225 protein-coding genes, 4 pseudogenes and 1 riboswitch (2 of these 230 running past the window's edge) are annotated in these 226377 nt (G+C 66.7%); of the genes and pseudogenes, 122 read left to right on the top strand and 107 right to left on the bottom strand.

The annotated features are described in order from the left end of the window. A protein-coding gene (locus tag G6N43_RS17235; RefSeq protein WP_083151558.1) for an SDR family oxidoreductase crosses the window boundary here: on the bottom strand, positions 1-664 show its 5' portion. The gene continues 233 nt to the left of window position 1, outside the view; the window shows 664 of its 897 coding nt (coding positions 1-664); the start codon lies at positions 662-664; the stop codon falls past the left edge of the window. A gap of 85 nt (positions 665-749) precedes the next feature. On the opposite strand from G6N43_RS17235, the gene G6N43_RS17230 reads away from it, so the two are divergent. From G6N43_RS17230 to G6N43_RS17220, 3 genes are all read left to right on the top strand, one after another. Then, positions 750-1310, top strand: coding sequence for a TetR family transcriptional regulator (locus G6N43_RS17230; RefSeq protein WP_083151431.1), 561 nt, complete (start codon positions 750-752; stop codon positions 1308-1310). Positions 1311-1373: 63 nt separating this feature from the next. Beyond that, a complete protein-coding gene (locus G6N43_RS17225; RefSeq protein WP_083151433.1) occupies positions 1374-2288 on the top strand; it encodes an MBL fold metallo-hydrolase in 915 nt (304 codons plus the stop codon). A gap of 119 nt (positions 2289-2407) precedes the next feature. Then, on the top strand, positions 2408-3037 hold the full coding sequence (locus tag G6N43_RS17220; RefSeq protein ID WP_083151435.1) for a TetR/AcrR family transcriptional regulator: 630 nt from the start codon (positions 2408-2410) through the stop codon (positions 3035-3037). Between the two features lie 12 nt (positions 3038-3049). Here G6N43_RS17220 and G6N43_RS17215 read toward each other — a convergent pair whose 3' ends face one another. Then, positions 3050-3790 carry an SDR family NAD(P)-dependent oxidoreductase gene (locus G6N43_RS17215; RefSeq protein WP_083151437.1) on the bottom strand — a complete coding sequence of 247 codons (741 nt, stop codon included), beginning with the start codon at positions 3788-3790 and terminating at the stop codon, positions 3050-3052. Positions 3791-3996: 206 nt separating this feature from the next. On the opposite strand from G6N43_RS17215, the gene G6N43_RS17210 reads away from it, so the two are divergent. The 3 genes from G6N43_RS17210 (at position 3997) to G6N43_RS17200 (ending at position 6208) form a co-directional block, all read left to right on the top strand. Beyond that, on the top strand, positions 3997-4809 hold the full coding sequence (locus G6N43_RS17210) for an enoyl-CoA hydratase/isomerase family protein (RefSeq protein ID WP_083151439.1): 813 nt from the start codon (positions 3997-3999) through the stop codon (positions 4807-4809). Between the two features lie 102 nt (positions 4810-4911). Then, entirely contained in the window at positions 4912-5727 is an 816-nt protein-coding gene (locus tag G6N43_RS17205; protein ID WP_083151443.1) for an LLM class F420-dependent oxidoreductase, read from the top strand. Positions 5728-5770: 43 nt separating this feature from the next. Then, the gene (locus G6N43_RS17200; RefSeq protein ID WP_083151446.1) at positions 5771-6208 is read left to right on the top strand and encodes a hypothetical protein; all 438 of its coding nucleotides are present in this window, start codon (positions 5771-5773) and stop codon (positions 6206-6208) included. 22 nt (positions 6209-6230) lie between these two features. Here the strand turns inward: G6N43_RS17200 and G6N43_RS17195 are convergent, their stop codons facing one another. Further along, on the bottom strand, positions 6231-7055 hold the full coding sequence (locus tag G6N43_RS17195) for an enoyl-CoA hydratase/isomerase family protein (RefSeq protein ID WP_083151453.1): 825 nt from the start codon (positions 7053-7055) through the stop codon (positions 6231-6233). Positions 7056-7270: 215 nt separating this feature from the next. On the opposite strand from G6N43_RS17195, the gene G6N43_RS17190 reads away from it, so the two are divergent. Together G6N43_RS17190 and G6N43_RS17185 are read left to right on the top strand one after the other, a co-directional pair. Further along, on the top strand, positions 7271-8230 hold the full coding sequence (locus tag G6N43_RS17190) for an NADP-dependent oxidoreductase (RefSeq protein ID WP_083151455.1): 960 nt from the start codon (positions 7271-7273) through the stop codon (positions 8228-8230). Between the two features lie 88 nt (positions 8231-8318). Then, on the top strand, positions 8319-8651 hold the full coding sequence (locus G6N43_RS17185) for a hypothetical protein (RefSeq protein WP_083151458.1): 333 nt from the start codon (positions 8319-8321) through the stop codon (positions 8649-8651). Between the two features lie 45 nt (positions 8652-8696). Here the strand turns inward: G6N43_RS17185 and G6N43_RS17180 are convergent, their stop codons facing one another. Further along, complete coding sequence (locus tag G6N43_RS17180) at positions 8697-9122, bottom strand: hypothetical protein (RefSeq protein WP_133056550.1); 426 nt, start codon at positions 9120-9122, stop codon at positions 8697-8699. A 238-nt stretch (positions 9123-9360) separates the two neighbouring features. Here G6N43_RS17180 and G6N43_RS17175 point away from each other — a divergent pair, with 238 nt between their 5' ends. The 4 genes from G6N43_RS17175 to G6N43_RS17160 all read left to right on the top strand — a co-directional run bounded on the left by G6N43_RS17175 (position 9361) and on the right by G6N43_RS17160 (position 13245). After that, the gene (locus G6N43_RS17175; RefSeq protein WP_083151467.1) at positions 9361-10272 is read left to right on the top strand and encodes an MBL fold metallo-hydrolase; all 912 of its coding nucleotides are present in this window, start codon (positions 9361-9363) and stop codon (positions 10270-10272) included. 93 nt (positions 10273-10365) lie between these two features. Next, on the top strand, positions 10366-11004 hold the full coding sequence (locus tag G6N43_RS17170) for an FKBP-type peptidyl-prolyl cis-trans isomerase (RefSeq protein ID WP_083151469.1): 639 nt from the start codon (positions 10366-10368) through the stop codon (positions 11002-11004). A gap of 120 nt (positions 11005-11124) precedes the next feature. Continuing rightward, entirely contained in the window at positions 11125-12990 is a 1866-nt protein-coding gene (locus G6N43_RS17165; protein ID WP_110810376.1) for a serine/threonine-protein kinase, read from the top strand. A 36-nt stretch (positions 12991-13026) separates the two neighbouring features. Continuing rightward, positions 13027-13245, top strand: coding sequence for a hypothetical protein (locus tag G6N43_RS17160; RefSeq protein ID WP_133056551.1), 219 nt, complete (start codon positions 13027-13029; stop codon positions 13243-13245). 21 nt (positions 13246-13266) lie between these two features. On the opposite strand, the pseudogene G6N43_RS17155 reads toward G6N43_RS17160, so the two are convergent. After that, positions 13267-13428 (bottom strand): annotated as a pseudogene (locus G6N43_RS17155) (DUF4383 domain-containing protein); the annotation flags it as partial. A 231-nt stretch (positions 13429-13659) separates the two neighbouring features. On the opposite strand from G6N43_RS17155, the gene G6N43_RS17150 reads away from it, so the two are divergent. The 3 genes from G6N43_RS17150 (at position 13660) to G6N43_RS17140 (ending at position 15198) form a co-directional block, all read left to right on the top strand. Next, positions 13660-13941 (top strand): DUF732 domain-containing protein, encoded by a 282-nt coding sequence (locus tag G6N43_RS17150; protein WP_083151475.1) that lies wholly within the window; start codon positions 13660-13662, stop codon positions 13939-13941. Between the two features lie 149 nt (positions 13942-14090). Then, positions 14091-14501: a hypothetical protein gene (locus G6N43_RS17145; protein WP_083157730.1), complete on the top strand. Its 411-nt coding sequence runs from the start codon at positions 14091-14093 to the stop codon at positions 14499-14501. 31 nt (positions 14502-14532) lie between these two features. Further along, complete coding sequence (locus G6N43_RS17140) at positions 14533-15198, top strand: MOSC domain-containing protein (RefSeq protein WP_110810577.1); 666 nt, start codon at positions 14533-14535, stop codon at positions 15196-15198. Positions 15199-15265: 67 nt separating this feature from the next. Here G6N43_RS17140 and G6N43_RS17135 read toward each other — a convergent pair whose 3' ends face one another. Then, the gene (locus tag G6N43_RS17135) at positions 15266-15655 is read right to left on the bottom strand and encodes a DUF4267 domain-containing protein (RefSeq protein ID WP_083157728.1); all 390 of its coding nucleotides are present in this window, start codon (positions 15653-15655) and stop codon (positions 15266-15268) included. Between the two features lie 34 nt (positions 15656-15689). On the opposite strand from G6N43_RS17135, the gene G6N43_RS17130 reads away from it, so the two are divergent. Further along, positions 15690-16289 carry a DJ-1/PfpI family protein gene (locus G6N43_RS17130; RefSeq protein WP_083157727.1) on the top strand — a complete coding sequence of 200 codons (600 nt, stop codon included), beginning with the start codon at positions 15690-15692 and terminating at the stop codon, positions 16287-16289. Here the strand turns inward: G6N43_RS17130 and G6N43_RS17125 are convergent. Together G6N43_RS17125 and G6N43_RS17120 are read right to left on the bottom strand one after the other, a co-directional pair. Continuing rightward, positions 16286-17488 carry a geranylgeranyl reductase family protein gene (locus G6N43_RS17125; RefSeq protein WP_083157726.1) on the bottom strand — a complete coding sequence of 401 codons (1203 nt, stop codon included), beginning with the start codon at positions 17486-17488 and terminating at the stop codon, positions 16286-16288. The genes G6N43_RS17130 and G6N43_RS17125 overlap by 4 nt on opposite strands. A gap of 109 nt (positions 17489-17597) precedes the next feature. Then, positions 17598-18782 carry an acyl-CoA dehydrogenase family protein gene (locus G6N43_RS17120; protein ID WP_083157733.1) on the bottom strand — a complete coding sequence of 395 codons (1185 nt, stop codon included), beginning with the start codon at positions 18780-18782 and terminating at the stop codon, positions 17598-17600. Between the two features lie 86 nt (positions 18783-18868). On the opposite strand from G6N43_RS17120, the gene G6N43_RS17115 reads away from it, so the two are divergent. Beyond that, positions 18869-20419: a class I adenylate-forming enzyme family protein gene (locus G6N43_RS17115; protein ID WP_083157725.1), complete on the top strand. Its 1551-nt coding sequence runs from the start codon at positions 18869-18871 to the stop codon at positions 20417-20419. On the opposite strand, the gene proS is transcribed toward G6N43_RS17115, so the two are convergent. After that, positions 20413-21819 (bottom strand): proline--tRNA ligase, encoded by a 1407-nt coding sequence (gene proS / locus G6N43_RS17110; protein ID WP_083157724.1) that lies wholly within the window; start codon positions 21817-21819, stop codon positions 20413-20415. The genes G6N43_RS17115 and proS overlap by 7 nt on opposite strands. Before the next feature lie 55 nt (positions 21820-21874). Continuing rightward, positions 21875-22417 (bottom strand): NlpC/P60 family peptidoglycan-binding protein RipD, encoded by a 543-nt coding sequence (gene ripD, locus G6N43_RS17105; RefSeq protein WP_083157723.1) that lies wholly within the window; start codon positions 22415-22417, stop codon positions 21875-21877. A gap of 297 nt (positions 22418-22714) precedes the next feature. Between ripD and lhgO the strand changes: the two genes are divergently transcribed. Genes lhgO through G6N43_RS17090 form a run of 3 tightly spaced genes read left to right on the top strand, consistent with a single transcriptional unit; the run spans position 22715 to position 24957 of the window. Next, the gene (lhgO, locus tag G6N43_RS17100) at positions 22715-23926 is read left to right on the top strand and encodes an L-2-hydroxyglutarate dehydrogenase (protein WP_083157722.1); all 1212 of its coding nucleotides are present in this window, start codon (positions 22715-22717) and stop codon (positions 23924-23926) included. A 12-nt stretch (positions 23927-23938) separates the two neighbouring features. Then, entirely contained in the window at positions 23939-24727 is a 789-nt protein-coding gene (locus G6N43_RS17095) for an SDR family oxidoreductase (RefSeq protein WP_083157721.1), read from the top strand. Beyond that, on the top strand, positions 24727-24957 hold the full coding sequence (locus tag G6N43_RS17090; protein WP_083157720.1) for a fumarylacetoacetate hydrolase family protein: 231 nt from the start codon (positions 24727-24729) through the stop codon (positions 24955-24957). The genes G6N43_RS17095 and G6N43_RS17090 overlap by 1 nt, the downstream gene beginning before the upstream one ends. On the opposite strand, the gene G6N43_RS17085 is transcribed toward G6N43_RS17090, so the two are convergent. Further along, positions 24958-25176, bottom strand: a complete 219-nt coding sequence (locus tag G6N43_RS17085; protein ID WP_133056601.1) for a hypothetical protein — start codon at positions 25174-25176, stop codon at positions 24958-24960. It lies immediately after the preceding gene. Between G6N43_RS17085 and G6N43_RS17080 the strand changes: the two are divergent. From G6N43_RS17080 to G6N43_RS17070, 3 genes and pseudogenes are all read left to right on the top strand, one after another. Next, positions 25150-25446 (top strand): annotated as a pseudogene (locus G6N43_RS17080) (helix-turn-helix transcriptional regulator); the annotation flags it as partial. The gene G6N43_RS17085 and the pseudogene G6N43_RS17080 sit on opposite strands and share 27 nt — an antisense overlap. Before the next feature lie 44 nt (positions 25447-25490). Beyond that, entirely contained in the window at positions 25491-27779 is a 2289-nt protein-coding gene (aceA, locus tag G6N43_RS17075; RefSeq protein WP_083157717.1) for an isocitrate lyase ICL2, read from the top strand. 21 nt (positions 27780-27800) lie between these two features. After that, positions 27801-28760, top strand: a complete 960-nt coding sequence (locus tag G6N43_RS17070) for a haloalkane dehalogenase (RefSeq protein WP_083157716.1) — start codon at positions 27801-27803, stop codon at positions 28758-28760. Here the strand turns inward: G6N43_RS17070 and G6N43_RS17065 are convergent. Genes G6N43_RS17065 through G6N43_RS17055 form a run of 3 tightly spaced genes read right to left on the bottom strand, consistent with a single transcriptional unit; the run spans position 28757 to position 32102 of the window. Next, positions 28757-30103 carry a sensor histidine kinase gene (locus G6N43_RS17065; RefSeq protein WP_083157715.1) on the bottom strand — a complete coding sequence of 449 codons (1347 nt, stop codon included), beginning with the start codon at positions 30101-30103 and terminating at the stop codon, positions 28757-28759. The two genes, G6N43_RS17070 and G6N43_RS17065, sit on opposite strands and share 4 nt — an antisense overlap. 31 nt (positions 30104-30134) lie before the next feature. Then, positions 30135-30827 carry an Rv0518 family GDSL lipase gene (locus G6N43_RS17060; RefSeq protein WP_083157714.1) on the bottom strand — a complete coding sequence of 231 codons (693 nt, stop codon included), beginning with the start codon at positions 30825-30827 and terminating at the stop codon, positions 30135-30137. A 51-nt stretch (positions 30828-30878) separates the two neighbouring features. Next, complete coding sequence (locus G6N43_RS17055; protein ID WP_083157732.1) at positions 30879-32102, bottom strand: acyltransferase family protein; 1224 nt, start codon at positions 32100-32102, stop codon at positions 30879-30881. 287 nt (positions 32103-32389) lie between these two features. Between G6N43_RS17055 and G6N43_RS17050 the strand changes: the two genes are divergently transcribed. Genes G6N43_RS17050 through G6N43_RS17040 form a run of 3 tightly spaced genes read left to right on the top strand, consistent with a single transcriptional unit; the run spans position 32390 to position 35915 of the window. Then, positions 32390-32845: a Fur family transcriptional regulator gene (locus G6N43_RS17050; protein ID WP_083157731.1), complete on the top strand. Its 456-nt coding sequence runs from the start codon at positions 32390-32392 to the stop codon at positions 32843-32845. Positions 32846-32879: 34 nt separating this feature from the next. Next, on the top strand, positions 32880-35117 hold the full coding sequence (gene katG / locus G6N43_RS17045; protein WP_163658140.1) for a catalase/peroxidase HPI: 2238 nt from the start codon (positions 32880-32882) through the stop codon (positions 35115-35117). Between the two features lie 12 nt (positions 35118-35129). Next, the gene (locus tag G6N43_RS17040; protein ID WP_083157712.1) at positions 35130-35915 is read left to right on the top strand and encodes a glutamine amidotransferase; all 786 of its coding nucleotides are present in this window, start codon (positions 35130-35132) and stop codon (positions 35913-35915) included. A gap of 7 nt (positions 35916-35922) precedes the next feature. Here G6N43_RS17040 and G6N43_RS17035 read toward each other — a convergent pair whose 3' ends face one another. Further along, positions 35923-36195 (bottom strand): hypothetical protein, encoded by a 273-nt coding sequence (locus tag G6N43_RS17035; protein ID WP_234810341.1) that lies wholly within the window; start codon positions 36193-36195, stop codon positions 35923-35925. Between the two features lie 171 nt (positions 36196-36366). Here G6N43_RS17035 and G6N43_RS17030 point away from each other — a divergent pair, with 171 nt between their 5' ends. Together G6N43_RS17030 and G6N43_RS17025 are read left to right on the top strand one after the other, a co-directional pair. Further along, the gene (locus G6N43_RS17030) at positions 36367-37038 is read left to right on the top strand and encodes an alpha/beta hydrolase family protein (RefSeq protein ID WP_110810576.1); all 672 of its coding nucleotides are present in this window, start codon (positions 36367-36369) and stop codon (positions 37036-37038) included. Between the two features lie 32 nt (positions 37039-37070). Continuing rightward, positions 37071-37730, top strand: a complete 660-nt coding sequence (locus G6N43_RS17025) for an MBL fold metallo-hydrolase (RefSeq protein ID WP_083157710.1) — start codon at positions 37071-37073, stop codon at positions 37728-37730. On the opposite strand, the gene G6N43_RS17020 is transcribed toward G6N43_RS17025, so the two are convergent. Beyond that, complete coding sequence (locus G6N43_RS17020) at positions 37727-38491, bottom strand: DUF899 domain-containing protein (protein ID WP_163658138.1); 765 nt, start codon at positions 38489-38491, stop codon at positions 37727-37729. The genes G6N43_RS17025 and G6N43_RS17020 overlap by 4 nt on opposite strands. Next, positions 38488-39267: an ArsR/SmtB family transcription factor gene (locus tag G6N43_RS17015; protein ID WP_083157892.1), complete on the bottom strand. Its 780-nt coding sequence runs from the start codon at positions 39265-39267 to the stop codon at positions 38488-38490. The genes G6N43_RS17020 and G6N43_RS17015 overlap by 4 nt, the downstream gene beginning before the upstream one ends. A gap of 109 nt (positions 39268-39376) precedes the next feature. On the opposite strand from G6N43_RS17015, the gene G6N43_RS17010 reads away from it, so the two are divergent. Beyond that, positions 39377-40633 (top strand): HNH endonuclease signature motif containing protein, encoded by a 1257-nt coding sequence (locus G6N43_RS17010; protein WP_163658136.1) that lies wholly within the window; start codon positions 39377-39379, stop codon positions 40631-40633. Here the strand turns inward: G6N43_RS17010 and G6N43_RS17005 are convergent. After that, complete coding sequence (locus tag G6N43_RS17005; RefSeq protein WP_244960500.1) at positions 40630-53079, bottom strand: ATP-binding protein; 12450 nt, start codon at positions 53077-53079, stop codon at positions 40630-40632. The genes G6N43_RS17010 and G6N43_RS17005 overlap by 4 nt on opposite strands. Positions 53080-53176: 97 nt before the next feature. Here G6N43_RS17005 and G6N43_RS17000 point away from each other — a divergent pair, with 97 nt between their 5' ends. The 3 genes from G6N43_RS17000 to yaaA all read left to right on the top strand — a co-directional run bounded on the left by G6N43_RS17000 (position 53177) and on the right by yaaA (position 56048). After that, complete coding sequence (locus tag G6N43_RS17000) at positions 53177-54313, top strand: alkaline phosphatase family protein (protein WP_083157851.1); 1137 nt, start codon at positions 53177-53179, stop codon at positions 54311-54313. Positions 54314-54607: 294 nt separating this feature from the next. After that, positions 54608-55270, top strand: a complete 663-nt coding sequence (locus tag G6N43_RS16995) for a glycoside hydrolase (protein WP_083157850.1) — start codon at positions 54608-54610, stop codon at positions 55268-55270. A gap of 31 nt (positions 55271-55301) precedes the next feature. Next, positions 55302-56048, top strand: coding sequence for a peroxide stress protein YaaA (gene yaaA, locus G6N43_RS16990; RefSeq protein ID WP_083157849.1), 747 nt, complete (start codon positions 55302-55304; stop codon positions 56046-56048). Positions 56049-56052: 4 nt separating this feature from the next. Here the strand turns inward: yaaA and G6N43_RS16985 are convergent, their stop codons facing one another. Continuing rightward, a complete protein-coding gene (locus G6N43_RS16985; protein ID WP_234810356.1) occupies positions 56053-56538 on the bottom strand; it encodes a hypothetical protein in 486 nt (161 codons plus the stop codon). Between the two features lie 83 nt (positions 56539-56621). Further along, positions 56622-58253, bottom strand: coding sequence for a fatty acid--CoA ligase (locus G6N43_RS16980; RefSeq protein ID WP_163658132.1), 1632 nt, complete (start codon positions 58251-58253; stop codon positions 56622-56624). Between the two features lie 99 nt (positions 58254-58352). Between G6N43_RS16980 and G6N43_RS16975 the strand changes: the two genes are divergently transcribed. The 5 genes from G6N43_RS16975 (at position 58353) to G6N43_RS16955 (ending at position 61322) form a co-directional block, all read left to right on the top strand. Continuing rightward, positions 58353-58721 carry a hypothetical protein gene (locus tag G6N43_RS16975; RefSeq protein ID WP_083150966.1) on the top strand — a complete coding sequence of 123 codons (369 nt, stop codon included), beginning with the start codon at positions 58353-58355 and terminating at the stop codon, positions 58719-58721. A 69-nt stretch (positions 58722-58790) separates the two neighbouring features. Beyond that, the gene (locus G6N43_RS16970) at positions 58791-59033 is read left to right on the top strand and encodes a hypothetical protein (protein WP_083150964.1); all 243 of its coding nucleotides are present in this window, start codon (positions 58791-58793) and stop codon (positions 59031-59033) included. A 51-nt stretch (positions 59034-59084) separates the two neighbouring features. Beyond that, a complete protein-coding gene (locus G6N43_RS16965) occupies positions 59085-59936 on the top strand; it encodes a hypothetical protein (protein ID WP_083150962.1) in 852 nt (283 codons plus the stop codon). Between the two features lie 37 nt (positions 59937-59973). Then, positions 59974-60888 (top strand): alpha/beta fold hydrolase, encoded by a 915-nt coding sequence (locus G6N43_RS16960; RefSeq protein WP_083150960.1) that lies wholly within the window; start codon positions 59974-59976, stop codon positions 60886-60888. A gap of 59 nt (positions 60889-60947) precedes the next feature. After that, entirely contained in the window at positions 60948-61322 is a 375-nt protein-coding gene (locus G6N43_RS16955) for an ACT domain-containing protein (protein WP_083150958.1), read from the top strand. Here the strand turns inward: G6N43_RS16955 and G6N43_RS16950 are convergent, their stop codons facing one another. Further along, the gene (locus G6N43_RS16950; protein WP_083150956.1) at positions 61323-61547 is read right to left on the bottom strand and encodes a hypothetical protein; all 225 of its coding nucleotides are present in this window, start codon (positions 61545-61547) and stop codon (positions 61323-61325) included. 48 nt (positions 61548-61595) lie between these two features. Continuing rightward, entirely contained in the window at positions 61596-62873 is a 1278-nt protein-coding gene (locus tag G6N43_RS16945; RefSeq protein ID WP_083150954.1) for a competence/damage-inducible protein A, read from the bottom strand. Between the two features lie 58 nt (positions 62874-62931). On the opposite strand from G6N43_RS16945, the gene G6N43_RS16940 reads away from it, so the two are divergent. After that, a complete protein-coding gene (locus G6N43_RS16940) occupies positions 62932-63318 on the top strand; it encodes a PaaI family thioesterase (RefSeq protein WP_083151018.1) in 387 nt (128 codons plus the stop codon). Positions 63319-63321: 3 nt separating this feature from the next. Here the strand turns inward: G6N43_RS16940 and G6N43_RS16935 are convergent, their stop codons facing one another. Further along, complete coding sequence (locus G6N43_RS16935; RefSeq protein WP_083150952.1) at positions 63322-64665, bottom strand: pyridoxal phosphate-dependent decarboxylase family protein; 1344 nt, start codon at positions 64663-64665, stop codon at positions 63322-63324. A 39-nt stretch (positions 64666-64704) separates the two neighbouring features. Then, complete coding sequence (locus tag G6N43_RS16930; RefSeq protein WP_083150950.1) at positions 64705-65454, bottom strand: glucose 1-dehydrogenase; 750 nt, start codon at positions 65452-65454, stop codon at positions 64705-64707. 77 nt (positions 65455-65531) lie between these two features. On the opposite strand from G6N43_RS16930, the gene G6N43_RS16925 reads away from it, so the two are divergent. From G6N43_RS16925 to G6N43_RS16900, 6 genes are all read left to right on the top strand, one after another. Beyond that, the gene (locus G6N43_RS16925; RefSeq protein ID WP_083151016.1) at positions 65532-66608 is read left to right on the top strand and encodes an NAD(P)H-dependent amine dehydrogenase family protein; all 1077 of its coding nucleotides are present in this window, start codon (positions 65532-65534) and stop codon (positions 66606-66608) included. A gap of 11 nt (positions 66609-66619) precedes the next feature. Continuing rightward, entirely contained in the window at positions 66620-67387 is a 768-nt protein-coding gene (locus tag G6N43_RS16920; RefSeq protein ID WP_083150948.1) for an HAD family hydrolase, read from the top strand. Positions 67388-67563: 176 nt separating this feature from the next. Continuing rightward, positions 67564-68697, top strand: a complete 1134-nt coding sequence (locus G6N43_RS16915; protein WP_083150945.1) for a nitronate monooxygenase — start codon at positions 67564-67566, stop codon at positions 68695-68697. A 104-nt stretch (positions 68698-68801) separates the two neighbouring features. Beyond that, positions 68802-69257, top strand: coding sequence for a hypothetical protein (locus G6N43_RS16910; protein ID WP_083150943.1), 456 nt, complete (start codon positions 68802-68804; stop codon positions 69255-69257). Positions 69258-69367: 110 nt separating this feature from the next. Then, positions 69368-69964 carry a TetR/AcrR family transcriptional regulator gene (locus tag G6N43_RS16905; protein ID WP_083150940.1) on the top strand — a complete coding sequence of 199 codons (597 nt, stop codon included), beginning with the start codon at positions 69368-69370 and terminating at the stop codon, positions 69962-69964. Further along, a complete protein-coding gene (locus tag G6N43_RS16900; RefSeq protein ID WP_083150938.1) occupies positions 69954-72206 on the top strand; it encodes a molybdopterin-dependent oxidoreductase in 2253 nt (750 codons plus the stop codon). Before G6N43_RS16905 ends, G6N43_RS16900 begins: the two co-directional genes overlap by 11 nt. A 4-nt stretch (positions 72207-72210) precedes the next feature. On the opposite strand, the gene G6N43_RS16895 is transcribed toward G6N43_RS16900, so the two are convergent. Then, complete coding sequence (locus G6N43_RS16895) at positions 72211-72759, bottom strand: TetR/AcrR family transcriptional regulator (protein ID WP_083150935.1); 549 nt, start codon at positions 72757-72759, stop codon at positions 72211-72213. A gap of 59 nt (positions 72760-72818) precedes the next feature. Between G6N43_RS16895 and G6N43_RS16890 the strand changes: the two genes are divergently transcribed. Further along, positions 72819-73424, top strand: coding sequence for a DUF2867 domain-containing protein (locus tag G6N43_RS16890; RefSeq protein ID WP_083150933.1), 606 nt, complete (start codon positions 72819-72821; stop codon positions 73422-73424). Positions 73425-73442: 18 nt separating this feature from the next. Beyond that, a complete protein-coding gene (locus tag G6N43_RS16885; protein ID WP_083150931.1) occupies positions 73443-73937 on the top strand; it encodes a hypothetical protein in 495 nt (164 codons plus the stop codon). Here G6N43_RS16885 and G6N43_RS16880 read toward each other — a convergent pair. Beyond that, complete coding sequence (locus tag G6N43_RS16880; protein WP_110810360.1) at positions 73912-74601, bottom strand: hypothetical protein; 690 nt, start codon at positions 74599-74601, stop codon at positions 73912-73914. The genes G6N43_RS16885 and G6N43_RS16880 overlap by 26 nt on opposite strands. Positions 74602-74823: 222 nt before the next feature. Between G6N43_RS16880 and G6N43_RS16875 the strand changes: the two genes are divergently transcribed. After that, positions 74824-76068: a cytochrome P450 gene (locus G6N43_RS16875; protein WP_083150929.1), complete on the top strand. Its 1245-nt coding sequence runs from the start codon at positions 74824-74826 to the stop codon at positions 76066-76068. Here G6N43_RS16875 and G6N43_RS16870 read toward each other — a convergent pair. Then, the gene (locus G6N43_RS16870) at positions 76061-76360 is read right to left on the bottom strand and encodes a hypothetical protein (protein WP_083150927.1); all 300 of its coding nucleotides are present in this window, start codon (positions 76358-76360) and stop codon (positions 76061-76063) included. The genes G6N43_RS16875 and G6N43_RS16870 overlap by 8 nt on opposite strands. Before the next feature lie 155 nt (positions 76361-76515). Here G6N43_RS16870 and G6N43_RS16865 point away from each other — a divergent pair, with 155 nt between their 5' ends. Genes G6N43_RS16865 through G6N43_RS16845 form a run of 5 tightly spaced genes read left to right on the top strand, consistent with a single transcriptional unit; the run spans position 76516 to position 79541 of the window. Beyond that, on the top strand, positions 76516-77250 hold the full coding sequence (locus G6N43_RS16865; RefSeq protein WP_407664915.1) for a helix-turn-helix transcriptional regulator: 735 nt from the start codon (positions 76516-76518) through the stop codon (positions 77248-77250). A gap of 42 nt (positions 77251-77292) precedes the next feature. Further along, positions 77293-77712 carry a lipoprotein LpqH gene (locus G6N43_RS16860; protein ID WP_083150923.1) on the top strand — a complete coding sequence of 140 codons (420 nt, stop codon included), beginning with the start codon at positions 77293-77295 and terminating at the stop codon, positions 77710-77712. Between the two features lie 17 nt (positions 77713-77729). Then, on the top strand, positions 77730-78104 hold the full coding sequence (locus tag G6N43_RS16855; protein ID WP_083150921.1) for a nuclear transport factor 2 family protein: 375 nt from the start codon (positions 77730-77732) through the stop codon (positions 78102-78104). A gap of 52 nt (positions 78105-78156) precedes the next feature. Further along, positions 78157-78879, top strand: coding sequence for a FadR/GntR family transcriptional regulator (locus G6N43_RS16850; protein ID WP_083150919.1), 723 nt, complete (start codon positions 78157-78159; stop codon positions 78877-78879). Beyond that, entirely contained in the window at positions 78876-79541 is a 666-nt protein-coding gene (locus G6N43_RS16845; RefSeq protein ID WP_083150917.1) for a sterol desaturase family protein, read from the top strand. Before G6N43_RS16850 ends, G6N43_RS16845 begins: the two co-directional genes overlap by 4 nt. Positions 79542-79549: 8 nt before the next feature. On the opposite strand, the gene G6N43_RS16840 is transcribed toward G6N43_RS16845, so the two are convergent. Both G6N43_RS16840 and G6N43_RS16835 read right to left on the bottom strand, forming a co-directional pair. Then, positions 79550-80287, bottom strand: a complete 738-nt coding sequence (locus G6N43_RS16840) for a L,D-transpeptidase (protein ID WP_083150915.1) — start codon at positions 80285-80287, stop codon at positions 79550-79552. A gap of 237 nt (positions 80288-80524) precedes the next feature. Next, positions 80525-81892 carry a DUF7159 family protein gene (locus tag G6N43_RS16835; RefSeq protein WP_083150913.1) on the bottom strand — a complete coding sequence of 456 codons (1368 nt, stop codon included), beginning with the start codon at positions 81890-81892 and terminating at the stop codon, positions 80525-80527. A 223-nt stretch (positions 81893-82115) separates the two neighbouring features. Between G6N43_RS16835 and G6N43_RS16830 the strand changes: the two genes are divergently transcribed. Continuing rightward, positions 82116-83594, top strand: a complete 1479-nt coding sequence (locus tag G6N43_RS16830) for a peptide MFS transporter (protein WP_083150911.1) — start codon at positions 82116-82118, stop codon at positions 83592-83594. Here the strand turns inward: G6N43_RS16830 and G6N43_RS16825 are convergent. Together G6N43_RS16825 and G6N43_RS16820 are read right to left on the bottom strand one after the other, a co-directional pair. Beyond that, positions 83591-84532, bottom strand: coding sequence for a threonine ammonia-lyase (locus tag G6N43_RS16825; protein WP_179968038.1), 942 nt, complete (start codon positions 84530-84532; stop codon positions 83591-83593). The genes G6N43_RS16830 and G6N43_RS16825 overlap by 4 nt on opposite strands. A 50-nt stretch (positions 84533-84582) precedes the next feature. Next, a complete protein-coding gene (locus tag G6N43_RS16820) occupies positions 84583-85461 on the bottom strand; it encodes a hypothetical protein (RefSeq protein WP_083150907.1) in 879 nt (292 codons plus the stop codon). Between the two features lie 111 nt (positions 85462-85572). Here G6N43_RS16820 and G6N43_RS16815 point away from each other — a divergent pair, with 111 nt between their 5' ends. The 3 genes from G6N43_RS16815 (at position 85573) to G6N43_RS16805 (ending at position 87535) form a co-directional block, all read left to right on the top strand. Then, on the top strand, positions 85573-86025 hold the full coding sequence (locus G6N43_RS16815; RefSeq protein WP_083150905.1) for an acyl-CoA thioesterase: 453 nt from the start codon (positions 85573-85575) through the stop codon (positions 86023-86025). Between the two features lie 67 nt (positions 86026-86092). Further along, the gene (gene speB, locus G6N43_RS16810; protein WP_083151012.1) at positions 86093-87088 is read left to right on the top strand and encodes an agmatinase; all 996 of its coding nucleotides are present in this window, start codon (positions 86093-86095) and stop codon (positions 87086-87088) included. 69 nt (positions 87089-87157) lie between these two features. Next, positions 87158-87535 carry a thiol-disulfide oxidoreductase DCC family protein gene (locus tag G6N43_RS16805; RefSeq protein WP_083150903.1) on the top strand — a complete coding sequence of 126 codons (378 nt, stop codon included), beginning with the start codon at positions 87158-87160 and terminating at the stop codon, positions 87533-87535. 145 nt (positions 87536-87680) lie between these two features. Here G6N43_RS16805 and G6N43_RS16800 read toward each other — a convergent pair whose 3' ends face one another. Beyond that, positions 87681-88214 (bottom strand): lipoprotein LppJ family protein, encoded by a 534-nt coding sequence (locus G6N43_RS16800; RefSeq protein WP_083150901.1) that lies wholly within the window; start codon positions 88212-88214, stop codon positions 87681-87683. An 8-nt stretch (positions 88215-88222) separates the two neighbouring features. Next, positions 88223-88855, bottom strand: coding sequence for a TetR/AcrR family transcriptional regulator (locus tag G6N43_RS16795; protein ID WP_083150899.1), 633 nt, complete (start codon positions 88853-88855; stop codon positions 88223-88225). Positions 88856-88913: 58 nt separating this feature from the next. Between G6N43_RS16795 and G6N43_RS16790 the strand changes: the two genes are divergently transcribed. The 3 genes from G6N43_RS16790 to G6N43_RS16780 all read left to right on the top strand — a co-directional run bounded on the left by G6N43_RS16790 (position 88914) and on the right by G6N43_RS16780 (position 91890). Then, complete coding sequence (locus G6N43_RS16790) at positions 88914-89756, top strand: alpha/beta fold hydrolase (RefSeq protein WP_083150897.1); 843 nt, start codon at positions 88914-88916, stop codon at positions 89754-89756. A 65-nt stretch (positions 89757-89821) separates the two neighbouring features. Beyond that, positions 89822-91654: an MFS transporter gene (locus G6N43_RS16785; RefSeq protein ID WP_083150895.1), complete on the top strand. Its 1833-nt coding sequence runs from the start codon at positions 89822-89824 to the stop codon at positions 91652-91654. Positions 91655-91710: 56 nt separating this feature from the next. After that, a complete protein-coding gene (locus tag G6N43_RS16780; protein WP_234810078.1) occupies positions 91711-91890 on the top strand; it encodes a hypothetical protein in 180 nt (59 codons plus the stop codon). On the opposite strand, the gene G6N43_RS16775 is transcribed toward G6N43_RS16780, so the two are convergent. After that, complete coding sequence (locus tag G6N43_RS16775) at positions 91887-92771, bottom strand: cyclopropane mycolic acid synthase family methyltransferase (protein ID WP_083150891.1); 885 nt, start codon at positions 92769-92771, stop codon at positions 91887-91889. The two genes, G6N43_RS16780 and G6N43_RS16775, sit on opposite strands and share 4 nt — an antisense overlap. A 236-nt stretch (positions 92772-93007) precedes the next feature. On the opposite strand from G6N43_RS16775, the gene G6N43_RS16770 reads away from it, so the two are divergent. Next, on the top strand, positions 93008-93967 hold the full coding sequence (locus tag G6N43_RS16770; protein WP_083150889.1) for a bifunctional helix-turn-helix transcriptional regulator/GNAT family N-acetyltransferase: 960 nt from the start codon (positions 93008-93010) through the stop codon (positions 93965-93967). Between the two features lie 10 nt (positions 93968-93977). Continuing rightward, positions 93978-94277 carry a hypothetical protein gene (locus tag G6N43_RS16765; protein ID WP_083150886.1) on the top strand — a complete coding sequence of 100 codons (300 nt, stop codon included), beginning with the start codon at positions 93978-93980 and terminating at the stop codon, positions 94275-94277. Here the strand turns inward: G6N43_RS16765 and G6N43_RS16760 are convergent. From G6N43_RS16760 to G6N43_RS16750, 3 genes are all read right to left on the bottom strand, one after another. Beyond that, positions 94225-95112 carry a cytochrome c biogenesis CcdA family protein gene (locus G6N43_RS16760; RefSeq protein ID WP_083150884.1) on the bottom strand — a complete coding sequence of 296 codons (888 nt, stop codon included), beginning with the start codon at positions 95110-95112 and terminating at the stop codon, positions 94225-94227. The genes G6N43_RS16765 and G6N43_RS16760 overlap by 53 nt on opposite strands. A gap of 6 nt (positions 95113-95118) precedes the next feature. After that, complete coding sequence (locus G6N43_RS16755; RefSeq protein WP_083150882.1) at positions 95119-95622, bottom strand: protein disulfide oxidoreductase; 504 nt, start codon at positions 95620-95622, stop codon at positions 95119-95121. A 92-nt stretch (positions 95623-95714) separates the two neighbouring features. Continuing rightward, entirely contained in the window at positions 95715-96593 is an 879-nt protein-coding gene (locus G6N43_RS16750) for a TIGR03854 family LLM class F420-dependent oxidoreductase (protein ID WP_083150880.1), read from the bottom strand. Between the two features lie 82 nt (positions 96594-96675). Here G6N43_RS16750 and G6N43_RS16745 point away from each other — a divergent pair, with 82 nt between their 5' ends. After that, positions 96676-97149, top strand: a complete 474-nt coding sequence (locus tag G6N43_RS16745) for an SRPBCC family protein (RefSeq protein WP_083150878.1) — start codon at positions 96676-96678, stop codon at positions 97147-97149. On the opposite strand, the gene G6N43_RS16740 is transcribed toward G6N43_RS16745, so the two are convergent. Continuing rightward, positions 97146-98108 (bottom strand): alpha/beta hydrolase, encoded by a 963-nt coding sequence (locus tag G6N43_RS16740; RefSeq protein ID WP_083150875.1) that lies wholly within the window; start codon positions 98106-98108, stop codon positions 97146-97148. The genes G6N43_RS16745 and G6N43_RS16740 overlap by 4 nt on opposite strands. Before the next feature lie 161 nt (positions 98109-98269). Between G6N43_RS16740 and G6N43_RS16735 the strand changes: the two genes are divergently transcribed. Further along, positions 98270-99232 carry a prenyltransferase/squalene oxidase repeat-containing protein gene (locus tag G6N43_RS16735; protein WP_083151010.1) on the top strand — a complete coding sequence of 321 codons (963 nt, stop codon included), beginning with the start codon at positions 98270-98272 and terminating at the stop codon, positions 99230-99232. Positions 99233-99304: 72 nt separating this feature from the next. Then, positions 99305-99808 (top strand): Cif family virulence factor, encoded by a 504-nt coding sequence (locus G6N43_RS16730; RefSeq protein WP_083150872.1) that lies wholly within the window; start codon positions 99305-99307, stop codon positions 99806-99808. 84 nt (positions 99809-99892) lie between these two features. Here the strand turns inward: G6N43_RS16730 and G6N43_RS16725 are convergent, their stop codons facing one another. Continuing rightward, the gene (locus tag G6N43_RS16725) at positions 99893-101818 is read right to left on the bottom strand and encodes a flavin-containing monooxygenase (RefSeq protein WP_083150870.1); all 1926 of its coding nucleotides are present in this window, start codon (positions 101816-101818) and stop codon (positions 99893-99895) included. A 112-nt stretch (positions 101819-101930) separates the two neighbouring features. On the opposite strand from G6N43_RS16725, the gene G6N43_RS16720 reads away from it, so the two are divergent. Beyond that, a complete protein-coding gene (locus G6N43_RS16720) occupies positions 101931-103214 on the top strand; it encodes a cytochrome P450 (RefSeq protein WP_083150868.1) in 1284 nt (427 codons plus the stop codon). Between the two features lie 3 nt (positions 103215-103217). On the opposite strand, the gene G6N43_RS16715 is transcribed toward G6N43_RS16720, so the two are convergent. The 6 genes from G6N43_RS16715 to G6N43_RS16690 all read right to left on the bottom strand — a co-directional run bounded on the left by G6N43_RS16715 (position 103218) and on the right by G6N43_RS16690 (position 107089). Beyond that, positions 103218-103919, bottom strand: coding sequence for an HAD family hydrolase (locus tag G6N43_RS16715; protein WP_083150866.1), 702 nt, complete (start codon positions 103917-103919; stop codon positions 103218-103220). Then, a complete protein-coding gene (locus G6N43_RS16710; protein ID WP_083150864.1) occupies positions 103916-104350 on the bottom strand; it encodes a hypothetical protein in 435 nt (144 codons plus the stop codon). Before G6N43_RS16710 ends, G6N43_RS16715 begins: the two co-directional genes overlap by 4 nt. Positions 104351-104453: 103 nt before the next feature. Beyond that, the gene (locus G6N43_RS16705) at positions 104454-104870 is read right to left on the bottom strand and encodes a cupredoxin domain-containing protein (protein WP_083150861.1); all 417 of its coding nucleotides are present in this window, start codon (positions 104868-104870) and stop codon (positions 104454-104456) included. Between the two features lie 77 nt (positions 104871-104947). After that, on the bottom strand, positions 104948-105343 hold the full coding sequence (locus G6N43_RS16700; RefSeq protein WP_083150859.1) for a hypothetical protein: 396 nt from the start codon (positions 105341-105343) through the stop codon (positions 104948-104950). 14 nt (positions 105344-105357) lie between these two features. Continuing rightward, entirely contained in the window at positions 105358-106047 is a 690-nt protein-coding gene (locus G6N43_RS16695) for a YoaK family protein (RefSeq protein WP_083150857.1), read from the bottom strand. A gap of 130 nt (positions 106048-106177) precedes the next feature. Further along, positions 106178-107089 (bottom strand): dienelactone hydrolase family protein, encoded by a 912-nt coding sequence (locus G6N43_RS16690; protein WP_083150855.1) that lies wholly within the window; start codon positions 107087-107089, stop codon positions 106178-106180. Positions 107090-107107: 18 nt separating this feature from the next. Here G6N43_RS16690 and G6N43_RS16685 point away from each other — a divergent pair, with 18 nt between their 5' ends. From G6N43_RS16685 to G6N43_RS16675, 3 genes are all read left to right on the top strand, one after another. Then, positions 107108-108031, top strand: coding sequence for an SDR family oxidoreductase (locus tag G6N43_RS16685; protein WP_083150853.1), 924 nt, complete (start codon positions 107108-107110; stop codon positions 108029-108031). 88 nt (positions 108032-108119) lie between these two features. Then, the gene (locus tag G6N43_RS16680; RefSeq protein ID WP_179967881.1) at positions 108120-109907 is read left to right on the top strand and encodes an N-acyl-D-amino-acid deacylase family protein; all 1788 of its coding nucleotides are present in this window, start codon (positions 108120-108122) and stop codon (positions 109905-109907) included. Between the two features lie 16 nt (positions 109908-109923). Beyond that, positions 109924-110340 carry a nuclear transport factor 2 family protein gene (locus tag G6N43_RS16675; protein WP_179967880.1) on the top strand — a complete coding sequence of 139 codons (417 nt, stop codon included), beginning with the start codon at positions 109924-109926 and terminating at the stop codon, positions 110338-110340. Between the two features lies 1 nt (position 110341). On the opposite strand, the gene G6N43_RS16670 is transcribed toward G6N43_RS16675, so the two are convergent. From G6N43_RS16670 to bfr, 5 genes are all read right to left on the bottom strand, one after another. Beyond that, a complete protein-coding gene (locus G6N43_RS16670) occupies positions 110342-111454 on the bottom strand; it encodes an amidohydrolase family protein (protein ID WP_083150847.1) in 1113 nt (370 codons plus the stop codon). Positions 111455-111460: 6 nt separating this feature from the next. Next, a complete protein-coding gene (locus tag G6N43_RS16665; protein ID WP_083150845.1) occupies positions 111461-112822 on the bottom strand; it encodes a type I glutamate--ammonia ligase in 1362 nt (453 codons plus the stop codon). A 30-nt stretch (positions 112823-112852) separates the two neighbouring features. Then, complete coding sequence (locus G6N43_RS16660) at positions 112853-113335, bottom strand: carboxymuconolactone decarboxylase family protein (RefSeq protein ID WP_083150843.1); 483 nt, start codon at positions 113333-113335, stop codon at positions 112853-112855. A gap of 41 nt (positions 113336-113376) precedes the next feature. Further along, positions 113377-115440 carry an MDR family MFS transporter gene (locus tag G6N43_RS16655; RefSeq protein ID WP_083150841.1) on the bottom strand — a complete coding sequence of 688 codons (2064 nt, stop codon included), beginning with the start codon at positions 115438-115440 and terminating at the stop codon, positions 113377-113379. A gap of 111 nt (positions 115441-115551) precedes the next feature. Next, complete coding sequence (gene bfr, locus G6N43_RS16650; RefSeq protein WP_083150839.1) at positions 115552-116037, bottom strand: bacterioferritin; 486 nt, start codon at positions 116035-116037, stop codon at positions 115552-115554. A gap of 242 nt (positions 116038-116279) precedes the next feature. On the opposite strand from bfr, the gene G6N43_RS16645 reads away from it, so the two are divergent. Beyond that, on the top strand, positions 116280-116912 hold the full coding sequence (locus G6N43_RS16645; protein WP_083150837.1) for a fatty-acid--CoA ligase: 633 nt from the start codon (positions 116280-116282) through the stop codon (positions 116910-116912). Between the two features lie 5 nt (positions 116913-116917). Further along, on the top strand, positions 116918-117115 hold the full coding sequence (locus G6N43_RS16640; protein ID WP_083150835.1) for a (2Fe-2S)-binding protein: 198 nt from the start codon (positions 116918-116920) through the stop codon (positions 117113-117115). On the opposite strand, the gene G6N43_RS16635 is transcribed toward G6N43_RS16640, so the two are convergent. From G6N43_RS16635 to G6N43_RS16610, 6 genes are all read right to left on the bottom strand, one after another. Next, positions 117109-117867 (bottom strand): enoyl-CoA hydratase/isomerase family protein, encoded by a 759-nt coding sequence (locus G6N43_RS16635; RefSeq protein WP_083150833.1) that lies wholly within the window; start codon positions 117865-117867, stop codon positions 117109-117111. The two genes, G6N43_RS16640 and G6N43_RS16635, sit on opposite strands and share 7 nt — an antisense overlap. A gap of 16 nt (positions 117868-117883) precedes the next feature. After that, complete coding sequence (locus tag G6N43_RS16630) at positions 117884-118327, bottom strand: PPOX class F420-dependent oxidoreductase (protein WP_083150831.1); 444 nt, start codon at positions 118325-118327, stop codon at positions 117884-117886. Positions 118328-118331: 4 nt separating this feature from the next. Continuing rightward, a complete protein-coding gene (locus G6N43_RS16625) occupies positions 118332-119048 on the bottom strand; it encodes an EthD domain-containing protein (protein WP_083150829.1) in 717 nt (238 codons plus the stop codon). A gap of 26 nt (positions 119049-119074) precedes the next feature. Continuing rightward, a complete protein-coding gene (locus G6N43_RS16620; RefSeq protein WP_083150827.1) occupies positions 119075-119440 on the bottom strand; it encodes a thiocyanate hydrolase in 366 nt (121 codons plus the stop codon). Continuing rightward, entirely contained in the window at positions 119437-120102 is a 666-nt protein-coding gene (gene scnC / locus G6N43_RS16615) for a thiocyanate hydrolase subunit gamma (RefSeq protein WP_083150825.1), read from the bottom strand. Before scnC ends, G6N43_RS16620 begins: the two co-directional genes overlap by 4 nt. Before the next feature lie 77 nt (positions 120103-120179). Continuing rightward, positions 120180-121016 carry an SH3-like domain-containing protein gene (locus G6N43_RS16610; protein ID WP_083150823.1) on the bottom strand — a complete coding sequence of 279 codons (837 nt, stop codon included), beginning with the start codon at positions 121014-121016 and terminating at the stop codon, positions 120180-120182. Positions 121017-121421: 405 nt separating this feature from the next. Here G6N43_RS16610 and G6N43_RS16605 point away from each other — a divergent pair, with 405 nt between their 5' ends. Continuing rightward, positions 121422-123410, top strand: a complete 1989-nt coding sequence (locus G6N43_RS16605; protein ID WP_110810359.1) for an FUSC family protein — start codon at positions 121422-121424, stop codon at positions 123408-123410. On the opposite strand, the gene G6N43_RS16600 is transcribed toward G6N43_RS16605, so the two are convergent. Next, positions 123382-124008, bottom strand: a complete 627-nt coding sequence (locus tag G6N43_RS16600; RefSeq protein ID WP_083150821.1) for a PaaI family thioesterase — start codon at positions 124006-124008, stop codon at positions 123382-123384. The two genes, G6N43_RS16605 and G6N43_RS16600, sit on opposite strands and share 29 nt — an antisense overlap. Before the next feature lie 209 nt (positions 124009-124217). Here G6N43_RS16600 and G6N43_RS16595 point away from each other — a divergent pair, with 209 nt between their 5' ends. Genes G6N43_RS16595 through G6N43_RS16580 form a run of 4 tightly spaced genes read left to right on the top strand, consistent with a single transcriptional unit; the run spans position 124218 to position 128655 of the window. Next, a complete protein-coding gene (locus tag G6N43_RS16595; protein ID WP_083151006.1) occupies positions 124218-124889 on the top strand; it encodes a GntR family transcriptional regulator in 672 nt (223 codons plus the stop codon). Positions 124890-124946: 57 nt separating this feature from the next. Further along, positions 124947-126350 (top strand): allophanate hydrolase, encoded by a 1404-nt coding sequence (locus tag G6N43_RS16590; protein ID WP_083150818.1) that lies wholly within the window; start codon positions 124947-124949, stop codon positions 126348-126350. Further along, on the top strand, positions 126347-127039 hold the full coding sequence (locus tag G6N43_RS16585; RefSeq protein WP_083150816.1) for a cysteine hydrolase family protein: 693 nt from the start codon (positions 126347-126349) through the stop codon (positions 127037-127039). Before G6N43_RS16590 ends, G6N43_RS16585 begins: the two co-directional genes overlap by 4 nt. A gap of 11 nt (positions 127040-127050) precedes the next feature. Next, entirely contained in the window at positions 127051-128655 is a 1605-nt protein-coding gene (locus tag G6N43_RS16580) for a SulP family inorganic anion transporter (protein WP_083150814.1), read from the top strand. Between the two features lie 21 nt (positions 128656-128676). Here the strand turns inward: G6N43_RS16580 and G6N43_RS16575 are convergent, their stop codons facing one another. After that, positions 128677-129294 carry a hypothetical protein gene (locus G6N43_RS16575; protein ID WP_083150812.1) on the bottom strand — a complete coding sequence of 206 codons (618 nt, stop codon included), beginning with the start codon at positions 129292-129294 and terminating at the stop codon, positions 128677-128679. Between the two features lie 61 nt (positions 129295-129355). After that, entirely contained in the window at positions 129356-130000 is a 645-nt protein-coding gene (locus tag G6N43_RS16570; RefSeq protein WP_083150810.1) for a hypothetical protein, read from the bottom strand. A 356-nt stretch (positions 130001-130356) separates the two neighbouring features. On the opposite strand from G6N43_RS16570, the gene G6N43_RS16565 reads away from it, so the two are divergent. The 5 genes from G6N43_RS16565 to G6N43_RS16545 are packed head-to-tail and all read left to right on the top strand — an operon-like array spanning position 130357 to position 135454. Beyond that, a complete protein-coding gene (locus tag G6N43_RS16565; protein ID WP_083150808.1) occupies positions 130357-130947 on the top strand; it encodes a TetR/AcrR family transcriptional regulator in 591 nt (196 codons plus the stop codon). After that, entirely contained in the window at positions 130940-132013 is a 1074-nt protein-coding gene (locus tag G6N43_RS16560; protein ID WP_083150806.1) for an ABC-2 transporter permease, read from the top strand. The genes G6N43_RS16565 and G6N43_RS16560 overlap by 8 nt, the downstream gene beginning before the upstream one ends. Next, positions 131937-133619: a tetratricopeptide repeat protein gene (locus G6N43_RS16555; protein ID WP_083150804.1), complete on the top strand. Its 1683-nt coding sequence runs from the start codon at positions 131937-131939 to the stop codon at positions 133617-133619. The genes G6N43_RS16560 and G6N43_RS16555 overlap by 77 nt, the downstream gene beginning before the upstream one ends. Before the next feature lie 36 nt (positions 133620-133655). Next, positions 133656-134135, top strand: coding sequence for a nucleoside deaminase (locus G6N43_RS16550; RefSeq protein ID WP_083150802.1), 480 nt, complete (start codon positions 133656-133658; stop codon positions 134133-134135). Next, on the top strand, positions 134132-135454 hold the full coding sequence (locus G6N43_RS16545; protein ID WP_083150800.1) for an alpha-amylase family protein: 1323 nt from the start codon (positions 134132-134134) through the stop codon (positions 135452-135454). Before G6N43_RS16550 ends, G6N43_RS16545 begins: the two co-directional genes overlap by 4 nt. Here G6N43_RS16545 and G6N43_RS16540 read toward each other — a convergent pair. Next, positions 135426-135869: a DUF1810 domain-containing protein gene (locus G6N43_RS16540; protein WP_083151003.1), complete on the bottom strand. Its 444-nt coding sequence runs from the start codon at positions 135867-135869 to the stop codon at positions 135426-135428. The genes G6N43_RS16545 and G6N43_RS16540 overlap by 29 nt on opposite strands. A 75-nt stretch (positions 135870-135944) precedes the next feature. On the opposite strand from G6N43_RS16540, the pseudogene G6N43_RS16535 reads away from it, so the two are divergent. From G6N43_RS16535 to G6N43_RS16505, 7 genes and pseudogenes are all read left to right on the top strand, one after another. After that, positions 135945-137177 (top strand): annotated as a pseudogene (locus G6N43_RS16535) (alpha-hydroxy acid oxidase). A 206-nt stretch (positions 137178-137383) separates the two neighbouring features. After that, on the top strand, positions 137384-138388 hold the full coding sequence (locus G6N43_RS16530) for an esterase family protein (RefSeq protein ID WP_083150798.1): 1005 nt from the start codon (positions 137384-137386) through the stop codon (positions 138386-138388). 187 nt (positions 138389-138575) lie between these two features. Further along, positions 138576-140897 (top strand): endopeptidase La, encoded by a 2322-nt coding sequence (lon, locus tag G6N43_RS16525; RefSeq protein WP_083150796.1) that lies wholly within the window; start codon positions 138576-138578, stop codon positions 140895-140897. 63 nt (positions 140898-140960) lie between these two features. Next, entirely contained in the window at positions 140961-141293 is a 333-nt protein-coding gene (locus G6N43_RS16520; RefSeq protein WP_083150794.1) for a TfoX/Sxy family protein, read from the top strand. Beyond that, on the top strand, positions 141259-142026 hold the full coding sequence (locus G6N43_RS16515) for a DUF72 domain-containing protein (RefSeq protein ID WP_179967878.1): 768 nt from the start codon (positions 141259-141261) through the stop codon (positions 142024-142026). Before G6N43_RS16520 ends, G6N43_RS16515 begins: the two co-directional genes overlap by 35 nt. 42 nt (positions 142027-142068) lie before the next feature. Further along, a complete protein-coding gene (locus tag G6N43_RS16510) occupies positions 142069-143274 on the top strand; it encodes an NAD(P)/FAD-dependent oxidoreductase (protein WP_083150792.1) in 1206 nt (401 codons plus the stop codon). Positions 143275-143295: 21 nt separating this feature from the next. After that, entirely contained in the window at positions 143296-143880 is a 585-nt protein-coding gene (locus G6N43_RS16505) for a hypothetical protein (protein WP_083150999.1), read from the top strand. Positions 143881-144058: 178 nt separating this feature from the next. On the opposite strand, the gene G6N43_RS16500 is transcribed toward G6N43_RS16505, so the two are convergent. From G6N43_RS16500 to G6N43_RS16490, 3 genes are read right to left on the bottom strand one after another with little or no spacing between them, the layout of a single operon-like run. Then, positions 144059-145522, bottom strand: a complete 1464-nt coding sequence (locus tag G6N43_RS16500) for an acetyl-CoA acetyltransferase (RefSeq protein ID WP_110810363.1) — start codon at positions 145520-145522, stop codon at positions 144059-144061. A gap of 11 nt (positions 145523-145533) precedes the next feature. Beyond that, positions 145534-147891 (bottom strand): CaiB/BaiF CoA transferase family protein, encoded by a 2358-nt coding sequence (locus G6N43_RS16495; protein ID WP_083150995.1) that lies wholly within the window; start codon positions 147889-147891, stop codon positions 145534-145536. Then, complete coding sequence (locus G6N43_RS16490; RefSeq protein ID WP_083150788.1) at positions 147864-148739, bottom strand: TIGR03619 family F420-dependent LLM class oxidoreductase; 876 nt, start codon at positions 148737-148739, stop codon at positions 147864-147866. Before G6N43_RS16490 ends, G6N43_RS16495 begins: the two co-directional genes overlap by 28 nt. Positions 148740-148824: 85 nt before the next feature. Here G6N43_RS16490 and G6N43_RS16485 point away from each other — a divergent pair, with 85 nt between their 5' ends. Next, positions 148825-151239 carry a phosphoketolase family protein gene (locus G6N43_RS16485; protein ID WP_083150993.1) on the top strand — a complete coding sequence of 805 codons (2415 nt, stop codon included), beginning with the start codon at positions 148825-148827 and terminating at the stop codon, positions 151237-151239. A gap of 11 nt (positions 151240-151250) precedes the next feature. Further along, on the top strand, positions 151251-152012 hold the full coding sequence (locus G6N43_RS16480; protein WP_083150786.1) for a CPBP family intramembrane glutamic endopeptidase: 762 nt from the start codon (positions 151251-151253) through the stop codon (positions 152010-152012). Between the two features lie 18 nt (positions 152013-152030). Here G6N43_RS16480 and G6N43_RS16475 read toward each other — a convergent pair whose 3' ends face one another. Continuing rightward, the gene (locus G6N43_RS16475) at positions 152031-152618 is read right to left on the bottom strand and encodes a CGNR zinc finger domain-containing protein (protein WP_083150784.1); all 588 of its coding nucleotides are present in this window, start codon (positions 152616-152618) and stop codon (positions 152031-152033) included. Positions 152619-152739: 121 nt separating this feature from the next. On the opposite strand from G6N43_RS16475, the gene G6N43_RS16470 reads away from it, so the two are divergent. Beyond that, positions 152740-153219, top strand: a complete 480-nt coding sequence (locus G6N43_RS16470) for a hypothetical protein (RefSeq protein ID WP_083150782.1) — start codon at positions 152740-152742, stop codon at positions 153217-153219. Here the strand turns inward: G6N43_RS16470 and G6N43_RS16465 are convergent. Then, complete coding sequence (locus G6N43_RS16465; RefSeq protein WP_083150991.1) at positions 153216-154247, bottom strand: zinc-binding alcohol dehydrogenase family protein; 1032 nt, start codon at positions 154245-154247, stop codon at positions 153216-153218. The genes G6N43_RS16470 and G6N43_RS16465 overlap by 4 nt on opposite strands. 15 nt (positions 154248-154262) lie before the next feature. Next, positions 154263-154568: a GlsB/YeaQ/YmgE family stress response membrane protein gene (locus G6N43_RS16460; RefSeq protein WP_083150780.1), complete on the bottom strand. Its 306-nt coding sequence runs from the start codon at positions 154566-154568 to the stop codon at positions 154263-154265. A gap of 222 nt (positions 154569-154790) precedes the next feature. On the opposite strand from G6N43_RS16460, the gene G6N43_RS16455 reads away from it, so the two are divergent. Next, positions 154791-155042 carry a CDGP domain-containing protein gene (locus G6N43_RS16455; RefSeq protein ID WP_083150778.1) on the top strand — a complete coding sequence of 84 codons (252 nt, stop codon included), beginning with the start codon at positions 154791-154793 and terminating at the stop codon, positions 155040-155042. Positions 155043-155092: 50 nt separating this feature from the next. On the opposite strand, the gene G6N43_RS16450 is transcribed toward G6N43_RS16455, so the two are convergent. The 3 genes from G6N43_RS16450 to G6N43_RS16440 form a co-directional block, all read right to left on the bottom strand. Beyond that, a complete protein-coding gene (locus G6N43_RS16450; RefSeq protein WP_083150776.1) occupies positions 155093-156103 on the bottom strand; it encodes an alanine and proline-rich secreted protein Apa in 1011 nt (336 codons plus the stop codon). Positions 156104-156323: 220 nt separating this feature from the next. Beyond that, the gene (locus tag G6N43_RS16445) at positions 156324-157382 is read right to left on the bottom strand and encodes a sulfate/molybdate ABC transporter ATP-binding protein (protein WP_083150774.1); all 1059 of its coding nucleotides are present in this window, start codon (positions 157380-157382) and stop codon (positions 156324-156326) included. 6 nt (positions 157383-157388) lie between these two features. Continuing rightward, entirely contained in the window at positions 157389-158189 is an 801-nt protein-coding gene (locus G6N43_RS16440) for an ABC transporter permease (RefSeq protein ID WP_083150989.1), read from the bottom strand. A 202-nt stretch (positions 158190-158391) separates the two neighbouring features. On the opposite strand from G6N43_RS16440, the gene G6N43_RS16435 reads away from it, so the two are divergent. From G6N43_RS16435 to G6N43_RS16425, 3 genes are all read left to right on the top strand, one after another. After that, positions 158392-159063 carry an SDR family oxidoreductase gene (locus G6N43_RS16435; protein WP_083150772.1) on the top strand — a complete coding sequence of 224 codons (672 nt, stop codon included), beginning with the start codon at positions 158392-158394 and terminating at the stop codon, positions 159061-159063. A gap of 67 nt (positions 159064-159130) precedes the next feature. Beyond that, on the top strand, positions 159131-160060 hold the full coding sequence (locus tag G6N43_RS16430) for an LLM class F420-dependent oxidoreductase (RefSeq protein WP_083150770.1): 930 nt from the start codon (positions 159131-159133) through the stop codon (positions 160058-160060). Between the two features lie 107 nt (positions 160061-160167). Beyond that, entirely contained in the window at positions 160168-161541 is a 1374-nt protein-coding gene (locus G6N43_RS16425; protein ID WP_083150768.1) for a type II NADH:quinone oxidoreductase Ndh, read from the top strand. On the opposite strand, the gene G6N43_RS16420 is transcribed toward G6N43_RS16425, so the two are convergent. The 8 genes from G6N43_RS16420 to G6N43_RS16385 form a co-directional block, all read right to left on the bottom strand. Then, positions 161538-162164, bottom strand: a complete 627-nt coding sequence (locus G6N43_RS16420) for an urease accessory protein UreD (RefSeq protein ID WP_083150766.1) — start codon at positions 162162-162164, stop codon at positions 161538-161540. The two genes, G6N43_RS16425 and G6N43_RS16420, sit on opposite strands and share 4 nt — an antisense overlap. Next, positions 162164-162838, bottom strand: a complete 675-nt coding sequence (ureG, locus tag G6N43_RS16415) for an urease accessory protein UreG (protein WP_083150764.1) — start codon at positions 162836-162838, stop codon at positions 162164-162166. The genes G6N43_RS16420 and ureG overlap by 1 nt, the downstream gene beginning before the upstream one ends. A 28-nt stretch (positions 162839-162866) precedes the next feature. Then, positions 162867-163502: an urease accessory protein UreF gene (locus tag G6N43_RS16410; protein WP_083150762.1), complete on the bottom strand. Its 636-nt coding sequence runs from the start codon at positions 163500-163502 to the stop codon at positions 162867-162869. A gap of 16 nt (positions 163503-163518) precedes the next feature. After that, positions 163519-165240, bottom strand: coding sequence for an urease subunit alpha (locus G6N43_RS16405; protein ID WP_083150760.1), 1722 nt, complete (start codon positions 165238-165240; stop codon positions 163519-163521). Positions 165241-165256: 16 nt separating this feature from the next. After that, positions 165257-165589, bottom strand: a complete 333-nt coding sequence (locus G6N43_RS16400) for an urease subunit beta (RefSeq protein WP_083150757.1) — start codon at positions 165587-165589, stop codon at positions 165257-165259. After that, the gene (locus tag G6N43_RS16395) at positions 165586-165888 is read right to left on the bottom strand and encodes an urease subunit gamma (protein ID WP_083150755.1); all 303 of its coding nucleotides are present in this window, start codon (positions 165886-165888) and stop codon (positions 165586-165588) included. The genes G6N43_RS16400 and G6N43_RS16395 overlap by 4 nt, the downstream gene beginning before the upstream one ends. A gap of 51 nt (positions 165889-165939) precedes the next feature. Continuing rightward, complete coding sequence (locus tag G6N43_RS16390; protein ID WP_083150752.1) at positions 165940-166347, bottom strand: PaaI family thioesterase; 408 nt, start codon at positions 166345-166347, stop codon at positions 165940-165942. A 165-nt stretch (positions 166348-166512) separates the two neighbouring features. Beyond that, positions 166513-167289 (bottom strand): iron reductase, encoded by a 777-nt coding sequence (locus tag G6N43_RS16385; protein ID WP_083150750.1) that lies wholly within the window; start codon positions 167287-167289, stop codon positions 166513-166515. Positions 167290-167526: 237 nt separating this feature from the next. On the opposite strand from G6N43_RS16385, the gene G6N43_RS16380 reads away from it, so the two are divergent. The 9 genes from G6N43_RS16380 (at position 167527) to G6N43_RS16340 (ending at position 179840) form a co-directional block, all read left to right on the top strand. Then, the gene (locus G6N43_RS16380; RefSeq protein WP_083150986.1) at positions 167527-167943 is read left to right on the top strand and encodes a BlaI/MecI/CopY family transcriptional regulator; all 417 of its coding nucleotides are present in this window, start codon (positions 167527-167529) and stop codon (positions 167941-167943) included. 14 nt (positions 167944-167957) lie between these two features. After that, the gene (locus tag G6N43_RS16375) at positions 167958-168893 is read left to right on the top strand and encodes a M56 family metallopeptidase (RefSeq protein ID WP_083150748.1); all 936 of its coding nucleotides are present in this window, start codon (positions 167958-167960) and stop codon (positions 168891-168893) included. Positions 168894-168947: 54 nt separating this feature from the next. Further along, positions 168948-170408, top strand: coding sequence for an NADP-dependent phosphogluconate dehydrogenase (gndA, locus tag G6N43_RS16370; RefSeq protein WP_083150747.1), 1461 nt, complete (start codon positions 168948-168950; stop codon positions 170406-170408). A gap of 203 nt (positions 170409-170611) precedes the next feature. Continuing rightward, positions 170612-172048, top strand: a complete 1437-nt coding sequence (locus G6N43_RS16365) for a GuaB1 family IMP dehydrogenase-related protein (protein ID WP_083150746.1) — start codon at positions 170612-170614, stop codon at positions 172046-172048. Between the two features lie 205 nt (positions 172049-172253). Further along, the gene (locus tag G6N43_RS16360) at positions 172254-173615 is read left to right on the top strand and encodes a hemolysin family protein (protein WP_083150745.1); all 1362 of its coding nucleotides are present in this window, start codon (positions 172254-172256) and stop codon (positions 173613-173615) included. Continuing rightward, complete coding sequence (locus G6N43_RS16355; RefSeq protein WP_083150744.1) at positions 173615-174679, top strand: hemolysin family protein; 1065 nt, start codon at positions 173615-173617, stop codon at positions 174677-174679. Before G6N43_RS16360 ends, G6N43_RS16355 begins: the two co-directional genes overlap by 1 nt. Beyond that, a complete protein-coding gene (locus G6N43_RS16350; RefSeq protein ID WP_083150743.1) occupies positions 174672-175592 on the top strand; it encodes a 3-methyladenine DNA glycosylase in 921 nt (306 codons plus the stop codon). Before G6N43_RS16355 ends, G6N43_RS16350 begins: the two co-directional genes overlap by 8 nt. Positions 175593-175644: 52 nt before the next feature. After that, the gene (locus G6N43_RS16345; protein ID WP_083150742.1) at positions 175645-177840 is read left to right on the top strand and encodes a malate synthase G; all 2196 of its coding nucleotides are present in this window, start codon (positions 175645-175647) and stop codon (positions 177838-177840) included. 38 nt (positions 177841-177878) lie between these two features. Next, positions 177879-179840, top strand: coding sequence for a substrate-binding domain-containing protein (locus tag G6N43_RS16340; protein WP_083150741.1), 1962 nt, complete (start codon positions 177879-177881; stop codon positions 179838-179840). Here G6N43_RS16340 and G6N43_RS16335 read toward each other — a convergent pair. The 13 genes from G6N43_RS16335 to G6N43_RS16275 form a co-directional block, all read right to left on the bottom strand. After that, positions 179837-180712, bottom strand: coding sequence for an alpha/beta fold hydrolase (locus G6N43_RS16335; RefSeq protein ID WP_083150740.1), 876 nt, complete (start codon positions 180710-180712; stop codon positions 179837-179839). The two genes, G6N43_RS16340 and G6N43_RS16335, sit on opposite strands and share 4 nt — an antisense overlap. 58 nt (positions 180713-180770) lie before the next feature. Continuing rightward, positions 180771-183617, bottom strand: a complete 2847-nt coding sequence (gene gcvP, locus G6N43_RS16330; RefSeq protein WP_083150739.1) for an aminomethyl-transferring glycine dehydrogenase — start codon at positions 183615-183617, stop codon at positions 180771-180773. Between the two features lie 151 nt (positions 183618-183768). After that, a riboswitch (glycine riboswitch) is annotated at positions 183769-183866 on the bottom strand. Between the two features lie 109 nt (positions 183867-183975). Then, positions 183976-184605 (bottom strand): MerR family transcriptional regulator, encoded by a 630-nt coding sequence (locus tag G6N43_RS16325; protein WP_083150738.1) that lies wholly within the window; start codon positions 184603-184605, stop codon positions 183976-183978. A 238-nt stretch (positions 184606-184843) separates the two neighbouring features. After that, the gene (locus G6N43_RS16320) at positions 184844-185338 is read right to left on the bottom strand and encodes a bifunctional nuclease family protein (protein ID WP_083150737.1); all 495 of its coding nucleotides are present in this window, start codon (positions 185336-185338) and stop codon (positions 184844-184846) included. A gap of 49 nt (positions 185339-185387) precedes the next feature. Next, on the bottom strand, positions 185388-186128 hold the full coding sequence (gene ftsR, locus G6N43_RS16315) for a transcriptional regulator FtsR (protein WP_083150736.1): 741 nt from the start codon (positions 186126-186128) through the stop codon (positions 185388-185390). Positions 186129-186157: 29 nt separating this feature from the next. Continuing rightward, positions 186158-186631 carry a glycogen accumulation regulator GarA gene (gene garA / locus G6N43_RS16310; protein WP_083150735.1) on the bottom strand — a complete coding sequence of 158 codons (474 nt, stop codon included), beginning with the start codon at positions 186629-186631 and terminating at the stop codon, positions 186158-186160. A gap of 155 nt (positions 186632-186786) precedes the next feature. Continuing rightward, positions 186787-187182 (bottom strand): glycine cleavage system protein GcvH, encoded by a 396-nt coding sequence (gene gcvH, locus G6N43_RS16305; RefSeq protein WP_083150734.1) that lies wholly within the window; start codon positions 187180-187182, stop codon positions 186787-186789. Positions 187183-187256: 74 nt separating this feature from the next. After that, positions 187257-188075 carry a DUF881 domain-containing protein gene (locus G6N43_RS16300; RefSeq protein WP_083150733.1) on the bottom strand — a complete coding sequence of 273 codons (819 nt, stop codon included), beginning with the start codon at positions 188073-188075 and terminating at the stop codon, positions 187257-187259. Positions 188076-188083: 8 nt separating this feature from the next. Next, positions 188084-188416 carry a small basic family protein gene (locus G6N43_RS16295; RefSeq protein ID WP_083150732.1) on the bottom strand — a complete coding sequence of 111 codons (333 nt, stop codon included), beginning with the start codon at positions 188414-188416 and terminating at the stop codon, positions 188084-188086. A 10-nt stretch (positions 188417-188426) separates the two neighbouring features. After that, a complete protein-coding gene (locus tag G6N43_RS16290) occupies positions 188427-189323 on the bottom strand; it encodes a DUF881 domain-containing protein (RefSeq protein ID WP_083150731.1) in 897 nt (298 codons plus the stop codon). After that, entirely contained in the window at positions 189320-189943 is a 624-nt protein-coding gene (locus G6N43_RS16285; protein ID WP_083150730.1) for a CDP-alcohol phosphatidyltransferase family protein, read from the bottom strand. The genes G6N43_RS16290 and G6N43_RS16285 overlap by 4 nt, the downstream gene beginning before the upstream one ends. Positions 189944-189952: 9 nt before the next feature. After that, positions 189953-192223, bottom strand: coding sequence for an accessory Sec system translocase SecA2 (gene secA2, locus G6N43_RS16280; protein WP_234810080.1), 2271 nt, complete (start codon positions 192221-192223; stop codon positions 189953-189955). Between the two features lie 111 nt (positions 192224-192334). Further along, complete coding sequence (locus tag G6N43_RS16275) at positions 192335-193978, bottom strand: acetolactate synthase (protein WP_083150728.1); 1644 nt, start codon at positions 193976-193978, stop codon at positions 192335-192337. 20 nt (positions 193979-193998) lie between these two features. Between G6N43_RS16275 and G6N43_RS16270 the strand changes: the two genes are divergently transcribed. Continuing rightward, the gene (locus G6N43_RS16270; RefSeq protein WP_083150727.1) at positions 193999-195594 is read left to right on the top strand and encodes an FAD-dependent monooxygenase; all 1596 of its coding nucleotides are present in this window, start codon (positions 193999-194001) and stop codon (positions 195592-195594) included. 61 nt (positions 195595-195655) lie between these two features. Next, positions 195656-197572, top strand: coding sequence for an ABC transporter ATP-binding protein/permease (locus G6N43_RS16265; protein WP_083150726.1), 1917 nt, complete (start codon positions 195656-195658; stop codon positions 197570-197572). Here G6N43_RS16265 and G6N43_RS16260 read toward each other — a convergent pair. The 5 genes from G6N43_RS16260 to G6N43_RS16240 all read right to left on the bottom strand — a co-directional run bounded on the left by G6N43_RS16260 (position 197569) and on the right by G6N43_RS16240 (position 201273). Next, complete coding sequence (locus G6N43_RS16260) at positions 197569-199023, bottom strand: FAD-binding protein (RefSeq protein ID WP_083150725.1); 1455 nt, start codon at positions 199021-199023, stop codon at positions 197569-197571. The genes G6N43_RS16265 and G6N43_RS16260 overlap by 4 nt on opposite strands. Beyond that, a complete protein-coding gene (locus G6N43_RS16255; RefSeq protein ID WP_083150724.1) occupies positions 199020-199514 on the bottom strand; it encodes a VOC family protein in 495 nt (164 codons plus the stop codon). The genes G6N43_RS16260 and G6N43_RS16255 overlap by 4 nt, the downstream gene beginning before the upstream one ends. 63 nt (positions 199515-199577) lie before the next feature. Then, positions 199578-200213 carry an SRPBCC family protein gene (locus G6N43_RS16250; RefSeq protein WP_083150723.1) on the bottom strand — a complete coding sequence of 212 codons (636 nt, stop codon included), beginning with the start codon at positions 200211-200213 and terminating at the stop codon, positions 199578-199580. Continuing rightward, positions 200206-200553: an ArsR/SmtB family transcription factor gene (locus tag G6N43_RS16245; protein ID WP_083150722.1), complete on the bottom strand. Its 348-nt coding sequence runs from the start codon at positions 200551-200553 to the stop codon at positions 200206-200208. Before G6N43_RS16245 ends, G6N43_RS16250 begins: the two co-directional genes overlap by 8 nt. Before the next feature lie 42 nt (positions 200554-200595). Further along, complete coding sequence (locus tag G6N43_RS16240; protein WP_083150721.1) at positions 200596-201273, bottom strand: TetR/AcrR family transcriptional regulator; 678 nt, start codon at positions 201271-201273, stop codon at positions 200596-200598. Between the two features lie 100 nt (positions 201274-201373). Here G6N43_RS16240 and G6N43_RS16235 point away from each other — a divergent pair, with 100 nt between their 5' ends. Next, entirely contained in the window at positions 201374-201814 is a 441-nt protein-coding gene (locus G6N43_RS16235) for a nitroreductase/quinone reductase family protein (protein WP_083150720.1), read from the top strand. Here G6N43_RS16235 and G6N43_RS16230 read toward each other — a convergent pair. The 4 genes from G6N43_RS16230 to G6N43_RS16215 form a co-directional block, all read right to left on the bottom strand. After that, positions 201811-202491 (bottom strand): Rv1815 family serine proteinase, encoded by a 681-nt coding sequence (locus G6N43_RS16230; protein WP_083150719.1) that lies wholly within the window; start codon positions 202489-202491, stop codon positions 201811-201813. The genes G6N43_RS16235 and G6N43_RS16230 overlap by 4 nt on opposite strands. 188 nt (positions 202492-202679) lie before the next feature. Further along, a complete protein-coding gene (locus tag G6N43_RS16225; RefSeq protein ID WP_083150718.1) occupies positions 202680-204086 on the bottom strand; it encodes an NAD(P)/FAD-dependent oxidoreductase in 1407 nt (468 codons plus the stop codon). A gap of 43 nt (positions 204087-204129) precedes the next feature. Further along, positions 204130-205011, bottom strand: coding sequence for a sterol desaturase family protein (locus G6N43_RS16220; RefSeq protein WP_083150983.1), 882 nt, complete (start codon positions 205009-205011; stop codon positions 204130-204132). Positions 205012-205084: 73 nt separating this feature from the next. Then, on the bottom strand, positions 205085-206647 hold the full coding sequence (locus G6N43_RS16215; protein WP_083150717.1) for a carboxylesterase/lipase family protein: 1563 nt from the start codon (positions 206645-206647) through the stop codon (positions 205085-205087). 103 nt (positions 206648-206750) lie between these two features. Between G6N43_RS16215 and G6N43_RS16210 the strand changes: the two genes are divergently transcribed. The 4 genes from G6N43_RS16210 to G6N43_RS16195 are packed head-to-tail and all read left to right on the top strand — an operon-like array spanning position 206751 to position 208988. Continuing rightward, positions 206751-207683 carry an oxygenase MpaB family protein gene (locus G6N43_RS16210; protein ID WP_083150716.1) on the top strand — a complete coding sequence of 311 codons (933 nt, stop codon included), beginning with the start codon at positions 206751-206753 and terminating at the stop codon, positions 207681-207683. Next, entirely contained in the window at positions 207680-208303 is a 624-nt protein-coding gene (locus tag G6N43_RS16205) for a TetR/AcrR family transcriptional regulator (RefSeq protein WP_083150715.1), read from the top strand. Before G6N43_RS16210 ends, G6N43_RS16205 begins: the two co-directional genes overlap by 4 nt. 23 nt (positions 208304-208326) lie before the next feature. Beyond that, positions 208327-208665 carry a DMT family transporter gene (locus G6N43_RS16200; RefSeq protein ID WP_083150714.1) on the top strand — a complete coding sequence of 113 codons (339 nt, stop codon included), beginning with the start codon at positions 208327-208329 and terminating at the stop codon, positions 208663-208665. Then, the gene (locus G6N43_RS16195) at positions 208665-208988 is read left to right on the top strand and encodes a DMT family transporter (RefSeq protein ID WP_083150980.1); all 324 of its coding nucleotides are present in this window, start codon (positions 208665-208667) and stop codon (positions 208986-208988) included. Before G6N43_RS16200 ends, G6N43_RS16195 begins: the two co-directional genes overlap by 1 nt. On the opposite strand, the gene G6N43_RS16190 is transcribed toward G6N43_RS16195, so the two are convergent. Beyond that, positions 208957-210156: an MFS transporter gene (locus G6N43_RS16190; protein WP_083150713.1), complete on the bottom strand. Its 1200-nt coding sequence runs from the start codon at positions 210154-210156 to the stop codon at positions 208957-208959. The two genes, G6N43_RS16195 and G6N43_RS16190, sit on opposite strands and share 32 nt — an antisense overlap. Positions 210157-210197: 41 nt before the next feature. On the opposite strand from G6N43_RS16190, the gene G6N43_RS16185 reads away from it, so the two are divergent. Both G6N43_RS16185 and G6N43_RS16180 read left to right on the top strand, forming a co-directional pair. Further along, positions 210198-210545 (top strand): YidH family protein, encoded by a 348-nt coding sequence (locus G6N43_RS16185; RefSeq protein ID WP_083150712.1) that lies wholly within the window; start codon positions 210198-210200, stop codon positions 210543-210545. 2 nt (positions 210546-210547) lie between these two features. Then, the gene (locus G6N43_RS16180; RefSeq protein ID WP_083150711.1) at positions 210548-210832 is read left to right on the top strand and encodes a DUF202 domain-containing protein; all 285 of its coding nucleotides are present in this window, start codon (positions 210548-210550) and stop codon (positions 210830-210832) included. On the opposite strand, the gene G6N43_RS16175 is transcribed toward G6N43_RS16180, so the two are convergent. Together G6N43_RS16175 and G6N43_RS16170 are read right to left on the bottom strand one after the other, a co-directional pair. Then, positions 210819-211730, bottom strand: coding sequence for an SDR family NAD(P)-dependent oxidoreductase (locus tag G6N43_RS16175; protein WP_083150710.1), 912 nt, complete (start codon positions 211728-211730; stop codon positions 210819-210821). The genes G6N43_RS16180 and G6N43_RS16175 overlap by 14 nt on opposite strands. After that, positions 211727-212344 carry a TetR/AcrR family transcriptional regulator gene (locus tag G6N43_RS16170; RefSeq protein WP_083150709.1) on the bottom strand — a complete coding sequence of 206 codons (618 nt, stop codon included), beginning with the start codon at positions 212342-212344 and terminating at the stop codon, positions 211727-211729. The genes G6N43_RS16175 and G6N43_RS16170 overlap by 4 nt, the downstream gene beginning before the upstream one ends. A 103-nt stretch (positions 212345-212447) precedes the next feature. Here G6N43_RS16170 and lysA point away from each other — a divergent pair, with 103 nt between their 5' ends. The 3 genes from lysA (at position 212448) to G6N43_RS16155 (ending at position 216387) form a co-directional block, all read left to right on the top strand. Then, complete coding sequence (lysA, locus tag G6N43_RS16165; RefSeq protein ID WP_083150708.1) at positions 212448-213719, top strand: diaminopimelate decarboxylase; 1272 nt, start codon at positions 212448-212450, stop codon at positions 213717-213719. 19 nt (positions 213720-213738) lie between these two features. Next, on the top strand, positions 213739-215871 hold the full coding sequence (malQ, locus tag G6N43_RS16160) for a 4-alpha-glucanotransferase (RefSeq protein WP_083150707.1): 2133 nt from the start codon (positions 213739-213741) through the stop codon (positions 215869-215871). A gap of 78 nt (positions 215872-215949) precedes the next feature. Then, positions 215950-216387, top strand: a complete 438-nt coding sequence (locus G6N43_RS16155) for a hypothetical protein (protein ID WP_083150706.1) — start codon at positions 215950-215952, stop codon at positions 216385-216387. Positions 216388-216391: 4 nt separating this feature from the next. Here the strand turns inward: G6N43_RS16155 and G6N43_RS16150 are convergent, their stop codons facing one another. Further along, positions 216392-216826, bottom strand: a complete 435-nt coding sequence (locus G6N43_RS16150; protein WP_083150705.1) for an SRPBCC family protein — start codon at positions 216824-216826, stop codon at positions 216392-216394. Next, positions 216826-217671 carry a lysophospholipid acyltransferase family protein gene (locus G6N43_RS16145; protein ID WP_083150704.1) on the bottom strand — a complete coding sequence of 282 codons (846 nt, stop codon included), beginning with the start codon at positions 217669-217671 and terminating at the stop codon, positions 216826-216828. The genes G6N43_RS16150 and G6N43_RS16145 overlap by 1 nt, the downstream gene beginning before the upstream one ends. Positions 217672-217781: 110 nt before the next feature. Here G6N43_RS16145 and G6N43_RS16140 point away from each other — a divergent pair, with 110 nt between their 5' ends. The 4 genes and pseudogenes from G6N43_RS16140 to G6N43_RS16125 all read left to right on the top strand — a co-directional run. Continuing rightward, positions 217782-218708, top strand: coding sequence for a metal-dependent hydrolase (locus G6N43_RS16140; RefSeq protein ID WP_083150703.1), 927 nt, complete (start codon positions 217782-217784; stop codon positions 218706-218708). A 13-nt stretch (positions 218709-218721) separates the two neighbouring features. Further along, the gene (locus G6N43_RS16135; protein WP_083150702.1) at positions 218722-219828 is read left to right on the top strand and encodes a PDR/VanB family oxidoreductase; all 1107 of its coding nucleotides are present in this window, start codon (positions 218722-218724) and stop codon (positions 219826-219828) included. A gap of 22 nt (positions 219829-219850) precedes the next feature. Beyond that, positions 219851-221311: a serine/threonine-protein kinase gene (locus G6N43_RS16130; RefSeq protein WP_083150701.1), complete on the top strand. Its 1461-nt coding sequence runs from the start codon at positions 219851-219853 to the stop codon at positions 221309-221311. Then, positions 221308-221652: pseudogene (locus G6N43_RS16125) on the top strand (nuclear transport factor 2 family protein); the annotation flags it as partial. The gene G6N43_RS16130 and the pseudogene G6N43_RS16125, both read left to right, overlap by 4 nt. Positions 221653-221728: 76 nt before the next feature. Here the strand turns inward: G6N43_RS16125 and G6N43_RS16120 are convergent. Genes G6N43_RS16120 through G6N43_RS16110 form a run of 3 tightly spaced genes read right to left on the bottom strand, consistent with a single transcriptional unit; the run spans position 221729 to position 223774 of the window. Continuing rightward, positions 221729-222214 carry an NUDIX hydrolase gene (locus G6N43_RS16120; RefSeq protein WP_083150700.1) on the bottom strand — a complete coding sequence of 162 codons (486 nt, stop codon included), beginning with the start codon at positions 222212-222214 and terminating at the stop codon, positions 221729-221731. 15 nt (positions 222215-222229) lie between these two features. Then, positions 222230-222421 carry a hypothetical protein gene (locus G6N43_RS16115; protein WP_083150699.1) on the bottom strand — a complete coding sequence of 64 codons (192 nt, stop codon included), beginning with the start codon at positions 222419-222421 and terminating at the stop codon, positions 222230-222232. Between the two features lie 33 nt (positions 222422-222454). Continuing rightward, complete coding sequence (locus G6N43_RS16110) at positions 222455-223774, bottom strand: NAD(P)/FAD-dependent oxidoreductase (RefSeq protein WP_083150978.1); 1320 nt, start codon at positions 223772-223774, stop codon at positions 222455-222457. 204 nt (positions 223775-223978) lie between these two features. Between G6N43_RS16110 and G6N43_RS16105 the strand changes: the two genes are divergently transcribed. The 3 genes in view from G6N43_RS16105 to G6N43_RS16095 are tightly spaced (at most 54 nt apart) and all read left to right on the top strand, a layout consistent with a single transcriptional unit that may run on beyond the window. Beyond that, complete coding sequence (locus G6N43_RS16105) at positions 223979-224785, top strand: hypothetical protein (RefSeq protein ID WP_083150698.1); 807 nt, start codon at positions 223979-223981, stop codon at positions 224783-224785. 54 nt (positions 224786-224839) lie between these two features. After that, on the top strand, positions 224840-225787 hold the full coding sequence (locus G6N43_RS16100; protein ID WP_083150697.1) for an ankyrin repeat domain-containing protein: 948 nt from the start codon (positions 224840-224842) through the stop codon (positions 225785-225787). 9 nt (positions 225788-225796) lie between these two features. Next, a protein-coding gene (locus G6N43_RS16095; RefSeq protein ID WP_083150696.1) for an SGNH/GDSL hydrolase family protein crosses the window boundary here: on the top strand, positions 225797-226377 show its 5' portion. The gene runs 193 nt beyond the window's last position; the window shows 581 of its 774 coding nt (coding positions 1-581); the start codon lies at positions 225797-225799; its stop codon lies beyond the right edge, outside the window.

Raw genomic sequence — 226377 nt, 5'->3', positions numbered from 1 at the left:
CACCGTGGAAACGGGACCCGGCAGGTGCGGCCTCCAACGCCAATCGGTACAACCGTGCGGCATCGACGTTGTGCACCGCGGGCCAGCGGTTGGCGCCATCGCCAACGTAGACGGACTGCCCGGTCTTTCGCGCATTCTCGATGATCGTCGGGATGAACCCGCGACGGTCGGTGGACCCGTGGACCGTGGGCGCCAACCGGATGATCGAGGCACGCACGCCCTGGTCCGCCAGCGCAAGGGCGGCGTTCTCCGACGGTACGCGGGGACCCTCCGACGGCGGCATGGTTTCCTCGGTCGCTAACGCGCTCGACGAACCGGTGGCAAGCACAGCGGTGCCGGATGTGTTGACGAACGGCTTACCCGAGCCGGTCAACCCTGTCCCGATGGCTCGCACAGCCCGAAGATCGGCTTCGGCGGCGCCCACGTAGTCGCCGAAATCGTGCTTGAAGGCTAGGTGGATGACCCCGTCGGACTCCCCCGCCGACTTCGTCAGCACGTCGAGATCGTCAAGGGTGCCCCGCACCACCTGCGCTCCGGCCCGCTCCACCGCGTCGGCCCCTTCGTCTGAGCGGGCCAAACCCGAGACCTGATGACCGTTGTCGAGCAAATCGCGCACGACCAATGAACCGATATGGCCCGACGCGCCGGTGACGAAAACATGCATCTGCATATCCTTCCCCTGGGATGACAGTGACTGTCATCAGATTTACACCTGATGTCAGCGACTGTCATCCCCGTACTATTCCCTCATGGGTCGATGGGAGCCGGACGCGAAGGGCCGCCTCGAGCGCGCGGCGCTCGAGCTCTACGCCGAACGCGGGTTCGACGAGACCACGGTTGCCGAGATCGCCGAGCGGGCGGGCGTCACCGAGCGCACGTTCTTCCGGCATTTCTCCGACAAGCGCGAGGTGCTGTTTCGCGGCAACGAGCTGGCCGAACGCGTCGCCGACGCGCTTCGGGAAGCGCGCGGCAACCTGTCCCCTCTCGATGCCGTCGTCGCCGCGTTCGAATCGACCGCCGAGTTCTTCGACGGCAGGCGAGCGCATTCGAGAACACGCCAAGGCGTCATCGACGCCCATCCAGCGCTGCGAGAACGAGAACTGATCAAGCTCGCGACTATGGCCGAGGCGGTCGGCCAGGCGCTTCGCGATCGTGGAGTCTCGGAACCCGCGGCCGGCTTGGCGGCTGAGGCAGGAACTGCCGTATTCAAGGTCGCGTTCGAGCGCTGGCTCGACGATCCGACGGACCGCAGCATCGCGGTGCACCTCCAAGAGGCGTTGGCGGAGCTCAAATCGGTGACAAGGGGCTGACTGCCGCGGACTGGCGAAGCCCCAACCGGATTCGGGTCTGCGCACAGGCCGTAGGGTTCGACTATGGCCGACCGCACGCAATTGGGTGCTGCGACCGTCACGCGGGTGGTCGAATGGCGGCTCGACCTGCCGCTCACGATGTTTCCCGAGACGCCGCCCACCGTATGGCACGAACTGGCACCCGAACTGAGCCCCACGTTCTGGGACTCCGACAACTGGCACGCCGTCGTACAGACGTGGGTGATCGAGGTGGATGGGCTCACGGTGGTGGTCGACACCGGCGTCGGTAACGGCCGCGACCGCCCGGCAATGCCGTTCCTGGCCAATCTCGACACCGACTTCCTGGACTCCCTTCACGCCGCGGGCGTTTCACCCGACTCGGTGGACGTCGTGGTCAACACCCACATCCACACCGACCACGTCGGCTGGAACACAAGGCGCGACAACGATGAATGGGTTCCGACGTTTCCCAATGCGCGCTACCTCGTGCCGGAAGCCGACTACCGCTACTACCACCCCGACAACGCCGACGCGCGGGGCCCCGGTCGGTCCGAGGAACATCAGGCGCGACTGGACGCGAGCCGAATCCTGTTCGCCGACAGCGTTCTTCCCGTTGATGCAACGGGCCAGATCGAGCTCTGGTCGGGCGACTATCGGGTCAGCGACTCGTTGAGATTGCGGCCCGCTCCCGGCCACACCCCTGGCTCGTCTGTGCTCTGGCTGGACGCGGGCAGTCCCGCGGTGTTCGTCGGTGACCTCACCCACAGCCCCATGCAGTTGCACAGACCATCGGATTCCTGCGTACTCGATGAGGACTTCGTCGAGGCGGCGGTGACCCGTCGGCGGGTGCTCGCCGAGGCGTCCATGCGACGCGCCACCGTCATCCCTGCGCACTATCCAGGGCGTGGCGGGGCCACCGTAGTGGCGCGCGGCGACGCATTCATGATCGACGACTGGCTCGAAATAGACGCCCTATAGCTCGGACCGATGACACCAGTGGCTTCGGGGCAAAGCCAGACTCTGCGGTCGAAGAACAGTACGATGGGTCGAGTTCTGCGACAGTTGATGCCGGAGCCGAGCGGTTAGGGAAGGTACTCATGACTGAGCCTTCGAAGGCGACACGGCGTCCGTCGAGTCGCGTCGAACGGCGGCGTGATCGACGCAAAGCTGAGATCGTCGCGACCGCTACCCAACTGTTGTCATCTCGCGGATACCAGGGGATGAACCTCGAGGACGTCGCCGAACACACGGACATCGCCAAAGCCACTCTCTATCACTACTTTTCGAGCAAGGACGAGCTGGTCAAAGCGGTGCTGGAAGAGTTGACCACCGATGTCAACACTCGGTTGCAGACGGCATTGGATGAGGCTGGCGACCGCAGCCACCTCGAGCAGCTGCAGACACTCATTCGCGAGCAGATCCGCATCCTGACCGAGACCGCACCGGAGGTCGGCGCGGTTTTCGCGTGGCCCAAGTCATGGCCGGATGCCTTCGAGCCGATCATCAAGGACAGTCGCCGCCGCCACGACGCACTGTTCCGCAAGGTGGTGCTCGCGGGCATCGCAGCGGGCGAATTCGACTGTCCCAACGCCGATGTCGCCGTGCAATGTCTCCACGGAGTCCTCAACCATTCGTCGCTGTGGATCAGGAGAGACATGCCCGCCAGGAAGAAGGCGCAACTGCGTGAGGCCGTGGTGGCGACAGCTTCGCGAATGTTCGGAAAGTAAGCGCCTGCCGGTCTACCCCGCCATGGTCAAACCGCCGCTGACACTGAGCACCTGGCCGGTCACGTAATTGGCTCTGTCCGAGGCAAAGAACAGCACTGAGTCGGCGATCTCTTCGGGAGTCGCCAACCGGCGGAACGGAATCGCCCGGATGAGGCCATCTTTGACTTTGTCAGGTAGCAAGGCGAACAGCGGCGTATCGGTGGGGCCGGGGCACACACAGTTGACGTTGATCTGATACCTGGCCATCTCGCGTGCGAGCGACTTGGTGAAGGCGATCACCCCGCCCTTGGTGCCGGCGTACACCGTCTCCCCCAGACTCCCTACCCGTCCGGCGTCACTGGCGATGTTGACGATCTTGAGGGGCGCACCCTCGGGAACGACGACGTCCAGCACAGCGCGTGTGAGCCGAACCGGACCTAGGAAATTCACCGCGACCAGTGCTTGCCACAAGTCGTCGTCGTTACTCATGAACGGCTCGACCCGATCGAATCCCGCGGCATTGACCAATACGTGTGGCAGGCCGAGGTCTTTGACGATTGCATCGGTAGCTACGGAAATCGCCGACGCGTCGGCGAGGTCGACCCCATAGGCACGGGCGCTCTCGCCGATCGCCGCTACCGTCGCGGCAAGCCCGGCGGCATCACGGTCCAACGCCGCGACGACGGCGCCGGCATCGGCCATACGGACGGCGATCGCGCGACCGATGCCTGAGGCGGCTCCCGTCACGATCGCCGTTTTGTTCGCGAACTGCATGGTCCTCCCGTGTGTCGGCAGCGCCCGTGGGTGCCCGGCCTGAAGTGCGGTCCCCTGAAGGTACTCCGGCGAGCGGCCAGTTTGTTCAACCCTAGGGTCGAACTTTAGGACTGGTGGTCGAGTTACGGTGGATATGGTTGTCTAGCTACAGGCTGGCGACGGGTTCTCGCCGCGGCAGCGTCGATGACGGAGCGAGCGGAGCACGCATGAACTTTGACGACTACAAGCAATTGACCCTGTCCCGCCGCGACAACGGCGTTCTGCTGATCACCATCGACCGGCCGGAGAAGTACAACGCCGCCGACGAACAGATGCATACTGAGCTCGCCAGGATCTGGGTCGACGTGGCCACCGACCCGCAGACCCGCGTCGCCGTGATCACCGGCGCCGGCAAGGCCTTCTCGGCCGGTGGCGACCTGGCCATGGTTGAACGCATGGCCGGCGACTATGAGCGGGTTTCGCACATGCTCGACGAGATGAGTGCGCTCGTCTACAACATCATCAACTGCGACAAGCCGATCGTGTCGGCCATCAACGGAGTCGCCGTCGGAGCCGGAACCGTCGCCGCCCTCCTGGCCGATGTCGCCATTGCCGCCGAAGATGCCCGCATCGGGGACGGACACGTGAAACTCGGCGTGGCCGCAGGTGACCACGCGGCGATCATCTGGCCTCTTCTGATCGGCATGGCCAAGGCCCGCTACTACCTGCTCACCGGTGAGATGGTCACCGGCGCCGAAGCAGAGCGCATCGGGCTGGTCGCCAAAGCCCTTCCCCGCGAGGAGGTTCTGGACGAAGCACTGCGTATCGCCGACGCGCTCGCGACGGGATCTCAGCAGGCGATCCGTCTCACCAAACGGACCCTGAACAACTGGCTGCGCACCGCGGGGCCGACCTTCGACCAGTCCGCGGCATACGAGATGTTGACCTTCCTCGGCCCCGATGTCGTCGAGGGCTATACCGCTCTCCGCGAGAAGCGCCCACCACGGTTCCCCTCAGCCCTGGCGAAGCCCGAAGGCTAGTGTTTCTTCGAATCGCAGTGGGATTAATCAGCTATATCGGAATAATCGGTCCAGAACTCCGCTTGTGCCCAGGAGAGTCCAACTTTCCTGAGGAGATGACCCATGTCGCGACCCCTTCGCATCGGCGTGCAGATAAGCCCCGGCGGAACACCCGACTACCGGACGTGGCGCCAGGCGGTGCTACACGCTGAGGACCTGGGTGCCGACATCGTCTTCGGTTACGACCACTTCCACGCCCCGAATTTCGCCGGCATCGTCGATGCGAAGCCGATTCTGGCCGACGACCAACCCGATGTGCCGAACTTCGAAGGGTGGACCGCGCTGGCGTCGTGGGGTGAGATCACCACCCGCGCCGAGATCGGGCTATTGGTCAGCGGCATCGGATATCGCAATCCCGATCTGCTGGCCGATATGGCCCGCACCGTCGACCACATCAGCGGTGGCCGCCTCATTCTCGGTGTCGGCGCGGGATGGTACGAAAAGGATTACACCACTTACGGTTACGACTTCGGGACGGTGAAGTCGCGAGCCGACCTCTTCGACGAAGGCCTGCTGCGGATCGAAAGCCGGCTGAGTCAGCTCAATCCCGCGCCGCTACGCAAGATCCCGATCTTGATCGGCGGCGCGGGCCAGAAGCGAACGCTGCCCGCCGTCGCGCGCCACGCGGACATCTGGCATACGTTCCTGCCGATCGAGTTGTACCGGCAGGCCTCTGCCCGTGTCGCTGAACTGGCTGCCGAGTTCGGACGTTCCGACAGCGACATCGAGCGGTCAGTCGTGTGGGAGGACGAACGCAGCGCCGACCAGTACCTCGACGCCGGAGCCACCCTGATCACCACGGAGATCCGACCGACCGCGGAGGGCTTTGACTTCACCGAGCTGGAGCGACTGCTCAAGTGGCGGGCTAATCGAGCCTGACCACAAGCGCTAACGCTATGGTCCGAACCGCCGATAATTGGGCGTGACTCCGTTCCGTACCGCGAGCGCTGCCGCCGCCGCCCTGATCGCGCCATGGTTGTGGGCCGCCGTCGCTCACGCCGACGCCTTCGCTGACCTTCCGGCCGTTCCCGTGGTCGCCTCCCCCACCTGCGGTGGCACTGTGAGCGCGGAGGCCCAGGTGACGCCGGCGCAGGTCGGTGACCAAGTCGGTGATGGCGTCCGGGTGGCGATCCACTATGACGCCGGCGTGTACGACGGCTCCTGCTCGCTGACCGTGACCGCCGACTGGACCAACCTCGACACGGGGGCCTCCGGCAGTGGTGACATCACCGCGGTGTCGACGATCGATGGGCACTACGGTTTCATCGGCTACGCCAACACCACCTTCGACACGGGCGGCGGCACGATCGTCGTCACAGTCAGCTCCCATCCCGGCGCGGAAATGCGGCTCACGACTTGAGATCTGCGGCCTCTCAGGGCTCTTAAATTGGAGTGCCCAGGTAGTAGCCCATGCGCATCTCGTAGTCGCCGGGTTGATTGCGGCCCGCAGCCAGTGCGGCGGCGAGACGGCGTTTCGAGCCGGACCACTGGAAGGACTGCAGGTAGATCTGCAGTGAGGACAACATGTCCTCCGGTGACGGGAGCGTGTGCCGGTTGGTCTGCTGCTTGACGGCGGCGATCGACTCTTTGTCGTAGGAGGCGATCCGTCGAGCGAGCGTGTCCACAAGTTCGTCGAGGTCGGCGTCGTCGACAGCGCGGTTGATCCATCCGTAGCGCTCGGCCAGATCGGCCGGGTAGTCGTCGCTGGAGAGCGCGACCTCTAACGCCCTGGCCCTGCCCATTAACAGCGGGAGATGTTCCAATCCGCCCCCGCCGGGCAGATTGCCGCTGGCGGTTTCGGGCTGGCCGAAGAGCGCACGATCGCTGGCGAAGCGCATATCCATCGCCAGGGTGAGCTCGCTACCGATCCCGCGCACGCGCCCCCGGATCTTGGCGACGGATGCGACAGGTAGTCGTGAGAGGCGGGTGCTCGCGTCGATGGTCAGCGGATAGCCGGTCACTCCGGGCTCCTTGGGCGTCTCAGCGACGCGAGAGGTGTCGTAGTGGTTCAGGAAGTAGTCCGGGTTGGCCGAGTCGAACACCACGACGCGCAGTTCGGGCGCCGCCTCCATCTGGTTGATCAACTCGGGCAGTTCCACGAGCATCTCCGGGGTCACGAGATTGATCGAGGGGTTGTCGAAGGTGACCCGCCAGAGGCGCTCGTCGTCAGCGGATACCGAGAAATGGGTCCAGTGCTGCGTTGTCATCCGCGTCTCGTTTCTCTGTTGACGACGCGCCAGCCGTCGGGACGACGTCTTCCCTACTTCAACGCAGCGGAACATGAAACCACTTCAGCCCCGCCATCCGGGCATCACCTCCTCTACTTGGGGCTGACATAAATCGCCGCCGCGAGCTGTTGCCGATGACGGGTAATGCCGTGTCCGTCCGCCTGCATGCGGATCGACCAACGTGGGAGGGCGTAGTGAAGGCAGTCGGATTCCACCGCTTCGGCGGGCCAGAGGTGCTTGAGGTACTCGATCTACCCGAACCGCACGCCGGTCGCGGCGAGGTCCGCATCAAAGTGACCGCCGCCGGAGTCAATCCATCCGACACCGTGTCCCGTTCAGGCCAGGCGAAGGCACTGATGCAGAAGGCCGACCCGAACCTGCAGTACCCGCCCGGTCCCTACGTTGTGGGCTGGGATGCGGCCGGGGTGATCGACGAGATCGGCGAGGACACACCGGATGATCTCGCAATCGGCGACCATGTCATGGCTGTGACTCTGCCAGTAGGCACCGGAGGTGCCTACGTGGAGTATTTGGTGGTCTCGGCGAATTCCGTTGTGCACACTCCGGCGGGGTGGGATGACGTCGCCGCCAGCACGCTGCCACTCAACGGGCTGACGGCGCGTCGGGCCCTCGACCTCATGGCGCTGCCGCCAGGGTCGACGGTCGCGATCACCGGGGCGGCGGGTGCCTTCGGCGGGTATGCCATCGAGCTGGCGAAGGCCGACGGCTTGCGGGTGATCGCCGACGCCTCAGAGGCCGACAGTGTTCTCGTCACCAAATTGGGCGCCGACGTGGTGGTGCCGCGCGGTGACGACGTCGCCAGGAGCATCCGCGAGGCGGTACCCGACGGGGTGCACGGCCTCGCCGATGGCGCACTTCTCGACGACAAAGTGACTGCTGCCGTTCGCGACGGCGGCAGGATAGCCACCCTGCGTAGCTTCACCGGTGGTCATCAGCGCGAAATCACTTGGCATCCGGTCCATGTCATGGACTATCTGCGTGCTCGCACGGAGCTCGACCGGTTGCGTCAACAAGCCGAGGACGGACTGCTTACCGCTCGCATCGCCGATGTCCTGCCCATTGAGAATGCGAGCGAAGCACACCGACGTCTGGAAGCCGGCGGGGTACGCGGGCGCCTTGTACTCGCGCTGTGAACGAGACTCATGCCCAGAGCCCATTCCCCTGATAGCGACGGCGGTGGCGGTACATAATTTCCCCCAGACAATGAATTCAAGGGGAATCATGTTGAAACCGTTCCATTCCAGGGCCGCTGCCGCCATGGTCGCGGGTGGCCTATGTGCACTCGTTGTGAGCGCACCCCCGGCGGGCGCTGACAACGAACCTGTCCCGACGCAGGACAACGCGGTGTACGCCATTGCTGACGGCTACATCGCGAAGCAGAATGCCTGCACTCCTGAGCTCACCCCGTTTTTCGAATCGATCACCTGGGATCCGCCGGGGTTCACGCCCGAGGGCGGCACCGGAATGATCCACGACGCCAACGACGCGCTTGGTGGACAGTTCGCGGCCACATGGAACGGCCAGTCCTGGGACGTCGAGTACCAGTTCTGCTGAGCACCGCGACTACCTGCGCTGCAGGATCGGTTTCCCGCGCTCCGCTTACCGCGAGGTGGTCAGCACAGGCGCATCGACGACTCCGCGTGACGGAACCCTCGTCGGCGGTGTGGGCTTGACTTCCACAAAAGTTCCCGAGGACAAATCGGTGTTCACGATCGGCGGAAACTTCTTCGGCGGATCCGGTTGCGTCTCGAGGACGGCTCCTCCGCTTGGCTGCAGGAGATCGTCCGGATTGATGCAGGCGCCGTTGCGCATAACGCCGCCGGCATGTTCGCAGCAGTAGTCGGTCGGCATGTCGCGCTCCAGACACGAGGCGAAGTCGGATTCTTTGTAGGTGGCATTCGCGACGGCGATAGCCCCGAACGGTATTGCGGCAAGGGCAAGCACACCTGCGGTCAGCGTGGTGCGCGCCATCCGACGCGAAGGCGCTGAAACTGTCACGGGGTGGTCGGTGGTCGAAAGTTTCATGATGGTGTCTCCTGACTCGGCGTCCGGCGGATGCCGCTTTCTTCGGTGGTGGAGATAAGTCTGTGGCGGCCGGCTATCACCCCGGAATCGCTGGGACGACAGATTCCACTTCCGAATGGGAAGGGTTTGCTATCCGCTGGGTAAGGGGCGCAGTCCTGCACGAGGGATAAGTGCCGCCCTTGGGCGGCGTTCCACGAAACGACAGGGTCATTTCGGGCACGTCGGTCAAGGAGAAAACATGAGCGTGGACAGCATTTCCCTCGGTAGCACGGGACTCGACGAGTTGGTTCCGTCGCGCTACGCGGTACAGGTCGGCGACATCGAGATCCTGGTGATCAGCGACGGCGTACTGCCGATCACGGCCCGAACGATGGCGACCAACGCCGACCCGACCGAGTACGGCCAATGGCTCGACGACATGTTCCTGCCGCGGGACGTGCTCGACTGGCCGCTGAACGTCGTCGTCGTCCGTAGCGGCGGCCGGACCATCCTCGTCGACGCGGGCCTGGGGGTGGAGTTCCCCGACTTTCCGCGGGCCGGGCAGACTGTCCACCGCCTGGAAGCCGCCGGCATCGACCCCTCGGCCGTGACGGACGTCGTGCTCACTCACCTGCACATGGACCATGTCGGCGGACTGCTGAGCCAGGGCCTGAAGGAACGGCTGCGCCCGGATCTGCGGGTCCATGTGGCCACCCGCGAAGCCGAATTCTGGGAAGCCCCCGACTTCACCCGCACCGACATGCCGGCACCCGTGCCCGACGCACTGCGGTCGATCGCCACGCGCTTCCTCAACGAATATCGCGGCTACATAAAGACTTTCGAGACCGAGTACGAGATCGCGCCGGGCGTGCTCGTCGCCCGCAACGGCGGCCATACCCCTGGGCACAGCATTGTCCGCCTCGCGTCCGGCGGCGACGCGCTCACATTCGCCGGCGACTCCGTGTTCGCCCCCGGTTTCGACAACCCCGAATGGCACAACGGTTTTGAACACGACCCCGAGGAGTCCGCGCGCGTCCGGATCGAACTCCTTCGGGAGCTGGCGGCGACGGGCGAGGCGATGGTGGCCACCCACCTACCGTTCCCGTCCGTCTGCCACGTGGCGACGGCGGGCGACGTCTTCCGGTGCGTACCGGCCACCTGGGACTACTGACGCGCCATCCGACCTGCTGCCTCGGCACCACCAGACCGGCAGGACGCGGCAAACTCATCGTTATGTAGCGTGGCGAGCGTGAATTTCTCTCGCGTGTCCTCCACCGTTGCCCTCGCAGCCGGTGCCACCTTGCTGGTGACGACGTTGGCCGCATGCGGCTCCGACTCCGACTCAGCCGCGTCATCGACGAGCACGACCACCACCACCAGCGCCGCGGACCCGTTCTCGGTCACCGAGACGCAGACACCACCCGCAGCGCCTGCGGCCGCCAGCACGTGCCCGACGGCCGCGCCCGCCGACACCGGAACCCCCGAGTGGACGCTGCCCGGCGACACCGGCAGTGTCTCCGTCACCGGCTCAACGGATACGACGGCGCCAAACATCAAGGTGGACACGCCGTTCAGCGTGAGCGAGACCACGGTGCAGACGCTGCAGCCCGGTGACGGCCCGGTCGTCGCCGATACGGCGACGGTGTCGGTCTGCTACATGGGCGTCAACGGCCGCGACGGATCTGTGTTCGACAGCAGCTACCAGCGCGGCTACCCCGAGGAATTCCCGCTGAACGGCGTCGTGCCGGGCTTCCAGAAGGCCATTGCGGGCCAGAAGGTCGGATCGACGGTCGCGGTGGCGATGACCTCGGCCGACGGCTACGCCGACGGTCAGCCCGCCGCAGGAATCCTGCCCGGCGACACGCTCGTCTTCGCGATCAAGATTCTCGACGCGTCGAGCTGATCGGCGCGGGTGGGCCCGCGATCGAGTCACGCACCCCACAATCCGCCGGTTATCGTGTGCCCCGTGGAAGGCACGCCATTCGGTCGCTACCGGCTGCTCGAATTGCTGGGTCGCGGCGGGATGGGCGAGGTCTGGCGCGCCTACGACACCGAGATCGACCGCGTCGTCGCGCTCAAGATGCTGCTGCCGCACCTGAGCGAAGACGACGAGTTCGAGAAGCGTTTCCGCCGCGAGGTCCGCGCGGCCGCCCGCCTCGATGACCGCCACGTCGTACCCATCTACGACGTAGGCGAGATCGACGGCCGGCTGTACGTCACCATGCGGCTGATCAACGGCACCGATCTGCACGCGCTGCTCGACAGGGGCCCCCTCGAACCGGAACGCGCCGTGGCGATCATCGAGCAGATCGCCAACGCGTTGGAGAACGCGCACCGAACGGGGCTCGTCCATCGCGACGTTAAGCCCTCCAACATTCTGCTCGAGCCGAACGACTTCGCCTACCTCATCGACTTCGGTATCGCGCGCACCGCCGAGGACGGCGTGACGCAGACCGGTTCGGCCATCGGCACCTGGGCGTACATGGCGCCGGAACGCTTCAGCACCGACCAGACGAACCCCAGCTCCGACATCTACGCGCTGGCCTGTGTGCTCTACGAATGCCTCACGGGCGAACAACCCTTCCCCGGCAACACCTTTGAGAAGGTCGCCAGCGGCCACATCTTCACTCCGCCGCCGAGACCGTCTCAAGTCAGCCGCACCGTCCCGACGGCACTGGACGGGGTCATCGCAAAGGGGCTGGCCAAGCAGCCCTCGGAGCGCTACCCGTCTGCCATCGAGATGGCTTCCGCCGCAAAGGAAGTCATCAGCCGGCCAAGTTATTCGCCGAACCCTCCGATACCACCGCCCCCGCCGCAGTGGGCGCCGCCACCCGGCGGGCAACCACCTCCCAGCGGCGGCACACCGCCGGTGTTTTCCTACCCGCCGCACAGTGTCCCCAATCTGCAGGCGCCGCCGACGATGGCGGCGCCTCCGCGCCCCCGACGAAAGCACGGTCTCCTCGTCGGCGCCCTGGTGTTCGTCGCGACCCTGATCCTGGTCGCCGGTGTCATCGCCATCGTGGAGTTCATCGGGCGCGACAAGACCCCCGCCGGCCCACCGGCTGCGAACGAGGCTCAGTTCAGCGGCACCTACACCGCCGACTACGGCCCCGGAACAGACCTCGAAGGCAATCCCGTTCCGAATGCGCCTGCAACGACGAGCAATTGGGCCGTCCGCTCCGAATGCGGATCCGCCGGTTGTGTCGCGACCGCGGCGAACGTCAGCGGCGCGGGTATGGCCCTGTTGTCGAACCTGACCTTCGATCAGTTGGGCGGCACCTGGGCCGCGGTAGGCCTGTCGTCAGCGCAGTGCGGTGGCGACCAGCCCGTCGAACTCTGGGTGATCTTCACGCTGCAACCGCAATCCGACGGCACCCTGACCGGCGAAACGATCCGGGCGTCCACCAACGGTGCCTGCGCCGCCAAGCGCACGGTGAAGTTCACCCGTACCGGCGATCCCGACCCGACGAAGGTTCCGGATCCCGCGGTTCTTCCGCCGCGTGCCGTCAGCCCCGCGGAGGCGCTGCACGGCAGCTATCGCCAGACGACGACGTTCACCAACGGCAACGTCGTACCGGGAAATGTGCTGTCCGCCAACACCTACTGCCTGCGGACCGGGGACCGGTGCATGAGCCTGTTCCACTCATCCGACGGGGTCGTGACCCTCATCTTCGCCGACGACAAGTGGACGCGTGACGAAGCGGGCACGACGACGTGCCCCGGCGGCGGCACGGCGCAGGTGACGATCACCGCCGAGTATCCGATGCCGAAGCAGTTGGACGATCCCATCGCGCTGCTCACCGGACGCGGAAAGCAGACCGTCGTGGCCGGAGGCGCGTGCGCCGGCGGTGGGGATTTCACCGACACGTTCGAACGCACCGGTTCGTAGGATTTGTGTGCGCTCCGTTGCGGTGAGCGCTCTTAAATGCACACAAATCGCCCGGGTTACGGGCAGGCCGTCGTCGGAATGAACAGCGACCAGCACCACCCCGGCGGCAGAGGCGGCGTGAATCCAGGCGGTGGCGGAGGCGGCGGCGGCGGGGGCACTTCGCCCTCGAAGATGTTCGACGCGACGTTGCCCGTGCTGAACCCCTCGCAGGGGTTGAATCCGCCGCCCGGCCTCAAGGGCGACGGGTCAGTGTGAGCGAAGCCGGTCTATCGCGCTCGACCACGACTTGCGCATCGCGAAGATCAGGCCCGGCCCGAAGAGCGCGAGGCCCGCGACCGCATGCCAGCCGTTGTAGTCCATCCCCAGAATCTGGACGGTCGGCGCGACGTGGAACACGCAGATGATCAACAGTCCGAACTGGGCGAAACTCCACCTCATGAGGGATACCTCCGTCGAAAGTCGCCGGAATCGCATCAAGTACTACGCTCGGTAGTAGTCGGTCACAAGGCCTCGACGATTCGGCCCGAGACCGATAGACCATCTAAGCTGTGCTTACTTAGGCAAAGATTTCGGCGTCTCGACCTGGACGGACGCCGAAATGGAACCAGTGTTTCTCGCCAACGCTCCTCGTGAGTGTGGCGAAATCACGCGTCTATCGGAGGTGCGCAGTTGAAGTACAGGGTCGGGGTCCCGGTATCCGTCGTCGCCGCTGGAGTCGCGTTGGCGGCTCCCGCAGCAGCGAGCGAGGACGAATTCGTCGAGACGATGCAGACCACTTACGCCTTCCTCACCGACCAACAGTTGCGGTCCGAAGGCGCCAAGATCTGCAGCGTCCTCAGGAGCGGGACGCCGGCGTCGGACGCGGTCGTCATGGTGCGTAATGATCTGGGCGTCTCGATTTCCGCCGCCGGAGAGATCGTCAGCGCCGCCGTCGTCGAACTCGACTGCTGAATTCGCCTGCACTGCAGGTGATTCCACCCGCGTCTTGTCTCGAGCGCATCAATGCGGCTCTCCCGCAGCCTGTTCGGCCAGTAGCGCGCACGCGTCATCACGTGGGAAACTCAACGGGACAGGGCCAGTTCCAGAATCGAGGCACAGTCATGAGCGGATGTCTGCGCACGTCGGCTGGTTGGGCAATCGGTGTCGGCGGGTTCGCGGTGGCGGTGGGCGTCATCGCGGGCACCGGTGTCGCGCCCGCGCAGCCGGTACCCGTCGACCCCGTCGTGCCGCCGATTCCGGGCGTGGTGACGGGGATCGTGGACGCGGGCGGGCCGATGCCTGCGTCTCCCCCTCCGCCACCCGGAGCGCCGACCGTGCCCGCGATAACCGCCGAACAGCTGCAGCAGAGCGGCGAGCTCGGGTCCTTCGGAGACATCATCGGCAACTTCACCAATCCGAATGACATCATGACCAAGCTCTTCCCCAACCCGTCGGCGCCCTACACCCCGGTGCGGCAGATGCCGATGGGTCCACCGCCGCCGCCGGATCCCGCGTTCGCCCCTGCCGGTTAGGCCACCACGGTCGCGCCACTACCCTGTACGCGTGGCAAATGTGTTGTCGGTCAACCTGGCGCGTGTCCGCGCGAATCCCGATGCGCCGTCGCGGCAGACAGGCATCGACAAGTCCGCGACGACGGAATCCGTCATGGTCCGATCGCCGGGACCGATGCGCAGCGGGCTCGGAAGCGGCCTCGTCGGTGACGCCATCGGCAACCAGAAGCTCCACGGCGGCGACGATCAAGCGGTCTACGTCTATGCGCGCGAGGATCTCGACGAGTGGGAGAAGCGACTCGGACGTCCGCTCACGCATGGCATGTTCGGCGAGAATCTCACGACCTCCGGCGTCGACGTCACGCACGCACGGATCGGTGAACGTTGGCGCATCGGCACGGGCGGCCTGCTGCTCGAGGTATCCGCGCCGCGCACTCCGTGCCGAACCTTCTCTGCGTTCCTCAACCTCAAAGGTTGGATGAAGACGTTCACCGAAGCAGCGAAACCCGGCGCGTATCTGCGGGTCCTCTCGCCGGGACCGGTGCAAGCCGGCGACACCATCTCAATTGAAGACCGCCCGGGCCATGACGTGACGATCAACCTGGTGTTCCGCGCCCGAATGTCAGATCCCGATCTGCTTCCGCAGTTGTTGGCCGCCGATGCACTATCCGCAGAGCTGAAGGCATATGTGCGCAAGCGGCTTCGGACTGCGGGCTGATCTTCTTGCGATTTCGGCGTGCTTAGTCACGCTCAGCGCGACCCAGCACGCCGAAATCGCCACGCGCTCAGTCGGACGCGGGCGCCTTCTTCGTCCGACGTGTCGCCCCCCAGAGTGCGACGCCGATGCCGACGACAGCGCCCCCGAGCCCGATGATCTGCTGTGAGCGCGACATCTCGTCGTGGACCCGCAACCCGCCCAACAGGTCGGCCGCGTCGGCGCCTCCCGACGCCAGGAACCAGCCGCGGGTCTCCTTGCCACGTACCGCCGCAGCCATCATCAACGCGCCGATGAGCGCATCTCGATAACCCATCGAGTGCAGGAGCAGCTGCGCCGTCGGGGCGGGCTTCTCAGAATCTCCCCACAGCCGGTTGGCGCCAAGCGGATCGACGAGGAACGAAATACCCGACGCAAGGCGGATACCGCCCACGGCGAGTGCTGCACGGTCCAAAGGCATGGCGTGCAGCCTAAGGCAGGACCAGACTGAGTAGATGCGAATTGAGATCGTGGTCTTCGACGGGTTCGACGCCCTCGACGTCGTCGCACCGTGGGAGGTGTTCGCCCGTGCCTCGACCATCGATCCGGACCTCGACGTCGCCCTGGTGCGCGCCGACGGTCCCCCGCTCAAATCCGCCGCCAACGGCCTGCAGCTACATGTCGACGACGAGCTCGGCACGCCGGACGCGTTGTTCGTGCCGGGTGGCAGCTGGGTGGACGGAAACGACACCGGCGTGCCGCGCGAGATTCGCCGCGGCGCACTCCCCAGCATCATCGCCGAGTTGTCGACCTCGGTTCGGTGGGTGGCATCGGTGTGCACAGGTGCCCTGCTGCTCGGCGGGGCTGGGATTCTGCGCAATCGCAACGCCACCACCAATCCCGCTGCACTGGAAGAGCTTTCGCGATACGGTTCCTCCGTGAAGCAGAACCGCGTGGTCGACGACGGCAACGTGGTGACCGCGGGAGCCGTCACCGCAGGCATCGACGTCGCACTGTGGTTGGTCCGGCGCGAGGTCGGCGACGACGTGGCCGAGAAGGTCGCACGAGCGATCGCCTACCCGATGCCGGACGACGTGTGGCACCGCGACGTCTAACTGTGCTGGTGCGTCTTCTCCGCTGCCTTGGGGTCGCGCCACGCCTCCCAGAAGAGCAGGTGCGACCGAATTCCCGGGTGACTGACCGTGTCCAGAACCTTGACACCCGCGTTCGCGACGGCCGGTATCCCGACCAGCTTGTGGAAGAACCTGCCGCGGCGATACTCCTTGCCCCAGGTGGCTTCCACAACCTGCTCATAGTTGGTGAAATCGTCGGGCCCGCCGTTGGTCAGGCTCGCAACCGCACACTCACCCGCCGCGAGCCCCGATTGCAGCGCCTTTGAAATGCCCGCCCCCGACACAGGTCTCGCAGCACCCAGCGCATCGCCTGCGAACAGGATGCCGGGCCGCCACGGCGGCCACGTCGTGAATCCCATTGGCAGCCGCCATGCTTGCAGCGCCTTGGACTCCCTGAGCGAGCTAACCGGTGGCAGCTCCCACTCCGCGGGCAACGTCGCGAGGAACTCCTTCAACAGTTCGGCCGCGTTGATGTCGCGCCAATGCTTGTAACTCGTGCAGTAGCCGAGACCGATGTTGGCCCGTCCCCCGCCGAGCGGGAAGACCCAGCCGTAACCCGGTAATTGGTCTCCGTTGAACACGAGCTTCAAATGGATGTCGAGCGTGTCGGTGTCCAACCACCGCACCGGCATCTCGGCGCGAATTGCGATGGCCGAGTATCCGTTACGTTGCGATTCGAGTTTCATCACCCGCTTCAGTGGCGAGTACGCACCGTCGGCGGCGATGACGGCGTCGGCGTTGATCCGCTCGCCGTTGGCCAGAATCACACCGACGACACGGCCGTTGTCGTCGAGCGCGGGCCCGACGACCTCGGCGGACTGACGCACCTCGGCGCCTGCCGCCCCGACGTGTTCGAGCAGCATCGTGTCGAGTTCGGTACGCCGCGCGACGTGGCCGTGGTCGGGCATTCCCGGGCGGTGCGGGAACGACAGATTCCACTCGCTCGGGCTGAAGATCCGCGCACCGTTGACGCGATGGAAGTTGTTGACCCGCTCGGCGAGTCCCATCTTCTGGAGATAGCTCACCGCACGCGGGGTGAGCCCGTCGCCGCACGGCTTGTCGCGCGGGAACTGCGCCTTGTCGAGCACCACGACTCGCGCGCCGGCCTGGACGGCCTGCCACGCCGCCGCAGCGCCGGCGGGTCCACCACCAGAAATCGCCAGGTCAAAGTGCTGCGTCATCGGTCTCGCCTCGAGCTTCGGACTGAACTCGGCTCTGACACTATCGAATACGGGCGCCCGCCGCGCCAGAACCGCCGCCAGGTCACCATCTCGTCATGCCGACCAAGACTCAGAGGCCGAACTGATCCTCGATGATGCCGAGCCAGATCTGCGCCGCGTCCATCGCCACCTTCTCGCTGATGAACGCGTGCTGGGTGCCGGTGTACATGTCCCGGAACGCTCGCTCGAGGCGGCTGCCTTCCCGGATCGAACTCGTGCCCGCGACCAGATGCGCCCATTCGGCGCACTCCCGCGCGACATCGGTGGCATAGACCGCCGCCACGCGCATATCCGCACGCAGCGTCGGGGTCAACGCCTCTCCCGATGCGACGGCCGTCTCTGCTGTGGTGAATGCCTCCAGCACGAGGAGTCGTGCGGCGCGCCAGGCTGCCACATGGTGCGCGAGGCCCTTTTGGAACGTCGGGCGGCTGGCCAGCGACGCCATATCGCTCATCCGGAACTTGGTCGCCGCGAGTTCCGCGACATCGTCGAGCATGCTTTTGGCGACGCCCAGCGCCCACGACGCGTGACCCGCCGCCGTGACGGGCATCAACCCCATCCGCATGGCGGGCGACGTGCCCCGCAACGGATCGCGGGAGAACAAATCGAATGTCCGATACTCGGGGACGAAGAGCTCCTGGACGTTGTAGTCATAGGACCCGGTTCCCTTGAGCCCCTGCACAAACCAGCCGTCGGTGAAGTTGATCTGCTCGCGGGGAATCACGGCCACCCGCATCTCTGGCACGCCCTCGCTGATCCAGCGCATCTCGCCGTCGGACATAGGGAAGAACCCCGCGGCGACGTACTCCGAGTGACCGGTTCCCGACCCGAAGCTCCACGACCCGCTCAGCGTGTAGCCGCCGTCCACCACGTGGCCCTGCCCGTTGGGGAAGAACTGACCACCCATCGTCACGCGATTGCGGTGCGCGGTGAACACTTCCGCGAACCCCTCATCGGGCAGATACGCCGCGGCGGCGAAGGACGACGGCAGGTTCGCGATACCGATCCACCCGAACGAGCCGTCCTGCCAAGCCATTTCGATCCAGGTCTCGATCATCTCGGCGAACGACGGCTCGACTCCCCCGGCCTCGACGGGATTGAACGCCGTGATGAGCCCGGTGGCCCACATCTGGTCGACGATCGCGGTCGTCAACGTGCGCGCCCGCTCGGACTCCGGTGCCTGCGCCTGCACGAGCTCACGCATCCCCCGCGCGAGCCCGACAACCCGGTCAGCCGTTTCGACTGTCGATGTCATGCCCAGACAGTAACCGCCGGGCCGCCCCTCGGCGGGAATTTCGATACTGATCGGATCGTAATTTTTCGTGCTCATAGACTTCGACCGTGGATCAGCCGCGACTGACCGTGCCCTCGCTCCTGCAGCGCAGCGTGCGCGAGTTCGGCGACCAGACCTATCTGGTGACGCCGACGGACCGACTCACCTATCGCGAGGCGGAACAGCGCTCGGCCCAGCTGGCCCGCTGGCTGCTGGCCGAAGGCGTCGGCAAGGGCACGCGCGTCGGACTGTTCTTCGCCAACGGCGTCGACTGGGTCGTCTGGTGGCTGGCGGTGTCCCGGATCGGCGCCCTAGCGGTGCCGCTGAGCACGCTGTACGCGCCGGCGGAGATCGCCAAAGTGGCGCGGCTGGCTGATGTCGCGCTGGTGATCGCCCCTCCCAAGGTGCTCACGATCGACGTCGCCGAACGCTTCGAGGCGGCGTTTCCCGAGCTGGCAGGTCAGCCGACCAACCAAATCACGCTGACCGCGGCGCCGTACCTGCGCCGGATCGTGCTTACGGGCGACTCCGACCGAGGCTGGGCGACGCGGTACGACGAGACCGCGCCGATTGTGCCGCAGAGTCTGTTGGCGGCGGTCGAGGACGAGGTGTTTCCCGCGGATCTGGCCGTCATGATCCATACGTCGGGCTCGACGGCGGACCCGAAGGGAGTGTTGCACACCCACGGCACGCTGGTCCGGCAGACGTCGACGTGGCCCGAGGCGATCCGTGCGATGACGGGGTCGGATGCCGACCCGCGGATACTGTGTGCGATGCCGTTCTTCTGGATCGGTGGGCTGCTGGCGACTACGGGTGCGCTGCACGAACCCGTCACGGTGGTGGTCATGCCGCGACTCGACGCCGAGACGGCGCTGGATCTCATCGAGCGCGAGCGGGTGACAGGGCTCGTGGGGTGGCCGGCGTTCACCCAACGCCTGCGCGAGCATCCGACGTACGCCGACCGCGACCTGTCCAGTGTGCCGATGCTGCGCGACGGTCCGCTCGACATCGCGATGACCGATGTGCCCGACGGTTTTCCCGTGCACCGCACCATGTCTGAGACCGCGGGCGGCTTCGTGTACACGGACATGCGCATCGTGGACGACGACGGCAACCCCGTCGCCGACGGCGAGATCGGCGAGTTGCTCGTCCGCGGCACCGGCGTGATGGCCGGCTACAACAAACGCGAACGTGCCGAGACGTTCGATGAGGACGGCTGGTATCACACCGGCGACCGGGTTTACCGAAAAGCGGGCGATCCGCGGCTGTTCTATGTGGGCCGCACCAGCGAGCTGATCAAGGCCGCGGGTGCGAATGTCTCACCGCTGGAAGTCGAGTCGGTGATCGAGCAGTTCGCCGATGTGTCGCAATGCATCGTCGTCGGGATCGCCGATCCGGTGCGGGGCGAAGAGGTGTGCGCCGTCGTCGTGCCCAGCGACGGGTCGCTCGACGTGCGCTCCCTTGCGGCGCGTACGCGGGAGCAGTTGTCCGCCTACAAGGTTCCGACCCGCTGGGTTCTCGCAACCAGTGAGCAGATGCCGACCCTCGCCAGTGGCAAGTTCAACCGCAGGGCACTGCGGACGATGGTGATGGACGGGACGCTGACCCCCGCTCAGTAGGCGCGGGCGATGTACGCCAGAACCCCTGCGTCATCGTCGGATTCGGGCAGCGATCCATTGCTGTGCTGCAGGCACCGCACCGTGAGCCCACTTGCGGCGAGCTCTACCTCCCCTGCCTCGCCGACGAGTTCCCATGGCACCCTGGCGACGCCGGTCTGTCCGGCCTCGCGCACGTCCTCGAGTGTTGCGCACTCGGCGATGACGTCATCGCGCCGCGCGGTGGCTGCCGCGAGCAGCTGCGCCTGGATGTCCTCCGTCAACCGACGCACCTCGTCGGCGACGCGGTCGAGCGCCACCGTGCTCTTCTCCCGCGTGTCACGGCGGTACAACGTGGCTGCGTTGTCTGCGACGTCACGTGGGCCGATCTCGATGCGGATCGGCACACCCTGCAGATCCCATTCGGTGGCACGCCAGCCGAAGCCTTGAGAGGCGTTGTCGTCCAGTCGCGTTCGGATCCCCGCTGCGACGAGCTCGTCTACGAGGACGGATGCGGTGCGGGCGACAGCGCCGTCGGATTCCTTCACCACCACGACCACGGCTTGTACCGGTGCGACAGCAGGCGGCAAGACGAGGCCGTGGTCGTCACCATGACACATGATCAGTCCGCCGAGCATGCGCGTCGAGGAGCCCCAGGACGTGGTCCAGCAGTTTTCGACGGTGCCGTCGGCGGTCGTGTACGTGATGCTGAAGGCGCGGCTGAACCGCTGGCCGAGTTCGTGCGATGTGCCCATCTGCAACGCCTTGCCGTCGCGCATGATCCCTTCGCACGTCATGGTGTTCGCGGCGCCGGCGAAGCGCTCCCGTACGGTCTTACGTCCGACGATCACAGGGATGGCCAGCACGTTGCGCATGAAGTCCTCGTAGACCTCACGCAGGATGCGGCGGGCGTACTCGCGTGCCTGCAGTTGCGTGGCGTGCGCGGTGTGGCCCTCCTGCCACAGGAACTCGGTGGTGCGCAGGAAGATTCGCGGCCGCATCTCCCAACGCACCGCGTTGGCCCATTGATTCAGCAGCAGCGGAAGGTCGCGATAGCTGTCGATCCACTTGGCCATGTACTCGCCGATGACGGTTTCGCTCGTCGGACGGATGGCCAGCGGCTCGGACAGCTCTTTGCCGCCGCCGTGGGTCACGACGGCCAGCTCGGGGCTGAACCCCTCGACGTGCTCGGCCTCCCGCTCGAAGAAGCTCATCGGGATCAGGAGCGGGAAGTACGCGTTGACCGCGCCTGCGGCCTTGATCCGAGCATCGATCTCGGCCTGCATGCGCTCCCACACCGCGTAGCCGTTGGGCCTGATGACGATGGTTCCGCGGGCCGGACCGTTCTCGGCCAGTTTCGCCTTGGTCAGGACGTCCTGATACCAGCGCGGGAAGTCGTCGTGTTGAGCAGCCAGTACCGCCATCGCCCGACCCTACGTGCGGCGCACCGCCGCAGTCGCGTGGTTTTCGCCGCGACGGCTACGCGATGATGCGGCTCAGATACGGTGCCATGTTGTTCGTGCGCACCGCCGACACCGCGACACCGGCGTCGGTCGCCTCGACCATCTTTCCGTTGCCGATGAAGAGGGCGACGCTCTGCGTACCGTCCGGGCCGTAGAAGATCAGGTCGCCGGGCAGAGCCTGCGCGGGAGTGACCTTCTGCCCGACCTTGTACTGCTCACCCGAGGACCGCGGCAGCTTCACGCCGACCCCGGCGAAGGAGTAGACCATCAGACCGGACGCGTCGAATCCGACCACGTCCGCGACCGGGTTGAGTCCGACCACCCTGCCCTCGGGGTCGAGTCCGAGCGCGTTGGCCTGCGGGCCGCTACCGCGGGTCGGCCCGTTGACGTCACCGCCGCCGTAGGAAAACGGAACGCCGCGTTGGGACAACGCACGGGCGATGACCGTTTGCACGGCCTGTTGCTGGGTGGCGGAGCGTGGGTAAGGCGCAGCGGTCGCTATGCCGGCCGTCGTCACCAACAGGGCCAGGCTGATCACCAACGCGTAGATGCTTCTCATCGGTCTTTCTACTCTCTCGAAATGTCATGCGAACAGGCGTGATCCACGGCGATCAACCGTTCGCTACTCCACTTGTACCTGCGGAATGCGCATCTGCCCAATTCCCGTATGGGACATGGCCAATGAGTTGTCGTACCGTGATCGAACGGTGATCAGAGAGGTCGAAGGGTAGTTAGCCGAGCCTGATGTCGGGTGTCACCGGTCACAGCATCTCGAGGGTCTACGATCGAAACCACTCACACGAATCGATGGTGCTGACCTTGCCGTATTTCGCCCGTAATGACGTACCCACGGCCGATGACTGACCGGGTCGCCGTTGTCGGTGGGGGCATCTTGGGTGTCGCCATCGCGCGTGAACTCCTCGCCCGCCGGCCGGACGCCCAAGTGACATTGTTCGAGAAGGAGAACCGCCTCGCCGCCCACCAAACCGGACGCAACAGCGGCGTCGTCCACGCAGGCCTGTACTACCAGCCCGGTTCGAACAAGGCCGTACTCTGCCGCCGCGGTGTCGGTCTGCTCGAAGAGTTCTGCGCGCAGCGCGGCATCCGACGGGTCGAATGCGGCAAGGTGTTGGTCGCGCTCGACGACGCCGAACGTGCCCGACTGGCTGATATCGAACAGCGCGCACTTGCCAACGGCGTCCCCGGTGTCCGCACGATCGGCCCCGAGGAGTTGCGTGAACTCGAACCGCACGTCCGGGGCATCGCGGCCCTGCATTCACCGTCCACGTCGATCGTCGATTTCGCCGAGGTGACCCAAGCCCTCGCCGCCGACGCCGTGGCATGCGGGGCGAAAATCCTTCTTGGCCATGAGGTCATCGGCCTCCGATCCACTGGCACCGAGGTCGTCGTCACCGCTCGCACGGCGGGCGGCACCTATCAGAGCGCGTTCGATCAGGTCGTTGCGTGCGGGGGACTGCAGAGCGACCGTCTCGCCGAAATCATCGGGGACGGACCGGATCCCGTGATCATGCCGTTCCGAGGCGAGTACTACACGCTGAAACCGGAGCGCAGAAGCCTGGTCAACGGGCTGGTGTATCCGGTGCCCGATCCGCGGTACCCGTTCCTCGGCGTCCACATCACGCCGCGGGTCGACGGCGAGGTGCTCGTCGGCCCCAACGCGGTGCTGGCGTTGGCCCGCGAAGGCTATACCTGGCGTATGGTCTCGGTGCGCGACGTCACGGAAATCGCTCGGACACCGGCGTTCTGGCGGTTCGCGCGTCGGCATTGGCGCACAGGGATTCGTGAGATGCACGGCTCGTTGAGCAAGCGGAAGTTCGTCGCGGCGGCCCGCGCCTATATTCCCGAACTGAGTGACGATGACGTCGTACCGGGGCCGGCGGGGATTCGCGCCCAGGCCCTCGAGTCCGACGGAACGTTGGTCGACGACTTCCGGATCAGCGTCCGCGACCGCATCGTCGTGCTACGCAATGCCCCGTCGCCGGCCGCGACATCCTCGCTCGCGATCGCTGAACACGTCGTATCGACCATCTCTCAAATGGACCACTGAAGGAGCGCCACAATGGATCTCGGTATTTCCGGACGTACCGCCCTGGTGCTCGGCGCGAGCGGCGGTCTGGGCAGTGCGATCGCCGCGCGACTGGCCGCAGAAGGGGTGAACGTCGCGGTGGCGGGGCGCTCACCCGACGCTCTCGCCGCGACCGCCGCCAGGGTGACCGCGGCCGGTGTGCGGGCGTTGCCCATCTCATGGGACCTCGGCGACCTGGATCGCATGGAGTCGGTGGTCGCCGAAATCGAAGGCACCCTCGGACCCGTCGACATCCTGGTCAACAACACCGGAGGCCCGCCACCGACGACGGTGACGGGCCAGGAGGCCGTCATCTGGCGGGCCAGCTTCGACCAGATGGTCCTGTCGGTGATCATGCTGACCGACCGCGCCCTGCCCGGGATGCGCGAACGGCGGTGGGGTCGGATCCTCACGTCGACGTCGTCGGGCGCGCTCGCCCCGATCCCCAACCTCGGGTTGTCGAACACGCTGCGGGCCAGCCTGCACGCGTGGTCCAAGACGCTCGCCGACGAGGTCGGTGCCGATGGTGTGACGTCGAATGTGATTGTGCCGGGCCGGATCGAGACCGACCGGACGCGGTTCCTCGACGAACGCAGGGCCGAACGGGAGGGCCGCTCCGTCGACGAGGTAAGGCGCGACAGCGAGGCGACGATGGCCGTCGGACGATACGGGCGCCCCGAGGAGTACGCGGACGTCGCGGCATTTCTCTGCAGCGAACGGGCCTCGTACGTCACCGGTTCGGTGGTGCGCGTCGACGGCGGGCTGATCCCCGGCGTCGCCTGATGCGTCTCCGCACAGTCTCGTTTGACGGCGCCGTCCACCGCAAGGACACCGTGTCGGGCATGACGTTCTCCCCCGCCGAACTGCTCAGCTTCCACAGCCAGGGCATGCCCTTCTACCCCGGCGACGTCCTGTCCACCGGGACCCCGGGCGCGGTCGAGATCGTGCCCGGCGACGTGGTGCGCTGCGAACTCGGCGATGGGCTCGCAGCGCTGACCAACCCCGTTCTGTAGCTACGGGCGGATCGCTCGGTAGTACGTGAGCCGTCCGACTCCGCGATGGCGATGCGTGGCGACCTGCGTGCATTCGAGACCCGCTTCGCGCAACAGCGACGGAATCGCGTCACCGAGATTGCCTGCTGCGTGCTCACTGCGTAGGAATCTCTTCGCCAGGAATCCGTCGGAATACGTCATATCGCCGCCGACGTGTACGACGTGATCGAGCGCCGGCACTCTGAGCCCCTCTCCCTTCACCACGTCGCACGGGAGGTCGGCATGACGCCAGGGCACCTGACGACCGTCGTCCGGCGTCGGACCGGTCGCACCGTGCAGGAATGGATCATCGACCGCCGAATGGCCGAAAGCCGTCGACTCCTCGCCGACACCGACCTGCCCATCCAGGAGGTGGCGCGGCGGGTCGGAATCGCCGACCCCGGCTACTTCAGCAGGCTTTTTCGCCGGACCCACGGCACCTCGCCCCGGGCCTGGCGGGGTCGGCCGTAGCTAATTCCCCATCGACTGCCGGGTGTCGGTCGTAGTGTTGGGTCATGGCCATTATCGAAGCGGATGCAGCTCCCCAGACACCGTTCGAGCGGGAGGTCGCCGAAACCCAGCGGTACTTCGACAGCCCGCGGTTCGACGGGATCATTCGTCTCTACACCGCCCGGCAGGTAGTCGAGCAGCGCGGCACCATCCCGACCGACTACACCATCGCGCGCGAGGCGGCGGAGGCCTTTTACCCGCGCCTGCGCGAGCTCTTCGCCCAGAAGAAGAGCATCACCACGTTCGGCCCATACTCGCCGGGCCAGGCCGTGGTCATGAAGCGGATGGGCATCGAGGGGATCTACCTCGGCGGCTGGGCGACGTCGGCCAAGGGCTCGATCCATGAGGATCCAGGACCCGACCTGGCCAGCTACCCGCTGAGCCAGGTGCCCGACGAGGCCGCGGGCCTGGTGCGCGCCCTGCTCACCGCGGACCGCAACCAGCAGTACCTGCGGCTGCAGATGACCGACGAACAGCGCCAGGCGACACCGGCCATCGACTACCGTCCGTTCATCATCGCCGACGCCGACACCGGCCACGGCGGTGATCCCCACGTGCGCAACCTCATTCGGCGATTCGTCGAGGCCGGCGTGCCCGGCTACCACATCGAGGACCAGCGCCCCGGCACGAAGAAGTGCGGCCACCAGGGCGGCAAGGTGCTGGTGCCATCCGACGAACAGATCAAGCGTCTCAACACCGCCCGCTTCCAGCTCGACATCATGAAGGTGCCGGGCATCATTGTGGCGCGCACGGACGCCGAAGCGGCCAACCTGCTCGACAGCCGCGCCGACGAACGGGATCAGCCCTTCCTGCTGGGCGTCACCAACCTGAAGATCCCGTCTTACAAGTCCTGCTTCCTGGCGATGATGCGCCAGTTCTACAACGCCGGAGTCACAGACCTCAAAGGGCACCTGCTCTACGCATTGCCCGACGGTGAGTACGCCGCCGCCGACGCATGGCTGCAGCGCCACGGCCTCACCGCCGCGATCGAAGAAGCGGCCAAGGCCTGGCAGGACGGTACCGACGATTCGGTCGACGACGTGTTCGACAAGATCGAGTCGAAGTTCGTCGATCTCTGGCAGGTGGACGCGGGTCTACAAACCTACGGCGAGGCCGTCGGCGATCTGCTCGACTTCCGCGAGTCCGAGGGCGAGCCGTCCGAGATGAGCGCCGCCGACTGGCGCGAATTCGCCGCCAAGGCCTCGCTGTACGCCGCGCGCGAGAAGGCCAAGGAGCTGGGCGCCGACGTGGCATGGGACTGCGAGCGGGCGAAGACGCCGGAGGGCTACTACCAGATTCGCGGCGGCATCCCTTACGCGATCGCGAAGTCGCTGGCCGCCGCACCGTTCGCCGATCTGTTGTGGATGGAGACCAAGACAGCCGATCTCGCCGACGCCAAGCAGTTCGCCGACGCGATCCACGCCGTGTACCCGGAAAAGATGCTGGCGTACAACCTGTCGCCGTCGTTCAACTGGGACACCACCGGCATGACCGACGACGAGATGCGGGCGTTCCCTGAGGAACTCGGCAAGATGGGGTTCGTCTTCAACTTCATCACCTACGGCGGCCATCAGGTCGACGGCGTCGCCTGCGAGGAGTTCGCCACCTCGCTGCGGCAGGAGGGCATGCTCGCGCTGGCCCGCTTGCAACGCAAGATGCGACTGGTCGAATCTCCCTACCGCACACCGCAAACCCTCGTTGGTGGACCGCGCAGCGACGCGGCGCTGGCCGCATCGTCCGGACGCACGGCGACCACCAAGGCCATGGGCGAGGGTTCGACGCAGCACCAGCACCTCGTGCAGACCGAGGTGCCCAAGAAGCTGCTGGAGGAATGGCTGGCGCTGTGGAGCGACCACTACAAGATAGGCGAGAAGCTGCGGGTGCAGCTGCGTCCGCGCCGCGCCGGCTCGGACGTGCTCGATCTGCAAATCCTCGGCGACGGTGAGGAAGCGTTGGCCAACGTCGTCGTCGACCCGATCAAGGACCGGCACGGCCGCAACATCCTCACGGTGCGTGACCAGAACACGTTCTCCGAGAAGATGCGCAAGAAGCGTCTGATGGACGTCATCCACCTGTGGCTGATCCACCGGTTCAAGCCGGAGATCGTGTACTACGTGACGCCGACGGAGGACAACATCTATCAGACCGAGAAGATGAAATCGCACGGCATCTTCAGCAATGTGTATCAGGAGGTCGGCGAGATCATCGTCGCCGATGTCAACCAGCCGCGCATCGACGAGCTGCTGGCACCCGACCGAGAAGCACTCAAGCGGTTGATCCGGAAGGAAGACTGACATCGTTCGCACCGCACGGCCATGGACGTCCTGAGAACGCCCGACGAGCGATTCGACAAACTGCCTGACTACCCGTTCGCGCCCAACTATGTCGTCGTCGAGACGCCGAGGGTGCCACCGGTACGGATGCACTACGTCGACGCCGGGCCCGCCGACGCGCCGGTCGTCCTGCTGTTGCACGGGCAGCCGACGTGGTCGTTCATGTACCGCAACGTCATCCGTGTACTCGCCGACGCGGGGCTGCGGGTCATCGCACCCGATCACATCGGATTCGGGCGCTCAGACAAGGTCGCCGAGGCCACGGCCTACACCGTTCGCAGGCACATCGACTGGTTGCAGGGTCTCGTCGACGGGCTCGACCTGCGCGACGTGACAGTGGTCGCCGAGGACTGGGGCGGGCCGATCGGGTTGGGCGTGTTGGCCCGCGAACCCGACCGGTTCGCGCGGGTGGTCGTGACGAACACGGCCATGTACGCCTTCGATCCGGCGGAGGTGGGCAAGCTCGTGTGGGCACACCAAAGCGTCGGTGATGAGCGGGTGGTCGTGCAGGAGGCGCTGCTCGATTACGTCACCTTCTTTCAGCGCTCCCCCGACATCAACCCGAGCTTGTTCCTCGACGCGGAGGCCGGTCCCCTCGACGCCGACGTGCGCGCCGCCTACGACGCGCCTTATCCGGATCGCCGGTACAAGGCCGGGTTTCGCCAACTGACTCTGCTGATTCCCCTCACGCCCAACGACCCGTGCGTGGCGATCAACAGGGAGACCATGGCCGCGCTTCGACGCTGGGAACGGCCTTTCCTCACCGCCTACTCCGAAGGTGATCCCGCGACCCGCGGATGGGAGAGATATTTGCAGGAGCTCGTTCCCGGCGCCAAAGGTCAGCCACACACCATCATTTCGGGTGCCAAGCACTTCGTCGCCGAGGAAAAGGGCGAGGAGCTGGGTACCGTGATCGCCGAATTTGTCGGCGCCACACGCTAACTCGGTGCCGGTAACCGCAGAACCAGCCGGGCACCCCCGAGCGGACTGGCTTCCATGGCCGCGATACCGCCATGCAGGTCGGCCTGCTGGGCGACCAGGGCAAGGCCGAGCCCCGAACCGGACCGTGCGGCCGTCGACCCTCGGGAGAACCTCTCGAAGACGGCGGCCCGCTCCTCCTCCGGCACCCCGCTGCCGTTGTCGTCGACGGCGATCTCCACCCCGTCGCCGGAACTCTCTGCGCTGAGCCGGATCTCGGTCGCCCCGCCGTGCTTGACCGCGTTGGTGATGGCATTGTCGATGACCAGTCGCAAGCCTGCGGGCAGACCCACCATCAGTACCGTGGTCGACGATGCCAGCGACACTTTGAGTCCGGGGTAGTTCCGCATCGCGTCGTGGGCGGCGCGATCCAGCAGTTCGGTGATGTCGACCGGGACGAAGTCGTCGACGGTCGTCAATTCGCCTTGCGCCAGGCGCTCCAACGCCGTCAGCGTCGCCTCGATCCGCGACTGGGTGCGCATCACGTCGGCGATCACTTCCTGCCGTTGGTCGTCGCGCATCTCGAGCGTCGAAAGCACTTCGAGATTGGTGCGCATGGCCGTCAGCGGCGTACGTAGTTCGTGGGAGGCGACGGCGGCGAAGTCTCGAGCCGATTCGAGCGCCGCCTTGGTGCGTTGTTGTTCGTCGCCGATGCGGGCGAGCATTCCTTCGACGGCCTCGGCGATCTCGACGGCTTCCTGTACGCCGCGCACCTTGACCTCGTCGGGATTGGACTGCGCGTTGATCGCCCGCGCCTGCTGTGCGAGCAGCCGGAACGGATTGATCATGATCGACCACATCACCCAGCCGACCAGAACCGTGCCGATGATGACGCCGCCGCAGATCAACAGGACGCGCCGGTGGAGTTCGTTGATGCGGCGCTGGGTTTCGGCGACCGGCGCACCCACCGCGATCTTCGCCTCACCGGCGGTGAAGGTGCGGACGCGGTATTCCACCCCGTCGATGGTGGTGTTCGCGTAGCCGACGTCGAACTCGGGCAGCACCACTTCCTTGGGGATGGACACCGTGATGCCGTCGATGCGGGCGGTCCGCACGAGGTTGCCGTCCGGGGCCTGGGATTGGCCGGCGCCCTGGGCGGCGCGCAGCAGCATGCTGATGTCGCCGAGACTGCTCACCGAATCGAGTCGCCGGTCAAGCTGGCTGTACTGATCGTTCGTCACGCCGAACCACACCCACGCGCCCAGCGTGATCACAAGCGCGACGACTGAAAGCGCTGCGACGATGACGATCACGCGCAGCGACAGCACGCGCGCCAGCCATTCGTACAACCGCTCGAGGAGTCCCATCACCGGAGACCATAGCGAGCGTTATCGGCGTTCATATGCGGGTAGGCAGTTCCGCGGCGATGAGCGGCGCGATCTTCTCGGCCATGTACTCATGGCCGGCATCGGTCGGATGCACGCCGTCGGCGCCGATCAATTCGGGTCGACCCACGAACCAACGTTCGGCGATGGGGTCGATGAACGTCGCGCCGGCAAGGCCCGCCTGGTAGCGCAGCGCATCGCGAATCCGCACGATGTCCGCGGGCGGATCGGCCGTCGGCCACGGCGGCCCGATGACCAGGAACGTCGCCGAAGGCGCGATGCGACGGGCCAATTGGAAGGTGCCGTAGGTCAGCAGCGAGTACTGCGCGGTTCCGATGTGCTGATCGTTGCGCGACCCGAAGAACAGCACGAGCGCGTCGTCTGGCTTGACCGTTCGGCCGACCAGATCCTCGAACAGGCTCCCGCGGTTGCCCCGGACGGCATACCCCGCGCCCCCTTCGGCGCCGACATCGGCGGTGATCGGAGTCCGATACTCAGCAAGGTCGCGCCAGGCATGTTCGGTCCATGCGTTGGGACCGAGACCACCGAGCTCTCCACCCGTCGTGTAGGAATCACCGATCACCGCGATGCGATTCACGGCAACATTCAGCACCACGATATCGTTGTGACGCACCTCTATTGGGCGTCCACCGCACCCGCAGACCAGGAGCGCAAGCGCGACCATGGCCGTGACCAACCGACTCACCGGACCAGCCTAGGGCTCAATCGACCAAACCGATGCCGGTGACGCGCAAACTCATCCGGCACGTGCCGAAACCACGGGTGTGCGCTCCTCACGCTGGCCGTCGATCGTCTGAAGCTTGCCGCGCCCGTGCTCGATCCGGGTGTCGCGAGGCGGGGTCATCATGCCGCGCATCCACTTACGCGCAGGCTCCTCGACGAAGTGATAGAGGAACACGGCCCCCCCGAATGCGACCGCGAGCAGCCCGACGAGCACCGCCTTGCCCGCGAGATCCGATCCGAGGTGAATCTCGAACTGCTCGACCATCCAATTCCACGTCGTGTGCACCAACTCGTGAACCATGTAGAGGCTGAACGAGACGTGTCCGAGGTAGACCATGGGGCGCAGAGCCAGCAGGGCGGGTAGGGTGCCCGCGCCTATCGCCAGGGTCAACACCAGCGGGACGAACAGCACGTCGACCAGCCCGGCCGAATCGTAGATGGACGGCATGGGGTGGGCGTCGAGCCAGTACAGGATGCCGACTATGGCGGCCGCGATGAGGAGCGCCGCGATGCCGGCGCCGGTACGGGCACGGTCGCTGGGCTGCAGCTTGCGGACCGCAGCACACACCAGCGCGCCTGCGGTGAACTGCATGACGATGCGCGGCAGCCAGCTCCACGGCGTGTAGAAGAGGCCGGTCGCCATCAGCAGCAGGACCGGGGGTAGCGCGGCCGCCACGGCGAGGTAGATCAGCCCGCGCGCTCGCGTCGCCCGAGCGATGCGGAAGATCACCAGCGCCAAAGCCCCGAACAGCAGGTAAGCCAACCATTCGGCGCTGATCGACCAGGCTGGACCGTCCCAGCTGGTGCCGTCGAAGTACGGCGCGAACCACAGCTGCACGAGCAGGAACTGCTTGACGTAGTTCATCGCGGTGAGCTGGTCGGCGACCTTGGAGGGCACATGGCCGACGTTCAACGTGAAGATGATCCACAGCGCGGCGAGGTGCATCGTCACCAGATAGACGGGCCACACGCGGGACAGCCGCAGCCAGAGGAAGTGCACGGTGGCCCGCCACGACCAGGACTCGCCCATGCGGTCCATGTAGTTCCAGGTCAGGACGAAGCCGCTGAGGATGAAGAAGAGGTCCACGCCCTGCGCGCCGCAGTCGAGGACGGGCGCGAGCGCCGAGCGGAATCCGGGGGAAGCCTGCTCGAGTAGCGGACGGAAGTGGAAGAGCACGACCCACACGGCAGCGACGATGCGCAGTCCGGATAGGGCCTTGATCTCTCCGGTACGCACAACACTCTCTTCGTGAGGGACTCGATCGGTTTCGTTCAGGCGACACGCATTCGTCTGCAGGGCGTACGCCTCACGCGCGTCCTTGCGGCTTTCGGCAGGGTAGCAGCGGTCCCACTGCATAGGCACGTTCAGACACGCTGTCAATCCCCTGTGTGTTACCAAAATCGTTGTTAACCAGCCACTCTGGTGTCATCCCGGGGACAGCCCGCTCTGCTGGGCTCCGACACGCCCGAAACGCCGACAAACCTACTCTTGACTCATTCCAAAAAAGGGGCATGATGGTGTGCGTGACAACGACGCCGGATTACGCAGAGCAGCTGAGGATGGCTGATCTCCGTGTGACCCGGCCGCGGCTCGCGGTTCTTGAGGCCGTGTACGCGAATCCCCACGCCGATACCGAGACCATCTTCTCCGCGGTGCGGGTCGGTCTGCCCGACGTATCGCGGCAGGCGGTGTACGACGTGCTCGCCGCGTTGTCTGCGGCGGGGTTGATCCGTCGTATCCAGCCTTCCGGTTCGGTGTCGCGCTACGAATCACGCGTCGGCGACAACCACCACCACGTGGTGTGCCGCTCGTGCGGGGTCATCGCCGACGTGGACTGCGCAGTCGGCGAGACGCCCTGCCTGACGCCGTCTGATCCGGTTGGATCCCTCGACGGTTTCGTGCTCGACGAGGCCGAGGTCATCTACTGGGGCCTGTGCCCCGACTGCGCAGCCGCACAAGTTTCCCGATCACACCCGTGATCGCAGCCCATCACCAACCCCTGGAAGGAATGTTGTGTCTGATTCATCTGACGCTCGCCCGCCGCACGCCGACACCAAGACGGCAAGCGACAGCGAGAGCGAGAATCCGGTAATCGATTCGCCCAAGCCGAAGGCGCATGCTCCTCTCACCAACAGGGACTGGTGGCCGGAGCAGGTCGACGTCTCGGTGCTGCACAAGCAGAACCAGAAAGGCAACCCGCTCGGCGAGGACTTCAACTACGCCGAGGAGTTCGCCAAGCTGGATCTGGAGGCGTTCAAGGCTGACGTCGCGAAGGTCGTCACCACCTCGCAGGACTGGTGGCCCGCCGACTACGGCAGCTACGCCGGCCTGTTCATCCGCATGAGCTGGCATGCCGCGGGCACGTACCGCATCTACGACGGCCGCGGCGGCGCCGGACAGGGCGCGCAGCGCTTCGCCCCGCTCAACAGCTGGCCGGACAACGCCAACCTGGACAAGGCACGCCGACTGCTGTGGCCGATCAAGCAGAAGTACGGCAACAAGATCTCCTGGGCTGACCTGATCGCATACGCCGGAAACGCCGCGCTCGAGGTCTCCGGGTTCAAGACGTTCGGTTTCGCGTTCGGTCGCGAGGACATCTGGGAGCCCGAGGAGATGCTGTGGGGTCAGGAGGACACCTGGCTCGGCACCGATGCACGCTACGGTGGCACCAACGACGGCGACCGTCAGCTGGCCGAGCCCTTCGGCGCCACCACGATGGGCCTCATCTACGTGAATCCGGAAGGCCCCGAAGGCAAGCCGGATCCGCTGGCTGCGGCGAAGGACATCCGCGAGACGTTCGGCCGGATGGCCATGAACGACGAGGAGACCGCGGCCCTGATCGTCGGCGGCCACACCCTGGGTAAGACCCACGGTGCGGGCCCGGACGAGGGCATGGGACCCGAGCCCGAGGGTGCGCCCATCGAGCAGCAGGGTCTCGGCTGGAAGTGCCCGTTCGGCTCGGGTAAAGGCCCGGACACCATCACCAGCGGTCTCGAGGTCGTCTGGACGGACAAGCCGACGCAGTGGAGCAACCGCTACCTCGAGATCCTCTACGGCAACGAGTGGGAGCTGACCAAGAGCCCCGCCGGCGCTTGGCAGTTCGAGGCCAAGAACGCCGAGGCGACGATCCCGGATCCGTTCGGCGGCCCGCCGCGCAAGCCCACGATGCTCGTCACCGACGTGTCGATGCGCGAGGATCCGATCTACGGCAAGATCACCCGCCGCTGGCTGGATCATCCCGAGGAGCTGGACGAGGCCTTCGCCAAGGCCTGGTACAAGCTCATGCACCGCGACATGGGCCCGGTCAGCCGCTACCTCGGACCGTGGGTGCCCGAGCCGCAGCTGTGGCAGGACCCGGTGCCGCCCGTCGAGGGTGAGTTGATCGACGAGGCCGACATCAAGGCGCTCAAGGACAAGCTGCTGAATTCCGGTCTGACCGTGCAGCAGCTGATCAAGACCGCGTGGGCGTCGGCGGGCAGCTACCGCGGCACCGACAAGCGCGGTGGCGCCAACGGTGCGCGCGTCCGGCTGGAGCCGCAGAAGAGCTGGGAGGCCAACGAGCCCGCCGAGCTGGCCAAGGTGCTCCCCGTGCTCGAGAAGATCCAGCAGGAGTTCAACGGTGCGGGCGGCAAGAAGGTGTCGCTGGCCGACCTGATCGTGCTGGGTGGTTCGGCAGCAGTCGAAAAGGCCGCTCGCGACGCGGGTTACGAGATCGACGTGCACTTCGCGCCGGGTCGTACCGATGCCTCGCAGGAGCAGACCGATGTGGAGTCGTTCGCGGTGCTCGAACCGCGGGCAGACGGCCTCCGCAACTACTTCCGGCCCGGCGAGAAGAACCCGCTGGAGCAGCTGCTCGTCGAGCGGGCCTACCTGCTTGACCTGACGGCTCCGGAGTTGGCGGTGCTCGTCGGCGGTCTGCGGGTGCTGAACGTCAACCACGGCGGCAGCAAGCACGGCGTGTTCACCGACAAGCCGGGCGCGCTGAGCAACGACTTCTTCGTCAACCTGCTCGACATGAGCACGGAGTGGAAGCCGTCGGAGTCCACCGAGAACGTCTACGAGGGTCGCGATCGCTCCTCGGGTGCGCTCAAGTGGACGGCCACCGCCAACGATCTGGTGTTCGGGTCGAACTCGGTGCTGCGTGGCATCGCCGAGGTCTACGCCCAGGAAGACAGCAAGGACAAGTTCGTCGAGGACTTCGTCGCTGCCTGGGTAAAGGTCATGAACAACGACCGGTTCGATCTCGCCTGATCTAATAGCGACGTGCAACACCCCGCGGGCTCCGACGGCTCGCGGGGTGTTGTGCGTCGGGGCGCCTTACCCTTCCTGCTGCTGTCGATTCGCGGCGAGGACGAGGCGGCCGACGACGAATACGGCGCGATGATGCGTTTCGGGGGGCTCGATACGACGGGGATGCATCGCATCCGCCTGACCCATGAATCATTGGGGGACATCGGTTTCGCCGACTGGTCGGGCATCATCCTCGGCGGCGGACCCTACAACGTCAGTGATGCACCGGAATCGAAATCGGCGACGCAGCAACGGGTCGAGTCTGAGTTGTTTGCGTTGATCGAGCGCATCGTCGACGAGGACTACCCGTTCCTCGGCTGCTGTTATGGCGTGGGCACGCTGGGCACCGTGATCGGGGCGGTCATCGACCGCACGTATCCGGAGCCGGTGGGCGGCATGAAGATCACGGTCACGGACGCCGGACGCGAGGATCCGCTGTTCGCGGAGGTGCCGGATGCCTTCGATGCGTACGGCGGACACAAGGAGTCGGCGGCGACGCTGCCGGCCGACGCGTTGTGCCTGGCCACCTCACCGCAGTGCCCCGTGCAGGCGTTCCGGGTGGGCCATAACGTGTACGCCACGCAGTTTCACCCTGAGCTCGACCTGATCGGCATAGATACCCGGCTCGATGTCTACAAACACCACGGGTACTTCGCTCCCGAGTCGGCGGAGCAGTTGAAAATTGAAGCGCGGCAATGGAATGTCCGCTACCCGCACAGCATCCTACGGCTGTTCGTGGAGCGGTACATCCGACGGTGACGGGGTGTCACTCGAGGGTGTCAACGCGGTGTGCCCATTTCAGCTGCCCGCCGCCCATGTCGGCGCACTGGAACGCGACACCGTCGGACCCCTGCGCCGAGGTGCCCTCGATCTTGCAGGGCAGCGCGACGTTGTAGACGCCGATCAGCGGGCCGGCGGCGGTCCACACACCGATCTTGTTGCAAACGAAGGTGCCGCCGTTGGCGTCGAGGCCGTAGTTGAAGTACTTCCCTGGTCTGCACGGAGCGCCGGAAATGACGTTGCGGGCGAAGTTGGGCACACAGTCGGCTGAGTAGCAGACCGCCGATGCCGGTCCAGCGAGTGGCAGGGGTTGCGACGCACAGGGACACGGCCAATGACGCCGACCCCAGCCATTTTCGCCGCATCGTGATTCGAACCTCCCTTCTTCAACTGTAAGCGGCCGCTGCGTTAGGAAGGGCGGTTCGCGGGAATGCCTCGATACGTGGATACCGTCGAATACGCGCCTGGCCGCAACGCCGATGTCTTCGGAGAGCTGAAGGGAGGCGGTGTCCTGATGTGGCACGGCGCCCAGACCGATGCCCGAGCCAGCATGCGGCCGTTGGCTTCGCGGTTGGTCGAGTTGGGGCACGGCGTCGTGGTCCCCGACTGGAACTCGCAGGCCGACGACCGCGGGCGGGCGGATTTGTTGAGGTCGTTGCAGTTCGCCCGAGAGGCCAGCGCTGAACCGGACGCCATGGTGCTCGTCGGCTGGTCAATGGGTGGACTTGCTGCGGCAGGCGTGACCCTTCATGCCGCGCGGCTTGATACGAGGTTGAAGCACACCGTCTGTCTGGCAGGGGCGTTCATGGTCACCGACCCCGTCTTCGGCGAACCGCTGGTGGCGGACTCCGGCGTTCGTGTGCCGTTCACGCTGCTGCACGGTGTGGACGACGACGTCATCCCGGTCGCGGCGAGTCGGGAATTTGCCGCGATGCTTCGGCAGCACGATTGGCCGGTATCGCTTGCCGAGCTGCCTGCCGACCACGCGACGATCGCAGGGGCGTCATATGACGCGGTGGCCGGGCGTTATTCGGCGGCTGACGACCCGGATGCGCTCAAGATCGCCGACGAGGTGGCGGCTCGGATTGCGGCTGTGGCTTGACCTCAACAATGGTTGAGGAAGCAGGCTGGGGTATGACCATTGAATTGTCCGCTTTGACCCAGGTCCGCGAGGACCTCTATCAGACTCGCACCGACTCGCCGTTTCCCGGCCTGACGACGCACTCCTACTTGTGGCGACGGCCTGCCGGCAATGTGCTGTTCTACAGTCCAGCTGGAGATGCAGACTTCGATGCGATCGACGAATTGGGCGGTGTCAGCGCTCAGTACCTGTCGCATCTCGACGAGGCGGGCCCGAACCTGGCCCGGATCGCCGAGCGGTTCGGCCGTCAGTTGCATGCTCCCGCAGCCGAACTGGAGTCGATCGCCAAGCATGGTCGTGTCGACGTAGTGGTAGATGCCGTCAGACACGTCGACGACAATGATGTCGAAGCGCTTCCCACGCCTGGCCATTCGCCGGGAAGCACCTGCTACCTCGTGACGGGTGTGAGTGGCGAACGGTATCTGTTCACCGGCGACACCGTCTTCCCTACCGGCGACGGCACCTGGTCGACGTTCGTGGTGCCGGGCCGGGGCGACGCCGCGGCGATGCGAGAGAGCATCGAGTTACTGGGCACGGTCGCGCCCAACCTGGTTATCTCCAGCGCGTTTGGCGGCTCGTCGGCGATCGAGGAGGTCGACGCTGCGCGGTGGTCAGAGATGCTCGAGCACGCGTTGGCTAGCGTGCCGTCCTAGCAGCACGCGCCGTGGGTGGCGTCGTCCTTACGTGGTGGCCGTTGGTCGTTCGGGTCGTCGGGGTCGGGGTCGCCGAACCATCGCCACGGGGTGTGCTGCGCGTACGTGTCGTTCCAAGACCACCATTCGTAGGGCGGGGTCTGCGGGTAACCCTCCGGTGAGTCCTCCCAATCTTCCTGTCGCCCAAGCGCAGTCATGTCGAGCAGGTTCCAGGTGTTGACGAATATCTCATCACCGCGCCCGTTGATCATGTAAGTCCGGTAGATGCGCTCCTCGTCGTCGCGGATGAACGCGTTGGTCCCGTGCCAGTCTTCGACGCCGAAGTCCTCGTCGAACGTGTCGGTGATGGTGAACCACGGGTGCCGCCAGCCCATCTTCTCTTTCATTCGAGCAAGATCGGATTGGGCTGCACGCGATACGTAGACAAACGTGGTGTCGCGCGCGTTGAGATGAGCCAGGTTTGGCACGTGATCGGCCATCAAAGAGCAACCGGTACAACCATGTTCGGGCCAGTCACCGGTGCCGGGTTCGATGAACGCACGGTACACGATCAGTTGGCGTCGGCCATCGAAAAGATCTGGCAGACTCAGTTTCCCGTCAGGACCGTCGAATACGTAGTCCTTGTCGACACGCATCCATGGCATCCGTCGGCGCTGGGCGGCTAACGCGTCGCGGGCTCGTTGAACCTCCTTCTCCTTGACGAGCATGCCCATGAGAGCTTGGTCCCACTCCCCGGCGGATACGATCGGTGGCGTCTTCATCGCGCGTCCTCCTCCAGTCCGCTCTTGAGGTTGGCCAGCTTCCATGGCCAGCCACCGGAGATTAGCTCGCGCACAGTGCTTTCCGGCGGGAAGTCGTCATGGATGACGGTGAGCTTCACCTGGCCGTCGTCCACTGGTTCTATGTCGAACGACACCTTCGAGCGCCGCTCCGCGGCCGCTTTGGCGATCACGTCCTCGTCGAGACCGAGCTCGGTCAGCTCTGGGACGAACGTGTGAAAGGTAAAGGCAAGCCTGCGATAGGGATCGACTTCGAGAATCACCTGTTCCGGGTGCTCGATCCGCAGCTCTCGGTCCTCCCAGACGTAGGTCGAGCCTTTCTGCCAGTCGGACGCTATTGCGTGGCCCATATAGCGGTGCGAGAACGCCGGATCGGTGATCGCCTGCCAAAGTCTTTCCGGGGTGGTCCGAATGTAGGTGGTGTAGACGAATTCGGGGCTACTGCTCATCGGTTCGGTCTCCAATGCGATTTTGAGATCGGCGAGTGCCTGTACACGCGCACGGTCGTACTGGTTGATCCAGCGGTCGGCGATGGCGTTGATCGGTTCGGCGTTGAGGTAGTGCATCTTCTCCCTGCCCCGCCACACCGTCGTGATGAGGTTCGCCGATTCGAGCACCGCCAGATGCTTGCTGACCGACTGCCGCGCCATGGACAGACCCGCGCACAACTCGCGCAGGGTCTGACCGTTGCGGGTGTTGAGGCTGTCGAGCAGCAGACGCCGGTTTGGATCCGCCAGCGCCCTGAATACCTCGTCCATCTCTGCCATATCCATTTCATGCAGCTGATTGGCTGCATGTTTAACATAGGCAGCCGCTGGGCTGCATGTCAATGGTCAACTTGTCGGACCCTGTTGTTTTGATGGGGTCATGTTGGCGATCGCACCGAAAGAGCGTCTTGAGGTGTTGTTCGACGAGTTGGCGGAGTTAAGCGGTCAACGCAACGCCATCGATGCGCGCATCGTGGAGATCGCCGCCGAGATCGAAAACGACCGGCTCAGGGGGATCACCGGCGCACGGTCGCTGGCGGCGCTGATGGCCTGGAAGACCGGCACCTCCCCGACCAACGCCAAAACCATCGCCACCATAGCCGGCCGACTCGCCCAGTTCCCCCGCTGTGTGGCCGGGATGCGCGAAGGCCGGCTCTCACTGGATCAGGTCGGCGTCATCGCCGCACGCGCCGCCGACGGCTCCGATGACCACTACGCCCCACTGGCCGCCGTGGCCACCGTCACCCAACTGCGCACCGCGGTACGACTGGAACCACGCCCGGAACCCAGCCCCTGGGCCCCCCAACCCTCGATCACCAAAACCAGCGACGACAACCTCACTTGTTGGCGCATCCGACTCGCCCACCCCGAAGCCGCAATGTTCGACGCCGCGCTGAAATCCCATCACGACGCGCTGATCGCCCAATACAAACGCGACCACAATCTCGACGACACCGACGACAATCCCGCCGACCACGACCCCCACAAAAAGGCTTCCCCGCTGCGGCCGCCGTTTCCGACCACCCTGGACGCGTTCCTGCAACTGATCCAGACCGGCTGGGACGCCGACGTCACGCGCCGACCCCACGGCCAACACACCACCGTCCTCGTGCACCTCGACGTCAAAGAACGCCTCGGCTCACTGCACTTGGGGCCGCTGCTGACCGACGCCGAACGCCAATACCTCACCTGTGACGCCACCGCCGAAGTCTGGTTCCACCGGGACGGCAACGTCATCGGCGCCGGGCGCACCACCCGGCTGATCAACCGCCGACTGCGCCGCGCCCTGGAATTCCGCCACCCCACCTGCGCCGTGCCCGGATGCGGCGCCACCCGCGGCCTGCACGCCCACCACCTACGGCACTGGGAAGACGGCGGCCTCACCGAAATGAACAACCTCGTCCTGGTGTGCCCGTATCACCACCGCATGCATCACCGTGGCGAGATCACCATCACCGGACCCCCCGAGCGCCTCACCGTCACCGACGACACCGGCCAAATACTGAGCCCCGCATCACTAGCCCGACCACCCACCACACCCCCACCCAACGTCCCACCCTGCCCCGGTCCCCTCGGCGAACGCGCCCAATGGTGGTGGTACAACCCCTTCGAACCCCAACCACCCAACAACAACTAGACCGCGCCAATATGGTCGAGTTCGTCGAAGCGAGCGAGTGCCTGATCGCGTTGGTTGTGATCGAAGGCCTCCATCCGCGTCACGCGAGGTCCGTCGAAGTGGAGAAGAATGACGGTCGGCAGTTCGATCGCAGTGCCCTCGGCCGTCGCGCCTCTGACGACAACGCTGATGACGACCCCCTTCGCGGAGTGCTTGGGAATGTCGGCGACGTCTACGCGGATGTCGGGAATCAGTGACGCCATCGCGCGGAGGGATGTCCAGTGGTCACCGATCTTGTCCCCAGTCCCGAGCTGTCGGTGGTTGACGAACGTGGCGCCGGATTCGCGAGCGGCCAACGTATCCCAGTCTTGACGGTTGGCGCATTCGATCACTTGGCGCATCGATTCGATGACTTCTGGATGGTCTACCTCACCCGACGCGATCCACCGAGCATGGAGCTCATCGAAGGCCGAGTCGATGTCTTCGGGGTCGAAAATCGCGAACCACGAGATCAATTCGTCGTTGTCAAGACTGCCGAGGTTCAAAGCCTCGACAGCGATAGGACTACCGGTCTCGCTCAGATCGCGGAATGTCACGCGGCTCAGCATCAGATGCTCGCCCCTGACGGCGATGGGCTCAAACTCCGCACGCCACCCGGCGGCCGCACCGAATGTCACTGTGTGCGCGTATTCCGGCCTGATTGAACCCGCGTCGCGCAGCCCTTTTCGCCGATCTTCGTACATGCAGTCCTTGGCGAAAAGTGCGAGATACCCATCAGGGTCGCGTCTGCTGAATGCATCTATTACGCGTGTGAGGATGCGGGTTGCTGCGTTCTTCAGCAGAGGTGCGAACGTCTCGAGATGGGTGGTCTGGACAGCGTCGACCTTTGTGTGGGTGCAATCCCCCGACGCTATCCAGCGGGTGTCCAGTTCCGCGAAGGCAGCTTCGATGTCTTCGGGATCGAAAAGAATACTGCGGCAAAGCAATTCGTCCTCGGTGGCCTCTACAAGCGCCAGCACCTCTGCAACGACCGGGCGATCGGCCTCGCCGTTGTCGCGACAGATATGGCGAACTAGTGCCAGACGAGGCCCTCGGATCGCGACTGGCGCGATCTCGACACGCCAAGTCGGCGCTCCGGTGAACAACAGTCCATGTGCGAGTTCATGGTCCACTGGGCCCTCGTTGCGCAGGCCTTTTCGCCGGTCCTCATAACGCGCATCGCGGTCAAACGCGGCGAGGTAGCTGTCCAGATCCCGAGTGTTGAATGCGTCTGCGGCTTGGGTATCCCCGCGGATCGCGGAGTTATTCAGTTGGGGCGCTGCGGGTGTCAATTCCTCCAACCGCGCCAACGCGTCGTCAAGGTCTGCTTCGTCGAAGATCTCTACGCGACTGATCAAATCGCCGTCGACCGCGAAGATGACGACCTCTCGCCACTCCGCCTCGAAGCCTTCGCTTGACGTACCACGCTGGACTTGCGTGAGCACTGCTCCGAGATCGGTCACCCGATGCACCGCTTCAACATGGATTCTGGCGTCAGGAGTCAACTCCCCCGCGGCATGAAGGAACGCTGTCATCTCACCTGCCGGAATGCAGACCCCCGTCCTATGGTCGACATTGACCCAATCACGTGTCGTAGCCGGCAGTTCACGACGGTTGAGGGCTGCGTAGATATCAGCCACGACGGACCAGACCTCTGCGTGAGCCGAGGCTTCCCCAGCAAGATAACGAGAATCGAGCTCGGCGAACGCAGCGTCGACGTCGTCGAGGTCGAATGCGACCGTCGCGGCAATTCGATTGTCCGCATCGATCTCGATGATGCCGAGCATCTCCGCGCTGACTTCACCGGGCAACTGACCACGGTTCCTTGTATGGACACGTTTGAGGACCAGGCGTTCGCCCCGGGTCGCGATGAGGCGAAATGTCATATGCTCGAACCCGACCTCGACAGCGGCTTGCATATCCGCGATCTGCACATCTCGCCCTCGGCGGACGCCGGCATTCACGACCCGACGCCGGTCTATGGCGACGATGTCCTCGGCCAGTACCTCCGCCATCGCCGCCCAATCGCGCGCCGCCAAAGACTCCTCATACTTGTCGGCCACACGGCTCGCCATATTCGCCAGTTGGCTTGCTGGGACCATGAGTTCGTCGAACCGCGCAAGCGCGGCGTCCAGATCGTCCTCGTCGAAAATCTCGACGCGGTCGATCAAATCGCCATCGAATATCGTGAGACTGATCCCCCGCCACTGAGCATCGAACCCGTCCGGTGTCGTCCAATCCCCCTGCCAGGACAGTAAGGCCGCCGAGTTGCCGAGCCGATGCACCGACTCGATGTACACGGCGGTTCGCGGGACCTCTATTGCAGCCGCCAGGTACGCGTCGCGCGACGCATCTTGGATCATCGGCAGGCGACGATGATCCTCAACCACCCAATCCGGTGTCGCCGCAGGCAATTCGCTCCGGTTCATCGCGGCAAATATTCCCTTGACCAGTGTCCAGGTATGGGAGCGCGACGCCGCCTCACCTTCTGCGTACCTAGCGTCGAGTTCCTCAAACGCAGCAGTGATCTCTTCGAGGTCAAACATCACGCAGGCCGTGATCCGCTGTTCGTCGTCGATCTCGACGATGCCGAGCACCTCCGTGCGGTATGCCTCCGACCTCTGATCGTGCCCGCCGAATCGGTAGCGACTGAGTACGAGATGTTCTCCGCGAGTTGCGATCACGGTGGCAGTGATGTCCTTGACACCGACGTCCGCAATCGCACGCCAATCGCCGATCGCGGCATCCCTGCCGCGTCGAAGCCCCAGACCGACAATGGAACGTCGATCGTCTGTGGACGTGTCATCCGCCAACAGCTCTGCCATCGCGGCCCAGTCACGGGCAGAGAAGGCTGCATCGAGCCGTTCATGCAGTCGACTCGCCTGGTTCTGCGGCCGACCTGTTTCCCTACTGAGCTCATCGAACCTCGCGAGCGCGTCGTCGAGATCGGCGTCGTCGAAGTACTCGAAGCGATTAATCCCGTCGTCTCGAACGGTCACCACTGCAATGCCCGGCTCTTCACCGCCGAAGCCCTGCCGCGAGGTTCCACGAGCGACAGCAGTGAGTACTGCCCCGATATGAGTGAGGCGGTGGACCGCGACTATATCGATGTGCCAATCGGGCATGACTTCCCACGCGGCGCGCATGTTTGCAGCGAAGTCACCGTGGAACAGTGCGGGACTGTGGCGGTCGACATAGACCCAGTCCGGCGGTATCGGCGCGAGCTCGTGGCGGTTTAGCGCGGCATATGTATCGGTGATGACGGACCACACCCGGGAATATGGCAACGCTTCGCTCGCCACGTATCGGGCATCGAGTTCCGCTAGCGCCGCATCGATGTCGTCGGGATCAAACACCACTCTGGCGGCAATCCGCCCGTCGTCATCGCTCATCGCGACGCACAGCGACTCGGTGTTGAACGTTTCGGGCCCTTGGCCGCGGCTGGACAGGTGGGAACGTGCGAGGAAGAGACGGTCGCCGCGCGTGGCGATGACATCCGAGGTGATCTCAGTGCCGCCCAGACCCGCCACGGCCCGCGCATCGGCGATCGCAGCACTTCGACCACGCCGCGTCCCGGCGTTCACGATGCGGCGACGATCGTCAAGCGAAAGATCCTCCGCCAAGTACTCCGCCATGGACGCCCAGTCGCGGGTCGCAAAGCACGCCAAGGCGCGCGCTTCCGCGCGGGTCGCGGTGTTTTCGATTCGCGCTGGTCCGCTGAGTTCGTCGAACTTGGCTAATGCTGCGTCGAGGTCTACCTCATCGAACAATTCAGTGCGATTGATCATGCCGCGATCGACGGTCACCAGATCGATCTGTCGCCACTCGGCGGCGAAGCCCGTTCTAGACGTACCCTGCGTCGCGCTGGTGACGACAGCCCCAAACATGTTCAGTCGATGGACAACCTCGACGCGGATCTTGTTGTCTGGCGTGTCCTCCCACGAAGCATGGATAAATGGGAGCAGATCGCCCACCGCGAAAGTACCTCCACCCTTTCGGTGGTCGAGGTTGACGAAGTCTGGTGGGGTCGGAGGCAGCTCGTGTCGGTTGAGCGTGGCATAGCCCGCTGCGATGACCGACCATATGTCTGCGTACGGGGCCGCCTCACCGGTGAGATACCGGGCGTCGAGTTCTTCAAAGGCAGCATCGATGTCGTCGACATCGAAAATGATCTGGGCCGTCATTCGACCGTCACCATCGATTTCGCCTAGTACAACGTTCTCGACGTAAAACGCCCCGGGTCTCGCTTCGTAACGCGACTCTGCCCGAGCCAGGACGAGACGTTCACCGCGCGTTGCGATCACGTCGGTCGCAAATTCTTGGATCCCGAAGCTGGCGGCAGGCCGCATGTCATGCAACAGCGAGTACTTGCCGCGTCGAATCCCACCGTTCACGACTCGGCGGCGGTCCTCGTTCTGCAGGTCGTCTGCCAACATCTCAGCCATCGCGTCCCAATCGCGGGCAGCGAATGATGCCCGGAAACGAACGCCCAATTGGCTCGCCGCGTTCTCCATCGGAGGTTTCGGCCGACTGAGTTCATCGAACTGGGCAAGTGCGGCGTCGAGATCAGCCTCGTCGAACAACTCGCACCGGCTGAATAGCTCGCCCTCGACGGTAAAGAGGTTGATCGTCCGCCATTCAGCGTCAAAGCCTTCGCGCGTGGTGCCTCTCAGAACCTGGGTGACGACGGTTCCGGATTCATTGAGTCGATGCGCAGCCTCGACGTAAATGCGGAGGTTCTGCTCGAGGTCAGCCCACGCCGCTTCTACGTACGCGGTCATATCGCCTGATGCGAAGGTAGCTCCCCTGCGGTGGTCGATGTTCACCCATCGCGGCGTGGTCGCCGGTAAGCCGCGCTGATTCATCAAGGCATAAGCCTTCACGACCACCGACCACGTCTGCGAATGCGCAGCTGCTTCGCCGGCGAGGTACCGCGCATCGAGTTCTTCGAATGCAGCATGAATGTCCTCGGGATCGAAAAGGACGAGCGCAGCGATCCGCTCGTCCGCATCGATCTCGACGAGTTGAGCGAGCTCGATCACACTCGACTCGGGTCGCTGCGCCCCGCTCCCGTAGCGGATGTGGCTGAGGGTCAGATGCTCGCCCCTGGTCGCAATGCCAGTTCGTGCTATCTCTGTGAGACCGATCTTGGCCCCTACTCGTAGGTCGTCGACCACGGCGCTTCGACCGCGCCGAAGACCGGCGTTGACCACCCGCCGGCGATCGTCGATCACAATGTCGTCAGCCATCACCGAAGCCACCGCGTCCCAGTTACCCGCGGCGATCTGCGCCTGACAGCGTGCTTCAACCCGGCTGGCCGTATTCGTCAATCGCGTTGCGGGGCGACAAAGTTCGTCGAACCGCGCCAGCGCCGCACCGAGGTCTTTCTCGTCAAAGAGTTCGCTGTGTTTGATTCGGTCGCCGTCGATCTTCGTAAGGGTGATTACTCGCCACTCCCCCTCGAATCCATGTTGGGAGGTTCCGGTCGCGACATGAGTGACGACCGCGCCGACAGGGCTCAGTCGATGAACCGCCTCGATGTAGATGCTGACGTCTGGCGTTTGGTGCCACATTTCGCGCACATACGAAGAGAGTTCACCTGGGGCGAACGCGGCTCCCCGTCTGTGGTCGACATTCACCGCATCGGGGGTCCACTCCGGAAGCTCATGCCTCCTCACCGCCGCGTATCCCTGGGTGAGCACCGACCACGCTTGCGCATACGGGACTGCCTCGCCTGCGAGATACCGGGCGTCGAGCTCTTCGAATGCGGCATCAAGATCGTCGAAGTGGACCGCCGCCACTAGCTGGCCATCCCCGTTGATCTCACCGACCGTCAGCGGTTCGAGGCCGAACATATGGGGACTGCCCGCGCCGCCCGTAACCCGAGTGCGGGTAAGCGCCAGGCGCTGCCCACGGATCGCAATGACAACTGGCTCGAAACTTCCCATTCCGAGATCGGTGATTGCCCGCAAGTTTGCGATCTGGGCATCCCGGCCGCGTTGGATGGCGCTGCTCACCACCCGCCGTCGATCGTCATCGCAGAAGTCGTCGGCCAGCAGCTCCGCCACGGCACCCCAGTCACGCGCCGAGACGCTGGCACTGAACTGCTCGATGACCCGAGTCGCGGCATTCTCCAGTCGCGGTGTGGGGCGGGTGAGTTCGTCGAGCCGGGCGAGCGCCGCATCGAGGTCCGCCTCGTCGAATAGTTCACAGCGACTTGCCTCGTCGCCGTCAACCGTCATCAGGTTGATCATTCGCCATTCGGCATCGAAGCCCTCCGGCGATGTTCCGCGCGACACCTGAGTGAAAAGCGCCGCGTGATCGCGCAATGCATGCACCGACTCAACGCGATTGGTGAGATTTGGCGTGAGGTCGTTGAGGGTGCTGACGATTTCTCTGAGGTCCGCATCCGCGAGCGGCGTCCCTCGCCGGTGATCGACAGATGTCCACTCCGGCGTTACGTCCGGCATCTCGTGACGAGCCAACGCTGCAAAGACACCGACGACGACGGACCAGGTCTGCGCATACGCGGCCGCCTCGCCTGCGAGATACCGGGCCTCGAGCTCCTCGAACGCGGCCTCAATATCGTCGGCGTCGAATGCGATCCGCCTCGTGATCTGGTCGTCGGCGTTGATCTCGATGATGTCGACGATGTCGGTATGGAAGGCATCTGGACCTTCCTCTCGCCCCGAGAAGCGAGTCCGCAGAAGGGCAAGACGCTCGCCGCGGGTCGCGACCACGGTGGACTTCGCACTCACAACACCCAATCCGGCGATGGCCTGCATGTCCGAGATTTCGGCATTCCGACCGCGCCGGATTCCGGCGCCTACGACCCGCCGACGGTCGTCATGGCACATGTCCGCGGCCACCACGGCGGCCATTGACTTCCAATCGCGGTCAGCCAGACACGCGTCGAAGCGGTTGTTGACCCGGGTCGCCGCGTTTTCCAGTTGCACTGCCGATCGGGTGAGCGCGTCGAACTTCGCGACCGCGGTGTCGAGATCGGTGTCCTCGAAGAGCTCGCAACGGGTGACTGCGTCACCATCGACTATCGAGAGGCTGACTTCGCGCCATTCGGCGTCGAAGCCCTCTTTCGACCTCGTATACGCCACGTAACCGACGACAGCCCCGAGGTCGTTTAGGCGATGCACGACCTGGACGTGGGTCTCGATGTGTTGATCTAGGTCATGTCCGGCCTGGACATACGCCTCGAGGTCGCCGGGAGCGAAATTTCTCGTCCGGCGGTGATCCAGCGTGACGCAGTCGGGTGACATAGGTGGAACCTCGTCGTGGCTCACGGCCGCGAAGGTGCCTGCGATGACCGACCACGTGTGCGCGTGCGCGGCCGCTTCGCCCGAGAGATATCGCGCGTCGAGTTCCTGGAAGGCGGCCTCGACGTCGTCCGGGTCGAATACCACCCTTGTGGTCTCAAGCCCCTCCGCATCGACTTCACTCAGTTCCAGCGTCTCGGCAGTAAAGGGGTTGGGTCCAGCTTGGCGCTGCTCCCACTGGATACGACTGAGGCATAGCCGATTTCCGCGCAGAGCAATCGGCACATTTGTGGCCCCGACACCCAGGTCGGCGATTGCCCGGATATTCTCCAGCGCCGCCGCGCGATCGCGCGTCACACGACGCAGTCCCCGGCGCCGGTCTTCATTGAAGTGATCAACCGCGAGCAGCGCTGCGATCTCGTCAGCGCGGCCTTGCGTGAAGAGGGCGTAACACTGGTCCTCGACTCGACTTGCCGCATTCTCGAGTCGCCTTGTCGGCCTGCCGTGTTCGAACCTGGCGTGCGTCGCTTCCATTTCAGCTATCGCGGCGTCGATGTCCTCGACGTCGAACCAGATCTGCAGCGCGATTCGACCGTCGTCGTCGAGGCCGACGAGCTGCAGCATCTCGTCCTGCGGCGCCCCAGGAGTCGCGTCTGCAGTGCCCACCACGCTTCGCGCCAACGCGAGGCGCTCTCCCCGGATGGCGATGATGGAGCGATGCCTCTGCACGGCGCGCATATCGCGGATGAACCTGTCTGCTCCACGTGCCATTTCGCGGGCAGGCAGATCCATCCGCTCGAAGCCGACGATCTTTCGATGGCTCTCGATCGACCCGATTGATGCATGCTCGCGCTCGACTTCGCTCAATGCGCGACGGCTCACCGCGTCCGCGACCCGGCGGAGTACGCGCACACACTCGTTTTCCAGTTCGACGTCGGCATGCATGGCGTCGAGCTCTGCCATCGCGGCCTCGAGGTCCTCGACGTCGAACCACACCTGCACCACGATTCGACCGTTCTCGTCGAGTCCGACAACCTGCAGCCACTCGTCCTGTGGCGCCCCAGGACTCACGTCTGGGGTACCGACCTCCAACCTGGAGAGAGACAAACGCTCGCCCCGCAAGGCCAGGATCGAACGGCGCGAACGCGTCGCATGCAGTCCATGAGCAAAGGTTTCAGTTTCACTTACGAATTCGTGTGGTCGATACGCGACCCGTGTGAACCCGACGATCTTGCGGCGGCTTTCGATCGAGCCAAGCGGTGCATACTCTCGTTCCATCGCGGCTCGATCTGAGTTCTGGACGGCAGCATCGACGCGGCGAAGTGTGCGCATACACTCGTTGTCCAGTTCGCGGTCCGGTATCTCCGGCTCTGATCGGACGGGCGGGATTCTCGTGCCCACGAGCTGGCGCGCCTTCCCCGCAAGTGCGGCAGCGCCTTTCAGTTCATACAGTTCAGCCGCTCGCTCCGCAGCCGCCCGCGCTCCGGCGGCGTCACCAGCCATGTCCAACACCGTCGCCAGTGCGAGGCAGGCATCACCGTGGTCGACCAGCAGATCGGTGCGCTCGGCGACCGCAACGGCTTCCTGCGCCACCAGCCTCGCCTCATCATGGGTGCCATTGCGCGCCAGCAGTTGTGCACGAACAGTTCGCCAAGCAATTGACGGCTTCAGCGCATGGCCCGCAAGACGCTCACTCTCCGCACACAATTCGTCAGCCTCGGCATCCCGGTCGAGCGCCAAGCACGCTCGCGCCAACAACGCCGCGGTCTCCGCAGTATCCGCGTCCAGCCCCATCCGTCGAAAACCGTCATACGCGCGCCGAAGCAGCGGCTCCGCGGCCGCGGGATCGTCGGCAACCAACTCGACGATGCCCGCGAACTGATCCACCTCCAGCAGCGCATGCCGCATGCCGAGTTCCGTGAGTGATCTGCGAGCCGAGTCGATCAACGCACGCCCCGCGGCGGCCCGCCCACGCAGCGCATCCAGCACACCTTGACACCTCGTCGATGTCGCCTCCACCACCGGCGATCCCGTCGTGATGCGAAGCAGCCGAACGACATCGAGACACCGCCCGCCCGCGCGCGGCACCGGATTCGGCCCCCACAGCGCCGCCAACGGTGCGCCTGCCAGCACGGCGTTCACGCGTCGGTGCTCATGCGCCCGCCGCGCCGCCGTCAGCGCCTGGTCCAGCGCGGTCTCCGCGTCGCCGATCCTGCCCAGCCGAGCCAGGCACATCGCCCGCACGGTGTGTGCCTTGGCCTCCCCCGCCGCATCCTCCAAACCGGCCAGCTTTTCGGCCGCCGCAGCCACCGCGGCTTCGATCTCATCCAAGCGTTCGGGCTCGGTCAGCATCGAAAGCTCGCCATCGAAACACGCGCCCCAGGCCGCCAGACGCACCGAATCACCCGCGGCTCGCTGCAACTGCGCCACCGCACCCGCCGCCGACACCACATCGCCCGCGGCCAACAGGGCTTCACATCGCGCAACCAACAGTTCAGCCTGCAGGGCGTCGCGATCCGGCAGTTCCTCGTCAAGCTCCTCCAACGCGTGCAACGCCTTGTCGAAGAGATCGGCCGCACCCTCGTAGGCCAGCCGCGCCATCGCCTGATCTGCGGCGCGCCGGCAGTACTCAACTGCCTTGGCCGCGTTGCCCGCCCACGCACACTCGAAGTAGTGGTACGCCAATTCGGCCAACAGCTCGTCGTCGTCCGCGCCGGCCTCGGCCTCGAGAGTCGCGGCGATCCTCTGATGCAGCCGCATCCGTCGCACCGACGCAAGCTCGGCGAGCAACGACTGCCGCACCAAAGCGTGGTTGAACCGATAACGTCCACCGGGCTCCTCGATGACGATGCCCGCCTTGCACGCCTCGTCGAATGCGTCGATCAAATCCGTGCCGACGACACTTTCCACCAAAGCCAGCGGGAACCGGCTGCCGACAACCGCCGCCGCGGCCAGCGCCTTGTTGGTCTCCTCCGGCAGTCGAGAAAGCCTGCGGCTCACCGCTTCCCGAACGCCCTGCGGCAGGGTGCTCGGATCCCACCGGCCGCCGCTTTCGTCGACATGCCGCAGCGCCTCGATGAGGAAGAACGGATTGCCGCCCGTTACCGACGCCAACGCACGGGCCAACTCCTCGTCGTCGTAACCGGCCTCGGCAACGTAGGCGGTGACGTCGTCCTCATCGAGGCCGCTGAGTGCAAGGCGCGTGGCGGAGCCGTCGCGATGCAGGTCGGCCAGCATCGCCGCCAGCGGATGCGAGCGATCGAGGTCGGTGCTGCGGTACGTGCCGACGATCTGCACTCGGGCGTGTTCGCCGAAGCGGAGCAGATGCCGCAACAGCAGCAGCGTGGGCTTGGCCGCCCAGTGCAGGTCGTCGAGGATCAGTACGACGGGCGCACTCGCCGACGCCGCCGCCAGCAGCGCGACCACCGCGTCGAATAGTGCATAACGTTCGGTGTCCGGGTCCGAACGCGGCGGCGTCGGCAGATCGGGAACGACTTCGGTGAGCCCGGGAACCAACGGTAGCAGCGCTTCGACACCTCGCAGGGCGCGCAGCCGCTTGGCGCCGAGACACGGCATCAACGAGCGCAACGCCTCCGCGAACGGCTGGTAAGCCGCACCGAGATCCTCGTCGCAGCGGCCATAGAGGACGACCGCACCTTGCTCGTACGCCTGACGCGACCATTCGCCGGCCAGCCGCGTCTTCCCCACCCCCGGCTCGCCAGCGACCAGCACCGCTTGCGTCCCGACCGTGAGCGTGGACTGCCAGGCCGCCAACAGCCCCGCAAGCTCTCGACCGCGCCCGACGAACGGCCCCGCCCCGGTCAGCACCGCGGGCAGCGCGGGTCGCTGGATCGGCGGCTCACTCGGCTGAGCGGGCGCTTCCTCGGTGGTTTCCAGACGCAGTTCGAACACGTGCTCCGGACGCGCGAGGTTGCGCAGCTGACGAATCCCCAAATCGGCGAGGACGACATCATCGGCGAGCGAGTCGATGACTAGCTCCGCCGTCGCGCCCGAGCACAGGATCTGTCCGCCGGCGGCCAGCGATCGCAGCCGCGCGGCGCGGTTGACCGCCCGGCCGAAGTAGTCGCCGTCGCGCAGTTCGACCTCGCCGGTGTGCAGCGCGATCCGGATCCGCATCGGCTGCGCCAACGCCCACGGCTCGTGACCTATCGCCTCCTGCAACTGAATCGCCGCCGCGGCCGCCGCTGACGGCCGGTCGAACACCGAGAAGGTTGCATCGCCCTCGCCCCGCGTCTTGACCAGCCGCCCGCCACGGGAGGTGACGACTCGTTCGACGATCTCGTCGTGGCGGGCCAGCGCCACCGCCATGGCATCCGGTTGCGCCTCCCACGCCGCCGTCGACCCCTCGATGTCGGTGAGCAGGAACGTCACCGCTTTGGTGACCGCCGAAAGCTGCTGCGACACAGGGATTTCCAGTGCGGGATCCTGAGCGACAATCGCGGCCTCCAGCCGGCGCAGGTTCGGACCCGGATCTACCCCCAGCTCGTCGCCGAGCAGCGACCGTGCGCGTTGGAAGGCGGCCAGCGCCTCACCCTGCCGTCCCGCGCGGTACAGGGCAAGCATCAACTGTCCCCAGCGCCGCTCGCGCAGCGGCGCGTCGGCGATCGCCGCCTCCAGCTCACCGATGATTTCCGCCGCGCGACCCGTCGCGAGCAGCGCGTCGGCGCGGTCCTCCACCAGCGCGGCGTGCCCCTCGATCCAGCGCGTCCTCTCCGAATCAGCGCGCGGCCCCTCGGGCAGCTCGGGAACTCCGCGCCAAAGGGCCAGCGCCTCGTCGAAGCGGGCGACCGCCTGACCGGCATCCCCGGCCGCGATCGCGTCGCGGCCCAGCCTGGCCGCCACCTTGTAGCGGGTGGCGTCGATCTCCGTCGTGCTCAGGGTCCAGCCCGAGCCCTCGGTCAGGACGAAGCCATCACCAAGGGCGCGCCGCAGAGAGGAGATGTGAGTCTGCAACGCCTTGGCCGCGGTGCGCGGTGGATCAGCGCCCCAGAGAAGCTCGGCGAGGGTGTCGGCGGAGACGACGGAGCCGCCGTGCAGGCCGAGCATTGTCAGGATGGCCCGAGGTTTGGCGCCGGGAACTGCGACCGGCAGACCGTGCTGCCGGACCTGCAGAGGTCCCAAAACCCCCAGCTCCACGTGTTGAAGCGTAGTCACGTGACCATCGTCAGGACGCGGATTCAATGAGCGGTAAAGGTTTGGTAAAGACCGCTTCGTTCTGTGGCAGGCTCGAATCGTGGAGCTACCCAAACCCGATCCGGAGAGCCCACACCTCGCGGACGTCATTCCGTCGGTTCTCACGGCCATGGGTGTGGAGGGTTTCGATGGCCGAATCCCGCTACCCGTAGACGTGGCCGGAGCGTGCGTACTGCTCATCGACGGGCTGGGCGCAGAACTGCTCGATGCCCACGCAGACGACGCTCCGGTGATGGCGGGCCTGCGTGGCCGCACGCTGCAGGTCGGTTTTCCCGCCACCACCGTCGCCGGGCTCGCGTCGCTGGGCACCGGCTGCCGGTCCGGCGAGCACGGCCTGGTCGGCTACTCCTTCCGACTACCGGATGTCGGGGTCGTGAACCCTTTGCGGTGGCGTATGCACCCGTGGGGCGACGACCTCCGAAAAGCCGCGCCGCCCGAGCAGGTTCAGCCCATGCCTACGACGTTCGAACGCGCCGTCGCTGCCGGCGCCAAGGTCAGCGTGATCTCCGGCGCGGAATTCACCGAATCCGGCATGACGCGTGCCGTTCTGCGGGGCGGTCGGTACATCGGCGTGCAGGCGCTCGGCGACCTGGCCGCACGTGTCCAGGAGGCCGTCGCCGACGGCGGGTTGTGCTACGCGTACCACAGCGAGCTCGACATGATGGGGCACCTCTACGGACCCGGGTCGCCCGCGTGGCGACTGCAGCTGCGCCAGGTCGATCGCCTGGTGGAATCGGTGGTAGAGGGCCTGCCGCCGGGTGGATTGCTCGCGGTGGTGGCCGACCACGGGATGGTCTGGGTGGACAGCTCCGAGGCCGTCGACATCGACAGCGAGCCCGCGCTGACCGAGGGGGTGACGGATGTCGGGGGCGAGGCGCGCGCGAGACATATATATGTAGCCCCCGGCGCCGTCGACGACGTCCTGGCCGCGTGGCGGGACACCGTCGCCGAACGGGCGTGGGTGGTGTCGCGCGACGAGGCGATCGACGCGGGGTGGTTCGGCGAGCGCGTGACCGACGAGACGCGGCGCCGCATCGGTGATGTCGTGGCCGCCGCTCGCGGGTCCATAGGTTTGCTGAGACGAACCGCCGAGCCCCTCGAATCGTCGCTCATCGGCCAGCACGGATCGCTCACTACCGCCGAGCAGAACATCCCGCTGCTGCTCGCACACGGATGATGCCGACGCAAACATGCCATGGCAGCGGTTGTAATTCCCTGTACTGCAATATATTTCGCGCCTATAGCTTGTATCCGATACACGCCCTGATTTTGAATATGCGCTTCAGCCAATCGAAATCGTCATCCCATTCACACAGCTCGGCAAACCCCCTCGTCAATATGCCCTTTTCTGTGGCATTTTCAGTGAATCAGTCCATGGATTACACATGGTATGATGGGCGTCACTCCATTTTGCGTGAAGGTGGTCACAGATTTTGGAGGCCCCCAAAACGCTCTGTTAACGTCCGGCCACATGTTTGCTGTCGCAACCCTTTTGACGCTTGTCAACTCGGTGTCGGGCACGCCGTACATCAGCGGTGGGGATTCCCCGGCCGGCACCGACTGCTCGGGTCTGGTCTCCTGGGTCACCAACGCCGCCACCGGCCGGCCCATCTACGGGGACCGATTCCACACCGGAAACATCGAGCAGGCGCTGCTTTCGCGTGGCTTCCAGTACGGCACGCAGCCCGGTGCCCTCAACGTCGGCTGGAACGGCGGCCACACGGCCGCGACGCTGCCCGACGGCACTCCGGTGTCCTCCGGTGAGGGCGGCGGTGTGAAGGTCGGTGGTGGCGGCGCGTTCCAGTCGCAGTTCACCAAGCACATGTTCCTGCCGATGCCTGCCGATCAGGTGCCGCCACCCCCTGGCGCCCCAGTCGTGTTGATGGCCGGAGAGGCGCCCCCGCCGCCGATGGCCCCGCCTCCGGCTCCGGATCCGATGCTGGCTCCACCTCCGGCACCCGCTCCGCCGATGGCACCGCCTCCGCCGCCCGCTCCGCCGGTCGGACCGGACCCGATGCTGGCGCCGCCTCCGCCCCCGCCGCCGGCCGATCCGTTCGCGCCGCCGCCCCCGGTCGACCCGATGGCTCCGCCGCCGGCACCGGGCGCACCGCCGGCGCCGATGCCTCCGGCCTGACCTCACGGCAGCGCCGGATAACGTCTCCGGCGTGATCGTTCTGCTGCCACCGTCGGAGACGAAGCATCCCGGCGGCGACGGACCACCGTTGCGCCTGGACACCCTGTCCCTACCCGAGCTCACGCCGCTGCGCGCCGCGCTGGTCGACGAGCTGGTGAAGCTGGCCGCCGACGAGTCGGCGTGTATGAAAGCGCTCGGGCTGTCGAAGTCGCAACGCGCGGAGATCGAACGCAACGCCGCGCTGCGCAATGCCCCTACACTGCCTGCGATCAACCGCTACACCGGCGTGCTGTACGACGCGCTAGACATCCAATCGCTCAAGGGCGCCGCCGCGGACCGGGCCCGAAGTCGGCTTGCGGTGGGCTCGGCGCTCTTCGGTGTCGTGCGTGCCGACGACGCCATTCCCGCGTACCGGCTCTCCGCGACCTCGAAACTGCCCGGACAGCCCGGTCTGTCCACCCGATGGCGGCCGCTGCTCGAGCCGCTCCTGGCTCAGCTGGCGAAAGAAGAGTTGGTCGTCGATCTGCGGTCAGGCTCGTACGCGGCGCTGGGCAGGCTGCCGGGAGCCGTCCAGGTCGAGGTGGTCTCCGAGCGCGCCGACGGAAAGCGCGCCGTCGTGAGTCACTTCAACAAGGCGCACAAGGGACGGCTGGCACGCGTCCTGGCGTCCACTCGCTCCGAGCCCGACGACGCGGGTGCCGTCGCCACCATCGCGCGGCGCGCGGGTATGCGCGTGGAACGGGACGGCGACCGCCTGACGATCGTCGTGACCGCCTGACTCGCTAGATCGGGGCGATCAGGTCCGTCGTGTAGAACTCCGCGGGAACCTGGGAGAACCTGTCCGGGCGACTGACGAACACCCATGCGCCCGTCGCCCACGGCTCGATGTTGTCCGTCAGCGTCACCGCCGCGGCTCCGGCCCCGTCGGCGTTCAACGAACCCTGTGCGACACCGGGGTCCGCACCCCAGCAGTGGGCCGCGGATGTTCGCGGCACCTGGATCAGCCGGACGTCGTAATGCATGCCAGGCGGAGCGGTGGCGATCTGGATATCGGCCGTCAGCGTCGATCCGTCCGACCGCAGGGTGCCCGTGACCCGCGCGTTCCCCGACGGGCCGTTGTAGTCGGTCTCGCTGTAATCGCATCGCCGCAAAAGCTGCGAGAACGGGAGCACGGTGCCGCCTGTCGCAGCGGCCGCTCCCGTGGTGCCGACGCCGTCGGCGTGCGCGACCGCGGGAGGTGCCGCCAGCACCAACGCAGTCGCCAGCATCAAAATCCGTCTCGTCTGCCCCATAGTCCCGAGTAAATCACCGATCAGCGTCGAGTTGGGCGAATCCAGCGGGGTCGCCGGCGTCAGTCCCGGCATTCGACGACGTCGTAAGCGCCGTCGGAATGCAGCGACCGGATGCGTTTCTTGTCGAACTTGCCCACGCTGGTCTTCGGCACTTCGTCGATGAACGTCCACCACTCAGGGAGCCAGAACCGGGCGACCCTGTCGCACAGATACTTTCGTAGTTCCTCCGCAGTGGCCTCGGCATCTTCCTTGACGACGACAGCGGCGAGCGGGCGCTCCTGCCAACGCTCGTCGGGTACCGCGACGACGGCCGCCTCCAGTACCGCGGGATGCTCCATGAGGCACAACTCCAGTTCCACCGACGAGATCCACTCGCCACCCGACTTGATCACGTCCTTGGCGCGGTCTGTGAGCGTGATGAACCCCTGCGGGTCGATGCGGCCGACGTCGCCGGTGCGCAGCCAGCCGTCGTCGAACTTCGACGCATCCGCGTTCTGGTAATACGACGCCGTGATCCACGGCCCGCGAATCTCTATCTCCCCCACGGCTTTACCATCATTCGGAAGGACCCCGCCGTCGTCGTCGACGATCCTGATCTCCACCCCGCTGAGCACCCGGCCCGCCGTGGCCCGCAACGTCCACGCGTCTTCCCCGGCGACCTCCGGCGGCGGTGCGGCCAGCGCCGCCAGCGGCGACGTCTCGGTCATCCCCCACCCCTGACGAATGACCACGCCGTACTTCTGCTCGTATTCCTTCATCATCCCGAGCGGCACCGCCGAGCCTCCGCACGCGACGATTCTCAGCGACGAGATGTCGCGACCGGGATGAGCGTTCAGGTACTGCAGCACATCGTTCCAGATCGTCGGGACAGCCGCGGAGATGGTGGGCCGCTTGGCTTCGATCATGTCTACGAGCGGTTCGGCCTGCAGATACCGGTCGGGCAACAGCAGATCCGCACCTGCCATCAGCGCGGCGTAGGGCTGGCCCCAGGCGTTGGCGTGGAACATCGGCACGACCGGTAGCACGCGGTCACCGTCGGCGAGGCCGATCGCGTTCGCGGAACAAACGGCCATCGAATGCAGATAGCTCGACCGGTGGCTGTACACAACGCCTTTGGGATTGCCGGTGGTGCCGCTGGTGTAACACATTGCGGCGCCGCTCTTCTCGTTGAGATCGGGCCAGTCGTAAGTCCTCGGCTGCCCGTCGAGAAGATCGTCGTAGCGGATCACCTGCTTGCCCGAGGCGGTGAGCGCATCGAGATCGCCTGCGCCGACGGCCACCACAGTGCGCACCGTCGTCAGCTCCGGGAGCACCGCCGCGAACAAGGGGGCCAGCGACATGTCCACCAACACGACGCGATCCTCGGCCTGGTTCGCGATGAACGCGATCTGCTCGCCCGACAGGCGGATGTTCAGGGTGTGCAGCACCGCACCCATGCACGGGGCGGCGAAGTAGGCCTCCAGATGCTCCTGGTTGTTCCACATGAATGTCGCGACGCGGTCCCCGTCCGCGACTCCGAGGCAGCGTAATCCGTTGGCGAGCTGGGCGACCCGGGCACCGAGTTCACCGAAGGAGATCTCGCGGTACCCGTCGGGTGTCTTCGTGATCACCTTGCGGCCCGAACACCACGTGGTGCCGTGCCGCAGGATCGCCGTGACGGTCAGCGGAAAGTCCTGCATCGTGCTGTCCATGTGCACCCCCAAGCGTGTGAGTGAGCAGGCACTCATGATCGCCGACTCGCGCGGCTGTTCGGCGGGAATCGACCAAGGTGGCCGATAGCATCTCGTGCCATGGTCCAGCCCGGCTATCCGATGTATCCGCCCCCGAAGCCGCCGGTCTCCGGCGCGGACATCGCCATCTCGGCCACCGTCCTCATCCTGACGGCGGTCTTCGGTGCGGCCGCGGCGTTCTTCGGAATCTTCTCGCTCGCGTTCCTCGACCATTGCCCGCCGGCGACCTGCAGCGTGGACGGGGCTGTCACCGCGGTGATGACGTCGCTCGGCATCGCCTTTGTCATCGGCGTTGTGGGACTTGTTGTGACGGTGGTGCAACTCTTCCGGCGCAAGCGCGGCTGGCCGTTCGCCGTCGCCACCCTGCTGTTATGCGTGGGGACGGTGTTCCTCGGTGGCGTCGGCTACGTGATGGCGGTGGGTGGCTGAGACGCGCCGGACACGGCTATCGGGCGAAACCGCCACTCGGCGGCGGGTCGTCACTTAACGTCACAAAGTATGGAAATACACCCTGCCAAAGCCCCCGGCCTGGTACCGGTCGGGGCACTGCGCTCAGGGGACCCAATCACCGACGTCAATGGTGGCGGTCAGCATTACATAGTTCTGGAGTCCAAGAAGCTCGGCGAAGGCTGCGTCGTCCTCGAACTGGAGTCCAAGGCCAACGATCAGATCAGGGTGATCGAGGCCTCCTTCCCGGCCGACTACGTAATGAGTTTGACGCCACCCCGACCCATCCTGTGATCGCGGCGCCGGCCGCCGCGAAGTCAATTCGCTTCGAGGCGGGAGTGCTGCATGCTGCGTGACATACGTGAGCTCGTCGATTCACCGGAGGAGTACGCCGCCGAACTGCGCAGGCGCTGGGGCGGACTCCTGAGCTATCGCTACATCGGCCGCAGTTATGCGTCGATGGACGTCGTCGCCGAGGAGGACAACACCGTCACGTTGCGCCGCGACATGCGCAACACCTCCGGCGGGGTGCTGTTCGCCGTGTTCGGGATATCGGCGCCGGAGAGCGGTCACATGTCGGATCTGGAAGCCGTGCCGAACCCGGTCATCCACTCGTGCCAGATCCTCGACGCCGGGCGTGATGTGCGCCGCATCGAGATCATCTCCGAAGAGCTCAAGGTCGGCCGCCAGATGGGCTACAGCCGCGCGAAGATCGTCGACGCCGAGCGGCCGGAGCGGGTGCTGGCGTTGATCGAGGGGCAGGGCGTGACCATCGGCACGCCGCCCGAGGGGCTCGAGCGGATGGAGCCCAACCCGCTCAACATCGTCGACTCCCCCGATCTGCCGCCGTTGTGGCAGGTGTTCGGGGGCTATCGCCGGCCCGACGGCAACTGGGGGTTGCCCGAGCTCGCGGTGGAGGTCGCCTCACCGGATGCGGCGCTGCACATCGGCCCCCAGTTCGTCATCCTGGAGACCGCGGCCATCGACGCCGCTACGGAGGCAGCGGGCACCGACCGCGTCCAGGGCGTCTCGACGCACGTGATGTTCCTGGCGCGAGGTAAGGCCGGGCCGTTCCGGATCGAGACCGAGCCGATGGCCAGCACGGACGGCCTGGTGGCGGTGCGAGTGCTCATGTACGACGAAGGGAACGACGACCGGCTGGTCACCTCCGCGTCATATCAGTTCCGTCTGGTGTAGCGGCAAGACCGCTGAAGCGGCATGAGACACTTTGGTCATGGTTGTCGCAATTGCCCGTCCCAAGCTCGAAGGCAACATCGCCGTCGGCGATGATCGCCAGATCGGATTCGCCGAGTTCGGTGACCCGCAGGGCCGTGCGATCTTCTGGCTGCACGGAACGCCCGGCGCCAGGCGTCAGATCCCGATGGAAGCGCGGGTCTACGCCGAACAGCAGCGCATCCGGCTGATCGGGGTGGACCGGCCGGGCATCGGCTCGTCGACCCCGCACAGCTATGACACCGTCATCGCCTTCGCCGATGACCTACGCACCATCGCCGACACCCTTGGGCTGGAGAAGTTCGCCGTCGTGGGGCTGTCCGGCGGTGGGCCCTACACACTCGGCTGCGCGGCGGCGATGCCGGACCGCGTCGTGGCCGCCGGCGTCATCGGCGGCGTCGCCCCGACGATGGGTCCCGACGCCATCGCCGGGGGCCTGATGGGCAACCTCGGTACGCGGGTCGCTCCGCTGCTGCAGGTGGCCGGGGTCCCGATCGGATTCGTCGCCAGCGCGATCATCCGGCTGATCCGGCCCGTGGCGTCACCGGCCACCGACCTGTACGGCCGGGTGTCGCCGGAGGCCGACCGCCGGCTGCTCGCCCGGCCCGAGATCAAGGCGATGTTCCTCGACGACCTGCTCAACGGCAGTCGCAAACAGCTCTCGGCGCCGTTCTCCGATGTCGTCGTCTTCGCCAGGGACTGGGGTTTCCGCCTGAGCGACGTCGAGGTGCCCGTGCGCTGGTGGCACGGCGACGCCGACCACATCGTGCCGTACGCGCACGGCCAGCACGTGGTGTCGCGACTGCGCGACGCCGAGCTGTATCCGATGCCCGGCGAAAGCCACCTCGCGGGCCTCGGCCGTGCCGAGGAGATCCTGCACACCATGACCAAGGTGTGGGACGAGGTCGGCTCCTAAACACGCGCTGTCGCGCCGGCATTTCCCGATACGGTGAAAGGGCGCGAAAGGAGCGTGTCATGGCGACTGACCTGACGCTCTATCTCGATGACGAGCCCGGCGAACTCGCCAGGGTCGGGGACATGCTCGGCAAGGCGGGAGCCAACATCGCCGGGCTGTGCGCGGTGACATCGGGGGGCGGGCAAGCAGTGGTGCACATCCTCGTCGAGGACGCGACCCCGGCTTTCGAGGCGCTGCACGACGCGGGGATCGAGATCGCCTCTGAACAGGAGGTGCTTGTGCTGCCGATCGACGACCGACCCGGTGCGCTCGGCGAGGTCGCTCAGCGGCTGGGCGAAGCGAAGGTGAACCTGACGCTCGCCTACCTGGCGACGAACACCCGGCTGGTCCTGGCGGCCGACGATCTCGCCGCCGCCCGCTCCGCGCTCAGCTGATCAGCGCCTGAGCCAGCCCGCGACGGTGGCCAGGTCCCGGGTGTACGTCATCAGAATGTCGTCGTGGTAGAGCGCGCCGCCGCTGATCTTGTCGTCGCCCTGCCAGATCACGTGAATGCGAACCGGACTCCGCGAGTAGTAGTCGGTCCGGTCGGTGGGCCTGCAGTGCCATCCGGCTGCCACGGCGCGCTCGGACAGCTGGCTGCGCTCAGTGGCTGTAGTCATCACTGTTTTCCTCCTATGTCGCCCCGCCAGGTTATCGGACCGGCGATGTCATCCACGGTCGGCACCCGCGGTCAGGACTCGGCGCAGGAGGTGCATCGCGACGGTCGTCGACCGTTCGCGGACGTCGGACCGGTCGCCGGGTAGCCGCATGGTGCGCAGGTCGATGGTGCCGTCGGCCAGCTTCACGCAGAAGCAGACCGTGCCGACGGGCTTCTCCTCGCTGCCGCCGCCCGGCCCGGCGATTCCCGTGATCGCCACGGCGGTGTCAGCGGAGAACCGACGCAGCGCACCGTCGGCCATCGCCTCGGCCACCGCCTCGGACACCGCGCCGTGCGCCTCGATGAGCGCCGGGTCCACCCCGAGGAGTTCGGACTTGGCCTCGTTCGAATAGGACACCACTCCCCCCGCGACATACGCGGACGACCCTGGCAGGTCGGTCAGCCGGGCGGCCACCAGTCCCGCAGTGCAGGACTCCGCGGTGGCGATCCAGCGACTCGACAGCAGCGCCGCCACCTGCTCGTCGACGGTGGAGCCGTCCTCGGAGAAGATCTCGCCGCCGTGGCGCTCGCGCAGCAGGGTCATCAGATCGGCGTAGACCTTCGCCGAGTCGGGCTCGTAGCGGGTGACCATCTCGATCTCGCCGCGGCGCAGGCAGGTGGTGATCTCGAGCCGATCGAAGCCCTCCACCCGCTCCTCGGCCTCGCGCAGCGTGTCGGCAAGACCCGACTCGGGCAGCCCGAACATGCGCACCATCTCCTGGTGGTACGTCGTCCGGCCGGCGATCGCCTCCTGCACTGCGGGCGTCTGTAGAGCGGCGGGCCACATCGGCTGCAGTTCGCGCGGCGGCCCCGGCAGCACCACGACCGTCGGCGTGCCAGGCACCACGACACCGGGCGCGGTGCCCACCGGATCGAGGATGTGCGCGCCTTCCGGAATGAGTGCCTGCTTGCGGTTGGCGGCACGCACGGCGGCCAGATCGACGTTGGGGAAACGCGCCATCAGCCGTTGCACGATATGGGCGATCTTGGCCTCGAGAGCGTTGTCCAGCACCAACTCTCGGCCGCAGAACCGTGCGACCGTCGCCACCGTCATATCGTCCGCGGTCGGGCCGAGGCCGCCGCTGGTGACGATGAGGTCGACGCCCTCGGCGGCGAGGAACCGGAGCTGCGCCTCGATGTCGTCGGGCCGGTCCCCGCAGATGGTGATGTGCGCCAGCTCGACGCCCAGTTCGAGTAGTCGGTCGGCGATCCAGGGGCCGTTCCGGTCCGTCACCCGTCCGGTCAGAACTTCGGTTCCGGTCACCACGATGCCCGCGCGTGCGCTCACGCCGTACGAGACTACGCACCTCGGACGTGGGACATGAACGTCGGTAATGTCGTTCTCCATGACTGCGCCGAGATCGCTGCGGGAACTCTTCGAACAGCTCGGCCTCGCCGAGGTCGCGTCGACGGAGGACACGGTGACCATGGAGATGCCCGTCGACGAGCGGACTGTCAACACCGCAGGCGGTCTGCAGGGCGGTTTGATCGCGACGATGGCCGATGTGACGGCCGGTCAATTGGCGTCCCGCGTCACCCCCTTCGGCCACGGGATCGCGACCACCGATCTGTTCATCCGCTATCTGCGGCCGATCAAGGTCGGGCCTGCCCGCGCGGTCGCGCGGATCCTGCGCACGGGTAAGCGATCCGTCGTCGTCCAGGTGGACATCTACCGCGCCAATGACGATCAGGTGGGTGCGACGGCCACCGTGAACTTCGCCGCCGTCGACTGAGCTCTATTCGGTGCGGGCGAGCACCTCGCGGACGATGTCCAGCGTCGTGGCCGGGTGCAGGAACGCGAACCGTCCGACGGTCTCGCCCTCCCATTTGGTCGGCGGGATGAACGCGACCTCGTCGTCGTGCAGCTGCTGTGCCCACGCATCGTAATCGCCTGCCTCCCAACCGATCCTGCGAAACAACACCACGCCGAGGTCAGGCTCGCGGATCAATTCCAGTTGCGGCGCAGCATTGATAATTTCAGCGGTCTGCCGGGCCAGCGTGTGGGCCACCTCGATGGCCTGCCGGTAGGCCTCCAGGCCGTAGACGGCGAGCGAGAACCACAGCGGCAGGCCCCGTGCGCGCCGCGTGAGGTGGTAGGCGTAGTCGGACGGATTCCACTCGCCCGTCGACGTGTGGATGACGTCGAGGTATGAGGCGTCCTGCGTGTGGGTGGCCCGCGCCAGCTCCGGGTTCCGGTACAGCAGCGCGCAACAGTCGAACGGGGTGAACAGCCACTTGTGGGGGTCCAGGATGAACGAGTCGGCCTGCTCCAACCCGTTGTACTTCGGTCGTAACGAGCGCGCGAAGATGCCGGACCCGCCGTATGCGCCGTCGACGTGGAACCACCAACCACGTTCTCGCGCAAGCGCACCCACGCCGGCCAGGTCGTCGATGATGCCGGCATTGGTCGTCCCCGACGTGCACACCACCGCGGCGATGTTCGTCGCATCGGCGGGCACCGCCGCGCTGACGGTCTCGGCGGTGAGCCGGTGATCGGGTGTGTCGACCACCAGCGCGTCCATTTCGAGCAGCCGCAGGGTGTTGACGATCGACGAGTGCGCGTCAGATCCGACCACCACCCGGAGTCGACCATCGGCGCCACGCGTCTTGGCGGTCTCACGCGCGACCGCGAGCGCCGACAGGTTCCCCGCCGAACCGCCCGACACGAAACATCCGCCCGACGTCGTCGGCAGCCCGGCTTCACGGGCGATCACCCGCAGCACGGAGTTCTCGGCCGCGATCGCGCCGGATGCCTCGAGCCACGAAATGCCTTGGATCGAGGCGCAGGACACCAGCATGTCGAACGCCAGGCTGGCCTTCGTCGGGGCGGCGGGGATGAAGCCGAGGAAGCGCGGACTGTCCGCGGAGATGACGCTAGGCGCGATCACCGACGTGTACACGCCGAGCACTTCGTCCGGTGTTCGCGGCGTCTCACGGATCACCCCGTCGAGTCGCGCGTGCAGCTCGTCGACCCCCAGTGCGCCCTTGTCGAGGGGCACCGGGTTCATGCGTAGCCGGTTCTCCGCGTAGGCCAGCACGCTGCGCAGCATGTTCTCGGTGTTCTGGTCGACCTCATGCATGGCTGAAGTCTTCCACCGGGCCCGACCCGGTGAGTGGGATTAGCCGAGCGGGAGCTGCTTGTGCGGAACGTCGGTCACCAGGCCGCCGTCCATGATGAACTCGGCGCCCGTCGCGAACGACGACTCGTCGCTGACGAGGAACACCACGAATGGCGCGACCTCCTCGGACTGGCCGGGACGGCGCAGCGGCGCGGTGACCATGTCGTCGGGAAAGTGCTTGGTCATCGGCGTCCGAATGAAGCCGGGGTGGATCGAGTTGACTCGGATGTTCTTGGAGCCCAGCTCAATCGCGGCCGACTTGGCCAGCCCGCGGACCGCCCACTTCGATGCGACGTACGGGTGCACCATCGGCGCACCCCGCAGACCCTCGATGGACGAGACGTTGATGATCGAGCCGCCGCCGGCCTTCTTCATCTCCTCGACGACGGCCTGCATGCCGAGGAACGTGCCGGTCAGGTTGACGTCGATGACCTTCTGCCACTTCGCCATATCGAACTTGCCGATCTGGCCCAGCGCGACGATCGCGGCGTTGTTGACGAGCGCCGTCAGCTTGCCGAACGCGTCGACTGCCACTTTGACCGCCGCATCCCACTGCTCGGCCTCCGTCACGTCGAGGTGGACGTAGCGCGCGGACTCGCCGAGCTCGTCGGCCAGCGCCTTACCCTCCTCGTCGAGGATGTCCCCGATGACCACTTTCGCACCCTCGGCGACCAGCGCCCTGGCGTGAGCGGCTCCCATCCCCCGAGCTCCGCCACTGATCAGTGCGACTTTTCCGTCCACGCGTCCCATGGGGCGACAGGTTACCGCACGTCCATTCGAACTAGAACTTGTTCCAATTTGGAGTGGGCTCACGCATACTGCTGGCCATGGCAATTCGGGTCGCGCTCCTCGGCACTGGCAACTGCGGCAGCCTGGCGCTTCGACAGTTGATCACCGATGAACGCTTCGACCTCACCGGTGTGTGGGTGTCGACGGAGGCGAAGTTCGGCAAGGACGCGGGTGAGCTCGCCGGGCTGGACGTCACCACGGGCATCACCGCCACCAACGATCTCGACGCGATCATCGCGGCCAGGCCCGACTGCGTCGTCTATACGGCGATGGGCGATACGCGTCCGCGCGAGGCGTTGGCCGACGTGCGCACGTTCCTCTCGGCGGGCATCAACGTCGTCGGCTCGAGCGTCGGCGCGCTGCAGTACCCGTGGGGACTGCTGCCCGACAAGGCGATCGCCAAGGTCGAAGATGCTGCACGCGAAGGTGATTCGACGGTCTTCTTCACCGGCGTCGATCCGGGCTTCTGCACCGACCTGCTGCCCTTCGCCCTGGCGGGCACCTGCCAGAGCATCGAGCAGATCCGCACCATGGAGATCGCCGACTACTCCACCTACGACGGCGAGACGGTGATGTTCGACGTGATGGGCTTCGGCAACGAACTCGGCGATCTGCCGATCCTCTACCAACCGGGCGTGCTGTCGATCGCCTGGGGCACCGCGATCCGGCAGCTCGCCGCGGGCCTGGGCATCGAGGTCGACGAGATCCGCGACTCCGTCGAGCAGGAACCCGCCCCCGAGGACCTTCAGGTCGCCGTCGGCACCATCAAGAAGGGCACGGTCGCAGCGGTCCGCTTCCTGATCGAGGGCATGGTCGGGGGCAAGCCGGTGATCGTCGTCGAGCACGTCACGCGACTGCATGCCGATCTGCGGCCCGACTGGGCGCAGCCCGCGCATCCCGGCGGCTCGTACCGGGTCGAGATCACCGGCGAACCGTCGTACTTCTGCGACATCGTTCCGATGAGCCGCAACGGTGGGGCGCCCTACGCGGCGATCCTGGCCGCCGCGGGGCGGATCGTGAACTCGATCCCTGACGTGGTGGCCGCACCCGCGGGCATCCGGACCACCTTGGATATGCCGCTGGTGACCGGGAAAGGTCTCTACGCAGCGACGTAGGCTGGAGCGCGATGACCGCGCAGCCCGTGGCAGAGGACCCCACCGCGGAGATCGCCACAAGTGAACCGGGGTCCCACATCGGTGCCTTCTTCGATCTCGACGGCACCCTGGTGGACGGATTCACCGCCGCCGCCCACGCGACCGACCGCATCCGGCGCAGGCAGGCGGGTATCGGCGAAATCATGGGGGTCTTCGAGGCGTCGATGCGATACCGGCTGCGCCGCATGCGGTTCGAGCATCTGCTGACCAGGGCCGCCGGATACCTGCGGGGCGAAGCGCTGACCGACCTCGATGACGTCTGCGAACGCATATTCGTCGAAAGCCTGGCGCCGCGAGTCTTCCCCGCGATGCGCGAGATCGTCGCCGCGCATCAGAAACGCGGACACACAGTGGTGCTCAGCACCTCAGCGGTGACCATCCATGCGAACCCGGTGGCCCGCTTCCTGAAGATCGATCACGTGCTGTGCAACCACTTCGAGGTCGACGGCGACGGACGCCTGACGGGTCAGATCGCGAAACCCGTCGTATGGGGACGCAACAAAGCCAACGCCGTCGTGGACTTCTGTGAGGCCAATGCCGTTGGGCTGCAACACAGTTACTTCTACGCCGACGGTGATGAGGACGCGGCGCTGATGGTGAAGGTTGGCAATCCGCGGCCGGTGAATCCCCGGTCCAAACTCGCCGCGCTGGCGGCCGAACACGACTGGCCCGTACTTCAGGTCGTCACCTCGAGCGGGCGTCGACGCCTGTCGTTGCGCAGGCTCGTCGGCTACGACTGATTGTCTCGACTGATTCCAGAGGAGTCACGGTGCGCGATGCGGCCGCCAACGAGGTGTCGTTCGTCCAGTACCTGCGAGAAACGGGGCCTTAGTACCCCCAATCGGTCACAACGCCGCGGCGGAGTACTAAACTAGAACACGTTCCAATTCGTGAACCGGCCCACCGAGGAGCAGGCATGCACACCCCCATATGCGACGAGCTCAACATCGAGTTCCCGATCTTCGCCTTCACGCATTGCCGCGACGTGGTCGTCGCCGTCAGCAAGGCCGGCGGCTTCGGTGTGCTCGGCGCGGTCGGCTTCACCCCCGAACAACTCGAGATCGAGCTGAACTGGATCGACGAGAACATCGGGGACCATCCCTACGGCGTCGACATCGTCATCCCGAACAAGTACGAGGGCATGGATGCGGGCGACCTGGATCCCGAAGTACTTAAGAAGACGCTGAATGATCTTGTGCCGCAAGAGCACATCGACTTCGCCAAGAAGCTGCTCGCCGACCACGGTGTGCCGGTCGAGCACAGCGACGACGATGCGCTGCAACTGCTCGGGTGGACCGAGGCGACCGCCACCCCGCAGGTCGAGGTCGCGCTGCAGCACCCGAAGTGCACGCTGATCGCCAACGCGCTGGGCACCCCGCCCGCCGACATGATCAAGCACATCCACGAGACCGGCCGCAAGGTCGCGGCGCTGTGCGGTTCACCGTCGCAGGCGCGCAAGCACGCCGACGCAGGAGTGGACATCATCATCGCCCAGGGTGGCGAGGCCGGCGGACACTGCGGTGAGATCGGTTCGATCGTGCTGTGGCCGCAGGTCGTCAAGGCGGTCGCGCCGGTGCCCGTACTGGCGGCCGGCGGGATCGGCAGTGGTCAGCAGATCGCGGCGGCGTTGGCGCTGGGCGCGCAGGGCGCGTGGACCGGTTCGCAGTGGGTGATGGTCGAGGAGTCCGAGCACACTCCGGTTCAGCACGCCGCGTACGTCAAGGCCGAGAGTCGCGACACGGTCCGCAGCCGGTCGTTCACGGGTAAACCCGCGCGGATGCTGCGCAACGACTGGACCGAGGCGTGGGAGAACCCGGACAACCCGAAGCCGCTGGGAATGCCGTTGCAGTACATGGTGTCCGGTATGGCGGTCGCGGCCACGCACAAGTACCCCAATGAGAGCGTCGATGTCGCGTTCAACCCGATCGGCCAGGTCGTGGGTCAGTTCACCAAGGTGGAGAAGTCCGCGGCGGTGATCGAGCGGTGGGTGCAGGAGTACCTCGAGGCGACGAACACGCTCAACGAGATCAACGAGGCCGCGTCCGTCTGATTCTTCGGTTGCCGAGCCCGCCCGTGATTTCGCGGATTCGCGTGATTTCGCGATCCGTACGCAGTCTCGGCGACGTGGGCGCCAGCTGATGCGAAGCTCGATCGGTGAGCGTGATCGCGGCGGCCTGCGCGGGCTTTCTCGTCGCTGTCCTGTGGATGGACCTGATATTCGACAGCCAGGTCCTGCGCCATCGCGGGGTTGAGGAACTACCCGAGTCGGTGCTGGCGTCCATCGCAGGTTATTACCGACGCGCCACGACGACGTCGCGGCCGATGAGTTACCTCATCGCGTTCGTGATGGCGATCCTGCTTGGGACGTTGGGGTTCGCGTGGGTCGACGGGCCGATTGCAGTCTGGCCACTCGCGGTGACGTCGGGGCTCGCCGGCGGGCCCATCCTGCTGGCGGTGCTGCACACGGTGCCCAACGCGGTCCGACTCGGCGCGCGCACCGGCGATCTCGCGAAACAGTCGCGGCTGGCCCGTTCGATATGCCGCGACCACGTCATTTGTCTGGCGTGCATGGTGGGCTTCCTCGCCGTTTGGCTGACGATCCCCACCTGACCCGACCGCGGCGCACAAAGTTGAGCGGACTCGGTGACGCCTCGGCGTTGCTTTGGCCCCGCGGTTATGTAAGGTGACATACATAGCTGGTCGGACGGAGGAATTGCGACGTGTCCAGTCACCGCGAGCGCATGGTGCAATCCGCCGCACTGCTCATCCGCGAACGCGGCGCGCATCCGACCGCCATCGCGGACGTGCTGGAGCACAGCGGAGCCCCGCGGGGGTCGGCGTACTACTACTTCCCCGGCGGCCGCACGCAGCTGCTGTGTGAAGCGATCGACTTCGCCGGCGAGTACGTCGCCGCCAAGATCGCGAAGGCCGAGAGCGGTCTCGACGCGCTCGACGCACTCTTCAACGACTATCGAAAGCAATTGGTCGCCACCGACTTCCGGGCTGGCTGCCCCGTCGTCGCCGTCAGCGTCGAGGCGGGTGACCCCGACAAGCCCGGCACCGCCACCCCGGTGATCGAACGGGCGGCCGCGGCCTTCGCCCGCTGGACAGACCTCATCGCCGCCCGCCTCGTCGCCGACGGCGTCACCGAGGAACGCGCGGCCGAACTCGCCATGCTGACCACCACGTCGTTCGAAGGCGCGATCGTGGTCGCGCGCGCGTCCCGCGACCTCAAAGCTCTCGACCTCGTCCATGGCCAGCTACGCGCCCTCGTACTGGCCGAGACCGCTGGAAGGAAATCCGCTCATGGTGGATGAATGGCAGGCGACCGCATGCATCCTCTGCGAGTGCAACTGCGGCATCGTCGTCCAGGTCGACGGCCGCAAGCTGGCCAAGATCCGCGGTGACAAAGAGCATCCGGCGTCGCAGGGATACACCTGCAACAAGGCGCTGCGACTGGACCACTACCAGAGCTACCGCAGCAGGCTGACCTCTCCCCTGCGCCGACGTCCCGACGGCAGCTACGAGGAAATCGATTGGGACACAGCCATTGCCGAGATAGCGGCAGGGTTCAAACGCATCGCGGACACCTACGGCGGCGACAAGATCTTCTACTACGGCGGCGGCGGGCAGGGCAACCACCTCGGTGGCGCGTACAGCGGCGCGTTCCTCAAGGCGCTCGGCTCGCACTACCGCTCCAATGCGCTCGCCCAGGAGAAGACGGGTGAAGCGTGGGTCGACGCCCACCTCTACGGCGGTCATACCCGAGGCGAATTCGAGCACGCCGAGGTGTCGGTATTCATCGGCAAGAACCCGTGGATGTCGCAGAGTTTCCCTCGGGCACGGACGGTGCTCAACGAGATCGCAAAGGATCCCAAGCGCGCGATGATCGTCATCGACCCGGTGATCACCGACACCGCGAAGATGGCCGACATGCACCTGCGCGTCCGCCCGGGAACCGACGCCTGGGCTTTGGCTGCGCTGGCCGCTGTGCTGGTGCAGGAAGACCTTTGCGACAAGGCGTTTCTCGCCGAGCATGTCAACGGCGTCGACCCGGTGTTGGACGTCCTGCGGACTGTCGGCGTCGACGACTACGCCCTGCGCTGCGGCGTCGACGCCGAACTGATCCGTGCTGCGGCACGGCGCATCGGCGGCGCGGCGAGCGTATCCGTGTTCGAGGACCTCGGTATTCAGCAGGCCCCCAACAGCACCCTGTGCTCGTATCTCAACAAGCTGCTCTGGATCCTCACCGGAAACTTCGCCAAACCTGGTGGACAGCACCTACATTCGTCGTTCGGACCGCTGTTCCGGCACACCCCCGACGTCGGCCGCACCCCGGTCACCGGCGCACCCATCGTCGGCGGGTTGATCCCCAGCAACGTCGTACCGCAGGAGATGCTCGGCGATCACCCCGACCGGTTCCGCGCGATGATCGTCGAAAGCAGCAATCCCGCACATTCACTCGCGGATTCAGCCACCTGTCGCGAGGCCTTCCAGTCGCTGGAGTTGATGGTGGTGATCGATGTCGCCATGACAGAGACCGCGCGACTGGCCCACTATGTGCTGCCCGCAGCATCGCAGTACGAGAAGGCCGAGGCGACGTTCTTCAACCTCGAGTTCCCGCACAACACCTTCCATTTGCGTCATCGATTGATGGAGCCACTCGAGGGCACCCTTCCCGAACCCGAGATCTGGGCCCGGTTGGTCCGGGCACTCGGCGTGGTCGATGATGCCGACCTCGAACCGTTGCGGCGCGCCGCCGCCGAGAGTCGCGAAGCGTTCACGGCGGCGTTCCTGCAGGCCGTCGGAACCAACCCGGCGCTGGGCAAGGTACTCCCCTACGTGCTGTACGAAACACTGGGACCGACTCTGCCCGAGGGGCTTTCCGGGGCGGCCGCGTTGTGGGGCCTCGCACAGAAGGCGGCGATGACGTACCCCGATGCGGTCCGCCGCGCCGGGCACGCCGACGGCAACGCGTTATTCGACGCGATCCTGTCGAGCCGGTCGGGGGTCACCTTCACCGCGCACGAGTACCAGGACGACTTCGCGTTGATCTCGCACACCGATCACAAGATCGCGCTGCACATGCCGGAGATGCTCGATGAGATCCACGCACTGGCCGACGCCGAACCGCATTTCACGACACCCGATTTCCCCATCGTGCTGTCCGCGGGCGAACGTCGCGCCTACACGGCCAACGACATCCTCCGCGACCCGTCCTGGCGCAAGCGCGACGCCGACGGCGCACTGCGGGTCAGCCTCGAGGATGCCGAGGCGCTCGGCCTGGTGCACGGCGGGCGCGTCCGCATCACGACTGCCGCGGGCAGCGCGGAGGCCACTGTCGAGATAAGCGAGGCGATGCTCCGCGGGCATGCATCGCTGCCCAACGGCTTCGGCCTAGATTTCGTCGACGACGACGGCAAGACGGTTGTTCCGGGCGTGGCGCCCAACGCACTGACGTCCAGCAACTGGCGTGACGCCTACGCGGGCACGCCGTGGCACAAGCACGTACCCGCGCGGATCGAAGCGGTGCACACCGCTGCGCTGAGCAGCGCGTAGACAGCTATGACAGCAGGTGCTGGGTCGCGCGTTGCAGCACCCGTGGCCTGCTGCTCCCCGGATGCTCGGCGGCGATGAAGTGACTGCCGATGGCCAGCGAGAACGCCAGCATGCTGCGCGCCTCGACGTCGTCGGGATCGTCATTGAACGTGCCGATGAGCTTGCGCAGGTAATCCATGCGCCGGTTGTCGACGCGGCGCAGTCGACGCGCGACCGACTTGTCGCGGCGCGCCCAGTCGCGCACGGCGAGATCGATCGGCAGTAGCTCCCTGGAGAAGGTCAGCATGCCCGCCTTGCGCACCTTGTCCCTGGCGTCGCCGCCCTCGGATTCAACTCGCTCGAGTACCTCGTCGGTGCTGCGGTGTTCCCACGTTTCCAGGATTGCGTCGAGAAGAGCCGACCGGCTGGCGAAGTGGTGGTAGAAGCTGCCTCGGGTGACGTCGAGCGACTTCGCGAGCAGATCGACGCGCACTGCATCCGGCCCACCGGCCGCCAGCGCCTCGAGGCCGGCGTCGATCCATGCACTCCTGGGCGTGCGGGTCTTGGCGACCATGGCTCTCCACTTCGTGACGAGGGGTTGACGGCGACGTTCCGTCAAGCATACAGTACTGTATGTTTGGTTCGACACCACTCGCCGAACGCGAGCACACCGTCCGGCCATGGCGAATCCACGAGATCGCCAAGGACTTTCGAGTGCTCGACGTGTGGGCGCTGCCCACCCCGGGCGGTGCGGACGGCTTCGGTCAGCTGGTCGACCTGTGGACGACATTCGATCCGGACCGAACCTCGTCCATCGTGCGGGCATTGTTCGCCATCCGGTGGACCATCGGTCGGGTGTTGCGCCTCGATCGGCCGGAGAGCGGCCTCGGGGTGCGGGTCGAGACGCTGCGTGACCGGCTGCCCGCCGACCTTCGCGACACGCCAACGGATTTCGTGTCCGACCGGTCCCCCTTCAAACCCCTGTACTTGACCGACTCTGAGCTGGCGATGGAGATCGCCAACCAGACGGTGCACGGCGTGCTGCACGTCGGCTGGGTGCCCGACCCGGGAAGCTCGGAAGGATTTCGAGGCCAGATGGCCGTTCTCGTGCGGCCCAACGGCGCGTTCGGCATGGCGTATCTGACCGCGATAGCCCCGTCTCGCCACCTGATCGTCTACCCGCTGATGATGCGCGACATCGACAAGCTCTGGCGCGAACGTCCCAGTGCCGCAAAGTAAAACCGAAGGAAGGTAACGATGATAAACACCCAGGCTGATGAAGCCCGAGTCCGCCAAGTCACCCCGGATGCCCTCTCCAGGTCGGCGAGCAGACTTGGACGCGTCGATTACGCAGATGCGTTCATCGTCGACGTCGACGCACCGGAGCGCCGTCGCGCCGAAGAGTGGATGCGGGTCATCCTCGAAGACGCACCGGCTAGCGTTCGCCTGCGTCTGCTGTCGGCTTGGTCGGCGATCGGGCTGAAAGTCAGCCTGCCCGGTGCCGGCCGATCCGTGCTCGGGTGGCAGATACGCGCTGCCGACAACGATTTCGTGCTACTCGGCGCCGACTCGCGCATAGGCATGCCAGGTGAGCTGCTACTCCGTCGTCAAGCGAACGGACTGTTGTTCGCCACCTTGGTTCGTCACGACAACGCAATCGCCAGGAAGCTGTGGTCATCCATCGAGGCCGCACACGTGCGAACGGTGCGGTCGATTCTCGAGATGGCTAGCCGGCGGGCGGCGGGGGCGTAGGCGCGGGCACCACAGCAGGATCAGCCACAGGGGCTGGTGCAGGCGCGGACGCCGGCGGAAGCGGTTCACCGGGTGCCGGTGCTGCCGGGGGCGTCTGTTGCACCGGATTCATGGAGAGTCCGGGCGGAGGGGTGTTCGAGCTCAGGGGCCGCTGCGTCAACAGAAGCAGGGCGTCCTTGCCGCTTACTTCCTGCGTCTGAACGGCGTGCCAGAGCTCGCGCAGGTACGACCCACCTGTTTGCCTGGTGGTCGGAGACAAGCTGGTCCCCGGCGGCAGATTCTCCGGGCTCACCAGGTGCGGGACCTCCGCGGGCGGCGCGGGGTCGGCGGCCGCAGGGACTGCCGGCGGCGGCGCGAGCGGATCGGTGACGGCGGGAGCCGGAGCGCCGGGTCCGGCGGGAGCCGGCGCGGCCAAGGATGCTGCGGGCGCCGGGGCGGCAGGCGCTGGACCCGGGTTGACCTGTGCGACCGAGGCAACGGGTGCGGGCGGCGCGGCGGGTGCGGGCGCAGCGGCCTGCGGAGCGAATATCGCGGGAGGCGGCGGAGGAGGTACGGGAACGCCCGGATCAGCCTGTGCGAACCCGGCTCCGGCCAGCAGTGCGGCGAGTGATCCCAGGCCGGCGATAGCCATCGTCGTCGCTCGCCCCTCGATCTCGATTCCCACCCAAGCCCCCTTTCCCGTGTTGACCCGGATCCGACCTACAGAGTGCGTCGTTTGACGGTCAAAATTGTTACACCTGTTTCGCATGGCAACAACCGGAGGAAACAATTCGGGCGGCGGGAACACGTTCTACTTCGGAGTTTCCGTAACAGGCCGCAGCGGGCCCCATCTGTGGTGTAGCAATGGGATACCGGCACTAGACAACGTCATGCGAGGAGTGCATCGATGCCAACTCCGAACCTTCCGCCCGGATTCGACTTCACCGACCCCGACATCTACGCCGAGCGGTTGCCGATCGAGGAACTCGCCCATATGCGGAAGGTGGCTCCGATCTGGTGGCAGCGCCAGGACAAGGGCAATCTCGCGTTCGGTGACACCGGCTACTGGGTGGTGACCAAGCACAAAGACGTCAAGGAGGTGTCGCGGCGCAGCGACGTATTCTCCAGCAACCTGAAGACCGCGCTGCCGCGGTATCGCGACGACGCCGATCCAGCCTCGCTGGAGGCGGGCAAGGTGGTGCTGCTCAACCAGGACGCACCGCATCACACCCACCTGCGCAAGATCATCTCGCGCGCGTTCACGCCGCGGGCGATCGAGTCGCTGCGCGAAGAGCTCCGCGTCCGGGCGCAGGACATCGTCAAGCGGGCCACCGCCGAAGGCTCAGGCGACTTCGTCGAGCAGGTGTCATGTGAGCTGCCGCTGCAGGCGATCGCCGGTCTGATGGGGGTCCCTCAAGAGGACCGCAAGAAGCTGTTCGACTGGTCGAATGAGATGGTCGGCGACCAGGACCCCGAGTACGCCAGAAACGATCCGACGGCGGCCGCCGCCGAGCTGACCATGTACGGCATGCAGATGGCGGCCGAGCGCAGCAAGAATCCCGGCGAGGATCTGGTCACCAAACTCGTCCAGGCCGACGTCGAGGGTCACAAGCTCACCGACGACGAGTTCGGCTTCTTCGTGATCCTGCTGGCGGTGGCGGGCAATGAGACGACCCGCAACTCGATCACCCAGGGGATGATGGCGTTCACCGAATTCCCTGACCAGTGGGAGCTTTTCAAGCGCAAGCGGCCCGCGACGGCGGCCGACGAGATCGTCCGCTGGGCCACGCCCGTCACCTCCTTCCAGCGCACCGCGCTGGAGGACACCGAACTCAGCGGCGTCAAGATCAAGAAGGGTGACCGGGTGGTCATCTTCTACCGGTCGGCCAACTTCGACGAGGACGTGTTCGACGACCCGTACACGTTCAACATCTTGCGAGATCCCAACCCGCACGTCGGCTTTGGCGGTACGGGAGCCCACTACTGCATCGGGGCCAACCTCGCGAGGATGACGATCGACCTGATCTTCAACGCGATCGCGGACGAGATGCCCAACCTCAAACCGATCTCAAAGCCCGAACGGTTGCGGTCGGGCTGGCTCAACGGAATCAAGCACTGGCAGGTCGACTACACCGGCGTGGACGCTATCTGACCGGATAATCCACCAGCGAGCGCCAATACTCCTCGGGGATCTCGACGTTCGACCGCATCGCCATGGCCAGCCCGGTCGCCATAGCGATGCCGAGCAGCCCCAACCATAGGCCCGCGAGCGCGATGACGACCCACGCGATCGCGGTGACCGTCGGCCACGGCGAGATCAGCACCAGCAGCGGAGCGAAGAAGAATCCAAGGCCGACGTACCACGACGAACCGGCGCGGTCGGAGATCAGCACGAAGTGCAGCCACCGCGGAATCGGGCGGTCGACGGATGGTGCGGTCCGCATGGTCGCCTCCTCTCCTCCTCGACTGACACTCTCCACCGTCCTCGGCTCAGGTAAGCGGCGCAATTACCTGATAGGTAATGGCCGCAATCAAAGAGGTGCGCGACACTGAGCCCGTGACCACCGCGCAAGTGCAGTCCCCGCCGTTCGGCTCGCTGATGCGTGAATGGCGGCAACGACGCCGGCTGAGTCAGCTGGATCTGGCGATCGAAGCCGACGTCTCCGCCCGTCACGTCAGCTTCATCGAGACCGGCCGATCGACCCCGAGTCGCGCAATGGTGTTGCGCCTTGCCGAGGTGCTCGATGTCCCGCTTCGCGAACAGAATCAACTGTTGATGGCCGCCGGCCTCGCTCCGGTGTACGGCGAACGGTCGCTCGACGACCCGGACATGGCCGCGGTGCGCGACGGCATCGAACGTGTCCTCAACGCGTACAACCCATACCCGTGTGTGGTCGTGGACCGGGGTTGGCAGATCGTGCACGCCAACGCCGGCTCCGGTGCGCTGCTGCAGGGCGTGGCGCCGAATCTTCTCGAGCGGCCGAATGCGCTTCGCATCGCGTTGCATCCCGACGGGCTCGCGCCGCGGATACGCAATCTCGCGCAATGGCGACACCATCTCATCGAACGGCTGCGACGCGAGGCGGCGGTCAGCGGGTCCGATGGGCTGGCGGCACTGTTGGCCGAAATCGAGTCCTATCCAGGTGGATCCGACGGGACCCGCGATCTCGGCGGAGTCGCGGTCCCGTTGGAGCTCTACACCCCGCAGGGCCAACTGCTGACGTTTCTCTCCACCGTGACGACGTTCGGCACCGCGCTTGATCTCACCGCCGCGGAACTGTCGATCGAGGCGTTTCTTCCCGCAGACGAGGCGACGGCCGCGGCGCTGCGGTGAAACCCACGTGGCGAGCGGTCAACACCAATAGAGTCTGGCGACATGGACAATCGACTCGTTGCTGCGGGAGCCATAGCGCTGGCCGCCGCCGCGGCAGGCTGCTCGACTCCGCCGCCTGCCCTCGGCGGTACCACTGCGAAAGTGACCATCGACGGCAAGAGCACCGGTGATGCTCACGCCGTGGTGTGCTCGCAGACCGGGTGGATGTGGAACATCAAGACGCCCGGCGAGCCGACCTCTCTGACCGCGTTCCTGAACACCGATGGCGAAGTCTCGGTGCAATCGGTCGATTTCCGGGACTTCGCGGGCTTCACCGGCACCTTCTGGAAGGGGCGCATCGGCGAGGCCGAAGTGACGGGCGACGGCGGGAAGTTCACGATCACCGGGTCCGCCGACGGCTCGTTCACCGACAACCCGAGTAAGGAAGTGACGGCGACCTTCCGCATCGAAGCCAGCTGCTGACCCATAGGCTGCGCCCCATGGTGCATCCATTCCGTAGCGCAATCGAAGCCCGAGACCTCGACGCCGCCGTCGCCCTGCTTCGCGAGGACGTCGTCTTCAACAGCCCGGTTGTATTCACGCCGTACCAGGGCCGCGAGGCGATGCGCGAGATCCTCGCCGCCGTCATCGATGTGTTCGAAGACTTCCGCTATACCCGCGAGATCGGCGCCGACGGGGATCGCGACCATGCGCTGATGTTCAAGGCCAGGGTCGGCGAGAAACAGCTGGAGGGCTGCGACTTCATCCGACTGGACGCGAACGGCGCCATCGAGGAGTTCACCGTGATGCTGCGACCTATGCAGGCTGTCCTCGCGGTGGCCGAGGCGATGAAGGCGCGACTTGCCGCTGGTTAGACAACTGGTCTGACCACTTGACCTCTGGCCTGTCGCCTGGCACTCTGGCGGCATGGCCCTTCAACCGGTGAACCGTCGATCGGTGCCCGAGGACGTCTTCGAGCAGATCGTCGCCGAGGTACTCAGTGGTGAGATGCAGCCCGGCGAAGCGCTGCCCAGTGAGCGCAGGCTCGCCGAGGTGCTCGGCGTATCGCGGCCCGCTGTTCGCGAGGCGCTCAAACGCCTCACCGCGGCGGGGCTGGTCGAGGTTCGGCAGGGCGATGCGACCACGGTCCGCGACTTCCGCCGCCACGCCGGTCTTGACCTGCTCCCCCGGCTGCTCATCCGCGCAGGCGAACTCGACGTCTCCGTGGTGCGCAGCATCCTGGAGACCCGGTTGCACAACGGTCCGAAGGTCGCCGAGCTCGCGGCCCGGCGCCGCGCCCCCGGACTGGCCGGACTTCTCGATGCCGCACTGAGCGCCCTGGCCGACGAAACGGATCCCGTCGAACAGCAACGCTGCGCCCTGACGTTCTGGGATCACGTCGTCGACGGCGCGGACTCCATCGCGTTCCGGCTGATGTACAACACACTGCGCGCGACCTATGAGCCCGCGCTACCCGCCCTTGCCGCGGTGATGGCCGACGAGGTGGGCCGCCCGCAGGCGTATCGCGAACTCGCCGACGCGATCGCCGACGGAGATCCCGCGCGCGCCAGGCAAGCGGCCCACGATCTGCTCGAACCCGCGACCACAGCGCTCCTCAGCGCCCTCGACGATCTGAAGGACCAGTCATGACCGGCCCCGCATCACGCAAGAAGCTCACCCTGGCGGACGCTGCCCGCGAATTCGCTAAACACCCGTCCCCCTGGATGATTGGCGCCGTTCTCGTCGCCGCATGCGTCGCGCGCATCGTCGTCGGCGACTGGCAGCTCACCGACGCACTGGTACCGCTGGTGATGGTTGCGCTGTTTCCGTTCTTCGAGTGGATGATCCACGTGTTCATCCTGCACTGGCGCCCGAAGCGGGTCGGCCCCGTCACGGTTGACCCGTTGCTCTCGAGGGAGCATCGAGCCCACCATGCCGATCCGCGCAACGTTTCGCTGATCTTCATACCGTGGAAATCCCTTGTGACATGGGTGCTTCCGTTGACCATCGCAGTCGCACTGCTGGCCTTCCCACGGCTCGGCATGGGCCTGACCTACCTGGTCTGCATCGTGCTGGCGGGCCTCGGCTACGAGTGGATCCACTACCTGATCCACACCGATTACAAGCCGAAAACCGGTCTCTATCGGGCGATCTGGCGTAATCACCGCAACCACCACTACAAGAACGAGCACTACTGGTTCACGGTCACCAGCTCGGGTACCGCAGACCGGGTGCTGGGGACGTACCCCGACCCGGCGGCCGTCGAAAACTCACCGACCGCGAAAAACCTGCACGCTGAGGTCGCGGCTTAGCCCGGACCCTAGGCCTCGATGATGATCGGATCGCCGATCCGGACCATGTTGTAGTACCAGTCCGCGTTGTCCGGGCTGAGGTTGATGCAGCCATGGCTGACGTTCTCGTAGCCCTGGGAACCGACGGACCATGGTGCGCCGTGGACGTACACCCCGCCCCAGGTCACGCGGACCGCGTCGTACACGGTGAGCTTGTAGCCCTCCGGGTCGCTGAGCGGGATGCCGATGGTCCGCGAATCCATGATCACGGTCGCCTGCTTCTCCAGCGCGGTGAAGTTGCCGACCGGCGTCGGGAACCTGGGCTTGCCCATCGACGCGGGCATTTCGCGCAGCACCTCGCCGTCCATGCTGACGGTGAAGGTGTGGTTGCTGATGCTGGCCACCCCTACCGTGGCCGCCCCGGTCTCGAAACTCGTCTTCACGCCGCCGACGCTCAGCGAAATGGTGCTGTGAGCGGGCCAGAACTCGGTCGGATTCCATTGCAGTACACGGTCGTTGAGCCAGGTGAAGTTGCCGACCGGGACTGTCGGTGAATCGATCTTGACACGGTGCTCGGCGGCCGCGCGGTCGGCGATGTCGCCGGCGAATGTCACCGTGATCGGATGGGCCACACCGACCGTCACGCCCGACGGCGAGATACTCACCACGTCCGTCGGGGCTGCGACGCCCGCCGAGACGGTTGCGACGGACCCCGACATCGCGGCCACCATGAGGCCGACCACGGCCACGATTCGAAGTTTCAGCACACTTTTATCCTAGTTCGTCGGAACGAGTTGGCCCGGATTCCGCAAGTTCCAGGTGACCCCGCATGTCGTCTATCCATCCCGAACATTGATCGAATTCGCCGTTCAGAACGTTTCAGGCGGCGTCGATCCGCGCCGGTGCCGCCGGGCGGCTGACCGCTAGCAACGCATGGCCGGCGGCGGGGCACAGAGCCGCCAGCACACAACGTCGCTATCGGGATCCGGGGCGAGAATACGGCGTCACTGAGGCGGCAGCAGCGGCTGTGATTCCGGGGCCGGCGGTGCGAATGCCGCGGGGTCCTGAGGCGCAGCACCCGGCAAGGGCGCGGCAGGCGGGGGCCCCTGCTGCTGATCGTCGTTTCTGCCGATGTTCGACAGCCGCTCCTTGATCCTGGTCAGCAGGCCAGACCGCTGCTCTGGTACCGGTATCGGCTGGGCGGGCACCAGACCGGGCGCTGGTGCGACACCTTCCGGCGGCAACGCTTCGACGGGAAGGCCAGGCGCGGGCGCGACGGGCGCCTCTGGTGGCGGTGCAACGACATCCGGCAGGGCGGCGACCGGCTCTACCGGAACGTCGACGATGCTCTCCGGCGGCAGCTCGACGTCCACGGGCGGGGCCTCCGGCGGGGGTAGCGGCAATTCCTCGACGGGCGCCGGGACGGCGGCGGGGCGAGGGGCCTCCTCGGGGAGCGCCACGCGCACCCCCGCGTTCGCGATGTCCGGAGAGGCCTTGGCCGCGGGCCGCGGCTCCCCCAGTGCGATGTCCCGCTCCGGCGTCATCTCCATGCTGACGGCCACCGACACCGACGCGACGAAAGTGACCGCGCCTGCGACCAGCATTGCCAGCGGGCCGGTCTGCGTCAGCGGTCGACGGCTTTGCCGTGTGGACCGCTGTGAACCCTTACCGCTCTGGGCTTTCCCGATCTGAATGAACGCGGTGTTGCGCGCTGACGCGAGCGCCGCGCCACGGGCCAGCGCGAACTCGGACTCGGCCGGGACGTACACAGGCACCGACAAGAGGTCCTCCAGCCGTGGGAGCACCGACTGGACGTCGCCGCCGGAACCGACCACGACAAGCGCCTCGGGCCGCCAGTCGGCCCCGGCAAAAACGGTGCTCAACCAGTGGAGCAACGCCTCTTCGGTGTCGATGGCGTGGTTGACGGCCGTCTGTACCGCTCCGACGCCGTCGTGGACGATCAGCATGATCACCGTGTCGGGCTCGACCACGCAGACAGCGGTGACCTGGTATCCGAGGACGTCGGCGATGCCCCATGCCAGGGCCTCCGTCGCCTCGGGCAACCGCACCGGAACGATGTTGTCGAATCCGCATTCGGACAACGACTTCAACAGCAATTTCGCCTCGTCGGCGGCGCCGTCACTCCAGGTGACACCGATTGAATGGAGCCGTTGGCCACGTGAGGCCGCGATGGCCTCGGTCCGCAGGACGGCGGCGGCCGCCTGGTCCGACGCCTGGCGGGGCGTCGCATGCCGGCCGGATACGACCTCAAAGGCTTCGCGGTCGACCGTTGTGCCGTCGGCGTCCTGCCCCTCAACGAGAACGAGACCCACTGCGGCCGGCGTCACCGACAAACCGAGTACGGTGTCCACTCTTGCCCTTCTGAAACCGATCCAGACGTCCACCTGTCCGGGGTGACCTTACCTGCGCCCGCGAGCTTCGGCTCACCGGGCGTTGTTCGGACAGATCAGCTCGCCGCGTCGACGTGTGCTGTGGTCCTGAAATGCACTGCGCGCCCTCCAGCAGCACCTTTGCCCGAAATGTCACTCGCCCGATCCGTCGCCGAAGTTCCGCCCGGATGGCATCGTGACCCCCATGGCAACTGCGGAACATGCCGCGGGACAGATCGATGGTGGCCCCGCAGGCCGCATGGTGTTCGGTCATCCCATCGGCCTGGCCAACCTGTTCGGCGTCGAACTCTGGGAGCGGTTCTCGTTCTACGGGATGCTCACCATCCTCGGGTACTACCTCTATTACTCGCTGACCGACGGCGGCCTCGAACTGCCCAAGACCACCGCGACCGGCATCGTCGGCGCCTACGGCGGTCTGGTCTATCTGTCCACCGTCCTCGGCGGCTGGATCGCCGACCGGGTGCTCGGCATGGAGCGCACCGTCCTCTACGGAGGCGTGGTGGTGATGTGCGGCCACATCGCGCTTGCGGTGATACCTGATCTTGCCGGTGTCGCGGTGGGTCTGGTGTTGGTGGCGCTGGGCTCCGGCGCCTTGAAGGCCAACGCGTCGTCGCTTTTGGGCACCCTCTACGAGAAGGGTGACCCGCGCTGCGACGGCGGTTTCACGCTGTTCTATCTCGGCATCAATCTCGGTGCGTTCATCGGACCGCTCATCACTGGACTCCTCCAGACCCGGATGGGATTCCATTGGGGCTTCGGCGCCGCCGCCGTCGGAATGGCCCTCGGGCTGACGCAGTACGTCGTCTTCCGGCGCAACCTCGGCGACCACGGCCGCGTTGTGCCGAACCCGTTGCCCCGCAGCTCCATTGGCTGGGTCGCGGGTATCGGCGTCCTGACGGTTGTGGTGATTGTGGTGGCGTTCGCCACCGGCCTGGTCGAGTTGGCCAATCTGTCGCACGTGACGACGGGCGTGATCGTCGCGGCGTCGGCCGTGTACTTCATCGTGATGCTCACGAGCTCGAAGGTGGTGCCGATCGAGCGGACCAGGATCCGGGCGTTCATTCCGCTGTTCATCGCCAACGCGGTGTTCTGGTCTTTGTTCCAGCAGATTTTCACCGTGCTCGCGGTCTACTCGGACGAGCGGATGAACTGGTCGATCTTCGGCTGGATCGCTCCGTCCAGCTGGATCGGCTCGATCGAGCCGGTGTGGATCATCCTGCTCTCACCGGTGTTCGCGACCATGTGGACGCGACTCGGCACCCGTGCACCCACCACACCGCGCAAGTTCGCCTACGGCGTGATCGGCATGGGCTTGGCGTTCCTGTTGTTCCTGCCGATGGCGGCCACGACTGGACGGGCGGTGCCTGCCCTGCTGGTGGTCGGGATCATGGCGGTGTTCGCCATTTCCGAGTTGCTGCTGTCGCCGATCGGCTTGTCGGTCACGACAAAGCTTGCGCCAGAAGCGTTTCGGGCGCAGATGATGGCGCTGTACTTCTTCTCGGTCGGTCTCGGCACTGCGATGTCGGGCGTGCTGTCGCGCTACTACGATCCGGCCCGCGAGTTCGCCTACTTCGGCATACTCGGCGGCGTCGCGATCGCGGCCGGTGTGGTCGTGTTCGCGTTGTCGTCATGGATCAGTCGGTTAATGGAGGGCGTGCACTAGCTGGCCAGTATGTCCGTCAGCACCTGGGGTTCGATGTTGCCGCCCGAGAGCACCATCACGGTGCGACCTGGCGGTGTTCGACGCTGCCGGTAGGCCGCCAGCGCGACCGCGCCGCTGGGTTCACTGACCAGGTGTGCTCGCAGCGCGAGTTCTCTTACCGCACTGCAAATCTCGCTCTCCGATACGGTGATCACGCCGTCGAGCACCTTCTGCAGGTGGGCGAACGTCAGCTCCGACGGTTGTGAGCGAAGGCCGTCGGCGATGGTGCGATTGCGGTCCTCGATCGACCAGTCCACCCGATGACCCTTCGAGAGTCCTTCGGCGGTGTCGGCGGCGAGCTCGGGCTCCACGCCGAACACTCTTGCTAACGGGCACAGCGCCTTGATCGCGGTGCCGACCCCGGAGGCCAGACCGCCGCCGCTGACCGGGACGAGCACATTCTCGACCGTGGGCAGATCCTCAGCGATCTCCAGGCCGAGAGTGCCCTGTCCGGCGATGATGTCGGGATGGTCGAACGGCGGGACCAGCACCCCGCCGGTCCGCTCCACCACCTCGGCCGCCACCCGCTCGCGCTCCCCTGCCTCACAGAGCACGACTTCGGCGCCGCGCGCGCGGGTGGCATCGATCTTGACCGCCGGGGTCTCCTTCGGCATGACGATATGTGCCGGAATCGCATACACCGCGGCGGCGTAGGCAACGGCCTGGGCATGGTTGCCGCTGGAATAGGCGACGACGCCGCGGGTGCAGACGGATTCATCGAGGTTGCCGATGGCGTTGAACGCACCGCGGACCTTGAACGCCCCGATCGGCTGGAGATTCTCGGGCTTGATCCACAATGGCCGGTCGTCATCGCCCCACAGCGCCTGCAGCAGGGGCGTGCGCACGGCGAAGGCGCGAATCCGCGTCGCCGCCGACCTGATGTCGTCGATGCTCACCATGTCCACGGGCCCAGTCTTGTCGACAACGGTCCGTGGTTACCAGGCCCTGCCTACTTGCGGCGTGCGATGAAACTGCTTCCCGTTGACTGACCTTCGATGTCGAATCCACGGCCGGCCAGCAGTCGCCGGAAGAACTCGGCGCTGACCTTGTTCTTCAGTCGTACGCCGTACTCACGCGAGAACACCCGGTCCGCGGGCAGTCGAAGCGCGGGCGGGCCCCCGGGCGGCGGGATGAACTCGAACGTCACGCCGTCGGCCGTCACCGTCGCGTACTGGTACTCCAACAGTGGCTCCCAGCTGTCATCGCGACGCACCGACACCGAACCGTCCTCGTGGACCTGGAATTCGCTGCCACGCTTGAGGAGCGGGAGGAGGTTGAACCACAACAGGAGAAGGCCCGGCAGGATGAGCAGGAACAGGGCGTACGCGTGGGTCTTCTCGAGTTCCGCGTCGTACATGGGTGTGATCAGTTCGGCGATCCAACCCTCCACGAAGATCGCGATGTCCTTGAGCAAGTCACCGAAACTCGCACGCCCCGTGGACATGTCGTAGATCGCCGCGAACAGCCCTGCGACGCCACCGATGGTGAGCAGTGCGCCGAGGATCACCAGCGCCCAATTGGTCCTGGACACGAACGCTCCGAGCAGACGCGTCGGTTCGGACAGCTCGACCTTGGGGCCGCCCAACGGCTTCGCCAGACACCAGACGCTGACGGCGATCGCGGCGACGAGGGCCACGAACTCCCAACCGCTGAAGTAGACGCTCTGCGAATTCCAGATTGCCAGCCCGAGAAACGTCAGCCACGCGATCCACCGCAGAACCCGTTGCCACCAGGCGGGCAATCGTTCGGCGGTGGGCTCGGGTCGTTGCCGGACCTCCCGGCCGTCGCCGGCGGGGTTGGGTGCCTGCCAGCCCCCGTCGGTGGTCATGACGATCGCCCGCGGGTGCTCACGCGAAGATCGTAGCGGCGGGAATCGTTGCTGACCCGAACTCCGCGAACTCGTGACGAGCAGGTCGTGCGTGCTCGATAGGGTGATGCCGTGACCTCGTTTTCGTTGCCGATCGTGCCGCGCTACGCGGAGGTCGATCAACAGGGTGTCGTGTTCAACGGTCATTACCTCACCTGGTTCGACGAGGCGTGCACCGCGTTCCTCGACCATCTGGACGTCACCTACCCGGGCTTGATCGCCGGTGGACACGACATCCAGGTGGTGCACAGCGAGATCGACTTCAAGGGGCCGGTCAGGTGGCGCGACTCGGTCCGGGTCGAGGTGCACTGTGAGGCAATCGGATCCACCAGTTTCACGCTGGGCTTCACGGTGTGGCGGAGCAAGAGCGGCAATGACGCCGATACCGAACAGCAGCCCGCGGTGCGTGGCCGCAACGTCTATGTGGTGGTCTCCACCGACGACTGGGCCAAACGTCCCATTCCGCCGACGCTGCGCGAAGCGCTGACTTCGGTTGAGGGTCAAGCGCGTAACGCATCCGATTGAGCCGTTGCAAAGGTACGGTCAGGGGATGGGTCACGATCACGGTCATCAGCGAGACCTTCCGCCGGGGATGGTCGAGCAGTTAGAACTGGCCTACGCCGGGGTGGCGTCGTTCGGGCATCGCCCGTTCCTCACCGAGGTCGAACAGCTGGAGTCGTGGCGCCCGGACGTGGCGATCGTCGGGGCACCGTTCGACGTCGGGACCACGAACCGGCCGGGCGCGCGGTTCGGCCCCCGAGCCATCCGCGCCACCGCCTATGAACCGGGCACTTACCACCTGGATCTGGGGCTGGAGATCTTCGACTGGCTCGAAGTCGTCGACTTCGGCGACGCGTACTGCCCGCACGGACAGACCGAGGTCTCGCACAACAACATCCGCGAGCGCGTGCACGCCATCGCGTCCCGCGGCATCGTGCCCGTCATCCTCGGTGGCGACCACTCGATCACCTGGCCCGCCGCGACCGCCGTGGCCGACGTGCACGGGTACGGCAACGTCGGCATCGTGCACTTCGACGCACACGCCGATACCGCCGACGAGATCGAGGGCAACCTGGCCAGTCACGGCACCCCCATGCGTCGTCTCATCGAATCCGGTGCGGTGCCGGGCAGCCACTTCGTCCAGGTCGGTCTGCGCGGCTATTGGCCGCCGCAGGACACCTTCGAGTGGATGCAAGAACAACGCATGACGTGGCACACCATGCAGGAGATCTGGGATCGCGGCTTCAAGGAGGTCATGCGCGACGCCGTCAACGAGGCGCTGGCCAAGGCGGAGAAGCTGTATGTCTCCGTCGACATCGACGTCCTCGACCCCGCGCATGCGCCCGGCACCGGCACGCCGGAGCCCGGCGGCATCACCACCGCGGATCTGCTGCGCCTGGTGCGTCAGCTCTGTCGCGAGCACGACGTCGTCGGCGTCGACGTCGTCGAGGTGGCGCCCGCCTACGACCACGCGGAACTCACCGTCAACGCTGCGCACCGGGTGGTTTTCGAAGCGCTCGGCGGGATGGCCGCGCGCCGCCGCGATGCCGCCCCGGACGCCGCACCGCCGGGTCCACCTGCGCGCTGACGACGCTGCGTTTGTGATCTGGGTCCCGGCGGGGTGTTGCCCGGGTGGCGCCGAGAGCACAATCGGGGTATGGCCGGAACCCTGTTCTTCGACGGCAACTGCGGCATGTGCACACGGGCGCGCGATTTCCTGGTCCGGCACAACCGAACCGGCGACCTCGAGACGGAGCCGCTGCAGGCCCCAAGTGTGGCCGAGCGCCTCGGCGTACCCGAGGACCGACTGCTGGACTCCGTGCGCTGGCTGGACCAGTCGGGCGCCGTCTACTCCGGGGCGGAGGCGGCGAACGCCGCGGTGTCGGTTGCCCTCGGCACCCGGCTGCCGATCCTGATCTATCGGATACCGGGCATCCGGCAGGCCGAGGAGGCGGTCTACCGCTGGGTCGCCGACCATCGCTACCGCTTCCCGGGAAAGACGCCGTACTGCGAGTCGCATCCGGTCGCCTGCTGAAAAGACCGCTTCGACGCCGATGGCGCGGCTTCCCTTACGCTGCAACGCAACCGGGGGTTCGTCGACGCAGGGCGGCTCACTGCCGTCGGATTCAAACACGGCCGCTGGCTCGCCACTCTCCTACTGCAGCGCAGCCTCGGCGACGTCACAGACTGACCTCGGTCCACGCCGGGTTGTCGTTACGGTGATCCCCGAAGTTTCGGCACTCCCCGTAGAGTCGGAGCGTGCCGAAGGCCGGGTCGTCGACGTTGCGTTGCAGCTCGGCGACGACGCCGCCGCTGGTGAGCTTGCGGCCGAAGTGCTCCGCCCTCGCGGGCGCGTCCACCCAGCCGTAGACGATCATCGCCGAAGCGACCTCGTCCAGATAGCGCGCCCAGTCACTGTGCAGCAGACGGAAATTCATGTAGAGGGTTGCCTGATAGGGCGGCCCGTTCTCGTCCGCGCAGGACATGAACGAATAGCCTCCGGTGGCATCCTGTAGGTGCGCGGCGCCGACGATCTGCCTGGCCGCATGTATCACCTGCTCGGCCGCCTGAGCATCGCTCAGGGATGGGCCATCCAGATCGATGCCCTGGCGGTCGACCAGGACAAGCCCTGCCCCGAGCACGAGCGACAGCACGAGGGCGCTCCACAACAGTGCCTTCGACTGTCGCGTCCGGAGCCACCCACCGCTGGCCATGGGTGAACCTAACCGCCGGCGATCCCTCTGATCAATCGCTCGCACACGGCGTCCATCTCGCTGCGCGCCCGCTTCCGGTCAGCGGCACGCGACACGTACAGCGCCGCCTCGTCGAGCGCGCCGAGCAACACATGTGCGGTGGGACGCAGCGGCTGCTCCGGGATGGCCTTCTCAGTGATCGCGTGGGCGAGCATTCCCTCGATCACCCCGAGCCCGTACTTGACCCCGACTTCGCGCCAGCGGTCCCAGCCCAGCACCGCCGGGGCGTCGATCAGAACGATCTGCTGCACATCGGGCGCCGCGCACCCGTCGAGGAACAAGCGAGCAGCGACCCGCATCGTCTCCAACGGATCGAGGGGCTGGAGTTCGGCGATCTGGCGGGCGATGTCCTCGACCAGATCCCGCTCGATCTGCTCGTAGACCGCCGCGAACAGGCCTACCTTGTCGTCGAACTGGTGGTACAGCGCGCCGCGGGTAACCCCGGCGGCGGCCACGATCGCCTGCGTGGAGACCTCGTTGAAGCCCTTGTCGGCGAACAGCTTTCGGCCGGCATCGATCAACGCCGCGCGCGTCGCCGCCGTGCGCTGTGCCTGGGTGCGCCTGGTCGTCGGCGGTGCCCCAGCCCGATCGTTGACTTTCATACAGTCTGCACGTAACTTTCATACCAAGTGTTTGTAAGTTAGGGGAAGGATAGCGAACATGCCGCAGGTCGTACTGGACCAAGCCACGATCGACTACCGCGTGTTGGGTCCAGAGGACTCGCCGTATCCGCCAGTCGTCTTCGTGCACGGAATCCTTGTGGACAGCAGGCTCTGGGACCGCGTCGCCGACGGTCTGGCGCGCCGGGGCTACCGCTGCTATCTGCCGAACTGGCCCCTTGGCTCGCACACGATTCCGGTCGATCCCGGTGCCGAACTCTCGCCGCGGTCGGTGGCGACGATGATCCGCGACTTCATCGACCGGTTCGGCCTGTCCGACGTCACGCTCGTGGGCAACGACACCGGCGGCGGCTTGTGCCAGTTGGTCGTCGACGCGTATCCCGACCGGGTGGGGCGGCTGGTCCTGACGAACTGCGATGCGTTCGACAAGTTTCCGCCGTTCCCGTTCACGATCGTGTTCGCGCTCCTACGTGGGCCCGTGTCGATCAAGGTGCTGTTCGAGCAGATGCGGATCAAAGCGCTGCGGCACTCTCCGCTCGGCTTCGGCCTGCTTCTCAAACCCGATCCGCACCTGACGGCGTCGTGGTTGGAGCCGGCACGCACGGACGTCCGGATTCGGCGCGACCTCGCGCGGCTGCTGCGGGCGGTCGCCAAAACCGACCTGATCGGCGTATCGACACGGATGCGCCACTTCACCAAGCCGGTCACCATCGTTTGGGGCCAGCGTGACCGGGCCTTCACCCCCGCGCTCGGCCAACGACTGGCCGCCCAGTTCCCGAACTCGACGCTGATCGAGGTGCCCGATGCGCGCACCTTCGTCTCGCTGGATGCGCCGTCGGCGGTGATCGACGCGATCACCGCAGTGGCGGCCAAATCCCGCTGACCTGTCCTGGCGCGGATTATTTCGGGCCGGGCGGGTACTCCCGGTCGAGACGACAGGAGGCGCCGATGACCGCGGATGTTTCGACCGGCACGATCACGACACAGGTACCCAGCCGGCTGGATCGCCTGCCCTGGTCCAGATTCCACTGGCGGGTGGTGATCGGACTCGGTGGCGTGTGGGTCCTCGACGGCCTCGAAGTCACGATGGTGGGCAACGTCGCCGAGCGGCTCACCGAGCCCGGCAGCGGAATCGAGCTCACCGCAGGCCAGATCGGCATCGCCGCTGCGATCTACATCGCGGGCGCTTGCCTGGGCGCCTTGTTCTTCGGTCAGCTCACCGATCGGTTCGGCCGCAAGAAACTGTTCATCCTGACGCTCGCGGTGTACCTGGCCGCCACGGTGGCAACGGCATTCGCGTTCGCGCCGTGGTATTTCTTCATCGCCCGCTTCTTCACCGGGGCCGGTATCGGTGGCGAATATGCCGCGATCAACTCCGCGATCGACGAGTTGATCCCGGCGCGTGTCCGCGGCCGCGTCGACCTGATCATCAACGGGTCGTATTGGTTGGGCGCCGCGGGCGGCGCGGCGGGCGCCCTGCTGTTGTTGAACACCTCGCTGTTCCCCCAGGATCTGGGCTGGCGGCTCGCCTTCGGCATCGGCGCCGTCTTCGGACTCGCGGTGCTGGTGGTGAGGCGCCACGTCCCGGAAAGTCCGCGTTGGTTGTTCATCCATGGGCGCGAGGAGGACGCCGAACGGATCGTCCGCGAGATCGAACAGGAGGTGGAACGCGAAACCAGCGAGAAGCTCTCCGAACCCGAAGGGTCGCTCACGATCCGGCCGCGCAAGACGATCTCGTTCGTCGAGATCGCCAAGGTCGCCTTCACTCAGTACCCCAAGCGCGCGATCCTCGGGCTGGCGTTGTTCATCGGCCAGGCCTTCCTGTACAACGCCTTCACGTTCAACCTCGGCACGCTGCTCGGCACGTTCTACGGTGTGGCCTCAGGGACGGTGCCGCTGTTCTTCATCGTATGGGCGCTGAGCAATTTCGCGGGACCGCTGCTGTTGGGCCGGTTGTTCGACACCGTGGGACGCAAAGCGATGATCGCGTTCGCATACCTGGGATCCGCGGTGGTGGCCATCGCGCTCACCGCGCTGTTCTTCGCGGAGATCGGCGGAGTGGACATCTTCATCGCGGTGCTGTCGGTCTACTTCTTCCTGGCGTCCTCAGGCGCCAGCGCGGCATACCTCACTGTCAGCGAGATCTTCCCGATGGAGACCCGGGCGTTGGCCATTGCGTTCTTCTACGCGGTCGGCACAGCGATCGGTGGCATCACAGGACCACTTCTCTTCGGCCAGCTCATCGACACCGGCGACCGGGGGCTGGTGGCCATGTCGTTTCTCATCGGCGCAGCCGTGATGGCGGTCGGCGGGGTGGTCGAGTTGATCTTCGGCGTGAAGGCCGAAGGCAAGAACCTGGAGGATCTCGCCGAACCGCTCACCGCCGAATCCGACGAAGCCGATGAGCCGGCCGAATCCGATGAGCAGCGGGCGCGCGCCGCACGGATTGCCGCACGGGCGCAACGGCAGCTCGCGATGCAATCCGGTGCCCGACGCTACCGGCCGGGGCCGTCGGCGGGCTGGAATGCGGCGTGGCGGGAGTCGCCGAGCCCCGGGACCATCGAGAGCGCGCTCGACCATGAGATCGAGACGATCGTCCGTGCCGTCGCCGAACATCAGCCGATGAAGGTGCGCGATCTGCACAGAGCGGTCGGCGCCCGCTACTGGGGGCCCGGCGCGTTTCGCAGCGCGGTGCGGGAAGCGTTGGCAGAGAACCGGATCGCGCGCCAGCGGCACGGCCTGATCGGGCTGCCACCGCAGGACGCCAACCAAGGATCGTGATGCTGCGCTGCCGCGTATTCGGCCATCAACCGGCCTTCTCCGCGGAAGGTTTCACCATGCGATGGGCGTGTGAGCGATGCGGAGGGTCAAGCGGCGCAAAGGAATACGGGAGCGCCGAGGAGGCCGCCCGCTACGCGCGCGCCTTCAACAAGCGCGACGTCGACGATCTGGGCAAGCGCGCACCGCTGATCGGGCTCCTGCCGCTACGCCTTTGGCGGCGGCTGCGCCGACGCTAGCTCTTGGTCAGGGTGAACTGGCAGATGTCGGTGTAACCCTCGCGGAACAGATCCGCGCACCCGGTCAGGTACTTCATATAGCGGTCGTAGACCTCTTGGGACTGAAGCGCGATCGCCTCGTCCTTGCGGGCTGACAGCTTCTCCGCCCAGATGTCCAGCGTGCGCGCGTAGTGCATGCGCAGTCGCTGGGCACGCTTGAGATGGAAGCCGGCCTCGGCGGCGTGCTTCTCGAGCTGTGAGGGCTTCGGCAAGTCCCCGCCCGGGAAGATCTCGTCCATGATGAACTTCGAGAACCGGACGATCCTCATGGTGAGCTTCAGGCCCTGATCCAGGAATTCCTGGTCTTCGGGCTTGATGATGGTGTGCACCATCATCACCCCGTCGTCGGGCAGCACGGCGTAGGCCTTCTTGAAGAAGTCGTCGTAGCGGTCGCGTCCGAAGTGCTCGAAGGCGCCGATCGAGACGATGCGGTCGACCGGCTCGTCGAACTGCTCCCACCCCTGCAACATCACGCGCTTGGTGCGGGTGCTGGGTGAGGCGGCGAACACCTTCTCGACATGGGCCTTCTGGTTTTCACTCAAGGTGAGCCCGATGACGTTGACGTCGTACTTCTCCAGCGCGCGGTTGAGCGTGGCGCCCCAGCCGCAGCCGATGTCGAGAAGCGTCATACCGGGCTTCAGGTCCAGCTTGCCGAGCGACAGGTCGATCTTGGCGATCTGCGCCTCCTCCAGCGTCATGTCGTCACGCTCGAAGTAGGCGCAGCTGTATGTCTGCGTCGGATCGAGAAACAGTCGGAAGAACTCGTCCGACAGGTCGTAGTGCGACTGCACGTTCTCAAAGTGCGGCTTGAGGTCCTGAGCGTCGCTGGTCGAATCTGGCAAGTTTTAGCCTCTGACGTTTTATCGATTTTCCGAACATGTGCGAGGGCCCCACCCGGTGCGGATGCCTCCCCCGATTATCTGCGCAGTTTACGCACAGTACATAAGACAACCCAGTTTGGCCTCGCCACCAGATTGCGCACGTCGTCTCGATTCAGAAACTGACGCCAGCGAATATTTGTCGGCGCTGGTGAGACGATAGTTGACGGGAAGCAACTAATTAGTTGACGATAACAACTATGCCCGAAGCCGTCGACGAAGTCCGTGGGTTCAACCGCTTCTACACCCGGGTGCTCGGCTTGTTGCGGCCGGACCTCGCGGGTTCGACATTCGGTCTGACCGAGGCCAGGGTGCTGTACGAGCTGGCGCACAGCAATGGGGTTTCCGCATCGGACCTGCGTGCCGCGCTCGATCTCGACGCCGGGTATCTGAGCCGCATCCTCGGCGCGTTCAGCACTGCCGGTCTGATCGTCCGGGAGCGGTCGACAGACGACGGCCGTCGTCAGACCATTCGGCTGACGGACGACGGGCGGCGCGCCTTCGCCGAACTCGACCGGTTGCAGGCCCAGGCGATCGACACCTTGTTGACGCCGCTGGACCAGGCGCAGCGTCAGGAACTCGTCACATCTATGCGCACGATCAAACGCGTGCTCGACGCGCCCGGACCGCGTCCGCGCGTCATCATTCGTCCGCCCGAGCCCGGCGACCTCGGCTGGGTCGTGGAGCGTCACGGCGCGCGCTACGCCGCGGAGTACGGCTGGGATGCCACCTTCGAAGCCCTGGTCGCCCGCGTCGTCGCCGACTTCGCCGAACGTCGCGGTACCGCCCGCGAAGCCTGCTGGATCGCGGAGGTGGACGACACCCGCGTCGGCTCGGTGTTCTGCACGGCCGCCGACGAACCAGACACCGCGCAGCTACGGCTGCTGCTGGTCGAGCCGCAGGCCCGCGGACTCGGCGTCGGGACGAGGCTGGTCGACGAATGCCTGAGGTTCGCGAAGAGATGGGGCTACACGCGAATCACATTGTGGACCAACGACGTTCTGGTGGCCGCTCGGCGGATCTATGAACGCGCCGGTTTCCGGTGCGACCGCCGCGAGGCACACCACAGCTTCGGGCACGACCTCGTCGGGGAGTACTGGTCACGGGATCTCGCGGGATCTGTAGCGGCGGGGCTTCCCCCATCCCCGCCGCGGGAGTAGGCATGAACGCATGAACCTTCGAGACGTTTCAGTGCTGCGCGACACCGCGGACACCGACGCCGCACGTGTTTACGGGCAGCCGTACGAAACCGCGGACGGTACGACGGTCATTCCGGTGGCCAAGGAGCGCGGCGGGGCGCTCGGCGTGTTCGTCGTCAAGGACGGCAACGCCAAGTGGATACCCGCGGTCGACGCCACCCGCACCACGCTGGCAGGCATCCTCGTCGGATTCATCTCGGCGGCGCTAGCCGGCGTGGCTATGGTCCGTCGTCCACCGTGGCCGGACCTGTACGGCGACGTGTCGCGCTGATTCGCGTTCGCCACACGATGAGCAACGCGGCGAGGGTCAGCACCGCCAGCGCGGTGATCCACGGCCACGCGCCATGCCCGTGTACCCAGCCTGCGATCGCTCCTTGTAGGCGACCTGCCGCTGCGATCACGGGATCGTCGGGGTTGCCGTCACCGTGGAACAGCAGCACCTCGTAGAGGCCGTAGTAGGTCACGTAGCCGCCGGCGAGCACGAGCAGCGCGCCGCCGATTCGATTGACGTACGGCACGATGCGGCGCATCCGTTCGACGACGGCGGAGGTCGTCAGCGCGGCAGCGACCGCGAGCGCGCCGACCACCAGCGTGAAACCCGCGGCGTACGCCGCGTAGACGAACAGCGCCGTCGGCACCGAGCCTCGGGAGGCGGCCGCGGTCACGGCGAGGAACGGGGCGATCGTGCACGACAGTGACGCGAGTGCGTAGCTGATCCCGTAGCCGAACATCGAACCGAGTCGAGCCGTCGGCGCCCAGCAGGCGCGCGGTGTCCACACGTGCATCTCGCGACCCAGCAGCAACCAAATGCCAACGGCGACAAGGACAACACCGACCGTGACGGTGACATAGGGCAGGTAGCGTTGCACGGTCGCGGCCGCGGCGACCGTCAACAGGCCGAACGCGCCGAACACCGCGACAAAGCCGATCGCCATCGAGACCGTGGCCGCGGCGGCGCGGCCCAGGGCCGTCAGCGCACCGCGCTCACCGGTGCCGTCGCCGCGCACCACCAACGCCAGATAGCCGGGCAGCATGGCGAAGCCGCACGGGTTGAGCGCAGCGACCAGGCCGGCGGCGAACGCCAGACTGACCAGATCCTGGTCCACGACGGTCTACGCCAGCGCTGTCACCCGGTCCGAGAGTTCCTGCTGCGACATCGCCGACGTCGGGTTGTTCACGAACGTCGACGAGCCATCGGACCGGTAGAAGACGTAGGCCGGCTGCCACGGCACGTTGTAGCGCGCCCAGATCGCGCCGTCCGCGTCGTTGAGGTTCGTGAAGTTCAGGTTGTACTTCGATACGAAGGACTGCATGTCGGCCACGCTCGAGCGGGCCGCGACGCCGACGAAGGTCACGTCGGGATTCGCGGCGGCGACCTGGCTGACGCTGGGCGCCTCGGCGTTGCAGAACGGGCACCACGGCGTCCAGAACCACAGCACCGCCGGCTTACCCACCAGGCTCTCCCCCGAGAACGGCGCGCCCGACAGCGTCGTCCCGGTGAACTGCATGCGGTCGTCGGCGACAGCGGTGGGCGGGCTCACCAGAGCCAGTGCCAGCACTGCCGCGACGGCGGCAACCCCCAACGTGCGGCTTATCCGTGCGAATCGAACGGCCATATCGAACTCCTTAGCTCCCCGGGCACAGCGAATGGATCGTCGAGACGACACACTTTTAAACACGGTTGCGCGGCTGGGCCGGTTCACCGACGTCAGTTCTGGCGAGGCAGCAGTTCGGCGACGAAGCGGTCGATGAACTCCGCAGTGCGGGCACCGGCGGGCCGGATGACAAACTTGGTCAGTCCGGCCTCGAGGTAGGCGTCGAGCTGACGGTGCAGGCTTGGCCAGCTGTCAGCGATGAGTTCGGTTGGATCCAGGTCGGGTCGGCGGCGCCTGACCGCTTCGACGAGCTCCTCGGGCAACGGTCCGTCGGACACCGCGAGGTTGATGCCGAAATGGTCTGCCTCGATTTCGCGGCCGGCCTCCTGCGCTGTCCGCTCGATCTGTTCGCGGCCGCGTCGCGCTTCGGCAGGGGTGAGGAAGCTGCCCAGCCAACCGTCGCCGAGCCGACCGATGCGCCGGAAGCCGGCGGGCGCCGAGCCGCCCAGCCAGAGGTCCAGGGGCTTGCTCGGGCGGGGCGCAATACCGACCGCACTGGCGGAGAAGTAGTCGCCTTCGAACGAGACATCGTCTTGTTCCAGAGCGGATCTGAGCAGCCGCAGCGATTCGTCGAAAACTGCGGCGCGCTCGCCGTCGGGAACCACGAAGATCTCCCGCTCGGCGGGGATGGCCGAGCGCAGTCCGAACACCGGCAGTACACGTTTGGGGGCGAGCGCGGCCAGTGACGCGAGCTGCTTTGCCACCAGCACCGGGTGCCGTCCCGGGAGCACCACGACCGACGTGCCGACCTTGAGGTTGCGAGTGCGCGCCAGGGCGTGCGCCATGCCGATGAACGGATCCACCGCCTTGCTGTAGACGAGTTCGGAGAACCACAACGAATCGACGCCCCTCGCCTCGAGATGGTCGACGATCGCAGACAGTTCCTCGGGGCCCGTCTCGGCGCCCAATCCGACACCGAAGCGAATCTTCACACCGCGCCTCCTGGACTCTGCCGCAATGCTACGGTGCGAAAATGCCTGATAGCAAAGGACATTCCTGGAGAAGGGGTTGGCCGTGGACGGATCGGTGACGGTGTTCATGGCGGCTCCCGCGGACAAGATCTGGGAGTTGATCGCCGACGTGCGTAATACCGGCCGTTTCTCTCCCGAGGTGATGGAAGCCGAGTGGCTCGGCGGGGCGACCGGTCCGGCACTCGGCGCCCGCTTTCGCGGTCACGTCAAACGCAACGAGATCGGCCCGGTGTATTGGACGAAGTGCAAGGTGACCGCCTGCGAGCCGGGACACGAATTTGGCTTCGCGGTGCTGGCCGGTGAGAAGGCGCTCAACAACTGGCACTACAAGCTCACGCCGGTCGACGGCGGCACCGAGGTCACCGAATCCTTCCGCCTCGACGATTCGCTTCCCATGAAGCTCTTCTCGCTGTTCGGCGGACAACTGCGGCGCCGCCGCAACATCCGCGATATGCGCAAGACGCTGGAGCGGATCAAGGCCGTCGTGGAGGAACCGGTGGAGAAACCGGACGCCTAGAGCGCGCGCAGGCGGCGTATGCGGTCGCTGATCGCCCGGCGCGAGACGGCGGCTTCCCCCGCCAGCGCCTCGAAGGCGTGCGGGCAACCGGGGTACACGTGCAACTCCGTCGGGACTCCCGCATCGGCGAGTCGACGAGCGTAGACGATGTCCTCGTTGCGGAAGATGTCGAGGTCGCCGACGTCGATGTAGGTGTCGGGTAAACCGGTGAGGTCCTCGGCGCGTGCCGGTGCCGCGTACGGCGACACCGCGTCGCCGCCCGCGTTGCGGCCCAACAACGCGCCCCACCCCGTGACGTTGTCGTCGTAGGTCCACGTCAAAAACGGCTGCAGTTGGGGATCCGGTGTGGCGGGCCGGTCGTCGAGCATCGGATAGATCAGCAGTTGCTGGGCAAGCGCGGGACCGCCGCGGTCCCGTGCCATCAGGGCCACGCCCGCGGCCAGGCCGCCGCCCGCACTGTCTCCCATCACCGCCACACGCGTCGGGTCGACGGCGAGGTCCGCCGCGTGCTCGGCCAACCAGACCAGCGCGCCGTAGCAGTCCTCCACCGGTGTCGGATGCGGATGTTCGGGCGCCACCCGGTAATCCGGGAGGAGCATCGGCACACCCGAGGCGGCGACGTAGTCGCGGACGGCGAGGTCATAGGCCGCACCGACGTGTTCGAGGCTGAAGATCATGCCGCCGCCGTGCAGATACAGCGCGGCGCTACGGGTCTGCGCACCGCCGGACGGGAAGTACCACGTGAGATCCAGCGACGCCCCATCGGCGGCGGTCATGGTGTGATGCGCGGTGTCGACGCCGTGGGTGGGCGCGCGCATTGAGGCGACGAGGTCGAACATCCGGTGACCGCTGACGCGCCGCGCCTCCACGTCGCCGACCGGCGGCGCCTCTGTATCGCCGAGCGCCGCAAACAACGGCGCCATCTCCGCCAGCACCTGCTCATCGATACCGAGAGTCATGCAGCGACACTAACGCGGATGCGTGTGACTGCGACGAGAACGGCGGAAACGGCCGTCTTAGCCTGCGTCGCAGGCGCTTTCGCTACGTTGGTTTCGATGCGTCCTGGCTGATGTGCTCGGTCGCCGTCGCGCACATCGCCGGTGCCCTAGAGTCGTCGGCGATGGCCGAATCCGTCACCGACTGGCTTCTGGACTCCGACCCGGCACTGCGCTGGCAGGTCGAACGTGACCTGATGGGTGAGCCGCCCGAGGTGTGGCAAACGACGCGGGCTCGTATCGCGACGGAAGGTTTCGGCGGTCGCCTGCTGGCGTTGCAGGACTCGGATGGTCAATGGGCGGGAGGTTCGTTCTTTCCGGCCGACTTCGACTTTGACGGCGACGAGTTGAGTGAAGTCGGTCAGCCGTGGACCGCGACGACGTGGTCGTTGAATTCGCTGCGGGAATGGGGTCTTGATCCCGCGGTTCTGCGTGCGCGCCGGACGGTCGAGCTTCTCGCCGAGAACTGTCGCTGGGAGTACGAGAACCTGCCGTACTGGGGAGGTGAGGTGGATTGCTGCATCAACGCGTGGACCGTGGCCAACGGCGTGTGGCTGGGCGCCGACATCGAGCGCATCGTGGAGTGGTTCCTCGAGCATCAACTCCCCGACGGGGGCTGGAACTGCGACTGGGTCGAGGGTTCGACGCGGTCGTCATTTCACTCGACACTCAACTCGTTGAAGGGGTTGCTGGCTTACGAGATCGCTTCGGGCGGCAGCGATGCGGCGCTGGCCGCGCGACAGCGCGGGCAGGAATACCTGTTGCAGCGGGCCCTGTTTCGGCGGCTGTCGACGGGTGAACCGGTCGGCGAGTGGGTGGGCAAGTTCGTCTATCCCATCCGCTGGGCGTACAGCGTCCTCAACGCGGCCGAGTATTTCCGCGAGGCCTCGGCCGTCGATACGGTACCGCCGGATCCGCGGATGGCGGAGGCGATCGACATCATCCGGGCTGCGCGACAGCCCGACGGCACCTGGATCACCGCGGGACGGCAACCCGGGCGGGTGTGGTTCGAGGTGGACGCACCGGCCGGTGAGCCGTCGAAGTGGCTGACGTTGTTCGCGATGCGGGTGCTCGCGTGGTGGGATTGAAAAGCGCTCCCGCGCGGGGCCGCGTTTGGTAGAACAGGTTCTAGTCCGCTGCGCGAGCCGAGGGAGTCTCAGATGGGCAAGTGGTCACGCGAGGAACTCGAGGAAGCCTGGCGCCGCTACCAGGAATCCGTCGTCGAGGTCGGCAAGACGTGGGACTGGTCCAGTTACGCTGACCATTTCACCGAGAACGCCAAGTATGTCGAACATGCGCTCGGCAACATGGAGGGCCGTGAGAACATCCGCGAGTGGATCGTCTCGACGATGAACACCTTCCCGGGCAGCGAGATGCCGACCTACCCGGTGGAGTGGTATTCCATCGACACCGACAAAGGCTGGGTGATCTTCAAGAACATCAACACGATGCGCGATCCCGGCGACGGCAGCGTCCACGGGGCCCCGGTCATCACCGTGCTCGAGTACGCGGGTGACGACAAATGGAGCTACGAGGAAGACGCCTACAACCCGATGAACTTCATGACGATGATCCAGCAGTACATCCAGCGCAGCCACGAACTTGGCACGATCTCAGACGACGCCCGCGCGTTCGCCAAGAACATGAACTGGGAATTGACCTAACGGAGGACGCCGCGAGCAGACACAATCTCCCCCAATTTTCTGGCATTTAGGGGGTTTTCGCGACTGCTCGCGAGAAGAACGGGCCTAGCGGATCACGAAATCGTCGGGATTGAGTTCGCGGGTCCAGCTCCAGTAGTCGACGAGCCGCCACGGCGACAGCGTGTGAATTTCGCCGAAGCTGTTCTTGAAGAACGAATGCTTGATCGTCGGTTGCGACCACACCATCCTGCTCATCTCGTCCTGGCTGCGCTGGTGCCAGTCCCTCGTCTTCTCGACCGTCGGCTCCATGGTCGCGTGCCCACCCTCGATGAGGTACTCCAAACACTGTGTGATGTAACGCATCTGGCATTCGGAGTGAAAGATCAGGCTGCCGCCGCTGGCCAGCCAGGTACCGGGGCCGTTCATGCAGAAGAAGTTCGGATAGCCAGGGATCGTGATGCCCAGATACGCCGACGGCCGCTCCCCCCAGCGCTCGCTGAGGATCTCGCCGCCTCGACCCCGAATCGTCATGGGCCACAACATCTTGGTGTGCTCGAAGCCGGTCGCGTACACGATGACGTCGGCCGGGTAGCGGACGCCGTCCTCGGTGACCACGGCATCGGCTTCGATGTGATCGATACCCGTCCTGACGAGTTCGACGTTGTCTCGGGTCAGCGTCTTCAACCAGCTGCCGTTGTCCTGCAGTGTGCGCTTGCCGGTGGCCGGATAGTCCGGTATCACCTTGGCCCGCAGTTCGGTGTTGTCGCCGACCTGACTGGTGATCCACTCGGTGAACATGATCCGCGTGATCTCGTTGATCTCGCTGACGGCCTTCTGCTGGTCGGGATAGTCGGGGTCGACGCGGGCCGCGTCCAAACCCTTGTCGCATCCGGGCCAGAACAGCAGGAATCGGTACCACCGCCCGTAGAACGGAAGGTGCCGCAGCGCCCACTGCACACCGGGCCCGACCTTCTCATGGTAATTCGGATTCGGGAACATCCACTGCGCGGTGCGCTGAAATACGGTGAGACGGTTGACATCCGGCGCGATGGCCGGCGCGATCTGGAATCCACTGGCGCCCGCACCGATCATCGCGACGTGCTTGCCGCGCAGGTCCACCGAGTGGTCCCACTGGCTGGAATGAAACGCCGGGCCCGCGAAATCCTGCTGCCCGTCGATACGCGGCACATGCGGCCGGTCGAGTTGCCCGACGGCGCTGATCACCGCGCGAGCGGTGAGCGTCGTCGCCTTACCGTTGCGGTCGCGCGCATGGACAGTCCACGTCGACGTGGCGTCGTCCCACGCCGCCTCGGTGACCTCGGTCTCCCACAGCACATGCCCGCCGACGTCGTACTTGTCCATCACGCCCTGGAAATACGCCTGCAGCTCCGGCTGCTCGGCGAAGAAGTGCGTCCAGTGATCGGTCGGCTCGAAGCTGTAGCAGTAGAAGTGATTTCCGACGTCCACGCGCGCGCCCGGGTAGCTGTTCTGGTACCACGTGCCGCCGACGCCTGCGTTCTTCTCCACGATGGTGAACGGGATGCCGGCCTCCTTGAGCCGGATCCCCGCCAGCAGTCCGGATTCACCGCATCCGATCACGACGACAGGGAAGTCCTCGCGGGCGGACTGGGCCACGCCGCCCGTCGCTCTGGCGTCGCGGCCGTCGAGCTCCATCTCCTCCAGCACCATCGGCACGTACTCGGCAGGCACCGGTTCGCACACCAGCCACTGCATCATCTCGTGCAGCAACTCCGGGCTGACGGGTTCAGGTTCCGGGCACCCCCGGTCGCGGTAGTCCGTGATGACATCGAGCGCGATCTTGCGCACCGCGGCTTTATCCTCTTCGGACATGTAACCCTGCACCTCGTTGAGGAACAGGCCCGCCGGTTTCAGGTCGCCGCGGATCAGTTCGGGGTCTCCCGACATATGGACCAGCGACAGCATCAGGGTCGGAATGCTGACATCGAGCAAAGCCTCGGCAATCTCGTCGTCCGTCGTCGTAAACGGTTGCCCGGCATGTGGGTTACGCACCTAAGAGTGCTATCACGGTTTCCCCGCGAGCTGGACCCACATCGGCGGATAGAACGCCGCCAAACACGGCATTTTGGCCACTTTTGGACCCGGTCGGCCTACCCTCCACGACGTGGGCATTGCGACGCGCGTGAACGGTACCGCTCCCCCGAACGTGCCGCTGTCGGACATCGACCTCGGCGACTGGAAGTTCTGGGTGCTGGATGACGACCTGCGTGACGGGGCGTTCGCGACATTGCGGCGCGAAGCGCCCGTCTCCTTCCACGAGCCGTTGGAGACTCCCGGCGTGCAACCCGGCCCCGGACATTGGGCGCTGACCCGGTTCGACGACGTGCATTTCGCCAGCCGTCATCCACACATCTTCAGCTCCAGTCCCGGCATCACCATCAACGACGCCAATCCCGAGGTGTCGGAGTTCTTCGGCTCGATGATCGCGATGGACGACCCGAAACACCTGCGGCTGCGCAATATCGTCAGTAGGGCCTTCACCCCGCGCGTCGTCGCCCGCACCGAGGAATCGGTACGGGAACGCGCACGCCGCCTCGTCGAGACGATGATCGCCGAGCATCCCGATGGCAGGGGTGAAGTGGTTGCGGAGCTCGCCGGGCCACTGCCGCTGCAGGTCATCTGCGACATGATGGGCCTCCCCGAGGAAGACCACCAGCAGATCTTCCACTGGACCAACGTGATCCTCGGGTTCGGCGACAAGGACATCGCCCAGGATTACGAGGAATTCGTCAAGGTCGCGATGGACATCGGCGCCTACGCCACCGCACATGCCGAGGACCGGCGGGCCCATCCGCAGGAGGATCTCACGACGGCGCTGGTCCAGGCCGAAGTCAACGGTGAGCGGCTGACGTCGGCCGAGATCGCCTCGTTCTTCATCCTGCTCGTGGTCGCCGGCAACGAGACCACCCGCAATGCCATCAGCCACGGTGTCCTCGCGTTGACGCGCTACCCGGACGAGCGCGCGAAATGGTGGGCGGACTACCCGGCGCTGGCGCCGACCGCAGTCGAGGAGATCGTGCGGTGGGCGTCACCCGTCATCTACATGCGCCGCACGCTTACCGAAGACTGCGAGCTGAGCGGCACCAAGATGGCGGCGGGCGACAAGGTGAGCCTCTGGTACTGCTCGGCGAACCGCGACGAGGACAAGTTCACCGATCCGTGGACGTTCGACCTCGCCCGCAATCCCAACCCGCATGCCGGCTTCGGTGGCGGCGGGGCGCATTTCTGCCTGGGCGCCAACCTCGCTCGTCGCGAGATCAGCGTCGTCTTCGAGGAATTGCACCGCCAGATCCCCGACATCGAGGCGACCGAGGAACCCAGCAGGCTGCTGTCGCCGTTCATTCACGGCATCAAACGCCTGCCGGTGGCCTGGACACCGCCGAGCTGACGGCTACCGGGCCCCGACCAGGTTGGCCAGCGCCGCGATCGGGGTGTCGTCGAGGTGCTGGCACAGATCGAGCGCGTCCTCGAACACCTGGTGCGCCCCGGCTTCCTCGAGTTCGCACTTCGAGACTCCGCCGGACAGCAGGGCGAGGGTGACCACGTCCGCCCGTTTGCATGCTTCGACGTCCCACACGGAGTCACCGACGAAGACGGCGTGCGCGGGTTCCACGCCGGCCCGCTCGAGCGCGACGTTGATGATGTCGGGGCGAGGCTTGGCGGTGTCGACGTCCTCCGACGACGTCATCGCCGAGACCAGGTGATCGCAATCGAGCACGTCACGCAGGATCGCGAGTTCGTCGTCGGGTGCCGAGGTCGCCAAAACGACCTGCACACCTAGCTTTTCGACCGCCTCCAACAGTCCACGTGCACCCGGCAGCGGGCGCAGCAGCGACGCGGACTCCTTGTAGTACTTGGAATGCAAATCCTTGGCCCGCGTCCTGGCGTCGTCGTCGGCACCCTCGGCCAGCGTTTTGACCAACGTGGTGCCGTCCATGCCTATGCAGCGGTGGATCCGCCAGGCGTCGACCGGTGTCCCGATGTCGGTGAACGCTCGGCACCACGCGTGGACGTGCTGGTAGTTCGAGTCGACCAAGGTGCCGTCGATGTCGAACAGCACCGCCGCCGCGGTACCGCGTCGACGGCGCTTCACGAACGCTGGCGCTCGTGCGAGGAGGGCTGCTGCTGCGGTGCGGTGGCCTCCGTGCGCACGTCGTCGGCCTTGCCGGGCGCGGGTTCGTCGGTGCTGCCCTTCGGATCCAACCGGGCGGCGCGTTCCCGCTGCGCGTCCAGTTCGTCCCGAGTGCTGGTGACCGCCTCGCGGTGGGCGCGCGCGGTGTTCTCCAGGCGGGCGGCTTCGGCCGCCTTGGCCTCGGCCTCGGCCTGAGCGGCACGCGCCTTGGCCGCCGTTTCCTCGGCCACGGCTTCGCGCTTCTCGAGATGTTCGGTGCGCTGGCCGATTTCGCTGCGCAACCGCTCCGCCTCAGCGCGACGGCGCGAGTTACGCACGGCCCAGGCGACAATCGCGATCGCCACGATCGCCGCAACGGCGACAACGATCCAGATCATGACATTGCGGTCCATCTCGACTCCTTCGATCTGTCCGGGTCACGACGATTGACGAACCCGCCAATTCTGCGGGTGCCCGCCGACCGACGCGTCTAAACAGAACGTGGGGCCGGGACGACTACTTGACGATCAAGGTGCCCTTCATCGATGGGTGGTACACGCAGTAGAACGCGTACTCCCCCGGCTCGGTCGGTGCGGTGAAGCTGCCCTGTTCGCCCCCGTCCACATGCAGCTCGAACTGGCCTGCGGCCTGCGACGTCACCGAGTGCTCCACGGAGTCATCGTTCTTCACGGTGATCTGCGCTCCGGGCGCGACGGTGATGGGCTCGCCGAAGCTCATGTCCGCCACCGTGATCGTCGGGCCGGCAGCCTCGTCGCTGGCACTAGTGGTGGTTTCGCCGGTGGCTTCAGGGCTGGCGGTCGCGGTCGCGGTGCCGCTATCGCCCTCTGATGTGGTGTAACTCGATTCGCTGCCACATGCGGTGAATGCGGCCGCCAGACAGACCGTCGCGCACAACAGCAATATCTTCTTCATCGCGTCCCCTCACGTTCTCCCCTGGACACGATTGTCGGCCGGTCGTGGTTCAACCGGACGCTTTCGGCAGCCGTGCGTTAGATCGTCGCGGTGATCGGGCCGACCGGTGTGCACACCGGCTGCGGCGGATTACCGGTGTTGGCGCATCCGCGCCCGGTCGACACATACGTGGCCCCCGGGGTGTACGGCGCGTAAAAGACCTGAGCCTCCAACACCCCGTTGTTCTGCTGACAGTTGGGGGCCTCTGGACTGCCCTCGAGTTGAAGGCACGCCACCGACAGGTAGGCAACGGATCGCTCACATGCGCCCGGCGAAAGGGTTGCGGTGACCATCTCGGTACCCGAGACCGACACGACCTGCGGCGGCGTCAGGTTGAAAGTGCAGGTGGGAGGGGGCTCGGCAACGGCGATGGCGGTCGTTGCGGCGACGGGCAGCGTCGCTGCGGCGGTGAGAAGCATCAACGACCTGAGCATTACTGGATCGTAGATCACCGCAAGTGACGCTCATCGATGATGAACAGAACGAGTGTCACCGCGAGCAATGCGGCAGGCAGCCAGATCGCGTGCACACCCCAGGCCATCGTGGCCACCGAACCGGTCACCGCACCCGCCGTGAACACGATGATCAGTGCGCCGTAGACACTGAAGGCCCGTCGTGACTCGTCACTTCCGCCGATGAACGCGTCGTACCCGGACTCCATGAACCGCATCAGGTTGCCGGTGGTGGCGACGGGGAGGTACGCGAGGTCACCGATGTTGCGGAACAGGCCGATCTGCATGGCCGCCAAGAACGAGATCGGCACCGTCACGTAGCTGTGGGGCACCGACGCCGGGACGAATCCGATGATGGCGAGTGCGGTGGCCTGCACCGCCATCGTCCAGCGCAGCGCGTGCGGGAGAAACCGGTCGACACGGCCGGATTTGATATGCGATGCGACCGCCATCCCGGTGATGAACGCCAGCAGCGGCCACACATGAGCCAGGGCCGCGCTCCATTTGCCCTCCGAGGAGTCGATGGCGAAGAAGATCACGTTGGCGGTCTGGACGTTGGCGAACACACCACCGCGGGCGAGGTAGGTGTGCGCGTCGAGGAATCCGTTGGCCATGGTGAGCAGCAGCGCGAACCACAGGGTTCGCGTTCGCTCGATCTCCTGTGGGCCGGTCGGCACGACACCCATGCCGACAACCTAACGCCGCACCCGTCTAACCGCGAGCAGTCGTGAAAACCCCCTATTGACGGCATTTCTGGGGGTTTCCACGTCTGCTCGCGAGAGGAGGTCAGCCGAGAGGAGGTCAGCCGAGAGGAAGTCAGGCGACGTACTTGGTGAACCACTCCTGCACGCGGCGCCAGGCATCGGCAGCGGCGGCGGCGTTGTAGCGCTCGCCGGTGTCGTTGAAGAACGCGTGGTTGGCGTCGGGCTCGGTGACCAGTTCGAACACCAGCCCCGCCTTCTCCAGCGCCGCGCGTGCGACGGGCTCGGTGGCGTTGACGCGCTGATCCTGGGCGGCGTAGATACCCAGTACCGCAACATCTTTGGAGCCGGCAAAGTCCGGGTTGTCCGGGGTCGGACCGTAAAACGGCACCGCGGCGGCCAGCCGCGGCTCATCGGAGGCCAACAACCGCCAGACGTAGCCGCCGCCCATGCAGAAGCCGACCGCGGCGATCTTCTTGCCCGGAACGCGGCGCTGCAGTTCATCGATTCCCGACTTCAGATTCGCGACGGCCTCCTCCGGCGGAATCTGGCCGAGGGCCGCGGTGGCCTCGGCGGGGTCGGCGAACGTCCCGGTGCCGCCCTGCGCCGACAGCAGATCGATCGCCAGCGCCGAGTAGCCGATGCCGGCGAACCGTCCGGCCACCGAACGGATGTAGTCGTTGAGTCCCTTGTTCTCGTGGATGACGAGCACGCCGCCGCGCGGTTCCGCCGCGGGCGCCCAGGCGGCCTGCAACTCGCCGCGCGGCCCGGCCCAGGTGATCGGTTCGGTCGGGAGCGCGTTCTCCGATCCCGGCGGCGGCGCGCTCGCGGTTGCGGGTTCGCTGGAGGTGACCGGCGCGTCCGAAATTGGCTGCTTGTTCTCGCTGCATGCCGCGATCAGCGCGGTGGCAGCCGCGGTGCCGATTCCAAGCAGGCCCAGCCGGCGCAAGGCTTCGCGTCTGGACAGCAACCCATCGACGTGATCCGTGGCGATTTCTTCTGCGATATAGCGCTGTAACGGGGTCACATTCGCCAGTATTCACCTGTGAACTGGGCTCCGGACACCGATGCGCTACGCGGTCGCGTAGCGGTGGTGGCCGGGGCGACTCGCGGTGCCGGGCGCGGTATCGCAGCAGCGCTCGGCGAGGCAGGCGCGACGGTGATCTGCACCGGTCGCAGCAGCGTGTCCGGTAACGAACAGTCCGACTACGACCGACCCGAAACCATCGAAGAGACGGCCGAACTCGTCACCCGACTGGGCGGCACCGGCGTGGCGGTGCAGGTCGACCATCTCGACACCGACGCGGTCGCACGCCTGGCCGAGCGCATCCGTGCCGACTACGGCGCGATCGACATCCTGGTCAACGACATCTGGGGTGCGGAGGTCCTCAAGGGCGGCCCGCCGCTGTGGAACCGGCCCATCTGGGAACACGACATCACCGTCGGTCTGCGCATCCTGCGGCTCGGCGTCGACACCCACCTGATCACCTCACACCGCCTCCTACCGCTGCTGGTGGGCAAGCCCGGCGGATTGCTCGTCGAAGTGACCGACGGGACAAAGAGTTTCAACGACCACAACTACCGGCTGTCGGTGTTCTACGACCTGGCGAAGACCGCGGTCAACCGGCTGGCCTACAGCCAGGGCCACGAGCTGAAGGCGTTCGGTGCCACCGCGGTTGCGGTCACACCGGGTTGGCTGCGCTCGGAGATGATGCTCGACAACTGGGGCGTCACCGAGGAGAACTGGCACTGCGCACTGGATCCGTGTCGGACTGACGGCCCTGTCGCTCCCCCGGGGTTCGCCGAATCGGAGACGCCACGATACGTGGGGCGCGGGGTAGCCGCGATCGCCGCGGACCCGCACCGCGCACGCTTCAACCAACAGTCCGTCACGTCCGCCGACCTCGCGCATGAGTACGGCTTCACCGACCTCGACGGGCGTCAGCCGGATGGTTGGACGCAGGAATAACAGCAGGTCAGCTGCCAAAGTAGACAATATCTGCGATCTGTTCACCAATATCGTTGACACTCGCGGGTCGGCACTGTTCTATGACGTGGTGACGTACGACACGATCATCAGAAACGGCCGTTGGTTCGACGGCACCGGCGCCCCCTCGGCCATCCGCAACATCGGCATCCGCGATGGTCACGTCGTGACGATCACCCCGGACGATCTCGATCAGACGGGCTGCCCCCGGGTCATCGACGCGACCGGCAAATGGGTGCTGCCCGGCATGCTCGACATCCACACCCACTACGACGTGGAGGTGCTCGTCGGCCCGGCACTGACGGAGTCGCTGCGCCACGGCGTCACGACGGTGATGCTCGGCTCGTGCTCGCTGTCCACGGTGCACGTCGACGGAGTCGATGCCGGCGACATCTTCGGACGAGTAGAGGCGATCCCTCGCGAACACGTCATCGGAGCGATCGACCAGCACAAGACCTGGACGAACTGCGAGGAGTACATCGCGGCGCTGGAGGCGCGTCCGCTCGGACCCAACGTGGCGGCGTTCATCGGGCACTCCGACATGCGCGCCGCGACCATGGGCCTCGACCGTGCGACCCAGAAGCGGCAGCGGCCGACCCGCAGCGAACAGGCCCAGATGGAGAAGTGGCTCGACGAAGCACTTCGTGCCGGGTTCGTCGGAATGTCTTCTCAGCAACTGCTTTTCGATAAGCTCGACGGGGAGGTCTGCCGATCCCGCACGTTGCCGTCGACCTACGCCAAACCACGCGAGCTGCGACGGCTCAAGTCCAAGCTGCGGCGCGCGGGGCGGGTCCTGCAGTCCGGACCCGACATCCAGAATCCGCTGAACCTCGGCTCGCAGGTGTTCCAGTCGCTCGGCATCTTCCGCAACCCACTCAAGACCAGCCTGCTGTCGGCGGCCGATGTCAAATCGAATCCGTATGCGATCAAAATGCTCGGCCCGCTCGCCCGGCTGGTCAACCGACTCGGCGGCAACTTCCGCTGGCAGCACCTGCCGGTGCCGTTCGAGGTCTACGCCGACGGCATCGATCTGGTGGTCTTCGAGGAGTTCGGTGCGGGTGCCGCAGCATTGCATCTGCGCGACGAGGTCGAGCGCAACGGTCTGCTGCGCGATGAGACGTACCGCAGGCAGTTCCGCAAGGAGTACGAGTCCAAGTTCGGCGTTCGGGTATGGCAGCGCGACTTCTTCGACGCCGAGATCGTTGGCTGCCCAGATGAATCGGTCGTCGGTCTGTCGTTCGGGGAAGTCGGCCTCGACCGCGGCGTGCATCCCGTCGACGCATTCCTGGACCTGGTTGTCGAACACGGCAGGGCGTTGCGCTGGCGTACGACGATCTCCAACCATCGGCCCGAGGTGCTCAAGAGCCTGGCCCGCGACCCCGGCATCCAGATGGGCTTCTCCGATGCCGGCGCCCACCTTCGCAACATGGCGTTCTACAACATGGGGCTGCGTCTGCTGCGCCACGTTTACCAGTCGGAGCTGGCCGGCAAGCCGTTCATGACCGTCGAGCAGGCGGTGCACCGGCTCACCGGTGAACTCGCCGACTGGTATCGCCTCGATGCCGGACACCTGCGCATCGGTGACCGCGCCGACATCGTCGTCATCGATCCCGAGCGGCTGGACGGATCGCTTGACGAGTACGCCGAGGCGCCGGTCGAGCAGTACGGCGGTCTGTCGCGAATGGTCAATCGCAACGACGACACGGTGCGCGCGGTGCTCGTCGCGGGCGAACCGGTGTTCCTCGACGGCGAGGCGACCGACGCCGTCGGCACCCGGCGCACCGGAAGGTTTCTGCGGGCCGCGCACAAGGCGCCGGCTCAGACGACTCGAGAATCGGAGCTGTCAAGTGTCAGTTGAGGATACGGTGCGGGGCATGTGGAAGGCCCTGTCGGCTCGGGACTGGGATTCGGTGAAGACGTACCTCGCTGACGACTGCATCTATTGCGATATGCCGTTGGGGCCTGCCCTTTCCACGCGTGGACCGGACGACATCATCGCGAAACTGCGGTTCGGGCTCGAACCCCTTGCCTCCTATGGGAATCACGACGGCGTGCTGGTGAGCAGCGGCGACGACGTCCTGTACGAGCACTCCGAGACGTGGAAGTGGAAGAGCGGCGAAGAGGCTCTGTTGCGGTTCGTCACGGTGCACAAGGTCTCCGGCGACAAGATCACGGTGTGGAAGGACTACTGGGACATGAGCGGGCTGACGAACACCGCGCCCGCGACCTGGCTCGAGGAGATCACGGCCGCGTACACCATCCCGATGTTCGACGCCACCGGTCTGATCTGACTCAGTCGAGCGAGTAGACGCGCCGCGCGTTATCGCGGGCGATCAGGTCGACGACCCGTATCGCATCGGCTTCGCTCCATTCGTCGGCGTCGACGAATCCATGGAGCACCTCTCGAATTCCGCTGCGCCACAGCCGCGCTCCTAGGTAGTGCAACTCGGCAGGGCCGAATCCGTCCGACGAATAGAGGATCTTGCGGAACGGCGCCATCTCCAGCAGGCGACCGATGAACTGCGACGAGCGCGCGCCGAGATAATTGATCGCCAGCCCACCGTCGAGGTACACATTGTTGAACGCCTGCGCCAGATAGCCCGCCTCACGCTCGTACGGGTAGCAGTGCAGCAGCATGATCGGCACGTCGCCGGTGCGCCGCAGAAAGTCGGCGAGGTAGAGCGGATTGGTGGTGTGCAGATCGCAGTCGCGGTCACCGAAGCCGACGTGGAACTGCAGCGGTTTTCCTAGCCGCAGCGCCTCATGCAGGCCGAACCGCAACAGCACCCGGTCAGTCAGGCGGGGCTCTCCGCTGTCGCGCCACCTGGCCGCGGCGGCGGCGACTTCGCCTGGGGCGGGTTCGGACAGGTCACCGATGAAGCCGCCCCGGTACGCGAGGATCGATTTGGTCGCGACCGTCGTCGCCGCCCGTTCGTGCAGGATCTCGGTGAATGCCGCCGTGTAATCACCGGATGCCTGGACAGCCTGTTCCGCCACCGACTCGAGCCGGACGATCTCGTGCACACGGCCGACCGATAGACCGGCCATCGCGTCGAGATCCGCTACTCCGGCCGCGAATCCGGTGTCCACCAGCCAGTCGGACACGTTCGCCGATGACAGAAACCTTCGCGCCAGATCGTCTTCGGAGAGCGCGCTGCGCGCCCGCCAGTAGGCATCGGCATCGCTGTGGCGCGGCAGTCCCAGCAGCGGTGCGCAATGGGCGCGCATCGCGAAGCCGAGCTGCGTGTCGAACGCCGTATCGAAGTCCGCGAGCGGCTCGACGTTGGCCTCGTTCAGCAGGTTCTCGAAACGGCGACGCTCAATCGGTCGCAGCAGGCACCCGTGCACGTGGTGGTCGACCAGGGCCACCGTCTCGATGTGCTCGGCCAGCGCCGATGACGTCATACGACGTCACACGCTCCAGGCGAGCCGGAACTTCTCCGCCAGCTCGTCCGGCTTTAGATCTCCGTAATTCTGCGCTTCGTATCGCCGCACAGCCACGACGGCGTCGACCGCCTCATCGCCCAGAATCCCTCGCAGCAACGATGATTGATCGAGCGCATCGATCGCATCGGTCTGTTCCGGCGTCAACAGCTTGATTCCCAGTTCCGCCCGCTGCGCATCGGTGAGTGAGGCGGGGTCGACGGTGACCTCGGGCGGCAACGTCAGCTTGCGTTCGATCCCGTCGAGCGCGAGGCCCAGAATCGAGGCCGTCGCCAGATAGGGATTCGCCGAGGGGTCGATGACCTTGACCTCGACGTTGGCACCCTGCGGATTGCTGGGTCCGCCGATCAGGAATCGCACTGCGGCTTCTCGGTTTTCGGTACCCCAGCAGATATATGCGCCCGACCAGTGTCCCGGCTGCATGCGCAGCCCGGACAGCACCGAGCCACACAGGACGCCCTGCGCCTCGGGCAGACCCGCCAGCAGTCCGCCCACCGCGGACTCCCCCTCCGGCGTCATCCCCGCGGTTCCCGAGCCATCGGAGAACAGCGGAACGTCGCCGCGCTTCATCGAGAAGTGTTGGTGCGAGCCCGATCCGACACTGCCGGCGAACGGCACCGGCGAGAGGCTGACCCGCAGCCCGTACCGCCGCGCCACCCGGCCGATGATGATGCGTATCAGCACGAGGGAGTCGGCAGCCGCCACCGGCGACTGCGGGGACAACGAGATCTCGAACTGATTCCGGCCGTACTCGGGATGAAATTGTTCGATCGCGACACCGGAGTTCGTCGCGGCATTGGTGACATCGCGAACAAAACCTTCGAACTCGAGCACTCCGGCAAGCCCGTACTGCGCCCACAGATGTGAGGGCAGTTCGCTACCGTCGGGTCCGACGAGAATGAACTCCATCTCGTGACCGACGACGGCATCGATGCCCACCTCCGCCAACCGGTCCTCGACTCGCTGCAGGATGCCGCGGCTGCAATACGGATCCGGTGAGCCGTCCTGGTTGAAGAAAGCGCCGGGCGCCCAACACAATCCGTCACCGAGAATGCGCAATGCGCCCAGATCGATACGAATTCGCTGGTCGCCGACCACGCCGATCGCGTCGCCGAACACGATGCCCGTCTGGTCGATGGCGAAGACGTGGAAGACGGGGCTGGCGCCGAGTCCGGGGTCAGCGAATGCGCTCATCCGTCTCAACGGAACCGTCTTGGCGTGGGTGAGCCCCGCCGAGTTCACCACGGTGCCGATCAATGTGGCGACACCGTCGGCCTCGAGCTGGGCGATGGCGGCTGCGGCGAGAGGTTTGGCGGCCCGCGATCTCATAGCCGCCATTGTGCGCGGTGTCGCGCCGGACTACAGCGTGATCTTGCAGGTTTGGCCGATGTCCAGCGTCCGCAGCATCCGGCCCATGCCGAGCCACATCGCGCAGGACAGCGCGAGGTCGGTCAGCAACTCGTCATCGAAGTGCTCGCTGCACCGCGCCCAGAAGTCCTCGTCGTCGCGCAGTCCGGTGTGGTCGTTCGCGAAGCGTTCGGCGAACTCGGCGGCGATCCGCTCCTGTTCGCTGTAGCCAGGCCAGGTCCGCCATTCCGCGGCGTGGTCGTAGAGGTCCTCGTCGACACCCGCGGCGATGCCCGCGGAGTCGCGGGTGTTCTGGCACACCACGCATTCGTTGTCGAGCGCGATCACCATCCGGGCCAGTTCGCGGACCCGCATCGGCAGGCGGTTCTTGTTGTAGACCGCGTGCGTGAATCCGGCCATCGCGACGCCGATATCAGGCGATTTCACCACCCAGGCTGCGGCGTCGTCGTCGGCGAAGGGTCCAATTCGGCTCATGACGGCATCGTACGCCGGAGAATGCCGAATTGGAACACGTTCTAGTTTGTGCCTGAGCGCGCGGTGGCCAGCTCTGTACGGTCCTCCATCCAGCCGCGTTGCACCAGCATCCGGTGCACGATGCGCTCGAGGGCGGCCTCCACCTCCACCCGGTCCGGGCGCCGGTCGAACGACGAGGACGCGGCCAGCTTGTCGACGATGCGCCCGACGATCAGCGCCGTGATGGCGTCGACCTGTTTCATTCCGGACTGGGTGAGCCACAGTCGGTCTCCGGCCCGCAGGGCGAGGCCCCTGGCGACCAGGCCGTCGAAAGTCGGCTCGATGACCTCGTACGGCACTCGCAGACGTTCTGCGATATCGGTCAGGGTGGCCGAACCGAACACCTGGTTCTGGCGGTAGATCTGCAGCAGCGCCCACATCTGGGTGACGTCGAGTTGGCATCCGGGAAGCCGGGCGATACTTCGTAGTCGAAGATCCGGCGAGTCGCGGAAGATGCGACCGATGGCCACTTCGAGGATCTTCTCGGGCGATTCGGTGCTCGGCATGCCGAAGCCCTCTCCGAGATCGGTCGCCGAAACCGTTTCGATTTCCCGCAACCGCACCTCTTTGAGGAAGAGCGAGACGATGAAACCGACGATCGCGACGGGCACCCCGCACAGGAAAACGGTGCCGAGCGAATCCGCGTAAGCGTCGACGATGGGTGCGGCCATCTCTGGCGACAGCGCATGCAATGCCTGTGGTGAGTCCGCCGCGCGGGCCGGCGCACCGCTGGCCGCCAACGCCGACGGAATCCGGCCTGCGAGAAAGTTGGCGAACAGCGAGCCGAAGATCGCTGCGCCGAAAGAACTTCCGATGGTCCGGAAGAAGGTGACACCCGACGTCGCGACGCCGAGATCGGCGAAGGTGGACGTGTTCTGGACCACCAGAATCAGGACTTGCATGCACAGGCCGATCCCGGCGCCGAGCACGAACAGGTACACCGATTGCTGCCAGACCGGTGTGTCGGCACCCATCTGGGACAGCAATGCAAAACCCACCGCCATGGTGGCGGTGCCCACGACGGGGAACACCTTGTACCGGCCGGTGTGGCCGACGATGTTGCCGCTGCCGATGGAGGTGATCAGCATTCCCGCGACCATCGGCAGGGTGCGCATGCCCGACTCGGTCGCCGAGACGCCGTTGACGAACTGCATGAACGTGGGCAGGAACGTCAGGGCGCCCAGCATCGCGAACCCGACGATGAAGCCGAGGATGCAGCACACCGTGAACACCGGGCTGGCGAACAGCCGGATCGGCAGAATCGGCTCCGCGGCACGGGATTCCACCCACACGAAGATCGCCAACGCGACCGCGGACCCGGCGAACAGCGTGATGATCACGGGCGATGTCCACGCGTAGGTGCTGCCGCCCCAGCTGGTCGCCAGCGTCAGACCCGAGGCGGCCAGTCCGATGAACAGGATGCCCGCGTAGTCGATCACCGGCCTGGCGGTCCTGGCCAGCGACGGAATGGCCAGGACGCCGACGACGAGCACCAGAATTCCGATCGGGACGTTGATCCAGAACGCCCACCGCCAGGTCAGGTGGTCGGTGAAGAACCCGCCGAGCAGCGGGCCGATGACCGTGGTGACACCGAATACGGCACCGAGTGCGCCCTGATAGCGGCCGCGTTCGCGCAGCGGGATGACCTCGCCGATGACCGCCATCGCGGTGACCATCATCGCGCCGCCACCGACGCCCTGAAGTGCGCGCGATGCCACCAGCATCGTCATCGATCCAGCCAACCCGCACAGCACCGAGCCGGCGAGGAAGAACAGGATCGACGCGCAGAACACCGCCTTGCGGCCGAAGAGATCGCCGAGCTTGCCGACGATCGCGGTGACGATCGTGGAGGCCAACAGATAGCTGGTCACCACCCACGACTGGTGGCCTGCTCCCCCGAGATCCGCGACGACAGTCGGCAGCGCGGTGGCGACGATCGTTTGATCGAGCGCGGCCAGCAACATGCCGAGTAGCACCGCAACGAAGATGATGTTGCGGCGCCGAAGGCTGATCAGCGCACTGGGCGATTCAAGATCCGCGGCGGCGTCTGTTGGCGCGGTGGTCATACCTACCTTCCGTTGGTGTGGCGACATGCTCACCACACTTATCGTTAGATAGGCTATGGAAGTTACACCACAGCGGAAGCCGGATCTGCCGAAACTCTCGGTGCAGCGGTGTTATGCGTGGCTGGGCGGCCGGGACACACACTGAGCCGAGTACAGCTCCACGCCCAGCTTGTCCATCAACTCGAGCTGCGTCTCGAGGTAGTCGATGTGGTCCTCTTCGTTGGCCAGGATCTTCTCGAAGAGGTTCGCCGTGGTGGCGTCCTCCTTCTCGCGGCACATGATGATGCCGGGCTTCAGGCGGGCGAGCACCTCGTATTCGATCGCCAGGTCGGCCTCGAATTGTTCACGCAGGGTCTGCCCGATTCGCAGGGAGAAGAGTCGCTGATAGTTCGGCAGTCCGTCGAGAATCAGAATTCGATCGGTGATCGCTTCCGCGTGCTGCATTTCTTCGAACGACTCTTTACGGGTGTATTCCGCCAGTTCGGTGAATCCCCAATTCGCTTGCATCTTCGAATGCAGGAAGTATTGGTTAATGGCAGTCAGTTCGCTTGTCAATTGCTCGTTGAGCAATTTCAGAACGTCGGGATCCCCTTGCATCTTCGCTCCTAGGCACCTTGAGGCTGGGCAGGTGTGGCTTGCTGCAGTGCAGTACCCAATCTAGCCCAGAAAATGCCGATCGCCGCATCTTTTTCGTTGCGCGAGGCGCGTTTTCGAGCCGATGGCGGACGATCGCGCCAACCGTCGGATGCAGATCAGGCACAGACTCTGGACTGCCTAGGCTAAGTAAGGTTAGACTGCGCTAACACCTGCAAGCCTCACCTAAGGGACATGGAATAGGTATGAGTGACGACGATCTGCACTCGCTTATTCTTGCCTGTGATTTTAGGGTCGACGACGTCGATCGCATGTGGAATTGGCTCAAGAAACATTCCGATGGGCTGGCGTCGATAGGCGCCCACCATGTGGTGCTGTACACATCGATCTGGGAATCCAATCGCGTATTGGTGACCATCGGCATTCGCAATGTGCGGTCGATGCGTGAAGTTTTGCGGTCACCCGAGATTTTCGAGTGGTTCGACATTTCGGGCGTCGAGGACATTCCCCCGATATTCGGCGGCGAGGTCGTCGAGAAGATCGACCTGTATCCCCCGTCGCCTGCCGATCATGTGGGCCGTGTCGTAGTCGGCGTCATGACGTCGGTCGAGGACGTGTCTGCGCTGATGGTCAAGTTGCACGACGGAATCGAGCGCTTCAAGCGCGGTGGTGTCCGCAAGATCTGGGTCTACCGCGCGCTCGATGACGGGCAGGAGGTGATGATCCTGCAGGAAATCGAGGATGAGAATGCCACCCGGCAGTGGATCGAGCACCCGGATGCCGCCGCAGAGTGGATGTCGAACGCGGGCTTGGGTCCCTACCCCAGCCAGTTCGTCGGCAGGTTCGCCCATCTCATGGCCGTGGACGAGCGGGGCTGACGCCGATGTTCGTTTGTCTGTGTCTGGGTGTGACGAGTCACGACGTGGACGAAGCCGTGGCCAAGGGGGCCACCACGTCGAAACAGATCACCGAGGCCTGCGGGGCCGGCGGTGACTGTGGGCGGTGCCGCCGGACGCTGCGCGCGATGATCGCGGCGCATCGCGAGCTCAATGGGGCGACCCCGCAATCCGTGAGCTACTGACTCCGCTTACCGGTGAAGTCGGCCAGTGCGGCGGCATTGGCGGCGGCGCCCATCAAGACGGCGAACTGCTGATTCTCCCGTTCGGTTGCCGCCGCAATCCCCTCCAGAGTGGGTGCGACCATCGTCTGCTTGACCGCCGTCAGGCTCGAAATCGGCCGGGAGGCAAGGACTTCGGCGTGGCGACGCGCCTCGGGCAACAGATCGTCGGGCTCACAGACCTTCCACACCAGGCCCATGCGGTGAGCCTCGTCGGCGTTTACCCATTCCGATGACATCAGCAGCCAGGCGGCGTTCTGCCTGCCGATCAGGCGTGGCAGCAGGTACGACGACGCCGCTTCGGGTGCCACGCCCAGGCTGGTGAACGGCGTCTTCAGACGCGCCGTCGACGACATGAACGCCAGATCGGCATAGCCGAGGATCGTCGTGCCGATGCCGACGCCGACTCCGTTGACCGCACAGATCAGCGGCTTGGGAAAGTCGGCGAGCGCGTCGATCATCGTCGAGAAGTGGCTGCCCTGCTCGTTGAACGCGGGATCGGTGATGCGCCTCTGCATTTCGTTGAGGTCGTTACCGGCGCTGAACGCGCGTCCCGCCCCGGTCAGCAGTACCACCGCGACATCGGGATCGTCCGCCGCCTCGTTCAGCGCGGTCGCGGTGGCGTGATACAGCTCTTCGTTGAACGCGTTGAGCACCTCGGGCCGATTGAGCGTCAGCGTGCGCACCCGCTGGTCGTCGGCGATCTGGAGAATCACGCCAGCAGCGTATGCGCTAACTGTTGCTGTACACCCGGGTGGGTGCGATAAGCACGACGGTGCGCCGCTGCTCCGCCATCACCCTGTCGTATTCGTCCCAATCGTCGTGCGTTCCGCCTGCGGCGGTGAACACCTCGCGCAGCAACAGTCGAAGCTGCTCGCCGTCGGTGAGCCAGCCTTGCGAATCGTCGGGCCCCGCCAACTCCGCTCTGCCCTCCACGGTGGCCCACTGCCAACCCTTGCGGAACGTCACCGCCAACTGTGGGCGTGCCCGCAGGTTGGCCAGTTTCACCTTGCCGTAGGTGACGAAGCCGAGCACCTGGTCGCCGGTGGCCGGATGCGGTAGCACGCCGACGTTGACGAGCGATGCCTGAACGGTGTTGTCGGCACGGACGGTCGAGACGACCGCGAGCCCGCTCTCGTCGGCGGCCATGCCGAACGCCTCGTCCAGCGTGGTCATCCGCTTACCCCAATCTGTTGTCGACGAGAAACGGTGTCCGATACACATACCGACTGGTCGGCACCGTGTCGACGTCGCGGTTGGCGCCGAATGCGGAGGTACTGGCGACCATTCGCGTCATCCGGCGGTTGAGCTCGTCGTCGTCGGGCGCGTCGAAGAACGCGTGCAGATCGGTGAGCGCCGCTTCGGGGAAGAGCTCCTCGACGACGGCGTCGATCGCCGGCGCCCCCGGCGTCAACGTGCGCACGACCGCGTTCTGTGTGTAGCCGAAGGTCGACTGTGTCTCGATGGCCACCGGCGTGTGGTCGATGTGCCAGCGCCGCAACCACGTCGCCTCGTCCAGGTCGTCCGGCCTACGCAGCAGCGCGATGTTGGCGAAGCCGTCCGTGCGTGCGCCCTCGGCCGTGAGCGGCGCAGGCAGCGGCACCGATTCGGTGACCAGATACGCATCGGCGTGCTCCGCCTCGGACGTCAACCGGGACAGCGCCGCCGTTACCGCGTCTCCGTAGCACTGATGCGCCCATAGCGTGACGAACCCGACGACGGGCGGGTCGAGGGTCGTCAGCGTCATGAGTGAACCGCGCACCACGGCGTCGCGCACATTGATCGTCAGTCCCGGCAGACCCAACGCGAGGAGGTCGGCCGCCACGTCGCCGCGGATCCTGTCGCACCACGCGTCATCGGCGTCGGCACGCCTCAGCGTGATGATGACTTTCTCCACGGATTGAACTTAGCGCGTCGCCGCGCTCAGGCCTCCAACCTCGCACGGATGGTAGCGAGCCGTTCCTTGAGTTCGGCTTCGTCGATGACACCCCTGGCGACGAGCGAGTGCGCCAGGGACATCAGCTGGTTCTCCGGGTACGGCAGGTCCGCGTACAGCGTGGCCGAAAGCGCATCCTCCTCGTCGCGACGCTCCTTGAACGACGGGACGTTCGCGTCGCACGAGGCGCGATCGAGGGCGTCGCACATGCCGTCCAGGCTCGTCTTCCACGGCGGCACAGGGTTTTCGACGCCCCACTTGGCGGCCATCCGCGGCCACACCTGGCCGCGCTCGACGATCTCCTCGAGCGGTGCGATGCGTACGGGCTCGACCGGTCGCGGCTCGGCGCTCATCCCGCGTTCCCCGGGTGAATCGCGGGGCGGGTGTCGACGATCATGTTCGTCGTGACGCCCGGCTTCGGGAGCGCCACCCCGATCAGGCAGTCGCGGGTGATGATCTCGACCAACTGATCCTCGGCCCAGTCCTCGGTGCCCTCGGGTCGCAGCGGCATCACCATGAAGCGGTGCTTCTGGTTGGAGTCCTGCACATGGATCGTGACGTCGTCGGGCAGGTAGAGACCGAACTCGGCCAGCACCTGCCGAGGCCAGCGGACAAGGCGCCGACGGTAATTCGGGGTCCGGTACCACTCGGGTGAGTTGCCGAGGATCGGGCGCGGGTAGCACGAACACAGCGCGCAGACGATCACGTTGTGCAGGGTGGGGGTGTCCGCGAGGATCTGGAACGCGGTGAAATCGCTCGGCGTGCCCCAGCCCGTGGGATGCAGCCAGTCGACACCGACCTCCTTGCTGGCCGTCATCGGTTCTGCGAGAGCGAGTTCCTTGAACTGCGGATCGAGCCACGCCTTAGCCACCAGACGCGCGGCTGGCGTCGGACCGATCTGCTCGGCGAACTCCGTCATGACGCGGTGTTCCTCGGCGGTGAAGATGCCCTTCTCGATGCACAATTCACGCAGGGCGATCTCGAGGACCTCGAAGTCGGTGATCTCGTCGACCATGGGGGCGACGGTCCGTTCGTGGTCGTGGTCATGGTCGTGACCGTGGTCAGACAAAGTGAATACCTTTCTCGTCGAGACTATTTGGCGGCTTCGAGCCAGCGTTCGGGGATTTCGGTGGAGATGACGTCGTGGTCGGTTCCGGTGTAGCCGTACCAGAGGTCGGCCATGTTGAACCTGACGACGTAGAACCACTCCGGACGCACGGGACGGTCCCAGGTCTCGTCCTCGGCGGCCGGGCTCTCGTAGGCGACGGCCTCGATCTCACCCGTCGCACCACGGACGTATTCGGGGGTGCGGGTGTAGAAGATCACCGGAAGTTCACGCACCACGACCCGGTCGCCCACCTTGAACTTTGGGGGGCCCGCCTGGCCTGCGTAGCACTGCGGGTCACCCTTGCCGTTCGCCTCCTCGGCATGCTGATTGCGCTTGACCTGCGAGCCGTCGCCTTCGGTTTTCGGTCGGGCTTCGAGCGTCTTGCCTTCGAGGCCGCCCGCGTAGCGCTCCTTGACCTCGGCCATCCGTTCACTCAGTTCGGTCAGTCCGATGTGGTGCTTCTCCACAAGGACCCGCGCCACGGCGAGCAGCCAGCGCCCGTAGTACGGTAGCCCGAGGTATTCGGCGCGCCCGACATCGACGTTGCCGATCCGGCGCCGCTCCTCCGAGAGCCAGATGCCGCGCCATCCGAGGACCTCGCACATGACGTAGGTCATGTGCTCCCAGAGTTCGTACTGCTTGTTCTCGTACTTCATGGGCGCGTCGGGTTCGCCGCCGACGTCGTGGACGGGCTTGAGGTAGGCGGTGATCCGGCCGTGGTCCAACATGTCGGGCGTCGGCGCATCGGGCAGTTCGGGATAGGCGGACTTCAATCGGGAGGTCAGTTCCAGCTGAGCGGCGCGCTCTGCTGCTGTGCTCATCGAGGGTCCCTTCGTCGGTCGGAAAAGGCGGTGCGCACTCGTGATCGGTGAACGTGATCGGGTGAACCTGGCGGAATCCGGAGCAGTGAACAGGGTCCAGCAACGCCGCCGAATTCGACAGCATCGTTGGTCATCGGCACCTCCGGGCTGCTTGACCCGATCTTGACTCTATCGGTCGACGTGAATTCCGACAGCCGAATCGGCTGTGTACGAGCCGCAAAACTGCTGACGGGAGCGTCAACGCAGGCACGGTCATATCCTGTGCGCCAGTCGATCTGACGCCGACACGTTCGGCGGCAGCACGGCGCGGAGAGCGAACCCCCGCCGGGGCCGGCGTCTGCGTGGAGCCACACGAGTCGAGCCAGTTGTGCCAATGACTGCCGCAGATGAGGTCAAAATGGGTACGTGACCGCCGGCAGCCGGGTTATCGACGCGTTGAGGCCACCGTCGCCGGACGTCGGCGCGGTGGTGCGCAGCCTGCTCGGAGTCCTGACGATGGCCGCCCTCGCGCTGGCCGTGGACTCCGGTGCCGCGGCGGTCTGGGCGGCGGCCGCAGGCGTGGTCTGCGCGTCCATTGCGCTGCAGGACAGCCCCGGCGGACGGGTGCAACTGGTCGTGATCGTGGCGGTGCAGATGGGTGCCGCCGTCCTCGTCGGTGCGTTGACGTCGGCTTACACCGTGGTCTTCGTGGCCGTCGTCGCGGTGTGGTGCCTGGGGGCGGGAATGCAGTGGGCGCTCGGCAACAACGCGGGCCTCGTCGCGGCCGCGGGCGCCGCCCTGCTCATCATCGCGCCACCCGTCACGCCGTCGGTGGCAGCTGTCGCGCTGCCGACGCTGTTGACCATTGCCGCGGGCTTTGTCCAGGCGGCATTGATCGCCGTCTGGCCACCGCAACGCTGGCGAACGCAGAGCGACGCGCTGGCGTGGGCTTACCGGTCCCTGGCCGCCGACGCCCGGCGCATCGCGGCGGATCGCGACTCGCCGCTGGAGGCCGCCCAACTGATCTGGCTGCGCGATGCGTTCGCCGACACCCAGGCCACCCGGCGGCCGGAGGCCTACCACGGCGGGCATCGGCTGCCCGAGCGGTTGATGAGTGCACTCCTCGCGCTGCGCAACACCGATGGCGATGAGCGAGACCGCGTTTCGCACATGCTGGAGGACGCGGCGGTGGCCCTCGACGCGATCGCCGAGAACAAGCACAACGCGCGCCGCGAGGCCGAGTACGCGCTGGTTCGCGTCGACACCGCGGTCACCGCGCTGAAGGGGCCGGAAGCCGCAGCCGCGCAACGGTTCTCCAAGCAACTGCAGGAAGCCGCCGAGCTCCGGTTCCCCGACTTCCTCCAACCCGATGTGATGAACCCGCTGCGCACGGCCGTCACCGAAATCCGCAAGCACCTGACGTGGACGTCGCCGATCCTGCGTCATGCTGTGCGGCTGTCGGCGTCGGTTGCGCTGGCGGTCGCGGCCGATCGATACGCCCCGATCGAATACGGACACTGGATCGCACTGACGGTCCTCTTCGTCCTCCGGCCGGAAACGGCGCACACCTACACTCGCTGCGTCGGGCGTGTGGCTGGCACCGCGGGCGGGATCATCGTCGCCTCACTGGTCACCACGATCTGGCAGCCGACGGGTGCGCTGGCCGCGGTGCTGACCGTGGCATGTCTCGCCATCACCTTCTGGGTGATTCGGTTCGGCTATATCGCGGTCAGTGTGGGAATCGCCGCCGCCGTGGTGTTCCTGCTCGACATCAACGCCGCGGTGGCAGGCGCGACGATGGAAGACCGGCTGTTCTCGGTGGTCATCGGCGGCGGCCTGGCGGTGTTGGCGCACGTGGTGTTACCCGACCATGCGCTGACCCGGCTGCGACAACGCGCAGGCGAACTCCTCAAGACCGAAATCGACTATGCCGCAACGGTGGTCAAGGCCTTTGTTCATGAACTCGACCATCCCGCGGATGCGATGGCTTCGGCGTGGCAGCGGGCGTTCCGGGCGCGTGCGGCGTTCGAGGCCGCGTCCGGCGCGGCGCGGATGGATTCCCGGGAGCTACGCCATTGGTTGCGGTCCTACCGCGCTGCCCTCAACGCGGTCACCAGTGCCTGCACGAATTTGGAACGCAGTCTGCCCGCACAGTCGCCGGCCAGCTTGACGCCCGATTTCGTGGCGGCGGTCGACGACTACATCGAAGCGTTACGTGGCGCGCCACCGAACCCGGCCCTGCCGTGGACCGTCGACGTCGTCGCACTCACGGCCGGCGAGAAGCAGGTTCGGGAGCACGCGGCGTCGCTGCCCGGGGACAGCAGTGCCGCGCGGGTCCTGGTGGCCGAGATCGCGACCATCACACGCAGCCTGGTCGGTATCGCCCCTAGCCGCGAGCCCACTTCGGCTGGATGAAGACGCCCTCCGCCTCGACGGTGATGCCTTGATCGTCGGCGAGATGGCCCGCCGCGTAGGCCTTGATCCCGTCGGTGCGGGTGATTCGGGCCTCGGCGTGCAACGGTCCCAGCCGGGTGGGGCGCAGATACCGCAGCGTGATGCTGCCCGTGAAGCGGGGCGTCGCTCTGTTGGATGCGACTTCGCCGAGGACGTGGTCGAGGACCAGCGCCGAGACGCCACCGTGCACGTGCCCGGGCGGACCTTCGTACGCCGCGCCGAGATGAAAGTCGGTGAAGACCAGGCCGTCTTCGTCGCGCTGGATCGTCAGCGGCGGCGCCATCGGATTGCGGATCCCGATCACCGGATTTCCCCACGCCATACTTTCGCCGCCGGTGGTGTAGCGCACCCCGAACGGGCCGTCGCACTGCTTGGACCGCAGCCGCGCCGTGGCCGCATCGATCTCTGCCTTCACCGCGGCCACTGTGTCGGCGTCGACCTCGGTACGGATCGTCGCGTCGATGAGCTGGCGGACCGACTCCGCGAGTGGTTCGTAGACGGCACGCAGGCGTTGGACTTCCACGGCGGGGACGTCGCCGACATCGGTGTACTGCACCACCCCAGCACTAGAACATGTTCCAGCGGAAGTTGTCGAATCAAACTCGCGACGGTTTCGGGGGCTCACCTCACCAGACCGGCAATTCGGTGCACCCCCGGTTGGATGAGTCGTTCGGCCTGATCAGACAGGGTTGGCAGGGTGGCGGCGACGCTCTGCACCCGCCGACGACGAAGCGAACCCGACCGGAAGTTCCCCTACGATTGACCGCCATGGCTGCGCCACGCATCGACGGTGGGCGCACTCCGCTGCCCGCAACGCTGGTGGAAGTGGCCGAACATCGACTGCGCGACGCCATTCTCAGCGGCGCGCTGCAGCCCGGGCAGAAGGTCGTCGAGGAGCAGCTGTGCGCCGACCTCGGCATCAGCCGGGCGCCGCTGCGCGAGGCGTTGCGGCTGCTGGCTCAGCAGGGTCTCGTCGAACGCGTCCCGCGCCGCGGCTCCCGTGTGGCCGAGTGGTCCCCGACGGACATCCTGCAGCTCTTCGAACTGCGCCACGTGCTGGAATGCCACGCGATCGAGACGGCGTTACCGCTCCCCGACCCCGACACCGCGCTGCAACCGGTGCGGGAGGCGTTGGACGCAATGCGCAGTGCCACCGACGATCTGGACCGCGACGACGCGCATCGGCTGTTCCATGCCGCCGTGGTGGGGCTCGCCCGCAACCGGCAACTCGATATCGCGCTCGCGCCGATCCTGCTGAAGCTCCAGTTGCCGATGGCGATGAACATCCGGACCGAGGCCCAGCAGAGCCACCCGCGCGACGGCATCGATCGGCATCAGGCGATCCTCGCCGCGCTCGAGACCAACGACCAGTCGGTCGTCATCGCCGCGCTCAAAGAGCATGGGCATCTCGACTATCTCGGCCCGCGCCTGCATCGCTAACACAAACGACACACACCTGACCCGAAATCGCCATCATTCTGTCGACAATCGACAGATATGGCTGATGACGCGCACGGCCCGTCCATCGGACCGTCGGTGGCCGAGATCCTGGCGTCCCACGCCGCGGGTACCGGTTCACCGACCAAGACGGCGGCCCGGGTCGCCGACGCGATCGCCGCCCGCGGTGACGACGGCACCTGGTTGTCGACCGTCCCACGCGGGCAGCTACTCGCGGCCGCCGAGGAGATCGAGAAGCGTCCCGGTGCGCGGACGTTGCCGCTCTACGGCGTGCCGTTCGGGGTCAAGGACAGCATCGACGTGGCGGGAGTGCCGACCACCTTGGCGTGCCCCGACTACGCCTACGTCGCGACGTCGACCGCGCCCGCAGTGCAGCGGCTGCTCGACGCGGGGGCGCTGTATGTCGGCAAGACGAGCCTCGACCAGTTCGCGACGGGTCTGAACGGCACCCGCACTCCCCACCCGATTCCGCGCAGTGTCTACGGGTCCGACCTGATCTCGGGCGGGTCGAGTTCGGGCTCGGCGCTGGCCGTCGCGCTGGGTCAGGTGCCGTTCGCGGTCGCCACCGACACCGCGGGGTCGGGGCGCGTCCCCGCAGCGCTCAACGGAGTCATCGGCTACAAGCCGTCGCGCGGACTGATCAGCACGGTGGGCCTGGTTCCGGCATGTAAATCGCTGGACTGCATCAGCGTGATGGCGGGTTCGATCGACGACGTCGATCGCGTCTTCGGCGTGATGGCCGGCCGCGACGATCGCGATCCCTGGTCGCGCGACCGCGGTCCGCGCTACGCCGGCTGTCCGATCCGGGTGGGTCTGCCGCCCGCCGAGGAGCTGGAGTTCTTCGGCGACAGCGCTATGCGGGACGCGCACATGGCGTTTCGCGCGCAGGTGTCTCGCGTCGGCACCGTGGTCGAGGTGTCGCTCGAGCCGTTTCTGGCAGCAGGAGCGCTGCTGTATCAGGGACCATGGGTCGCCGAACGCCTGGTGGTGTTCGGCGATTTCCTTGCCGCACAGCCGGATTCCATTCACCCAGTGGTGCGCGAGATCCTGCAGGGCGGGCAGAAGTACACAGCCGTCGACACGTTCGCGGCGTTGCAGCGACTCGCCGAGCTCAAGGCGACGGTGGACCGGCTGTGGCGGACGACGGACGTGCTGGTGGTCCCGACGATCGGCACCACGTTCACGGTGCCGGAGGTGCTCGCCGCACCGATCGAGTGCAACACCAAGCTCGGTCACTACACGCATTTCGGAAATCTGCTCGACCTGCTCGGCATCGCGATTCCGTTGGGCACCACCCCGGACGGCCGCCCGTTCAGCGCGATGCTGCTCGGCGCCGCCCAGACCGACGACACCGTCCTGCAATTCGCGGCGAACCTGCTCGACGAACCGCGCGAACCGTCGTACCCCGCACCCGCCACATCCACCGCCGAGGAGCTTGTATGAGCCAGCCCGTCGAAGTCGCCGCCGAACCGTCACCTTTCACACTCGTCGCGGGCAAGACGGCGTTGATCGTCATCGACATGCAGCGGGACTTCCTGCTGCCCGGGGGTTTCGGTGAAAGCCTCGGCAACGACGTCAGTCAACTGCTTAAGGTCGTGCCGCCACTGGCCGAGCTGATCGCCGCGGCGCGGTCGGCGGGCATCATGGTGATCCACACGCGCGAAGGGCATGAACCCGACCTGTCGGACTGCCCGCCCGCCAAGTTGAACCGCGGCGCGCCGTCGAAACGGATCGGCGACCCGGGCAAGTACGGCCGGATCCTGATCCGCGGCGAGTACGGGCACAACATCGTCGACGAACTCGCACCCATCGAGGGCGAGGTGGTGATCGACAAGCCAGGCAAGGGCGCGTTCTACGCCACCGAGCTGCAGGACGTGCTCACCGCCGCAGGTATCACGCAGTTGCTCATCACCGGCGTCACCACCGAGGTCTGCGTGCACACCACCACGAGGGAGGCCAACGACCGCGGCTACGAGTGCCTGGTCGTATCCGACTGTGTGGGTTCGTATTTCCCCGAGTTCCAGCGCATCGGACTGGAAATGATCAAGGCCCAGGGGGGCATCTTCGGCTGGGTCGCTGACAGCACAACTGTCATTCCCGCCCTGCAGTCACTGACCGTCACGGCCGCCTGAAGGGAATCGCCATGAGCACCGATGTGACCAATACGCCCGCCGACCCGTCGTTGGATCCGCCTGTCCCCGACAAGCTGTCGATCCCGTGGTGGACCCGCGGTGACCTCAACGCGTTCTTCGGACTCGGGTTCAACATCCTGGTCAACGTCCTCACCTTGACCGGTCTGATGATCGGCGTCATCGCCGTCCCGGCGGGCGACGTGCTGGGTACGGTGCTGCCCGCCCTCGGGGTGGCGCTGATCCTGGGCAACCTCTACTACACGTTCCTGGCGCGCCGACTTGCCCGGCGCGAGAACAGAACCGATGTCACGGCGCTGCCTTACGGGCCGAGTGTGCCGCACATGTTCATCGTCATCTTCGTCGTGATGCTGCCGGTCTATCTGAACACCGACGACCCGATACAGGCCTGGCAGGCCGGCCTGGCATGGGCCTTCCTCATCGGCGTGATCGTCATGGTCGGTGCGTTCGTCGGGCCGTACATCCGCAAACTGACACCTCGCGCCGCGATGCTCGGCACGCTGGCGGGCATCTCCATCACGTTCATCTCGATGCGGCCCGCCGCTCAGATGTGGGAGGTCGCCTGGATCGGGCTTCCGGTGATGGCGATCATTCTGATCGGGTTCTTCACCAACATGAAGCTGCCGGGCAACGTCCCGGTCGGTCTGGTCGCCCTGTTGGTCGGAACCGCGATCGGGTGGGCCGGTGGCTACATGTCGGCACCCGATGTGGGACAGGCGGTTTCCGACATCGCCATCGGCATCCCGGACCTGCGGATCGACCTGCTCTTCAATGGGCTTGCCGACCTCGCTCCCCTGCTGGGAACCGCGATTCCGCTCGGCGTCTACAACTTCACCGAGGCGATGAGCAACGTGGAGAGCGCTGCGGCGGCAGGTGACAACTTCAACCTGCGCAGTGTGCTGCTGGCCGACGGCGCCGGCGCGGTCATCGGGTCGGCGTTCGGCTCGCCGTTCCCGCCCGCGGTGTACATCGGGCATCCGGGCTGGAAGGACGCCGGCGGTCGGGCCAGCTACTCGTTAGCCAGCGGTGTGGTGGTCGGGATCCTGTGCTTCCTAGGCCTTTTCGGAGTGCTCGACGCGCTGCTGCCGGTGCCGGCGATCGTCCCGATCCTGCTGTACATCGGTCTGCTGATCGGTGCTCAGGCGTTTCAGGCGGTGCCTCGGCTGCACGCCGTGGCGGTGGTCGCCGCGATTCTGCCCAACCTGGCGCAATGGGCGCATGGTCTCATCGACAACGCGCTGAACGCGGCGGGGACGTCGGCGACCGAGGTGGGCATCGATGCGCTCAACGGTGCCGGCGTGGTCTACGAGGGACTCAAGACGCTCGGCGAGGGTGCGGTGCTCGTCGGCCTGATCCTCGGCACGATGGTGACGTTCATTCTCGAGAAGAAGTTCCTCTACGCCGCTATCGCCTCGGCGGTCGGCGCGGCGCTCTCGTTCATCGGCCTGATCCACGCACCCGAGGTCGCATGGGCGGCGAGCCCGTCGGTGGCGCTGGGCTATGTGATGTTCGGAATCGTCTGCGCCATATTCGCGTTCCTGCCGGGCGCCAAGGATCCGGTCGAGATCGACGAGTCGGACGTCGTCGCGGGCCACTGACCCGCGACGACGTCGCAGCGACTACTCCTCCGGCAACCCGTCGGCGATGAGCTGGGCCTGTTTCTGGGCGATCGCGGTCGCGATGTCCGGCGGAACCGGGTCGTTGAGCTCGCCCTCGAAGCGGATCTCGACGAGCGTCCTGCCCTGGTTGAACACGGCGACCGTCATCGACCGGCTTCCGTCCGGCGTGGTGCCGATCGCGAGGACACCCTGGTCACCAATCTCAGCGGGCTCGGGCTTACCCGTCGTCACGCTGTCGTACGTCATGTTCTTGAACGCCTCTTCGGCGGTGGCGACATCGGAGAAAACCATGATGGTATCGATGATCTGCGACTTGCCGTCGGGGCTCTCGTAGGCCTGAGCCGCACCTTCTACCCCATTTGGGTTCACCTGCGGGCCAGTGGTCTTCGTATCAGGACCCATGTCGGAGGCGGGAATCAGGAGCGAACCGTAGTCGACAGGTTCTGCGGCGGCGCTGGTCTCCTCAGAAGTGGTGGCCTCGGCGGAGGTAGTCGTCGACGACGAGGTGGTCTCCTCCGCCGAGGACTCCTTGTCGTTCTTACTGCAGCCTGTGGCCGCGACCCCGATTATCAACGCCGCCACGGCCAAACCCGTGGCGGACAAACGCGCGATACCCATGGATTCCCTTTCAGTATTGAACGTTTTAGATGTACCGGACCATCAGACACTTTCGCCGCGATTACTCCTCAGGCAATAGCTCGGCGATACGCTCGGCTTGCTTCTGGGCGAATCCGATTGCGCCATCCCGATCCATCGGATGTTCGAGCGTGCCTTCGAAGTCGATCGACACGAGGGCCAGGCCCTGGGAGAACAAGACGGACGTCACCGACTTGCTTCCGTCGGGCGATGTGCCGACCGCGACCACTCCTTGGTCGCCCACATCAGCGGACTCCGGCTGACCCGTGGTCACGGTGTTCAGCGTGCCCTTGCTGGTGTCGAAACTCTGCGCGACGGATTCGGCGTTGGGGAGGACGAGGATGGTGTCGATAATCCGTTCCTTGCCCTCTGCGTCCGTGTAGACCTGGCCTGCACCGGGTTGGCCGCCCGGGTTCAACTGCACGCCACCAGGAGTCTGGGTATCGGCGCCCAAGTCGGAGGCGGGGATCAGAAGCGAGCCGTAGTCGGTGAACTCCGCGGCGCTGGTCTCCTCTGTCGCGCTCTCCTCCGTCGTGGTGGCTTCAGCGGAGGTAGTGGTCGACGATGTCGCCGAGGTGGTCTCCTCGGCCGAGGACTCCTTGTCGTTCTTACTGCAGCCTGTGGCCGCGACCCCGATTACCAACGCCGCCACGGCCAAACCCGTGGCGGACAAACGCGCGATACCCATGAATCCCTCTCGTGGCCGAACGATCAGACATGACTGGCGGTTATAGATCTACAGGACCGTCAATAGATTTCGACGGTCCGTTACCCAACCGAGATAAGCGTTCCGCAGGCGCCGGTTGCGAGCGATGGCTCACGGATGTTGATTTCCGCTCGGTGGTGTCCCGCGCACTCCTACCGTGGTGGGGATGGACACCGCCACCGTCATAGTCACCGCGGTCATCGGTACTGCGCTCGCAATCTCCACTGCCGCGCTCTTCGCGGTCTGACGTTGCGGCCATCACATGTCTTTGTCTGACGTGGTATAGATAACCGAAGTTTTCGTAGTCACTTGTCTACGAAGTGTCTTAAGCTGCTGGCATGGCAGCACGCGCCAACAGTTCCGATCCCCGCGCAGCACGGGTCCGCGCCCGCCTACGCGAGGCGGCGTTCGCGCTCGCTCACGACGGTCCCGTCGATGCACTGACGGTCGGCGACATCGTCGCCCGCGCCGGTGTCAGCCGGCAGGTCTTCTACCAACACTTCCGCGACCGCGACGACGCCGTCGCCACCGCGATCTCGACGGCGTTCGCCGCGGCGACCGCCGACCACAGCGGTGACGTACGGACCCGCATTCTGCGACTGTTCGACTTCGCGGCCGAGCACCGTTCGGCGTACCGCAACGTCGTGCCCAGTGCGGTGACTCAACGTCTCGTCACCGCCTTCCGCGCCGAACTGCTACCCGCATGCGAGGAGATCGCCGCGCTGGGCATGCCCGCGGTCAGCACGGTCGCGAGCCTGACCCCGGACGCGGTGACCCGCTTCCTCGTCGGCGGATTCATGGAAGTACTGCGGTCCTGGATGGAAGACCCCGATTCGACCGATCTCAGCGACCGCGTCGGCGCGGCACTGGACACCGTGAACGCGCTGCTCGGCCTGACCACATCTACGAACGGACTTCAGCATGGGTAGACATCACGCGCCTGCTCCGCACCCGGCGCGCGATCGCGCCGCCATCCGCACCATGATTCTCGCGATGATCGGGTTGACCGTCTTCGTCCTCGCGATGATCGCGAGCTACGCCGGCGCGTTCGCCAAGCCGACGTTGCATCACCTGACCGTCGCCGTGGCAGGCCCGCAACAGTTGGTCGACGCGGTCCACGGCCACGAGGGCTTGTCGGCGACCCCGGTGACTGACGACGCTGCCGCGCGCCAACAGGTTTACGAACGCACGGCCGACGCGGCGATCGCCGTCGGCCCCGCAGAAGACATGAAGATCTATGTGGCCGGGGGCGGCGGACGCAGCGTCGCCACCGCCGCCGAAACCGTCGGCCGCGCGATCGCCGCCGATGCCGGGCTGTCCGCCACGGTGGAGGACGTCGCACCGACGAGCGCGGGAAACCCTTCGGGCACCGTCGAGTTCTACGCCATCATCTTCATTTCGATCGGCGCCTCTGTCGGAGCCACGGTCTTCGGATACCTGATGGGACGGGTGCATAATCCGACGACGCTGGCATTGCGCACGATGACCCTCGCGGGCTACTCGGCGTTGCTGGCGGGCTGCGTGACCGTGTACGTCGACGCCGTGCAGCACGCGCTCACCGGCCATCCCTGGCAGGTGTTCGGTGCGCTTTGGCTGTATTCGATGGCTGTCGGCGGCGCCATCACCGGTGTCGCCGCGGCATGCGGCACGGTGCCCTCGATGGCGCTGACGCTGTTCCTCGTCGTGATCGGAAATGCCGCCGCCGCGGGGCCGGTCGGCCTTCCGCTTCTTTCTGGCTTCTACGCGACCTTCAACGCGGTGGTACCCCAGGGATCTGGTGTCTCACTGTTGCGCAGCATCGAATACTTCGGCGGCAACGGTGCTCAGACGCCCCTCGTGACACTGGCGATCTGGGGTGCGGCGGGATGCCTACTCGCAGTTCTCGCCACGGCGTCGCGGTTGAATTATCGTGCCTTACATGAGCGTTTCCTCTCCAACGGTGGCGGGCGAAACCGAGCCCTACTACGACCTCGGCTCCTATCACCGGCCGATTGAGTCGCCGTCGCCGCAGGCACACGTGTGGTGTGACCGCGGGCTCGTGTGGTCTTACGCGTTCAATCACGAAGAAGCCATCCGCTGCTTCGATCGCGCGCTCGAACTCGACCCCGACCTCGCGATCGCGCGGTGGGGCGTGGCGTACGCGATCGGGCCGAACTACAACAAGGCTTGGGAGGCATTCGATCCCGTCGATCTCGGCGCCGCCCTGGCCCGCGCACGGATGGAGCTGAAGCTGGCCACGACGGGGCGCGCATCGCCGGTCGAGCGGGGGTTGATCGAGGCGCTGCACACCCGCTTCCCGACCGACGATCCGAATGACGCCGAGGCCCTGCAGGCCGGCAGCGCCGCCTACGCCGACGCGATGGCCGCGTTGGCGGAGGCCTATCCGGACGACATCGACGTGCAGGCACTGGCCGCGGACGGGCTGGTCAATGTGACGGCATGGGCGTTGTGGGACACCAGCACCGGTGAGCCGGCCCCCGGCTCGCGGGTCGTCGAGGCCAAGCGCATCCTCGACGCCGCCCTGGCCACCCCCGAGGGCCGCGCACATCCGGGAATCCTGCACCTCTACCTCCACACGATGGAGATGTCGGCCAGCCCGCAGGAAGCGCTGCCCGCCGCCGACCTGCTACGCGACCTGGTTCCCGATGCCGGACACCTGCGGCACATGCCCAGTCACATCGACGTGCTGTGCGGTAACTACCGCGATTCGGTGGTGGCCAATCTCGCAGCGGCGCAGGTGGATCGGCGGTTCGTCGAGCACGAGGGTCCGCTGAACTTCTACTCACTCTACCGCGCGCACAACCTGCACTTCGTGGTGTACTCCGCCATGTTCGAAGGCAATTCGCGAATCGCCCTGGAGGCCGCGGACGAGCTCGCCGGACAACTCACACCCGAACTGTTGACAATCGAGTCACCTCCGATGGCCGACTGGCTGGAAGCGTTCGTCCCGTTGCGGACTCACGTGCTCATCCGGTTCGGACGGTGGGATGACCTGATCGCGGAGCCGTTGCCGGACGACCAGGAGCTGTACTGCAGCACCACCGCCACAATCCACTACGGCCGGGGCGTCGCACACGCCGCGAAGGGCCAGCTGGCCCAGGCGCATGCCGAGCGAGAGGCGTTTTCCACAGCGTACAAGCGCATCCCGGAGAGCCGGTACCTGTTCAACAACACCGCGCGGGACATCCTGGCGGTCGCCGCCGAGATGCTGGACGGCGAAATCGCCTACCGCGAAGGACGATTCGAGGAGGTATTCGCCCATCTCAGGCGGGCCATCGAGCTCGACGACTCACTTCCGTACGACGAGCCGTGGGGCTGGATGCAGCCGACCAGGCATGCCTACGGAGCGCTGCTGCTCGAGCAGGGCCGCGTCGAGGAGGCCGCCGCGGTGTACGCCGCGGACCTCGGACTCGATCCCACCCTGGCCCGGCCGTGTCAGCATCCGGGCAATGTGTGGAGCCTGCACGGCTATCACGAATGCCTGCAGCGCCTCGGGCGTACCGCCGAAGCCGCGATCATCGGCCAGCAACTCGACCTGATGATGGCCCGCGCCGATGTACCGATCAAGGCGTCGTGCGCGTGCCGGTTGGCAGTAGCCTGACCGCTGAGAGGCCCGGGGTCCGTAGACTCATCGGTTGTGGCCATCAACGACGATGATCTTGAACGCCTAAGCCGTTGTATCGATCTCGCACGTGAAGCCCTCGAGGACGGTGATGAGCCGTTCGGTTCGATCCTCGTCGACGCCGACGGTGAGGTGCGTTTCGAGGACCGCAACCGGGTGAAGGGCGGCGATGCCACCCAGCATCCGGAGTTCGCCATCGCACGCTGGGCCGCCGAGCACCTGATCCCGGTTCAGCGGGCCGCCGCGACCGTGTACACCTCGGGAGAGCACTGTCCGATGTGTGCGGCGGCGCACGCCTGGGTGGGCCTCGGTCGCATCGTCTACGCGGCGTCGTCGGAGCAACTGACGCAATGGCTGTCCGAATGGGGCGTACCCCCACCCCCGGTGGCCCCACTTCCGATCACGACGATCGCGCCCCGCGCAGTAGTCGACGGCCCGGCACTGCAATACGCCGAGACGATGCGCTCGCTCTACGAATCGAAGTTCCGACGGTGACAGGGTCTTCGCGCAAGCGCTCATCCACGACCGAACCCGCATGGGTCGAGCACGTGATCTGGTGGCAGGTCTATCCCCTGGGCTTCGTCGGCGCGTACCCGGCGGACGCACCCCCGACCGCTGATGAGCACCGACTGCGGCGCATCGTCGAATGGCTCGACCACGCCATCGAACTCGGTACATCGGGCCTCGCGCTCGGGCCCGTCTTCGCGTCGCGCACCCACGGCTACGACACCACCGATCACTATCGGATCGATCCCCGACTCGGGGACGACGCTGACTTCGACCATCTGATCGCGGAGGCACACGGGCGGGGAGTGCGTGTGCTGCTCGACGGCGTGTTCAACCATGTGGGCATCGACTTCGCAAATACCTCGTGGTTTCGCAAGCGCGGCAACGGTTCTGAGTTCGACACCTTCGAGGGGCACGAGGGCCTGATCGCCCTCGATCACGACAACCCCGAGGTGATCGACTACACCGTCGACGTCATGACGCACTGGCTGGCCCGCGGCGCCGACGGCTGGCGCCTCGACGCCGCCTACGCGGTCCCCGACCGGTTCTGGGCGCAGGTGCTCCCCCGCGTCCGCTCGGCGTACCCCGACGCGTGGTTCGTCGCGGAGGTGATCCACGGCGACTATTCGGCGCGGGTGCGGGACGGCGGATTCGACTCCGTGACCCAGTACGAACTGTGGAAGGCGATCTGGAGCGGCCTCAACGACGGCAACTTCCACGAACTCGACTGGGCGCTGGTGCGGCACAACGAGTTTCTCGATACGTTCGTGCCGATGACGTTCATCGGGAATCACGACGTCACCCGGATCGCCAGTCGGCTCGACAACACCAAACACGTCGAACACGCGGTGGTCATCCTGCTGACCACCGGCGGAACCCCGAGTATCTATGCCGGTGACGAGTTCGCCTACCGCGGTGTCAAGGAGGAACGTTTCGGTGGTGACGACGCTGTGCGACCCGAATTCGGTTCTCCGCCAAGCGGTGCCGACGTGCTCGGGCGCGACGAGTTCCGACTGCATCAGCATCTGATCGGATTGCGTAGGCGACACCCCTGGCTGCATACGGCACGCACGTCGCCGCTGAAAGTCACCAATCGCAGCTACATCTATGAAACCCGTGACGGCGCCGACACGCTGGTGGTGGCGCTCAACATCGACGATGAACCGCTATCGGTCTCGCTACCCGACCTCGGTTTCGACCAGGGCACGATCCTTGCCGGGTCGGGGGCGCCGCCGGAGGACGTCGTCGCATCCGTGCAGGTGGAGCCGCACGGCTGGCTCATCCTCGCGCCAACTCCTCGACCGTGAGCTGGTCCTCGACACCGTCGTACAACCGATCCAGAACGGCACGGAAGTCGGCGTTGTCGCTGGTGGCCCGGGCGAAGAGCGTCATCGACGAACGCACCTTGAGATCGTCGGGCCAGCCGAAGATCTCGGAGGCCGACGTGCCCTGGATCCCGGCGACCACCCGGGCGCATTCCCGCAGCCGCGGGCCGAGCACGGCGTGGTCGAGGTAGGCCTTGGCCTCCGCCAGCGACCTGATCCCGTAGCGGTGCGCAGTCGCGCTGCGGCCGAGCGACCGCAACTGAGGAAAGATGAACCAGATCCAGTGGCTGCGTTTGCGGCCGCTGCGCAACTCGTCGAGCACCGTGTCGTAGACGCGATCCTGCGCTTCGACGAAGCGTCGAAGATCGAATGGATCGTCACGATCGGATGCCGACAATTTGTCCACTGCCCCTCGGAGGCCAGTCTGGCAAGATAGTCTTTGTCTTTCAATGACTATCGTCGAACGTGGCCGATGAAGCGCCGTCTACCGCGACCACAGGAACTCGCCCCGCTGCTGCAGTTCCGCAAGCCGCGCCTGAACCTCACCCGCCGCCGTCTCGAGAGCGCGCTGACGATCGAGGATCTGCGTCGCATCGCCAAACGCCGCACACCCAAGGCGGCGTTCGACTACACCGACGGGGCCGCTGAAGAGGAACTGTCGCTGGCCCGCGCGCGGCAGGCGTTCCGCGACATCGAGTTCCATCCGACCATCCTGCGCGATGTCGCGAAGGTCGACACCGGAGCCACCGTGCTCGGCGACCGGGCCGCCCTGCCATTCGGGATCGCTCCGACGGGTTTCACCCGGCTGATGCAGACCGAGGGTGAGATCGCCGGCGCCCACGCCGCCGCCCGCGCGGGCATCCCGTTCTCGCTGTCCACTCTCGGAACGACGTCCATCGAAGACGTCAAGGCCGCAAACCCTCATGGGCGCAACTGGTTTCAGCTGTACATGTGGAAGGACCGGGACCGGTCGATGGCTCTGGTGGGGCGCGCCGCCGCAGCGGGGTTCGACACGCTGCTGGTCACGGTCGACGTGCCCGTCGCGGGCGCCCGGCTGCGTGACACCCGCAACGGCATGTCGATACCGCCGGCGTTGACGCTGCGCACGGTGCTGGACGCGGTCCCCCACCCCGGCTGGTGGTTCGACCTGCTGACCACCGAACCGTTGTCGTTCGCCTCGCTGGACCGGTGGCCCGGCACCGTCGCCCAGTATCTGGACACCATGTTCGACCCGACCGTGACGTTCGAGGACTTGGCCTGGATCAAGACGCAGTGGCCGAACAAACTCGTGGTCAAGGGAATTCAGACGCTCGAGGACGCGAAGTCGGTGGTGGACCTCGGCGTCGACGGCATCGTGTTGTCCAATCACGGCGGCCGACAGCTCGACCGCGCGCCGGTGCCGTTCCACCTGTTGCCGAGTGTCGCCCGCGAGGTTGGCCGCGACACCGAGGTTTTGCTGGACACCGGGATCATGTCCGGGGCGGACGTCGTCGCCGCGGTCGCGATGGGGGCACGGTTCACGCTGGTCGGCCGGGCCTATCTGTACGGGTTGATGGCCGGCGGCGAGGCGGGCGTGGATCGCGCGATCGAGATCCTGTCTGGCTAGGTCAGCCGCACCATGCGGCTGCTCGGCGTGACCTCGCTCGACGAGCTCACCCCACGGCACGTGACGCAGCTGCACCGTCTCGTTCCACGCGTGCCGTAGGTGTGCGGCGTTTCACTCCATTCACACTGGTCACACCTGAGATCGGCGCTCGGTGAGTCCTCGCCGAGTCGGAATCGTTAGCCAACCGCGATATCGCAACCGAGTGTTGAGCACCGGAAGTCCGCAGGTGCACGTGTTTCATTACGCACGCAGAGCAAACGGCAAACGCTTTGTGGCATGCGATGAAAGGTGGGTTGGTTGCCGTTATGAAGTTCAAAGAGAGGTGCCGAGGTACCGCAAGAATGTGGTTTCGCCGGCTGGCGGCGAGTGCCGTTGCAGCGGCGACGCTGCCCGGCCTGATCGGCTTCGTCGGGGGATCGGCGACTGCTGGTGCGTTCTCAAGGCCGGGGCTGCCCGTTGAGTATCTGGATGTGTTCTCGCCGTCGATGAACCGCAACATCCGGGTGCAGTTCCAGGGTGGCGGTCCACACGCGGTGTATTTGCTCGACGGTCTGCGGGCGCAGGACGATTTCAACGGCTGGGACATCAACACCCCAGCCTTCGAGTGGTACTACCAATCGGGGTTGTCCACCGTCATGCCGGTGGGCGGTCAGTCGAGCTTCTACACCGACTGGTATCAGCCGTCACGGGGTAACGGCCAGGACTACACCTACAAGTGGGAGACGTTTTTGACCAACGAGCTTCCCGCGTGGCTGGAAGCCAACAAGGGCGTGTCGCAGAACGGCAACGCGGTGGTCGGCATCTCGATGGCCGGTGCCGCAGCGCTGACCTACGCGATCTATCACCCGCAGAAGTTCATCTACGCCGCATCGCTTTCGGGCTTCCTGAACCCCTCCGAGGGCTGGTGGCCGATGCTGATCGGCCTGGCGATGCAGGATGCGGGCGGCTACAACGCCGAGAGCATGTGGGGTCCGTCGTCGGATCCGGCGTGGAAGCGCAACGACCCGATGGTCAACATCAACCAGTTGGTGGCCAACAACACTCGGGTCTGGATCTACTGCGGTTCCGGCACGCCGTCGGAGCTCGACACCAGCGGTGGCGGCGGCAATCTGATGGCCGCACAGTTCCTCGAGGGCCTGACGTTGCGCACCAACATCAGCTTCCGGGACAACTACATCGCCGCCGGTGGCACCAACGGGGTGTTCAACTTCCCGCCGCAGGGCACGCACAGCTGGGGCTACTGGGGTCAGCAGCTCGAGCAGATGAAGCCCGACATCCAGCGGGTGCTGGGGGCGCAAGCCACCACCTAGTTCCACCCACAACCAGGGAGCCTGCCGTACCCCCCGAACGGCAGGCTCCCTGTCATTTCCGCGATTTGTGTGCGCTCTGTTGCACTCAGCGCTCCTCAACGCACACAAATCGCCGGGAAGGGCCCCGCGCGGGAACAAAGTGAGGCTGTCCAAGGTTGAGTCCATCTGACTGAACTTTGGAGGATTCATGACTGAAGCCAAATCAGTGCCGGTGCTGTTTCTGAGCGAATCGATCGTGCTGCCCGGCATGGTGGTGCCAATAGAACTTGACGACGCGGCGCGTGCCGCCGTCGACGGGGCTAAGGCGACCGAGTCCGGTGAGCTGCTCATCGCGCCGCGCCTGGAGGACCGGTACCCGTCCTACGGCGTGCTCGCGTCGATCGTGCAGGTCGGCCGGATCGCCGGCGGCGGCATGGCGGCCGTGGTGCGCGGGACCAAGCGCGCCCATATCGGCGCGGGAGCCAACGGCCCCGGCGCCGCGCTGTGGGTAGAGGTGACCGAGGTCGAAGAGCCCGAGCCCACCGACGAGGTCCGCGAGCTCGCCACCGAGTACAAGAAGTTGCTGCTGGCGATGCTGCAGCGGCGTGAGGCCTGGCAGATCATCGACTTCGTCAATCAGCTGACCGATCCGTCCGCGCTCGCGGACACGGCCGGCTATGCGTCGTACCTGTCCCAGGTGCAGAAGCGCCAGCTGCTGGAGACCCCCGATGTCGCCGAGCGGTTGAAGCTGCTGATCCAGTGGACCGGCGACCACCTGGCCGAGGTCGAGGTCAGCGACAAGATCGCCGACGACGTCCGTGAGGGCATGGAGAAGACGCAGAAGGAGTTCCTGCTGCGTCAGCAACTCGCCGCGATCCGCAAGGAATTGGGTGAAGGCGAGCCCGACGGATCGGACGATTATCGCGCCCGCATCGAGGAAGCCGATCTGCCCGAGAAGGTCCGCGAGGCCGCGCTGCGCGAGGTCGGCAAGCTCGAGCGCGCCAGCGAGCAGAGCCCCGAGGGCGGGTGGATCCGCACCTGGCTGGACACCGTGCTGGAGCTGCCGTGGAACGTCAAGACCGAGGACTCCGCCGACCTGAAGGCCGCACGCGAGATTCTCGACGCCGACCACCACGGGCTGGAGGACGTCAAGGACCGCATCGTCGAGTACCTGGCGGTGCGGACGCGACGGGCCCAGCGTGGGATGGCCGTCGTCGGCGGCCGCGGCTCCGGCGCCGTGATGGTGCTGGCCGGTCCCCCGGGTGTCGGCAAGACGTCGCTCGGTGAGAGTGTCGCTCGGGCGTTGGGGCGCAAGTTCGTTCGCGTCGCCCTTGGCGGCGTGCGCGACGAGGCCGAGATCCGCGGTCACCGCCGCACCTACGTCGGCGCACTGCCCGGTCGGATCGTGCGCGCCATCGGCGAGGCGGGGTCGATGAACCCTGTCGTGCTGCTCGACGAGATCGACAAGGTCGGCTCCGACTACCGCGGCGACCCGTCGGCGGCCCTGCTCGAGGTTTTGGATCCGGCGCAGAACCACACGTTCCGCGACCACTACCTGGAGCTGGATCTGGACCTGTCCGATGTCGTGTTCCTGGCGACCGCCAACGTGATCGAGAACATCCCGTCGGCGCTGCTGGACCGGATGGAGCTGATCGAGATCGACGGCTACACCGCCGACGACAAGTTGGCCATCGCGCGTGACTTCCTGCTGCCCAGGCAGCGCGAGAAGGCGGCGCTGACCGAGAACGAGGTGACCGTCACCGAGGCCGCGCTGCGCAAGATCGCGGCCGACTACACCCGCGAACCGGGTGTTCGGCAGTTCGAGCGACTGCTGGCCAAGGCCATGCGCAAGGTCGCGACAAAGCTAGCCGAAGGCAACGGTCCGATCGTGATCGACGAGCCCGATCTCGTTGAGTACCTGGGCCGTCCGCGCTTCCTGCCGGAGTCGGCGGAACGCACGGCGGTGCCGGGTGTGGCCACCGGCCTTGCCGTGACGGGCATGGGTGGCGACGTGCTCTACATCGAGGCGAGCTCGACCGACGGCGATCCGGGTCTGCAGTTGACCGGTCAGCTGGGCGACGTGATGAAGGAGTCCGCGCAGATCGCGCTGTCCTACGTCCGCTCGCACGCCGAACAGCTCGGCGTCGATCCGAAGGCGCTCGAGCGGCGGATCCACCTGCACGTGCCCGCCGGCGCGGTGCCCAAGGACGGACCGTCGGCCGGCGTGACGATGGTGACGGCGCTGGTGTCGATGGCCACCGGGCGTCAGGTGCGCTCCGACGTCGGGATGACCGGCGAGGTGACGCTGAACGGCCGCGTGCTGCCGATCGGCGGGGTGAAGCAGAAGCTGCTGGCTGCGCAACGAGCCGGTCTGTCAACGGTTTTCATCCCCCAGCGCAACGAGGCCGACCTGGACGACGTCCCGGCCGACGTGCTCGAGTCGCTGGACGTCAAGCCGATGGTCGACGTCGCCGACATCGTCGCGCAGGCGCTGGAGCCGGCAGAAGCTACGGCTTCGGCGGCGGCCTGACACCGCATGTAACGCCGTGGCGCGATTTGCCCCCGAATCGCGCCATGGCGTTACGGTCGTTGCATGGCCTACGACGAAGACCTGGCCCACCGCGTCCGCGAACTCGTCGCCACCCAGCCGGGCCTCGACGAGAGGCGGATGTTCGGCGGGCTGGCGTTTCTGCTCAACGGCAACATGGCGGTGGTGGTCAGCGCCAAGGGTGGCTTGATGGTCCGCGTTCCGCCGCCCGAGACCGAGAAGCTGCTATCGCGCGCTCACGTCGAGCCGATGATCATGGCGGGACGTGAGACTCGCGGCTGGTTGCGGGTATCCGTTGAGGGTGTCAAGACCAAACGCCAGCTACAGGGTTGGGTGAGCCGTGGTGTCGACTTCGCCAAGAGCCTCCCGCCGAAGTAACGAGATACGGGTCGGCACCTCCGGCTGGTCCTACGACCATTGGGCCGGCGTTCTGTACCCGCCGAAGTTGCCGGTGGCGAAGCGCCTGGCGGTCTACGTCGAGGAGTTCGACACCGTCGAGCTCAACGCCAGCTTCTACCGGTGGCCGAAGGACGCCACCTTCGAGGGCTGGCGTCGGCGGCTGCCCGACGGCTTCACGATGTCGGTGAAGGCGCAGCGGGGACTCACCCACTATCGCCGGCTACGCTCGCCGGAACCCTGGGTGGAGCGGTTCGAGCGCTGCTGGACGGCGCTCGGTGACCGGCGGGAGGCGCTGCTGGTTCAGCTGCATCCCGAGCTCGAACGCGACGACGAGCGTCTCGACCACTTCCTGGAGCTGATGCCCGACTGGATCCCGGTGGCGATGGAGTTGCGGCATCCCTCCTGGGATGACGAGGCCGTCTATACACTGCTCGAACAACACGGCGCGGCCTACGTGGTGATGAGCGGGGCCGGTCTGACCACTGTGCCGCGGGCCACCAGCGACCTGGTGTACATCCGCATGCACGGACCGCCGCAGGATTCGATCTACGCGGGTTCGTACACCGACGACGAGCTGGCGCAATGGGCGGGCCGGATCGCCGAGTGGCACGACGAGGGCCGGCGGGTGCTCGTCTACTTCAACAACGACCTGGGCGGCCACGCCATCCATAACGCGCGAAAGCTCAAGGAGCTGCTGGCCGACTGTGGTTGACGGGCATCCGGCAAGCCCCTGTCGCGAGTAAGCTCAACCGACATGACAACGTCGTCCACATTCGCCATAGTGGGCGGCGGCCTGGCCGGCGCCAAGGCTGCAGAAGCATTGCGCAACAAGGACTTCGACGGACATGTGGTGTTGTTCGCAGCGGAGGAGCACCTGCCCTACGAACGTCCCCCGCTGTCGAAGGAGTATCTCCTCGGCAAGAAGCAGTTCGACGATTTCACCGCCGCGTCGTCGGCCTGGTATCGCGACCATCACGTCGAGCTGCAACTCGGCACCGAGGTGACCGGAATCGACCCCGGCGCCCACACGGTGTCTCTGCCCGACGACACCACCGTGAGCTACGACAAGTTGCTCTTGGCGACCGGGTCCTCGCCGCGCCGGCCGCCGATCCCGGGCGCCGACGCCAAGGACGTGCACTACCTGCGTACGATCGACGACGCCGAGGCACTGAGTTCCCTTCTCACGGAGGGCTTTTCGCTCGCGATCATCGGCGCGGGATGGATCGGGCTCGAGGTCGCCGCGGGCGCCCGTGAACGCGGCGCCTCGGTTACCGTCGTCGAAACCGCCGAAGTGCCGCTGATGGGCGCTCTCGGCCGCGAGGCCGGTGAGGTGTTCGCCGCGATGCACCGCGACCACGGGGTGGATCTACGGCTGAATACGACGGTCGAGGAGATCACGACGTCAGGCGGCACCGCGACGGGGCTCAAGCTGGGCGACGGTTCCACCGTGGCCGCCGACGCGGTGCTGGTGGCCGTCGGAGCGGCCGCCAACATCGGCCTGGCCGAACAGGCCGGGTTGGCCACCGGACAGGGCGGCGTCCTCGTCGATGCGTCGCTGCGCACCAGCGATCCGGACATCTTCGCGGTCGGCGACATCGCGGCCGCCGAGCACCCGCTGTTCGGCACTCGGATACGCACCGAACACTGGGCCAATGCGCTCAAGCAACCGGCGGTCGCGGCCGTCGGCATGCTCGGCGGGTCACAGGAATACGACGAACTGCCCTACTTCTTCACCGACCAGTACGACCTCGGCATGGAGTACGTCGGCCACGCGCCCGAATACGACAAGGTGGTGTTCCGCGGCGATCTCGCAGGCCGCGAGTTCACGGCCTTCTGGCTCGACGATGCGAACCGGGTGCTCGCCGGGATGAACGTCAACGTCTGGGAGGGTCTCGACGACATCAAATCGCTGATCCGATCGCGGGAGCCGGTCGACCCCGACCGGCTGGTTCGCGCATAAGTGGCCCGCCGCGCGCTGTCCATGGCACTGACAACGGTGGCGGTGCTGGCCGCTGGCTGCTCCTCGGGCCCGATCACCAACACCGACGACACACCCGCAGCCGGGCCGGTCGGCACGTCGATGACTCCGTCCGCGCCACCACCGGGCAACGCGCACCTTGCGAACGCGTTCGACTACGTCGCACACCCGCCCGGCGGCACCACCTACTACTTCACCTCCCCCAGCGGCGCATGGGCCTGCGCGCTCGTCCCGCGGGTGAAGGCGGGCTGTCAGTCGGTCAACAACTGGCCATCCGGGTTGGGCATCACCGGCGCGCCGGACTCGGTGCCCGACGCCACTGGCGACGAGGTGTCCCCCAACGCCGTCGTCGTGCCGCGCGAAGGCGACGCCCGGTTCGTCGCACTCGAACAGCCCGAGTTCGCACTCAAACCCGGACCCGCGAAAGTGTTGCCGTTCAACAGAATCCTGGCCGCAGCCGGATTCCGCTGTAATGTGCAGGAGGCCACCGGGGTGTCGTGCCTGAGCGAGTTCAGCGGCAAGGGCTTCACGTTCTCCCCTGACGGTTTCGCACCGCGCTACACCGACGTGCCGGTGGGCGCCCCGTGAAAATCGAAGCGGGACAGGCCGCTGTGGTGACCGGAGGCACCAGCGGCATCGGCTTCGCGCTGGCCGCCGTCGGCGCGCCGCGGCGTGCACCCGGGCCGGGTGCACGCGGTCGTGGGTCCCGGCGCCGACGTCGTTGCCAGACAGCGGATCAACGCGCTGCTGGCCGACCTCGACTGAGCTACACCAGGGTCGCGGTGCCGTCCTGGTTGACCGAGACGTTGGCCCCTGCGATGTCCTCGCGCACGGTGACTTCGACGTCGTCGTGCATCACCGCGAGCGCCCGCGCATCCTCGGGCGTACGCACAGCGAGGAAGGCCTTCTCCGGCTCCCCGTTGCGATCGAACGGTGTGGTCCAGGTTTCGACGGTGCCCACCCCCGACCACTCGATGACCGCTTCACGGGTGGGTTCGCGGTCGACCTCGGATTGCACATCTTCCCAACGGAATTCATGGGTGGGCGGCTCCGTGCCGTACACCCCGAAGCTGTGCTTGGTGAGGTATCCGCCGTTGGCGGTGATCAGTCCGCGCTGGCCGGGGTTTGCGACCAGGCGTTCAGCCATGGTCGCGATCGAGTGCGTCACATAGTTGTTCCAGGGTCCGCCGGCGAACGTGAGCCCGCCCGTCACGGTCAGCGGGCGGGACGGGTCCCCCGTAGGCAGGCCGAGTTCGTTGGCGGCCACCTGCACGGCCGAGGGGAAGCACGAGTAGATGTCGATCAGTGCGACGTCATCGATCCCGTTGCCCGCCAGTTCCAGCGCACGCGTGCCGCCGATCCGGATCGCAGGCGACGTGTAGAACTCGGCGCGATCGCTGATCACGTAGGTGTCGTGGGCATCGGTGCCCGCGTACGGGAACACCCAGCGGTCCCGCGGAATCTGAAGGGACGTCGCCTTTTCGACCGAAGTCAGCACCAGCGCCGCGCCCTGATCGACCATGTTGTTGGAGTTCATCAGCTTGGTGTACGGCCAGCTGACCATCCGGTTCTTGGGGTTGGGCTCGGCGATGTCGCTGCCCGACAACGCTTCCCGGCTCCACGCATGCGGGTTGGTCGAGGCCACCGCGCTGAACTGGGCCCACAGTTCGCCGATGCGGCGACGGTGGTCGTCCTGCGATTCGCCCGCGGCGATCCGCAGCGCCTGCTCGAACATCGGATAGACATACGCCGGGCGGTCCAGCTTGATGCGCAGGTCGGCCGGACCGGCGAGTTCGATGCCTTCGTCGGACCCTTCGGCGATGGGCACGGACTCGCCCTGGCGGGTCCACTGCGGCTTGGCGCCGGTCGCCCGCACGCGTGACCTGGTCCGCCACGTCTCCGCGCCTGTGATCAACACCACCTCGTTGCGACCCGCCTGGATGTCGAGGCACGCCTTGTTGACCAGGGTCTGAGGCACATTGCCGCCGATGCCCGTGTAGCGCGTGGCCGCCCCGTCGGCCCGGATGCGCTGCGCGAGCAGCAATCCCGGGTCGCGGTACCGCCAGGAGAGCAGGTTGACCACGCGAATGGAGTCGACGGCCTCCAGTACGCGTGGATCGGCGGCGGTGCGCGCCGCTGACTCCATCAGGTCCACCGGCTCGACATCGGGGTTCTCGTCGTGCTGGTTGACCTGGCCATATCCGACCAGCACCGGCGTGCGCGGATCCATCATGTGCTCCCTTATTGAGTGAAAAGTATGCCGTCGGCGATGAGCCGATCGGTCTCCTCGTCGCTCATCCCGAGCACCTCGTGGCAGATCTTGCGGGTCTGCTCCCCTGGCATCGGGGCGGGTCGGAGTTCCGCGGCTGGAATACCCGTGTAGGGCGCGGGGCCCGTCTCACTGAGCATCGGCACATCGAACAACGGATGCGGCATGTCAGAGTACAGCCGCCGGGAAACGACCTGCGGATCGGTCGGTATGTCCACGGCACGGTTCATCGGTGCCGCGGGGACACCCGCGTCCTGCAAGGTCTCGGTCACGTCGGACCTGTCCCTGGCCCGCGTCCACTCCGACACGGCCGCGAGGAACGCCGTCCGCTCGCGTGGCAGGTCGTCGCGACCGACGACCGCCGACAACGCGGCGCGGTCGGTCTCGGACCGAATCGAGATCACGCACCATTCGTCCTCGCCCGCGCACGGGTAGACGCCGTGGATCGACTCATCCTCGGCCACCGCTACGCCTGCGGTGCGCGCGGCTTCGGTGACGTAGGCGGTGGCGAGCTGGTTGACGGCCGCCTCGGCCTGCGGGATGTGTACGTGCGCACCGCTTCTGGTGCGATCTCGCCGAATCATGGCCGCCAGGGCCGCCACCGCGGCAAGCCGGCCGGCTATGTGGTCGGGAAAGACGGTGGTCGCATCATAGAAGCTGCCCGGTTCGGCATCCCGGGAGGTCCACAACCAGGTGACCCCGGTCGCGGCGCGCACCAGAGGGCCGTAGCCCATGCGGTCGCTCCACGGCCCATTCGGCCCGTACGCGCTGCTCTCCGCCAGCACTATCCGCGGATTGATCTCCCTCAATTCATCATATGAAAAGCCAAGCGATTCAAGCGTTCCCGGTTTGAAGTTCGCGAATACGGCGTCCGCCTTCGCGACGAGCCGGCGGAAGAGTTCAGCTCCTTCGGGGTGGCGGAGGTCAAGACCGAGGCTCTGCTCGTTGCGGTGCGTCAGTGCCCATGACCTACTCATCGTCATACCGGGCGGGGTCTGACGAAGCCCGTCGGGATAGGCGGCGCTTTCCACCTTGATCACCTCGGCGCCCAGATCCGCGAAGAGGCGGCCGAGTTCGCCGCCGGCGACGATCACGCCGAGGTCGAGAATGCGTAGGCCGTCGAATGGCCGCACGACGCGGTCGTTGCGGGGCGCGGCGGCGAATGTCCCTGCGGCCCAATCTGGTTCATCGGAGCCCGCATCCGATACGGGACGGACCACTCCGGCGTGTCGGCCGTCGACGATGACCGGGCCGGCGGGCACCGTCAGCGTCACATCCGCTGCCACCGTCAAGTCGGTCAGTGCACCCACCGCGCGAAAGTGCTCCGACGCCAAGGCTTCTGCGACCGTGTGCACCGCGGCCACGGGGACTCCGCGCGATTGCCCTTCGGCGACCAACGCGTCCATGGTCTGCGGCGCGACCAGGTCGGCGATCGCGGCGTTCAGTTCGCGCGAGGCGGCGTACCGCGCCGCGATCGTATCGAACTTGGGATCGGCGAACTGTTCGGGTTCGCCCAGCCAGGCCCGCATTCCGCGCCACTGGCGCGGCGACAGCAGGCAGATGCGGACGTGGCCGTCCTTGCAGGCGAAGATCGGATAGATCTGCTGATTGCGCGGCCGCCCCCGCCACAGCTCGTCAAGCGTTTTCTGGCCGACGGAGGCCTGGCCCTCCGACCCGAACGGCGGATCTAGCGCCTGCAAGACTCCCTCGAAGCGGGAGAAGTCAATGTAATCGCCTCTGCCGTCCCGCAATCGGCGGTAGTAGGCGGCCAGCGTCGCCCACGCCGCCTGCACCGCCGCAGTCCCCGACGCGAGTCCTTCGGGAGGCAGGACCGGTCTACCGGTCGTCGGGCCGGTCCGGGACAGCGCGGTCGACATCGCATACAACACGGCGTCGGTCGCTTGACGCGAGCTATACGGACCGGTGGTGCCGAAGTCGGTCACCGACAACGCCACCAGGTGCCCAAACCGGTCGGCCAGCTCGACGCAGGACGTTCCGTACGCAGCAGCAACGCCGGGAATGCCGCTGTCGATCGCGATGTCGGCGGCGCCCGCGAGGTCGAGCAGCCGCTGCCGGTCCGCGGCGCTGTCCGGATCGAGCACCGCGCTGCGCTTGTTGGCGTTGTGCACCGCGAACCCGATGCTCGCGCCCTCGACGGCGGGCAGCGCGTGGCGGGCCTCGCTGCCGCCTGGCGGTTCGATCTTGAGCAGGTCGGCGCCCAGGTCGGCGAACAGGCGGCCGACGGCGTCGGACGACGCGCCGCCCAGGTCCAGGACCCGCACCGACGCCAGCAGCCCCTCGCTCACCGCTTCAGCAGCCGTTCCACCCATTCGAGATGGGAGTCGGTGGAGGTGGAGACGTAGAGCAGGTCGATGAACACGTCGGGATAGCCGTTGTCGGCCAGCACCGCGACGGCCTCCGCCACCTGCTCGACCGGCGTGCCTTCGGCGACATTGATACGGACGTAGGGATGGATCGTCGAGGGATCCCGGCCTGCGGCGCGTGCGGCTTCCTCGATGGTCTTCCGCTGCCACTCCAGCATCTCCATACTCACGCCGCCCGGCACCTGCGCCACCGGCGTCCAGCCGTCGGCGCGCTCACCGACCCGCTTGAGCCCGGCCGGGGTGAAGGCGCCCAGATAGATCGGCGGGCGCGGACGCTGCACGGGTTTGAGGTTCACCCATGATTCCGGAATGATCCACCGTTCGCCTTGGTGCGCAACGGGATTCGTCGTCCACAGCGCCTCCAGGGCGTCCAGGAGCTCGTCGAGCTGAGCGCCGCGGCGGCGGAACGGCGCGCCCGCGGCCTGATACTCCTCCGGCGACCACCCGATGCCGAACCCCGGCAGCAGGCGGCCACCACTGACCACGTCCAGGCTGGTCAACTGCCGCGCCAGCTGCACCGGCGGATACCACGGGGCGATGAACACGGAGCTGCCGAGCTGGACCCTGCTCGTCGCGGTGGCAGCCACCGCCAGCGCGACGAACGGATCGATGCCGGTGCGGAACTGCTCGGGGATGGAGTCCGAACCCGCGTATCCGACGCTCGGATTCACCGCAGGCAGGAGGCGATCCCCGACCCAGAGGCTGTCGGCGCCGAGTTCCTCGGCGGTGGATGCGAAGCGGGCGAGGTCGGCATAGGCGGCCGCCCCGTACTGCGGTACGGCGAATCCCAACACGATCGTCAGGCTAATGCTTAGGTCCGCGGCAATCGGGTACCGGGACCTCACGCATTGTTCACCCGCGACGACGATGATGAAGCGAATGACCGACCAGGTGCTCACCCCCACCCTGTCCGACGACGAACTGGCGCTCATCGACGCGTATTGGCGCGCCGCGAACTATCTGTCGGTCGGCCAGATCTACCTGCTGGACAACCCCCTGCTGCGTGAACCGCTGGCGCCGCGGCATGTGAAACCGCGACTGCTGGGCCACTGGGGTACCACGCCCGGCCTCAACCTCGTGTACGCGCACCTGAACCGGGTGATCCGGCACCGCGACGTCAACGTCATCTACATCACCGGCCCCGGGCACGGCGGTCCCGGACTGGTGGCCAACGCCTACCTGGAAGGCACCTACACCGAGGTCTATACGGGCATCACCGAGGACACCGACGGGCTGCGAAAGCTGTTCCGGCAGTTCTCATTCCCCGGCGGTATCCCCAGTCACGTCGCGTCCGAGACGCCGGGATCGATTCACGAGGGCGGTGAGCTGGGCTACGCGCTGGTCCATGCGTTCGGCGCCGCATTCGACAACCCCGATCTGGTTGTCGCCTGCGTCGTAGGCGACGGTGAAGCCGAAACCGGGCCCTTGGCGGCCGGCTGGCATTCCAACAAGTTCCTCAATCCCGTCACCGACGGTGCGGTGCTCCCGATCCTGCACCTCAATGGGTACAAGATCGCCAACCCCACGGTGTTGTCCCGGATCCCGCAGGAAGAACTCGAGGCGCTGCTGGGCGGCTACGGCTATCGGCCGATCACGGTGGCCGGTGACGACCCGGCCAACGTGCACCAACAACTGGCCACCGCACTCGACGAGGCGTTCGACCAGATCGCGGCGATCCAGCGGGCCGCCCGCCTCGACGGCGAGAAGGGCAGGCCGCTGTGGCCGATGATCGTGCTGCGCACACCGAAGGGGTGGACCGGGCCGAAGGAGGTGGACGGCAACAAGGTCGAGGGCACCTGGCGGTCACACCAGGTGCCGCTGTCGGAGACGCGCAGCAATCCCGAACACCTGGCGCAGCTCGAGGACTGGCTGCGCAGCTACTCTCCCGACGAGCTGTTCGACGACGACGGGGCACTACGGCCGCACCTCCGCGAGTTCGCCCCGCAGGGTGAGCGACGCATGAGCGCGAACCCGCACGCCAACGGCGGGCTGCTGCTGCGCGACCTCGACCTTCCGGCGTTCCCCGACTACGGCGTCGCCGTTGAGACGCCGGCCACGGGAACCGCGGAGGCCACCAGGGTGCTCGGCACCTTTCTGCGCGACGTGATCCGTCGCAACCCGGATCGCTTCCGGGTGATGGGCCCCGATGAAACCGCGTCGAACCGGTTGTCTGCGGTCCTGGAGGCGACCGACAAGACCTGGCTGGCCGAGACCGGGCCGGACGACGACCACCTGAGCCCCGACGGCCGGGTGATGGAGGTGCTGTCCGAACACCTCTGCCAGGGCTGGCTGGAGGGCTATCTGCTGACCGGGCGACACGGGCTGTTCAACTGCTACGAGGCGTTCGTGCACATCGTGGACTCGATGCTGAACCAGCACGCGAAGTGGCTGTACAGCAGCAGCCATCTGCCGTGGCGCCGCCCGATCGCCTCGTTGAATTACCTTCTGACGTCCCATGTTTGGCGCCAGGACCACAATGGCGCGTCACATCAGGATCCCGGCTTCATCGACCACGTGGCCAACAAGCGACCCGAGGTCGTCCGTGTCTACCTGCCGCCGGACGCCAACACACTGCTGTCGGTGGCCGACCACTGTCTGCGCAGCCGTCATTACGTCAACGTGATCGTGGCGGGCAAGCAGCCCGCACTCACCTACCTCGACATGGACCAGGCGATCGCGCACTGCACCCGTGGACTCGGCATCTGGGACTGGGCCAGCACCACGACCGGTGAGCCCGACGTGGTGCTGGCCTGCGCGGGCGACATCCCGACGCTGGAGACGCTGGCCGCCGCCGACATCCTGCGTCACGAGCTGCCGGAGCTGGGTGTGCGGGTGGTCAACGTCGTCGACATCATGCGGCTGCAGCCCGACACCGAACATCCGCACGGGCTGTCCGACCGCGAGTTCGACGCGCTCTTCACCACCGACAAGCCCGTCATCTTCGCCTATCACGGCTACCCCTGGCTCATCCATCGGCTGACGTATCGGCGCACCAACCACGCGCAGATGCATGTGCGCGGTTTCAAGGAGCGCGGGACGACGACCACGCCGTTCGACATGGTGATGCTGAACGACCTGGACCGGTTCCACCTGGTGCTCGATGTCATCGACCGCGTGGACGGGCTGGGCACCCGCGCCGCCATGCTGCGCCAGCGCATGGTCGACGCCCGCATGGCGGCGCGGCGCTACACGCGGGACCACGGCGAGGACGACCCGGCGATCACCAACTGGACCTGGGATTCCGACTACCAGGCGACTTCCCTGTCTCAGCAGACGCTCAGCGAACGCCGGTAGAATCGCCACCCGTGTCCGATCAAGCCGTGCTAGCCGAGCCGCACCCGCTGATCGAGCAGCTGTCCGCGATTCATCACTTCCGAATCTACGTGGACATCGCCGTCGTGGTCGTGGTGCTCGCGCTCACCAACGTCATCGCGCACTTCACCACCCCGTGGGCCAGCATCGCCACGGTGCCCGCGGCCGCGGTCGGCCTGCTGCTTCTCGTGCGGTCACGCGGCCTGGGCTGGGCCGAACTCGGACTGGGCAAAGAGCACTGGAAGTCGGGTGCGGGTTACGCGCTGGCCGCCGTCGGCTTGGTGGTCTCGGTGATCGCGATCGGCGCGCTGCTGCCGTGGACGCGGCCGATGTTCATGAACAACAACTACGCGACGATCTCCGGCGCGTTGATCGCGTCGATGATCATCATTCCGCTGCAGACGGTCATCCCCGAGGAGTTGGCGTTCCGTGGCGTATTGCACGGCGCGCTGAACCGCGCCTGGGGTTTCCGCGGTGTCGCAGCGGCGGGGTCGCTGCTGTTCGGGTTATGGCATATCGCCACATCACTGGGCCTGACCAGCAGTAACGTCGGATTCACCCGGCTGTTCGGTGGTGGCCTGCTCGGGACGGTGGCCGGGGTCGTGCTGGCCGTGGCGGCGACGGCGTTCGCCGGTTTCGTCTTCACCTGGCTGCGTCGGCGCAGCGGCAGCCTGATCGCACCGATCGCGTTGCACTGGTCGCTCAACGGGCTGGGCGCGCTGGCCGCCGCCCTGGTGTGGCACCTGTCCACCTGACTGACTTCCAGCCGACGGTCAGCGGTTCGCCTTTCGGCGGGCGCGGAATTCGCGGTTCTTGAGCTTGTTGCCACACGCCGACATCTCGCACCACGTTCCGCCGTGGTTGCGCGACCTGTCGTAGAACGCCCACCGGCACTCGTCGTTCGCACAGACCTTCAGCCGTGCCCAACTGCCGTCGCGCTGCGCGTCTCGCACGATCAACAACAGTTCGACCAGCCGCTCGGCCACCGATTCGCCGGTCGGGGCCAGGCGCACCGCCCCGTCGGCGTCGAACTCGACGCGCGCGGTTCCGGCGGCGGCCACGGCGCGAAAGGGCGCCAGCTCGCCATCGGTCGGCGCCGGCCCGCCCCCATTGCCGACCAGCAGGGCGCGCAACGCTTCGCGGACGTCGCGCAGCAGTTGCAGGTCGGCGCCATCCAGATCGGCGTCGGGCGCCAACAGGCCTTGGTCGATAAGCCACGGCCGGGCGTCGTCGGGATCGGCCAGCCGGTCCGGCCCTTCGGGCAGCTCGACGGTGTTGACCAGAGCCTGAACTCGCAGCAGCGGTCCCGGCGCCGGCTTGGGTTCGTCGTCGGCGGGCCATCGCTGCGGTTCGGCAGCCATGTGACCACGATAACTCCGCATGACCGGTATAGCAACTTGACTGGTCATGCATGACCGGTGTAGCGTTTTAGACAGTCACTAGAGATCGAATGCCGAAACCCCGGCAAAGAGGTAGATACCAATGGCTGACAACAAGATTCCAGCCGACGTTCTTTCCACCATCGCCACCACCGCTTGGCCGGACGCGCGTCCGCGACCCTCGCTGATGTCACGAGTCAAGGCACGCCTTCGGGCCGATCACTTCGACCGGCAGCTCGCCGTCGGCGTGCCCGCTCCGGCAGGCAGTGCGCTCGCCGCCCACGAGGCGCGCCTGACATCCATGGCCGAGCGAGAGGCTATCGCACGGTCACTGCGCGCCGCCGTCGCCGAGGCCGAAGCCAGTCACGGGCTGTCATCGCGGATTCCGATACATGCCACCAACATCGCGGACGCCGAGGACGTGATCGACGCGATCACCCTGCGGCTGCACTCCCCCCGACCGGTGAATGCCCGCGGCATGGCGCGGCTGCGCCTCCTGCTTGGCGACGGCACGGGACCGCTCTACCGGTATGGCCGCGGCGACTTGAAGGGCCGGCTCGGCGCCGCGCTCGCGGCTCTCTAGACCACCAGCACCGCTGCGCCGGAGATGCGCCCGGCGCTTAAATACGCGAGCGCCTCGTCGGCCTTCCCCAAGGGGTATTCCGGACTCGTCACCTCGAGGTGATGGCGGCCGGCGAAAGCCAGGAACTCGCGGGCGTCGGCGCGCGTGTTCGACGTCACCGACCGCAACTGGCGCTCCTGGAACAGGTGCCGCTGATAGTTCATCGACGGAATGTCCGACAGGTGGATACCGGCGACGGCCAGCGTGCCACCGCGGTCCAGGGCCGCCATCGCGGGCAGCACCAGATCGCCGACCGGTGCGAAGAGAATCGCTGAGTCCAGCGGCACAGGTGGACGGTCGGCGGCCCCCTGCACCGACGCCGCGCCGAGTGCCAACGCCAATTCCTTCGCCTTCTCACCGCGCGTCATCACGTGCACCTCGGCGCCCTGCGCGAGCGCCACCTGTGCCGTGAGGTGCGCGCTTCCCCCGAACCCGTAGATGCCGAGGCGCCCCCCTGGCGGCAGTTCGGCCCGCAGCAGCGCACGGTAGCCGATGATCCCCGCGCACAGCAGCGGCGCCAGCTCGGTATCGGAGTATCCCTGCGGCAGTGGGTGTGCGTAAGCGGCTGGGACAGTGGCGAATTCGGCGTACCCGCCGTCGGCATCCCACCCGGTGTAGCGCGATTCCGGGCACAGGTTCTCGTTGCCGCTCCGGCAGTACTTGCATGTGCCGCACGTATGCCGAAGCCAGGCGATGCCGACGCGGTCGCCGACCTTGAATTCGCTGTCGGCATTCTCGGGGCCGACCTCTGGGCCGACCTCGATGACTTCGGCCACCACCTCATGGCCCGGGATGACGCCGTGACGATGCACGGGCAGATCGCCCTCGGCGACGTGAAGATCGGTGCGGCACACGCCACATGCCCGCACCGCGACGAGAAGTTCACCGCGTGCGGGCCGTGGCACATCCACGGTGACGTGCTCCAGCGGCCGGCCGTTGATCGGGCCCGGCCGCTGGACCCGCCACGCGCTCATCGTTGGGGTGCTCATCACCCCATCGTGACGCTAGGTCTTCTTCTGCACCAGGCCGACGAGCCAGAGCAGGATCACCGAACCGAGGATCGCGGTGAAGAAGGTGAACCACCAACCGCCCTCAGCGGTGTCGAACCAGAAGCTGAGGAGGAAGCCACCGATCAAGGCGCCGACGACGCCGATCACGATGTTCATCAGAATGCCGGATCCTCTGCCCTTGACGATCTTTCCGGCGATCCAGCCGGCAAGCGCGCCGATGATGATGTAGCCGATCCAGCCGACGCTGGTGAGCGTGGTGGACCGTTCTCCGAGGAACTCGGTAGCCGCAATGATGTCCATCTGGATCTCCTATCGCTGGCCGTGGCACGGCGTGACCGCTGGGCCGACTTCAGCTATACCGGACGCGGATAACGATTCGGCCGTTAGCACGGTCAAGATCAGCAGTCGTCGAATTGGGATTCCTAAACGGTCACGACGGCATAACCTGTGTATGACGCGGTCTCCACCGCGGGACAGCTATGTGCCGGTCCAAGCCCGGTACCGCATGGGGAGGTGGAGGTTATGAAAGCACTTGTTGCACTGGCGATCAGTGCGTTGACGGCAAGCGGCATCGCCGTAGCCTTGGCTGCTCCGGCGAACGCCGGCTGCCAGGCGGGCTGGACCCCGTGGGGTGGCGGCGAGATCTGCGACGGACCGGTCGCACCCGACGGCAACTTCGAGCGCTGCCAGACCACAGGTGTACTCGGGTTCGGCGGGACCAACTGCTTCATCGTCAACGTCGCCACCGCCCAGCCACCGCGGGTTGGCCCCTGAACACCAACTGACAGTTAGGTTTTCGGGGCCCGCGGCGTTCCGTCAGTCCGTCAGGACGGCGGGAGCATTCCCGGCGCTGCCTCGGGTGCCACCGGCACAGCGACGCCGACACCCGGCCGCGCGGGCGGCGCGTTGGGGTCAGCCGGCGGAGGCGGCGGTGCGTTCGGATCGGCCGGCGGAGGCGGTGCGTTCGGGTCCGGTGGCGGAGGCGCCGCGGGCGGCGTGTACGGCCGGATCGAGTTGGCCAACGCGATGGCCTCTTCCTTTGGCACCGGGTTGGTTTCGGTTCCGAGCCAGACGACGAACCAGCGCTGCGGGGTCCGCTGGCCGCGCGGCGTGCCGGGCTCGACGGGCTCACCGACCACGCCGGCCCAGATCTGACCGGTCGGCTTGTTGGTGTCGGTGAACTTCACCTCGTAGTACGACGCCACACCGGGCATACCCGCCGCATCGAGTTGAACCGTCTGCTGGTTCACACGAGTGCCGGGGAACGGCATGAAGAACTCGCCCATATCCGACGCAAGCCGTTGCGCCGCTTTGGTGTTGTCGGTTTCGGCACCTGCGAACAGCTTGAGGTCGAGCCGTCCGAGGAGCACGCTCGTATCGTTCGGCGGCTCAGCGCCTTCGGGCGCGATCTTCGTCAACAGCACCTGGCCGTACGAGAGCTGGGTGGCGTCGGAGACCTTCCAGCCGGCGGGCACGACGAAGCTCAGTCCGCCGGCGGCGTTGTCGACCCGGCCCGGGTCGACGGGCGGCGGGGCCGGTGCGTTCGGATCCGCGGGTGGGGCCGGCGGTGCGTTGGGATCCGCAGGCGGCGGTGCTGGTGCATTCGGATCCGCCGGCGGGGGCGGCGGTGCGTTCGGGTCCGCGGGCGGAGGCGGTGGCCCCTGAATGAACGTGTTGCCGCTTGGCGGCGGCTCTGGCGTCGGCGTGGGCTCCGGCTGCGCTTGCGCGATCGACGGCAGCGCCAGCGCCACTGCGGTGGCGCCGGTCAGCGCTGCGAGCGCCAGCGACTTCGAGAGGCCCTTGCGGTGTGCGCCCATGGCGTCCGGCTGATCCATGGGAAAGAAACTACCGTGTTACCGTCGTGACGCAAGTGTGTGGTGCTCTAAATGTGCCGAATTGTGACATTGCTAGAAGCTATGAATCCCCTGTAAGCGGGATAATCGATGATTGCTGACACATGACGAAGCCCCCACGCGTGGCGCGGGCCGCGTCGGTGCCGGGTGGGCGCGGGTGTGGTGCGTTCCAGTCGTTAATTCGCGGCGATGAGCCCCACCGTTACGGGCTCGGGAGCAGGGTGACCTCCTGGGCCTTCACCGAGAAGTACACCTGCTCCCCCGGCGTCAGCCGCAGTTCGGCCGCCGAATCGGTGGTGATGTCGGCGGCCAGACCGGGCGCACCGTCTGGCTGATCCTCGGCGCGCACCCGGATCGACGATCCGTGGCTGTCGAGTTCGGCGACGGTCACGGCGATCGTGTTGCGGGGGCTGCCGTGCGGCTTGTCCCGGTACACAGCGACGGCCGTCGGCGAGAACAAGGCGACCGCGGGGCGTCCCGCGACGACATCGGGCCCGGCGACGCCATGCCAGGAGGACGCCCACGGCGTCGTCAGCACTCCGTCGTCGCCCGCGGTGCCGATCACGAGGTTCACACCGGCGACTCGCGCCCCGAACTTGCTCCTCGGCGACGCTAAAACCGATGCGGTCGAACCCTTTTCGGCGATCTTGCCCTCCTCGAGGATGAGCACCGTGTCGGCGAGGGTCAGCACGTCGACCAGGTCGTGGGTGATCAGCACCGCCGATCGGCCGTCGCGGACCATCACCCGGCTCAGCAGCGTGCGCATGGTGGCGGCCACCCCGACGTCCAGGCCGGCCAACGGCTCGTCGAGCAGCAGGACATCCGGCTCAGCCGCCAGCGCGCGAGCCAGGGCGATCCGTTGCGCCTGCCCCCCGGACAGCTGTCGCGGCATGCGATCGGCAAGGTCGCCTGCCTCGACCTCGTCCAGCCAGCGCGCCGCATCCGCTTTGGAGCTGCGCGGCGAGAACGCGACGTTGGCGGCGACGCTCAGATGCGGAAACAACAGCGGATCCTGCAACAGCAGCCCGACCCGGCGGTCATGAGTGGCGACATGCGTGCCGGTCTCGGTGTCGGTCAACACGCGGCCACCGACATGAACGACGCCGTCATCGGGCCGCACCAGCCCCGCGATCACGTGCAGGGTCGTCGACTTGCCCGCCCCGTTGGGGCCCAGCACGGCGAGGACCTCTCCGGCGGCAACCGCGAATTCGATGTCAACACCGCGGTTTTCGACCACAGCGCGCACACTGATGCCCGTCACGATGACTCACCACGCATTGGCGCCCCCGGCACGCAGCCGCCTGCTGCCAAGACCGACGACGACGACCGCGGCGACCACGACGAGCAGCAACGACAGCGCGACCGCGGAGTCGGCGTCGCTCTCCCGCTGAAGATAGATCTCCAGCGGAAGTGTGCGTGTGACGCCCTCGCGGGAACCCGCGAACGTCAGCGTAGCGCCGAACTCCCCCAGCGCCCTCGCGAAAGCCAGCACCGCGCCGGACACCAGCCCGGGAGCCAGCAGTGGCAGCGTCACCCGCCACCACACCGTCGTGGGCTTCGCACCCAGGGTCGCGGCGACCACCTCGAAGTCGTTACCGGCGGTGCGCGCGGCGCCCTCCAGCGAGATGACCAGGAACGGCAGCGATACGAACGTCTGCGCCAGCACGACGGCGGTCGTGGTGAACGCGATCTGGATCCCCGCGGCATCCAGGTACTGGCCGATCAGGCCCAGGCGGCCGTACGCGTAGAGCAGCGCGATGCCGCCGACCACCGGCGGAAGCACCAGCGGCAGCAGGATCAACGGCCGAACCATCCGGACCACCCTGGTCTCGCTGCGAGCCAACACCAGCGCCATCGGGACACCCAGGATCAGGCAGAGCACGGTGCTCGCCGCGGCGGTTTTCAGGCTCAGCTCCAACGCCGACAGCGATGCCGGGCTGGTGATCAACGACCAGAACCGCGGCCAGTCGACCTTGGCCGCCACCGCCACGAGCGGAACGGCGACGAACAACGCCCCGAGCGCGGCCGGGAGGTAGATCCAGCGAGGGAGGACGGCCGACGAGGTCAAGGCGTGGCGCGAGCTGCGGAAATGGGGCCGATGTTCGAGCTGGTCACCGCCGCGGTGGGCTTCACAGATCACGACCCTATGGCACTTCGGAGGCGATGTGGGCCCAAGTGCTGCGTGCCGTGTTTCCTCCAGTAGCTACTGTCCAGTAACATTCTGGTGCAACGACTGGGGTTCAGCGTTGAACACGGAGGAGGTCCTTGCGATGGAGGTGCTTGTCACCGGCGGCGACACCGATCTGGGCCGGACGATCGCAGAAAACTTCCGTGACGCGGGGCACCGGGTCGTCATCGTCGGCGCACGCCGCGACGACCTCGAGGTGACCGCGAAGGAACTCGAGGTCGATGCCATCGTCCTCGACAACACCGACCCCGCGAGCCTCGAGGCGGCGCGGAGTCATTTCCCCCACCACCTGGACACCATCGTCAACGTGCCCGCCCCGGACTGGGACGGCGGCGACCCGCGGACGTATTCGCTGGCCGACCTGGCCACGGCGTGGCGCAAGGCGCTCGAGAGCACCGCGCTCTCGGCCGTGCTCACCGTGCAGATCCTCGGCGATCACCTCCGGTCGGGCGGGACGATCATCAACGTCGTTCCCGAGAACCCGGCCGAGGGCAGCGCCGGAGCCGCCATCAAGGCGGCGGTGTCCGACTGGACCGCCGGGCAGGCGACGCACTTCGGGATCCGCGGCATCACCGTCAACACGGTCGCATCGGGCCGCAGCGCCGAACCCGGCTACGACGGGCTGACGCGTACGCCGCCGTCGGTGGCCGAGGAGATCAGCCGGCTCGCATTGTTCCTGACCACGCCGGCCGCGCGCCACATCACCGGGCAGACGCTGCACGTCAGCCACGGCGCGCTCGCAAACTTCGGCTGAATATTCCCTCGTTCGCCCGAAGCTAAAGCGGGGTGACCGCCCCGGTTAGTTGTGGTTACGTAAAGGCGTGACCATCAAACTCGGACTTCAGATCCCCAACTTCTCGTACGGCACCGGCGTCGCCGAAATCTTCCCCACGGTGATCGCGCAGGCTCAGGAAGCCGAGGCCGCAGGCTTCGACTCCGTCTTCGTCATGGACCACTTCTACCAACTGCCGGGTCTCGGCACCCCGGACCAACCGATGCTCGAGGCGTACACCGCGCTGGGGGCGCTGGCGACCGCGACCGAGCGGGTCCAGTTGGGCACGTTGGTCACCGGGAACACCTACCGCAATCCCACGCTGCTGGCCAAGGCCATCACCACCCTCGACGTGATCAGCCAGGGCCGCGCGATCCTGGGCATCGGCACGGGCTGGTACGAACTCGAACACGATTCCCTTGGCTACGAGTTCGGCACGTTCACCGATCGTTTCAACAAGCTCGGCGAGGCGCTGGAGATCATCCTGCCGATGCTCAAGGGCGAGCGGCCGACGTTCAACGGAAAGTATTACCGCACAAAAGAGGCCATGGCCGAACCCCGCTTCCGCGAACACATTCCGCTGATGATCGGCGGCAGCGGCGAGAAGAAGACGATTCCGTTGGCGGTCAAGTACTTCGACCACTTGAACGTCATCGCGGGCTTCGACGAGCTGCGCCGCAAGCTGGACGTGGTCAAGGCCCGCTGCGAGGAGATCGGTCGTGACCCGGCCACGCTCGAGACGAGCATGCTGGTGATCGCGATCATCGACGAGAACGTCACCGAAGACCTGATCCCGGAGGACTTCAGGCAGCAGGCGGTGTTCGGCAGCGCCGAGCGGGTCGCCGAGCAGATCAAGACCAAGGTGCTCGACGCGGGCATCACCGGCGTCATCCTGAGCCCGGTGACGAGCCTCAACGGCTATCAGCCCGGCGGCGTCACGGCGGTCGCGGAGGCGTTGAAACCGCATCTGACGGGGTAAATCCCGCCCTGACGTGGGAAACACCACAGCCCACCGATGCGGCCATCCGAGGTTCGGGCGACTACCGTAATGGATAAGAAATGCACGTGACGTCGAGGAGCCCGAACATGAGCCATCCCGGAGCCACTGCAACTGATAGGCACAAAGTCGTCATCATCGGTTCGGGGTTCGGCGGGTTGACCGCCGCCAAGGCGCTCAAGCGGGCCGACGTCGACATCAAGCTGATCGCCAAGACCACCCACCACCTGTTCCAGCCGCTGCTGTACCAGGTCGCGACGGGCATCATCCCGTCGGGTGAAATCGCCCCGCCGACCCGGATGATCTTGCGCAAGCAAAAGAACGCGCAGGTGCTGCTCGGCAACGTCACGCACATCGACCTGACCAATCAGACCGTGAAGTCCGAGCTGCTCGGGCACACGTACGTCACCCCGTACGACACGCTGATCGTCGCGGCCGGTGCCGGCCAGTCCTACTTCGGCAACGATCATTTCGCGGAGTGGGCGCCGGGCATGAAGTCGATCGACGACGCGCTGGAGTTGCGTGCCCGCATCCTGGGCGCCTTCGAGCAGGCCGAGCGGTCGAACGATCCCGCCCGCCGCGAGAAGCTGCTGACGTTCACCGTCGTCGGGGCCGGGCCGACGGGCGTCGAAATGGCCGGGCAGATTGCCGAACTCGCCGATCACACGCTGAAAGGTTCGTTCCGCCACATCGATACGACCACCGCCCGGGTGATCCTGCTCGACGCTGCGCCGGCCGTGCTTCCTCCGATGGGTGAGAAGCTCGGCAAGAAGGCTCAGGCGCGGCTGGAGAAGATGGGTGTCGAGATCCAGCTCGGTGCGATGGTCACCGACGTCGACCGCAACGGCATCACCGTCAAGGATCCCAGCGGCGAATTCCGGCGCATCGAGTGCGCGACCAAGGTCTGGTCGGCCGGTGTGTCGGCGAGCCCCCTCGGCCGCGACATCGCCGAACAGTGCGGCGCCGAGGTCGACCGGGCGGGCCGGGTGAAGGTACTGCCCGACCTCACCGTTCCCGGACACCGCAACGTGTTCGTCGTCGGCGACATGGCCGCCGTCGAAGGCGTTCCCGGCCAGGCGCAGGGCGCCATTCAGGGCGGCCGGTACGCCGCCAAGGCCATCAAGGCGGAGCTGAAGGGCGCCGACCCCGAAAAGCGCGAGCCGTTCCAGTACTTCGACAAGGGCTCCATGGCGACGGTGTCGCGGTTCTCGGCGGTCGCGAAGATCGGACCGCTGGAGTTCGGCGGCTTCATCGCCTGGCTGGCGTGGCTGGTGCTGCACCTGGTGTACCTGGTCGGGTTCCGGCGCAAGCTCACCACGCTGGTGTCGTGGACGGTGACGTTCCTGTCGACGGCGCGCGGCAACCTCACCATCACCGAACAGCAGGCGTACGCCAGAACCAGGATCGAAGAGCTCGAGGAGATTGCGGCCCTGGTACAGGATCCGGACAGAGCGGCGGTCTAGAGCCGCTCACCCTGCCAGGTCGACAGGCAGCCGCCACCGGCCAACGCGAGCGCCATGCCTGCGGTGTCGACTTTCGTTTCGGGATAGTGCAATTCGCTGATGCATGCCATCGGCGCGGACAACTCGTCGTCGGCCACCGAGCCGCGGCCCAGTTCGACGCGATGACGCAACAACGCCGACCCGTCGACGTCGGCGTGCAACGACCCGGACCAGAACCCCTGCCGCTCACCGCTTCTGCCGATCTGAATGCGTTCACGCAGCCGGGCGCGACCCGCCCCGTCGAGTGCAAGGCGTGTCGACGTGAGGTGCCGGGAGGCGGCGGCGACGACCGTGGGTTCCGGATCGAGGTCGAGCTCACCCGCGACCTCCAGGTCCCAGATCGCATGTGACTCATGGGTGCTCGCACCGGGCAGTGTCACCGTCGCCGCGACTGTCCGCACCCGCAGGCGGGCGCCCGGTTCCACGACGATGCGCACGCGGACGGAGTCGCCGCCGAGCGGGGTCGCCGCTGTCGACACCAGATGCACGGTGTCGCTTTCGGTTTCGCGTGCGGCGAGCCCACCCGTGGATTCGATGCGCGGCCGCCGGTCACGGCGCGCGACGATGAGCACGTCGGACCGCATCAGACCGGCACCCGCAACTGTGCACGCACCCACGTCAGCACGTCCGTCGCGGCAGGGTCTTCGGTCAGCGAGATCAGCACCGCGGGACGGCCGTCGCGGACCGCGGCCGCGTCGCGGCGCATCACGTCCAGGTCGGCTCCGACGAGCGGCGCCAGGTCGGTCTTGTTGATGACCAGCAGGTCCGAGTAGGTCACCCCGGGTCCGCCCTTCCGCGGCACCTTGTCGCCACCGGCGACGTCGATGACGAAGATCTGGACGTCGACGAGCCCCGACGAGAAGGTGGCCGTGAGGTTGTCGCCGCCGGACTCGACGAGGATGAGATCGAGCCGTTCGTTGCCGGCGATGAGGTCGTCGATCGCGTCGAGGTTGGCGGTGATGTCGTCGCGGATCGCGGTGTGCGGGCAGCCACCGGTCTGCACCGCAGCGATCCGGCCGTCGGGCAGCACCGCGTGACGGCGTAGGAAGTCGGCGTCCTCGGTGGTGTAGATGTCGTTGGTCAGCACGGCGAGTGACAGCTCGTCACGCAGTTGCCTGCACAGCGCGGCGACGAGCGCCGTCTTGCCCGAACCGACGGGTCCGCCGACGCCGACGCGCAGCGGCTCCCCCGCCGTCCGCTGACGCTTGGGGCGATCGGCATGACCGTGCGGCTGACCGTCGAGGAAATGCGGTGGCATGTAAGGGCTCTTCTCTTCAGGGGTCTCGTCAAGAGGCGAACAACGGTCGCTCGCGGTGGCTGTGTCGCTGGGCCAGCACGTCGAGCAGCGGATCGGACAGGTCGGCCAGCTCCTTACACGCCGACACCGCGGTCTGGTCGCACAACGCTGCGAGCTCGAACGTCAACGCCGCGACATCCCCGGGGTCGAGCGCGAGCAGCCGTTGCGCGGCGGTCGCCGAGTTGGTCATTGTCGTGTAGACCACCGTCAGCGCCGTCTGCTCCGGTTCCAGGCCGCTGGCCGCACCCACCTCACCCGCGACCACGGGCAGATGCGGGGTGGCGCCCAACCCTTCCCAGCGCTCGTCCGGCCAGACCCGTCGCGCCAGCCGCAGCAGGCCACGCCCCTGCGCACGGGACGCCTGGCGGGCCGCGGGCGCCGGTGTGCGGGCGTCGATCTCGCGGTCGGCCTGGGTGACGCTCAGGCTGCCGCCGTGCACGGCGGCGGCGATCGACGCGCTCACCAACCCGGTGGTGCGGATCCGCCGGCACAGGAACGCCCGCAGCGTCGCGAGATCGCGGACCAGCCCCTCGGCGACGGCCTCCTCGACGCCGCCGGAATGCACGTGGCCGCCCGTGGGCAGCCGCGAGTCCGAAAGCGTCAGCAGCGTCGCCAGGTTGGTCATCGAGACGTCGAACCCCTTAGAACAGGAAATAGCGTTGCGCCATCGGCAATTCGACGGCGGGGTCCTCCTGCCACACCTCGCCGTCGATGCGGACGGTGAAGGTATCGGGGTCGACCTCGATCTCGGGAAGCGCGTCGTTGTAAGGCATCTGCGCCTTGCCGACACCGCGGACATTCTTGACGGCGACGAGTCGGCGGTTGACGGCTAGCCGCTCGGCGAGCCCGTCGTCGACTGCCTGCTGGGATACGAAATGCACGGACGTCGCCGCGGCCGCCGCGGGCTCGGCACCGAACATCGGCCGCGGCAGCACGGGCTGCGGCGTGGGAATCGACGCGTTGGCGTCTCCCATTGCCGCCCAGGCGATCATGCCGCCCTTGACCACCGCGTGGGGGCGCACACCGAAGAACGCCGGCTCCCACAGCACGAGGTCGGCGAGCTTGCCGACCTCCACCGAGCCGATCTCGTGGTCCAGGCCGTGGGCGACGGCCGGGCAGATCGTATACTTCGCGACGTAGCGCTGCGCCCGGGTGTTGTCGGCACGCGTATCCCCCGGCAGGAATCCGCGGCGGCGCTTCATCACGTGTGCGGTCTGCCACGTCCGAATGACCACCTCGCCGATGCGGCCCATCGCCTGGGCATCGCTGCCGATCATCGAGATCGCGCCGATGTCGTGCAGCAGGTCCTCGGCGGCGATGGTGGACGGCCGAATCCGGCTCTCGGCGAACGCGAGATCCTCGGGAACGCTTGGGTTGAGGTGGTGGCACACCATCAACATGTCGAGATGCTCGTCGAGCGTGTTCACCGTGTGCGGCCGCGTCGGGTTGGTCGAACTCGGCAGCACGTTGGGATGGCCTGCAACGGTGATGATGTCAGGTGCGTGGCCGCCGCCGGCGCCCTCGGTGTGATACGCGTGGATCGACCGGCCCTTGATCGCGGCGAGCGTGTCCTCGACGAACCCGGCCTCATTGAGGGTGTCGGTGTGGATGTTGGCCTGCACTCCAGCGGCTTCACACACGGTCAGGCACGCATCGATCGCGGCCGGGGTCGTGCCCCAGTCCTCGTGGAGCTTGAAACCTGCTGCGCCACCGCGCAACTGCTCCCACATCGCCTCGCCGCTCACCGTGTTGCCCTTGCCGAGCAACGCGATGTTCATCGGCCACGAGTCCAGCGCCTCCAGCATGCGGCCCAGATGCCATGCCCCCGGCGTCACGGTGGTGGCCTTGCTGCCCTCCGCGGGTCCGGTGCCGCCCGCGATGATCGTCGTGATGCCACCGCCGAGCGCTTCCTCCTTGATCTGCGGACAGATCAGGTGCACGTGACAGTCGATCGCCCCCGCGGTGACGATGCGTCCGTTGCCTGCGATGACTTCGGTCGACGGGCCGACAACCAGATCAGGATGAACCCCGGACATGATGTCGGGATTGCCGGACTTGCCGATCGCGCAGATGCGGCCGTCGCGAAGTCCGATGTCCGCCTTGATGATTCCCCAGTAATCGATGATCACGGCACCCGTGATCACCGTGTCGGGTGCACCGTCGGCGCGGGATGCGCGGCCCTGGCCCATCGACTCGCGCAGCACCTTACCGCCACCGAATACCGCCTCGTCGCCGGCCAGTCCCGGGCCGCCACTGCGGTCCTCGGTGATCTCGACGAACAGATCCGTGTCGGCCAGCCGGATGCGGTCGCCGGTGGTCGGGCCGAACAGCGCGGCGTATCTGGACCGGGAAACAGCGCTCATCTGTGTCCTCTGCTCATCACTTGTCCAATTTGCCCGGCGGCTGCAGGCTCAGCCCGTGCACCTCACGCGAACCGGTCAGTGGAACCAGCCGGACCCGCTGCGCGACACCGGGTTCGAACCGCACCGCCGTGCCGGCGGGAACGTCGAGCCGGTGACCGTGGGCGGCGTCGCGGTCGAACTGCAGCGCGGCATTGCTCTGCGGCAGATGCACGTGACTGCCGACCTGGACGGGTCGGTCACCGGTGTTGACGATCTCCATCTCGAGTCGCTGCGCGCCCGCGTTGATCTCGATATCGCCGTCCCCGTAGACGATTTCGCCGGGGGCCCACGCCGGGCGGTCGGCGGTCATGGGATCGGATGGTGGACGGTCACGAGTTTCGTACCGTCGGGGAACGTCGCCTCCACCTGGACGTCCTCGAGCATCTCCGGAACGCCGTCCATCACGTCGTCGCGGCTGAGAACCTCACGGCCACTGGCCATCAGCTCCGCGACCGTGCGACCGTCGCGGGCCCCCTCCAGGAGGTGATCGGTGATCAACGCGACCGCCTCGGGGTGATTGAGCTTGAGGCCACGAGCCTGCCTGCGACGTGCCAGTTCAGCGGCGTATGACAACAGCAACCGGTCCTGTTCATGCGGCGTTAATCGCATGCCGGGGATATTGCCACGCCCCGCATACCTCAGCAGCGCGAGCAGCGGCGGCTAGGGCTTGGCGGCCAGATTCTGCAGCCGCACCTGGCCCCGCGCCACCACCCGCTCGTTCTCGTCGGTGATCGTGATCAACCAGAGCTGTTGGCTACGGCCGCGGTGAATGGGGGTCGAGACCGCCGTGACCGTGCCCGAGGAGATCGCGCGCAAGAAATCGGTGTTGTTGTTGACCCCCACGACGTTGCCGCCGCCGTTCTCGCTCAGCCACAGCTGCCCGGACACGCTGGCCAGGCTCTCGATGATCGCGCAGTACACGCCGCCGTGCACGATCCCCCACGGTTGCAGCAGTCGGTCGTCGATATGCAGGCGCGCGGTGCCCCCGTCGGGGCTCAGCTCGACGAATTCGAGGCCGATCTCTTTGTCGAACCCGGCACCCAAGCCGGAGGGGATGTCTGAGGTCACGCAGATTGTCTACACGGTCGCTTCGGTGACCCCAAAAGCGGACAGGCCCCGCACATGGTGCGGGGCCTGTCCTTCGTGTGGACCGGGAGTCACTGCAGCCCTCAGGACTCCGGCGCGGTCCGGTGGTACACGTTCTTTCGCTCCTGGAGCATAGGCAAGGCTGCCCTAATTAAGCAAGACCTTCCCTGCAGGTGTCCTCGTCAGGCCCCGCACGGGCAGCCCGAATCCGACCAGCGCATCGAGTACCGCCTGACCGCGTCGCATGCTCGTCACCTCGCTGGAACCCGCCAGCAGCGGCACCTGCGTCGCGGCGCCCACCACCGCGGCACCGACGATGTGCCACATCGAGGCGATGGAAATCGCCGAATCACTGACCTGTGCGAGCTTGGCGAACAGCGGCTCCAGGGTGCGGTGGCTGCGGTGGGCGATCCACGTCGTCAGCGCCGCCTCGTTGGGCAGGGCGACGATCCCGTCCCGTGCCGAATTACGCACGCGCACCGACCGTCCCGCGAAGAACGGATCGTCGGGCAGCGCGCGCACCATCGGATCCACGACCCCGACCCAATCGATCGCACCCTCGGAATCGACGTGCACCCACAGGTTCTCCAGACCGGTATCCCAGGCGCGGCCCTCCAGCACGAGCAGCGGTACGACGCGGCCGATCACCACGTGCGCCAGGGTCGCGGCCAGCTGCTGGGCCACCGCGGCGCGGTTCTCGGTCTCCTCGGAAGCCAGTTGGAACATCGAGTGCAGCCGGTCGGTCGTCAGCGCCTGCATCAGTGGCCACCACCGCCGGCGCGAGAGGTCGCCCATCACGGCGACGCCGTAGACGCGCGGACATTCGGGATAAAGCTCGCGCAAGCGGCGGCTCGACTCGTGCAACGGCAGCATCTGCTCGATCTCCATGCTCGCGATGAGCGGGTCGTCGACCAGAACCGTCATGAGACCTCCCGAAGTAGCTTAGGTTAGCCTTACTATAGTCAGGCCGATCACCAGGGCTAGACCCTGTGACTCGACTCACAGGGTGGGGCGCAGGGGCGGTGACCTCGAAAGGACGACGGCGAAATCGTCCTGTCGCTGCGCACGACGGCGTGCTCGGCGACGTAGGCCGTGCGCGATACGACGCTCGGTAGTAAACCCGTAGTACGCTGGATCTACCGTCTCTAGGAGATGAACAAGATGGCCAAATTGACGCGTTTAGGGGAATTGGAACGCGCGGTGATGGACCACCTGTGGTCCGCGCGAGAACCCCAGACCGTGCGCCAGGTTCACGAGGCGCTGTCGGCCAGGCGCGACCTGGCGTACACCACGATCATGACCGTGCTGCAGCGGCTCGCGAAGAAGAATCTCGTCGTTCAGCACCGCGATGATCGCGCCCATCGATACGCCCCCACGCACGGCCGCGACGAACTCGTCGCCGGATTGATGGTCGACGCCCTGGATCAGGCCGCCGACTCGGGCGGGCGCGAGGCCGCGCTCGTGCACTTCGTCGAGCGCGTGGGCGCCGATGAAGCGGCGGCTCTGCGGCGCGCTCTGGCCGAGCTGGAAGACAAACACCGGATAGCGCCACCCGCTGGTAATCCGGGCACCGGCTGAGAGACACTTACAGCGTGTCCGCGCTGGCCTTCACCGTCATGGCGCTGGTCCTGTCGGGACCGGTGCCTGCGATGCTGGCGCGGGCGTCGTGGCCGTCGCGGGCTCCGCGGGCGGCGATCGTGCTGTGGCAGGCCATCGCCCTTGCCGCGGTCCTGTCGGCGTTCTCCGCGGGAATCGCGATCGCCAGCAGGCTTTTTGCGCCCGGACGCGACGGCAGGCCGACCGCGACCCTCGCCAGCGAGATAGACGCGCTCGGCTGGCCGTTGTGGCTCGCCTACGTCGCGGTGCTCGCACTGACCCTCGTGATCGGAGCCCGGCTCGCGATCGCCGTCGTGCAGGTCGCGGTCGCCACCCGGCGCAGGCGCGCACATCACCGGATGGTCGTCGACCTGGTGGGCATATCGCGGAAGCACACCCACGCGGGGCACGGTCTGCGCATTCTCGACGTCGAGGAGCCACTGGCCTACTGCCTCCCCGGCGTGCGGAGTCGGGTGGTGGTCAGCGAGGGCACACTGACGACGTTGGCGGACAACGAGATTGCCGCGATCCTGACGCACGAGCGCGCGCATCTGCGGGCACGGCACGATCTGGTGCTCGAGATGTTCATGGCGGTGCATGCGGCGTTCCCGCGGTTCGTGCGCAGTGCGAGCGCACTCGACGCCGTGCGGTTGCTGATTGAGATGCTGGCCGACGATGCGGCGGTGCGCGCGGCCGGTCCGACTCCCCTCGCCCGCGCGTTGGTGGCGTGTGCGACGGGCCGCACGCCTGCGGGCGCATTGGCTGCCGGCGGACCGACGACCGTGGTCCGGGTGCGTCGTCTCGGCGGCCACGGCAACAGCCTGGCGGTGGCCGCCTGCGCCTACGTGGCCGCCGCGGCTGTTCTGGTGGTGCCGACCGTAGCGGTGGTGCTGCCGTGGTTGACCGAATTGAATCGTTTGTTCACCGTCTAGGCGTTCTTCTGTAGTAGCCCGGTTCTGCACAACAAAAAACGAAAGGCTGCCCGTATGAGCTCGTCTGAGAATCCCACGAACGGAACCGCTCAAATCGGGGTCACCGGCCTCGCCGTGATGGGATCCAACCTGGCGCGCAACTTCGCACACCACGGGTACACCGTGGCGCTGCACAACAGGTCCGTCGCCAAGACCGACGCGCTGTTGGCCGAACACGGCTCGGAGGGCAAGTTCATCCGCAGCGAAACCATTCCCGAATTCCTTGCCGCCCTTGAGAAACCGCGCCGGGTGATCATCATGGTCAAAGCCGGCGAAGCAACCGACGCCGTGATCAACGAGCTCGCCGACGCGATGGAGGAAGGCGACATCATCATCGACGGCGGCAACGCGCTCTACACCGACACCATCCGTCGGGAGAAGGCGATCCGCGAGCGCGGGCTGCACTTCGTCGGCGCAGGCATCTCCGGCGGGGAGGAAGGTGCCTTGAAGGGGCCGTCGATCATGCCCGGCGGGCCCGCCGAGTCCTACAAGTCGCTCGGACCGCTCCTGGAGGAGATCTCCGCGCACGTCGACGGGGTGCCCTGCTGCACCCACATCGGTCCCGACGGCGCCGGGCACTTCGTGAAGATGGTGCACAACGGCATCGAGTACTCGGACATGCAGCTCATCGGCGAGGCCTACCAGCTGCTGCGTGACGGATTGGGCCTGACGGCGCCCGAGATCGCCGATGTGTTCGCCGAATGGAACAAGGGCGACCTGGACAGCTTCCTCATCGAGATCACGGCGGAGGTGTTGCGGCAGACGGACGCCAAGACGGGCAAGCCGCTCGTCGACCTGATCCTCGACGAGGCCGAGCAGAAGGGCACCGGCCGGTGGACGGTGAAGTCGGCGCTGGACCTCGGGGTGCCCGTGACGGGGATCGCCGAGGCGGTGTTCGCTCGCGCGCTGTCGGGCTCGGTCGCCCAGCGCAAAGCAACGACGGGTTTGGCATCCGGCGATCTCGGCGAGAAGCCCAGTGATGCAGAGCAATTCATCGATGATGTCAGCAAGGCGCTGTACGCATCGAAGATCATCGCCTACGCGCAGGGCTTCAATCAGATCCAGGCGGGCAGTGCGGAATACAACTGGGGTATCAACCCCGGCGATATGGCGACGATCTGGCGCGGCGGCTGCATCATCCGGGCGAAGTTCCTCAATCGCATCAAGGAGGCGTTCGACGAGAACCCCGAGCTGCCGACGCTGATCGTGGCGCCGTACTTCCGCAGCGCCATCGAGTCGGCGATCGACAGCTGGCGTCGTGTCGTGGTGACCGCGACCGAGCTGGGCATCCCGATCCCGGGCTTCTCCTCGGCGTTGTCGTACTACGACGGGCTGCGCACGGAACGGCTGCCCGCCGCGCTCACGCAGGGCCTGCGCGACTTCTTCGGTGCGCATACGTATGGCCGCATCGATGCCGACCCGAGCGCGCGGTTCCACACACTGTGGAGCGGGGATCGCAGCGAGATCGAGGCCTAGGGACGCCTGCCTATTTCGCCGAGACTGCGGGCGGATTCTGCGTCTTTGCGCCGATACCGGCGACGGGCGTAACGCCATGGTGCGATCGCGGCCGAATTCCCGCCGTGCGGTTACAACCGGCGCTGACCCGTATCGCCGACGTCGTCACACCCAGTCTCGACGCATGTGGCGCATGTCTCGGCGGCAACTAGACTTGGGCTGAGATGAAATTTCTTCACGGCCACGAGCCCGCCTTCGACCTGACCTACAACGACGTCTTCATCGTTCCCAGCCGTTCCGATGTGCTGTCGCGGATGGACGTCGACCTGTCCACGTCGGACGGCTCGGGAACGACGATCCCGGTGGTGGTCGCCAACATGACGGCGGTCGCCGGTCGCCGGATGGCCGAGACCGTGGCACGTCGCGGTGGGCTTGTCGTTCTGCCGCAAGACCTTCCGACCGCAGCAGTGCAGCAGACCGTCGACTTCGTCAAGAGCCGCGACCTGGTCGTCGACACCCCGGTGGTGCTCTCCCCCGACGACTCGGTGTCGGATGCGATGGCCCTGATCCACAAGCGTGCCCACGGCGCCGCCGTCGTCGTCTTCGAGGGACGGCCCATCGGACTGGTCACCGAGGCCGGTTGCGTCGGCGTGGACCGCTTTACCCGCGTCCGCGACATCGCGGTGTCCGACTTCGTCAGCGCGCCGGTGGGTACGGACCCGCGAAAGGTATTCGACCTGCTCGAACATGCTCCGATCGACGTGGCTGTCATGACCGAGGCCGACGGCACGCTGGCCGGTGTGCTGACCCGTACCGCGGCCATCCGGGCCGGCATCTACACCCCCGCGGTCGACGACAACGGCCGGTTGCGCATCGCCGCGGCGGTGGGCATCAACGGCGACGTCGGCGCGAAGGCCCGCAGCCTGGCCGAGGCCGGCGTCGACCTGCTGGTGATCGACACCGCACACGGCCACCAGGTCAAGATGCTGGACGCCATCAAGGCCGTCGCGTCGCTGGACCTCGGGCTGCCGCTGGTGGCCGGCAACGTGGTGTCCGCCGAGGGCACGCGTGACCTGATCTCGGCAGGCGCGTCGATCGTGAAGGTCGGCGTCGGACCCGGCGCGATGTGCACCACCCGGATGATGACCGGCGTGGGCCGGCCGCAGTTCTCCGCGGTGCTCGAATGTGCCATTGCGGCAAAGCAACTCGGCGCTCACGTGTGGGCCGACGGAGGCGTCCGGCACCCGCGCGACGTCGCGCTCGCACTCGCCGCAGGTGCGTCGAACGTGATGATCGGCTCGTGGTTCGCCGGCACCTACGAGTCGCCGGGCGACCTCATGCGCGATCGCGAGGACCGCCCCTACAAGGAGAGCTACGGCATGGCGTCCAAGCGCGCCGTCGCCGCACGCACCGCCGCCGACGACCCGTTCGACCAGGCCCGCAAGGCGTTGTTCGAGGAGGGCATCTCGACGTCTCGGATGGGGCTCGACCCGTCCCGGGGCGGCGTGGAGGACCTGCTCGACCACATCACCTCCGGGGTGCGCAGCACCTGCACCTACGTCGGCGCCACCAACCTCGCCGAACTCCACGAGAAGGTCGTGCTCGGCGTGCAGTCGCCGGCGGGGTTCGCCGAGGGTCATCCTCTGCCAACCGGCTGGTGAGCCCCTTGGCCTGCCGCGACGGGCTACCATAGAGCTCACTTTTTCAGCGCCTACTCGAAAGGGACCCTGTGCCGCAGGCACCCGTTGAGGCCGCGAGCTTCCGGGCCGAGCGGCCCGGCGACGAACCGCCCGACGCCGAGCCCTCTTCTAGTCGGCCGGGCGGAAGGCCCGGCTCACTACCGGCGAGGACGCGAGGACTCTCGGCATGACCCTCGCCACCTCGCTGCTCTCCATCGCCGCCATCATCCTGCTGACCATCGGCACCGCGGTGTTCGTCGCCGCGGAGTTTTCGCTGACCGCACTCGAACGGAGCACGGTCGATGCCAACGCGCGCAGCGGCAACCGTCGTGACCTGATGGTGCAGCGGGCCCACCGCACGTTGTCGTTCCAGCTCTCCGGCGCACAGGTGGGCATCTCGATCACCACGCTGGCGACCGGCTACCTGGCCGAACCCGTCGTGGGGCGGCTGATTCGGCCCGGCCTCGACGCCATCGGCGTGCCCGGTCGGTTCGCGGGCGGACTCGCGTTGTTCTTCGCCGTGGTGATCGCCACCTCGCTGTCGATGGTGTTCGGCGAGCTGGTGCCGAAGAACCTGGCGATCGCCAGGCCGGTGCAGACGGCACGCTGGTCGGCGGGGCCGCAGCTGCTGTTCTCGACGCTGTTCACCCCGCTGATCCGGCTGACCAATGGCACCGCCAACTGGATCCTGCGGCGGCTGGGCATCGAGCCCGCGGAGGAGCTTCGTTCGGCGCGCTCCCCGCAGGAGCTGGTGTCGCTGGTGCGCAGCTCGGCGCGCAGCGGTGCGCTGGACCCGGCCACCGCGATCCTCGTCGACCGGTCCCTGCAGTTCGGTGAGCGCACCGCCGAGGAACTGATGACCCCGCGGGCGAAGATCGAGGCGCTGGAATCCGACGACACCGCCGCCGACCTGGTGGCCGCCGCCATCAAGACCGGCCACTCACGGTTCCCGATCATCCAGGGCGACCTCGACGAGACCATCGGCATCGCACACGTCAAGCAGGTGTTCGAGGTGCCTCCGGAGCGGCGGAGCACCACGCCGTTGGCCAGCCTGGCGCTGCCCGTCGCCAAGGTGCCGTCCACCCTCGACGGCGACGCGGTGATGACTCAGATCCGGGCCAACGGCCTGCAGACCGCGCTCGTCGTCGACGAATACGGCGGCACCGCGGGGATGGTCACCATGGAGGACCTCATCGAGGAGATCGTCGGCGATGTGCGCGACGAGCACGACGTCGAACCGCCAGACGTGGTCCCCGCGGGCAAGGGCTGGCAGGTGTCTGGGCTGCTGCGCATCGACGAGGTCGCCGAAGCGACGGGTTTCCGTGCGCCAGAAGGTGATTACGAAACGATCGGCGGGCTGGTGCTGGAGAAGCTCGGGCACATTCCCGAGCAGGCCGAGTCGGTGGAGCTGACGGCGTTCGATCCCGACGGTGTCGCGCTGGACGATCCGGTCCGATGGCTGGCCACCGTGGTTCGTATGGACGGCAGGCGCATCGACCTGCTCGAGCTGACCGAACTCGGCCGGCGTGGCGCGGGAGATGAGAGCTGATGGGCGGCGACATCTTCGGCGTGCTGCTCACCGTGCTGCTGCTCGGCGCGAACGCGTTCTTCGTCGCTTCGGAGTTCGCGTTGATCTCGGCGCGCCGCGACCGGCTCGAAGCGCTGGCCGAACAGGGCAAGAAGAGTGCGGTGACCGTCATCCGCGCCGGCGAGAACCTGGGGTTGATGCTTGCCGGCGCCCAGCTGGGCATCACCGTCTGCTCGATCCTGCTGGGCCGGGTCGGCGAGCCTGCGGTCGCACATCTGCTGGAGAAGCCGTTCGACCTGTTCGGCATTCCGGATTCGGTGCTGCACACCGTGTCGTTCTTCGTCGCGTTGGCCGTCGTGGTGACGCTGCACGTGTTGCTCGGCGAGATGGTGCCGAAGAACATCGCGATCGCCGGACCGGAGTCGGCGGCGATGCTGCTGATCCCGGTCTACCTGGTCTACATCCGGCTGGCCCGCCCGTTCGTCGCCTTCTACAACGGGTGCGCCAACATCACGTTGCGCGCCATGGGCGTCGAACCGAAGGACGAGCTCGATGTCACGGTGTCGACCGTCGAGCTGTCCGAGATGATCGCCGAGTCGGTGTCGGAGGGCCTCCTCGACCAGGAGGAGCACAACCGGCTGACGCGTGCACTGCAGATCCGCAACCGTGTCGCCAGCGATGTGGCGATGCCGCTCGACCAGATCCGCACCGTCCCGGTCGCGCGTGAGGGCTGCGGACCCACGCTGGCGGCGATCGAGGAGGCACTCGCCGAAACCGGCTACTCACGCTTCCCCGTCAGCGGCCTGTCCGGCGAGCTCGTCGGGTATCTGCACATCAAGGACGTCCTGCCGCTGGTCGACGACCCTCGCAAGGATGACGCCGTGCTGGACGCCTCGATGGTGCGGCCGCTGCCGCGGGTTCCGGCGTCGATGTCGTTGCCCGACGCGCTCTCGAGGCTGCGGCGGGACAACGCCCACCTGGCGCTGCTCACCGCACCCGACGGCAGCGTGTCGGCGATGGTCGCGCTGGAGGACCTGGTCGAGGACCTCGTCGGCACCGTGCGGGACGGGACCCACCGTGTCTGACGCCCTCGTGTTCGACGAGGGCGACTGGACCGCCCGAGCGCAGCGGCACCGGGAACGCGTCGACGACTTCCTGCGGGTCTACCGCTCACCGGCAGGCGAGCCCCATCCCGTATGGGATTTCCTGTTCACCTACTACAGCCTGCGGCCACGACAACTGCGGAAGTGGCACCCGGGTTTCGGAGTGGTGCTCGCGGGTGACTCCGCGACTCGCTATCTGGGCCGCACCGGCTACGGCCGCGCACCGCACGGGGTGAGCGTCACCCTGGACTACCTCCGGGGCCGCGCGGAGACCGTGCGGTTCATCGCCGGGCTGTTGCGCGCGACCGCGTCGCGGCCGGCGCGGCTGAACTGCTTCGGGTTGCACGAGTGGGCGATGGTGTACCGGGCGCGGACCGTTCGCCATGACCGCGTGCCGCTGCGCTTGGGTACCGAAGGCACGGATGCGGTGGTCGAGTCGATGCCGTTGCGGTGCAGCCACTTCGACGCCTTCCGGTTCTTCACCGAGCCGGCGACCGAGCTCAACAGTGAGCAGCTGACCCGCGACGGCCAGGTCCGCTCGGAGCAGCCGGGCTGCCTGCACGCGGCGATGGATTGCTACAAGTACGCCTACAAGCTGGGGCCACTTGTCGATTCGACGTTGGTAATGGACTGCCTCGACGTGGCGGCGCAGGCCCGTGAACTCGACATGCGGGCCAGCCCCTACGATCTTCACGACTACGGATTCGAGCCGATCGCCATCGAGACACCGGCGGGACGGGCCGAATACGTGCGGATCCAGCAGCAGGTTGCCGACCGGGCGGCGCCGCTGCGGGAGCGGCTTGTGCAGCGGTGCGACGACCTGCTCGCAGCCTTGGTGGTCCGCGGAGACGCTGCACCGGTGAGCGCAGGAATAGCTGCGATTACCCGCGGGTAAGCTGGATCGACGGCACTGCGTTCGACGCGCCTTTGCAGGCGAGGGAGGAAATATGACCGATCGCGTGAAGGTGGGCAACCTGCGTGTTGCCCAGGTGCTGTACGACTTCATCAACAGCGAGGCGCTGCCGGGTACCGGCCTCGATCCCGACACCTTCTGGTCCGGCGTGGACAAGGTCGTCGCCGATCTGACGCCCAAGAACCAGGAGCTGCTGGCCAAGCGCGACGAGCTGCAGGCCCGCATCGACAAGTGGCACCGCCAGCGCGTCATCGAGCCCATCGACGCCGAGGCCTACCGCGAGTTCCTCACCGAGATCGGGTACCTGCTGCCCGAGCCCGAGGACTTCACCATCACCACCGCGGGCGTCGACGACGAGATCACCACGACCGCAGGCCCGCAGCTCGTCGTCCCGATCCTGAACGCCCGCTTCGCGCTGAACGCCGCGAACGCCCGGTGGGGCTCGCTGTACGACGCGCTGTACGGCACCGACGTCATCCCCGAGGACGACGGCGCCGAAAAGGGCACCAGCTACAACAAGGTCCGCGGTGACAAAGTCATCGCGTATGCCCGCCGCTTCCTCGACGGTGCCGCCCCGCTGGCCACCGGCGCGTGGAACGAAGCCACCGGCATCAAGATCGACGAGGGCCGGCTGGTCGTCACGCTGGGCGACGGGGTGTCCACCGGGCTCGCGACGCCCGAGCAGTTCGTCGGCTACACCGGCGAACTCGGCTCGCCGTCCTGGTCGGTGCTGCTGCGCAACCACGGCCTGCATGTCGAGGTCCTGATCGACCCCGACTCCCCCGTCGGCTCCACCGACCCGGCCGGCATCAAGGATGTCGTCCTGGAGTCCGCGATCACCACGATCATGGACTTCGAGGACTCAGTGGCCGCCGTCGACGCCGACGACAAGGTGCTCGGTTACCGCAACTGGCTGGGTCTGAACCGCGGCGACCTCGCCGAAGAGGTGAGCAAGGACGGCAAGACCTTCACCCGGGTGCTCAACGAGGACCGCGTCTACACCACTCCGGACGGTGCGGGCCAGCTGACGCTGCCCGGCCGCAGCCTGCTGTTCGTGCGCAACGTCGGTCACCTGATGACCAACGACGCCATCGTGGACGTCGACGGTAACGAGGTGCCCGAGGGCATCCAGGACGCGCTGTTCACCAGCCTGATCGCGATTCACGGGCTGAAGTCCGGCGATGAGAACGGCCCGAAGGTCAACAGCCGCACCGGCTCGATCTACATCGTGAAGCCCAAGATGCACGGCCCCGAAGAGGTCGCGTTCACGGTCGAGCTGTTCGGCCGTGTCGAGGACGTCCTCGGGCTGCCGCCGAACACCATCAAGGTCGGCATCATGGACGAGGAGCGCCGCACCACGGTGAACCTCAAGGCCTGCATCAAGGCGGCCGCCGACCGCGTGGTGTTCATCAACACCGGCTTCCTGGACCGCACGGGCGACGAGATCCATACGTCGATGGAGGCGGGCCCGATGGTCCGCAAGGGCGCCATGAAGACGCAGCCGTGGATCCTGGCCTACGAGGACCAGAACGTCGACATCGGCCTGGCCACCGGATTCTCCGGGCGCGCGCAGATCGGCAAGGGCATGTGGGCGATGACCGACCTGATGGCCGAGATGGTCGAGCAGAAGATCGGTCAGCCCAAGGCCGGCGCCACCACCGCGTGGGTGCCGTCGCCTACGGCGGCCACCCTGCACGCCATGCACTACCACGAGGTCGACGTGTTCGCGGTGCAGAAGGAGCTCGCGGGTAAGACCCGGACCACGATCGACCAGCTGCTCACCATCCCCCTCAGCAAGGAACTCGCCTGGGCGCCCGAGGAGATCCGCGAAGAGGTCGACAACAACTGCCAGTCCATCCTCGGCTACGTGGTGCGCTGGATCGACGCCGGCGTCGGCTGCTCGAAGGTGCCCGACATCCACAACATCGCGCTGATGGAAGACCGCGCGACGCTTCGTATCTCGAGCCAGCTGCTGGCGAACTGGCTGCGTCACGGTGTGATCACCGAGGACGACGTGAAGGCCAGTCTGCGGCGGATGGCGGCGGTCGTCGACGAGCAGAACGCCGGGGACGCGGACTACCGGCCGATGGCCCCGGACCCCGAGGGCAGCGTGGCGTTCCAGGCCGCCCAGGAGCTGATCCTGTCCGGCACCGCGCAGCCGAACGGCTACACCGAACCGATCCTGCATCGCAGGCGCCGCGAATTTAAGGCAGCCAACAACGGTGCTTGATCCGATGACCCGTCGACGTAGCGAGCACAAGGGCTTCTGTGGGCAGGCATAGCATTCCCGACCCCGAGGATTCGGCCGGCGAAGAGCAGCACGACGAAACCGAGACCGCGCGGTTCCGCCAGGCCGATGCACGGCCGAGCTACGGATCCGACGCCGACGCATTCGCCGACGACGAACCGGAATCCGACCCGTCGGGGTTCGACCTGCGTCGCGTCGGGTCGTCCACCACTCCGCCTCCCAGTCGCCCGCGCTGGGACAGCGGTGAATGGACCGGCAGCCACCGCGCGGTGACGCCGCGTCGCCGGGGCGTCAGCGTCGGTGTGATCGTCGCCCTGGTCGCCGTCGTCGTGGTGGTCGGCGCGATCATCCTGTGGCGGTTCTTCGGCGACGCACTCTCCGATCGCAGTGATGTCGCCGCGGCCCGGTGTGTGGATGGTGACCTCGCCGTCGCCGTCGTCGCGGACCCGTCCATCGCCGAGCAGATCACGACCCTGGCCGACCGGTACAACCAAAGCGCCGCGCCTGTGGGTGACCGCTGTGTGAAGGTGGGCGTGACGTCGGCCGACTCCGATCAGGTGATCAACGGATTCATCGAGAAGTGGCCTTCCGACCTTGGCGAGCGGCCCGCGCTGTGGATTCCGGGCAGTTCGATCTCGGCGGCGCGCCTCGAGGCCAGTGCCGGTGAGCAGACGATCAGCGACGCCCGATCGCTGGTCACCTCGCCCGTCGTGCTGGCGATCAGGCCAGAGCTCAAAGGTGCGCTGAGTCAACAGAACTGGGCCACGTTGCCGGCGCTGCAGACCAACCCCACCGCCCTGGACGGCCTTGGCCTGCCGGGCTGGGGCTCGTTGCGGTTGGCGTTGCCGATGTCCGGCGACAGCGACGCCTCCTACCTCGCGGCCGAGGCCGTGGCGGCGGCGACCGCACCCGCAGGCGCACCGCCGACCTCGGGTATCGGCGCGGTGAGCGCACTGGTCGCCGGGCAGCCGAAGCTGGCGGACACGAAGACCGCGACGGCCATGGACGCGCTGCTGGAGGCGTCCGATCCCGCGGCCGCGCCCGTACACGCCGTCGTCACCACCGAGCAGCAGCTCTACCAACGCGGCACCACGCTGTCCGACGCCAAGGACACGGTGACGTCGTGGCTGCCACCGGGCCCCGCTCCCGTCGCGGACTACCCGACGGCGCTGCTGGCCGGCGATTGGCTGTCTCAGGAGCAGGTGGCGGCCGCCAGCGAGTTCGCGCGGTTCATGCGCAAACCGGACCAGTTGGCCGAACTGGCGAAGGCGGGCTTCCGCACCGACGGCGCTACCCCGCCGGCGAGCGATGTCACCGATTTCGCACCCCTGTCGGCGCCGTTGTCGGTGGGCGACAACGCGATGCGCGTCACGCTCGCCGATGCGCTGACCGCCCCCGCGGAAAGCCCGGCGGTGACCATCATGCTCGACCAGTCGATGCCGGTCGTCGAGGGCGACAATTCACGGCTGGCGAATGTGACCGAGGCGCTCAACGCTCGACTGCAGGCGCTCGCACCGAACTCCGCGATCGGATTGTGGACGTTCGACGGCGTCCAGGGCCAGTCCCAGGTTCCGATCGGACCGCTGTCCGACCAGCTCGACGGCAAGCCACGCTCGGCCGTGCTGGCCTCTGGGCTGACTGACCAGACGGCCTCCAGCGGCGGTGCGGTCTCGTTCACCACGCTGCGCCTGGCGTACGAACAAGCCAAGTCGAGTTACCGTGAGGGCCAGCCGAATTCGGTCCTGGTCATCACCACGGGCCCGCATACGGACCGGACGCTGAACGGCCAGGGTCTGCAGGACTACATCCGCGGCGCGTTCGACCCGGCCCGGCCCATCGCGGTGAACGTGATCGATTTCGGCGGCGACGCCGACCGCGCGACGTGGGAGGCGGTGGCGCAGACCACCCGCGGCAAGTATCAGAACCTGAACAGCTCGGCGGGCCCGGAGCTGACGTCCGCGATCACAGCGCTCCTGGCTTAGTGCGACGCGGTTGACAGCAGGGCCATCGCCGCACGGGTGAACTGTTCTGGTACCTCGACCTGCGGGTAGTGCCCGACGCCGGGCAGTTCGACGACGGCGGCCGCCGGCCGCAGCTCACGAAGTCCGTCGAGCACGTGCGTGGTGGCGACGGGATCCTCGAGCGCCCACAGGAAACTCAGCGGCTTGGGCCAGTCCCGTACCGCGCCGTGCCATCGCGTGGCATAGCGGACCCGTTCGTCGAGGTAGGCGATGAGCCGGTGCGGGATGCGGTGCCCGTCGTTGTACGACCAGAGCGCCCACTGCGCCTCCCCCTCCTGCTTGCTCATCGGGTGATCGGCGCTGAACAGCTTGGCGAACTCGCGCTGGTAGGACGACGCGTTGGACAGCCGCGCCAGAATCGGGCCCAGCGGGCCGCGAAGCAGCTTCTGCGCCGGCCGCAGGCTGGCCCGGTGCAGGATGACGCTCCCGTTGCCGATCACCGCGCGCTGCAGCTCGAATGGCAACTGCCCCTGTAGGTCTCGCGCCAGCAGCTCGGTGGCCACCGACGTGCCCATGTCGTGCGCGATCAGCTCCACCGGACCTGAGGTCGTCGCGGCTACCACCTCCGCCACGATGTCGGCCTGCTCGAGCAGGCTGTAGTTGTGCGGTCGCGGTTTGTCCGACAACCCGAAGCCGGGGAAATCCAGCGTCACCCACGCCCGGCCGCCGAGGTGCGGAACAACCTCGCGGTAGTCGTAGGAACTGGACGGGTAGCCGTGCAACAGCAGGATCGTCGGACCCTCGCCCGGCGCCGAACGGACGAACACTCGGCCGGCGGCGGTGCTCAACCAGGAGCCACCGTCGCGCCACTGCACCACACTGCGGGGTAACACGTCACGAACCCTAGCGGCCGAACGTGGATCACCCGCGGATTTCGGCGGCTGGACGGCTCTAGGCGAACGCCTCCACCGGCGGGCACGAGCACATCAGGTTGCGGTCGCCGTATGCGCCGTCGATGCGACGCACCGGCGGCCACACCTTCGGGCGGAACGACTTGCCGAGCGGAAACGCCGCCTGCTCGCGCGTGTATGGGTGGTCCCAGTCGGCCACGAGCAGGCATTCCGCGGTGTGCGGCGCGCCGCGCATCGGGTTGTCGTCGACAGGCCAGGTGCCCGCGGCCACCGCGTCGATCTCGCCGCGGATCGAGATCATCGCCTCGCAGAACGCGTCGACCTCGGCCAGGCTTTCGCTTTCCGTCGGCTCGACCATCAGGGTGCCCGCCACCGGGAAGCTCATCGTCGGAGCGTGGAAACCATAGTCCGCCAGTCGCTTTGCGACATCGTCGACGGTGACACCGGTCTGCTTCGTGATGCCCCGCAGATCGAGGATGCACTCGTGGGCCACCATGCCGTTCTCGCCCGTGTACAGCACCGGGTAGTACTCGTCGAGGCGCCGGGCGATGTAGTTGGCCGACGCGATCGCCGTCAGCGTCGCCGCGCGCAGCCCACCCGCGCCCATCATCCGGATATAGGCCCACGTGATCGGCAGGATCGACGCGGATCCGTACGGGGCCGCCGACACCGTCAGGTCGTCGCCGAGTTCGTCGGCCAGCGGATGTCCCGGTAGGTAGGGCACGAGATGCGAACGCACCGCGACCGGCCCGACGCCGGGACCGCCGCCGCCGTGCGGGATGCAGAACGTCTTGTGCAGATTGAGATGACTGACGTCGCCGCCGAACCGGCCCGGCCGCGCCAACCCGACCAGCGCGTTGAGGTTGGCGCCGTCGACATAGACCTGGCCGCCCACATCGTGGACCGCAGCGCAGATGTCGGCGACGTCGTGCTCGTAGACACCGTGGGTCGACGGGTAGGTGATCATCAGCGCCGCAATGGTTTCCGCGTGCTCTGTGACCTTGGCGCGCAGATCGTCGAGGTCGACGTCGCCGTTCTCGCGGCACGCCACCACCACGACGCGCATCCCCGCCAGCGCAGCCGACGCGGCATTGGTGCCGTGCGCGGACGACGGGATGAGGCAGATGTTGCGCTGCGTGTCACCGCGACTGCGGTGGTAGGCCTGGATCGCCAGCAGACCCGCGTACTCCCCCTGCGAGCCCGCGTTGGGCTGCAGCGACACCGCGTCATAACCGGTGATCGCGGTCAACCACGTCTCGATGTCGGCGATCAGCTTGCGCAGGCCGGGCGTGTCGGACGCCGGGGCGAACGGATGCTGCCTGGCGAATTCGGGCCAGGTGATCGGTTCCATCTCGGCGGCCGCGTTGAGCTTCATGGTGCACGATCCGAGCGGAATCATGCTGCGGTCCAACGCAATATCCTTGTCCGCCAGGGACCGCAGGTAACGCATCATCTCCGTCTCGGTGCGGTACCGGGTGAACGCCGGGTGCGTCAGGAACTCCGAGGTGCGGGTCTCGATTGCGGGTCCGTCGAACCCGTCGGCCGCGGTGACGCCGAACGCCGACAGCACGGTGTCGACGTGCTGCGCCGTGGTGGCCTCGTCGCAGGACACCGACACATGGTCGGCGTCGACCAGCCAGATGTTCACGCCGTGCGCCTTGGCGTTGTCGCGGACCTCAGCCGCCTTGCCGGGAACGCGAGCCAGGACGGTGTCGAAGAACGCGCTGTGCACCACTTCCACGCCGCCCTCGGCCAGGCCGGCGGCCAGTGCCTCGGCGTGCGCGTGCACCCGCCGTGCGATCGCGGTCAACCCCTCGGCGCCGTGATAGCTCGCATACATGGCGGCCATCACCGCGAGCAGCACCTGGGCGGTGCAGATGTTGCTGGTCGCCTTGTCGCGGCGGATGTGCTGCTCGCGGGTCTGCAGCGCCAGCCGGTACGCGGGCGCGCCGTCGGCGTCCAGTGACACCCCGACGAGACGGCCGGGCAGCTGGCGGGCATGCTTGGCGTGGACGGCGAGGTAACCCGCGTGCGGTCCGCCGAATCCCATTGGCACCCCGAATCTCTGGGTGCTGCCGAACGCGACGTCGGCGCCGATCTCACCCGGCGGGGTGATCAGCGTCAGCGCCAGCAGGTCGGCGCCGATGGCCACCAACGCACCGCGCTCGTGCGCCTGGGTCACCAGCTCGGTCCAGTCGACGATCGCGCCGCTGCCGCCCGGCAGTTGGGCGATGACGCCGAAGAACTCGCCGTCGGGCAGGCCCTGCCGCAGGTCTGCGGTGACGATCTCGATGCCCAGCGGCTGCGCGCGGGTGGCCAGTACGGCGGCGGTCTGGCGGTACACGTCGACGTCGACCACCAACCGGTTCGACGACCCGCGTACCGCACGGTGCATCAGCGTCATCGCCTCGGCGGCGGCGGTGCCCTCGTCGAGCATGGAGGCGTTGGCGACCTCGAGTCCGGTCAGGTCACTGACCATGGTCTGGAAGTTGAGCAGCGCCTCGAGCCGGCCCTGGCTGATCTCGGGCTGATACGGCGTGTAGGCCGTGTACCACGCGGGGTTCTCAAGGATGTTGCGGCGCAACACCGGCGGGGTGAGCGTGTCGAAGTAGCCCTGGCCGATCATCGACACCGCGATGGTGTTCGCGTCGGCGAGCGCCCGCAGTTCGGCGAGCGCCTCCTCCTCGGTGGCCGCCGGCGGGAGCTGATCCAGACCGGGCGCCACCTGATCGGCGGTCAATGCGTCGAGGATGCCCGCGGGCAGCGCCTTCTCGGCGAGCTCGTCGAGGGAGCCGACGCCGATGGTCGTGAGCATCGTGGTGACCGCGTCGGCGTCAGGTCCGATGTGGCGTGCGGCGAAGGTGAATGAATCGTTCTGGTCGGACACCGGCGATTGCTCCAGACGCGTGAAGGGTCAGAACCGTTGGGCTCCTCTCCCTCTGTCGTCGGTGCCTGAGAGATTCGGCGACTCGCGCAGCGCGAGGGAGCCTTTCCCCATGGGCGGGTGGGCGCAGGCCTACCACTTTCCAGAGGCATCGGGGCCCTGCGCGGTCCGGGTGCCTGAGAGGTTGACGGAGAGGTGTTGCTCCTTCGGCGTCCGTGGCTGGCGACCACGGAACTCTCCCGCACAAGGGCGATGCGTTGACGAGTTTACCGGTGGACGCCGCAATAGCCGCGCCGAGACCGCGCACAGATCGCCGATTTCGAAATTTTCGCGATCTCCCCGCAGTTTCGAGCGAAGACAGTTAGCCGATCTTGCGGTCGCGGTGCTTGCGCCGCGACGCCAGCTCATCCTCGGGCGCCGCGATGGATTCACCGCCGTCGGCCCGCTCACCTGGGAAGTCGGCGATCGCGCCGGTCAGCTCACGCATGGCGCCGGACACCGCGATACCGAACACACCCTGGCCACCCTGCAGCAGGTCGACCACTTCCTCGGCCGAGGTGCACTCGTAAACCGTGGTGCCGTCGGAGAACAGCGTGATGTTGGCCAGGTCACGGACACCGCGCTGACGCAGGTGATCGACGGCGACCCGGATGTTGTGCAGCGAGATGCCGGTGTCCAGCAGTCGCTTGACGATCTTGAGGACCAGGATGTCCTTGAACGAGTACAGACGCTGGCTGCCCGAACCGGCGGCGCTTCGGATGGACGGCACCACCAGCGACGTCCTGGCCCAGTAGTCGAGCTGCCGATAGGTGATACCGGCGATCTGGCATGCACTGGGGCCGCGGTAGCCGACGAGCTCGTCGGGTACGGAGTCGTCAGGGAAGAGACCTGCCTGCACTGGTGCTTCGGAAACGGTCACTCCTGATTCTGATTCGGCCGGACCGGTGGCTGAGGACAGATCGAATTCCTCTTGACGTGGCGTGTCTTCCACTTTCGAATCCTCTCGCCGGTCTCGCCTCGTGACCTGCATGGCAGCACGTTTGCCCAAGCCCGAATGTGTCGAGCATACGCTGTCGCCGGGCCCGAGACTGGCCATCAGCAGGTCCGACCATCAGAGTATGGCTGCCCACTTGACCGATCTGAGAAACCCGGCCCGCGTGTCGAGGCCGACGAGACGCTTCCGTGACAAAACCGCACGAAAAAGCGACCCGAAACTCGGCTGGATCGGGCTAGGTCGCCTTGAAATCGTCGGGCGACACGCTGTCGAGGAATTCCTTGAACTTCTCGACCTCGTCTTCACGCACCGCGCCGGTGGCTTCCTCGTCGTTCTCATCGGGGATGAGCAGCCCGGCCTCGGCGAGCACCGCCTCTTCCACGTAGATCGGCACCCCGACCCGCAGTGCGATCGCCACCGAATCCGACGGCCGCGCCGACACCTTGATGTCGCGGTCGAAGATCAGGTCGGCGTAGAACGTGCCCTCCTGGAGGTCGACGATGCGCACCTCCTTGAGCGAATGGCCAAGCGCGCCAATGACATCTCGAATCAGGTCGTGCGTGAGCGGTCGCGCCGGCTCCACACCCTGCTGTTCGAGTGCGATCGCCGCCGCCTCCGACTGGCCTATCCAAATCGGTAGGTAGCGGTCGCCATTGGCCTCGCGGAGCAGCAGCACCGGCTGGTTCTGGGGCTGCTCCACGCGAATGCCGACTACACGAACCTCACCCATCTGTGTCCGCCCTTCGCGCTGAGATGCCTGCCGAAATCGAGTCTAATCCTCAGCGGTCGAGTACGTCGCGCACCGCGGACTTGATTAGCGACGTGTGCAACGTGATGGCCAATGCCGCTACCTCACGCGCCAGATCGTCGGCGCGGTCGCGTGCACCCGCCTTGTCCGCCTTCACCACCGGTCCTGCGATTTGAGCGATCAGATCGGACTGGCGGTCGGCCGCCGACCGGAAGGCGCGCAGATGGCGTGGCTCGACGCCGTACTCCGCAAGCGCGCGAGCGCACTGGGCGATCAGCACGGAGTGCTCGTCGAAGAAGCCGCCCGGCCCGGTCTTGATCACCCCCGCCTTGACCAGTGCGGTGATGAGTTCGTCGTCGACACCCGAGCGGGCGCGCAAGTCCTCGCGTGACAACCGCACCTGCGTCGGGGCCACGCCGCCCTGCCCGCCCGCAGCATCGGTAACGGCGCCGGTCACCGGCACCAAACGCGGTATGGCGTAAGCGGATCCGCTCTGCGGCAATTCCCCGTCCGGCAGGGCGTCCAGCTGGGCCTTGATGACCTTCAACGGGAGATACTGATCGCGCTGGGCGGTCAGGATGAACCGCAGGCGAGCGCAGTCGTAGGCGGTGAACCGACGGTAACCCGACGCCGTGCGCTCCGGGGTGACCAGGCCCTCGGCCTCCAAGAACCGAATCTTGGAGATGGTCACATCCGGGAAGTCCGGTCGCAGCAGATCGAGAACCGCGCCGATCGACATCCCAGTCAGAGCGGGGGTGTCGGGCTGGCTCATTTACTCGTCGCGAGTGCGCTCATCGGCCACTAGCTGCCGCCGTCGTCGCTCTTGGGCCCGGTGAGGAACACCAGGCGGAACTTGCCGATCTGCACCTCGTCACCGTTGGAGAGCACCGCGGAGTCCACGGGCTCGCGGTTGACGTAGGTGCCGTTGAGGCTGCCGACATCGACGACCTGGAACTCGTTGCCTTCGAGTCGGAACTCGGCGTGACGGCGGCTCACGGTCACATCATCGAGGAAGATGTCGCTGTCGGGATGCCGACCCGCCGATGTGACGGGCTGGTCGAGCAGGAACCGCGATCCGGCGTTGGGTCCCCGCTTGACGACCAGCAGGGCTGAGCCGACGGGCAGGCCCTCGACCCCCGTCACCGCCCCCTCGGTGCCCGCCGCCGCCGGAGCGTCCAACTCGTTGAGGAAGTCCGCGCGGAAGACAGATGTCGTCTCCACAGTGACATCGTCAGACGTCTGGTCCGCCCCAGAATTCTGGTCCTTGTCCGTCACCCGCTGCTCCTCACTAGCCGCTGTGGCGTATTCAGGCCAAACCCGCAGCCGAAGTTCGTCTGGTGTCGACCGTACCGTGAGGTGGACGCGATTGTGTCCACCACCGCCGGATCCGCCTCTGGTTGGTACCCAGTCGGGAAAACCCTAACAACTCGTCATTCGGCCACGGTGGCGCGGTAGCCATCGGCGTCCAGAAGCTTGCCGAGCCCGTCCGCCAACGCGTCGGCGTCGAGCTGCAGGTCGATCAGCCAACCTCCGCCGTAGGGCTCCGAGTTGACGAGCTGCGGGTTAGCCTCCAGATCACCATTCACCGCAATGACTTTCGCGCTGACCGGCGCGTAGAGATCGGACACCGACTTCGTCGATTCCACCTCGCCGAACGACTCCCCCGCAGTCACCTCGGCGCCGACGTCGGGCAGCTGGACGAATACGACGTCCCCGAGCGCGGACTGCGCGTAGTCGGTGATACCGACGCGGACGGTGTCGTCGCCGGTGCGCTGCACCCACTCGTGCTCCTCGGTGTAGTACAGGTCGGCTGGGATTTCGCTCACGGCGCTCCTCATTCTCTTCCGCGGGTCACCGCGGTGATCTATTCCGCGTTTTCACTGCTGACGCGTGCACAAACTCATTTGACTGGCTGAGCGTATTGGCGAGGTTTCGGTTGCCGCAAGGCGGTGACGTCGACGCGCTCCGCTTGCTGCACGCTCATCGTGCCGCCGACACGTTCGACACTGTCCATCGCACCGCCAGGAATGTTCATGGCTGCGGCGAGAGTCGGCGGATCACCAATGGCAGTAACCGAATACGGCGGGTTGAGCGTCACGCTGTCGACGACCAGCGCGCCGGGGACACCGACGACCCAGGTGTCCAGACCCACCCGCACCTCCGAACCTCCGCCGCGAATCTCCATCGCCTCGGCACCCGCGTTGCGTAGCTCGTTGATGACGTCGAGCATGGTCTCGGCCGGCACACCGGGGGTGGTGTCGGTGATGGTCAGGGTCACGCCGGGGCCGGTGGCGGGCACCGTGCCGATCAGGATCGACAAGGCGGCCAGCCGGGCCTGCGCGTTCTCGATCGCCGCCTGATCGCTGGACCCGGAGGCCTGCAGTTGCGCCAGCGTGCGCTGCAGGTCGGCCACTTCGGTGTTCAGCGCCGCCTCCCGTTGCTGCAGCGAGTCCAGCAACACCAGCAGATCGGCGGGTCGGGCGTTCTCCAGCGAATCGCCCGACTCCGTCTGCCGTACCTGGGTGATGATCGCGACACCCAGCAGCAGACACAGCAGCACCGCCAGTGCCCCAAAGATGACCTGCGTACGGCCGCGCCGGACGACGCCGGCAACGCCACCGGCGTGCAGTTCGCCGATCTCGGGAGCCGGCGCATCGGGCGGCAGCTCGTGGCGGCCGTGCTGCTCCGCATCGGCAGGGTGGCGGGACTCGTCACTCATCGCTTACGTCACGCACCGAACAACCTGCGCCGCAACGCGGCAGCGTTTCCGAAGATCCGGATGCCCAGCACCACGACGATCGCGGTGGACAGCTGCGTCCCGACGCCGAGCTGGTCTCCCAGGTAGACGATGAGCGCGGCGACCAGCACGTTGAACACGAAGGACACCACGAACACCTTCGAGTCGAAGATGCGCTCCAGATAGGCCCGTAGACCACCGAACACGGCGTCCAACGCGGCGACGACGGCGATCGGGAGGTACGGCTGCACGAACTCGGGCACCTCGGGGTGAAACACCAACCCCAGCGCGATGCCGATGACGAGTGCGACGATTCCGATCATTTGTCTGGACTCATCCAATCTCCTTGGCGAAGTTGACATCTCGGACCGGGCTGGCCGGCAGGGTAAGCGCCTCCGACGTGCTCACCCGGGCTCCCACTCCGTACGAGGTCTCCAGCAGACGCAGGCGCTGCAGACCAGGACTGCGCTCGAAGCGATCCCGCACCGCGTTCGGCGGTCCGACCGCGAGGATGACATAGGGGCTGCTGATCGGTTGATTGTCGACCAGGATGCCGCCGCCCGCCTGCCGGATCGTCACGTTGGGCCCGATCCGCACGCCGCCCACCGAGATCGCCTCCGCACCGCTGGCCCACAGCGAATTGACCACGAGCTGCAGGTCGCGGTCCAGGATCACCTGCTGGCTACCGGGCAGTCGCCGCTTGGACACGTCGGTCAGGTCCCTCGTCATCCCAGGATCGGTGACGGTGATCTCCAGGCCGGGGCCGATCACGGGGGTGGCCGCCGCCTCGAAATTCGATTCGTCGAGTTCGCCGAGCAACTGCTGGCCGCGCGCGTCACCCTCGAGGCGTTGCCGCCGTACGGTATCCACTTGCGCCGCAAGGTCATCGCGTCGGGCGGACGCGTCCGCCACTTCTGTTTCGGCGGAGCGCACGCTGCCGGACAGCACCTGTTGCGTCTCGCGCACGCCGGGTGCGGTCGACCGGGCCTGGGCGACGGCAGCGACGAACACCAGCGCGATCAACACCGCCCCTGCGAGCTGCCACGCCCACGACTGCCACCTCTTGCGGCGTTTTCCCTGCCGCTTCGCGTCGGCCGCCGCCTGGTATCCCGGGTCGAGGTGGTCCGACAGCAGCGAACGCAACAGCGAGGGCACCGGGATCAGGGACGGCCTGCCCGCGTCGTGGGCGCTGCGTCCGGCGTTCGGGTCGTAGCCGCCGAGATGACTCATCGCCCTACCTTGGGCATACGGCGCATCACCAGCGAAACCTGGATCAGGTAGAGCACGCCCGACCACAGGTACATCACCAGGCCCCAGATCAGGAACGCCCAGCCGGAGGCGAGGATCACCCGGCTCCACAACGCGTCCCACTGACCGAGCAGGATCAGCGGGAACCCGGACATCAGCGCGAACGTCGCGGCCTTGCCGATGTAGGTGACCGGCAGCGCGGTCAGTCCGCGGCTGCGCAGCAGCGGCAGCGTCGCGGCCAGCACGACGTCGCGTCCGAGCAGGGTGAGCACGATCCACCACGGCACCGACCCGTGGACCGCCAGCGCGATCGGGATGGCGACCATGTAGATGCGGTCAACGAATGGGTCGAGTAGTTCCCCGAGTCTCGACGACTGGTTGTCGACCAGTCGCGCGATCTTGCCGTCGGCCCAGTCCGAGACCCCGCTGACCATGAGGACCGCGACGGCCCAGGCGTTCTCATGGGCCACCAGCAGCAACCACAGGAACACAGGCACCAGCACCAGGCGCAGCACACTGAGCGCATTGGGCACCGTGAACACCCGGGATTGCGACGTCTGTGCGGCCCCCGTCTGAGTTCGCCGGCCCGGCGACTCGTCCATGCGTAGAACCTAGCGGAATACTCCGGGCAGGCTCAGTGCCGACAGCGTGTCATCAGCGAGCGGGTTGTCGTGCACCATGTACGTCCACGTCGACGTCGGCCGCGCGAGCTTGGACAGGTCGATGCCCGGCTCGTCCTCGATGGACTGGGCGGTGTCGAACGTCTGCTGGGCGGCCTCGATCGCGTCGGCGGCCAGCGACGCGAACGCGTCGACGGCCATCCGGTGGAACTCGTCCAGGGGATTCTGCCTGCCGAGCGCGCGCAGATGGATGCTCTCCCGGATGTCGGCCAGATACGCCAGGTGGTCGGCCCAGCCGCGGTCCAGGTGATACAGCATGATCAGCCGGCAGATCTTCTCCAGCTTCTCCTCGCCGATCTGCTCTGCCAGCTCCTCGTAGCGGTCCGGCGACAGCTCACGCAACTCGTCGCGTGCGGTCGGAGTGCGCAGCAGGGTGTTGCGGCGGTCGACGAGGATCGCGCGCTGCTGAGCAATCAGCTGGTTGTAGCGCCAGGTGTTGGCATGCACGTCGAGCATGCGGCCCTCGGCGACGCGCTGGGCATGGTCGAGCAGGCTCGCCGCCCTCGGATTGGTGATGCGGCCGTCCTCGTCGGTCTGCATCGGCAGCTTGCTCGCCTCCAGGTGGGCGGCCACCACGTCGTCTTCCCAGCTGGAGAAGAACACCGACGAGCCCGGATCGCCCTGACGGCCGGCGCGCCCGCGCAGCTGGTTGTCCAGCCGCTCGGTGTTGTGGCGTCCGGTCCCGATCACGTGCAGCCCGCCGAGCGCGGCGACCTCGTCGTGGTCGGCCTCGTCGGACCCGCCGAGCCGGATGTCGGTGCCGCGGCCGGCCATCTGGGTGGACACGGTCACCGCACCGAGCTTGCCCGCCTCGGCAATGACGGCGGCCTCCTCGGCGTCGTTCTTGGCGTTGAGCACCACGGCGGGGACGCCGGCCTTCACCAGCCGCTCGTGCAGTTCCTCGGACTCGGCGACGTCGCGGGTGCCCACCAGGATCGGTTGACGGGTCTTGTGCACCTCGATGATGTGCTCGACGATCGCGTCGTTCTTGGCGGCGGCCGTGACGTACACGCGGTCGGGCTCGTCCTCGCGGATGTTCGGGGTGTTCGGCGGGATCGGCGACACCCCGAGCTTGTAGAACTGGCGCAGCTGCTCGCCCGCGGCCAGTGCGGTGCCGGTCATGCCGCACACCGTGGGGTACCGGTCGATCAACGCCTGCACGGTGATCGTGTCGAGCACCTCGCCGGTCTCGGTGGTCTCGATGCCCTCCTTGGCCTCCACCGCGGCCTGAAGTCCGTCGGGCCAGCGCTGCAACTGCGCGATGCGGCCGCGGGAGGAGTTGATGAGGTGCACGGCGTCGTCGCGGACGATGTAGTGCACGTCGCGCTGCAGCAGTACGTGCGCGTGCAGCGCGACGTTGACCTCGGTCAGCGTCGAGCCGACGTGCTCCTCGGAGTACAGGTCGATGCCGCCGAGTTTCGCCTCGAGCTTCTGCGCGCCCTTCTCGGTGAGGTGGACATTGCGGCTCTCGGAGTCGGTCTCGTAATCCTCACCCTCGGTCAGCTCGCCGACCATCCGGATGATCTCGACCTTCGGCGTCTCGCGGTGCGTGGTGCCCGCGAGCACCAGCGGCACGAGCGCCTCGTCAACGAGCACCGAGTCGGCCTCGTCGATCAGCGCGACATCGGGGTTGGGTGACACCAGGTCCTCGACGTCGGTGACCAGCTGGTCGCGCAGGACGTCGAAGCCGATCTCGTTGACCGAGCCGTACGTGACGTCGCACTTGTACGCCTTGCGCCGTTCGTCGGGCGTCGAGTCGGCGGTGACCCAGCCGACGGTCAGGCCGAGCGCCTCGATCAGCGGGCCCATCCACTCGGCGTCGCGGCGGGCTAGGTAGTCGTTGATGGTGATGACGTGCACGCGGCGGCCACCGATCGCATAGCCGGCCGCGGCGATCGCACCCGCCAGGGTCTTGCCCTCGCCGGTGGCCATCTCGACGACGTCGCCGGCCAGCATCCGCAGGGCGGCCTGCAGCTGCACGTCGAACGGTCGCAGCGTGGTGGTCCGCTCGGCTGCCTCGCGCGCGATCGCCAGGAACTGCGGGATGTCCGCGGAGTCGGCCAGGTCGTCCAGATTCAGCAGCTTCGCGGCCTTGAGCAGTTCCTCGTCATCGAGGTCGGCGGCCTTCTCGTCGAACTCCGCCGACTCGCGGACCTGCGCCATCGACGACGCCTGATCCCGTTCGGTGCTCGCCCCGAGCATCCGCCAGAAGCGACTGCTTACACGTCCTGAGGTGCGGGTCTTCGTCTTCGCCACAGCTTTACGGTACGCGGCGCCGCGACTTACCCGGACGTCGAGACTGTCCCGGCGGCCCTAAGCGAGGTTCGAGCGACGCGGGTAAGCCACCGTCGGATCCGTCAACGCATTGACGACCGCGGGCAGTCCGGCGGAGAACGCCCGCTCGAGCGCGGGACGCAGCTCGGCGGGCGCCGCCACCAGCTCGCCGTGTCCACCAAGCGCGGTGACCACCTCGTCATAGCGAGTCCCTGGCCGCAGTTCGGCGACCACCGAGTAGCCGTACAGCATTTCCATGGGGTGTTTCTCCAGCGCCCAGATGCCGTTGTTGCCGATCACCGAGACCACGTGAACTCCGTGGCGCACCAACGTGTCCCACTCCATACCGGAGAACCCGAACGCGCCGTCGCCCTGCAGCAGGACGACCTGCCGATCGGGTCGGGCCAGCTTGGCGGCCAGCGCGTAACCCGGTCCGGAGCCCAGACAGCCGAACGGGCCGCTGTCCAGCCACGCGCCCGGCACATAGCTGTCGATGACGCGACCCGCGTAGGACCCGAAGTCGCCCGCATCGATCACGACGATGGCGTCGCGATCCAGCAGCGCGCTCACCTCGGCGTAGACCCGCATCGGGTGCAGCGGCGTCCGGTCGTCGGCCAACTCCGCGGCCTCACCCGTCCGCGCCGCGGTCTCCGTGGTGCGCAGGGCGGCGATCCAGTCCTCGTGCTCGGTCGGCGACGCCGCCGACAGTGCCGACAGGATCGTCGTCAGGTCGCCGTACAGTTCGGCGGCGACCGCGCGCGGATGCGGCCGCTCGGGCGCGACGCGGTCGGCCACGATCAGCTTGGTCTCGGCCCCGAACACACCACCGAAGCCGAGCCGGAAGTCCATCGGCACGCCGATCACCACCGCAACGTCGGCCTCTCCCAACGCTTTTGACCGGGCACGCGAGAACGCGAGCCGATGGTCGGCGGGTACGGTCCCCCGCGCCATACCGTTCATCAGCACCGGGATCCGCAGCGCTTCGGCCAGGTGAAGCAGCGCGGCCTCGGCATGGCCCCACCAGACGTTGGTGCCCGCCATGATCACGGGCCGCCGTGCGTCGCCGAGCAGCCGGACCGCCGCGTCGACGGCGTCGCCGTCCGGCTGAACGACGGTGGCTGGACCCGTCAGCGCACCGGGTGCGCCGGCGTCGTGCGCCTCGCCGAACACGTGGTCCATCGGGAAGTCGACGAACGACACGCCCGTCGCCTGTCCGTCCGATCCCGCCGCGGCCCGCAGTGCATCGTCGACCAGCGTGCCGACCGCGTCCGGCGACTGCGCGGTCGCTGCGAACCGGGTCAGCGGCGCGACGAACGGCACGTGGTCGATCTCCTGCAGCGAACCCTGGCCCCAGCGCAACGCGGGGGCGCGGCCGCCGAGCACCACCAGCGGCGACTGGTTCTGCGCAGCGGCGGCCATCGCGCTCATACCGTTGGTGACACCGGGCCCGGCGGTCAGCGCCGCGACGCCCGGCACCCGGGTCACCTTCGACCAGCCCTCGGCCGCGAACGCCGCCGTCTGTTCGTGTCGCGTGTCGATCAGGCGGACGTGCTCTGCTTGGCAGCCGTCGTAGATCGAGAACAGATGCCCGCCCGACAGCGTGAAGACGGTGTCGATGCCGCTGGCCCGCAACCGCCGCGCGATCAGGTGTCCGGCGTTGACCGTCGGAGCGTCGTTGCCCATGGGGGCAGCATAATCAGCGCGTGAAAACGGACGTCCTCATCGCCGGCGGCGGACCCGTCGGCCTCACCGCCGCCATCGAGTTGACCCGGCGCGGCATCGACTGCCGAATCGTCGACCCACTTGCCCAGCCCCCGCAGTACGCGAAAGCCGTTGGCGTACAACCTCGTACACTCGAAGTCTTCGAGTCCATGGGCATCCTGACGCGCATCCTGGACGCGGCAATCCAGATGCGCGGACAGATCATCTACGTCAACGGCGAGAACGTCGGCCAGATCGACTTCACCATCCCCTCCGACGTGCCGTTCGGCTTCATCGCCATCCCGCAGTACGCCGCCGAGCGGATTCTGCGCGACGAACTCGCCCTGCGTGGCGTACATGTCGAGCGTGGCCTACGGATCACCGGCTTCGACCAGGACGCCGACGGAGTGCGCGCCACCCTGGCGGGCGACGGTGGCGAGCAGACGGTGCAGGCGAGCTACCTGATCGGGGCCGACGGTGCGCACAGCACCGTGCGCAAGGCTCTCGGCCTGACATTCGAGGGCGCGGCGTTCGAGGAGCAGTACATGCTCGGCGACGTCGAGGTGGACTGGTCCATGCCACGCGGGTACGGCATCCGCGCCATGCACCAGACCGACGGAGCCACCGACGACCTGCTGGTGTGCATTCCGCTGCCCGGCAGGGGCCGGTACCGCATGTCGATGCTCGTTCCGCCCGAACTGGCCGCTGAGTCGTCGGGCGGTGTCGCCCACGGGTTCGAGGGTGACCGCACACCGGAACTGAGGCATATCCAGGCTGTGCTGGACCGGCTGTCGCCGGAGCCGACGACGGCACGAAACCTGCGCTGGTCCTCGGTCTTTCGCATCAGCCACCGCATCGTCGACGCCTACGGTCGGGGTCGGGTGTTCGTCGCAGGCGACGCCGCGCACATCCACCCGCCCACCGGCGCGCAGGGTATGAACACCGGCATCCAGGACGCACACAACCTCTCGTGGAAACTCGCGCTCGCGGTGTCCGGACGTGCGGCACCGGGCCTGCTCGACAGCTACGACGCCGAACGGCGTCCCGTCGGCGAGGAGGTCGTCGGCCGGACCGTGCGCAGCGCACGCGAGGGCATCGGTTCCGATTCCAACGACATCGACTTCATCATTCGTCGCGAAGCACAGTTGCTGATCGACTACTTCGACAGTCCGATCGTGGCCGCGAACGCCGGGCGACGCGCACCCGATGCGACGGGTCTGACCCGCGATGCCGTCACCGGATCCCTGAGACTGTTCACGCTCTTCGGGCCTTCGCACACCGTGCTGCTGTACGCCGCCGAGGACACCGGCCCCGCCGACGTCGAGACGTTCGAAGCGGCCGCCGAGACCGCCGTCGCGGCGGCGAAAGGCGACGTGACCGTCTACCTGATCGCCGCACCCGGCGCCGCCGTCGCCACCACCGTCCTGCCCGTCATTCGCGACGCCGGTTCGGCGTTCGCCGCCGCGTATCCGACCGCTGACCGAACGGCGTTCGTCATCCGCCCCGACGGCTACCTCGGCTTCGCCGGCGCACACACGGATACCGACGGCCTGGCGGCGCATCTGCGGACGATTTTCGGTCCAGAGGGCCGCGCATAGTTGAGGCCACCGCCACGCCCTTAGCAGTGTGGCGAGGTACGTTGCCACAGTGGATGAGGGAATGTTCGCCCCTACGCTGGACTGGAGCCAGGAACTCCTGGTCTCGCTGAAGTGGATCGGCCAGGCATGGTTGATCGCCGCGGTCGCGACGCTGGTGATCTGCGTGCTGCTGGCCAGATACACGGTGTGGGGCCGGCAGTTCTGGCGCATCACCGGCGACTATTTCAAGGGGCCGGAAAGCGTCAAGGTGTGGCTGTGGCTCGGGCTGATCCTGCTATCGGTGATCTTCGGCGTCCGACTGTCGGTGCTGTTCACCTTCCAGGGCAGCGACATGATGACCAGCTTCCAGGTCGTGGCATCGGGCGTGGCCGCGGGTGATGACGCGATCAGGAACTCCGGACGCGACGGCTTCTATCTGTCGATGTTCGTGTTCTCGGCGCTGGCCGTCCTGCACGTCGCGCGGATCATGTTCGACCTGTTCATCACGCAGCGGTTCATGCTGGCCTGGCGCGCGTGGCTCACCGACCGGATGACCGGTGACTGGCTGCACGGCAAGGCGTACTACCGCGGACGGTTCATCGACGACACGATCGACAACCCCGATCAGCGCATCCAGTACGACATCGATATCTTCACCGCGGGCGTCGGCGGGCTTCCGAACACCCCGGCCAACACCTCGACGTCGACGCTGCTGTTCGGGTCGGTCAACGCCATCGCCTCGATGATTTCGTTCACCGCGATTCTGTGGAGCCTGTCGGGGACGCTGACGATTCCAATCGTGAACTACGAGCTGCCCAAGGCCATGTTCTGGATCCTGCTGACCTACGTGCTGTTCGCGTCGGTCATCGCGTTCTGGGTGGGCCGGCCGATCATCTGGCTGTCGTTCCGCAACGAGAAGTTCAACGCGGCGTTCCGCTACGCGCTGGTGCGGCTGCGCGACGCATCGGAGGCGGTCGCGTTCTACCGCGGCGAGCTCGCCGAACGCACCGGGTTGCGCAAGCTGTTCGCGCCGGTCGTCGCCAACTACAAGCGGTGGATCAACCGGATGATGGGCTTCTACGGCTGGAACCTGTCGATGAGCCAGATCATCGTGGTGCCACCGTATTTGTTCCAGTTCCCGCGATTCTTCAGCGGTGAGATCACCCTCGGCGCGATGAGCCAGTCGGCGTCGGCGTTCGGCAACATCGAGCAGGGGCTGTCGTTCTTCCGTAACGCCTACGACGCGTTCGCCGGCTACCGCGCGTCGATCATCCGTCTCGACGGCCTGATGACCGCGAACGAGGAGGGCCGTGCGCTGCCGGAGATCACCACCACGGCCTGCAAAGACGGCACGGTGCAGCTGTCCGGTGTCGAGGTCCGTACGCCCGACGGGAAACAGCTCGTGGACCCGCTCGACCTGCACCTGCAAGTCGGCGACACGCTGGTGGTGACCGGTGCATCGGGTGCGGGCAAGACCACGCTGCTGCGCAGCCTCGCCGAGTTGTGGCCTTACACCACAGGAACATTGACCAGGCCGTGCGGCCCGAACGAGACGATGTTCCTGTCGCAGATGCCGTATGTGCCGCTGGGTAATCTGCGCGCCGTCGTCAGCTATCCCAACGAGGAAGGCGAGATCGACGACGCCACACTGAAACGCACGCTGGAGAAGGTGGCGCTACCGCATCTGACCGGGCGGCTGGACGAGGTCGAGGACTGGGCGAAGATCCTCTCCCCCGGCGAGCAGCAGCGAATCGCGTTCGCGCGCATACTGCTGACCGCCCCCAAGGCGGTGTTCCTCGACGAGTCCACGTCGGCGCTCGACGAGGGTCTGGAATACCTGGTGTACAACCTGATTCGGACCGAGCTGCCCGACACCATCCTGGTCAGTGTCAGCCACCGCAAAGCCGTCGAGCAGCACCACACCCACGAACTCGAACTGCTCGGCGACGGCGAATGGCGATTCGGCCGGGTGGGCGGCGAGGAACCGGTCCAGGTCTAGGCTCGCGCGGCATGCGCGCCCGCGCGCCTGCCGAAGAACGAGCCCTCACCCAGCTGCGTGCCGCTGGAATAGCCCTTGCCGTCCGGCACGAGCTTGGAGGCGGTCGCTCCCGCGGCATACAAGCCGGGCACGATGCTGCCGTCCTCACGCAGCACCTGTCCGTCGACGGATGTGGCGAGGCCACCGAGCGTGAACGCCGAGTACATCGCCTTGCCCAGTGACAGGTCGAATGCACCCCACGGCCCTTTGTCTTGGGGCGCAATGTATTCAGGCTGTTTGTGGAAGTCGGGGTCTTCGCCCTCGGCCGCGTTGGCGTTGTACCGATTGAGTGTGGCGACGAGCTTGCCCTCCGGAATCCCGAGCGCCTTTTCCATCTCCTCGACGGTCTCCCACCCGTCGATCAGCGGCACGAGCGGCACCTCGGGGTTCTGCAGGTGGGCTTCGTCCACGATGAGGAAAGCCGCACTGTCGGGCTGATCCATCACGAAAGCCGAAGTGCGCGAATGGTAGGAGTCCTCCGTGACGAACCGCTCCCCGAGCTTGTTGACGATGATTCCCGTCAACAGGATCTCGGGCGGATAGACCGGCGCCGTCATGAACGCCTCGTCCATATGCTTGGTGTAACCGCCTGCGGAGACGCCCATCCGGATCCCGAGGCCGTCGTCATAGGTGCTGCCGAGCACGAACGGCTTCTCCGAGATCCTCGGCGTGTATTTGGCCACCATGTCCGGGTTCATCACGAACCCGCCCGCGGCGATGATCACCGCCTTCGCCTTGATCGCGCCGGTGTCGTTGAAGTGCTTCCAGCGCACGCCGACCACTGTGCCGTCGCCGTCGACGACGAGGTTGGTCGCCCCGGTCTCGTAGCGGACCTCCACCCCGAGTTCGGCGGCCCGCTTCACCAGCAGATCGACGACCATCGCCGCGCCGCCGAGTTCACCGGGCACGGGCACCGAGTGTCCGCGCGGCGCCGGCTTCGCCTTCTCGCAGAACGGCCACACCTTCTCGTTGCCCGTGTACGACAAGCCCTCGGTGCCCGGCGGAACGACCACCTTGCCCGGATAGAAGCTGCGCTCGAACTGAAAACCCAAGTCCTCCAACCAGTTGAAGTGTTCGACGCTGCCCTCGCAGTACGCCCGAATCTTCTCGGGCTCGGGGTCGCTCGACACCGCCATCAGGTACTTGTACATCTCCTCGGCGCTGTCGTCGTGACCGGTCGCCTGCTGAACGGCGGTGCCCCCGCCGAGATAGAAGTGGCCGCCGGCTTGCGAGGTGGTGCCGCCCGCGGCGGCGGCACGCTCCAGCAGCAGCACCCGCGCCCCTGCCGCCGCCGCGCTGAGGGCTGCCGAACCGCCGGCGATACCGAAGCCGATCACCAGCACGTCGACCTCGTCGGACCATGACGTCACATCGGCCGCGCTGACGGTGTCCGGGATGTCGAGACCGCTCACTGTTGCTCCTGTTTCACGTAGTCGAAGAAGGCCTTGATTTCGCCGGGGATATCGGCGATCTCGATGTAGGGCACGCCTGCGTCGGCGGCGGACAGGTAGGCGAACCGCATGCCTCCCGGCATGACGCCCTGCTGCACCACGGGTGTGCCGTCGCGTTCTGCGTCACGCAGTGCGGCGTCGAAGGCGGGTGAATCGAGCGCCTCGAGGCAGATGTGGTGCAGTCCGGGCCCTGCAGTGTCGAGGAACTCCGAGTACACGCTGACACCGCTCTGCGGTGCGATCAGCTCGAGCTGGGTGTCACCGGCGTAGCTGAACGAGATGTGCGCGGTGAAATCGGCCGGGCGCCCGCGGTAGGTACACGTGTCGGGCGTGAAGTGGACATCGGGCACCCGTACCCACTTCCTGGCGCCCAGCATGGCGGTCAGCGCCTTTTCGGTGGCGTCGAGGTCCCGCGTCACCCACGCAATCTGGACAGGTGTCTGGGCAAGCATCGCGTCGAGGATATCCCCCGCCGCACCGGATGGCTAGAACGTGTTCTAGTTTCTGCTCGCCTGCTATTCCTCGCCGAGGTAGGCCTTCAGACACCGCTCGGCCATCGCACTGGCCATCGCCGGATCGGTCCCGAACGCCACGTTCGCGTCGCGCCACCTTTCGCCCGACAGCGCGAGGAAGCGCTTCCCATCGTCGGTGACGATCCACTGCTGGCCGAACGACGGGTCGATGGCCTCGCCGGTGGACAGATGGATCGCCAGGCCGAGCAGCATCGAATCCCAGCCCATCCCGACGGCGCCCGGCCCGAACTGCTCCCAGTGGTCGTCGACATGGGCGATGTGCTCGATCACCAGGCGCGCGCGGTCCGACCCATCGGCGGTGACCGTGACGTCGATCCAGCTGACACCACCGCCGAATTCCCAAGTCGCCGTGAAGTTCTTCGGCGGGTCGCAGGTGAGGATGGTGCCGCCGGCCTGTCCCTCCAACTGATACTTGCCGCCGACCGTGAGCTCGCCGGTGATCGGCATCAGCCACCTCGGTATGCGCTCGATGTTCGTGACGGCGTCCCACAAATCATCCTGGTCGGTCTCATAGGACTGACTGATGGTGACGACGTGCGCCTCTTTCGCATCGATGATGCGGGTGCCCAACTTGCGTTCGACGGCCTTGATCTGATGCTCGACGTCTACCTCAGTCACGTTGTCCTCCTTGGTTTCTGCGTTGTCGCTTACCGCGCGCGATCTCGGTCGCCAGGGCGTCCAGGTGGGGCGCCCAGAAGCGACGGAAGCCGTCCAGCCACTCGTCGACGTCGCGCAGCGCCGCACCGTTGACCGCGTACAGCCTGCGTTGGCCGTCCGGACGCACCGACGTGAACCCGTTCTCCCGCAACACCTTCAGGTGTTGCGACACCGCGGGCTGGCTTATCGCGAACTCGGCCTGGATCTGCGCACCGATGGCCCCCGCCGACTGCTCACCCTCGGCCAGTAGTTCGAGAATGCGCCGGCGTACCGGATCGCCGAGTACGTCGAACGCGTGCACTCCACCAAATTAAAGTCTCAACTTATATAAGTCAATACTGAATTATTTCGTGAGCATCTCGATCAGCAGTTTCACCTGGACGTCGAAGGCGACGGCCGGATCGGTGAGCGTGTCCTGTCCGTACTGTCCGAAGACCTCGAGGCTGATCGCTCCGATGAGGCCCGCCCACAGCAGGAAGCATTTGGCGAGCGCGGAGTCGTCGCCGGAGAAGTCGAACTCCTCGCGCACTCCGTCGTAGTCCGACGACAAGGGCTGCGGCACAACGACTTCGGTCTTCGAGACGTCGCCTGCCTCGATCCCGGCACCGACGGCGTCGAACAGCGCGCCCACCACCCGGGTACCCGGGCCGACGGTCCGCTCCGCCGGTGCGCGGTAACCAGGCACCGGGCTGCCGTACAGCAAGGCCCACCGCGCGGGGTGAGCAACCGCCCACGCGCGGGCGGCGTGGGCCATCGCATGCAGCCGGTCACGCCACGACGCTTCGGCCGCGCCGGCTTCGTCCACCGCATCGGCCAGCTCCGTATAAGCGTCGACGAGCAGCAGTGTCAGCAGTTCGTCGCGACTGGCCACGTACCGGTACACCGCCGACGACACCATTCCGAGATCACGTGCGATGGCACGCAGCGAGAGACCGGCCGCGCCCTCGGTGACCAGATGGCGGCGGCCCAGCTCGATGATCTGGGCCTCGATCCGTTCGCGAGTGTCCTGCCGCTTACCCATCGCGCCAGTGTCGCATAAATGAGAGCACTGCTCTTGAAATTCTCCCGACCGCGTGGCACTCTCGAAAGAGAGCACTGCTCTCACAGTTGAGGAGAACCTGATGACAACCCGCTACGACCAGCCCACACCGGCTGCCCGGGCTTTCAACCAACTGTTCCGGCTGCTGGCCGAGGTCGGAATCAGCGTCGCAGGCACGATGGCGATCCGGGTGCGCGGCCGCAAGACCGGAAAGCGGCGCGGGGTGGTGGTCAACCTGTTGTCCGTCGACGGCCGCGACTACGTGGTCTCACCCCGCGGAAACACCCAGTGGGTGCGCAATGCGAGGGCGGCAGGCCGCATCGAGATGGGTCCTCGGTGGCGCACCCGCGAAGTCGGCATCGCCGAGGTGCCCGACGACGCCAAGCCGGCGTTGTTGAAGCGCTATCTCGACCGGTGGTTCTGGGAGGTCAAGGGCCATGTCGGCGGGCTGACGCCACAATCGTCGGACGCCGAACTGCGCGCGACCGCGCCCTCGATCCCGGTGTTCGAACTCCGGCGCTAGCGGGCAGGCGCGTTCATCGCGGAGATGACGTCCTGCTGTGCCTGCTGGCTGGTGATGTGCCAGGACACCGCGGCGGGGAACTGTCCCCAGGTGCTGTTGAACATGCCGACGATCGCGGCCCGACCGTCCGGGGTGACCGAGTAGACCGGCCCGCCGGAGTCGCCCTTCTGACTCACCACGCCGTTGGCCATCGTGAACCAGCCGTTGTACACGGCCTGGATGTTCCCGCAGCTCTCCCCCGTGACGACACCGAAGTGGCACACCGCCAGACCGGGCGTGGGGACTATCGCGGGATCGGAAACGAGCACCAGACCCCGGGGCAGCACGTTGTTGACCGTGACGTCGGAGGCCAGGTTGATGGCCTCCCAGTCGGTGATCTGATGGTTGGTGTCGATGGTCGCGCCGTTGGGTGTGTTGTCACGGAACGCCCCCTGCTGACCGATGAACCTGCGCCCCCGGTCGAGCACGCTGCCGTCCCCGCGGCAATGGCCCGCGGTGTAGGCGACCCGCGCCTGCGTATCGACGAATCCCACGGTGCACGCGTTGGTGCCCTGGATGACCTCCATACCCGGGAACACGACGACTCCCGGATCGGCGCCGACCGGCATGACCGGGAGAACGAGCGCGACAACCGGCGCCGCGGCCGCAGCGACTACTCGTAACCACCGTCGGCGCATGTCGCCCCCCCTTGGGTCTCAAGTGTGTAAAGGGTACCGACGTAGAGCGCTGCTCACAGGCCGAGTGAGATAACCCGATAACCACGCCCGACCAGGAGCAACCGAACGACGTCGTCCCTACTCCCACCCCATCGGCGCGGATCACGAAGACGTTACAGAGTGGCAACGACGGCCGCGCCGGGGGTGCGTCAGGAGTCGAACCCGAGGCCCAACGCGTCCAGCGTGCGTAGGAAGATGTTTCGGCGGCCGGCCGAGTGATCGGCGCGATCGAGCGACCACCGCGTCGCCTGGATGCCGATGCTCGCGAAGGGTTCGGGCGGGAACGGCAGCGGCTTCTCCCGCACCATCTGCAGTTCGGTACGCGGAGTGCACGCACCCTCGAGCAGGTCGAGGCAGACGTCGGCGGCGAACCTGGCCGCGCCCACCCCGAGTCCGGTGAACCCGTTCACATACGCGACCCGGCCGTCGTGGGCAGTCCCCCAGTGCGCACAGAACCGCGTGTTGGTGTCGATGGCCCCGGCCCAGCGGTGCGAGAACCGGACGTCCTCGAGCTGCGGGAAGGTGATGAAGAAATGCGCGGCGAGGCGACGGTACGTCGCCGGCCGGTCCTCGTAGGCCGGATTCACCTTGCGGCCGAAGTGGTAGACGGCGTCGTAGCCGCCCCAGACGATGCGGTTGTCCACGGTCAGGCGGTAGTAGTGGAACTGGTTGGCGCAGTCGCCGATTCCCTGCCTGCCCTGCCACCCGATACGGGCCAGCTGCTCATCGGTGAGCGGTTCGGTGGCCAGGACGTAGTCGTAGACCGGGACGATGCGCAGCCGATTTCGCCGCAGCAGGCTCGGAAAGACGTTCGTCGCCAGCACCACCTGGCGCGCGGTGATGGTCGACGTCGCAGTGGCGACGCGCAGTGTGCCGCCGTCGGATTGCAGGCCGGTGGCGTTGGTGCCCTCATAGATCTGCACGCCCGCTTCGGCACTTGCGCGGGCGAGTTCGAGCGCCAGCCTGGCCGGATGGACGATGGCGCAGGTGTCCGGGCTGAACAGGCCCGCGAGGTAGGTCGGCGAGTCGGCCTCCGCGCGGACCTGCTGCGCATCGAGGAAGCGGCCTTCGCCGGCGTCGGCGGCCTCGCGCAGCCAGTCGACCTGATGTGGTTCGGTGGCCACCGAGAGCATCCCGGTGCGCTGCCACTCCGTGTTGAGGCCGAGGCGCTCGATGTCGGACTGCATACCGTCGAGGTTCGCCATGCCGAGCTTCTCGAGCGTGTCGAACTCGTTGGGCCAGCGCGACTTTCCGTTCTCGGCACCGTGCGTCAGGCTGGCGTCGACGAAACCGCCGTTGCGCCCCGAGGCCGCCCAGCCGACACGGTGCGCCTCGATGAGGACGATCTTGCGGCCGGGATTGCGCTCGGCCGCGTGCAGGGCCGTCCACAGCCCGGTGTAACCACCACCGACCACCAGGAGGTCACAGCTGACCGAGGTGTTCAGCGGGGGGTAGACCGGCCTTGGAATGTCCAGCCACATCGAGCCGAACGTGGTTGCCGCAAGCGAACGTTCGACCAGCGCGGGGTCGACGGGGGCATCGAACACCGTTTCCACATGGCGGAGACTACGGGGCCGACGGCGTCGGCGCCGAAAAACCCTAGACGCGGACCTCGGCGGCGCCGGCCTCCGCAGGGCGACGGGCGGGCTCCCAGCCCGGCGGGCCGAACGCGTAGCCCAGCTTGTCGCGCCACCGGGTGGCGCGCCGGACGTCGCGGAAGATGGCCACATACTCGTGGGTTTGCAGCGTCCAGATGTTGTAGGTGTCCACCTGTTTGGTCAAACCGTAGTTCGGCCGGGTGGTCTCGGCCTGGAAGCTGCCGAACAGCCGGTCCCAGAGGATGAAGATGCCGCCGTAGTTCTTGTCGAGATACTGCTTGTCCATCCCGTGGTGGACACGGTGATGCGACGGCGTGTTGAAGACGAACTCGATTGGGCGCCAGAGCTTTCCGATGCGCTCGGTGTGAATCCAGAACTGGTAGATGAGGTTGATCGAGAAGCTGGCGAACACCATCCAGGGCGGCACCCCGAACAGCGGGAGCAGGGCCCGCAGGAAGACGTCGCCGCTGATGTTCCACTTCTGGCGCAGCGCCGTCGCGAAGTTGAAGTACTGGCTGGAGTGATGCGCCTGATGCGTCGCCCAGACCAGACGCACCCGGTGCGCGATCCGGTGATAGACGTAGTACAGGACGTCGACTCCGACGATCGCGATCACCCACGTGTACCAAGCGTTCCCGGGCAGGTGCCAGGGCGCGACGTAGACGTAGAGCGCGGCATAGCCGATCAGCGCGACGGCGTTCAGCACGCCGCTGGTGAAGATCGACACCAGCCCCATGCTGATGCTCGCCCACGCATCCGGTTTGAGGTACGCCCCGTTAGGCGGGCGTTCAGCCTCGTCATGGGCGAGCTTGCCCGCGGCGACCCATTCGATGATCAGCGCGATCAGGAAGAACGGGATCGCAAAGGTCACCGGGTCGTGCATCAACGGCGGTAACACGTGCGACAGCACGCCGTTCGAGTCCACGGTGACACCTCCTCGCAAAAAAGCTTACGACCTAGCGGAAGTGAAGCACCTCGTCGCCCCAGGCCAGGCGCACATCGCGGTCCAGGTCCTCGACCACCTTCTCGGCCGCGTCGATCACCAGCGTCGCGCGGTCCTCCTTGCGGTAGGACCGCCACTGCGCGTCCGCGGCGGACGCGGTCGGCTCGCCGCTCTTCGCGAAGTTCAGCCAGCGGCTGCGCAGCCGCGCTGAAACGGTCTTGCCCGCCTTCAGCCCACCGAGTTTGAACGTCGGGTCCTTCGGTCCCGCGACGAGATTGCCCCATACATACGGCAACTCGGTGGCGTGGGCCGCCCCGAGACGAAGCACGCGCAGCATCGGGGTCGCGAAGTCGAAGCGGTAGAGGTACACCGGCGCGACGTCGCGGTGGCCCTCGGCGAACCAGATCGACGGCATCCGGAACCCGATGTCGCGGGCCACGCCCATGCCGATCGTCTTGGGCCGACCGCGGTACGTGCTCCGGATCTGGGCTTCGCTGGGCAGCTGCAGGGCCGGCTGCTCGGAGGCGATCTCGTTGAACATCGCCCGCAGCGCGGGCGGGGTGATCGGCATCAGCGGCGATTTCATCCAGCGGAACAGCGAGGCCTCGTGCTTGTTGGTGCCGATGATCAGCGGGACGGGATGGGTGCGCCCCTCCCTGGCGAGCCTGACGGGATGCGCCGGGACGACGTCCCCATCGATGATCGGCGCGAACGCCAGCGTGCCCGGCGTGCGAACGGGTACCTCGTCGAAGACCTTCTTGGAGGCGGCGAGGACCGCGGCGATCGGCATCTCGGACAGGCTCTGGACCTCATCGCGTCCGACGCCCAGCGCGTCGAGAAACAGTTCGGCGGTGCGGCGTCCCCGCTCGCGGTCGTAAATCGAGGTGGCGGGCGAACTCTGGGCGATCGCCGCGGAGAACAGCCCCGCGGCGGCTGGGCTGGCCAGCAACGTGGTCACCATGCCCGCGCCCGCCGACTCGCCGAACAGGGTCACCCGGTCCGGGTCTCCCCCGAATGCCGCGATGTTGTCGCGCACCCATTGCAGCGCGAACAGCGCGTCACGCAGTCCGAGGTTGGTGTCGAATCCGTCGCCGAACGAGGACAGATCCAAGAATCCGAGTGCGCCCAGCCGGTAGTTGAGGGTGACGATCACCGCGTCGCCGCTTTCGGCCAGCGCAGCGCCGTGATAGAGCGACTGCGCCGACGACCCGAGGATGTAGGCGCCGCCGTGCAGCCACACCATGACCGGCTTGGCGTCGCCCGCCTCGGTGTCCGAGGACGCCCACACGTTCAACGTCAGGCAGTCGTCGCCCTGCGGCGCACCGAGGTCGATCGGGATCCTCGGGTCCGTGGGCTGCGGGCAGACCGGGCCGACCTTCGTCGCGTCGGCCGGTTCCGACCACCGTTCGGGACCCACCGGGGCCCGGAACCGCAGGTCTGACACGGGCGGGGCGGCGTAGCGAATGCCCTTCCACGCCTTGACCGTTCCGTTGTCGACACCCCGGACCGGGCCGTGGGTGGTTTCGACGACGGGCCGGTCGTCTGCGACGCGCCGCGTGTTGGCCTCAGCCGTCACCGATGGCCTCCTCAAACCGATGGACACAACCACTCCAGGTTACTCACGGGTAGATCGATGGTCATGACCTGCCGCTTCACCTAACAGTGGTATAGATGATGGGGTGAGTGTCACATTTCTACCGAAGCGTGGCGTCGAGAGGCTTCGCCATCGCATCGTCGAGGACTTCGAGAAGGGTGCGGGCCGACACGACGATCCGGCGGTGTACGGCGGACCGCCCGGCGATCCCGGGCTGATCGGGCCGGACAGCATGTCCTGGGAGATCAACGCCGACCTGGCCTCGGTCTCGCAGGCCGGGCTGCCCGCGATCGTGCTGGAGATCCTGCATCCGTCCGTCGTCGCGGGTGTCCAGGATCTGTCCAACTACCGCGAGGACCCGTTCCAGCGGGCCCGCGCCACCTTGGGCTACGTACTCACCACTACGTTCGGCAACACCGAGGCCGCCACCCGCGTCATCGAGCGCGTCAAACACGTGCACTCGTTCGTCAACGGCATCCGTCCCGACGGCGTGCCGTACCGGGCGCTCGATCCGGAGTTGATCGCGTGGGTGCACACCTGCATCCCGTGGATGATCCTGCGGACCTACGAAGACACCGTGCGCCCGCTGTCACGCGAGGAGCAGGACCGCTATCTGTCCGAGCAGGCGGTCATCGGCCGCATGGGCGGCGCCGACTGGGTGCCCACGACGGTCGCCGAACTCGAGGACTATGTCGAGTCGATGCGGCCCAGGCTGAGCGTGAACGCGCAGACGCGGGAGTTCATCGACTTCCTGATGACGTCACCGTTCTTCCCCGACCTGCCCGCGCCGGTCGATCGGCAGTTGCACCGATTCGCCATCTACGCCGGTATGAGTCGAGCACCGTCATGGGCGCGCGAGCTCATCGTCTACGACAGGCCATCCGCACTGACCCGCCGGCTCATCGGGCCCGCACTGCGGTTCGACGCGGCCCAATTGCGTTGGGCGGTAGGCACTCCGGCCTACGTGCAGCTCGCGCGCGAGCGGGCGGCCGGGGTGCGAGCGAGGGTCGTCTCGTGATCGACGCCCAGCTGATCGAGGTCATCGGAGGCGCGGTGTCGTCGGGTGCAGCCAGTGGGGACGAATCGACCGATCGGACCAGCCAGCGCATCCTCGACGCCGCACTGCTCGAGGCGGCGGCCGTTGGGCTGCAACGCATTACGGTTGAGGACGTGGTCCGGCGCGCGGGTGTCTCGCGGATGACGGCCTACCGCCGCTATCCACGCCGCGACGATCTGGTCCAGGCGCTGGTCCGCCGGGAGACCCAGCGGTTCCTCGCGGCCGTCGCCGATGCCATCGAGGCCGTCGAGGATCCCCACGAAGGGGTGGCCGAGGCGTTCATCGCCGCGGTGCGGTTCGCCCGCGAGAACCCGATGCTGCGGCGCGCCGGACATGTCGAGCCGGCCCCGATCGACTCGGCCGAACTGCTGAAGATGGGATCGGCGTTCATCGCCAACTACATCCACGGCGAGGCGCCGGGGCAAGCCTCGCAACAGGTGCGATGGGTGGCCGACGTGTTCGCCCGACTGTTCTTCACCTACATCTCGCTGCCGCCGTCCGACCCGGACTTCGGGGACGACGCCGAACTGCGGCGGTTCGCACACGAGGTACTGACGCCCATGGTGGAACGCGTCGTCTGACACCGATGGCATAGCTTGTTGGCGTGCGGAAGTGGGCGCTCCTGGCCGGAGCCATCTCCACCGAGGTCACCGCGACGCTGTCGCTGCGCGCGTCCCAGGACCATTCGGCGTGGATCGTGGTGGTCGTCGTCGGTTATGTCGCGTCGTTCTTTCTGCTGACGCTCGTGCTGCGGGCGGGCGTACCCGTCGGCGTGGCCTACGGAATCTGGGGTGCGCTGGGTACGGCGGCCACCGCGGTGTTCGCCGCCGTGCTCTTCGGTGATCCGTTCACGTGGCCGATCGTCGCGGGCATCGGCCTCATCATCGCCGGAGTGCTGCTCGTCGAGTTCGGATCGCATCGCGCCCAAGCGGCCGAGTCATGATGTGGCTCGCGCTGGCGGGCGCGATTCTCGTCGAGGTGGTCGCGACCCTGTCGCTGCGGGCGTCGGACGGCTTTCGCAAGAAGGCGTGGATCGCACCCATCATCGCCGGGTACCTGCTGTCCTTCTACCTGCTGTGGGTGTCGTTGGGGCTGGGCATGCCGGTCGGCATCGCCTACGGCGTGTGGTCGGCATGTGGCGTCGCGCTGGTGGCGGTCATCGCGCACTTCCTGTTCCGCGAACCCCTGACGTGGATGATGGGGGCCGGTATCGCGTTGATCGTCGGCGGCGTGCTCATGATCGAGATGCTCGGGGTCGCGCACTGAGCGCGCCCGCAAGGGCGACAACCACCAGTCCCGCGATCGGCACCGCCAGCAGGCCGACTCGCAGACTCGTCGCGTCGGCCACCACCCCGACGAGCAGCGGCGCGCCGAAGAAGCCGATCCGCATCAACCACGTCAGAACCGTCAACCCGCTGCCCGGACGCAGACCCGGCAGCTGATCGGCGCGGTGCATCGCCGCCGGGATCAGGGTCGCGACCCCGAACCCCGCTGCGGCGAAGCCCGCGATCGTGCCGGGCACCGACGGAAAGGCCAGCGCGGCAACCATTCCCGCCGCGGTCAGCACGCCACCGGCGCGGACCACCGTACGTTCACCGAACCGGTCGACCAGGCGGTCGCCGATCAGCCGGCCGACGAACATGAATCCGACCACCGCGATGTACCCGAAGACCGCGATCGGGCCCGGGGCGCCGAGGCTGTCGCGCAGGTACAGCGTCGCCCAGGAACTTCCCGCGTCCTCGACGGTGGCTCCCGCGACGGCGATGACGACGAGCGCGAGCAGCGTCGCGTAGACGGCGAGACCGGCGGACTTTCCGCCGCCGGTGCGCGCCGACGGATGATTGTCGTGATCGGGTCCCTTCAACAGGTGCGGGTAGGCGGCGAGGACGAGGCCTGCGCAGAGAAGCGCCGAGATCGCCAAATGTGTTGCCCGCGAGATGTCGAGCGCGATCGCGGCGGCGCCCATCAAGCCGCCGAGGATGGCGCCCGCCGCCCAGACGGCGTGGAACGAGTTGATGATCGACCGGCCGTAGTCGCGCTGCAGCCGTAGTCCGTGTGCGTTCTGCGCGACGTCGGTGATGGCGTCGGAGGCGCCCGCGACGAACAGCGCCGCTGCGAGGATCAGCGCGTTGCACGCGAGTCCCGCGACGAGAACGAAGCCGGCGATGCCCAGGGTGCCGACGACCGCCACGCGCGACGACCGGTATCGCCGTATCAAGGTGGCGGCCGCGAGACCCGCCACCAGCGCGCCCGCCGAGAACGCGGCGACCGCAGCGCCGAACACCGCATTGGAAAGGTGCAGGTCCGACTTGATCTCGGGATAGCGCGGCAGCAGGTTGGCGAAGACCGCTCCGTTGCTCAAGAACAACGTCGCGACGGCGACGCGCGCCCTTCGATACTGCGCCACTGCCCCGTTCGCAGGTTCGGGCGCCATATTCGGCGACACTACAGACCTTGGAACCTAAGCTCATTGGCGTGGGTGCTGTCGGCGATGACCAGGATCTGGACTATCGCTTCACCCTTGCCAACGAACGGACGTTTCTGGCCTGGATCCGCACGGCACTGGCGCTCATCGCTGGTGGTGTCGCGGTCGTCCAGCTGGTGCCGGCACTCTCGATCCCCGGAATACGCCACGGCCTCGGGACGGCGCTGACGGTGACGGGAGGCGTTCTCGCGGTGTTGGCGGTTCGGCGCTGGCGCACCGTGCAGACCGCGATGCAGGAGGGCGCCGAACTGCCTCGCTCACAGATGCCGATACTGCTCGGCGGTGCCATCGTCGTGCTGACCATCGCGCTGATCTTCGTCATCGCGGTGCAGCCGTAGCCATGCCGGAAAAGCCGGGGCTGCAGGCCCAACGCACCCAACTTGCCTGGGAGCGGAGCGGATTCAGCTTTCTGGTCGCTGGGGCTCTGCCGCTGCTCGGTGCGGGCCCACTCGACGACGGCCGGGCGGTGCTGCCGATCGTCGGGGCGGCCCTGGCCATGCTGACGGTCTGGCTGGGGCGCCGACGGGCGCGCCGGACGACGCTCGAACCGAGAACCGAAGTCGTGTTACTCGGCTGGGCGACAGCGGCTTTCGCGGCGATGATTCTGGTCTTCAGCGGTCTCTAGACGCCTGCATGAGCAACTGCTCGCTGGTGGCCCACAGATCGAGTGCCTTCTCGCGGTCATAGGAGTCCTGTGACGACGGGATCGCCCGCTTTCCTTCGAAGTACGCAGCCGTAACGGCGTCGAGTGCGGGATCCCGCACGAGCCTTGCGAGGCGCGCGCCGGAGTTGCGCGTGCTGTTGACGTTCGGCAGAACGCGCAGGACGGGAAACAGGTACCGCCACATCCACCGCCCGGCCGACGAGTAGTCGCGCGCGAGACCGGTTCCCGGCATGAGTCCGGGATCGAAGGTGTTCACGGTGACGCCGTCGGCCCCGCTGCCCAGCCGGCGGTCGAGTTCGTAGGCGAACAGCACGTTGCACAATTTCGACGTGGTGTAGCGGCGGCGGCCGTCCGGCGCCTCCGACTCGCCTGGATGCGCAAGCTGCTCGGCCGTGGTGTAGTTCGGCGACGGCATACCGGTGACCTTGGCCGGATCATGGGTGCCGCTGCTGACGACGACGATCCGAGCCGGACGCGCCAGGTCGTCGAGCAACGCCTGCACAAGAGCGAAGTGCCCGAGATGGTTCACCCCGAACGTCATCTCGACCCCCTCCGCGGTGTACTCGGTGCCCGAGACCACCTGCAGACCGGCGTTGCACACGATCGCATGCAACGGGGGTAGCGCCGCTGCGCGAAGGTTCTCGGCGAAGGCGCGCACCGACTGCAGCGAGGCGAGGTCCAGCTCGGCCACCGTGCACCGGTCCGGGCGCCCCAGTGCGGCGACGGCGTCGGCACCGCGGCCGACATCGCGCACGGCGAGTACCAGATGCCATGACGGGTCCTCGGCGAGCAGTGCGCGGGCGCACTCGAGTCCAAGTCCCGCATTGGCTCCAGTGATGATGGCGGTTCGCGTGTTCATTTCTCCTCCAACAGGATTGGGATCAGTGCCACCACCGTCTGGTGGAGCCGTCTGTACATGCGCGCGATGTCCGTCGTGTCGGGTTCGAGGTGACCGGCCAGGAAGATGCCGTCGGACAGCGCGGTGGCGACCGCGGCGAGTTCGGCCGATACGCGGTCAGCCTTGGCAGCGGGAACGTCGTCGGGCAGCAGCTGCGTCACGGCGTCGCGAAACCGCTCGATCGCGCGGTCACGCACCCGGCGGATCACTGCGGCGACGACGGGGTCGTCCTGGCGTTCCAGGGACAGCAGCAGGAACAGCCGCAGGAACGCAGGATGCTGCTCCTGCTGTGCGATGACCGCGGCGAGCTGCTGTTCGATATCGGCCTCGACGGGGATCGCGGCGAAGTAGCGTTCGGCGCCGCGTTCCATCACCGCGGCCAGCACGCCGTCCTTCGAACCGAAGTGCCAGTAGATGGAACTGGCCGGCAGCCCGCAGGCCTTCCGGATGTCGCTGATCGAGGTCGCCGCGTAGCCGCGAGTACCCATCAGCTTCTCGGTGGCGTCGAGGATCTGCTCACGGGACTGCTCGCCCTGCTGCTGCTTCTTCGTCTGTGCATGTTCTGTAAGGATCATTACAGACAGACGCTACCCGCATATCGCGGCACGCGCAACGAGGAGATGTCGCGGACTTCGTCAAGTAGGTTCACGCCCGCCCGCGCGGTGGCAGGCTGAGGCGATGACGGTCGCCGCGCACGCGCACGAGTTGATCGGCCTCTTCCCGCCGGCCACGCGGTGCGACGGCGACGGCACGCTGATGCTCGGCGGTTGCCGTCTCGACGATGTCGCCGAGGAGTTCGGCACTCCGGCGATCGTCGTCTCCGAAGACGCGTTGCGACAGCGGGCCCGTGACTACCTCGCCGCCTTCCGCACACGATGGCCGCGCAGCGACGTGGCGTTCGCGTCGAAGTCGTTCCCGTGCACCGCAGTTCAGCAGGTGATGGTGGAAGAGGGGCTCCACATCGACGTCGCGGGCGGTGGGGAGATCCTGACCGCGATCAAGGCGGGCGCGGACCCGGCGCGGCTCGTGTTGCACGGCAACGCAAAGTCCGATGAGGAACTCGAACTGGCCGTCGGGCGCGGCGTCGGCCTGGTCGTGGTGGACAACTTCGATGACATCGACCGGCTCGAGCGCATCGTCCCCGCGGGCCGCCGGCAACCCTGCCTGGTCCGGGTCATCCCGGGTGTGGAGGCCGCCACCCACGCATCGCAGGCGACGGGTCACGCCGGCTCGAAGTTCGGCCTGATGCCCGACGATGCGCGTGAGGCGATCAAGCGGATCGATCGCAGCGCCAAGATGCGGCTGGACGGCGTGCACACCCATGTGGGTTCGCAGCTGCTGAACGTCGAACAACTCGCCCAGGCCGTCGAACCCATCGCGAAGCTCGGCACGTTCGAGGTGTACGACCTCGGCGGCGGCCTCGGCGTGCGCTACACCTACGACGAGCACCCGCCGACGCTCGACGAGTACGCCCACGCGATGGTGACGCAGGCGAACGCACTCCTGCCGGAGGGCAGCCGCATCATCGTCGAGCCGGGCCGCAGCATGGTCGCCAACAGCGCGTGCACGCTGTACCGCATCACGACCGTGAAGCGCGGGGTCGTCACCCACGTCGCGGTGGACGGCGGCATGGGCGACAACCTCGAGGTGTCGCTCACCGGCCAGCGGTTCGAGGCGACGATCGTCAACCGGGTGGGCGGCGGCGAGACCGTCAGCGTGGTCGGGCGGCACTGTGAATCGGGCGACCAGCTCGTCGACGGTGTTGCACTGCGCGAACCGGCGGTCGGCGATCTGCTGGCGGTACCGGTGACCGGGGCCTACTGCTACACGATGTCCAACCAGTACAACGGCGCGCGCCGCGTTCCTGTGGTGTTCACGCGCGACGGCGACGCGCGTCTGGTGGTGCGCCGGGACACCTGGGATGACCTCCTGATGCGCGACGTCGACTGACGGCGGGCAAGATGGCCCCATGGCCGACCTCCCGGAGTCACTCGTCGAGCTGGCGCGGCGCTACGGCGTCGCAACCGAATACGAGGACTGGACGGGCAGGAGTATCACGGTGCCCGAAACCACGCTCATCGGCGTGCTCGATGCCCTCGGTGTTCCGGCAGCGACCGAAAACCTGCGCGCGGCGGCATTGACCGATCACGACCGGCAGTACTGGGCCAGTGCGCTGCCGCCGGTGATCGTCGGCCGTTCCGGGTCCACGTCGTCGTTCTGGGTGCACGTCACGCACGGCGATCCGGTGCGGTTGTGGACCCGGCTCGAGGACGGCTCAGTCCGCACCGGTCTGCGCCAGCTCGAAAACAACAGGGCGCCTTATGATCTCGACGGCCGACTGATCGGCGAGGCCAGCTTCGAACTGCCCGCCGACCTGCCGGTCGGTTATCACGAGCTTCACCTTCAGCTGGGGACGTCGGACATCAGTACGCCGATCATCGTCTCCCCCGCCTCGCTGATGCCCCCGCCGGGACGCACCTGGGGCCTGGCCACCCAGCTGTACAGTGTTCGCTCCCAAAACTCCTGGGGCATCGGCGATTTGACGGACCTCACCGACCTCGCGGTGTGGTCGGCCACCAAGCACGGTGCGGGCTTCGTCCTCGTCAACCCGCTGCACGCCGCCGCGCCGACCGCCCCGATGGAGCCGTCGCCGTATCTGCCCACCTCGCGACGCTTCGTCAACCCGATCTACCTGCGGGTGGAGGCGATCCCCGAATTCGCCTACGTCCGCCACCGTGGACACATCCGCAAGGCGCGTGAGCATGTGCAGGCGCGCGCGCAGAAGTCACGCCTCATCGACCGTGACGCCGCATGGAAGGTCAAGCGCGCGGCGTTGAAGGCGGTGTACCGCGTGAAGCGGTCGGCGGGTCGGGAACTGGCGTATGAGGCGTATCGCGAGCGGCAGGGCGCCAGCCTCGACGAGTTCGCCACCTGGTGTGCGCTGACCGAGAAGTACGGCGCCGACTGGCACGAGTGGCCGGAGGAGCTGCGTCATCCCGCGAGCCCGGCGGTCGCCGAGTTCGCCGCGAAACACGCCGAGGCGGTGGACTTTCACCGTTGGCTGCAATGGCAGCTCGACGATCAGCTCACCACGGCGCAGGCGACGTCGGTCGCCGCGGGCATGGGCCTGGGGATCATGCATGACCTGGCCGTCGGGGTCGATCCGAACGGGGCCGACGCGTGGGCGCTGCAGGATGTGCTCGCACTCGGCGTCACCGCGGGCGCACCGCCGGACGAGTTCAACCAGCTCGGTCAGGACTGGTCGCAGCCCCCTTGGCGGCCCGACGAACTCGCGAACCGGGCGTACGCGCCGTTCCGCGCACTCGTCAACTCGCTGCTGCGGCATGCGGGCGGCGTGCGCATCGACCACATCATCGGGCTGTTCCGGCTGTGGTGGATCCCGAAGGGTGCGCCGCCGACGGAAGGCACCTACGTGCGCTACGACCACGAGGCGATGATCGGGATCGTCGCGCTGGAGGCGCACCGCGCCGGCGCCGTGGTCGTCGGCGAGGACCTCGGCACCGTCGAACCGTGGGTGCGTGACTATCTGAGCGAACGGGGCCTGTTCGGCACGTCGATCCTGTGGTTCGAGTTCGACCGCGACGGTGACGGCGGACCATTGCACGCCGAACGCTGGCGCGAGTATTGCCTGTCATCGGTCACCACCCACGATCTACCGCCGACACCCGGCTACCTTGCGGGTGAACACGTCCGGTTGCGCGACGAACTGGGGCTGCTGACCCGGCCCGCCGAGGAGGAGCTGGCCGCCGATCGCCGGCAGCAGGAGTCCTGGCTCGACGAACTGCGTCGCGTCGGTCTGTTGAGCGGTGATCTGGACGAAGCCGGGGTCGATCAGGTGGTCAGGGCGCTGTATCAGTACCTGGGCCGGACGCCCTCGCGGCTGTTGGCGCTGTCGCTGGCCGACGCGGTCGGCGATCTGCGCACCCAGAACCAGCCCGGCACCAGCGATGAATACCCGAACTGGCGGGTGCCGCTGGCGGGTCCAAACGGTAAGAAGATGCTGCTCGAGGCCGTTTTCACCGATCCCCGCGCGGCCGCGCTGGCCGAGGTCATGCTGCGTGCGGTGAATCCGCCGGTGTAACGCCGAGCACCTCTTCTCCGGTTTCACATTCGGCACACCTGCGATATGTTCGCACCGCATCGACCTAGGAGAGATCACGTGAAGAAGCTCGTGGTGCTGAGCGGAGGGCTTGTGGCTATCGGCTCCGCCGCGCTTGTCGGCGCGGGGATCGCGGTATCCCAGCCGGGCGGCTCGTATGGTGCGAACGTGATTGACGAGCCCTACGGTCGAGCCATCCAGATACTCAAGAGTCAGGGCGTCACGGCGGTTTTCGGCGGGAAGACCGGCAGCGTCCTTCAGCAATCGCAATGTCTGGTCAGCAGCCAGAAACTGATCAAGTCCTCCAGTCAGGGCAATCGGGCCATGAAGATGCAGTTGTTCCTTGACTGCAGCCAGGCAGCCGCAGACAAGCTCGAGGAGTTGGGCGCCGCGGGCGGGCCAAGGGTGGGCAGCAACGGCGTCACCACGGTCACCCCGACGCCGGTGGTGCCCATCCAGGGCGCTCCTGGTGCGGGCACGCCCCCGCCCCTGGGCTGATCAGCTAGCCCTCGACCATTCGGCGCAGGTTCTTCAGCGTCTCCCCCATGTTGCGGCCGACCTGACCGGCCGCCACGCGGTCTGCGATCAGTCCGAGCAGGTTGCCCGCTGATTCATATGACAGCCGGAACGTCACCTTGGTGCGCCCGTCGGGCGTCTCGCGGAGCCGGAACCGCCCACGCTGCGAAACACCGGCGAGGCCGACCCAGGCCAGCTCACGTGGCGGGTCGAACTCGACGATCTCGATGACGCCGCCGATCGGCACCGACCCGACTTTCCAGTGCACGGTGTAGCGGGCGCCGAGACCGACTCGTTCGTCGTCCGCGGTTTCCCACCGCTCGAGGCTCGCCATGAACTCGGGATAGCAGTCGGGGCTGCTGACGACCTTCCACACCGTCTCGCGGTCCGCGTGGACGATGCACTGCCGCTGAACACGCATTAGCCCAACACCGGGAATCGTCGTTGCGCCGCCAACCGATCCACCCCGCCCTGCAGAGCCGCCTCCACCTTCTCGTGCACGACGTCGTCGTCGCTGACCGCGATGTCGTCGGCGTCGATGGGGTCCTGCACCTCGATCGCGATCTTCGTCGGCAGTGGCAGTCGCGGCACCATGTCGCTGACAGTCAGACCCCACGGCGGCGCCAACAGAATGGGCACGCTCTTCAGCCGCGCAATCTTGTCGACCATCAACAACCTGGCCAGCCACTGCCCGCGATCGAGAAACAGGGCCGCCTCCTGGCCGCCGACGCTGGCGACCGGCACGATCGGCACGCCGGCCTCGCGCGCGAGCTTGACGTAGCCTTTGCGACCGCCGAAGTCGACTTCGTGGCGCTGCCACGTCGGCCGGAACACCTCGTAGTCGCCGCCCGGATACACCAACAGCGCCGCCCCCGATTCCAGTGCGAGCCTGGCATTTTCGTGGTTGGCGGCCACGGTTCCGAACTTACGCAGCGACCCGAGACCCGGCATCGACACGACGAGGTTGTGCGCGAGTTGATAGAACGGCCGCTCGACGCCGAAGTACGAGCAGAACGCCAGGGTGAACACGAACGTGTCCGGCGGGAGATTGCCTCCGGAGTGATTGCCGACAAGCAGCACGGGTCCGTCCTTGGGGATCCGGTCGAGGCCGCGGACGTCGGCACGGAAATACCACGACGCCAACAGCCACAACCCGGGCAGCTGCTCGCGGATGTAGTCCGGATCGCGCTGGTCGAGGTCGGCCTTCGGAACACGAGCGGCTACCTGGTCCCGTGTCCACTTCAGAACGTCACCGAACCCCGCCATAGGAGTGTTATTGACATCGGGCCGGTCTCTGAAACGCGAAAGAATCCAGTACCCGCGTTCCCACTAACCTCCAGTAAGCTCCGATGCATACCGCTTCGTCAGGAGTCGCCATGGCAGCATCCCCTGCTCGGCAGGGCGCGTTACGCCCCCGACGTTTCGTCTCGGAGATCGATCCGGGGCCCGTGCAGATCCAGGCCCGCAAGGTGCACTTCGATCTCACCGGTATCCCGCTGGAGTGGGTTCCCGGGCACCCCGTCGCGTCCACGATGATCAACCTCTTCAACATCGTGTTGCCCACCGCCGAACACTGGTTCGTCCAGGCGTTCAACGAGGCCTTGCCGTTGGTGCAGGACCCCAGGCTCGCCGAGGACATGCGGGGCTTCATCGGCCAGGAGGCCACCCACGCCGCCGCGCACGACGAAGTCATCCGCGATTTCCTGATCGGCAACGGCGTCGACCCGACGCCCATCCTGGAGATAGTCGAGTACATCTTCGGAAAGGTGCTGGCGCCAACGACTTCGGGCAATCCGAAGCGGCGGCTGAACAACCTGTGCAACCGGCTGTGGCTGATCGCGGCGATCGAGCACTACACCGCGGTGCTCGGCGACCATGCGCTCAATGCCACATGGGACGAGCACGGCGCCCACCCGACCATGGTCGACCTGTTTCGCTGGCACGGCAGCGAAGAGGTCGAGCACCGCAGCGTCGCCCACGACGTCGCGGTGTACTTCCACGACAGCTATGCCGACCGCATCAAGGCGATGATGCTCGCCGCGGCGGCGATATGGGTGTTCTTCCAACGCGGCACGCGGTACCTGTTCAAGTCCGACCCCAACAGCGACATGACGTTCTGGAAGATGCAGCGGCTGCGGATGCGCGACTCCAAGCTCGGGCTGCTGCCCAAGTTTCGCGTGCTGTTCGGAGCGCAGACCCTGACGTACTTCCGGCCGAGCTACACACCGGAGCAGATGGGCTCCACCGCGCAGGCCGTCGCCTATCTGGCCACCTCCCCCGCGGCCCGCGCGGCGCACCTTTGATGGGGCCGCCGTGATGGGGCTACGCGACCGCTACCGGCAGCTGCCGCGCAACCCGTTCCGGCCGCACCGTCGTGACGTGGTCATCGGCATCGCCGGCGCGGTGATCTCCGGGGTGGACGCGCTGGCGGATCTCGTCAGGCGCGCCACCCCGCCCTCGCCGACCGACCGCACCCGGTTGCTGCGTGTCATCGACCGGCAGACCGTGGCCCACGACGAGAACGTGGTGGCGCTGAGGTTCGCCGCCGCGGACGGTCGACCGCTGCCGGGCTGGCATCCCGGCGCGCACATCGATGTGCACCTGCCCAGTGGCCGGCTGCGTCAGTACTCCCTGTGCGGCGACCCGCAGCGCTCCGACGAATACCGCATCGCGGTGCGCAGGATTCCCGACGGCGGCGGCGGTTCCATCGAGGTGCACGACGCACTGCACCCCGGGGCGACGGTCACGACGCAGGGTCCGCGCAACGCGTTTCCGCTGACCGTCCCCGGCTACGGCTCACCGACCACGCGGTTCCGGTTCATCGCCGGAGGCATCGGGATCACCCCGATCCTGCCGATGCTGGCGCTCGCCGAACGCGTCGGCGTCGACTGGACGATGGTGTACGCCGGTCGTACCCGCGACAGCCTGCCGTTCCTCGACGAACTCGCACGGTACGGCGAACGGGTGCGCGTGCGTACCGATGACGTCAACGGGCTGCCGACGGCCGCCGAACTGCTCGGCGACTGCCCCGACGGCACCGCGGTCTATGCGTGCGGGCCCGCGCCCATGCTCACGGCCATCCGGTCGGAACTCGCGGGCCGCGGCAAGGTCGAACTGCACTTCGAGCGGTTCGCCGCACCACCCGTGGTGGACGGCGAGGAGTTCGCCGTCACGGTCGCGTCGACCGGGCAGCAGATCCGTGTCGGCGCCGAGGAGACCCTGCTCGCAGCGTTGAACCGGGCCGGCGTGGACGCCCCGTACTCGTGTCGGCAGGGCTTCTGCGGAACCTGCCGGACGCGGGTCCTCGAGGGAGACGTCGACCATCGGGACACGCTGCTCACCGAACCCGAGCACGCGAACCGGATGATGCTGGTCTGCGTCTCCCGCGCCGCCAACGGTTCCAGTCTGACGCTCGACCTGTAACCGCATCTCGTACTATTCGCCCATGCCGTTGGCTGATGGTGCGACGTTCGCGGGTTACACCATCGTGCGTCTGCTCGGCGCCGGCGGCATGGGCGAGGTCTACCTCGCGCAACACCCTCGGTTGCCGCGCCGCGACGCGCTGAAGGTGCTGCCCGCCTCGGTGTCCGTCGACCGCGAATACCGCGAGCGCTTCGACCGCGAGGCGGACATCGCCGCCACGCTGTGGCATCCGCACATCGTCGGCGTCCACGATCGCGGCGAGTTCAACGGGCAGCTGTGGATCTCGATGGACTACGTCGAGGGCACCGACGCCGCCCGCCTGCTCCGCGAGCGTTATCCCGACGGCATGGCCAAGCACGAGGTCGCCGAGATCATCACCGCCGTGGCCGACGCCCTGGACTACGCGCACCAGCGCAACCTGTTGCACCGCGACGTCAAGCCCGCCAACATACTGCTCGCCTATCCCGAGTCCGGCGATCAGCGAATTCTGCTGGCGGACTTCGGAATCGCCCGCTGGGTGAACGACATCAGCGGGCTGACGGCGACGAACATGACGGTCGGCACGGTGTCCTACGCCGCGCCCGAGCAGTTGATGGGCGAGCGCCTCGACGGTCGGGCCGATCAATATGCGTTGGCGGCCACCGCGTTTCACCTGCTGACCGGCCGGCCGCCGTTTCAGCATTCGAACCCCGCGGTCGTCATCAGCCAACACCTGTCCGCGTCGCCGCCCACCATCGCCGACCAGCGACCGGAGCTCGCCGGGCTCGATCCGGTCCTCGCCAAGGCGTTGGCGAAGAACCCGGCCGACCGTTTCGAGCGCTGCGCCGATTTCGCACGGGCGCTGTCCCACCAGCTCGGATCGGCCCCTCCCGGTGATGACGGCACCCGCCTCGCCGCCGCGGCGGTGCCGCCGGATGCCCCTCGGCGTTCCCTGCTGCGTGCGGGGGTCCTCGTTCCCGCGATCCTGGCCGTCCTGCTGGTGGCGGCGGTAGCCGCTGCGATCTTCGAGGCACAGCGCGCCGACGAACGTCCCGCTGCGGCCACGACCACGACGACGGCCACCTCAACCCGGCCGACGTTCACACCGCTGCCCCCGCCGCCCGAACCGCCACCGTCGCCGACGACCACAACCGAGTCACCTACTCCGACGGATACCGAGACGGACACGCCGACCGCCAGCACGACGACATCGGCTGCCCCCGCCGCCGTGGTGATCGGTGCGAACTGCTCCCCCGTCGGGAGCACCGGCACGACGGCCGACGGCTCGACCGCCTACTGCTCCACGCTGCAGCCGAGCGGCGCTTCGGTGTGGTCACTCACGCAAGGAGATGTGAGTCCCACCGTGACTCCAGCCCCGACGGACGCACCGCTGCCGTTCGCCGAGGAGAACCCCGTGCGGTTGTGCATGCAGCAGACCGGGCAGACTCGCCACGAATGCCGAAATGACATCCGGGAGAGCAACGGCTTGCCCCCGCTGCCATGAGCCTGCGCACATCGGACCGGCTGGCGGTCGCCGACCTGGTACACCTCTATGCGTCGGCAGTGGACGACCGTCGCTTCGACGACGTGGTCGAGTTGTTCACTGCCACAGCCGAACTGCGCCTGCCGGATCCACCGCGGTCGCTGGAGCCGGTGCGCAGCCATCACGGCCGCGACGGTGTCCGGGCCGCGATGGCGGCGCTGGCGTCGGTTACCCGCACCGAACATGCGATCGTCGGCGAGGTGTACGCGCCCGGTGACAGCGTCGATTACGCGCTGGGCCGGATCACCTGCATCGCCCATCACTGGACGATCGCCGACGACCAGATCACCGATGTGGTCTGGCATCTGCGCTACGACGACGAATACCTGCGGACTCCTGCGGGCTGGCGGTTCCACGGTCGAGCGCTGACCATCAACGCTATCGAGACCCATCCTGTACGTCGTCTCCGACCGCCGAAACCAGACGGTCGAGCAGCGGCCGCTGACCTTTCAACAGCTTCGACCGAGCCTGCGCCACGGAAAACCAACCCACGCGGTCGATTTCGGGAAACTCCCTGATCTGTCCCGATCCCTTCGGCCATTCCATTTCGAACGTGTTCGAGAACGTGCCGTCGAGGTCGAGGTCGCCGCGCACCGCGAACGCGGTGATCACCTTGCCGCTGGGCTGTTTCAGCGGCAAGAACTCGATGCGTGGACCGTCGGGGGCCGGCTTGCCCAGTTCCTCCTGGAACTCGCGCCGCGCGGCCACCCAGGGATCCTCACCCTCGGTGTACTCGCCCTTGGGGATCGACCAGGCGCCGTCGTCCTTGCGCGCCCAGAACGGTCCGCCCGGGTGGCCGATCAGGACCTGGAGTTCGCCGTCGACGATGCGGTACAGCAGCAGACCCGCACTGAGTTTGGGCACCGCGTCACCCTAGACCTAGTACTTGCGGTCGCCCTCACTGCTGTCGAAGAAGGCCCACTCGCCGTCGTCGGTCTTGACCTCCATGCGCCATCCGAGCTCCGGATCGGCTTTCTGGTCGACGAACCAGGCATGCGCGTCGCCGGCGCTCTCGATGTCCTTGCTGTCGACGACGTCACCCTGGGGATTCAACACGCGATATGTAGCCATACCGCCTAGCGTTCCCGCTGCCCGCGAATCCAATCAGTCCGGTTTGGGCATCGGGATGCCCTCGCTGGCGGAGAACCGCGCATCCTCCTGCGTGGAGAGCCCGAACGAGACGACCGACCGGTCGAAGAACAGATCGGTCAGATACGCCAGCGACACCGCCCACCTGTTCACGAACCGAGGGATCGCGTAGATGTGGTAGGCCCGGGTGACGGCCTTCGCGGGCAAGCCCGACAACTGCACGTTGAGCGGGTTGGCCACCGCGTAGCGCGGCCCGAGATCGACAACCAGGCCCATGTTGCGGTGCTTGTAGGGCTTGGCCTTGCCGTAGCCCAGGCTCGCGGCGACGTTGCGCGCCAACGCTTTTCCCTGCCGCGTGGCGTGCTGCGCCGTGGGCGGGGTGATCTTGCCCGGCTGCGTCACATCCGGCACGGCCGCCGCGTCCCCCGCTGCGAACACATCGGGATGGCCGGGCACCTGCAGTTCCGTGGTCACCTTCAGCCGTCCCCGCTCGGTGGGCAGGCCGAGCTTCTCGATCAGGGGTGCGCCCGTGACCCCGGTGACCCATGCGACGGTATGCGTGCGGATCAACGAGCCATCGCTGAGCACAACATGTTCGGGGTGCACTTCGGCCAGCGTGACACCGAGCCGGACATCGATGCCACGCGATTTGAGCACCCGCTGTGCGGCGGCACCGAGCTTCTCGCCGACTTCGGGCATCACCTGCTCGGCCAGGTCCAGCAGGATGAACTTCACCTCCGAGGCGTCGAAACCCATCTGCCTGGCCGCGGAGTCGGCGAGCGCGCGCAGCTGTACGGCCAGCTCGGTGCCCGAGTAGGAGGCGCCGACCACCACGACTGTGCGGCGTGCCGCCCGACGGCCCGGATCGTCGTCGACATCGGCCAGCTCGAGTTGTTCGAGCACGTGATCACGCAGGTACAGCGCCTCGGCTGTCGACTTGAGGCCCCGCGCATGCTCGGCGAGCCCGGGAATGTCGAACAGCCGGGTGACCGAGCCCGGCGTCAGCACCAGCCGGTCCCACGCCAGGGTCCGGACCCGCTCTTCGGGGTCGGTGAACGTCACCGTGTGGCCGTCGAAGTCCACCTCGTCGACCCGGCCGCGGATCGCCTGCACGCCCCGCAGCGCGTTGGCCAGTGGGATCGCGACGAACCGGGCGTCCACCAGGCCACCGGCCACATCGGGCAGCAACGGCGTGTAGAGCATGTAATCGACGGGCGAGATGATCGAGATATCGACCGAAGCCCCCGCTTTTGACTGTCTGCGCATCTTTCGCGCCAGCTGACGGGCACATTCGAAGCCGGTGAACCCGCTGCCGACGACCACCACGGAAGTCATCGTCTCCACCATACGGAAGGCGCGGCGACGCCCTCGCGCCGCATTGCGGGTCTAGTCCACCTCGCCGGTTGTAACGCCATGGCGCGATTGCGGCCGAATTCTCTGCATACGGTTACAACCGACGGCCCTTGGAAATGATCATGATTCGCGCGGACGGGTTCCATTCCGGTTCGTTCCGTCGCCCCGATGGCGGATGCTGGATACATGACGGGCCCGCTGCGCCGGTTCGATCCGTTCCGGCCGATCGACATGCTGTCGTCGCTGTGGTCGACCGCGGCCGTCGGCCCGGTGAGCAGCGGCGCGGCCATGGCCTACCGGACCCTGTTCACCACGGTGCGCAGGCTGGTGGTGGGGCGTCGCCTCGCGATCCGGCTCGACGACGGCGAACTCACCCTCACCGTCACGGAGTTCGACTCGCGGCTCGACGTGCGTGCCCTGGCGGTGGGACAGCTCAACGACGTCCGCATCGCGGCCCGCGACATCTGCTGGCAGGGCAACGAGTTCGAGCATGCGACGGCGGTGCTGCACAACGTGCACATGCGACCGACCATGCCGCCCGTCCTGGTGGCCGCCCCGGTCGACCTGACACTCGAAGTGCCGACGACCGCGCTGCACGACCTGTTCCGATGGGCGGCGCCGCGATTGTCCGGCGAGGTCGGCAGTGACGGGGTCGCGCGGCTGCGGATGGCGCGGCGCCCGCTGCTCGGCCATCTCGAGGTCGACGCACGACTGGACGGCTCGACGCTGTGGCTTCGACCGCGCGTGGCGGTCGTCCGCACCTCGCGCTGGACGCTGCCCGCCCGCACGCCGGCGTATCCGGTGCGCCTCCCCGAGCTGCCGCACGGCCTGCGGCTCACGGGCATCGCCTTCGCCCCCGACGCGGTGCACCTGTCGGCGTCGGTGGCGGAATGGCAGATGGACATGCCGCGCAGCCGGGTGGAGGACATCATCGGCCAGCTCAGCGTCGCCGGTGTGCCGTTGAACCTGACCCGGTTGACGCGGCTTCTGTAGCGGATCGAGGGCGTCCTCGGGCGCCGCTGCGGGCTTTGGGACAATGCGTTTCTTGTGACCGAAATCGCGCACTACCAAGAGGGCCCAGCCGAGGTCATCGTGTCGCGCGACGGCGACGAGCTGACCTTCGTGTCGGCATACGAGGATTCCGGCAGAACGATCACCGAGGAATCCCGCATCCCGGCCGACGAATTCGTGCTCAAGGGTCCCGGGCCGTGGCCGTGGTTCGATCTCGGGACCAGACGCGCGGGAGCACTGCTGGTGCTGGACGCGCTCGGGGCCGGCCGCCCGGCCTGGACCGAACCGCTGGAGCCGACGGTGCTGGATCTCTTCGAGCGTGCCGCTCGCGGCGACACCCGGGTCATCGAGCTGCTGGCGATGGGCGCCGACCCCGATCCGCTCGATCCGTGCGGTGCGACCCCGCTGTGGTACGCCGTGCGCTCGCCCGCCGCAGGCAACTCGGTGGCCTTTATCGACGAGGACGCCGACGCGGGGCGCCGCATCGAATTGTCCGCGCGCGGTGAGAAATTCACGACGATCCTCCATGAGATCGTGCGACGGGGCCGCACGGTTGCTCTCAGCCACGCACTGGCCCACGGCGTCGACCCCACGCTCGTCGACTCCGACGGCGCGACCCCGCTGCACGTGATCGACGGCACCGCCGACAACGTCAACCCCGAGATCGTACGCACCCTCGTCCGGGCGGGTGCGGCCATCGATGCTCCGCTGCCGAGCGGAACGCAGCCGATCGAACTCGCCGCGCGAATGCTGCTGCCCGCGACGGTCGCCGCGATGGTCGAGCTCGGCGCCGATCCCGGCCGCGGATTGGACTCGCTTCTGGCGTGGTGGGCCGTCGGCGCGAAGTTCAACGGGTACCGCTCGGGTCGGGTCGTCGAGGTGATAGACATCCTGCGTGCAGGCGGCGCCGAGGTATCACAGCGCCACCATGAGCTCGCTGCCGAGGCCGCAGCATCGGATGTCGAAGCCGCGCTTCGTCGTTAGAGTTCCGGTGTGCCCAGGTACACCCGATATGTCGCGATCGGCGATAGCCAGACCGAGGGACTGTGGGACGGCGACGACACGACCGGTCTCGTCGGCTTCGCCGACCGCCTCGCCGCGATGCTGCACTCGCATCACCCCGGCCTGACCTACGCCAATCTGGCCGTCCGTGGCCGACGGATCGCAGATCTGCTCGACGAGCAGCTGCCTACGGCGCTCGCGATGGAACCGGATCTGATCACCGTCTGCATCGGGATGAACGACGTGACCCGCCCCGGCCCGCACTTCGGCAGTGCCCTCGCCGAGTTGGACGACATGCACAACAAGTTGGCGGCGTCCGGCGCGACCGTCGTGACGACGACGTTCCCGAACATCGCGAAGATCCTGCCGATCGGCCGCGTGATCGCTTCGCGCGTCGAACAGATCAACGCCGAGATCCGGAATGCCGCTGTGCGAAACGGCTTTCGGCTGGTCGACCTCTACCACGCGCCGTCGATGACGCGGCTGGACACCTGGAGCGCCGACCGGGTGCACGGATCGGACAAGGGCCACCAGCTGTTCGCCGCCGCGGCCGCGGAAGCGCTCGGCCTGCC

Origin of the sequence: Mycolicibacterium moriokaense (genome assembly GCF_010726085.1) — a bacterium.
GTDB lineage: Bacteria > Actinomycetota > Actinomycetes > Mycobacteriales > Mycobacteriaceae > Mycobacterium > Mycobacterium moriokaense.
Note: the sequence above shows the minus strand (reverse complement) of the source record. Positions and strands in the feature narration are given on the sequence as shown.

Coding starts and splice junctions, on each gene's coding strand:
- G6N43_RS17230 (WP_083151431.1), top strand. CDS start 750: ATGGGTCGATGGGAGCCGGACGCGAAGGGCCGCCTCGAGCGCGCGGCG.
- G6N43_RS17225 (WP_083151433.1), top strand. CDS start 1,374: ATGGCCGACCGCACGCAATTGGGTGCTGCGACCGTCACGCGGGTGGTC.
- G6N43_RS17220 (WP_083151435.1), top strand. CDS start 2,408: ATGACTGAGCCTTCGAAGGCGACACGGCGTCCGTCGAGTCGCGTCGAA.
- G6N43_RS17215 (WP_083151437.1), bottom strand. CDS start 3,790: ATGCAGTTCGCGAACAAAACGGCGATCGTGACGGGAGCCGCCTCAGGC.
- G6N43_RS17210 (WP_083151439.1), top strand. CDS start 3,997: ATGAACTTTGACGACTACAAGCAATTGACCCTGTCCCGCCGCGACAAC.
- G6N43_RS17205 (WP_083151443.1), top strand. CDS start 4,912: ATGTCGCGACCCCTTCGCATCGGCGTGCAGATAAGCCCCGGCGGAACA.
- G6N43_RS17195 (WP_083151453.1), bottom strand. CDS start 7,055: ATGACAACGCAGCACTGGACCCATTTCTCGGTATCCGCTGACGACGAG.
- G6N43_RS17185 (WP_083151458.1), top strand. CDS start 8,319: ATGTTGAAACCGTTCCATTCCAGGGCCGCTGCCGCCATGGTCGCGGGT.
- G6N43_RS17180 (WP_133056550.1), bottom strand. CDS start 9,122: ATGAAACTTTCGACCACCGACCACCCCGTGACAGTTTCAGCGCCTTCG.
- G6N43_RS17175 (WP_083151467.1), top strand. CDS start 9,361: ATGAGCGTGGACAGCATTTCCCTCGGTAGCACGGGACTCGACGAGTTG.
- G6N43_RS17165 (WP_110810376.1), top strand. CDS start 11,125: ATGGGCGAGGTCTGGCGCGCCTACGACACCGAGATCGACCGCGTCGTC.
- G6N43_RS17160 (WP_133056551.1), top strand. CDS start 13,027: ATGCACACAAATCGCCCGGGTTACGGGCAGGCCGTCGTCGGAATGAAC.
- G6N43_RS17145 (WP_083157730.1), top strand. CDS start 14,091: ATGAGCGGATGTCTGCGCACGTCGGCTGGTTGGGCAATCGGTGTCGGC.
- G6N43_RS17135 (WP_083157728.1), bottom strand. CDS start 15,655: ATGCCTTTGGACCGTGCAGCACTCGCCGTGGGCGGTATCCGCCTTGCG.
- G6N43_RS17130 (WP_083157727.1), top strand. CDS start 15,690: ATGCGAATTGAGATCGTGGTCTTCGACGGGTTCGACGCCCTCGACGTC.
- G6N43_RS17125 (WP_083157726.1), bottom strand. CDS start 17,488: ATGACGCAGCACTTTGACCTGGCGATTTCTGGTGGTGGACCCGCCGGC.
- G6N43_RS17120 (WP_083157733.1), bottom strand. CDS start 18,782: ATGACATCGACAGTCGAAACGGCTGACCGGGTTGTCGGGCTCGCGCGG.
- proS (WP_083157724.1), bottom strand. CDS start 21,819: ATGGCGGTACTGGCTGCTCAACACGACGACTTCCCGCGCTGGTATCAG.
- ripD (WP_083157723.1), bottom strand. CDS start 22,417: ATGAGAAGCATCTACGCGTTGGTGATCAGCCTGGCCCTGTTGGTGACG.
- lhgO (WP_083157722.1), top strand. CDS start 22,715: ATGACTGACCGGGTCGCCGTTGTCGGTGGGGGCATCTTGGGTGTCGCC.
- G6N43_RS17095 (WP_083157721.1), top strand. CDS start 23,939: ATGGATCTCGGTATTTCCGGACGTACCGCCCTGGTGCTCGGCGCGAGC.
- G6N43_RS17090 (WP_083157720.1), top strand. CDS start 24,727: ATGCGTCTCCGCACAGTCTCGTTTGACGGCGCCGTCCACCGCAAGGAC.
- aceA (WP_083157717.1), top strand. CDS start 25,491: ATGGCCATTATCGAAGCGGATGCAGCTCCCCAGACACCGTTCGAGCGG.
- G6N43_RS17070 (WP_083157716.1), top strand. CDS start 27,801: ATGGACGTCCTGAGAACGCCCGACGAGCGATTCGACAAACTGCCTGAC.
- G6N43_RS17065 (WP_083157715.1), bottom strand. CDS start 30,103: ATGGGACTCCTCGAGCGGTTGTACGAATGGCTGGCGCGCGTGCTGTCG.
- G6N43_RS17030 (WP_110810576.1), top strand. CDS start 36,367: ATGCCTCGATACGTGGATACCGTCGAATACGCGCCTGGCCGCAACGCC.
- G6N43_RS17025 (WP_083157710.1), top strand. CDS start 37,071: ATGACCATTGAATTGTCCGCTTTGACCCAGGTCCGCGAGGACCTCTAT.
- G6N43_RS17020 (WP_163658138.1), bottom strand. CDS start 38,491: ATGAAGACGCCACCGATCGTATCCGCCGGGGAGTGGGACCAAGCTCTC.
- G6N43_RS17015 (WP_083157892.1), bottom strand. CDS start 39,267: ATGGACGAGGTATTCAGGGCGCTGGCGGATCCAAACCGGCGTCTGCTG.
- G6N43_RS17010 (WP_163658136.1), top strand. CDS start 39,377: ATGTTGGCGATCGCACCGAAAGAGCGTCTTGAGGTGTTGTTCGACGAG.
- G6N43_RS16995 (WP_083157850.1), top strand. CDS start 54,608: ATGTTTGCTGTCGCAACCCTTTTGACGCTTGTCAACTCGGTGTCGGGC.
- G6N43_RS16985 (WP_234810356.1), bottom strand. CDS start 56,538: ATGCTGGCGACTGCGTTGGTGCTGGCGGCACCTCCCGCGGTCGCGCAC.
- G6N43_RS16980 (WP_163658132.1), bottom strand. CDS start 58,253: ATGGACAGCACGATGCAGGACTTTCCGCTGACCGTCACGGCGATCCTG.
- G6N43_RS16975 (WP_083150966.1), top strand. CDS start 58,353: ATGGTCCAGCCCGGCTATCCGATGTATCCGCCCCCGAAGCCGCCGGTC.
- G6N43_RS16970 (WP_083150964.1), top strand. CDS start 58,791: ATGGAAATACACCCTGCCAAAGCCCCCGGCCTGGTACCGGTCGGGGCA.
- G6N43_RS16965 (WP_083150962.1), top strand. CDS start 59,085: ATGCTGCGTGACATACGTGAGCTCGTCGATTCACCGGAGGAGTACGCC.
- G6N43_RS16960 (WP_083150960.1), top strand. CDS start 59,974: ATGGTTGTCGCAATTGCCCGTCCCAAGCTCGAAGGCAACATCGCCGTC.
- G6N43_RS16955 (WP_083150958.1), top strand. CDS start 60,948: ATGGCGACTGACCTGACGCTCTATCTCGATGACGAGCCCGGCGAACTC.
- G6N43_RS16950 (WP_083150956.1), bottom strand. CDS start 61,547: ATGACTACAGCCACTGAGCGCAGCCAGCTGTCCGAGCGCGCCGTGGCA.
- G6N43_RS16940 (WP_083151018.1), top strand. CDS start 62,932: ATGACTGCGCCGAGATCGCTGCGGGAACTCTTCGAACAGCTCGGCCTC.
- G6N43_RS16935 (WP_083150952.1), bottom strand. CDS start 64,665: ATGCATGAGGTCGACCAGAACACCGAGAACATGCTGCGCAGCGTGCTG.
- G6N43_RS16930 (WP_083150950.1), bottom strand. CDS start 65,454: ATGGGACGCGTGGACGGAAAAGTCGCACTGATCAGTGGCGGAGCTCGG.
- G6N43_RS16925 (WP_083151016.1), top strand. CDS start 65,532: ATGGCAATTCGGGTCGCGCTCCTCGGCACTGGCAACTGCGGCAGCCTG.
- G6N43_RS16920 (WP_083150948.1), top strand. CDS start 66,620: ATGACCGCGCAGCCCGTGGCAGAGGACCCCACCGCGGAGATCGCCACA.
- G6N43_RS16915 (WP_083150945.1), top strand. CDS start 67,564: ATGCACACCCCCATATGCGACGAGCTCAACATCGAGTTCCCGATCTTC.
- G6N43_RS16900 (WP_083150938.1), top strand. CDS start 69,954: ATGGTGGATGAATGGCAGGCGACCGCATGCATCCTCTGCGAGTGCAAC.
- G6N43_RS16895 (WP_083150935.1), bottom strand. CDS start 72,759: ATGGTCGCCAAGACCCGCACGCCCAGGAGTGCATGGATCGACGCCGGC.
- G6N43_RS16890 (WP_083150933.1), top strand. CDS start 72,819: ATGTTTGGTTCGACACCACTCGCCGAACGCGAGCACACCGTCCGGCCA.
- G6N43_RS16885 (WP_083150931.1), top strand. CDS start 73,443: ATGATAAACACCCAGGCTGATGAAGCCCGAGTCCGCCAAGTCACCCCG.
- G6N43_RS16875 (WP_083150929.1), top strand. CDS start 74,824: ATGCCAACTCCGAACCTTCCGCCCGGATTCGACTTCACCGACCCCGAC.
- G6N43_RS16870 (WP_083150927.1), bottom strand. CDS start 76,360: ATGCGGACCGCACCATCCGTCGACCGCCCGATTCCGCGGTGGCTGCAC.
- G6N43_RS16865 (WP_407664915.1), top strand. CDS start 76,516: ATGCGTGAATGGCGGCAACGACGCCGGCTGAGTCAGCTGGATCTGGCG.
- G6N43_RS16860 (WP_083150923.1), top strand. CDS start 77,293: ATGGACAATCGACTCGTTGCTGCGGGAGCCATAGCGCTGGCCGCCGCC.
- G6N43_RS16855 (WP_083150921.1), top strand. CDS start 77,730: ATGGTGCATCCATTCCGTAGCGCAATCGAAGCCCGAGACCTCGACGCC.
- G6N43_RS16850 (WP_083150919.1), top strand. CDS start 78,157: ATGGCCCTTCAACCGGTGAACCGTCGATCGGTGCCCGAGGACGTCTTC.
- G6N43_RS16845 (WP_083150917.1), top strand. CDS start 78,876: ATGACCGGCCCCGCATCACGCAAGAAGCTCACCCTGGCGGACGCTGCC.
- G6N43_RS16830 (WP_083150911.1), top strand. CDS start 82,116: ATGGCAACTGCGGAACATGCCGCGGGACAGATCGATGGTGGCCCCGCA.
- G6N43_RS16825 (WP_179968038.1), bottom strand. CDS start 84,532: ATGGTGAGCATCGACGACATCAGGTCGGCGGCGACGCGGATTCGCGCC.
- G6N43_RS16820 (WP_083150907.1), bottom strand. CDS start 85,461: ATGACCACCGACGGGGGCTGGCAGGCACCCAACCCCGCCGGCGACGGC.
- speB (WP_083151012.1), top strand. CDS start 86,093: ATGGTCGAGCAGTTAGAACTGGCCTACGCCGGGGTGGCGTCGTTCGGG.
- G6N43_RS16805 (WP_083150903.1), top strand. CDS start 87,158: ATGGCCGGAACCCTGTTCTTCGACGGCAACTGCGGCATGTGCACACGG.
- G6N43_RS16800 (WP_083150901.1), bottom strand. CDS start 88,214: ATGGCCAGCGGTGGGTGGCTCCGGACGCGACAGTCGAAGGCACTGTTG.
- G6N43_RS16795 (WP_083150899.1), bottom strand. CDS start 88,855: ATGAAAGTCAACGATCGGGCTGGGGCACCGCCGACGACCAGGCGCACC.
- G6N43_RS16790 (WP_083150897.1), top strand. CDS start 88,914: ATGCCGCAGGTCGTACTGGACCAAGCCACGATCGACTACCGCGTGTTG.
- G6N43_RS16785 (WP_083150895.1), top strand. CDS start 89,822: ATGACCGCGGATGTTTCGACCGGCACGATCACGACACAGGTACCCAGC.
- G6N43_RS16780 (WP_234810078.1), top strand. CDS start 91,711: ATGCGATGGGCGTGTGAGCGATGCGGAGGGTCAAGCGGCGCAAAGGAA.
- G6N43_RS16770 (WP_083150889.1), top strand. CDS start 93,008: ATGCCCGAAGCCGTCGACGAAGTCCGTGGGTTCAACCGCTTCTACACC.
- G6N43_RS16765 (WP_083150886.1), top strand. CDS start 93,978: ATGAACCTTCGAGACGTTTCAGTGCTGCGCGACACCGCGGACACCGAC.
- G6N43_RS16755 (WP_083150882.1), bottom strand. CDS start 95,622: ATGGCCGTTCGATTCGCACGGATAAGCCGCACGTTGGGGGTTGCCGCC.
- G6N43_RS16740 (WP_083150875.1), bottom strand. CDS start 98,108: ATGACTCTCGGTATCGATGAGCAGGTGCTGGCGGAGATGGCGCCGTTG.
- G6N43_RS16735 (WP_083151010.1), top strand. CDS start 98,270: ATGGCCGAATCCGTCACCGACTGGCTTCTGGACTCCGACCCGGCACTG.
- G6N43_RS16730 (WP_083150872.1), top strand. CDS start 99,305: ATGGGCAAGTGGTCACGCGAGGAACTCGAGGAAGCCTGGCGCCGCTAC.
- G6N43_RS16710 (WP_083150864.1), bottom strand. CDS start 104,350: ATGGACCGCAATGTCATGATCTGGATCGTTGTCGCCGTTGCGGCGATC.
- G6N43_RS16705 (WP_083150861.1), bottom strand. CDS start 104,870: ATGAAGAAGATATTGCTGTTGTGCGCGACGGTCTGTCTGGCGGCCGCA.
- G6N43_RS16700 (WP_083150859.1), bottom strand. CDS start 105,343: ATGCTCAGGTCGTTGATGCTTCTCACCGCCGCAGCGACGCTGCCCGTC.
- G6N43_RS16695 (WP_083150857.1), bottom strand. CDS start 106,047: ATGGGTGTCGTGCCGACCGGCCCACAGGAGATCGAGCGAACGCGAACC.
- G6N43_RS16675 (WP_179967880.1), top strand. CDS start 109,924: ATGTGGAAGGCCCTGTCGGCTCGGGACTGGGATTCGGTGAAGACGTAC.
- G6N43_RS16670 (WP_083150847.1), bottom strand. CDS start 111,454: ATGACGTCATCGGCGCTGGCCGAGCACATCGAGACGGTGGCCCTGGTC.
- G6N43_RS16665 (WP_083150845.1), bottom strand. CDS start 112,822: ATGAGATCGCGGGCCGCCAAACCTCTCGCCGCAGCCGCCATCGCCCAG.
- G6N43_RS16660 (WP_083150843.1), bottom strand. CDS start 113,335: ATGAGCCGAATTGGACCCTTCGCCGACGACGACGCCGCAGCCTGGGTG.
- G6N43_RS16655 (WP_083150841.1), bottom strand. CDS start 115,440: ATGACCACCGCGCCAACAGACGCCGCCGCGGATCTTGAATCGCCCAGT.
- bfr (WP_083150839.1), bottom strand. CDS start 116,037: ATGCAAGGGGATCCCGACGTTCTGAAATTGCTCAACGAGCAATTGACA.
- G6N43_RS16645 (WP_083150837.1), top strand. CDS start 116,280: ATGAGTGACGACGATCTGCACTCGCTTATTCTTGCCTGTGATTTTAGG.
- G6N43_RS16640 (WP_083150835.1), top strand. CDS start 116,918: ATGTTCGTTTGTCTGTGTCTGGGTGTGACGAGTCACGACGTGGACGAA.
- G6N43_RS16630 (WP_083150831.1), bottom strand. CDS start 118,327: ATGACCACGCTGGACGAGGCGTTCGGCATGGCCGCCGACGAGAGCGGG.
- G6N43_RS16620 (WP_083150827.1), bottom strand. CDS start 119,440: ATGAGCGCCGAGCCGCGACCGGTCGAGCCCGTACGCATCGCACCGCTC.
- scnC (WP_083150825.1), bottom strand. CDS start 120,102: ATGGTCGACGAGATCACCGACTTCGAGGTCCTCGAGATCGCCCTGCGT.
- G6N43_RS16610 (WP_083150823.1), bottom strand. CDS start 121,016: ATGAGCACAGCAGCAGAGCGCGCCGCTCAGCTGGAACTGACCTCCCGA.
- G6N43_RS16595 (WP_083151006.1), top strand. CDS start 124,218: ATGGCTGCGCCACGCATCGACGGTGGGCGCACTCCGCTGCCCGCAACG.
- G6N43_RS16590 (WP_083150818.1), top strand. CDS start 124,947: ATGGCTGATGACGCGCACGGCCCGTCCATCGGACCGTCGGTGGCCGAG.
- G6N43_RS16585 (WP_083150816.1), top strand. CDS start 126,347: ATGAGCCAGCCCGTCGAAGTCGCCGCCGAACCGTCACCTTTCACACTC.
- G6N43_RS16580 (WP_083150814.1), top strand. CDS start 127,051: ATGAGCACCGATGTGACCAATACGCCCGCCGACCCGTCGTTGGATCCG.
- G6N43_RS16575 (WP_083150812.1), bottom strand. CDS start 129,294: ATGGGTATCGCGCGTTTGTCCGCCACGGGTTTGGCCGTGGCGGCGTTG.
- G6N43_RS16570 (WP_083150810.1), bottom strand. CDS start 130,000: ATGGGTATCGCGCGTTTGTCCGCCACGGGTTTGGCCGTGGCGGCGTTG.
- G6N43_RS16565 (WP_083150808.1), top strand. CDS start 130,357: ATGGCAGCACGCGCCAACAGTTCCGATCCCCGCGCAGCACGGGTCCGC.
- G6N43_RS16560 (WP_083150806.1), top strand. CDS start 130,940: ATGGGTAGACATCACGCGCCTGCTCCGCACCCGGCGCGCGATCGCGCC.
- G6N43_RS16555 (WP_083150804.1), top strand. CDS start 131,937: ATGAGCGTTTCCTCTCCAACGGTGGCGGGCGAAACCGAGCCCTACTAC.
- G6N43_RS16530 (WP_083150798.1), top strand. CDS start 137,384: ATGAAGTTCAAAGAGAGGTGCCGAGGTACCGCAAGAATGTGGTTTCGC.
- lon (WP_083150796.1), top strand. CDS start 138,576: ATGACTGAAGCCAAATCAGTGCCGGTGCTGTTTCTGAGCGAATCGATC.
- G6N43_RS16520 (WP_083150794.1), top strand. CDS start 140,961: ATGGCCTACGACGAAGACCTGGCCCACCGCGTCCGCGAACTCGTCGCC.
- G6N43_RS16510 (WP_083150792.1), top strand. CDS start 142,069: ATGACAACGTCGTCCACATTCGCCATAGTGGGCGGCGGCCTGGCCGGC.
- G6N43_RS16505 (WP_083150999.1), top strand. CDS start 143,296: ATGGCACTGACAACGGTGGCGGTGCTGGCCGCTGGCTGCTCCTCGGGC.
- G6N43_RS16500 (WP_110810363.1), bottom strand. CDS start 145,522: ATGGATCCGCGCACGCCGGTGCTGGTCGGATATGGCCAGGTCAACCAG.
- G6N43_RS16495 (WP_083150995.1), bottom strand. CDS start 147,891: ATGGGTGGAACGGCTGCTGAAGCGGTGAGCGAGGGGCTGCTGGCGTCG.
- G6N43_RS16485 (WP_083150993.1), top strand. CDS start 148,825: ATGACCGACCAGGTGCTCACCCCCACCCTGTCCGACGACGAACTGGCG.
- G6N43_RS16475 (WP_083150784.1), bottom strand. CDS start 152,618: ATGGCTGCCGAACCGCAGCGATGGCCCGCCGACGACGAACCCAAGCCG.
- G6N43_RS16470 (WP_083150782.1), top strand. CDS start 152,740: ATGGCTGACAACAAGATTCCAGCCGACGTTCTTTCCACCATCGCCACC.
- G6N43_RS16465 (WP_083150991.1), bottom strand. CDS start 154,247: ATGAGCACCCCAACGATGAGCGCGTGGCGGGTCCAGCGGCCGGGCCCG.
- G6N43_RS16460 (WP_083150780.1), bottom strand. CDS start 154,568: ATGGACATCATTGCGGCTACCGAGTTCCTCGGAGAACGGTCCACCACG.
- G6N43_RS16455 (WP_083150778.1), top strand. CDS start 154,791: ATGAAAGCACTTGTTGCACTGGCGATCAGTGCGTTGACGGCAAGCGGC.
- G6N43_RS16450 (WP_083150776.1), bottom strand. CDS start 156,103: ATGGATCAGCCGGACGCCATGGGCGCACACCGCAAGGGCCTCTCGAAG.
- G6N43_RS16435 (WP_083150772.1), top strand. CDS start 158,392: ATGGAGGTGCTTGTCACCGGCGGCGACACCGATCTGGGCCGGACGATC.
- G6N43_RS16425 (WP_083150768.1), top strand. CDS start 160,168: ATGAGCCATCCCGGAGCCACTGCAACTGATAGGCACAAAGTCGTCATC.
- G6N43_RS16420 (WP_083150766.1), bottom strand. CDS start 162,164: ATGCGGTCCGACGTGCTCATCGTCGCGCGCCGTGACCGGCGGCCGCGC.
- ureG (WP_083150764.1), bottom strand. CDS start 162,838: ATGCCACCGCATTTCCTCGACGGTCAGCCGCACGGTCATGCCGATCGC.
- G6N43_RS16410 (WP_083150762.1), bottom strand. CDS start 163,502: ATGACCAACCTGGCGACGCTGCTGACGCTTTCGGACTCGCGGCTGCCC.
- G6N43_RS16405 (WP_083150760.1), bottom strand. CDS start 165,240: ATGAGCGCTGTTTCCCGGTCCAGATACGCCGCGCTGTTCGGCCCGACC.
- G6N43_RS16400 (WP_083150757.1), bottom strand. CDS start 165,589: ATGACCGCCGACCGCCCGGCGTGGGCCCCCGGCGAAATCGTCTACGGG.
- G6N43_RS16395 (WP_083150755.1), bottom strand. CDS start 165,888: ATGCGATTAACGCCGCATGAACAGGACCGGTTGCTGTTGTCATACGCC.
- G6N43_RS16385 (WP_083150750.1), bottom strand. CDS start 167,289: ATGACGGTTCTGGTCGACGACCCGCTCATCGCGAGCATGGAGATCGAG.
- G6N43_RS16380 (WP_083150986.1), top strand. CDS start 167,527: ATGGCCAAATTGACGCGTTTAGGGGAATTGGAACGCGCGGTGATGGAC.
- gndA (WP_083150747.1), top strand. CDS start 168,948: ATGAGCTCGTCTGAGAATCCCACGAACGGAACCGCTCAAATCGGGGTC.
- G6N43_RS16365 (WP_083150746.1), top strand. CDS start 170,612: ATGAAATTTCTTCACGGCCACGAGCCCGCCTTCGACCTGACCTACAAC.
- G6N43_RS16360 (WP_083150745.1), top strand. CDS start 172,254: ATGACCCTCGCCACCTCGCTGCTCTCCATCGCCGCCATCATCCTGCTG.
- G6N43_RS16355 (WP_083150744.1), top strand. CDS start 173,615: ATGGGCGGCGACATCTTCGGCGTGCTGCTCACCGTGCTGCTGCTCGGC.
- G6N43_RS16345 (WP_083150742.1), top strand. CDS start 175,645: ATGACCGATCGCGTGAAGGTGGGCAACCTGCGTGTTGCCCAGGTGCTG.
- G6N43_RS16320 (WP_083150737.1), bottom strand. CDS start 185,338: ATGGGTGAGGTTCGTGTAGTCGGCATTCGCGTGGAGCAGCCCCAGAAC.
- ftsR (WP_083150736.1), bottom strand. CDS start 186,128: ATGAGCCAGCCCGACACCCCCGCTCTGACTGGGATGTCGATCGGCGCG.
- G6N43_RS16300 (WP_083150733.1), bottom strand. CDS start 188,075: ATGAGTGACGAGTCCCGCCACCCTGCCGATGCGGAGCAGCACGGCCGC.
- G6N43_RS16295 (WP_083150732.1), bottom strand. CDS start 188,416: ATGATCGGAATCGTCGCACTCGTCATCGGCATCGCGCTGGGGTTGGTG.
- G6N43_RS16290 (WP_083150731.1), bottom strand. CDS start 189,323: ATGAGTCATCTCGGCGGCTACGACCCGAACGCCGGACGCAGCGCCCAC.
- G6N43_RS16285 (WP_083150730.1), bottom strand. CDS start 189,943: ATGGACGAGTCGCCGGGCCGGCGAACTCAGACGGGGGCCGCACAGACG.
- secA2 (WP_234810080.1), bottom strand. CDS start 192,223: ATGCTCGGGGCGAGCACCGAACGGGATCAGGCGTCGTCGATGGCGCAG.
- G6N43_RS16275 (WP_083150728.1), bottom strand. CDS start 193,978: ATGGGCAACGACGCTCCGACGGTCAACGCCGGACACCTGATCGCGCGG.
- G6N43_RS16265 (WP_083150726.1), top strand. CDS start 195,656: ATGTTCGCCCCTACGCTGGACTGGAGCCAGGAACTCCTGGTCTCGCTG.
- G6N43_RS16255 (WP_083150724.1), bottom strand. CDS start 199,514: ATGCTTGCCCAGACACCTGTCCAGATTGCGTGGGTGACGCGGGACCTC.
- G6N43_RS16240 (WP_083150721.1), bottom strand. CDS start 201,273: ATGGGTAAGCGGCAGGACACTCGCGAACGGATCGAGGCCCAGATCATC.
- G6N43_RS16235 (WP_083150720.1), top strand. CDS start 201,374: ATGACAACCCGCTACGACCAGCCCACACCGGCTGCCCGGGCTTTCAAC.
- G6N43_RS16230 (WP_083150719.1), bottom strand. CDS start 202,491: ATGCGCCGACGGTGGTTACGAGTAGTCGCTGCGGCCGCGGCGCCGGTT.
- G6N43_RS16220 (WP_083150983.1), bottom strand. CDS start 205,011: ATGCACGACCCGGTGACCTTTGCGATCCCGTTCTTCCTGATCGCGCTG.
- G6N43_RS16195 (WP_083150980.1), top strand. CDS start 208,665: ATGTGGCTCGCGCTGGCGGGCGCGATTCTCGTCGAGGTGGTCGCGACC.
- G6N43_RS16190 (WP_083150713.1), bottom strand. CDS start 210,156: ATGGCGCCCGAACCTGCGAACGGGGCAGTGGCGCAGTATCGAAGGGCG.
- G6N43_RS16180 (WP_083150711.1), top strand. CDS start 210,548: ATGCCGGAAAAGCCGGGGCTGCAGGCCCAACGCACCCAACTTGCCTGG.
- G6N43_RS16175 (WP_083150710.1), bottom strand. CDS start 211,730: ATGAACACGCGAACCGCCATCATCACTGGAGCCAATGCGGGACTTGGA.
- G6N43_RS16170 (WP_083150709.1), bottom strand. CDS start 212,344: ATGATCCTTACAGAACATGCACAGACGAAGAAGCAGCAGCAGGGCGAG.
- lysA (WP_083150708.1), top strand. CDS start 212,448: ATGACGGTCGCCGCGCACGCGCACGAGTTGATCGGCCTCTTCCCGCCG.
- malQ (WP_083150707.1), top strand. CDS start 213,739: ATGGCCGACCTCCCGGAGTCACTCGTCGAGCTGGCGCGGCGCTACGGC.
- G6N43_RS16150 (WP_083150705.1), bottom strand. CDS start 216,826: ATGCGTGTTCAGCGGCAGTGCATCGTCCACGCGGACCGCGAGACGGTG.
- G6N43_RS16145 (WP_083150704.1), bottom strand. CDS start 217,671: ATGGCGGGGTTCGGTGACGTTCTGAAGTGGACACGGGACCAGGTAGCC.
- G6N43_RS16140 (WP_083150703.1), top strand. CDS start 217,782: ATGGCAGCATCCCCTGCTCGGCAGGGCGCGTTACGCCCCCGACGTTTC.
- G6N43_RS16135 (WP_083150702.1), top strand. CDS start 218,722: ATGGGGCTACGCGACCGCTACCGGCAGCTGCCGCGCAACCCGTTCCGG.
- G6N43_RS16130 (WP_083150701.1), top strand. CDS start 219,851: ATGCCGTTGGCTGATGGTGCGACGTTCGCGGGTTACACCATCGTGCGT.
- G6N43_RS16115 (WP_083150699.1), bottom strand. CDS start 222,421: ATGGCTACATATCGCGTGTTGAATCCCCAGGGTGACGTCGTCGACAGC.
- G6N43_RS16110 (WP_083150978.1), bottom strand. CDS start 223,774: ATGACTTCCGTGGTGGTCGTCGGCAGCGGGTTCACCGGCTTCGAATGT.
- G6N43_RS16105 (WP_083150698.1), top strand. CDS start 223,979: ATGACGGGCCCGCTGCGCCGGTTCGATCCGTTCCGGCCGATCGACATG.